Consider the following 227,153-nt stretch of genomic DNA (forward strand, 5'->3'; position numbering starts at 1 on the left):
GCGAGGACGGGCCGCAGGAGCGGTCGCCGAGCGCGTACCGGTTCGATCCGGCCGACCCGACGCCCGCGCTCGGCGGCCCGACCCTGCTCGGCAGCTCCCGCCCGGTCGACAACCGGCCGCTGGAGCGGCGCCCCGACGTGCTGGTGTTCACCTCCCCCGCCCTCACCGCCGACCTGGACGTCATCGGCCCGCTCGGCGCCGACCTGTTCGTCCGCTCGACTCGGGAGCACACCGACTTCGTCGTGCGGCTCTGCGACGTCGCCCCGGACGGGACGTCCCGCAACGTCTGCGAGGGCGGTCTGCGGCTGCCCGCCGCGGCGGAGAAGCCCGTCGGGACCGGCGGCGTCCGCCGTGTCGCCGTCGACCTGTGGCCCACCGCGCACCGGTTCCCGCGCGGGCACCGCGTCCGCGTCCATGTGACCAGCGGCGCGTACCCGAAGGTCGCCGTGAACCCCGGGACGGGCGAGCCGCTCGCCACCGCGACCCGGATGGTCCCGGCGGACCAGGAGGTCTTCCACGACCCCGACCACCCGTCCGCGATCGTTCTCTCGATCGTGGAACGGTCCGCGGAGGTGACCGTCCCGGCTGCGGGCGACGAGGACGCCTGACCCGTCAGCGGACGGGGTCGCCCGCGGCGCGCAGCGCGTCCTTCACCTCGGCGATCGTCAGCTCCCCGAAGTGGAAGACGCTGGCGGCGAGGACCGCGTCGGCGCCCGCGGCCACGGCGGGCGCGAAGTGCTCGACCGCCCCGGCGCCGCCGCTGGCGATCACCGGCACGGTCACCGCGTCCCGGACGCGGCGCAGCATCTCCAGGTCGAAGCCCGCCTTGGTGCCGTCGGCGTCCATGGAGTTCAGCAGGATCTCACCGACGCCGAGGTCCTGGCCGCGCCGGGCCCACTCGACCGCGTCGATGCCGGTGCCGCGACGGCCGCCGTGCGTGGTCACCTCGAAGCCCGACCCGGTCCCGTCCGCGCGGCGCGCGTCCACCGACAGGACGACGCACTGCGACCCGAACCGGTGCGCGGCCTCCCGCAGGAACTCCGGGCGCGCGATCGCGGCGGTGTTGACCGACACCTTGTCGGCGCCCGCCCGCAGCAGCCGGTCGATGTCGTCGACGGTGCGGACGCCGCCGCCGACCGTGAGCGGGATGAACACCTGCTCGGCGGTGCGGCGGACGACGTCGAACGTCGTGGACCGGTCGGCGCTGGACGCGGTGATGTCCAGGAACGTCAGCTCGTCGGCGCCCTCGGCGTCGTAGCGGCGGGCCAGCTCGACGGGGTCGCCGGCGTCCCGAAGGTTCTGGAAGTTGACGCCCTTGACCACGCGCCCGGCGTCCACGTCCAGGCACGGGATCACCCGCACGGCAACGGTCACCTCACGGCCTCCAGAGCCTCTTCGAGCGTGAACGCCCGCGCGTAGAGCGCCTTGCCGACGATCGCTCCCTCGACGCCGTCGGAAACGAGCCCGGCGAGGGCGCGCAGGTCGTCCAGGGACGACACGCCACCGGACGCGATGACGGGCTTGTCGGTCCGGGAGCAGACCTCCCGCAGCAGGTCGGTGTTGGGGCCGCGCAGCGTCCCGTCCTTGGTGACGTCGGTGACCACGTAGCGGGGGCAGCCGTCGTCCTCCAGCCGGTCGAGGACCTCCCACAGGTCGCCGCCCTCCCGCGTCCAGCCGCGGGCGGCGAGCGTGGTGCCGCGCACGTCGAGGCCCACCGCGATCCGGTCGCCGTACGAGGCGATGATCTTACGGCACCAGTCGGGGTCCTCCAGCGCGGCGGTGCCGATGTTGACGCGGGCGCAGCCGGTGGCGAGCGCCGCCTCCAGCGAGGCGTCGTCGCGGATCCCGCCGGACAGCTCCACCTTCACGTCCAGCCGGCCGGTCACCTCGGCGAGCAGCTCGCGGTTGGAGCCGCGCCCGAACGCGGCGTCCAGGTCGACCAGATGGATCCACTCCGCCCCGGCCCGCTGCCAGGCCAGCGCCGCCTCCAGCGGCTCGCCGTAGGAGGTCTCGGTGCCCGCCTCGCCCTGGACCAGGCGGACCGCCCGGCCTTCTGCGACGTCGACGGCGGGAAGGAGCGTCAAGGACATGCGAAGAACCCTATTTCGAGGCAGTAGTGATGGAAGTGCTCAGCCGAGCGTGGTCAGCCAGTTGCGGAGGACGGCCGTGCCCGCGTCCCCGGACTTCTCCGGATGGAACTGGGTGGCGCACAGCGGGCCGTTCTCCACGGCGGCGACGAAACGGTCGCCGTGCTCGGCCCAGGTGACCAGCGGCGCGGCGATCACCTCGGACCGGTCCGGCTCCAGCTCCCAGCTTCGCGCCGCGTAGGAGTGGACGAAGTAGAACCGCTCGTCCTCCACGCCGCGGAACAGGACCGAGCCGTCGGGGACGTCCACGGTGTTCCAGCCCATGTGCGGAACGACCGGGGCCTTGAGGCGGTCGACCGTGCCCGGCCACTCCCCGCAGCCCTCCGTGGTGACACCGTGCTCGATGCCCTTGGAGAACAGGATCTGCATGCCGACGCAGATGCCGAGGACGGGCCGTCCACCGGCGAGACGGCGGCCGATGATCTGGTCGCCGCGGACCGAGCGCAGCCCCGCCATGCACGCCGCGAACGCGCCGACACCGGGCACGACCAGGCCGTCCGCGGCGAGCGCGGCGTCCCAGTCGGCGGTGACGGTCACGTCCGCGCCCGCGCGGGCGACGGCGCGTTCCGCCGAGCGCAGGTTCCCGGAGCCGTAGTCCAGGACGACGACGTTCACAGCCACATCACGCCCCCGGTGAAGACGAGCGCGGCGAGAACGAGCACGATCAACGCGGCGATCTTGAGACCCTGTTTGACGAAGCTGTACACGCCCGCCAGCAGGAACACCGCCACCGCGAAGACCGCGACGGTGCCGTAGGTGAAGTGCAGGCCGCCGATGTCCACGGCTACAGGGCCCCCTTGGTGGACGGGATGCCGTGCACCTTCGGATCGAACGCCACCGCGTCGCGCAGCGCGCGGGCCAGGGCCTTGAACTGGGCCTCGACGATGTGGTGCGCGTTGCGCCCGTACGGGACGTGGACGTGCAGCGCCACCCGGGCGTTCGACACGAACGACTCGAACACGTGCCGCGTCATCGTGGTGTCGTACTCGGGTCCGATCATCGGGGCCATGCCGGCGGGCTCGGTGTGCACCAGGTAGGGGCGCCCTGACACGTCCACGGTGACCTGCGCGAGCGCCTCGTCCAGCGGGACCGACGCGTCGGCGAAACGGCGGATGCCGACCTTGTCGCCGAGGGCCTCCCGGAACGCCTGGCCGAGCGCGATCGCGGTGTCCTCGATCGTGTGGTGGCTGTCGATGTGCAGGTCGCCGGTGGTCTTGACGGTCAGGTCGAACGACCCGTGCTTGCCGAGCTGGGCCAGCATGTGGTCGAAGAACCCCACGCCGGTCGCGACGTCGACCCGCCCGGTCCCGTCCAGGTCGATCTCGACGAGGACCTGGGTCTCCCCCGTCCCGCGCTCGACTCGTCCCTTGCGCGTCACAGGCTCTCCTTCAGTGCTTCTGTCAGGGCCGCGCGGAACGCGGCCATCTCCTCGGGGGTGCCGACGCTGACCCGCAGCCAGGCGGGCGGCCCCACCTCCCGGATCAGGACCCCGCGGTCGAGGAGCGCCTCCCAGACCTTCCGGCGGTCGTCGAACGTTCCGAACAGGACGAAGTTGGCGTCGGAGTCGGCGACCCGAAGACCCTCCGCGCGCAGCCACGCGACCAGGTCGTCGCGTTCGCGGCGCAGCGCCTCGACGCCGCCGAGCAGTTCCTCGCCGTGCGCGAGGGCCGTGCGGGCCACCGCCTGGGTGACGGCCGACAGGTGGTACGGCAGCCGGACGAGCAGCAGCGCGTCGACGACGGCGGGGGCGGCGGCCAGGTACCCGAGCCGGGTTCCCGCCATCGCGAACGCCTTGGACATCGTCCGGGTGACGATCAGCCGGGGATGCGCGTCGAGCAGCGTCAACGCCGACGGCGTCTCCGTGCGGCGGAACTCCGCGTACGCCTCGTCGACGACGACCATGCCCGGCGCGACCCGCAGGACCGCCTCGATCGCCTCCAGCGGAAGCGCGGTGCCGGTCGGGTTGTTCGGCGAGGTGAGGAACACGATGTCGGGACGGTGCTCCTCGACGGCGGCGACGGCGCGGCCGGGGTCGAGGCCGAAGTCCTCGTCGCGGTGGGCGTCGATCCACCGCGTCCCCGACACCCCGGTGATGATCGGGTGCATCGAGTAGGACGGTTCGAAGCCGAGCGCGGCGTGGCCCGCCCCGCCGAAGGCCAGCAGGATCTGCTGGAGGACCTCGTTGGAGCCGTTCGCGGCCCAGACCCGCGCGGAGGTGAGGTCCGCGCCCGGGGTGTCGCCGTTGAGGAACGCGGCGAGGTCCTCGCGGAGCGCGACGGCGTCCCGGTCGGGGTAGCGGTTCAGGGTTCCGGCGACGTCCATGACGGCCTCGCCGAGGGCCTTCACGAGCCGCTCGGACGGCGGGTACGGGTTCTCGTTGGTGTTCAGCGCGTACGGGACGTCCAGCTGCGGCGCGCCGTAGGGCTCCCGGCCGCGCAGGTCGTCCCGCAGCGGCAGATCGTCGAGCGAGGTCACGACGGGACCTCCCAGTCGAAGCGCGCCTTCAGGGCGGCGCCGTGGGCGGGCAGGTCCTCGGCCTCGGCGAGCGCGACCACGCGGGCGGTCGCCTCGGCGAGCGCGTCCCGGTCGTACTCGACGACGTGCACGCCGCGCAGGAACGACTGGACCGACAGGCCCGACGAGTGGCAGGCGCACCCGCCGGTCGGCAGGACGTGGTTCGACCCGGCCAGGTAGTCGCCGAGCGACACCGGCGCGTGCCGCCCCACGAAGATCGCCCCGGCGTTGCGGACCCGGGCGGCGACGGCGGCGGCGTCCGCGGTCTGGATCTCCAGGTGCTCGGCGGCGTAGGCGTCCACGACCTTCAACCCGGCCTCGACGTCGTCGACGAGCACGATGCCGGACTGCCGCCCGGCGAGCGCCTCGGTGATCCGCTCATGGTGCCTGGTCCGGGCGACCTGCGCCTTCAGCTCGGTCTCCACCTCGTCGGCCAGGCGCACCGAGTCGGTGACGAGGACGGCCGCGGCGAGCGTGTCGTGCTCGGCCTGGCTGATCAGGTCGGCGGCGACGTCCACCGGGCTCGCCGTCGCGTCGGCGAGCACCGCGATCTCGGTCGGCCCCGCCTCGGCGTCGATGCCGATCACGCCCTTCAGCAGCCGCTTCGCGGCGGCGACGTACACGTTGCCGGGCCCGGTGACGAGGTCGGCGCGGGGGCATTCCTCGGTGCCGTGGGCGAACATCGCGATCGCCTGCGCGCCGCCGGCCGCGTACACCTCGTCCACGCCGAGCAGCGCGCACGCCGCCAGGATCGTCGGGTGCGGCAGCCCGCCGTGCTCGCGCTGCGGGGGCGAGGTGACGGCGAGCGATCCGACGCCCGCCTCCTGCGCCGGGACGACGTTCATCACGACGCTCGACGGGTACACGGCCCGTCCGCCCGGCACGTACAGGCCGACGCGCCCGACCGGGATCCACCGTTCGGTGACGGTTCCCCCGGGCACGACCTGCGTCGTGACGTCGGTGCGGCGCTGCGCGCGGTGGACGGCGCGGGCGCGGCGAACGCACTCCTCCAACGCGTCCCGGACGGCCGGGTCGAGGCCCGCGAGGGCCCGGTCGAGTTCGGCGACCGGAACGCGGAGGGTCTCCAGTTCGACCCCGTCGAAGGCCTTGGTGTGCTCCCGCACGGCGACCGAGCCGCGATGGCGCACGTCCTCGCAGATGGGCCGCACCTTCTCAAGGGCGGCCTCGACGTCGAGTTCGGCGCGGGGCAGCACGGAGCGCAGGTCGCCGGGCAGCGAGCCGCGCAGGTCAATACGGGAAATCACCCGTCCAGTCTACGGAGTCCCACCCGTGGGTCAGGTTCGTAGGGCTCAGGTTCGTAGGGCTCTCAGGTTCGTAGGGCACCGTCCAGAACCGTGACGGCCGTCCCGCTCAGGACGACGCGGTCGCCGCGTAGCACGAGGTGGACGTGTCCGCCGCGCGCCGACGCCTGGTGGCCGGTGAGGGCGTCGCGGCCGAGGCGCGGCGCCCAGTGCGGGCCGAGGGCGCAGTGGGCCGAGCCCGTGACCGGGTCCTCCGCGTCGCCGGGCAGGACGCGGGGCGCGAAGAACCGGGACACGAAGTCGTACCCCCGCCCCGGGTCGGCCGCCGCGGTGACCGCCACGCCGCGGGCGTCGATCTCGGCGAGCGCCCGGACGTCGGGGGCCAGGTCGCGGACGACCGTCTCGTCCGCGACGTCGACGATCAGGTCGTTCTGGACGTTGCGGCCGACGCCGTCCACGCGGACGCCGAGCGCGGCCGCGAGGCCCTCGGGGGGCTCGACGGGCTCGGGCGGGCAGGCCGGGAAGTCCATCGACAGCCTGCCGGTCTCGTCCCGGGTGACGGTGAGGACGCCGCTGTGGAGCGTCCGGAACCGGACCGGGCGGCGGGGCCGCGCGACGCCGGTCTCGTAGAGGGCGTGCGCGGAGGCCAGGGTGGCGTGGCCGCACAGCGCGACCTCCACCCTTGGCGTGAACCAGCGCAGCTCGAAGTCCGCGCCCTCGCCCGGGTCGACGGGACGGACGAACGCGGTCTCCGAGTGGTTCATCTCGGCGGCGACCCGCTGCATCCAGGCGGGCTCGGCGGCGTCCGTGAGCAGGCACACGCCGGCGGGATTCCCGGTGAAGGGACGGTCGGCGAAGGCGTCCACGACCAGCATCCTCATGCGCCGACGCTACCGCGCGATGACTTCCGCTTCACACTGTGAAAAATCACGCCTTACCAAGATCATCGGAGAGGACGTAGGCTGTCGCGGAAAGGCGCTTCCCGGCGGCGCCCACGACGTGGGAGAGACAGTGACAGAGCGGCTCGCCCTGTTTCCGCTGGGCACCGTGCTGTTTCCCGGCCTGATGCTGCCGCTGCACCTGTTCGAGGACCGCTATCTCAGCATGATCGGCGACCTGCTGGAACGCCCCGAGCCGCGCGGCTTCGGCGTCGTCGGCATCGAACTCGGCCACGAGGTCGGCGAGGGCTCCGCGCACCGCCTCGCCGAGATCGGTTGCGTCGCCGAACTGCGGGACGCGAGGCGGCATCCGGACGGCCGGTACGACGTGGTGACCGTCGGCGCCCGGCGCTTCCGGCTGAAGGAGCTGGACCGCTCACGGCCATACCTACAGGGCGAGGTGGAATACCTTCCGGAGGAGCCGGGCCCCGACCCGGAGCCCGCGGCGCTGCGCGTGCGGCGGCTGTTCCGGCTGTACCGGCGGCGGCTGGCCACCGCGGGCGCCGGTTCGTTCGAGAAGGGCGAGCCGCCGGACGACCCGGTCGCGCTGTCCTACGTGATCGCCGCGTCGCTCGTCCTGGACGGGCACGAGAAGCAGCGGCTGCTGGAGTGCGAGGACGCGGCGCTGCGGCTGGAGTGCGAGGGCGACCTGCTGGCCAGGGAGAACCGCATCCTGGACGTCCTGCCCATGATCCCGGCGGGGCAGTTCCTGGACGGGTCGTTCAACCCCAACTGACCGGGCACGGCAGACTGCTGCCATGAGCGGCACCCGTAAGGGCGGCACACCGGCGACCCTCGCCGCCGCCAAGGCGAAGATCGAGTTCACGCTGCACGCCTACGAGCCCGACCCGGACGCCGAGTCGTACGGGAAGGCGGCCGCCGACGCGCTCGGCGTCCCGCACGACCGGCTCTTCAAGACGCTGCTCGCCGAGGTCGACGGGCGGCTCACCGTCGGCGTCGTCCCGGTGTCGTCCAGCCTGGATTTGAAGGCCCTCGCCGCGGCGACGGGCGGCAAGCGGGCGCGGATGGCCGAGCCGCGCGACGCCGAGCGCGCCACCGGGTACGTCGTCGGCGGGATCAGCCCGCTCGGGCAGCGCAGGCGGCTGCCGACCGTGATCGACGCGTCGGTGTCAGGGCTCGCGACCGTCTACGTCTCGGCCGGCAGGCGCGGACTCCAGATCGAGCTCGTCCCCGCCGACCTCGTCCGCCTCACCGGCGCCCGGCTCGCCGCGATCGGCCGCGGGTAGCCGCCGGACGAACAGCTCCAGCAGCCCGTACACGGCGACCGCGGGCAGCGCCCAGAAGACGAGGACGCCCTTGGCGCGCAGGTCGGCGACCCCGGTCACCCGGGAGCCGTCACGGGCCGTCCGGACCGCGTCCTGGAACTCCCCGAGCCCGATCATGTGGCCGGTCTTCCAGGCGAGGACCGCGGCGGCCCCGCCGCCCACGGTCAGCCCCAGCAGCAGCGCCATGTCGTTGCCGCGCCCGCCCGCCAGGTAGGCGGCCACCCCGGACAGCAGCCCGGCGACCAGCGCGATCACAGCGAACCGCGCGTCGATGCCGATGGGCCCCTGACCTTCCGGATCGGCCAGCAAAGGCTCACCTTGGACTATGACGTACATGACCTCGGGGATGGACTTCGCCCACAGAACCCCCACGAGCGGGCCCGTCAGCGCGATGATGACGGCCGACCCCACCCAAACGATCAAGAACCTCGCCGCCGAGAGCCTGCCGGTGGGTTCCCGCACCTCGTACGCTCCTCGTTGCACGTCCTCTGACAGCGAAAGCCTAGCCTGTCCGATACGCCCCACGAGCGGCTCGACCCCTGGGATAATGTGCCCGACATGTCCGGATTCAGCCCCGCGTTCGAACGCCTCGGCGCCGCGCTGGCGGCCGTCGTCCTGCAGCAGCAGGAGACGCTCGCCGAGTTCCTGCCGCGCGAGGACTGGAGTGCCGATCTGACCGCCCGCACCTACTCCAGCGGCGGCGTCACGGTCAGGGTCTCGCTGCTCGGCAGCTACGCCGCCCGCGAGCGCACGTGGCTGTGGGGCTGGGCCAACCCGCAGTTCGGCGCCGCGCACCCCGCCGCCGGCGCCACCCTCGCCGTCCGGACGGTCGGCGAACGTCTCGGCATCCCCGAGTTCACCACCCCCGAGGTCGACCTGTCCTGGTACGACGGTCCCGCCGGGCACGGCGGGGAGCTGATCGCGATGGCCGCGGGCGGCGTCCTCGGCGGCGGCGGGTACATCGGCGCCGGATACGACGGCGGCTCCGCCTACCTGCATGTGGACGACCCGCAGGCCCCGGCCGCCCGGTGGGACCCCGTCCCCCTCCCCCGCCTCCTGGCGAACGCGACGAGCCTGTTCCCGCACGAGCCGCGCCTCACCCTCGCCGGGTTCCTGTCCCACCACCGCGTCCCGTACCGGCAGACCGACCTGCTGACCGAGGCGTTCCTCCCCGGCGGCGCCACCGCCCGCGCCCGCTTCGACGGTCTCGGCCGCTTCGTCGACTGGCGGTCCGAACTGAGCGCCGCCGCTCTGACCCCCTGATCGGGGGCCGGCCCGCCTGATCGGCCGACCTGGCGGTTCGGCGTTCGGGTCAGCCCAGGCAGGAAGGGCCGAGGAGCTGCTTCAGGTCGCCCATCAGGGCGGGTGAGGGGGCCACGCGGAGCCTGTCGTCCAGGCGGACGACGGTCGTGCGGGGCCCGTTCTGGACGTGCAGGTGCACCTCGGCGGAGCCCGGGTGGGTGATCAGGACCTCCTTGAGCCGGGACACCGTCGGCGGGGTGCACCGGCCGAGGGGCATCGTGACCGAGAACGGCCCCGTCGCGTCGGTGATGGTCAGGTCGGGCTGGGTGACCTCCATCGCGATGATCTTCGCGACGTCCTCGCGGCGGTCCAGGCGGCCCTTGACGACGAGGATCGCGTCCTCCGCGAGGAGCGTGGAGCACAGCTGGTAGGACGACGGGAAGCACATCACCTCGATGGAGCCGCCGAGGTCCTCCAGCTGGAACATGGCCCACGAGTTGCCCTGCTTCGTCACCTTCCGCTGGAGGCCCGACAAGAGCCCGGCGAGCACCACGACCTGGCCGTCGGGGCGCTCCCCCTCGTTCAGGACCGCGATCGTGGAGTCGGCCTCGCGTTCCAGGATGTGCTCCACGCCGAGGAGCGGATGGTCGGAGACGTACAGGCCGAGCATCTCGCGCTCGAAGGCGAGCAGGGTGGTCTTGTCCCACTCCTCGCCCTCGGGGATGGCGACGGCGAACGCGTCGTCCGCGCCGTCGTCCTCCAGCGCGCCGAAGAGGGAGTCCTGGCCGACGGCCTCCTTGCGCTTGATGTCGATGACCGAGTCGATGGCCTGCTCGTGCACCATCAGCAGCGCCTTGCGCTGGTGGCCGAGCTCGTCGAACGCGCCGGCCTTGATGAGCGACTCCACGACCCGCTTGTTGCACACGATCGGCGGGACCTTGTTGAGGAAGTCGTTGAAGTCGGTGTAGGCGCCCTTCTCCTTACGGGCGGCGACGATGCCGTCCACGACGTTCGCGCCGACGTTGCGGACCGCCGACAGCCCGAACCGGATCTCGGTGTCGCCCAGCGGGGTGAAGTCGGCCTCGGAGGTGTTGACGTCCGGCGGCAGGACCTTCAGGCCCATCCGGCGGCACTCCGACAGGTAGAGGGCGCTCTTGTCCTTGTCGTCGCCGACGGACGTGAGCAGCCCCGCCATGTACTCGGCCGGGTAGTTCGCCTTCAGGTAGGCCGTCCAGTAGGACACCAGGCCGTACGCGGCGGAGTGCGCCTTGTTGAAGGCGTAGTCGGAGAACGGGACGAGGATGTCCCACAGCGTCTTGACGGCCTCCTTGGAGAAGCCGTTGTCGAGCATCCCCTGCTCGAAGCCGACGAACTGGGCGTCCAGCTCGGCCTTCTTCTTCTTGCCCATGACGCGGCGGAGAAGATCCGCTTTGCCGAGCGTGTAGCCCGCCACCTTCTGCGCGATCGCCATCACCTGCTCCTGATAGACGATCAGGCCGTAGGTGGTGTCGAGGATCTCCTTGAGCGGCTCCTCCAGCTCCGGATGGATCGGGGTGATCTCCTGCTGGCCGTTCTTGCGGAGCGCGTAGTTGGTGTGGGAGTTGGCGCCCATCGGGCCGGGCCGGTACAGGGCGCCGACGGCGGAGATGTCCTCGAAGTTGTCCGGCTTCATCAGCCGGAGCAGCGAGCGCATCGGGCCGCCGTCGAACTGGAACACGCCGAGGGTGTCGCCGCGGGCGAGCAGGTCGTAGGTGGGCTGGTCGTCCAGCGGAAGGGCGAGCAGGTCGACGTCGGTGCCCTTGTTCTTCTTGATGCCGCGCAGCGCGTCGTCGATGATCGTCAGATTCCGCAGGCCCAGGAAGTCCATCTTCAGCAGGCCGAGCGACTCGCAGGTCGGATAGTCGAACTGCGTGATGATCGCGCCGTCGGCGTCCCGGCGCATGATCGGAATGTGGTCGGTGATCGTCTCACCGGACATGATCACCCCGGCGGCGTGCACGCCGGTCTGGCGGATCAGGCCCTCCAGGCCCTGCGCCAGGTCCATGATCTGCTTGACGTCGGTCTCTTCCTCGTACAGCTTGCGCAACTCCCCCGCCTCGCCGTGGCGGGGGTGCTTGTCGTCGAAGATGCCCGACAGCGGGATGTCCTTGCCCATGACGGCGGGCGGGAACGCCTTGGAGATGCGGTCGCCGAGCGCGTACGGGAAGCCGAGGACGCGGCCCGCGTCCTTGATGGCGGCCTTCGCCTTGATGGTGCCGAACGTGGCGATGAACGAGACCTTGTCGGCGCCCCACTTCTCCGTCGTGTACTTGATGACCTCGGCGCGCCGATCTTCAGGGAAGTCGATGTCGATGTCGGGCATCGACGCGCGCTCGGGGTTCAGGAACCGCTCGAAGATCAGCCCGTGCGGGATCGGGTCGAGGTCGGTGATGCCCATCGCGTAGGCGATCAGCGATCCGGCGGCGCTGCCGCGGCCGGGGCCGACGAGGATGCCGTTCTCCTTGGCCCACATGATGAAGTCGGCGACGACGAGGAAGTAGGACGGGTACCCCTTGCCGAGGATGACGCCCATCTCGTACTCGGCCTGCTCCTTGTACCCGTCGGGCAGCCCGTCCGGGAAGCGGCGCTCCAGGCCCTTCCAGACCTCCTTGCGGAACCAGGACTCCTCCGTCTCCCCCTCCGGGACGGGGAAGCGGGGGCTGAGGTCCTTGTACTCGAACATCCCCTCGGGCTCGACCCGCTCGGCGATGAGGAGGGTGTTGCGGCAGCCCTCGGCCCAGATGTCGGACGAGTCGATGGCGCGCATCTCCTCGGCCGTCTTCAGGTAGTAGCCGGAGCCGTCGAACCGGAACCGGTCGGGGTCGGCGAGCTGCTTGCCGACCTGCACGCACAGGAGCGCGTCGTGCGCGGTGGCCTCCGACTCGTGCGTGTAGTGGGAGTCGTTGGTGACGACCGGCGGGATGTTCAGCCTCTTGCTGATCTCGATGAGGCCGTCACGGACGCGGCGCTCGATCTCCAGCCCGTGGTCCATCAGCTCCAGGAAGTAGTTCTCCTTGCCGAGGATGTCCTGGAACGTCGCGGCGGCCTTGAGCGCCTCGTCGAACTGGCCGAGCCGCAGCCGGGTCTGGACCTTGCCGGACGGGCAGCCGGTCGTGGCCATGATCCCGTCGGCGTGCTCGGCGAGGAGTTCCTCGTCCATGCGGGCGTACTTGAAGACGAAGCCCTCGGTGTAGGCGCGGCTGGACAGCTTGAACAGGTTGTGCAGGCCCGCCTTGTTCCGCGCCCACAGCGTCATGTGGTTGATGAGGCCGCCGCCGGAGACGTCGTCGCGCTTCTGGCTCGGCTCGCCCCACTGGACCTTCTTCTTGTGGAACCGGGACTCGGGCGCCATGTACGCCTCGATCCCGATGATCGGGGTGACCCCGGCCGCCGTCGCCTGCTTGTGGAAGTCGTAGGCGCCGTGCATGTTGCCGTGGTCGGTCATGGCGATCGCGGGCATCTTCTGCCGCCCGACCTCGTCGAACATCTGCTTCAACCGGGCGGCTCCGTCGAGCATGGAGTACTCGGTATGAACGTGCAGATGAACGAAAGAGTCGGCCATGCCTGCTGCGCCTCCTGCTCGTCGCATGCGACCGCCCACGTACCTAAGCGGTACGTGTCGAGAACTCGGTCCCGGGGGAAGATCGCCGGCCCGGCGGGGGCCGGGACGACGCGGTGCATGAGAGCCTAACTCGCTTCTTCCGTCCCACGCGCCCCGACGCGCCCAAACGTCCGGGCACTACGGTAGGCGCCCGGAGGCACACCGAGGGTGCGCTTGAAGTGCCGGGTCAGATGGGCCTGGTCGGCGAACCCGGTGCGGGCCGCGACCTCGGCGGGCCGCAGGCCGCCGTCCAGCAGGACGCGCGCCTCCCGCACGCGCACCTGGTTGAGGTAGGCGTGCGGCGGCAGGCCGACCGTGTCGCGGAACGCCCGCAACAGCGGGAACGGGCGGGTGCCGACGGCCTCGGCCAGCCGCTCCAGCGACGGCGGGTCAAGGAGGTTCGCGTGCAGGATGTCGCGGGCCTCGCGGACGGCGCGCGGCATGCCGACGGGCCCGCCCCTGACCCGGAGTCCGTGGGCGTGCCGGGTGAGCAGCCGCGCCAGAGTCGTCCGCAACAGGGTGGACGCCGCCAGCGCGTCGCCCTTCTCCCCGGCCCGGTGGACGGCCCGCAGCAGACCGGCGACGGCCGGGTCGTCGAGGACGGGGGCCGGGAACACGGGCGTGCCGGTCCGCGCGATCCGGTCCGCGGCCAGGTCGGCGGCCACGTCCGCGACGACGTCGACCGGCGGGTAGATCACCCGGTAGGCCCAGCCCTCCTCCACGCCCGCGTGGCCGCCGTGGACGACGCCGGGATTGACCACGACGACCGATCCGGGTCCGGCGCGCTGCACGCCGCCGGGGTGCTCGAACTCCTCCACGCCCGCGTCGATGACGCCGAACACGTACCCGTCATGGGTGTGGCGGGCGAACCGGTGGGTGACGTAACGGGCCCGCAGGAGATCGACCTCCGGCAGTGCCGGATGCCGGAAATAGTGCGCGACCTCGTCCCCCATGACGGGACATACTATCGGGAATGTCTCAATCTGCGAGATGATCCGTCCACGGTTTGACTGGCACCCGGCGTCCCGACATACGATCGGGTCCGTGGAACGTCGCCATTTCAGGTTTACGCGGCCGGCTCCGGATGAGCCCGCCGACGCCGCGACCTGACGCGACGACCCGGAGCCGGCCAGGCAGAGCCCTTCTCGGGTTCTGCCTTTTCTGTTGATCGGAGCGGCCCCGGGCACGGACTCCCCTGCGCGGCCGGCCGCCGCACGAGAGGGAACCGCCATGCACGACCAGGTCATCGACTCCGCCGAGCCCGCCGCGTCCTGTCCGGCCTGCGGCCGTTCCGGCGAACCCGGTGAGCTGCGCGTCCCGTTGCCGTCCGCCGAGACCATCACCACGCTCGGCGAGGCGCGGACCGCGATCGACGGCCTCGACGCCGCGCTCGCCGCCCTGCTGGAGCGCCGCGCCGCGGTCGCGGCCGTCGTGCAGCGGCTCAAGCCGGTCGGTGGCTTCGCGGGGCGCGACCCCGCCCGCGAACGGCAGATCGTCGAGGCGATGGCCGTGCGCGCCCCGTCCCTCGGCCCCGAGCGCCTCGCCCGGATCATGACCGCGGTCATCGAGACCGGTCTCGACGCCGCCGACGCCCGGCGACCACGCTGACCACGCCGGTCCGGTGCAAGAACGTTCAAGATTGCGGAACGGCCGCCGCCCTACCGTCGGGCGCATGAGCGTCATCGAGGACGAGGAGGTCGACGCGCCCGACGGCGGCGCGCGCAGGGCCGCCGTGCGGGACGGGGTGGGAGTCGGGATCGCCGTGGGCGTGTCCGGGCTCGCGTTCGGCGCGGCGGCGGTCACCGCGGGCCTCACCGTCGCGCAGGCGTGCGTGCTGAGCCTGCTGGCGTTCACCGGCGCGTCCCAGTTCGCGCTGGCCGGGGTGGTCGGAGGCGGCGGCGGGCTCGTCGCCGGGTCGCTCGGCGCGGTGCTGCTCGGCGGACGCAACGCCCTCTACGGGATGCGGCTGGCCGACACGCTGGGCGTCCGCGGCTGGCGGCGGCTCCTCACCGCGCACGTCGTCATCGACGAGACCACGGCCGTGGCGACCGCGCAGCGCGGGCGCGCGGCGGCCCGCACCGGGTTCTACGCCACGGCGGTGAGCCTCTACCTGGCCTGGAACGCCACCACGCTGCTCGGCGCGGCGGGCGCGGCCCGCCTCGGCGACCCCGACGTCGTCGGCCTGGACGTCCTCGGCCCCGCCGCGTTCCTCGGGCTGGTGTGGCCGCGGCTGACGTCCGGGGCGAGCCAGGTGCGGGTCGCGGTCGCGGCGGCCGTGATCGCGATCGCGGCGACGCCGCTGCTGCCGCCCGGCGTGCCCGTCATGCTGGCCGCCGTCGCGGCGCTGCCCGCCCTGATCACCCGGACGGAGAGGTCATGAGCACCTGGATCGCGGTGATCGCCACCGGGCTCGGCTGCTACGCGTTGAAGCTCGGCGGGCTGGTCACCCCGCGGCGCGTCCTGGACGATCCCCGGGTGCGGCGGTTCACCGAACTCGTCCCGGTGGCGCTGCTGACCGCGCTGATCGCCGTCCAGGCGCTCGCGGACGGCAGGAACCTGGAGTTCGACGCGGCCCGCCTGGCGGGCCTCGGCACGGCCGCCGTCGCGCTCGCGCTGCGCGCCCCGTTCCTGGTCGTGCTGGTCGTCGCGGCGGGCGTCGCCGCCGGGCTGCGCCTGCTCGGCCTCTGACCGCCCGCGGCCCCGGTCAGGACTCCGCCTGGACGATCTCCAAGGCGTGGGCGAGGTCGTCCGGGTACGGGCTCTCGAACTCCACCCACTCGCCGTTCGCCGGGTGCTCGAAGCCGAGACGCGCGGCGTGCAGCCACTGCCGCCGCATCCCGAGACGCGCCGACAGCGTCGGGTCGGCGCCGTAGGCCAGATCACCGACGCACGGATGCCGGATCGCGGACATGTGCACCCTGATCTGGTGGGTGCGGCCCGTCTCCAGGTCGATGTCGAGGAGCGTCGCCGCCCGGAACGCCTCGACGGTGTCGTAGTGCGTGACCGACGGTCTGCCGCCCGCCACGACCGCGAACCGCCCGTCGCCGGACGGATGCCGGTCGATGGGCGCGTCGACCGTCCCGCGGAACGGGTCGGGATGCCCCTGCACGAGCGCCTGGTAGCGCTTGTCGACGCGGCGTTCCTTGAACGCCCGCTTCAGCCCCGAGTAGGCGACCTCGCTCTTCGCCACCACCATCGCGCCGGTGGTGTTGGCGTCCAGCCGGTGCACGATGCCCTGCCGTTCCGCCGCTCCCCCGGTCGCGATCGTGTGCCCGGCCCCGAGCAGCCCGCCGAGGACGGTCGGGCCCGTCCAGCCGGTCGTGGGGTGGGCCGCGACGCCGACCGGCTTGTTCACCACGACGATGTCGGAGTCCTCGTACAGCACGCCCATCCCGGGGACCGGTTCGGCGACCGGCGCGGGGGGCGCGGGCGGCGGGGGAAGCGTCACCTCCAGCCAGGCGCCCGCGTGCAGCCGCTCCGACTTGGTGACCACCTCCGCCCCGTCCAGCAGGACGTCGCCCGCGGCGATGATGTCGGCGGCGCTGCCCCGGGACAGCCCGAACAGGCGCGCCAGTGCCGCGTCGACGCGCTCCCCCTCAAGCCCGTCCGGGACGGGAAGGCTCCGGACCTCGCCCATCACGACCTCTCCTCGGGCTCGGGTTCCGGTGCGGACCTGGCTTCGGGACCCGTCTCGGGTTCGGCCTCGGGTTCGGATCGGGGAGCCGGTTCCCCGGCGTCGTCGTCCTTCGCGTCAAGGCGCGTCCCGTCGACCTGGAGGCCGCGGGCCGCCAGCAGGACGGCGAGGACGCCGCCGCAGACGATCGCCGAGTCGGCCAGGTTGAACACCGGGAACTGCGGCACCTGGATCCAGTCGACGACATGGCCCTTCAGCGGCGCCGGTTCCCGCAGCATCCGGTCGGTGAGGTTGCCGCACGCGCCGCCGAGCAGCAGGCCCAGGCAGATCGCCCACGGCAGGCTGCGCAGGTTACGGGCCGTGCGCAGGATCGCCACCACCACACCGAGCGCGATCAGCGTGAAGACGACCGTGTAGCCGGTGCCGATGGAGAAGGCGGCGCCGCTGTTACGGGTCTCGCGCAACGTCAGCAGCCCGCCGAGCAGCCGGATCGGCTCCTCGCCCTTGAGCGTCGCCACCACGACGGACTTGGACACGATGTCGGCGGTCAGCGCGGTCAGCGCCACGGCGACCAGCACGCCGACGCGGCGCGGCCGAGGAGATCCCACGGATTCCTCGGCCCCGCCCTCTGGGTTCGTTGAGTCGCTCAGCGACGTTCCTCGCGTTGTTTGCATGTCACACACAGGGTCGCACGCGGGAAGACCTGAAGGCGCGCCTTGCCGATCGGCCGGGTGCACGACTCGCAGATTCCGTACGTGCCGGTGTCCATTCTCTGGACGGCCCGCTCGATCTGGGCGAGCAGGTCCTGTGAATTGTAGGCCAGCGCGAGCTCGTGCTCGCGCTCGTAGGTCTTGGCGCCCGCGTCGGCCTGGTCGTCGCCCGCGCCGTCGCTGGTGTCGCCCTCGGCGATCTGGCTCGCGGACGCGGCGATCTCCGCCCGCAGCGCCTCGATCTGCTCCTGCAGCCCGGCGCGCACCTCCGCGAGCTCGGCGGGCGTCCACTGGTGCTCGCCCTCGCGGACCGGCAGCTCCGCCGCCTTCGCCGCGGACCGGCCGCCGGGCTTCCCCTTGCCCGCCTTACCGGGGACCGCCGGTTTCGCGGGGCCGCGCCTGGCCGGTCTCGCGGACGGGCTCGCGGCCGGTTTCGTCCCCCGGGTCGTGTTCTCGGCGGGCTGTTTCTCGGCGGGCTGTTTTTCGAGGGGCAGGGCCCCTCTCTTCGCGCCGGCCATGTCGGCCCCTCTCGCGCTGATCGCCTCGACGGGCAGTGCGGGCAGCATAAGTCCCCTTCCTCGGGAGCGGCAAACCACCTGGGCCGCGTTACCGACCGCTTATGCCCGGTCGCCGAACGCCCGGAAACCCCCGGTCCGCGTAGGAGATCGCAAAGGAACGACACGGCCCGGCGCGCCCATGTCCGGCGGGAATTCGGGAAGAGCGCGCGGCCCGCGTGCGTTACAGTCGGACCAGTAGTCATGTCGGCAGGCGCTGATGGGGACACCTGCCGCCGTACGCAGCCATGAGCGACCCGGGGACGGTGCGAGCCCGGGGGCGAGCCCGGCGGCCGATCACCCCGGAGCCGCCGGAGGAACCGTCCGGAACCTCGTTCCGGGCCCAGTAGAACCGGCAGCCGAGACTCCAACGAAGCGGACCGTGCTTTCCGGCCCGGTCAAGGAGGGTGGTACCGCGGGGCCGCGCGCCTCGTCCCTCCGGTCAACGCACTTTCACGTCGTTCCGGAGGTCCGCCATCGTGAGCCGAGGTTTTCGGCCGCTGCCCGCGCAGGTCGATCTGCCCGCCCTTGAGCGGGACATGCTGCGCCGCTGGCAGGAGGGCAAGGTTTTCGAGCGGTCGCTGGAGCGCACCGCGTCCGGTCCCCGCTGGGTGTTCTACGAGGGCCCGCCGACCGCGAACGGGATGCCGGGCGTCCACCACGTCGAGGCCCGCGTGTTCAAGGACGTCTTCCCGCGCTTCAAGACCATGAAGGGCTACCACGTCCCCCGCAAGGCGGGCTGGGACTGCCACGGGCTGCCCGTCGAGGTGGCCGTGGAGAAGGAACTCGGCCTCACCGGCAAGAAGGACATCGAGGAGTACGGCGTCGCGGAGTTCAACGACCGCTGCCGCGAATCGGTCCTGCGCCACGTGGACGCGTTCGAGGAGATGACCGAACGCATGGGCTACTGGGTCAACACCGACCAGGCGTACCGGACGATGGACGCCGAGTACGTCGAGGCGGTCTGGTGGTCCCTGAAGCAGGTGTTCGACAAGGGCCTCCTGTTCCGCGACTACCGCATCACGCCGTACTGTCCACGCTGCGGCACCGGCCTGTCCGACCATGAGCTGGGCCAGCCCGGCGCGTACGAGACGGTGTCCAGCCCGTCGGTGTACGTGCGGATGCCCGTCACGTCCGGCCCGCTCGCGGAGATGGGCGCGGCGCTGCTCATCTGGACGACGACGCCGTGGACGCTGGTGTCCAACACCGCCGTGGCCGTCCACCCCGACGTGACCTATGTCGTCGCCCGTCCCGCCGGGTCCGACGAGGTCCTCGTCGTGGCCGAGCCGCTCCTCGACCAGGTTCTCGGGGAGGGCGCCGAGCGGCTCGCCACCTACCAGGGCACCGAACTCGAACGCACCGGTTACCGGCGCCCGTTCGACCTGGTGGAGATCCCGGACGCGCACTATGTCGTCCTGGGCGACTACGTGACCGTCGAGGACGGTACGGGCCTCGTCCACCAGGCCCCCGCGTTCGGCGGCGACGACATGGCCGTCTGCAAGCGCTACGGGATGCCGATCGTCAACCCCATCGGGCCGGACGGCCGTTTCCTGCGGGACGTGCCCATGGTCGGCAACAAGTTCTTCAAGGACGCCGACGAACCGCTCACCGACGACCTGCGCGCACGCGGGCTGCTGTTCCGCGGCGGGCACTTCGAGCACAGCTACCCGCACTGCTGGCGCTGCCACACGGCGCTGCTCTACTACGCGCTCCCCGCCTGGTACATCCGCACCACGCAGATCAAGGACCGGCTGCTGGAGGAGAACGAGAAGACCAACTGGTACCCGGAGACGGTGAAGCACGGCCGGTACGGGGAGTGGCTGCGCAACAACGTCGACTGGTCGCTGTCCCGCAGCCGCTACTGGGGCACGCCGCTCCCCCTGTGGGTGTGCGCCGAGCACGAGGACCACGTCACCTGCGTCGGCTCGCTCAAGGAACTCGGCGACCTCGCCGGGCGCGACATGTCCGGGCTCGACCCCCACCGCCCCTACGTCGACGACGTCACGTTCCCCTGCCCTGTCCGGGTCGGAGACGCGGGCTCGGAGACGTGCGGGGCGGAGGCGCGGCGCGTGCCCGACGTCATCGACGCCTGGTACGACTCCGGCTCGATGCCGTTCGCGCAGTGGGGCGCGCCCCACCGCGACAACGAGGTCTTCGAGAACTCCTACCCCGCCCAGTACATCTGCGAGGCCCAGGACCAGACCCGCGGCTGGTTCTACTCCCTGATGGCCGTCGGGACGCTCGTGTTCGACCGGTCGTCCTACGAGAACGTCGTCTGCCTCGGGCTGATCCTCGCCGAGGACGGCCGGAAGATGAGCAAGCACCTCGGGAACGTGCTGCGGCCCATCCCGCTGATGGACGAGCACGGCGCCGACGCGGTGCGCTGGTTCATGGCCGCCGGGGGCCTGCCCTGGGCGTCCCGCCGTGTCGGGCACGCCGCCCTGGAGGAGATCGTCCGCAAGGTGCTCCTCACCTACTGGAACACCGCGTCGTTCTTCGTCCTGTACGCCAACGCCGCGGAGGCCCAGGGCCGCGCCTGGACGCCCGACCGTCTCGCGGAGGCGCCCGCGCCGGCCGACCGGCCCCTGCTGGACCGCTGGGCCCTCGCCGAACTGCACCGCACCGTCCGCGAGGTCGACGCGGCCCTGGAGGAGTTCGACACCGCTCGCGCGGGCCGGAGCCTGGCACGGTTCGTCGACGACCTGTCCAACTGGTACGTGCGCCGTTCCCGCCGCCGCTTCTGGGAGGGCCCGCGGACACCGGACGGCGCGGCCGCCTTCGCCACCCTCTACGAGTGCCTGGAGACCCTCACCCGGCTGATGGCGCCGATCGTGCCGTTCATCACCGACCACGTGTGGGACGTGATCCGTCCGGCCGACGGCCCCGAGTCGGTGCACCTCGCCGACTGGCCGTCCGCCGACGAGGACCTCCTCGACGACACCCTGACCACGCGGATGGCCCTCGTCCGGCGCCTGGTGGAACTCGGCCGCTCCGCCCGCGCCACGAGCGGCGTCCGCACCCGCCAGCCCCTCGGCCGGGCCCTCGTCGGCGCCGCGGGCTGGTCCACGCTGCCCGACCAGCTCCGCGCGCAGATCTCCGAGGAGCTCAACGTCCTCGGCTTCGAGGAGCTGTCGTCCATCGGCGGCGACCTCGTCGAGTACGAGGTGAAGCCGAACTTCCGGGAGCTCGGCAAGTCCTACGCCAAGGACACCCCGGCGGTCGCCAAGGCCATCACGGCCGACGACCCGGCGCGGCTCGTCCACGCCCTCCGCGAGGACGGCTTCGCCAAGGTCGAGGCCGCGGGTCTCGGCGTGGTGACCCTCACGTCCGACGACGTGATCGTCACCGAGCGTCCGCGCAGCGGCTGGGCGGTGGAGAGCGCCGCGGGCGAGACCGTCGCGCTCGACCTGACCGTCACCCCGGAGCTGCGCCGCGCCGGCCTGGTCCGCGAGGCGATCCGCCTGGTCCAGGAGGGCCGCAAGGCCGCCGGGCTGGAGGTCACCGACCGGATCGACCTGTGGTGGGAGGCGACCGGTACCGACCTCGCCGAGGCCCTGCGCGCCCACACCCCCGAACTGGCGGCGGAGGTCCTCGCCCACGCGGTCAACGAGGGCCGTCCGAACGAGCTGGACGATCTGCAGGCGAACCACGACGAGGAACTGGGCCTCACCTACCACCTTCGCAGGGCCGGCATCTGACGGCGCCCCTTCGGCGACCCCCGTAAGGGGGTCGCCCCCCTGGGGCGGCGCTGCAATGATTGATGGGTGGACCTTCCCGAAAAGTCTTCCGAGTCCGGAGTCCCCATGGAGCGGTCCGCCGCGCACCTGCGCGCGTCGGACGCCGACCGCGACGAGGTCGCCGACCGTCTCCGCGAGGCCCTCGCGGAGGGACGCCTCACGCCGGAGGAGCACGCCGAACGCATCGACGCGGTGTACAGGGCGAAGACGTACGCCGACCTGGCGCCGGTCCTCAGCGATCTGCCGCCGGAGGGGGCGCCCCGGCCCGGGGTGGAGCGGCGCCCGGACGACCCGGTGCCGTCGCCCCCTCCGGCGCAGTCGCCCAACCTTGTGGCGATCTTCAGCGGGGTGGAGCGGAAGGGACGCTGGCTGGTCGAGCCGACCACCAACGTGACCTGCGTGTTCGGCGGCGCCGACCTGGACTTCCGGCAGGCGGTCCTCAGCGGCGGCGAGGTCACGGTCAACGTCAACTGCGTGTTCGGCGGCGTGAGCATGACCGTGCCGCCGGGTGTCCGGGTCATCGCGTCCAACACGGCGATCTTCGGTGGGAACGAGCTGCCGGACGACGACACGACCGACCCGGACGCGCCCGTGATCCGGGTGACGGGGACGCTGCTGTTCGGCGGCGTGTCCGTCAAACGCAAGGCCGTCGACGAGAAGAGCGGGCGCCGCGACCGGCACCGGCTGCACCGGGCACGGCACGAGGCGGTCCGCGCGGAACTCCACGAGCGGCGGCGGGAGCTGGACGAAGGGCGGCGCCGCGACCACTGACCCCGAGGCCGGGGCCGGGCGGGTCAGCGAGCGGGTTCGCGGTCGGGTTGGCAGACGAGGCAGGGCGTGCAGCCTCGGGCCTTGGCCTCGGCGCGGGACAGGCCCTCCAGGTCGTCTGCCTCGTCGCCGATGTCCTCGATGAGGGCGCAGTCGACGCGGTGGTACCGCTTGGTGCCGCTGAGGATGCGGACCTGCAGGTCGTCGTCGGCGGTCTCGCCGGTGGGCGCGGTCACGGGCTCACTCGTGGACGCCGCGACGGGCTCGACTGAGGGTTCGGCGGCGGGCGGTGCCGCTTCCCGCTCGTCGGGCTTCGAGGCGAGGACGTCCTCGGCGCCGGCGTCGCGGGACTTCGCAGGTTCAGGCGCGGGTTCTGACGCGGATGCGTCGTCCGGCTTCGTGTCGGCGGCTTCGGCCTTCTCCGGGCCGATCAGACCCGCGGCGGGCATGTCGGTGAGGGTGGGGCCCGCCGGAGAGGGCGGCGGGGCGGCCGGCTTCGGCTCGGCGGGCTTGTCCGTTCGCGGGATCTCGGCGGTGCCGTCGAACGAACCGGACGGCGAACCCTTGGCGGGCCAGCCACCTTCCGGTTTCGGGCCGGTGGGCGCCGGCTGGGCGAGACCCGCGAGGCCGCCGGAGCGCTCACCGCCGGGCCGTGGAGAAGCGGTCCCGTCCCCCGCCGCCTTGCCCGCGTCGGTGGACGCGGGTGCCGACGCCGCGGCGCGCGCCGCCAGTGCGGTGTCGGGCATACAGGCGGTACAGGGGCTGAACCCCTCCTCCTTGGCCTCGGCGTAGGTGAGCTCCTCCGTCTCGCGTCCGGCGAGTTGGCGGCAGGTGTCGAGGTGGTAGCGCTTGCGGCCGCGGACGACGAACACCAGCGCGTCCGGGGGGACGTCCACCGCCGGGGCGGGCACCGTCGTCTCCTCGTCCGCCGGGCCGGGCGCCGGGACCTTCGTGTCGGCCGGAACGTACACGCCCGGTGCGGGCGGAGCGGGCTTCGCGCGCTTGTCCTTCTTGGACGTCCCGCGCTTGCGGGCGGGTGCCGCGGCGACTCCCGGGCCGAAGAGCTCCCTGCGACGCAGGAACACCCCGATGGCCAGGCACAGTGCGGCGACGACGCTGACGGCGATCGACAGGTAGATCACGTACAGCGCGTCGAACTGGCCGAACACCTGGGCGTTGTCACCGTTGCCGGCGACGATTCCCGCTACCAGCAGGCCGATGGCCGCCACCACGAGAAGTCCACTCAGGATGATCACAGGGTCACTCCCACTCGTTCCGACCATCCGGCTCCATCGCCGGACGACCTCGACCGGACTTCCCCCGCCGCCGGGATGGCGGCTGGTGCCATCCTCGGCGCGGCGATCGGGAAGACCTCACTCGCGGCGGCGCCGGTCTCAGCGCCGGTCGTGCGGCGGGTTGTCGCCGCCGCCCGCGTGGAACGCGCCGGTCGCGGAGTGCTGCACCTGCTGGGCGTGCTCGGGCGCGGAGAACGTGCCGGGGGCGCCCGCGGTGGTGCCGTTGCGGTTCTCGCCGTGTTGCAGTGTGGGCTGCGGGCCGGTCTGGGGGGAACCCGGCGACTGCGCGGGGGCCGCGCCGGGGACGGCGGCGAACGCGCCGGTCTCGGTGCTGCCCGCCTCGAGGTCGCGCAGCTGCCCCTCCAGGTACACCTTCAGGCGGCTGCGGTACTCCCGCTCGAAGGCGCGCAGGTTGTCGACCTCGCGTTCGAGCTCCTCGCGCTGCTGCACGAGCGACCCCATGACCTGGCGGTGCCGCTCCTGCGCGTCGCGGTCGAGGGCCTCGGCGCGGGACCGGGCCTCGCTGACGATCTGGTCGGCCTGCCGGCGGGCCTTGCCGAGGATCTCCTCGGCCTCGCGGCGGGCGCGGCCCAGGGTCTCGTCGGCCTCCCGGCGGGCGTCGGCGATCGCCTGGTCGGCGGTCTGCTGCGCGAGCGCGAGGACGCGGGCCGCGGTGTCCATGTTGTCCTCGCCGGTCGGCGCGGGCGCCATGCCGCCGAGGCCGCCGAGGGCGGGCTCCGGCTCGGGCTGCGGCTGCGGCTCGGGGCGGGGAGGCTCGGGGATCTTCTGAACGTCCGGCTTCGGCTCCACGATGGGGGCGGCCATGGCGGGAACCTTGCCGCGCAGGCACTCGGCGAGCTTGGCCCGCAGTTCCTCGTTCTCCTGGATGAGGCGGTCCAGCTCGGCCTCGACATCGTCGAGGAAGGCGTCCACCTCCTCCTCGTCGTACCCCGGCCTCAGCCTGGTGGTACTGAACTGCTTGTTCCGCACATCGGCGGGTGTCAGCGGCATGTTCGTCTCCTTGGCGCGCTTGGAGTCTGTCCCAAAGGACGGTATCCGATCAGAGCCTCTGCACGAAGATGATCAAGACCCAGACCACAAGGATGAGCACGGTGAAGCTGAGGTCCAGCGCAACGTTACCCAGTCGTATGGGCGGGATGAAGCGCCTCAGGAATTTCAGTGGCGGATCGGTGACGGTGTACGTCGCTTCGGCGATCACCAGAACAACCCCGGTCGGCTTCCACTGCCGGGCGAACGACTGCAGGACCTCCAGGATCAACCTCCCGATCAGGAACAGGAGGAAGAAGTACAGGATCACCTGCAGCACGGTTCCAACGATACTCACGGGTACTCTCGCATCCGACTCTCGCGCATCTCCGGGTCTCAGCTCTGGTTGAAGAACCCTCGCTCGGCCATCCGGGCCTTGTCCTCCGCCGTCACCTCCACGTTGGCGGGCGACAACAGGAACACCTTGTTCGTAACACGCTCGATGCTCCCATGGAGGCCGAACACGAGACCTGCCGCGAAGTCGACCAGACGCTTGGCGTCGCTGTCGACCATCTCGGTCAGATTCATGATCACCGGCGTGCCCTCCCTGAAGTGCTCCCCGATGGTCCGCGCCTCGTTGTAGGTCCTAGGGTGCAGCGTAGTGATGCGAGCAAGGTCGGTGGTACCGGACTCGTACAACGCCACGGAGCGCCGCTCGATCGTCGACGCGGAGTGATGGTCGCGTTCGTTGTCCGTCGCGTCCTCGGCTCGGGTAAGCTGACCGCCGGATTCGTCCTCGCGGCGACGGCCCTGCCCGGTGTCGAGGTCTTCGTCGTAGGCGTCGTATTCGTCGTAGTCGCCGTACTTGTCGTCGTACCGATCGTCCTCCACAAGGCCGAGGTAGACCGCCATCTTGCGCATCGCGCTGGCCATACGTCCCTCCCTGTCCTGTGGTCGCGGCCCCGGGCGCGTCCGGCGCCGTCGTCGGACTGATCGTGGCGGGCCCGCGTAGCGGCGGGTACCACTGGGGGGACATTACCTGACGATTGCCCGTCGGCCGCCGAGCAACGCCGTACCGACCCGCAGGTGTGTCGCGCCGCACGCGATGGCCTGTTCCAGATCGCCGCTCATACCCGCAGAGACGATCCGGGCATCCGGATGGTTCCCGCGCAGATCCGCCGCGATCTCGGCGAGTCGGGTGAAGGCGGGCAGTGGGTCGGCGCCGAGCGGGGCGACGGCCATCACGCCGCCGAGTTCCAGTCCGCCCGCCCCGGCGATCTCGTCGGCGAGCCGCGGCACCTCGGCCGGGGCGGCGCCGCCGCGTCCCTGTTCCCCTGCCGGTTCCCCTGCCGCTTCGCCGGGCGCCGCCTCGTCGAGGGAGACCTGGACGAGGCAGCGCAGGGTGCGGCCCGCGCGGACGGCGGCGTCCGACAGCGCGGACACCAGCCTTGCCCGGTCCACCGAGTGGACGACGTCGGCGTACCCGGCGACGGCACGGGCCTTGTTGGTCTGGAGGCGTCCGACGAAGTGCCAGGTCAGCGGGAGGTCGGCGCATTCGGCGGCCTTGGGCCGCGCCTCCTGGTCGCGGTTCTCGCCGACCTCGGTGAGGCCGAGCCCGGCCAGCAGCCGCACATCGGACGCGGGGAAGGTCTTGGTGACCGCGATCAGCGTGATCTCGTCCTCGTTCCGTCCGGCGGCGGCGCAGGCGGCGGCGACGCGGGCGCGGACCGCGGCGACGCCCTCGGCGATCTCGGCGCGGCGCCTCTCCGGATCGTCGTGGGTCACGCGTCCTCCCTGAGCCAGACGAACCCGGCGAATCGGCCGGTGCGACCGTCACGCCGGTAGGAGAAGAGGCCCGGGTCCTCGATGGTGCAGCGCGGGTCGACGTGGACGCCGGTGACGCCGCCCTCGGCGAGCTGCTCGACGACGCCCGCGCGGATGTCGAGGCCGGGCGTGCCGGCGGACGTGGTCGCGTAGGCGGCGGGGACGACGGCGGCGACCTCGTCCCGCATGTCGGCCGGGACCTCGTAGCAGCGGCCGCACGCGGCGGGGCCGACCGCGCCGGTCATCCGCGCCGGGGCGGCGCCGCGCTCGCACATCGACTTCAGCAGGGCCGGGACGACTCCCGCGGCCGTGCCGGGGCGGCCGGAGTGGGCGGCGCCCACGATTCCGGCGACGGGGTCGGCGAGCAGGACGGGCGCGCAGTCGGCGACGAGGACGCCGAGGGCGAGGCCGGGAACGGTCGTGACGATCGCGTCGACCGCGCCGGGGGACTCGGGGGAGGCGACGAACGCGACGTCGGCGCCGTGCACCTGCCGCATCCAGACGGTGCGGGCGGGGTCGAGACCGAGCGCGGCGGCGGCGCGACGCCGGTTGTCGTGGACGGCGGCCGGGTCGTCGCCGACCGCGCCGCCGAGGTTGAGGGAGTCGTAGGGGGCGGTGCTCACGCCACCGGCGCGGCCGGTGAAGGCGGCGCCGACGCCGTCGCCCAGGGCGACGGCGGTGATCACTTCAGGAAGTCGGGGACGTCGAGGTCGTCGTCCTCGTCGAACACGACGGGACGGCGGCGCTGTCCGGACGCGGCGGGGCCGCCGTCGTTCTCCCCCGCGTGCACGCGGGAGGGGGTCTGGTCGGACGGCGGGCGGGGCGCGGGCGCGCGTGAGCCGGTGTCCGCGGAGCCGGTGGGGTCGCGGTCGGCGGGCGGCGGGCCCGGCTGCGGCGACGGGGGCGGCGGGGACTCCGGCCGCGCGGGCTCGTCGCGTCCGGCGACGGACCGGTCCTCCTGCCCCTGCGGCCGGGCCGGCGGGGGCGGCTGCGCCCGGTCGCCGTCGGGTCGCTGCGGCGGGGTCGGCGCGGAGGACGCCGGCGCCGCGGCGGCCTGCGCCACCGACTGCTGGGCGCCCGGCCGCTGGGCCCCCTGCGGGGACGACTGGTGCCCGGCCTGGTGCGCGGCGTCCGACCGGCCGACACGGCTGGGGATCGGGTTGGCCTGCGGGGCGGTGGGCGTGGACGGCGTGGACACCGGCGGCGGGCCGGGGCGCGGCGGCGGAGGCAGCCGCCTGGTCTCCGGCTCGGGGTCCGGACGGGCGGGACGGCCTTCGTCGAACCCGGCCGCGATCACCGTGACCCGGACCTCGTCGCCGAGCGCGTCGTCGATGACCGCGCCGAAGATGATGTTGGCGTCGGGCGCGGCGGCGTTGGACACCAGCTGCGCCGCCTCGTTGATCTCGAACAGGCCGAGGTCGGAGCCGCCGGAGATGGACAGCAGCACGCCGTGGGCGCCGTCGATGCTGGCCTCCAGCAGCGGGCTGGAGATCGCCATCTCGGCGGCGGCGACCGAGCGGTCGTCGCCGCGGGCGGAGCCGATGCCCATCAGCGCCGAGCCGGCGCCCGACATGACGGACTTGACGTCGGCGAAGTCCAGGTTGATCAGGCCGGGGGTGGTGATCAGGTCGGTGATGCCCTGGACACCGGACAGCAGCACCTGGTCGGCGGCCTTGAACGCGTCCAGCACGCTGACCTGGCGGTCGGAGATGGACAGCAGCCGGTCGTTGGGGATGACGATGAGGGTGTCGACCTCGTCGCGCAGCGTCTCGATGCCCGCCTCGGCCTGCATGGCGCGGCGCTTGCCCTCGAAGCTGAACGGGCGGGTGACCACGCCGATCGTCAGGGCGCCGAGCGAGCGCGCGATGTTGGCGACGACGGGCGCCCCGCCGGTGCCGGTGCCGCCGCCCTCTCCGGCGGTGACGAACACCATGTCGGCGCCCTTGAGGACCTCCTCGATCTCCTCACGGTGATCTTCGGCGGCCTTGCGGCCGACATCGGGGTTGGCGCCGGCGCCGAGTCCCCGGGTGAGCTCGCGGCCCACGTCCAGTTTCACGTCGGCGTCACTCATCAGCAGCGCCTGGGCGTCCGTGTTGATCGCGATGAACTCGACGCCCTTGAGTCCCTCTTCGATCATCCGGTTGACGGCGTTGACGCCGCCGCCGCCGATGCCGACGACCTTGATGACCGCGAGGTAGTTCTGCGGTGCTGCCACGACGAGGGGCCTTTCCGCTCTCTCCGACCGCCCTGACCGGTCTGCCGACCCGCCGCCGCGGTATTACCTGATCTGTGTGCACTTCTGGGCCGAGTCCGAGCGGACCGGCCGGGAAGACCGGTTTCCCGAACCCTCACCCTCAACTTGAGGCTTACAGTTATGTCAACCTGAGGACTGATACGGACAGTAGGGCGGCCTTACGGCCAGGGTCAACTAACCTCCCGGCGTGTCGCACTGGGCACGGATTTGCCCAGGTTGGCGAAGGGCCTCTGACTCCGGTCGCCGGAGCGTCCGTCCTCATCCGCCCTCCCACCGGTCGGTCCAACGGTCGTTCCGCCGGAACGTCCGCCGACCCGTCCGTTCGGGCCGACCGTTCAAGCGTGCCCCATCACACGGCCGGAATCGCCGCGACACACGCACCGGACCCGAACGATCGCTCACTTCGTCTTGAGGACATCGGGTGAACTGACGTCGACGGTACGGACGGCTCGTCCCTCCGCCGTTCGCCACAGGGCCTCCAGAAGCCGGATCTTCTCGTATGCCCGTTCGTCGGCGCCCCACACCACCATCTGGCCGCCCCTCATGTGCAGGGTGACGGCGCCGGGCCCGGTCGCCGCGACCTCGCTCAGCCTCCCGCGCACCTGTTCCGGCAGGCCGGACAGGACGGCGAGCGCCGCGAGGGACGCCTTGTCGGACGGTCCGGGCGACGCGACCGTCAGCGTCGGAAGCCCCGCCGGTCGCGACTCCCCGTCGGCGACGACGACACCGTTCCGGTCGACCTGGTGGTACCGGCCGCCGCGTTCCACCACGGCCACGGGCACCCGTTCCCGGACGACGATGCGGACCGTGCCCGGCCAGTCCCGTTCGACCTCGGCCGACTCGACCTCTCTGAGCCGCTCGACCCGTTCCCGGACCGCCCCGGTCGCGAGCCGCGCCATCGGCGTGCCGAGGTCGACCCCGGCGGCGGCGACGATCCGGTCGCGGGGCGCCAGCGCGGAGCCCGTCACCTCGACGTGCCGCACGACCAGGAGGCGGGAGCCGAGCAGCACCCAGGTCACGGCGCCGAGCGCGCCCAGCACGAGCAGGGTGACCAGGACCGCCTTCCACCGGTTCGGATGGCGGCGCGGCGCGTCCGCCGGGTCCGCGTCCGCCGCGGGCAGGCTCGTCCCCGTCTCGGTCATGACCTCAGCTTGGCAGCGATCCGCCCGCGCGCCGCCGACCGTCCGGCCGGCGGCGTGTCACCCCGACCCGGCCCGCTCACGCTCCGGCGAGGCGTTCCAGGACGAGCGGGCCGAGCTCCGTCACGTCCCCGGCGCCGAGGGTGATGACGACGTCGCCGGGCCGGGCGTGCGACGCGGCGACACCGGGCGCCTCGTCCCGGACGGGCACGTACACCGACCGGGTGCCGGCCGGGACGGCGTCGGCGACCAGCGCGCCCGTCACGCCGGGTTCCGGGTCCTCACGCGCGCCGTAGACGTCGAGGACGACGGCGGTGTCGGCGAGGCCGAGCGCCGCGCCGAACTCGGCGGCGAAGAACCGGGTGCGGCTGTACAGGTGCGGCTGGAACACCGCGACGATCCGGCCGTCCCCGCCCTTCTCGCCGAGGTAGTCGCGGGTGGCCTCCAGGTCGGCGGTCAACTCCGTCGGATGGTGGGCGTAGCTGTCGAACACCTCGACGCCGCCCGCCTCGCCCTTGCGCTCCAGCCGCCGCATCGCGCCGCCGAACGCGGCGAGGCCCGCGCGGACGGGCGCGTCGTCCACGCCGAGAGCGCGCGTGACCGCGACGACGGCGGCGGCGTTGATCGCGTTGTGCCGTCCGGGGACGCCCAGCGTGATCTCGCCGCTCCCCTCGATCTCGAACCGGGAACCGAGACCTCGCGGGGTGAATCCGGTGACGCGCAGGTCGGCGCCCTCGCCCTCCCCGTACGTCCGGACGGTGAGGCCCCGCGCCCGCGCCCGTCCGGCCAACTCCATCGCGACCGGGTCGTCGGCGCACGCCACGAGCGTCCCACCGGGCTCGACGCGGTCGACGAACTTGGCGAAGTTCTCCTTCACCCGGTCGAAGCCGCCGTAGTTGTCGAGGTGGTCGGCCTCGACGTTGGTGACGACGGCGACGTGCGGCGTGTACATCAGGAACGAGCCGTCGCTCTCGTCGGCCTCCGCGACGAACACGTCGCCGGTTCCCTCGTCGGCGCCGAGGCCGGTGGTGACGAGCTGCCCGCCGATGCAGTAGGACGGGTCGGCGTCCGCGTGCTGGAGCGCGACCGTCAACATCGACGTCGTGGTGGTCTTGCCGTGGGTCCCGGCGACCGCGACCGCGCGGCGCCCGGCCATCAGCGACGCGAGCGCGGCGGAGCGGTGCAGGACGCGCAGGCCGCGTTCCCGGGCGGCGACCAGCTCGGGGTTGGCGTCGCGGATCGCGGTGGACACCACCACCGTGTCGGCGTCGCCGACGTGCGCGGCGTCGTGCCCGACGAAGACCTTGGCGCCGAGGTCGCCGAGCTGGGCGAGCAGCTCGGAGTCGCGGGCGTCGCTGCCGGACACGGTGAGGCCGCGGCGCAGCATGATGCGGGCGATGCCGGACATCCCCGCCCCCCCGATCGCGATGAAGTGGACCCGGCCGAGATCTCCGGCGGGCACGACATCGCGTGGATCGATCAGGCTCATCGGGCGGCGCCCGCGGAGCGGACCACGTCGTGCACCATCCGCGCGAGCGCGACGTCGGCGTCCCGCCGCCCCATCTTCCCGGCGGCCTCCGACATGTGCGCGACGCGCGCCGGGTCGGCCAGCACCGGCAGCAGGTTCCGGGCGATCCAGTCGGCGGACAGCTCGGCGTTGTCGACGAGGAGGCCGCCACCGCCCTCCACGATCGGCTGGGCGTTGAGGCGCTGCTCGCCGTTGCCGATCGGCAGCGGCACGTACACCGCGGGCAGCCCCACGGCCGCCAGTTCCGCGCAGGTCATCGCGCCCGCCCGGCACATCGCCATGTCGGCGGCGGCGTAGGCGAGGTCCATCCGGTCGCAGTAGGGGATCGTGACGTACTGCGGGCCGCCGGACGACGGTTCGGGCTCCTCGGTGTTCTTGGGCCCGACGATGTGCAGCACCTGGATGCCCGCCTGCCGGAAGTACGGCGCGGCCGACACGGCGGCCTGGTTGAGCGAACGCGCGCCCTGCGAACCACCGAAGATCAGCAGGGTGGGCAGGTCGGGCAGCAGCCCGAAGTACGAGCGGGCCTTGTCGCCCATCGCGAGCCGGTCGAGCGTGGCGATCTCGCGACGCAGCGGGATGCCGACGAACGTGGCGTTCGGCAGCGGCGAGTCGGCGTGCGAGACCGCGACGTGCTCGGTGAAGCGGGCGCCGAGCTTGTTGGCCAGGCCCGGCTTCGGGTTGGCCTCGTGGACGATGATCGGCACCTTCCGCTTGCGCGCGGCCAGGTAGCCGGGGGTCGCGACATAGCCGCCGAACCCGACCAGGATGTCGGCCCCGGCCTGGTCGAGCACCGCCGCCGCCGCGTTGATCGCGCCGCGCAGCCGACCGGGGACCGACAGCAGCTGCGGGGTCAGCGTGCGCGGCAGCGGCACCGGCGGGATCAGGGCGAGCTCGTAGCCGCGCTGCGGGACGAGGCGGGTCTCCAGCCCCCGCTCCGTGCCGAGGCAGACGATTCCGACGTCGGGATCGCCCCGGCGCAGCGCGTCCGCGAGAGCCAGGGCGGGCTCGATGTGTCCGGCGGTGCCGCCGCCGGCCAGGACAACCCTCATGCTCGTTGACAACTCCTCAGCGTGTTCGAAGGGGGAAGGTTCAACGCCGTGCCAGACCAAGCCAGCTTAGAGCCCTCACGACCGGTCCGGGGCCCCGCGCGGAGAGTGCCTGCCGCGCACCCGGCTCGCGTTTGGCGAACGCGAGCAGCATCCCGAGCGCGAACAGGCTCGGGATGAGCGCCGAACCGCCGTAGGACACCAGGGGCAACGGGATCCCGGTGATGGGCAGGACGCCGATGACGGCGCCCATGTTCACGATGGCCTGCACGACAAGCCACGCCGTGGCCCCGGCGGCGGCCAGCCGGGTGAAGGGGTCGTTCACCCGCCGGGCGATGCGCAGGCCCGCGTAGGCGAGGAGCCCGAACATGCCGAGGACGACGAGGGTGCCGACGAGCCCGAACTCCTCCCCCACGATCGCGAAGATGAAGTCGGTCTCGGCGTGCGGCAGGTAGTCCCACTTGGCGCGTCCCTCGCCGAGGCCCGTGCCGAACAGGCCGCCGGACGCGACCGCGAACAACCCCTGCGTGCCCTGGTAGTTGGTGGAGAGCTGGTTGCCGGACGGATCGAGGAACCCGGTGAGCCGCTGCATCCGGTACGGCTCCACGACGATGAGGATCGACACCAGCAGGCACACGAGCCCGGCGATGCCGACGAACAGCCGTCCGGGCGCCCCGACGACCCACAGCAGCGCCAGGAAGATGGTGAGCAGAACCAGCGTGGTGCCGAGGTCGCTGCCCAGCATGACCAGCAGGACCAGCACGCCCGCGCCGGGCATCAGCGGGACGAGCAGCGGCCGCCACTCGGTGAGCTGCCCGAGGCGGTCCTTGCGGGCCAGCAGGTCGGCGCCCCACAGCACCAGCGCGAGCTTGGCGAGTTCGGACGGCTGGATCTGCACCGGCCCGAGGTCGACCCAGCGGGTGGCGCCGCCCGCGCTGCGGCCCAGCCCGGGGATCAGCACCATCGCCAGCGCGAGCACCGACAGCAGCAGCAGCGGGTAGGCCAGCGCGCGGAACGTCCGCACCGGCAGCCGGGACGCCAGCCACATGCCGGGCAGCCCGATCGCCATCCACATCGCCTGCTTCTGGAACAGCGTGTACGCCGACCCGGTCGCCTGGAGCTGCTTGACGCTGGACGCCGACAGCACCATGGTCAGGCCCAGCGCGAGCAGCATCACCGAACAGCCCAGCACCAGGTAGTACGACGTGAGGGGACGATCGAGGAGCCCGACGGCGGCGACCACCTGCTCCCGCGGTCCCGAACGCCGGCCGCCTCCCTCCTCGGCCGCGGTCGTCACGGCCGGACGGCGTTTCCGGCGGCGAGGCGCTCGACGGCGGCGATGAAGGCGTTGCCGCGCGCCGGATAGTCGGTGAACATGTCGAAGGAGGCCCCGACGGGGGCGAGCAGCACGGTGTCGCCGGGGCGGGCGAGCGCGGAGGCTTCGTTGACGACGCGGTCCATGGCCCCAGTGTCGGTGTCGGGGACATCGACGACGGGGACATCCGGCGCGTGTCGCCCGAGTGCCTCGGCGAGCCGGTGCCGGTCGCGTCCCATCAGCACGGCGCCGCGCAGCCGCGGGGCGCACGAGCGGACGAGGTCGTCGACGTCGAGGCCCTTGAGGAGGCCGCCCGCGATCCACACGACGGGTTCGTAGGCGGCCAGGGACGCCGCGGCGGCGTGCGGCTGGGTGGCCTTGGAGTCGTTGACGTAGGCGACGCCGCCGACGTCCGCGACGTGCTGGATGCGGTGCGGTTCGGGGACGAACGCGCGCAGCCCCTCGCGGACCGCCTCCGGCGGCACCCCGTACGCGCGGGCGAGGCCCGCGGCGGCGAGCGCGTTGGCGACGTTGTGCGGCGCGAACGGGTGGACGTCGCCGAGCGCCGCGAGTTCGGCGGCCTCGTTCGCCGAGGCCGTGAAGGCCCGGTCGACGAGCAGGTCCTCGACGACGCCGAGTTCACCGGGACGCGGCACCGAGAGCGTGAACCCGGCCCGCCGGTCGACCCCCTCGGCGCGCTCGGCGAGGGCCGTGGACGTCGCGTCGTCGGCGTTGTACACGGCCACGCAGCCCGGCGCGAAGATCTCGGCCTTGGCGGCGACGTAGGCGTCCATGGAGCCGTGCCAGTCGAGATGGTCGGGGGCGACGTTCAGCACCGTGGACGCGAACGGCCGCAGCGAACTGGACCAGTGCAACTGATAGCTCGACAGCTCGACCGCCAGCACGTCGTAGGGTTTGGTCACCGCCTCCACGATGGGCGTGCCGACGTTCCCGACGGCGAGGGCCTCGTGCCCGGCGGCGGTGAGCATGCACGCCAGCATCCGGACGACGGTGGTCTTGCCGTCCGTCCCGGTGATCGCGAGCCACGGCGCGGCGCCTTCGGCGGGACGCAGCCGCCAGGCCAATTCCACCTCGCCGATGATCTCGATGCCCGCCGCGGCGGCCGCGGCGAGCAGCGGCACGTCCGGCCGCCAGCCCGGCGAGGTCACCACCAGGTCGGTGCCGCCCGGCAGGGTCTCGCCGTCGCCGAGGCGGACCGTGACGCCGAGGGCCTCCAGCTCGGCGGCGAGGGCGTGCTGGTCCGCGCCGTCGCGGGCGTCCACGGCCGTGACGCGGGCGCCGTGCCCGGCGAGCACGCGGGCGGCCGCGCGGCCGGACACGCCCAGCCCGGCGACGCACACCGACCGGCCGTCCCAGCGGCGTTCGCTCATTTCTTCGGCATCCATTCCAGGTAGAACAGCCCGATGCCGATCGCGACGAACAGCGCGGACATCAGCCAGAACCGCACGACGATCGTGGTCTCGGCCCAGCCGGACAGCTCGAAGTGGTGCTGGAGCGGGGCCATCTTGAACACGCGCTTCTTGGTCATCTTGAACCCGCCCACCTGGATGATCACCGACAGGGTGATCATCACGATCAGCCCGCACAGGATCGCGAGCAGGAACTGGGTGCGGGTGAGGATCGCGAGGCCGACCAGGACGCCGCCGAGGGCCAGCGAGCCGGTGTCGCCCATGAAGATCTTCGCGGGCGGGGCGTTCCACCACAGGAACCCGAACACGCCGCCGAGCACGGCCGCGGCGACCACCGCGAGGTCGAGGGGGTCGCGGACGCTGTAGCAGTTCGGGGCGAGGGCGAAGTCGGTGCAGCTGTTGCGCAGCTGCCAGTTCCCGATGATGACGTAGGCGGCCAGGACCATTCCGGCGGGGCCCGCCGCGAGGCCGTCGAGGCCGTCGGTCAGGTTCACGCCGTTGGACATCGCGGCGATGAGCAGCAGCGCCCACACCACGAACAGGTACGGGCCGATCGAGGGGCCGAAGTCGCGGAGGAAGGACAGGTGGGGGTCGGCGGGGGTGATGTCGTAGCCGTTGGGGAAGTTGAGGGACGCGACCGCGAACACCACCCCGACCAGGACGATGCCGATCATCTTGGCGCCGCTGCGCAGGCCGAGACTGCGCTGCTTGAACACCTTGATGTAGTCGTCCACGAACCCGACCAGCCCGAGGCCGGTCATCAGGAACAGGACCAGGACGCCGGAGATCGTCGGCTCGGTCCCGGTGACCAGGTGCGCGGCCGCGTAGCCGACGAGCGAGCCGACGATGAAGACCGTCCCGCCCATCGTCGGCGTGCCGCGCTTGGTGAGGTGCGCCTCGGGGCCCTCGTCCCGGATCATCTGGCCGTAGCCGAGCCGGTTCACGATCCGGATCCACACCGGCGTGCCGACCATCACGAAGATCAACGCGACCCCGGCCGCGAGGATGATGTTGGTCATCGGGCGTCCTCCGCGAGGATCGCCGCGGCGACCCGTTCCAGCCCGGCCACGCGGGAGGCCTTCACCAGCACCACATCGCGCGGCGCGAGCCGCTCGCCGATCGCGGTCACCGCCGCGCCGACGTCATCCACCTGCACGCACTCTCCCGTCCATGACCTCACCCGCCGTGCCCCGTCCGCCATCGCCGCGGCGTTCGCGCCGACGACGACGAGACCGGCGATCCCGCTCCGCGCGGCATGCTCCCCGATCCTGGCATGTTCCGCCGCGGACGAGTCCCCTAGTTCGGCCATTTCCCCCAAGACCGCGTACGCCCGGCGACGTCGCCCACCGCCGGATTCGTCGCCGGACAGGTGGACGAGCAGGTCCAGCGCGGCGCGCATCGAGTCGGGGTTGGCGTTGTAGGCGTCGTTCACCACCGTCACGCCGTCGGCCCGCTCGGTGACCTCCATCCGCCACCGGCTCACCGGCCCGGCGGCCGACAGGGCCGCCGCGACGTCCTCCGGCGCCATCCCGGCGGCGCGCGCCGCCGCGGCGGCGGCCAGCGCGTTGAGGACGGCCTGCGCCCCGTGCAGGCGCAGCGCGACCGGCGCGGACCCCTCCGGCGTGACGAGCGTGAACGCGGCCCGGCCCTGCTCGTCGAGGGTCTCCCCCTCCGCGCGGACGGTGGCGTCCGGGGACCGTCCGAACGTCACCACCTCGCCCCGCGTGCGGGACGCCATGGCGGCGACGAGCGGGTCGTCGGCGTTGAGGACGGCGGTCCCGCCCGGCGGCACGGCCTCCACGATCTCGCCCTTGGCGCGGGCGATGTTCTCCCGGCCGCCGAACTCCCCGACGTGCGCGGTGCCGACGTTCAGCACCATCCCGACGTCGGGACGGGCGATGCCGGTCAGGTAGGCGATGTGGCCGATGCCGCGGGCGCCCATCTCCAGGACGAGATGCCGGGTCGAGGCGTCGGCGCGCAGCACGGTGAGCGGCAGCCCGATCTCGTTGTTGAACGAGCCGGGCGGGAAGACGGTCGGCCCGGCGCGACCCACGACCTGCCCGATGAGGTCCTTGGTGGACGTCTTGCCCGCCGAACCGGTGACGGCGATGACGGTCACGTCCGGCAGCCGCTCCAGCACGCCCCTCGCGAGCCGTCCGAGCGCCGCCTGGACGTCGTCAACGACCACGAACGGCCCGTCCGACGGCCCGTCCGGCGGACGCTGCGCCAGGACGGCGGCGGCCCCGGCCGCGAGGGCCGCCGGCGCGAAGTCGTGCCCGTCCACGCGTTCGCCCTTCAGCGCCGCGAACAGCGCACCGGGCTCCACCGCGCGGGAGTCGACGACCACGGGACCGTTCACCATGACGTCCGGGGGCCCGTGGAGGGTGCCTCCCGTGATCTCCGCGATCGTCGACGGCGGAAGTGGGATCACGCCTCAGTCCCGTCCCCTCTTGTCCCTTTTGTTCGCTGCCGGAGCGCCTCCCGGACGACCTCGCGGTCGTCGAACGGGTGGATCACGCCCGCCACGTTCTGGCCCTGCTCGTGGCCCTTGCCCGCGATGACGAGCACGTCGCCGCGGCGGGCGCGGTCGACGGCCAGCGCGATCGCGGCGGCCCGGTCCGGCTCCACCACGATGCGCGCCCGTTCACGCCGCGGCACCTTCAGCCCGCCCTCGACCATAGCGGCGAGGATCCCGAGTGGATCTTCCGACCTCGGGTTGTCGTCGGTGAAGTACGCGCGGTCGGCCAGCCGGGCGGCGGCCTCCCCCATCAGCGGCCGTTTGCCGCGGTCGCGGTCGCCGCCGCAGCCGAGCACGATCGTCAACTCGCCCTCGGTGACGGGCCGCAGCGCGTTCAGGACGGCCTCCACCGCGCCGGGCTTGTGGGAGTAGTCGACCAGGGTGACGAACTCCTGGCCCTCGTCCACCCGTTCCAGCCTGCCGGGGACGCCGGGCAGGGACGCGACCCCGCGCACCGCCGACTGCAACGGGATGCCCGCCTCGACCAGCGCGACGATCGCGGCGAGCGCGTTGTCGACGTTGAACGGCCCGGCGAGCCGGACCTCGCCGTCCGCCTCGACGCCGCCGGGCCCGACCACGCGGAACACGCTGCCGTCGGCGCCGACGCGCACGTTCTCGACCCGCCAGTCCGCCGCAGGGTCACCGGACGCCGAGAACGTCGTCGTCGGCACCGTCGCGATCTCCAGCAGCTCACGGCCGTGGTGGTCGTCGAGGTTGACGACGCCGACCCGCGAGTACTCGGGCGTGAACAGCCGGGCCTTGGTGAGGAAGTAGTCCTGCATGGTCGGGTGGTAGTCCAGATGGTCCTGGGACAGGTTCGTGAACACCGCGACCTCGTAGGTGACGCCGCCGACCCGGCCCTGCTTCAGCGCGTGGCTCGACACCTCCATCGCGGCGGCGCCGACGCCCCGCTCGCGCATCATCGCCAGCAGCGCGTGCAGGTCGGTCGCCTCCGGCGTGGTCAACGCGCTCGGCACCCGGTCGCCGCCCACGCGGATCTCGACGCCGCCGACCAGGCCGGTCTCGATCCCGGCGGCGCGCAGGGCCGCCTCCAGCAGGAACACGGTGGTGGTCTTGCCGCTGGTCCCGGTGACGCCGATCATCGTGATGTCGCGTCCCGGCTCCCCGTACACCCATGCCGCGGCGTCGCCGAGCCGCGCCCGGACGTCCGCCACCACCAGCACCGGCAGGCCCGTCGCGGCGGCCCGGTCGTACCCGGCGGTGTCGGTGAGGATCGCCGTGGCGCCCGCCTCCGCGGCCTGGGCGGCGAACTGGGCGCCGTGCGCGCGGGCGCCGGGAAGCGCCGCGTAGACGTCGCCGGGCAGCACCGCCCGCGAGTCGTGGGTGATGCCCGTCGCCGACACCTCGTCCCAGCCTCGACGCTCGATCCCGAGAAGCGCCGCGAGCCCGCTCAGCGGACGGGCCGGATTGGTCGTGGGACGCATGACGTTTCTTTCGCTGCGAACGGAACGGGACTGCTGGTACAAGGGTCGTGGTGGACTCACAGCCGAGGAGAGTACTCGCTGCGATCAGTCTCGCGCGTGGATCTGGACGGTCGGCGGGCGACTCCCCGTCGGCGGGATCCTCTGGGACTGGAGGGCGAAGCCCATCACGTCCCGGAAGACCGGGGCCGCCGCATCGCCACCATAGTGGCTGCCCCGCTTGGGGTCGCGAAGCACGACCTGGACGACCAGCCGCGGATCGTCCGCCGGGGCGAACCCCGCGAACGACGCGACGTAGCCGCCGCCCTTGTAGCAGCCGCAGCGCGGATTGACCATCTGCGCGGTGCCGGTCTTGCCCGCGACCCGGTACCCCGGGATCTGCGCCTTCGGGGCCGTGCCCTCCTCGGTCGTGACGCCCTCCAGCATGTCGCTGATCTGCCGGGCGGTCTTCGCGCTGATCACCTGCCTGCGCTCGGGTGCGGGCGCGGGCGTGAACTTGTCGTCCTCGCCGACGGTGCCCTCGACGAGGGTCGGCGCGACGCGGACGCCGCCGTTGGCGATGGTCGCGTAGACGCTCGCCATCTGCACCGCGTTCACCGACAGCGTCTGCCCGAACGCGATCGAGTAGTGGTCGGTGCCCGACCACTGGGACGGCGGCTTGAGCAGCCCGGCCGTCTCACCGGGCAGCGGCAGCCCGGTCTTGCGGCCGAACCCGAATTCGCGCAGCGTCCCGTAGAGCCGCTGGGAGGAGATGCTCTGGCTGGCCAGGATGGTGCCGACGTTGCTGGACGTCGCGAGGACCCCGGCGAAGGTGAGCCGCTCGGGCGGATGGCGGTGCGAGTCGCCGAACACGGTGTCGTACTTCTTGATCCGGTCGGGGACGGTGTAGGGCGTCTGCGGGGTGACGCCGCCGTGCTCCATGACGGCGGCCGCCGTGACGACCTTGCCGGTGCTGCCCGGCTCGTACGCCTCCTGCACCAGGGGGCTGCCCCACAGGCGGCGGTCCGACCGGGTGTAGCGGTTCGGGTCGAACCCGGGCGCCGACGCCATGGCGAGCAGCCTGCCGGTGCGCGGTTCCATGACGATGACGCTGCCGCTCTTCGCCCTCGACGCCCGGACCTGCTTCTCGATCGCCCGCTGCGCCATGAACTGCAGGTCGCGTTGGAGCGTGAGCCGAAGATCACGGCCGGGCACGGACGGAAGCTTCTGGTCCTTGCCCATGGGAATGTGCTGGCCCTCGGGGCTGATCTCGACCCACTGCCGCCCGTCGCGGCCGGCGAGCACGTCGTTCAGCGAGCTCTCCAGGCCGGCGGCGCCGTTCCCCGTGTCGTTCACGAAACCTATGACGCCCGCGGCCAGCGATTCGTTGGGGTACTCGCGGCGGTATTCCGGCCATGTCCCGATGCCCGGAAGGTTCCATGACCTGATCAGCCGGGCCTGGTCGGGCCGGACCCCGTGCGCGAGGTACACGAACCGGGTCCCGGTCCTGCTGATCTTCTGCATCAGCGTCGCGGGGTTCAGGCCGAGCGTCGGCGCCAGCGCGTTGACGATGGGCTGCCGCTTCTCGGCCTTGATCAGGGACGGGTCGGCGTAGATCGCCCGCGCCTCCACGGTCATCGCGAGCGGATGGCCCTGCGCGTCGGTGATGTCGCCGCGGATCGCGGGCAGGTCGATCCGCTGCAGCCGCTGCCGCATCGCCTGCTCGGTGTACTTGCCGGACTCGATCGTCTGGAGCTGGACGAGCCGTCCGGCGAACAGCGACAGCACGAACGCGATGACGAGGAGCCCGATGTTCAGCCGCTTGAGCGGGTCGCGCCGGTGGAAGGGGGCGCGGGTCCGCGGGCCCCGTCCGGGCGGCCGCCGTCCCGGGCCGCCACCGCTTGGACCGCCACCGCCCGGACCGCGACGGCCCGCGCCGTTCCCGGGCTTGCCGGCGGGGCCGCTCCGCGCCGTCCCGCTCACCCGCCCCTTCACGACGCCCTTCACGGACGCGCCCTTCACGGACGCGCCCTTCACGGGCGTGCCCTTTGGCGGCGTGCTCTTCGCGGGCGGCTTCTTCTGCGCCGGCGCCGCCTTGCGCGGCGCCTCCTTCGGCTTGCGGGACGTCTCCTTGGGCTTGGTCTCCTTGGGCTTGCGCGGTGCCTCCTTGCGCGGTGCCTCCTTGCGCGGTGCCTCCTTGCGCGGTGCCTCCTTGGGCGGTGGTGGAACCGTGCCGCCGCGCGAGGGACGCCGGGCGGCGCCGCCCTTGGTGCCCGGCCGTCCCGAGCCGTCCGAGCCGCGTTTCCGACCGGCCGAAGGGCCCGCGGGGCCGCGTCCCGGCCGTCTCGTCACCGCGCGCCCTGACCGGCGGCGGGCGGGATCCCGTCGCCCGGCACCACCGTGCCGGGCACGCCGATCACGCCGGCGGCGCCCGCCGTCGCGATGGCGTCGGACGGGACGGGACGCGGCGCGCCCCCGCTCGCCTGACCGCTGCCGGAGAAGAACCACACACCCCGGGACTTGCGGACCATGCCGAGGTTCTCGGCCTGGGTCGCCAGGTTCGCCGGGGAGTCGGCGCTGGCGATGGCCCTCATGTGGTCCTGCCGCTCCTGGTCGAGGCGCTTGTTGCTCTGCTGGAGCTGCGTCAGCGTGAACGCGTCCTTCGCGAGGACGGTGTTGAGCAGCAGCAGGCTGACGAGGGCGCCGCCGAGCAGCCCGACGATGAGCAGCACGAACGGAGTGCGCGGCGGCGTCCGCGCGGGCGCGCGCCTGGGCGTGCTCCGCCCGGTGGCGGTCGTGGCGGCGGCCTTGACCGTGCCGGTCTTCGCCGCGGTGGTCTTCGCGGTGCCGGTCTTGGGCGCGGTGCTCGTCCTCTTGGCGGGCGTGGGAGCCGCGGTCCGAGCGGGCGTGCGCCGCGCGGGCGGCTTCTTCTTCGGCGCCTTGGCCGGCGGACGCTTCGTCGTCGTGGTCATGTCGCCTCCCGGACCCGCTCGGCGGCGCGCAACCGCACCGATCCGGCCCGTGGGTTGGTCGTGGTCTCCTCGTCGGACGGCAGTTCCGCCCCGCGTGTTAGAAGCCGGAATCTCGGCTCGTGTTCGGGAAGCGGAACGGGAAGCTCCGGCGGAGTGGTGTCGGCCGCCTGGGCGGCGAGGACCCGCTTGGTGATGCGGTCCTCGAGGGAGTGGTAGCTGAGGACGGCGACCCGGCCGCCGACCGGGAGCGCGTCGAGGGCGGCGGGCAGCGCCCGGCGCCAGATGTCGAGTTCGCCGTTCACCTCGATGCGCAGCGCCTGGAAGGTGCGTTTGGCCGGGTTGCCGCCGGTGCGGCGGGTCGCGGCCGGGATGGAGGCGCGCACCAGGTCGGCGAGGCGCCGGGTGGAGTCGAGCGGCGCGCGCTCGCGTTCGCGGACGATCGCGGCGGCGATGCGCTGGGCGAACCGTTCCTCGCCGTACTCGCGCAGGATGCGGGCGAGCTCGGCGGGCGGGTAGCCGTTGACGACCTCCGCCGCGGTGAGCCGCTGGGTACGGTCCATCCGCATGTCGAGCGGCGCGTCGTAGGAGTAGGCGAAGCCGCGGTCGGCCTCGTCGAGTTGCGGGGACGAGACGCCGAGGTCGAACAGGACGGCGTCCACCGCGGAGACCCCGAGCCGGTTCAGGACGCCGGGGATCTCATCGTAGACGGCGTGTTCCAGCGTCACCCGGTCGCCGAACGGGGCGAGCCGTCGCGCGGAGCGCTCAAGTGCGGTGGTGTCGCGGTCGAGGCCGATGAGACGGAGCCGCGGAACGGCCCGGAGCATCGCCTCGGCGTGACCGCCCATCCCGAGGGTGGCGTCGAGGTACACCGGGTCGCGGTCGGTGACGGCCTCGACGGCGGGGGTGAGGATCGCCAGGACGCGACCGAGCATGACCGGTACGTGACCGGCCGTGGTCGCGTGGTCTCCCACGTCCATGCTCCACCCCCTGTGGTGCCACCTCGCTCGCGGACTGCGTGGCGTCGCCGGGCCGGACGACCGTTCCGAACCCCCGGCGGCCTCGCCCGGCCAGGTCCCCATCCGCTGCCCTTGGAGGAAGCACACCGCGTGTTAGCGCGGGGGGTCGCCGTCTGGCGCCGGGGAAGCTGCGCCAGCTGGCTCGGAGAGCGGCTGGAGACCTGGCCGAACGTGGGCCAAAGCCGGTCATCGGACCGACGAGTCGTGTCTCAGAGGATCCCTGGCAACACCTCCTCCGAGATGTCGGAGAACATCTCCTCCTCCTGCTCCAGGTAGGCCTCCCAGGCCTCCGTGTCCCAGATCTCCAGTCGCGTGTTGGCGCCGATGACCGTGCAGTCGCGGGTGAGGCCCGCGTACTTGCGCAGTGGAGGAGGAATCGTGACGCGGCCCTGTTTGTCGGGGACCTCGTCGGACGCGCTGGCGAAGAAGACCCGGCTGTAGCCGCGGACGGCCTTCTCGGTGACCGGTGCGGCACGCAGGGCCTCGGTAATCCGCTGGAACTCCGCCATAGGGAAGACGTACAGGCAGCGTTCCTGGCCCTTCGTGATCACCAATCCCCCCGACAGCTCCTCGCGATACTTCGCCGGCAGGAACAGTCGTCCCTTGTCGTCGAGACGCGGCGAATGGGTGCCGAGGAACACCGGCCCCACCTCCCGCGCCGCATGGGGCGCGCATGCTCCCCACGGCGCCCCACTGTACTCCACTCTTCCCCACCGTCAACAAGAAAAACACGTTCCACGGACGAATTCTCCGAACGAAAGCCCAGCTCAGAGGGGGTGGGGCGGAGTGGGGGCCCCGAGCGCCCGCTCCGCGTGCCGCGTCGCGGGGACCGCGTCCGGCGGGGCTCGTCCGGACCGCCCGAAGCGCGCCGAGGGGCGCGTGGCGGCGGGCGGCGGTGGAGGGCGGCGGGCGGCGCGAGGGCCGGTTCGAACGGGTGGGTGGAAATGGTGGAGGGAAATGGTGCGGCGCCCGGGGTTCGGACGGCGGTCTCGTGAAGCACAATGGGCTCGCGTTCACCACGAACATCGCGGCGAGCCGCGGGACGACGTACTGTCGTTTGGGCGGACGTATAGAGCGCCGCACCGAGGAGGGTTTGGTGGCAGTAGGCACGCACGGCGAGTCGTTCATGGAGACCGACCCCCCGGCATCCCACCCGGCCCCGCACGGCGCCACGGGACGCGACGGTGCGGGTCCGGGCCTCGACGGCCTCGCCCAGGTCGCGAACAAGATCCGGGACGCGGTGGAAACGGTGATCGAGGGCAAGCCCTCGGTGGTGCGGCTGGCGCTGACCGTGCTGCTGGCGGAGGGACACCTGCTGATCGAGGACGTCCCCGGGGTCGGCAAGACGATGCTCGCCAAGGCGCTCGCGCGCTCGGTCGACTGCTCGGTGCGGCGCGTGCAGTTCACGCCCGACCTGCTCCCCAGCGACATCACCGGGGTCAGCGCCTACAACCAGGAGCTGCGCGAGTTCGAGTTCAAACCGGGCCCGGTCTTCGCCAACATCGTGGTAGGCGACGAGATCAACAGGGCGTCGCCGAAGACGCAGTCGGCGTTGCTGGAGTGCATGGAGGAGCGCCAGGTCACGGTGGACGGCACCACCTACACCCTGGAGCCGCCCTTCATGGTGATCTCCACGCAGAACCCGGTGGAGATGGAGGGCACCTATCCGCTGCCGGAGGCGCAGCGCGACCGGTTCACCGCCCGCATCTCGATGGGCTATCCCGACCCGGCCGCGGAGCTGGAGATGCTGGAGACGCATGGCGAGGCGTCCCCGCTCGACCGGCTCACCCCTGTCGCGCACGCCGCCGACGTCCGCGACCTCATCGACGTGGTGCGCCGCCAGCATGTCTCGCCGGCCGTGCGGCAGTACGCGATCGACCTGGTCTCGGCGACCCGCACCCATCCCGAGCTGCGGCTCGGCGCCTCACCGCGGGCGACCCTGCACCTGGTGCGGGCGGCGCGGGCGTACGCGGCGCTCGACGAGCGCGACTACGTCGTCCCCGACGACGTCCAGGAACTCGCGGTGCCCGTCCTCGCCCACCGGCTGCTGCCGACGGCGGAGGCGCAGATGGACCGCCGGCGTCCCGAGCAGGTCGTCGCCGACCTGGTGGAGCGCCTGCCGGTGCCGTCCCCCGGGAAGTGACCGTTGAGACGCGCGCTGGCCGGCCTGACCACCCGCGGGCGGTCCTTCGTGGCCGCCGGGGTGACCGCGATCGTGTGCGCGTTCGTCCTCGGCGAGCGCGACCTGCTGCGCGCCGGGGTGCTCGTGCTGGCGTTGCCGCTGCTGTGCACGCTGGCGGTGTCGCGGACCCGGTACCGGCTGGCGTGTGCGCGGCGGCTCGACCCGCCGCGGCTGCCGGTCGGCCGTGAGGCCCGCGTCGACCTGCGGCTGGAGAACGTGTCGCGGCTGCCGAGCGGGCTGCTGCTGGTGGAGGACCGGGTCCCGTATGCGCTCGGCGGGCGGGCCAGGTTCGTCCTCGACCGGATCGAGTCGCACGGCAAGCGGCATCTCGGGTACCGGATCCGCTCGGACGTGCGCGGCCGGTTCCGCGTGGGTCCGCTGACCGTCCGGCTGGCCGACCCGTTCGGGATGGTGGAGCTGGTCCGCTCGTTCAGCCTGGCCGACACGCTCACGGTGACGCCGACGATCGTTCCGCTGCCAGCCGGGCGGCCGGCCGGGGCGTGGGCGGGCGGCGGCGACAGCGTCGCCCGCGCGGTGTCGGCGGCGGGCGAGGACGACGTGACGCCGCGCGAATACCGGCACGGCGACGACCTGCGCCGCGTGCACTGGCGTTCCACGGCCCGGCACGGCGAGCTGATGGTGCGGCGCGAGGAGCAGCACCGGCAGAGCAGCGGGACGCTGTTCCTCGACACCCGTCGCGGCGTGCACTGGGGCGACGGTCCCGGGGGGACGTTCGAGCAGGCCGTGTCGGCGACCGCGTCCATCGGAGTGCACCTGGCCCGCTCGGGGATGAACCTGCGGTTCGTCACCGACGGGGGCGAGGCGCTGCCCGCGGCGCCCGCCGACGGGACGTTCGAGGGGCGGCTGCTCGACGCGCTGGCGGTGGCGCGGGCGTCCACGGAGGCGTCGCTGACGGCGGGGCTGGCGGCGCTGCGCGGCCGGGCGGGCGCGGGGCGGGAGGGCGACGGGCTGGTCGTGGCGGTGCTCGGCGCCCTGTCCGAGGCGGAGGCGCGGTCGCTGGCGACCGCGCGGCGCGGCACCGGGACGTGCGTCGCGGTGCTGGTCGAGGCCCGCGGGCACGGCCCCGGCGCGCCGACCGGCGCCGGGAACGGCGCGGACACGGGCGCGGGGACCGCGGGCACGGCCGCGCGGCTGCTGCGGGCGGGCGGCTGGCGGGTGGTGACCATCCGGTCGGCGGCGGAGCTGGCCGGGGTGTGGCGGCAGGCCGGGCAGGCCGGCGACGACCTCGTCAGGGACGGTTCATGAGGACCCGGATGACGATCATGGCGGGCCTGGCGACGCTCGCCGGCTCCATCGGCCTGTACCCGCTGTTCGAGTCGGGCGCCTGGTTCACGGCGTGCCTCGGCGCGGTGCTGGCGGTCGCGGGCGCGGGCATGCTGGCCCGGCGGCTGCGGGTCCCCGCGGTGGTCAACCTGCTGTTCGGGCTGGCCGGGCTGCTGCTGTACCTGAACCTCGTGTACGCGGGCGAATCCTCGTGGCTGCTCGTCCCGTCACCTGAGTCGCTGCGTCACCTCGACGAGCTGGCCGGGAACGGCTGGCAGGCGGCCAACCGGTACGCCGCGCCCGTCCCGGTCCTGCCGGGGATCGAGCTGATGACCGCCGCCGGTGTCGGGCTGGTCGCCGTCCTGGTCGACCTGCTGGCGGTGCGGCTGCGTCGCGCCGCGCCGGCGGGGCTGCCGCTGCTCGCCATGTACAGCGTGCCCGCCGCGGTCCGCGACGACGGCATCAGCTGGCTGGCGTTCGGGATCGGCGCGCTCGGCTTCCTCGCCCTGCTGATGGCGGACGCCCGCGACCAGGTCGGCGGCTGGGGACGGATGGTCACCGCGCATCGTCAGCGGGACGTGCCGCTGGCGGGGGCGGAGCCCGCCCCGGCGGAGCCCACCCGGCTCGACGTGGCGGCGCTGGCGGCGTCCGGCCGGCGGATCGCGGTCGGCGCGGTCGCCGTGGCGGTGCTGGTCCCGGCGGCCGTGCCGGGTCTGCAACCCCGCGGCCTGTTCGGCATCGGCGGGCCCGGCGACGGCGGCACGCAGACCGTCACCACGCCCGATCCGCTGGTCAGCCTGAAACGGGAGCTGACCCGGCTGGACGACTCCATCGTCCTCACCTACCGGACGAACGACACCGAGGCACCCGACTACCTGCGGCTGTACGCGCTCGACAAGTTCGAGGGCGACCGGTGGACCTACACCGACCTGGACAGCCACCCCAAGGACCGTCTCGACGAGCGCGACATTCCGCGGCCGCCGGGGCTGTCGGTCGCGTCCGCCCGCCAGGTGACGACCCGGATCCAGGTGCGGCCCGAGGTCAGGGACATGACGTTCCTGCCGGTGCCGTACGCGCCGTCCGAGGTGTCGATCAGCGGTGACTGGCGGGTCGACGAACGGTCCTTGATGATCTACTCGTTGCGCGACTCGGCGGGCGGCCGTTCCTACACCGTCACCAGCAGGCGCGCGGAGCCGACGACCGGTCAGCTGGCCGCCGCCGAGAACTATCCGGACGAGATCGTGTCGCGCTACACGCAGGTGCCGAGGAACGTCCCGCAGGAGGTCAGGGCGCTCGCGCAGCAGGTCACGGCCGGGTCGACGACGGCGCTGTCGCAGGCGGTCCGGTTGCAGCGCTGGTTCACGTTGGACGGCGGGTTCACCTACGACCTGTCCGCGCCGGCGCCGAAGCACGGCAGCGACCTGGCCGACTTCCTGCTGCGCAGCAAGCGCGGGTACTGCGAGCAGTACGCCGCCTCGATGGCGCTGATGGCCCGGATGCTCGGCATCCCGTCCCGTGTGGCGATGGGGTACACGTCGGGCAGCGAGGTCAGGCCGGGCGAGTGGGTGGTCCGGTCGCGGGACGCGCACGCCTGGCCGGAGCTGTACTTCGACGGCACCGGATGGGTGCGCTTCGAGCCGACGCCGTCGGGCGTGGGCGGGCAGGGCACCGCCGACACCCCCTCCTACAGCCTTCCCACGATCACCGGTGGCGGTGGCGAGGGGGACGAGGCGGCGCCCGCGCCGGACGCCACGTCGCCGACCGACGACAGCTCCGCGGCGCCGCAGGCGTCGACGCCCAACCGGAACGACCCGGACGCGGAGGGCGGCTCCACCGCGTCGGACGACGAGGACGGCGGGTTCTCCCCGGCCCCCTGGCTGGCGGGCGGGACACTGGTCCTGCTGCTGGTGGCGGCGCCGATGGTGCTGCGGCAGTTCACCCGGCGGCGGCGCTGGGCGGGCCTGACGTCCCGGTCCTCGGCGTCGTCCGGGGCGCCGCGCGGAGGTCGGCCCGGGCCGCCGGGGGCGTCGCCCGGCGCGGCCGCGCGTCGGCTCCCGCCGGACCCTGCGGGCGCGGCGCACGCGGCGTGGCGGGAGATGCGCGCCGACGCGCTCGACCACGGTCTCGAATGGCGGGCGAGCGACTCGCCGCGCGCCACCGCCCGCCGTCTCGGGGAGTCGCTGGACGCGGAGGGCGCGCGGGCCCTCGACCGCATCGCCCGCGCCGAGGAGCTGGCCCGCTACTCCCTGTCCCGCTCCCCCGAACCGCCGGAGCGGCTGCGCGCCGACGTGCGGACCGTCCGGGAGGCGTTCGCCGCGTCGGTGGGGCTGCGGGCCCGGTGGCGTGCCCGGCTGCTGCCGCCGTCCACGATCGAGCAGACCCGGGCCACGCTCCAGGCGGCCGGGAACCGGGCGCTGGACGCGCGGACGCGCCTGGACGAGGTGGGGGCGCGCCTGCGCGATCTGCCCGCCCGTCTACGCCGCAGGTAAACCCCCACGGCGTCGAGGGGCGGCGCGGCCACCGGCGGCGGTCACCCCGGATACGCGTTCGTCCCGGCCCACGGGACGAGCCCGTGTTCGGCCGGGACGATCAAACTCTGGGAGGGGTCAGTCGCCTTCGGTCCTGCGGCGCCAGCGCTCTTCCATGCGGTCCATGAAGCCGGTCTTGGCGGGCCTGGACGAACCGCCCCGGCCGCCGACCTGCCTGCCACCGCCACCACCACCGCGGGCGGCCTCGTTGCCGATGCCGGTCATCCGCTTCCAACTGGTCAGCGCCCAGACGCAGCACACCACCATGAGCAGGAAGCCGGTGACGCTGACCGCGATGGTGACCGTGCCCTCGTTGATCACGAGACCGGCCATCAAGGCGCCGACGCCGACGACGAAACCGAACGCCGCCTTGACGATCCTGCGCTTGTAGTGGACCTGTGGGCTGGTCGAGCGAACCGCGTGAGCGAACTTCGGATCCTCGGCGTACAAGGCCGATTCGATCTGTTCGAGCATGCGCTGCTCGTGCTCAGAGAGCGGCACGGCACCTCCCAACGACAGCCCCGCGGCGGGGAATCCGATGCAGGACGCGAACGTCAACGGTGATATGCCCAGAATACGAGCACTGTGCCGCGCACGAAAGCGAACGGTCCCCTGAGGACCCGGCGCCGGTCACCTCACAGCCATCTTTCATTGTGTTCCGTCCCTGCCGTCACATGAGTCACCGTCGGTCGCCCGGACCAGTGCGGCGGGCCGAACCGCTCCACTGCCGAACCGGTGCGCGACCTGGTCCATGGCACGCTCGGCCTCACGCCAACCGCGTTCCGGCTCGTCGAAGGCGAGCTGGCGGGGGGCCGCGCCGGCGGGACCCAGGTTCTCCACCCGGACCCCGACCAACCGGAGTCGTACCCGATCCAGGCCCGCCCCCTCATAGAGCTCACACGCTGTGATATAGATCACACGCGCGAGATCGGTGGGTTCCGGAAGCGTCCGCGCCCGCGTGATCGTCTTGAAGCTCGCCATCCGGAGTTTGACGCTCACCGTCCGGCCCACGTTCCCGCTCGCGCGCAGCCGAGCCCCGACCTTCTCGGCCAGCCGCAGCAACTCCCGGCGGATGACCTCCGGGTCGTCGACGTCGGAGTCGAACGTCTCCTCCGCGCCGATGCTCTTGTCGGGCGTGTGCGGAACGACCTCGCGGGGGTCGCGGCCCCAGGCCAGCTCGTGCAGGTGCGCGCCCACCGCGGCGCCGAGCTCGCGCCGCAGCGTCTCGGGCGGCACCTCGGCGAGCTGCCCCACGGTCCGCAGCCCGAGCCGGTGCAGCGTCTCCTCGGTCCGCTCGCCGACTCCCCACAGGGACGCGACGGGCAGCGGGTGCAGGAAGTCCACGACCCCGTCCGCGGGCACGACGAGCAACCCGTCCGGCTTGCAGCGGGTCGAGGCCAGCTTCGCGACGAACTTGGTGCTCGCGACCCCGACCGAACAGGTGATGCCCTGCTGGTCGAAGACCTGCTCCCGGATCAGCCGGGCGATCTCGGCGGGCCGCCCGAGCCGCCGTCCGGCGCCCGCCACGTCCAGGAACGCCTCGTCCAGGGACAGGCCCTCCACCAGCGGCGTCACCGACCGGAAGATCTCGAACACGGCGGCGGAGACGCGGGAGTACTTGCCGTGGCTCACCGGAAGGACGACCGCCCGCGGGCACAGCCGCCGCGCCCGCGACATCGGCATCGCCGAGTGCACCCCGAACCGGCGGGCCTCGTAGGACGCCGCGGACACGACACCACGCGGCCCGTCCCCGCCGACGATGACGGGACGGCCCCGCAACTCCGGCCGCTCCAGCAGTTCGACGCTGACGAAGAACGCGTCCATGTCGACATGCAGGATGTGGCAGCCGGTGTCGTCGGCGGGCGGACCGGGCTGCGGCCCCGGCCGGTGCAACTGCTGCTTACGGCTCACGGCCCGACCCCGCCGGGGGCACCAGGTCGGCCACCAGATGCAACTGGGTGGCGAGGTCGCGCAGGACGGGATGGACCGCCGCGACCGACTCCAACGCGATCAGGGCGTCGGCGGAGCCGGCGTCGCCGTCCAGCAGCCCGCTCGGCACCAGGTCGGTGAAGATCCGGACGCCCTGCAGCTCGGAGACCCGCAGCCCGGCGTCGCGCACCAGCGCCGACAGCGTCTCCCGCGTGAACCTGCGGGGCATCCGGTCGCCCTCGCCCCACCGCCCGACCGGGTCCGTCAGCACCCTGCGGGCGTCGTCGAAATGCCCCGACAGCGCCCGATGCAACGCGGCGGCGACCTGCCCCGCGACAAGGAGGCTGACCGACCCGCCGGGCCGGACCGTGGCGGTCAGCGCGGCCATCGCCGCGCGGGGGTCGTCCACGAACTCCAGGACGCTATGGCACAACACCAGGTCGGCGGCGCCCGGGCCGAGCAGATCGGGCAGGTCGACGGCGTCACCCTGCACCGCCCGCACCTTGACCCCGGACTCGGCGGCGCGGCGTTCCAGCGCGGCGAGCGCGTCGGGGTTGGCGTCGACCACGGTGACCCGGTGCCCGAGTTCGGCGAGCGGCACAGCGAAGCCGCCGGTGCCACCGCCGACGTCCACGACCTCGATGTGCCCGGCCGCGGGCGCGATACGGTCAAGGACGCCCTGCAGGGCGTCCCACAGCACCGCTGCTCTGTTCATTGCCTTTCACTCCTCCTTCGGCCCTGGCGGGCCTCCATCGTCGTGAAACGCGGTGCGATCGCTGGCATCGCTCCGGCTCGCCTTGCGGCTCGCTGCGCGATCAGGTTCTCGCAAACTCGAACCTGCCTTCGGACGCGATCGCGAATGCTGAAGTCGTCGCCTGGTTGCGGAGACGGGCTGTGTTTGTTTGCAATGCACTCCTCCTTCGGCCCTGAAGGGCCTCCATCGTCGTGCACCGCAGTGCGATCGCTGGCATCGCTCCGGCTCGCCTGGCGGCTCGCTGCGCGATCAGGTTCTCGCAAACTCGAACCTGCCTTCGGACGCGATCGCGCAACTTGAGGTTGTTGCGTGGTTGCTGTGCGGGCCGCGGGCAGTTCGTTCGAATGGTCGATTCGTTCGCCTTGCGGCTCGCTGCGCGGACAGGTTTCTCGCAAGCTCGAACCCGCCGATCGCGAAGGGTTGGGTCCGTGCGGGGTCGCCGGGATCCATGCCTACGCCAGATTACAGGGAGAGGGACGGCTTGAGTTGCTGGAAGCGGGACAGCAGGCCGTTGACGAAGCGCGGGGACTCGTCGGTGGACAGTTCAGTCGCGAGGGCGACGGCCTCGGCGATCGCGACGCCGTCGGGGACGTCGTCCACCCACAGCAGTTCGTAGGCGCCCATCCGCAGAATGTTGCGGTCGACGGCGGGCATCCGCTCCAGCGTCCACCCGGTCGCGTAGGTGGCGATCAGGTCGTCGATGCGTTGCCGGTTCTCCTGGACTCCCTCGATCAGCCGGACGGCGTGCGGGTACTCGGCGAGCTCGTCCCGGTTGGGACGGCCGCGCCCCGCGAGCACCTCCGTCGGCCGCTCCTCCCGCAGCTCCGCCGCGAACAGGACGTCCAGCGCGAGTCTCCGGGCTTTCGTCCTGGCGGCCATCAGCCCCGGCCGAGGTACTCGCCGGAGCGGGTGTCGACCTTGACCTTCTCCCCGGTGGTGATGAACAGCGGCACCTGGATCTGCGCGCCGGTCTCCACGGTCGCGGGCTTGCTGCCCCCCGTGGAACGGTCGCCCTGAAGGCCGGGCTCGGTCTCGGTGACCTCCAGCACGACGGCTGCGGGCAGCTCGATGTACAGCGGGTTCTCGTTGTTGAAGGCGATCACGGCGTTCTGCTCGGGGAGCAGGTAGTTCGCGGCGTCGCCGACGACGCTCGCCGGGATGTGCGGCTGGTCGTAGGTCTCGGTGTCCATGAAGACGAAGTCCTCGCCCTCGCGGTAGAGGTACTGCATCTCGCGCTTGTCCACGCTGGCCACGTCGACCTTGGTGCCGGCGTTGAAGGTCTTGTCGACCACCTTGCCGGACAGCACGTTCTTGAGCTTGGTGCGGACGAACGCGCCGCCCTTGCCGGGCTTGACATGCTGGAACTCCAGGACGGTCCACAGCTGGCCGTCGAGGTTCAGCGTCATGCCGTTCTTCAGGTCGTTCGTCGTCGCCACTTGGCTGTTCTCCCGGTCGCGGGCCCGCGCGTCCTAGAGGACGAGCAGGTCCTTGGTGGTCGTGGTGAGGATGTCCGGGGCGCCCGCGCGGACCACGAGTGTGTCCTCGATGCGGACCCCGCCCCGGCCCGTGAGGTAGACCCCCGGCTCCGCCGTGATCGGAACCCGGTCCCTCAGCTTACCGGTCTTGTCGTACCCCAGGAACGGGTCCTCGTGGACCTCCAGGCCGACGCCGTGACCGAGCCCGTGGGTGAAGGCGTCGCCGTGCCCGGCCTCGGCGATGACGTCGCGGGCGGCGGCGTCGACGGCCTTGCTCTCCGCGCCCGGGACGGCGGCGTCGATCCCGGCCCGCTGCGCGCGGCGGACGAGGTCGTAGACGTCGCGCTGCCAGGCGGCGGGCTCGCCGATCGCGACGGTCCGGGTCATGTCGGCGTGGTAGCCGCCGTAAAGGGCGCCGAAGTCCATGGTGACGAGGTCGCCGTTCTGGAGTTCGCGGCCCCCGGGACGGTGGTGCGGGACGGCGCCGTTCGGGCCGGACGCGACGATCGTCGCGAACGCGGGCCCCTCGGCGCCGTGGTCGACCATGGCCCGTTCGAGCGCGATGGCGACGGCCCGTTCGGTGACCCCGGCGCGGATCTCGCCGAGGACGGAGTCGAACGCCCGGCAGGTGATGGCGCACGCCTCCCGCAGCAGAGCGATCTCCTCCTCGTCCTTGACGAGGCGGAGTTCCTCGACAGGGCGGCCCAGCGGCACCAGTTCGAGTTCCGCCCGTTCGGTGAGGTGGGCGTGCTGCTCGACGGTGACGTCGTGGGCCTCGAAGCCGAGCCGGGCGCGGCCGTTCCCGGCGGCCCGTGCCAGCAGCGCGTCCGTCACGTGACGGTCGACGACGAGGGGCAGTTCCGGACAGACCCGTTCGGCCGTCCCGGCGTACCGGGCGTCGGTCGCGAGGACGGCGGGTCCGTCGGCCGGGACGAGCAGCGCGGCCCGGGAGCTGTCGAGACCGGTCAGATAGCGGACGTTCACGAGCCTGGTCACCAGCATGGCGTCGGCGTCGCGTCCGGCGAGGAGCGCGGCCAGCTCGCGGCGCCGCGCGATATGCGTCTCCCCCATGGTCGAACTCTAGATCAACGGCCGGCGCGCCGGGGATCGGTCCCGGTGCGATCCAATGTGAACGAGCCTCGACTTCGGCGCGGGGCCTGGCTAGCGTGATCGACGGTGCGGGCGCCCGTACCGGGCGGGAGGCGTGCCGGGGCGCCTGCGGCACGCCTCCCGCCACCCGCCCGTCCGTCACAGGTCGGCGGCCATCTCCTTGACCTGTTCGATCAGGGCGAGACGGCCCTTGTGGTCGCCCGCGATCGGGGTCACGTTGAGCGTGGTGACCCCGGACTCCTTCATCGCGGCGAGCCTTTCCCGGACGTGGCCCGCGGAGCCGACGAGCGAGATCTTCTCCAGCAGTTCGTGCGGGACCTTGGCGGCGGCCTCGTCCTTCTTGCCGTCGAGGTAGAGGTCCTGGATCTCCTCGGCCTCCTTCTCGTACCCGTACCGGCGGGCCAGGTCGTTGTAGAAGTTCCTGCCCTTGGCGCCCATGCCGCCGATGTAGAGCGCGGCCATCGGACGGCCGAACTCCAGGAAGCCGTGCGCGTCGTCGCCGATGGCGAGCGCGGCCTGGCCGACGACGTCCAGTTCGCCGAGGGCGGGGTCGCGGCGGGCCTTACCCGCGGCGAGGGAGGGGCCCCAGACGTCCGCGGCCTTCTCCGGCATGTAGAAGATCGGCTCCCAGGCGTTCGCGATCTCCGCGGTCTGCTCGACGTTCTTCGGCCCGATCGCGGCGACCATGATCGGGATGTCGGCCCGGACCGGGTGGTTGATGAGCTTCAGCGGCTTGCCGAGCCCGGTGCCGCGGTCGGCGGGCAGCGGCATCGTGTAGTGCTTGCCCTCGTGGCGGAGCAGCTCGCGCCGCCACACCTTCCGGCAGATCTCGATGATCTCGCGGGTGCGGCCGAGCGGCGCCGTGTAGGGGACGCCGTGGAAGCCCTCGATGACCTGGGGCCCCGACGCGCCGATGCCGAGCGTGAACCGGCCGTCGGACACGAAGTCGAGTCCCGCCGCGGTCATCGCCATCAGCGTCGGGGTGCGCGTGTAGAGCTGGAGGATCCCGGACGCGATCTCCAGCCGGCGGGTCTTGGCGGCGATGTAGCCGAGCTGGCTCACGGCGTCGAAGCTGTACGCCTCCGCGACGTACACGACGTCGAGGCCGGCCTTCTCGAAGTCGGCGAGCTCCTCGACGGTCTGCTTGAAGCCGCCGTCGGAGTAGCTGAGCGCCATCCCGATGCGCATCGGCGTCCCTCCATGGACCGAATGTCATTCCAGCCGACCGTAACCTACCCCGGCGGTCCCGCGGTGGCGAGGGGGCGGTCGGGAGCGTTGAGGTGTCCGTCAGGCCAGGACGGGGCCGTTCAGCGCGTCCAGCGCCGGGCGGTGCAGGTCGGCGCGGATCCTCGCGACGGTCTTCCCGTCCTTGCCCGCCAGGGACGCGGCCCATGCGACGGCACCGGGCAGGACCTCGTCCTCGGCGGCGGCGCGTTGGACGATCCCGGCCGCCAGCGCCTCCCCGGCCTTGTACCGGCGGCCGGTGATCATCGCCTCGTGCGCGACGGTCGTCGACAGCCGGGAGCGGATCAGCGCGTTCATTCCGGGTGTGAAGCCCAGCCCGAGGTCGACCTCGGGCAGGCAGAAGAAGCCCCGGTCCGTGCGCATGACGGCGAAGTCGTGGGCGAGCGCGAGCATGGCGCCGCCCGCGAACGCGTGCCCGTTGAGCGCCGCGATCGTCGGCATGGGCAGCGACAGGACGCGGGCGTACAGGCCGTGGACGCGGCGCAGGTAGTCCTCGAAGCGGTCCGGGTCGGCGCCGAGCCAGTCGAGGTCGAGGCCGTTGGAGTAGAACTTGCCGGTGCCCACGGTGACGAGCGCGCCCGGCCCGTCGTTCTTCTCCACGGTGCCGAGCGCGTCCTCGACGGCGTCGAGGAAGTCGGGCCCGAAGCGGTTCTCGCCCGCGTCGAACCGCAGGACGTACACATCCCCGTCACGTTGAAGGTCGATCACGACGTTCCCCTTCCCTCGCGGCCGAACGGCCTTCGGTATGACGTCCATCATGGACCAGTCCCGCCTTCTATGACCGTCGTCATGGTTGATGCGAGACGCTTATGATGAATGTCATACTTGTGTCATGGGGAGCGACAGCCGGGAGCGCATGGTTCGAAGCGCCGCCTCCCTCTTCCGGGAGCGCGGCTACAGCGGCACCGGGTTCCGTGAGGTCATAGCGCACAGCGGCGCGCCGCGCGGGTCGATCTACCACCACTTCCCCCACGGCAAGGCGCAGCTGGCCGAGGAGGCCGTCCGTTACGCCGGCGACTTCCTCAACGCGGGCATCCTCGCGGCCACGGAGGGCGGCGACGCCGCGTCCGCCGTGGACGCGTTCGTCGGCTGGTGGCGGCAGGTGCTGATCAAAAGCGGGTTCCGCGCGGGCTGCCCGGTCGTCGCCGTCACCGTCGAGAGTCACGACGACGCGCCGCAGCTCGCGGCGGCCGCGGCCGCCGCGTTCGACCGCTGGCAGGACACCCTCGCCACCGGCCTCGGTAACGCGGGCGTCCCCGACGACCGCGCCGGCCGCCTGGCCCGCCTCATCGTCGCCGCCGTCGAGGGCGCGACGATCCTGTGCCGCGCCCACCGCGACGTCGCCCCCCTCGACGACGTCGTCGCCGAACTGAAGGCCCTGGCCCGCGAGGCCGCCCGGGAGTCCTAGAACCTGTTCCGGAGACGCCTCAGCCCGCACGCGAACGCGTGACCCGCCCGGTGGAGCGAAGCCGAAGGCGAGCGGAACCGGGTGGATCGCGAAGCGATGCCGCGTTCGCCCAGGAGCGGTCACGTAGCGAGCCGCCAGGCGAGCGAAGTGGGCCGGGACTGTAGTAAACACAGCCGCCAGGCGAGCGAAGTGGGCCGGTCCTGCAAGTATTACGCGAGTTCGGCGACGGCCTGGAGGGCGAGGACGTACGACATCATGCCGAAGCCGGCGATCGTGCCGGTGGCGACCCCGGCGACGACGGAGGTGTGTCGGAACTCCTCGCGGGCGGCCGGGTTGGTGATGTGGACCTCGACGAGCGGGGCGGTGCGCTGCGCGACCGCGTCCCGCAGCGCGTACGAGTAGTGCGTGAACGCGGCCGGGTTCAGGACCACCGGGACGCGCCCGTCGGCGGCCTCGTGCAGCCAGCGCAGCATCTCCGCCTCGTCGTCGGTCTGCCGGACCTCGACGCTCAGGTTCAGGCGGCGCCCGGCGTCCCGGCAGAGGGCGGCGAGCTCGTCGAAGGTCGTCGTCCCGTACTTCTCGGGTTCGCGGACGCCGAGACGCCGCAGGTTCGGGCCGTTCAGGACGAGCACGGGGGTCATCGGCCGATCTCCCGGTAGGCGGCGGCGAGCAGGTCCTCGTCCGGGCCCTCCAGGCGGCCGGGCTCGGCGATGCCGTCCAGGACGACGAACCGCAGCGTCGACCCGCGCGACTTCTTGTCGATGGTCATGGTGGCGCGCAGTGCCGGCCAGTCGGCGGCGTAGGAGACCGGCAGGCCGACGGAGGTGAGGACGTCCCGGTGCCGTCGCACCGCGTCGGCGGGCAGCCGCCCGGCGAGGCGGGCCAGCTCCGCCGCGTACACCATGCCGATGGCGACGGCGTGGCCGTGCCGGAACCGGTAGTCCTCCGCCTTCTCGATGGCGTGCGCGAGCGTGTGCCCGTAGTTGAGGATCTCCCGCAGGCCGCTCTCCCGCAGGTCGGCCGACACCACGTCCGCCTTGACCCGGACGGCGCGTTCGACCAGCTCGCGGGTGTGCGGGCCGTCCGGGGACGCGGCGCCCTTCGGGTCGTCCTCCACCAGGTCCAGGATCACGGGGTCGGCGATGAACCCCGCCTTGATGATCTCGGCGAGGCCGCTGATGTAGTCCTCACGCGGCATCGTCACCAGCGTGGCCAGGTCGCACACCACTCCGGCGGGGGGATGGAACGCCCCGACGAGGTTCTTGCCCTCCGGGATGTTGATGCCGGTCTTGCCGCCGACGGCCGCGTCCACCATGCCGAGCAGCGTCGTCGGGACGAGCACCGCCGGCACCCCGCGCAGCCACGACGCCGCCGCGAACCCCGCGAGGTCGGTGGTGGCGCCGCCGCCGACGCCGACGACGACGTCGGTCCGGGTCATGCCGACCCGGGCGAACGACGACCACAGGCCCGCGAGGACCCCGGCCTCCTTGGCCGCCTCACCGTCGGGGACGGGCAGCGCGTGGACGACGTATCCGGCCTGTTCCAGGGCGCCGCACACGGGCCGGGCGATCTCCGGGAGCCCCTCGGCGTGCACGACGGCGACGGTCCGGGCGCGTTCGCCGACCATGCCGGGCAGCTCGCCGAGGACGCCCGTCCCGACGACGACGTCGTAGGGCGCGGCGCCCTCCACGCGGATCCGCGTCACGCGTCCTCCAGGGCCTTGGTGATCTCCGCCACGATGTCGGCGGGTTCCCGGCCGTCGGTGTCGACGGCGACGGTGCCGAGCCGCTCGTAGATCGGCAGGCGCTCCTCCAGGAGCTTGCGCATCTGGCTGCGGGGGTTCAGCACCAGCAGCGGCCGCGCCGACGCGAGCCCCACCCGCTTGATCGCCTCCGACAGCCCGACCCGCAGGTAAACGACGGTGTGCCCGGCGAGCGCCTCCTGGGTCTCCGCCGCCAGGACGGCTCCGCCGCCGAGCGCGACGATCCCCTCGTGCTCCGTGAGCGCCGCCGCGACGGCCGCGCGTTCCATCTCGCGGAACCGCTCCTCGCCGTCGTCGATGAAGATCTCGCCGATCGGTTTGCCCGCCGCGGCCTCGACGTCGGCGTCGGTGTCGCGCAGTGTCACGCCGAGCCGGTCGGCGAGCGCGGCGCCGATCGTGGACTTGCCGGAGCCGGGCGGCCCGATGAGCACGGCCTTCGGTCGCATGGTCGTCCCGTTCACTTGACGGTCAGTGAGGACAGGTATCCCCGCACGTTGCGGGCGGTCTCCTCGGCGGAGTCGCCGCCGAACTTTTCCAGCGCCGCGTCGGCGAGGACGAGCGCCACCATCGCCTCCGCGACGACTCCGGCGGCGGGCACGGCGGTGACGTCGCTGCGCTGGTTGATGGCCTTGGCGGGTTCGCCGGTCCGCACGTCGATGGTGTCGAGACGGCGCGGGACGGTCGAGATCGGTTTCATCGCGGCCCGGACCCGCAGTACTTCACCGGTCGTCATGCCACCCTCGACGCCGCCCGCGCGGTTCGTCCGCCGCCGGACCCCGTCGGGCGTGGCGTCGATCTCGTCGTGCGCCCGCGAGCCGGGACGCCGCGCGGTGGTGAACCCGTCGCCGAGCTCCACACCCTTGATCGCCTGGACGCCCATCAGGGCCCCGGCGAGCCGCGCGTCGAGCCGCCGGTCCCAGTGGACGTGGCTGCCGAGGCCGGGCGGCAGCCCGTAGGCGAGGACCTCCACGACCCCGCCGAGCGTGTCCCCGGCCCGTTTCTTCTCGTCGATGTGCGCGACCATCTTCCCGGACGCGTCGTCGTCGAAGCAGCGCACCGGGCTGTCGTCCACCCGCGCGAGGTCGCCGGGCTCGGGCAGGACGCCCGCGGGCGCCTCGACCTCGCCGAGCGCGATCACGTGGCTGAGCACGTCCACGCCGAGGGTCTGCTTCAGGAACGCCTTGGCGACGGTTCCGAGCGCGACCCGCGCCGCGGTCTCCCGCGCGCTCGCCCGCTCCAGGACGGGCCGCGCGTCGTCGAAGCCGTACTTCTGCATGCCGACGAGGTCGGCGTGCCCGGGTCGCGGCTGCGACAGCGGCGCGTTCCGCGCCTGGGCCTCCAGGACGGCGGCGTCCACGGGATCGGCCGACATGACCGTCTCCCACTTGGGCCACTCGCTGTTGCCGACCTCGATCGCGACCGGCCCGCCGAGCGTCCTGCCGTGCCGGACCCCGCCGACGACCGTCACCCGGTCCTGTTCGAACTTCATCCGGGCCCCCCGCCCGTGGCCGAGCCTGCGGCGGCGCAGCTCCTCGGCGATGTCGTCCGAGGTCACGCGCACACCGGCCGGGAGCCCCTCCAGAATCGCGGTCAGGGCAGGCCCGTGGGACTCACCGGCGGTCAACCATCGCAGCATGCCCCCGATCCTATTGAGTCCATGCCACCACCCGTGACGGCGGAACCCGTCCGGCAGGGCGAGGACGCGCGGCTCAGGCGCGGCGCGTCACGCTCAGTTCGACGCCGCCGACGATGTGGCCGCGCAACAGTTCGGCGAGCCGGTCCGACACCCGCTGCACGGTGCGGCGCTCGTCATGGCCGGGGACGATGGCGAACCGCACGGCCAGCTCCGTCGACTCGCCCTCGGTGACCCGGACCCCGCTCACCGCCTGGTCGGTGCCGAACGCGGCCTCGACCGCGGCGAGCACGTCCGGGTCCTCGTGCGGCGGCGGGACCGGACGGCCCTCGGCCAGCATGTGCAGCCGCATCCCGTCCACGGCGAACGGCACCGGGCCCGCCACGTCGACGACCAGCGCGTCGGCCCCCTCGTCCAGGGTGGCGCGGCACGCCTCATCCGCGCGGACCGCCACCGGGCGGGCGTCGGCCCGCCACGCCTTCATCGTCTCGACGCAGGTGAAGCCGAGGACGCCGCGCCGCCCGTCGTCGCCGATCAGCGTGGGCAGCGCCATGTCGCTCGACTTCTCCCGGCGCAGCCCGCCCGGCGGCGCCGCCTCCTCCTCGGTGAGGACGGCCACCATCGGCACGAGCAGCCGCACGCCCCGCAGCCGCCGCAGCACCGTGTGCGCGGCGACACGCCCCGCCGCGTACCCGGCGAGCGCCTCGCACAACCGCGGGTCGGCGGTGCCGTCATCGTCGGGGAACTGTGGTTCGGGAATGGTCAGTCCGGGCACGGCTGGAAGGCTATAACCTTCGGCGACCGCGATGGGCGACTATTCGCGCACTCTCCGCGTCCGCCGCAGTTAGCCGAGGTCGGCGATGGCGGCGACGGTGCCGCCACCGGACGGCCCCTGATGCACGGCGGCGACCGACACGAACACGGCCGGGTCGCCCGTCACGGACGCGGCGACGCCGCCGACGCACGCCTTGATCTGCCGGTGCCAGTGCACGTCGGAGTCGTCCAACATGATGTTGCGGCGACCCCGTACGTAGCCGCTCGGGTCGGCCTCGCATTTGATGAACACGTTGACGAGCCGGTCGCCGAGGTCGGACGCGTGGGGCCGTTCCGGCAGGTCCAGCCCGGTGGATCCGATGGCGTCCCAGATGCCGTCGGCGTCCAGCGCGTCCTTCATCACACCGTGCCCGGCGCGGTACCGGCCGCCGATACCGCGCACGTTGCCGACGACGACGATCTGCGCCCGGTCGAGTTCCACACCCGACGAACAGGACGCCACCGACGAGTACAGCGACAGGTCCCGGTGGATCTGTTGGGCGGACGGCGGTTGGATCTCGCCGAGTGCGACCGCGACGCCCAGCGCGGTGGTCGAGTTGGAGATGTCCATCGACGCGAGAGTGTCGTCGGTGACGACGTCGTGACCGCGTGTCCTGGCGTCGTTGATGGCGTCGAGCGTCAGCAGCGGTGTCTTCGTCTGCACGTAGTGGACGTCGGCCGGGTCGTCGATCCCGGCGGTCTTCATCGCCTCCCGGACCCCGGCGGCGACGGTGTCGACCATCGTCGGACGGCCGATGTCCTCGGGCAGGATGATCTCGCTCATCGCGACGCCGACGGACAGGCGCGGCTCGTCCGTCGGCGGCACGGTCGCCGGGTCGAGGGAGGCGAACACGGTGGCGTGCGGGCTGAGGACGCCGTCCGTGCCGCCCGACCACACCAGCGGGACGCGCCCCACCTCGTCCGCCGTCCGGGTCCCCTTCGCGACGAGCACCTCACGGAACGCGCGGTCGGCGAGCAGCCGCGTGTAGTCGTTGACGCCGCCGTTGCCCTCCGTCTTACCGACCACGGCGAGAACCCGGTCGGCGTCCAGGACACCGTCGTCGATCAGCCGGGCCAGCCCGGACGCGTCGGTCACGCTCTCGATGGGGATCTTGCGGACTTCGATCGGATCGGGCACGGCGACACTCCTCGGCGGCTCCTCGGCGGCTGTTCGTCGACCCGATCTCTACCCGCGTCGAGACCCCGACGACCGTCCGGCGCCGCCCGTCACCGAGCGTGCCCGGGCCTTCCTCAGCGGAGGCGGGCGAGCCGTTCCACGGCCTCGTCGATGACCTCGTCCTTCTTGCAGAACGCGAACCGGACGAAGTGCGCACCCGCCTCGGCGTGGTCGTAGAACACCTGCGTCGGGATGGCGACCACGCCCGCCTTCTCCGGTAGCGCCCGCGCCAACTCCATGCCGTCGGTGAACCCGAGCGGCCGGATGTCGGCCTGCACGAAGTACGTCCCCTGCGGCCGGTACGTCGCGAACCCGGCGGCCTCCAGCCCGGTGATGAGCCGGTCGCGTTTCGCCTGGAGCGACTTGCGCAGTTCCTCGACCCAGGCGAGCTCGTGGGTCAGCCCGTACGCGGTGGCCTGCTGGTAGGGGGCGCTGACCGCGTAGGTGAGGAACTGCTTCACCGTCTGGACGGCCCGGACGTAGGGCGCGGGCGCCGTCACCCACCCGGTCTTCCAGCCGGTGACGGAGAACGACTTGCCCACCGACGACACCGACACCGTCCGCTCGCGCATGCCGTCGAGCGTGGCCAGGGGAATGTGTTCGGCGTCGTCGAACGTCAGGTACTCGTACACCTCGTCGGTGATCGCGACTAGGTCGTGCTCCCGGCAGACGCCGGCGATGGTCTCCAGTTCGGCGCGCGTGAACACGGTCCCCGCAGGGTTGTGCGGCGAGTTCACCAGGATCGCCTTGGTGCGGGGCCCGACCGCCGCCCGCAGGTCGTCCGCGTCGAAGGTGAAACGTCCCTCGACCGGACGGAGCGTGACGGGCCTGCGGACGGCCCCGGCGAGCGCGATCACGGCCGCGTACGAGTCGTAGTACGGCTCGAACACGATGACCTCGTCACCGGGCTCCGCCAGCGCCAGCACCGACGCCGCGATGCCCTCGGTGGCCCCCACGGTGACGAACACCTCGGTCGCCGGGTCGTACGCCAACCCGTACCGGGCGAGCCGCTGCGCCGCCACCGCCTCCCGCAACTCGGGCAGCCCCGGCCCCGGCGGATACTGGTTGGCCCCCGTCCGGATCGCCTCGACGGCCGTGTCGAGCACGGCCTCCGGGCCTGAGCCATCGGGGAAGCCTTGGCCCAGATTGATCGCGCCGGTCCGTACGGCGAGTGCTGACATCTCGGCAAAGATCGTTTCGCCGAATTCCCGCATGCGTTCGACCAGTGGCTCACTCACGAGGCAAGCCTAAAGGCCCATCCCCGCGTGCAGGGGGCGCGTACGGGACGTGGTCAGATCCAGCCCATGTCCTTGGCGGCGCGGGCGGCGGCTACGCGGGTGGGGGCGCCGAGTTTCGTCATGGCGGTGGAGAGGTAGTTGCGGACGGTGCCCTCGGACAGGTGCAGCCGGGTCGCGATCTGGGCGGTCCCGGTTCCGGTGCCGGTGAGGCGGAGGATCTCGCGTTCGCGGTCGGTGAGGGGATTGTCGCCCGCGGCCATGGCGTTGGCGGCGAGTTCGGCGTCCAGGTAGCGCCCGCCGTCGTGGACCTTGCGGATCGCGGCGGCCAACTCCTCGGTGGGGGCGTCCTTGGCGACGAAGCCGCGGACCCCGGCCGCCATGGCGCGGCGAAGGTATCCGGGACGCCCGAAGCTCGTGAGAATGCAGATCGAGCAGCGGGCGCCGGACGCGGTCAGCCGTTCGGCGACGGTGAGACCGTCCACGCCGGGCATCTCGATGTCGAGGACGGCGACGTCCGGATCGTGCTCGGCGACGGCGGCCGCCACCTCGTCGCCGCGTCCGACCTCGGCGACGACCTCAAGGTCGGGTTCCAGGCCGAGGAGGGCGGCGACGGCGCCGCGGATGAGGTGCTCGTCGTCGGCGAGCAGAACGCGGATCACGCGCTCCTCCCCGCGGCCGTGGCGGCGGGCACGGCGTCCGCGTCGGACGCGGGGAGCGGGACGGCGGCGCGCAGCAGGAAGCCGTCCCGGCCGTGGCGCCCGGCGGTGATCTCGCCGCCGAGCACGGCGACGCGTTCGGCGAGGCCGGTGAGGCCCGAGCCGCTTTCGTCGACGCGGACGCCGCCGTCGCCGCGGACGCCGTCGTTGCCCATCTCCAGGACCACGGACCCGTCGTAGGCCGTGAGCGTGACCTCGCAGCGCCGCGCCCCGCTGTGCTTGATCACGTTGGTGACGCCCTCCCGGATGACCCAGGCCAGCACCGAGCGGACCTCCGACGGCAGCGCGTCCGGCGGGTCGCCGATCTCGCAGCGGATCCCGGCGGCCTCCAGCACGGCGCGCGCCCCGACCAGTTCGGTGTCCAGGTCGACGGCCCGGTAGCCGCTGACGGCGCCGCGCACCTCGCGCAGCGCCTCCCGGGCGGTGCGGCGGACGTCGGCCATCTCGGCGGCGGCGCGGTCGGGGTCGGTGCGCGCCGTCCGCATGGCCAGTTCGCTCTTCACGGCGATGAGGGAGAGGCTGTGGCCGAGGAGGTCGTGCAGGTCACGGGAGAAGCGGAGCCGTTCCTCGGTGACGGCGAGCCGGGCGAGGGCGTCGCGGGCGGCGTGGGTCTCCCGGTGCATCTCCCACATGCGGCGCTGGTACCGGTTGACGAACACGGTGACGGCGCAGCCGCCGACGTAGATCACGAGCATCAGCGGAAAGACCCCGTACCAGGGAAGCGGGGCGTCGGGGACGAGCCGCTGCGCGGCGATCGTGGTCAGGACCGAGCACACCATGCCGACGGCGAGGCACAGGGCGGCCAGCTGCCTGCGGCTGAGCGGCGACATCACCACCGCGGACACCCAGAAGATCGGGATGAGGTTGAACAGCGGGCCGATGAGGATCATCGTGCTCATCGCGGCCGCCAGCGTGCCGCTGAGCATGAGGTCGCGGCGCGACGCGCCGCCCGCCAGGCCCGTCTTGACGAGCCGCGCGTAGTACCAGGTGAGCACGGCCAGGCCGGCGAGCACCACGATGGCGAGGGTGACGCCGACGTCGCCGTCGGTGTAGGCGGCGCCCAACCCGACGAGGCTGGGCGCGACGAAGCCCACGGCGGCGATCAGGAACGAGCGGTAGGTGATCCGCTGGTAGCGTTCGAGCCTTTGGGTGTCGCGCGCTTCGAGGTCCGCCGTGGTCGCGACCGTCATGCGGCCCCTCCTTTCCGTTCCCGCACTGTAATCGGTGCCGTTCCGTCGATCAGGCGTGCCGGGGTTCCCACCGGAACCAGCGGATGGCGAGCGAGCGACCGAGCACGCCCCACACGGCGAGGACGATGAACGAGGGCAGGCACGTCCGCCAGCCCTCCAGGACGCCGACGGACGGGTGCGCGCCGTGGTCGTAGAAGTCCTGCCCGAAGTAGCCGGTCCTGCTGATCTCCACGACGGGGCTGAGCGGGAGGAGCCGGGTCGGCTGGGCGAGCCAGTCCGGCAGGGCGTCCATCGGGAACATCACCCCGCCCCCGAGCATGCAGCCGAACATGATCGGCAGGACGGTGAGCTGCGCCAGTTCCGCGTTCGGGGTGATCCCGGAGATCACGAAGGACAGGGTCGCGAAGACCGCGACGCCGCCCGCGAGGCCGACGAGGAGGAGCACGGGGTCGGCGGGGAACCGGCCGCCGAACGCGACGCCGAGCACGACGACCAGCGCCAGCACCTGGAGGGCGTACATCGCGGTCGCGGTGACGATGCCGCCCCCGGTGATCTCCGCGTCGGACAGCGCGGTGCCGCGGAGCCGTTTGAGCGTCAGGTCCTCGCGGCGGGCGGTGAACACGGTGACGAGGTTCATGAAGACCGCGAACAGGAGGAAGAAGCCGAGGTGGCCGGTGCCCTGGAGGAGCGCGCCGTCCACGCCGCCGATGTCCTGGCCCTTCATCGGGACGAGCATCCCCGCGAACAGCAGCGGCAGGCCGAACACCGAGAACATCGCCGTCCTGTTGCGCCACAGCAGCGTGAGGTCGAGGCGGGAGACGCGGAGCATGGCCGTGAAGTTCATCGGTCGGCTCCTTCGGCGGTGCGGAGGAAGACGTCTTCGAGGGACGCGCTGCGCGCCTCCAGACCGTCCAGCCGGACGCGTTCCTCGTCGGCCCAGCGCAGCAGGTCGTACAGGCCCGCCTGGAGTCCGGAGCCGTTGACGGTGTAGACGGCGACGGCACGGCCGCCGGTCACGGTCATGTCGGGGCGGGCGCCGCGCAGCTCGGGGAGTTCGGCGACCTGGAGGTGGTCGGGCATGTGGAAGGTGATGCGGTCGCCGTATCCGGCGACGACCTCCTCGACCGTCCCGGACGTCTCGATGCGGCCACGGTGGAGGATGGCGAGCCGGTCGGCGAGGTGCTCGGCCTCCTCCAGGTAGTGGGTGGTGAGGAGCACGGTGGTGCCGTCCGCGACGACCTCCTGGACGATCTTCCAGGTGGTGCGGCGGGCCTCGGGGTCCATGCCGGTGGTCGGTTCGTCGAGGAAAAGGACGGCGGGCCGGCCGAGCAGCGCGAGCGCGAGGTCGAGGCGGCGTTTCTGGCCGCCGGACAGTTGCCGCACCCGCACCCCGGCCTTGTCGCTGAGCCCGGCGAGCGCGACGGCCTCGTCGCGGTCGCGGGGCGCGGGCGTGAAGCCGCGCCAGTGGTCGACGGTCTCGGCGACGGTGAGGTCGGCGAAGAAGCCGCCTTCCTGGAGCATGATGCCGATCCGGGGGCGGACGGCGCGACGTTCGCGGTGCGGGTCGCGGCCGAGGACCCGGACCGTTCCGGCGTGGGCGGCCCGGTGCCCCTCCAGCGTTTCGAGGGTCGTCGTCTTCCCGGCGCCGTTGGTGCCGAGGAGCGCGAACAGCTCACCCGCGGCGACCTCGAAGGAGATGCCGGCGACGGCCTCGAAGTCCCCGTACCGCTGGCGGAGCCCCTCGACCGAGATGGATGGGTCGGTGTGCATGTTTCCAGCGTCGCGGTCCGGCGCGCCGTCCGGTAGAAGCGCGTGTCAGCCGATCTTGATGACAGCTGTCATATGCGGCTCTAGACGAGGTCCCCGAGGCGGGTCTTGACGACCTTGCCCATGGCGTTGCGGGGCAGCGCGTCGACCAGGTGCACCACGCGGGGACGTTTGTGGACGGACAGGCGCCCGGCGACGAAGTCGATGAGCTGCCGCTCCCCGATCCCGTCCGCGACGACGTAGGCGGTGACCTGCTCGCCGAGGTCGTCGTGGGGGGTGCCGACGACGGCGGCCTCCCGGACGTCCGGGTGCGCGAGCAGCGCGTTCTCGACCTCGCCCGCGCCGATGCGGTAGCCGCCGCTCTTGATCAGGTCGGTGGAGGCGCGGCCGACGATGCGGTGCCATCCGTCCGGCCCGATCGTCGCGATGTCGCCGGTGCGGAACCAGCCGTCCCCGGTGAACGACTCCGCGGTGGCCTCGGGCCGGTTGAGGTACCCCTGGAACAGCAGCGGCGCGCGGACGTGCAGTTCACCGGGCGTCTCACCGTCCGCCGGCACGGGCCCGCCGTCCTCGCCCGCCAGCCGCGTCTCCACTCCGGGCAGCGGTGTGCCGACGTAGCCGGGGCGCCGCTCGCCGTCCGCGCGGGCGCTGACCGTGATGAGCGTCTCCGTCATGCCGTACCGTTCGACCGGCCGGTGCCCGGTGAGGTCGGCGAGCCGTTCGAAGACGGGGACGGGGAGAGGCGCGCTGCCGGAGACGAGCAGCCGCGCGGTCCGCAGCGCCCCGGCGGCGGCCGGGTCCGCCGCCGTCCGCGACCAGACGGTCGGCACGCCGAAGAACAGGGTCCCGCCGTCCTCCGCCGCGGCCGCGTAGTCACCGGGCCGGGGCCGTCCGGTGTGGACGAGCCGCGACCCGACCCGCAGCGCCCCGAGCACCCCGAGGACGAGTCCGTGCACATGGAACAGCGGCAGTCCGTGGACCAGGACGTCGTCCGGTGTCCACCGCCAGGCTTCGGCGAGGGCGTCGAGACCCGCGGCGACCGCGCCGCGCGAGACCAGCACGCCCTTCGGCGCGCCCGTCGTCCCGCTCGTGTAGAGGATCAGCGCGGTCTTCTCAGCGCCCACCTCACCTCGCGCGCTTCCCCGACGCGGAAGCGCGTCGACGGCGACCAGGGGCGGCTCCCCGTCGCCGTGTTCCACACCACGGGCGGCCAGCAGCAGATCCGCGCCGGAATCACCGAGGATGTGGGCGCGTTCGGCGGGACCGGAGTCGGGTGGGAGCGGCACGACGGGGACGCCCGCGAGGACGCCGCCGACGACCGCCGCGACCGTCTCCGCCGACGCCGTGGCGTGCACCGCGACGGCGTCCGCTCCCTCGATCTCCCCGGCGACGGCCGACGCCCAGCCGAACAGCTCCTCGCGCGAGAGGTCGCGTCCAGCGATCCGCACCGGTCCGCCCGTCGCGCCGAGCAGGTCCATGTTCGCCCCCTCAGATCTCGTCCTGGAAGTATGCCGTCCGTGGCGTTCACGCCGGGCACCGCCCTGACCTACCCCGCGCTCGCGGCGCGTCTGCTGACGCTGCCGCCGTCGTGCGGCCCGGTGCGCCTGGTCGCGGTGGACGGTCCGAGCGGCGCGGGCAAGTCGACGTTCACCGACCACCTGGCGGCCACCCTGGTCGGCGCTCCGGTCGTCCGCTCCGACGACTTCCGCGTCCCGTGGGACGCCGACCCGCTGACCTGGTGGGAGCCGCTCCTCTCCACCGTCCTCGCCCCGCTCCGGGACGGCCGTCCCGCGACCCTGCGCCGCTACGACTGGCACCGCGACCGCTACGGCCCGCCGGAGGAGATCCCGCCCGTGCCCGTCCTCGTCGTCGAGGGGGTCGGCGCGGCCTGGGCGGGGTCACCGGCCGCCTACCGCGTCTGGATCGACGCCCCGCTGGACCTCCGCCGCGCCCGCGCCCTCGACCGCGACGGCCTGGAGTACGCCGCCGCCTGGGACGCCTGGACCGCCCGCGAGACCGCCCACTTCACCGCCGACGCCACTCGCTCCCGCGCCGACCTCCTCGTGGACGGCACATCCTTCACCGAGCACCGCTTCACGACCCGTTGAGGCGGCGGGACCTACCGGGCAGGCGCCTCCGCGAGCGACAGGCTGTTCCCGTCCGGGTCGAGCACCACGACATGACGGACACCATTGCCGTAGGTCTCCACCGGCTCATGGACGACGCCGTGCCCCGCGAGCCGACCCAGAATGTCGTCGAGCCCGGTCACCCCCAGCGTGATCGTCGCGCCCCCGACCCGCTCACCCCTCTGATCGACGACGACCCACGCGTTCTCCCCGACCTGCCACAGGTGCTCCTCCCCCATGACCTCATCGGCCGGACGCCCAAAGAACACCCCGGTACCACTCCAGCGCCCGAGCCAACTCGCTCACATCCATCACGCTGTACAAGTCCACACGGCCACCTCTCAGTCGTCTCGCAAGGAGACCACTCCCACCCCCGAAACTCATCGGCGCGACCCATGCCGGGTGATCTGAGCATGGCCGCGCGCCGACCGACGGTCGTCTCGTTAGGTGATCAGGTCTCAATGTGGCTGTTATTGGGGCTGTGCACAATGCGGGTGGGAGGTGGCGTCGTGGACCGCGAGCACTATGACCGCCTTCTGCGGCTCGCGTACCTGGTGCTGGACGACGGTGACGCTCCGCTCGTCCGTGCGCGGCGGGTCGCCGCCGGGGCGATGCGGGTGCGGCGGGGTGGGTATCCGGCCATGCGGGCCCGGCTGGTCGCGATCCTGCTCGACGAACCTCCCGGTGGGTGGGGTGGGGCGCACCGCCTGTTCTGTGAGCCGGTGCGGAAGCCGCCGGGGCCCGTGCGGGCGGCGTTGCTGGAGCTGGAGCCTCGGGAGCGGCTCGCGTACCTGTTGCGCCGGGACGGTCTCACCGCGCCTGAGATCGCCGCGGAGATGGGCGCCCACGTTCCGTTCGACTTCTGGGACGTGGACCGGGTCGTCGCCGAGGTGGACGGGCGGACGGGGCTCGACGAGGACGCGCAGCGGGCCGAGATCGAGGCGTTCGAGCCCGATCTGATCCGGTTGCGTCCGCCGACCGCTGGATCGGTCCGATGGCGTGTCGCCGTGGCGGGGGTGCTGGTCGTGGCGCTGGTCGTGGTCGCCGGGCAGGTCCTCACCCGGGCGGAGGAGGCGTCCTCCGGCGGGCCCGCCGTGGTCGACGCGGGGGTGTGGCGGGCGACGGGGACGCCGACCGTCTACGAGTGGCCGGTGCAGGGCGGGCTGCGGAACGACGCCGGGCTGCTGCGGCGGGCCGCGGACGCCTGGCGGGCCGACGGCCGGGAACCGCCGCACGGCCGCGTCTACGCGCTCTATGCAGGGACGGTGGACGGCGCGTCCCTCGTGGTGCTGCGCGACTCCCCCGGCCTGCGGACCCCGCCCAACGTGGCGCAGTACTTCGAGCGGCGTCTGTCGCGTGGCGTCGAGTCGGTTCGCAGGCTGCGGTCGAGCACGGGGCAGCTCATCATGCTGGGGATGACGTGGCGTTACCTCGTCCCGCCTTGGCTGCGGGACGTGCGGGCGGCGCTGCCGTCCGGACCGTCCCCCACCTGGATGCCGGTGGCGGTGCGGGACGGGCTGAGCGACCCGCTGCCGTGGCGCTGGTTCACGCCGGGCTGCCAGAACTACCTGGTGTTCGAGATGACGTTCCGACCGGCGATGGGCGGGTGGCCGCGGACGGTCACGCAGCTCGCGTCGCAGGATCCGCGCTCCGCGGCACCGCGCGTGTGGTTCCACGATCCGCCCAGGCGGGACGAGCGGTTCCGGTGGGCGGCGCTGCGCGCCGTCGCGTGCGGGGCGGCGGCGACGTTGAGCGAGGCGGGTGACCTGCGGTTGGGGCGGCTGTGGAGCGGTGAGCTGCCCGAGGGAGGCGGTCGCGCCACGTTGTTGACGGTGGACGCGTCCTCGCCGTGGGGCACGCCGGGCGGCTCGGTTCTGATCGCCGACGACGGCCGGGCGCTCTCGGAGCGGGGCAGGACGAACGGCGACTTCACGTCGTCCGCCGGGACGATGGCCGCGGCGGTGTGGTGGCGGTCGGCCCGGCGCTGGCATCTGGTAGCGGCGGCGGGTCCGGGCATCGCGCGGCTGCGGATGGTCGGCGAGCTGGGCACCCATGAGAAGGGCACGGACCGGGCGGACGCCAACCTGCTGCTGGTCGTGCCCGGACCGAGCGCCGAGGGCCGGATCCGGAGGCCGCTGCCGCTCGTCCAGGTCGTGGCCTACGAGACGGACGGGGACCGCACGGTCATCAGCCCTTCCTGACGGTGTCGGCGCCGGAGCCGGGCCGTGGGTTTAGGCTGGGCGTTTCCATATTCGACGAGACCGCTGGAGCCTCTTCATGGCGCTGGAACGCCCCGAGATCGACTTCCCCGAGGGACAGCCGCCCGCCTACCTCGACATCACCGACATCACCGAGGGCGACGGCGCCGAGGCCACCAAGGGCTCGAACGTGTCGATGCACTACGTCGGCGTGTCGTGGTCGACGGGCGAGGAGTTCGACGCGTCCTGGAACCGGGGCTCCACCTTCGACTTCGAGCTCGGCGGCGGCCGGGTCATCAAGGGCTGGGACATGGGCATCGTCGGGATGAAGGTCGGCGGTCGGCGCAAGCTCGTCATCCCGCCGCATCTGGCGTACGGCGACCGCAGCCCCAGCCCGGCCATCAAGCCCGGCGAGACGCTGATCTTCGTCGTCGACCTCGTCGCGGTGAACTGACCCCTCAGTCCCGCCGGGAACGGCGGCCGAGCAGGTAGCCGAGGGCGACGCCGACGAGCGCGACGAGGCCGCCGGAGCCGAACGCGATCACCATCGGCCAGGCCACGGCCGGCGCGGCGCCTCCCGTGTGGGCGGGGGTGCCCGCTCCGGCCGGGGCCGGCTCCGCCAGGGCGGGCGCGGGCGCCGGTGCGGTGAGGTCGCGTTCCACCGCGGCGAAGAACTGTCCCGCGGTGCGTTTGGCGACGCTGCCCAGCATCCGCTGGCCGACGCCGCCGACCATGCCGCCGACGACCGCGTCGGCGTCGTAGTCGATGCGGGTGGCGCCGTCGCCCGCGGTGAGCCGGACGCGGACGGTCGCGTCCACCGTGCCGGGCGCGCCCTGCCCGTGGGCGCGCAGGACGAACGAGCGCGGCGGGTCGGGGTCGGCGAGTTCGACCTGCCCGACGTACGTGCCCTGGAGTGAGGCGACGCCCGCCGAGACGGTCATGCGGTACGTGTCGGGGCCCGTCTCCTCCAGGGAGCGGCACCCGGGTATCGTCCTCGCCAGGACGGCCGGGTCCTGGAGCGCGTCCCAGACGCGGGCGAGCGGCGCGGCGACGGTGGCACTGCCGGTGAGCTGCATGACCCGACTGTAGAGAACCGAGACCGCCTCGCCGAACGGCAACACCTGCCGAGTACACGCCGAGCGTTGGGCGGATGCGCACCCCCGACCGCCGGGAATGGTCAGATATGTCCGGCAGGTTTCGTCGGTGGCGGACTCTCTCCGCCGCCGGCGCGTCAACCGATGCGAGATCCCCTGCCCACGAACCGAACGGAGTGCGCGGCCGATGCGAGGTAGGACGCCCGTGGTCACCATGGTTGCCGCCGGAGTCATCGGCGTGGCCGCGGGCGGCTGGCCCGTCCTGACCTCGCTGGGCGGGGGCTCCGACCCCGCGCTGCGGACGGAGCTCGCCGCCGTCCTCGGTGACCAGACGTGGCCGACGCCGAAACCCGGATCGTGGACGATGCCGAAACCGGCCGCCGACGGGTTTCCCCCGGTCGTCAACCGCATCGAGACGCAGGAACGGGTCGTGTTCCTCACCATCGACGACGGCTACGTCTACGACTCCGAGTTCGTGAACATCGTCCGCAAGCGGCGCGTCCCCATCATGACCTTCCTGACCACGACCTACATCAAGGGTCAGGGCCAGTACTTCTGGGCGATGCGCAACGCGGGCTCGCGCATGGAGAACCACACCGTCAGCCACCCCAACATGGCGACGCTCAGCCCCGAGACGCAGCGGAAGCAGATCTGCGACGCCTCCGACGCGATCCAGAAACAGTACGGTCGGCGGTCCGAGATCTTCCGTCCGCCGTTCGGCAGCTACAACGAGACCACGCGGCAGGCCGCCAAGCAGTGCGGCATCAAGTCGATCCTGCTGTGGTCGGCGGAGTTCTACAACGGCACGACCGGTCCCGGTGTCGGCTACAACGGCTTCGCACGCGGCGACGGCGGCAAAGGGTTCAAACCCGGCGACATCATCCTCATGCACTACCGCAAGGGCCTCGCCCGCGACATGGAGACGATGCTCGGCTGGATCGAACAGGCCGGGTTCCGGGCCGCCGCGGTCGAGAACTACCTGCCGCGCTCGCTCGGCGGCAACGCCCCCGACCGGCCCACCACGCCCGGGTGAAAGCCGACCTTCCCGGAGGAATCCCGGTTACGCCCAGTGCCCACCTGCCCTTTCATTAGGGTCGACCACGCTGGCGGGGTTGAGGTCCCCCGCACCCGAGCCGACCCCGCCAGCATCCACCCCTCGCGGGAGGCCCCCACCTGCGCGTGACCGTTCGCGCCGGTGCCCTCACTCGGCGCGGACGATGAGGGACGGGTCGGCGGCCGCCCGTTGCCGGAGCGTGTGGAGGGCGTCGGGTGACAGCGGCATCGCGTCGACCCGGACGCCCTCCGCGTCCTCCACCGCCGACGCGATCACCGCCGACACGGGGATGACGCCCGCCTCCCCCGCGCCCTTGATGCCGAGCGGGTTCAGCGGCGACGGCGTCTCCAGATGGCCGGTCCGGATGCGGGGGATCTCCGTCGCGTACGGCATCAGGAAGTCCATGAACGACGCGTTGAGGAGCTGCCCCGACTCGTCGTAGGCCATCCGCTCGTACAGCGCACCGCCGATGCCCTGCGCGACCCCGCCGTGGATCTGCCCCTCCACCACCATCGGGTTGATGAGGCGCCCGCAGTCGTGGACGACCGCGTACCGCAGGATCGCGATCTCCGCCGTGTCCGGGTCGACCTCCACGACCGCGGCGTGCGCGCCCGCGGCGAACGTGGACCGGACGGGCGAGTAGTAGTCGCGTCCCTCCAGGCCCGGCTCTTCCCCCGCCGCGATCGGCGGCTCGGTGACCGGGCGGCCCACCGCGAACTGCGTCGCCCGCGCGGTCTCCTCGTCGAACGCGTACCGCAGCGGGTTCGACAGGACCGCGACCGTCCGCAGCGGCACCGCCGCCGACACGTCGCCCCTGACGTGCACGACCCCGTCGGTGATGTCCAGGTCGCGCGGGTCGGCCTCCAGGGCCTCCGCCGCGATCCGCAGCGCCTTGTCACGGACCTTCCGGCACGCCAGCGCGATCGCGTTGCCGCTCATCACGGCCGCGCGGGACGCGAACGTCCCGACCGCGTACCCGAAGCGGCGGGTGTCGCCGGTGGTGACGTGGACGTCGCCGATCGGGACGCCCAGCTCCGCGGCGGCGATCTGCGCGAACACGGTCTCGTGACCCTGCCCCTGCGAGGTCAGCCCGGTGGAGACGTGCACCCGCCCGGCCGTGTCGATCTCGACATGGCCGCCCTCGTACGGGCCGACGCCCGTCCCCTCGACGTACACGCCGAGGCCGATGCCGAGGCGGCGGCCCCGGGACGCGGCGGCGGCGCGCTCGGCGCCGAAACCGTCCCAGCCGATCATCGCCTTCGCCTTGCGGAGCAGCTCCGGGTAGTCGCCCGAGTCGTAGATGAGGGGACGGCCGTCCTGGAACGTGAGGCCCTGGTCGTAGGGGAACTCGTCGGGCTGGATGAGGTTCGCGGCGCGGACGTCGGCGCGGTCGAGGCCGAGGTGCCGGGCGATCCTGTCCATGGTCCGTTCCATGCAGAACACGCCCTGCGGGCGGCCCGCGCCCCGGTACGGGGTGACGATCAGGGTGTTGGTGTAGAGGCTGACGACCTCCGCCCGGTACGCGCCGATCTTGTAGGGGCCGAGGAGCTGCGTGGACGTGACGATCGGGATGATGATCCCGTACGGGGTGTAGGCGCCGTGGTCGTGCCGGATCCGCACGTCGAGGCCGAGGACGCGGCCGTCGCCGTCGAACCCGACGCGCACGTCCTGGAGCTGGCCGCGTTCGTGCGCGGCGGAGACGAAGTGCTCGCGGCGGTCCTCGGTCCACTTGATCTCGCGGTCCAGCAGCCGCGCCGCCCACGGGACGAGGATCTCCTCCGGCCACGGATGGACGATCTTGACGCCGAAGCCGCCGCCGACGTCCGGGGCGATCACCTCCACCTTGCCGGTCGGCAGGCCGAGCCGGGCGGCGATCGCGGCGCGCACGCCGGTGGACGCCTGCGTGGACGAGTACACGCGCAGCGACCCGTCGTCGGCGTCCCACCGCGCGTAGACGCCGCGTCCTTCGAGGGGCATGGACGCGCTGCGTTCGATCGCGAGCCGGAACTCCAGCACGTGCGGCGCGGCGCGGATCGCGGCGGCCGCGTCGCCGGTCTCCTGGACGAGCACCGCGCCGACGTTGCCGGGGACGTCGTCGTGGACGAGGCGCTCGGCCCGCGACGCGGCCTCGATCCCGACGACGGCGGGCAGCGGCTCGTAGTCGACCCGGACGCGTTCGGCGGCGTCCTCGGCCAGGTACCGGTCGCGGGCGACGACCATCGCGACGGGTTCGCCGACATGCCGGACGACGTCGCGGGCGAGCGGGTACCCGGTGCGGCCGTGGGTGAGCGCCGGATGCGGGATGAGCAGCGGCAGCCGCTCCCCGATCCGTCCGGGAAGGTCCTCGAAGGTGTAGACGGCGACGAGACCGTCCACGTCCAGGGCCTCGGACACGTCGATGTCGGTGATCCGGGCGTGCGCGTGCGGCGACCGGACGAACGCCGCCGCGAGGGCGTCGCGGCCGAGGTCGTCGAGGTAACGACCACGGCCGGTGAGGAGCCTGCCGTCCTCGCGGCGCCGGACCGGCTCGCCGAACACCCGCGTCCCCACTACGCCTCCCCCTCCTCGGCGGACCGGGCGATCAGGTCGGCGGCGCGGTGCACCGAAGCGACGATGTTCTGGTAACCGGTGCAGCGGCACAGGTTCCCGGAGATGCCCTCCAGCACCTGGTCCTGCGTGGGGCGCGGAGTCTCGCGCAGCAGCGCCGTCACCGTGCAGAGGAACCCGGGCGTGCAGAAGCCGCATTGCAGGCCGTGGCACTCGCGGAACGCGCGCTGAACCGGCGACGGCGTCCCGTCCGGCGCGGCGAGGCCCTCCACGGTCGTGACCTCGTGGCCGGACGCGGTCACCGCGAGCATCAGGCACGACCGCACCGGGTCACCGTCCAGCAGGACGGTGCAGCAGCCGCAGACGCCGTGCTCGCAGCCGACGTGCGTGCCGGTGAGCCCGAGGTCGTGCCGCAGCAGGTCCGACAGCAGGCGGCGGGCCGGGACGCGGGCGGTGCGGTGCGCGCCGTTGACGGTCAGCGCGACGTCGAAGGTGTCCTCGCGGGTGTCCTCGAAGGTGTCCTCGCGGGTGTCCTCGCGGGCCTCCCCCATGTCAGTCCTCCGCCTTCCGCAGCGCCTCGGCCGCCGCGCGCTTCAGGGCGCGCTCGGTGAGCACACCGGTCAGGTGCCGCCGGTACGCGGCGCCCGCGTGGATGTCGGCGACGGGGTCGACGGTGTCCCGGACGTGCGCGGCGGCGGCCGTCCAGTCGCCGTGCGGGCCCGCGGCGCCGGTCAGGTCGAGGACGAGCGGTGTCGCGGAGATCCCGAGGTATCCGGCGCGGGCCGCGGACACGCGCAGGTCGTCGTCGAGGGTGACGACGGCGGCGACCCCCGCGATCGCGTAGTCGCCGTGGCGCCGCGCCGTCTCCATGAACGCGGTGCCGGTGCGGGGCGGCGCGGCCGGGAAGTACGCGGAGACGGCGAGTTCGCCGGGTTCCAACGCGGGTTCCAACGGCCCGACGAAGAAGTCGGCGGCCGGGATGGTGCGGCGGCCCCGCGTCGACGCGGCGTCGACCGTCCCGTCGAGGACGGCCAGCACGGCGGGCAGTTCGGCGGCGGGGTCGGCGTGCGCGAGGCTCCCGACGACGGTGCCGCGGTTGCGGATGACGGGGTGCGCGACATGCCGCAGCGCCCGTCTGAGCAGCGGCTGGACGGCGGCCGCCGCGGCGGAGCGCTCCACGCGCGTGTGCCGGGCGAGCGCGCCGACGCGGACGCCGCCGTCGCCGACGTGCAGGGTGTCCAGCTCCGCGACGCGGTTGATGTCGACCAGCTCGGGCGGCGCGGCGAGCCGCATGTTCAGCAGCGGGATGAGGCTCTGCCCACCGGCGAGGACCTTGCCGGACGGTCGCGCGGCCAGCGCGTCGAGCGCCTCGTCGAGCGTCACGGGGGCCCGGTACCCGAACGGGGGCGGCTTCACCGCGCCGTCCCGTCGGCCACCACGGGCCGGTGGACATCGCCGGGCGCCACGCCCCGCGACGGAGGGTCACCGGTGATCTGCAAGGTCACGTTCCCGAGGGCGAGGAGGTTTCGGGCGGCGACCGGGGCGAGGACGGCGGGACCGGCGAACTCGACCGGCCTCTTCGCCCCGAGCAGCCCGATCATGCCGTACGGCACGGCGGTGACGCCACCGGGAACGGCACCTCGGACTGGGACGGGAGCTCGTCGCCGTGCGGCTTCCAGCCGAACACCATGCGTGGTCCTCCTGATCAACCGGTCGCGTTCCTGCGGGCACGGTAGATCTACCCTGATGGGCGGGCATCGGCGACATCTGCCAAAGCCCGTCCGCCGGTTCGGCGGGACCGGCGCGTCACCGGACGATCACGGGACGCTGACACTACCCTCGATTACCCTCAGATTCCGCGCATGCGCAGCACGTGAAGGGCGAGGGTGAGGTTGAGCCGCAGATGAGCGTCCTCGGTGAACGCGCCGAGCATCCTTTCCAGCTTCCCGATGCGGTACCGCAGCGTGTTGTAGTGGAAGTGGAGGCGGCGGGCGGTCTCGGCGACGTTGAGGTTGGTCTCCAGCAGCACCTGGAGGGTGCGGCGCAGGTCGACCAGTTCCGGCTCGTCGTCGGAGGCCAGGTCGCCCAGCGTCTCCCGGACGAACGCGTGGAGTTCCTCCGGGTCCGACACCAGGCTCAGCAGCCGGTACACGCCGAGCTGGTCGAAGTGCGCCCGCGCGCCCGCGCCGTTGAGCTGCCGCCCGACCCGCACGGCCTTGACGGCCTGCTCGTACGCCTCGGGCAGCGCCGCCGGGGACGTCACCGTCCGGCTGATCCCGGTGGAGAACGTCCGCCGCACCGGCAGATGCTCAGCGAAGATCGACGACGCCTCCTTGAGCATCGCCTGGACGGGGCCGTCGGCCAGCTCGGCGGGGTCGCCGCCGTCCGCGCCGATGACCGCGACGACCTCGTGCGCGAAGCTCGCCACGGCCGCGCCCCGGTCGTGCCGCCGGACCGCCGACGTCCAGGCGGCGGCGAGCCGTTCCTGCGCGGTCCGCTCCTCGGCGCCGCGGGAGCCGCGGGTGCCGCCCTCGTGCTCGGCGCCCCGGACGCGGCCCTTCCCGTCGGTCTCGGGGGCCGACGGGCCGGGGTTGCCGCGCGGGCGGCCGTCGAGTTCGGCGACGACCACCATGACGGGACGGTCGAGGTCCCAGCCGAAGCCCGCGCAGTGCGCGACGACCCGGTCGTCGTCGCCGGCGCGTCCCGCGAGGATGTCGCGGAGGAAGTCGGCCCGGTACTTGCTCTCGACGGCGGCGACGGCCTGCTGCTTCGTCACCACGAGCGCGGCGACGGTGGCGGCGCGTTCCAAAATGCCGAGATCGGTGCCGCGCAGGTTGCCGCCGGGGCTGAACGCGATGATCCGGCCGTGGTCGAAGCCGCCCGCCATGACCGGCACGACGAGATGGTCGCCGGTGCCGTGGGCGCCGATGATGCCGCAGCCGCCGCGCCCGCAGGCCGCGTGCCGGCCGGCGTCGAACGCCCGCATCGCCTGGACGTGCTCGTCCGGCCCGGCGCCCGCGATCACGCGCTGTTCGCCGTCCACGACGACGACCGCGACGTCCAGCAGCGACGCGACCTCGTCCACGACCTCCTTGAGGCCGCCGCCGCACAGCACGATCTGCACGAGCGCGCGGTGGACCTCCTCGGTGCGGGCGAGGACGGACGCCTGCCGGTTCAGGATGTCGGTCAGGACCTGGTTGAGGATGTCGTCGAAGCCGACGTCGTTGGGGAGCAGGATCAGGGGGAATCCGCGCCGATCGGCCTGGGCGATCATCTCGGCGGGCAGGGAGTCGAGGTAGCGGCCCAGTTTGATCGCCAGGGCCGCGAGGCCGCGCTCGTCCAGGTCGGCGACCAGGTTGTCGAGGGACTGCGGGGTGTTGCGCAGGGGGTAGCCGGTGGTCAGGAGAAGCTCGTTCGGCTTCACCCACGACAGGATGTCGGGGACCTCCATCACGTTGAGGCGCTGGACGACGCGCTCAAGCCCGGCCCGACCGGCGATGAGGCGGGCGCCGTGGAGGGTACTGACGCCGAGGACCTCCCCGACCGACAGGCCGTAGGTCAGTGTTCCGGTGCTGGCGAGCCTGAGGGCCGGTGGGCCCGGGTCCGCGGTGGTGGTGTAACTCATGCCAGGGGTCACCTCGCCTTTTGGTGCGTACATCGCCCGTTACGGCGTGATCGCTACCGGTTCCTGATCAACACTGACAACTCAGACGAACGATGACAAGCATCCTTGGCAGCTTTCTCCATACGTCCGGTGCGAGGCCCGTTCTACCGTCTCGGCAGGGGCCGGGCCGTCCGTGCGCCGGGCGGCAACCGACGCCGGCCTCGGGAGGATCCGTGACCGCTCTCGTCCGCGACCCCATCCCGCTTCCGGCCAGACCGGGAGGCGGACCGCCCGCCGCCGGGGCGGCCGGCCTGGCGCTGCGGCCGCTGCTCGATCCGCCGCGCCGCGCCGCGCGGGTCATCGCCGTGTTCCCGTCGGCGGTGTACCTGGAGATGCGCGGCGGCCCCGAACCCCGGGTGCTCGCCGTCGTCACGTCCGACGCCCACCGGCTCCCGAACGCGGTGGTGATCGTCGCGACACGCCGGGAGCAGCCGTTCCGGTCGGTCCGGGAGGGCCGCGACGCGTGGGTCGGCGAGGGGCGTGTGGAGGCGGGTCCGTTGCACGTGCGGGTCCGCCGCTGGTGGGACCCGTCGGCGCCGCTCGGCCCGATGCGGCCCGCGACGCTCGCCGGCGGCGTCCGGGCCCTGGAGGACCGGCTCACCCGCGCCGGGGCGCTGTCCGAGGCCGGGATGACCGGCGGGGGCCTCGGCGACCATCCGGACCCGGCCGCCCTCGCCGCGTGCTGCGCCACGGGCGACCTCGCGGGCGCCGTCGAGGCGGCGGAGCGGATCGTCGGTCTCGGCCCCGGTCTGACGCCGAGCGGCGACGACGTCCTGTGCGGCCTGCTGGTGTCGCTGCGGCTGGTCGGCGACGCGGTCCGGCACGGCGGGGAGGCGGTGTGGCTGGCGGACTGGCTCGGCGCCGCCGTCACCGCCGACGCCGGAACCCGCACGACCGCGCTGGCCGCGACGCTGCTGCACTGCGCGGCGGCGGGCGCGGCGGGCGCCGAGGTCGCGGCGGTGCTGCGCTGCGTCGCGGGCGACGAACCGCCGGACACCGCCGTCCGCCGCCTGCTCGCCGTGGGCCACACCTCGGGCACGGACCTCGCGCACGGCGTCCTCGCCGGGTGCCGGGCGGTGCTGTCGCTGGCGTCTCGACATGCCGCCGCCATGGTGACTGCATGACGGACTGGGTCGAGGTGCGGCGGGGGGCCTACCACGATTCGGTGACCTTGATGCGGGCGAGCCGGGCGCTTTCGGAGCGGCCGGACGTCGCGGCGGCGATGGTGGCGATGGGCACCGCGCTGAACCTGGACCTGCTGGCGCGGATGGGGTTCGACGTGCCGTCCGACGCGGGCCCGGACGACCTGCTGATCGCCGTCCGGGTGGGCGGCGACGGTCTCGACGATGTGAAGGCCACGCTGGACGGGCTGTTGCGCGAGGCCCCCCGGGCGACCGTCACGGAGGCGGAGGTGGCGGCGGCTCGCACGGTAGGGGCGGCGGCCGCCCGTCCCGGGAGCGGCGCGACGGTCGCGTTGCTGTCGGTGCCGGGGCCGCACGTGTTCCCCGAGGCGATGGACGCGCTGGACGCGGGCCTCAACGTGATGGTCTTCAGCGATCACGTGCCGCTCGACCAGGAGATCGCGTTGAAGGAGGCGGCGGCGCGGCGCGGCCTGATCGTCATGGGCCCCGACTGCGGGACGGCGGTGATCGGCGGCGCGGGCCTCGGGTTCGCGAACGCGGTCCGTCCCGGGCCCGTCGGCGTCGTCGCGGCGTCCGGCACGGGCGCGCAGCAACTGATGTGCCTGCTGGACGCGGCGGGCGTCGGCGTCAGCCACGTCCTCGGCGTCGGCGGCCGGGACCTGTCGCCGGAGGTGAGCGGCCGGTCGGCGCTGGCGGCGCTCGCGGCGCTGGACGCCGATCCCGGCACCGAGCTGATCGTGCTGGTGTCGAAGCCGCCCGCGCCGCAGGTCGCGGACCTGGTCCGGGAGGCGGCGCGGCGGCTGGACACGCCGGTGGTGTTCGCGCTGGCGACGACCGGCGAGGACGATCTGACGGCGGCGGCGGAGCGGGCGCTGAGGGCGCTGCGCAGGGCGGTCCCCGCGTGGCCGCGCTGGACGGCGTCCCGGCGCCCGGCTCCGGCGGCGGGACGGGCCCTGCGCGGGCTGTTCGCGGGTGGGACGCTCCGCGACGAGGCCGAGACGATCGCGCTGGCCGCCCTCGGCCGGGACCTGGACGCCCGCGGTCACCGGTTCACCGACTTCGGCGCCGACGCCTACACGCGGGGCCGCGCCCACCCCATGATCGACCCGACGCTGCGGTTGGCGGCCGTCCGCGCGGAGGCCGCCGACCCCGGCTGCGGGGTGCTGCTGCTGGACGTCGTGCTCGGCCACGGCGCCGAACCCGACCCGGCCGCGTCCCTCGCCCCGGCGATCGCGGACGCGGTGGACGACCGTCCGGACCTGGCCGTCGTCGTGTCGCTGTGCGGGACGCCCGCCGACCCGCAGGACCGTGACCGGCAGGCCGCGGCGCTGTGCGGGGCGGGCGCGGACGTGTTCGCCTCGAACGCCCAGGCCGTCCGGCACGCCCTGTCGATGGTCGACGGGCCGCGGCGGGAGGAGTCGACCGGATGACCGACCCCGCGTCCGACCGAGTGCCCGACCACGCACCCGACCGTGCGCACCGGCTCGGCGGGCTCCTCGCCCGCGATCCGGTGGTGGTCGCCGCCGGGGCGGAGGTCTTCGCCGACGCGCTCGCCGCGCAGGCCGTGCCGGTGGTGCCGGTCGACTGGAGGCCGCCGCCCGCCGGGACGGGGACGGCGCTCGCGGCGGTCCTCGGCGACCCGGGCCACGCGGACGCCAACGCCCGCGCCGTGCGGCGCATGGTGACCGCCCGTCCCCACCTGGTGGACGTCCGCCCGGCCCGTGAGGTCCTCGGCCTCGACACCGGAACGTTCCTGCACGCGGGCCCGCCGCTGGACTGGGAGCGGGCGTCGGGCCCGATGCGCGGCGCCCTCGTCGGCGCGATGCTCCTCGAAGGGCTCGCGGAGACACCGCTCGGCGCCGAGCACGCGCTGGAACGCGGCGCGGCGACGCTCGAACCCTGCCACCGGCACGCCACGGTCGGGCCGATGGCGGGCGTCGTCGGCCCGTCCATGTGGATGCTGGTGGTGGAGGACGCCGAGCACGGCGGCACCGCGTACTGCTCGCTCAACGAGGGCCTCGGGAAGGTCCTGCGGTACGGGGCGTACGGCCCGGAGGTGATCGACCGGTTGACGTGGATGGGCGAGGTCCTCGGCCCCGCGCTGGCGGCGGCGGTGCGCGCCCACGGCCCCCTCGACCTGATGGCGATCATCGCGCGGGCGGTGCAGATGGGCGACGAGCTGCACAACCGGAACCGGGCGGCGACGTCGCTGCTGCTGCGCGAACTGGCGCCGGCGCTGCTCGCCGCGGAGGAGGTGCCGCGCGACCGGGCCGCGGCGGCGCTGCGGTTCGCGGCGGGCAACGACCACTTCTTCCTGAACGCGGGGATGGCGGCGGCGAAGGCGTGCGCGGACGCGGCGCGGAACGTCCCCGGTTCCAGCCTGGTCGTGGCGATGGCCCGCAACGGCACCGACTTCGGCGTCCAGGTGTCGGGGACGGGCGACCGCTGGTTCACCGGGCCCGCGAACGTCCCCGACGGCCTCTACCTGGGCGGCTACGGCCCGGGCGACGCCAATCCCGACATCGGCGACTCGGCGATCACCGAGACGGTCGGGATGGGCGGGTTCGCGCTGGCCGCCGCGCCCGCGATCGTCCGGTTCGTCGGCGGGGAGGTCGCCGACGCGCTCGCCGCGACCCACCGGATGTACGAGATCACCCTCGCCGAGCATCCGGTGCTCCAGGTCCCGTCGCTGTCGTTCCGCGGCACTCCGGTCGGCGTGGACGTGACCCGTGTCGTCCGCACCGGGATCCTGCCGGTCATCGACACCGGCATCGCGGGCCGGGAGCCGGGGACGGGCCAGGTCGGCGCGGGCCTCGTCGAGCCGCCGCCGAACGTGTTCGCCGACGCGCTCGACGCCCTCGCCGCGTCCGCCCGTCCCCCGGGACGACAGGGGTTCGCGGGTTCCCCAACGGGCCGTGGTTAGGGGATCATGTCGGGGTGAATCTCAGCGTGTCCTCGTACGACGACCTGTCCGCGCGGATCGCCGCCGTCCGCGACGAGCACGGCGAGCGCCGTCCCGGCGCCGCCGCCGACGGGCGGCAGCCGGTGCACACGGTGTACGTGCCCGCCGACCGCTTCTCCCGCACGACCCCGGCCGACTTCGGCGCGGAGGCGCTGCGGCTGCTGAACACGCACGCGCCGGGAGACGGATCGTTCGGCGCGGTGTTCGCGCTGGGCCCGGAGCTCGCCGGGCCGGTCCGCGAACGGGTCGCGGCGAAGCTCGCCACCGAACCGGTCGAGGACGTCCGGATCGACTTCGAGGACGGCTACGGGACGCGCTCGGACGCGGAGGAGGACGCGCACGTCGAGCAGGTCGTCGAGGCCGTCGCCGCCGCGTACCAGGTCAAGGCGCTCCCCCACTACTGGGGCGTGCGGGTCAAGTCGTTCGCGGACGGCGGGCACGCCCGGTCGATGCGGACGCTCGACGGGTTCCTCACGACGCTCCGCGACCGGCTCGGACGGCTCCCCGGCGGGTTCACGATCACGTTCCCGAAGGTCGTCACGGCCGAGCACGTCGCGCTGTTCACCGAGTGGCTGGAGCGCCTGGAGACCTCGCTCGGCCTGCCGACCGGCATCCTGCGGTTCGAAGTGCAGGTCGAGACGCCGCAGGCAGTCGTGGACGACGGCGGACGGATCGGGTTGCGCGCGATCGTGGACGCCGCCGCGGGCCGCCTCACCGCGGCGCACTTCGGCGTGTACGACTACACCGCCGCGCTCGGCCTGCCGCCGCACGAGCAGCGCCTGGACCATCCCGCCTGCGACTTCGCCCGGCACGTCATGCAGGTGTCGCTCGCCGGGCCGGGTGTGCGGCTGTCGGACGGCTCCACGAACGTCGTCCCCCGCAACGACGGCCCCGACGAGGTCAACGCGACGTGGGCGACGCACGCCGCGCACGTCAGGCATTCGCTGCGGCACGGCTTCTACCAGGGCTGGGACCTGCATCCCGCGCATCTGCCGAGCCGGTACGCGGCCGTGTACGCCTTCCACCTGGCCGGTGTCGACGACGTCATCGGACGGGTCCGGGCGTGGCACGAGCAGGCGGCCGGCGGGACCGGTGTCCTGGACGAGCCCGCGACGATCCGGGCGCTGACGTCCCGGTTGCGCCGCGCCGTCGACTGCGGCGCGCTGGACGAGAGCGTCCTCCCTCCGTCCTAGCCGCGTCCGCGCCCGCGGCGGGTGAGGGCGGCGAGGTCGTCCGGGGTGTCGATGTCGTCGGGCGCGGCGACGTCGTCGCACGGCACCGACGTCACCAGGTCGGGATGCGCGCGCAGGAAGTCGCGGGCCCCCATGTCACCGACGGCGGCGTCGGCCACGCCCGCGAAATGCTCCGCCCGCAGCAGCACGGGGTTGCGCGGCGCCCCACCGTAGGTCGCGACCGCGATCGCGGCGCCGGCCTCGTACGCGGCGATCAGCCGCCGCACCGCCGCCGCGCCGACCAGCGGCTGGTCGACGAGCGCGACGACCACGGCGGGGCAGGCGGGCGGCAGCGCGGCCAGTCCCGCGCGCAGCGACGAGCCCATGCCCGCGCGCCAGTCCGCGTTCGGGACGACGACCGCGCCGATGACCTCGACCGGTTCGGCCCCGACCACGACGACGACCGGGGAGCAGCCCGCGTCCCGCAGCGTCCGGACACCGCGGTCGACGAGCCGTTCGCCGTCCAGTTCCAGTGTCGCCTTGGGACGCCCGAACCGGCTGCCCTCCCCCGCCGCGAGCAGCAGGCCCGCCGGGGGTTCCTGACCGTGCAACGTCATCCTGCGAGGGTAGTGCCGTCAGTGCGGGTCGCCGTGGATCCGGCCGGTGGTGTCGGTGAGCGGTCGCCCCGAGCCGCCCCAGCGGAGCTGAACCAGCTCCGCCGCGATCGACACCGCGGTCTCCTCCGGGGTGCGGGCGCCGAGGTCCAGGCCGATGGGCGAGCGCAGCCGCCGGAGTTCCGCGTCGGTCAGGCCCGCCTCCCGGAGGCGGGCGAGCCGGTCGTCGTGGGTGCGGCGCGACCCCATCGCGCCGACGTAGCCGGCGCGGGTCCGCAACGCGACCTCCAGCAGCGGCACGTCGAACTTCGGGTCATGGGTGAGGACGCAGATCGCCGTCCGCTCGTCCACGGCACCGGCCGTCTCCCGCAGGTACTTGTGCGGCCACTTCACCACGACCTCGTCGGCGTCGGGGAACCGTTTGGGCGTCGCGAACACGGGCCGCGCGTCGCACACCGTCACGTGGTAGCCGAGGAACGTTCCGACGCGGGCGACGGCGGCGGCGAAGTCGATCGCGCCGAACACCAGCAGGCGCGGCGGCGGCGCGAACGCGTGCACGAACACGGTCAGCTCGTCCAGGCGCCGTTCGCCCTCCCTGCCGTAGTGGCGCTGCCCGGTGAGGCCCTGCGCGAGCATGCCTCGCGCGTCGTCGTCGACGGCGGCGTCGAGGCGGGCGGCGTAGGCGGCGCCGGGCGCCAGCGACCCGGAGGCTCGGTCGCCCCACACCACACGGCGGGCGCCGACCTTCCCCGGCCCCGCGACGACGGTGGCGACGGCGACCGGTTCGCGGGCCTCGATCGACGCGACGACGTCGGCGAACTCCGGGAACGTCGCGGGACCGACCGGCTCCACCAGCACGTCGAGGATCCCGCCGCAGGTCAGCCCGACGGCGAACGCGTCGTCATCGCTCACCCCGTACCGCTGGACGACCGGTTGACCGGTCTCCATCACCGACCGCGCCAGCTCGTACACGGCGCCCTCGACACAGCCGCCGGACACGCTGCCCGCCACCTCCCCGTCCGGGGACACCGCCATCGCGGCGCCGGGCGGGCGCGGCGCGCTGCGGAAGGTGTTGACGACGGTCGCGAGCCCGAACGTCTCCCCCGACGCGTACCAGCCGGTGATGTCGCCGAGCACGTCACGCATGTGCGGTTCCCCTCCCGATGAGACGGGCCAGTTCCTCCAGTGCCCCGAGGCTGTGCCCGGACGTGAAGTCGTCCACGTGCGGCAGCGCCGCCGCCATCCCGGCCGTGAGCGGCTCGTACCCGGGGCGGGCCTTGTGCGGGTTGGCCCACACGACCCGGTGCGCGAGCCGGTGCAGCCGCGCCATCTGCTCGCCGAGCAGCGCAGCGTCACCACGCTCCCACCCGTCCGACGCGATCACCACGATCGCGCCACGGGCGAGGCCGCGCCGCCCGAACCGGTCGAGGAACTCCTTCAGCTCCTCACCGAGCCGGGTGCCGCCGCTCCAGTCGGGGATGGCGGCGGACGCCGTGGCCATCGCCGTGTCCGGGTCGCGGTGCCGCAGCTCCCGGGTGAGCCGGGTCAGCCGCGTCCCGGCGCTGAACACCTCGACGTTTCGTCCACCGGAACGCGTGGCGGCGTGCGCGAACCGCAACAGGGCGTCGGCGTACGGGCTCATCGACCCGCTGACGTCCACGATCATCACGACACGCCGCGGACGGCTTCGCGGCGTCCGATGCCGAAGCAGCGCCGTCTCACCGCCACGCCGCAACGTCTCCCGAACGGTCCGCGCCGGATCGAGCCGGCCCGTGGACGCAGGCGCGAACCTGCGGGACCTGCGCCGCTCCGCCCCCGCGTCCAGCACCGCGATGAGCCGAGCGACCTCGGCACGCTCCGCCTCGGTCAGCCGAGCCACATCACGATCACGAAGCACCTCGACCGCACTGGCGGAACCCGCCCGCACCTCCCCCGCCCGCCCCTCACCACCCTCCGCACCTGGCACCGCCACCCGCCGAACGACCACCGGCCGCGCACCCGGCCGGACGGTCGCGCCGGAGAAGTACGCGGCGAAGCACCGGTCATAGCGGGCAAGGTCGTCGGGGTCGGCGCAAAGCGTCAGGCGCCCGGCCCAGTACACCTCGGACGGGTCGAGGACGTCGAGATGGTCGAGCGCCACCAGCATCGCCTGGACCCGCTCCGGGTCGGCGGCGCCGCCCGCCGCGCGGACCGTCCGCGCGAACCCGACCATGATCTCGACGATGTCCCGCTCCATCTCACCCCCCGTCGAGGAGGGCGTCGAGGCCGCCGCCGAGCACACGCTGCTGGTCCTCGCGGTATTTCAGGACGGCGCCGAGCGTCACCGCGGCCGTGTCCGGGTCAAGATCGCGCACGCCGAGCGCGACGAGCGCCTCCGTCCAGTCGAGGGTCTCGGCCACGCCCGGCGGCTTCAACAGATCGGCCGCCCGCATCCGCTCCGCCGCCCGCGCGACCTGCCCGGCGAGCCGCTCCGCCGCGTCGGGCAAACGCCGCCTGATGATCGCGACCTCCCGCTCGAACGACGGATGCTCCAGCCAGTGATACAGACACCGCCGCTTCAACGCGTCATGGACCTCACGCGTACGGTTCGACGTGACCACGACGACCGGCGGCCGCTCCGCCCGAATCGTCCCCAACTCAGGGACGGTGATGGTGAAGTCACTGAGCACCTCAAGCAGAAAAGCCTCGAACTCATCATCGGCACGGTCGAGCTCGTCCACCAGCAGAACACTTAGCGACGTCTCCAAGGCTCTCAACAACGGTCGAGCCAACAGAAACCGCCGATCGTACAGCTCCCCCTCCAACCGCTCCACGTCACCGACCCCCGCAGCCTCGGCGGCACGCAGATGCAGCAACTGCCGAGGAAAGTCCCAGTCATAGAGCGCCTGGGAGGCGTCGAGCCCCTCATAACACTGAAGCCGGATCAACGGCGCCCCAAGCCCCCGCGCAAGAGTCTTGGCCAGCTCGGTCTTCCCGACCCCGGCCTCACCCTCCAGAAACAACGGCCGCCCCATGCGCAACGCGAGAAAACACGCCGTCGCCAGCCCCTCGTCACACAGATAGGCATGTCGATCAAGCAGCCCCGCAAGCTCCACGGGCGATCCCACCAGGTCCACGGTCATCCCCACCGCCCCCCACACCCTCAGGCTACTCAGCAGGGCGGTCCGTGCACACGGCGAAATTTTCTATGGTAAATAGGTAGGGATAGTTGTATTTATGCAGCGGCATTGGCCTTGCCAGCCGGTGACAGGCCCCTGTACATCGCGGGACAACGCGCCCGCCCGGCTGGACGCTGGCCATGTCGCGGAACCGGTCACGTGCCCGAGAGGACCCCCATGGCGCTCTGGAAACCAGACCCGACGTTCTACGCCTCCCCGCGCGACGCCGCCTCCGCGCCTCCCGAGAAGCTCGCCTACGTGGCCGCGTTCGACCGCGCCGCCGAGAAGCCGGACGCCATCGCCGTCCTGGACGTCGATCCGGACTCCGGCTCCTACGGCACCGTCGTCGGCTGGACCGACCTGCCCTACCTCGGCGACGAGTTGCACCACTTCGGATGGAACGCGTGCAGCAGCGCCCTGTGCCCGGGGTCCCCGCACCCGCATGTGGAACGCCGCTACCTGATCGTTCCGGGGCTGCGGTCGTCTCGCGTGTACGTCATCGACACCAAGGACGACCCGACCGCACCGAAGATCGTGAAGGTGGTCGAGCCGGACGAGCTGGCCAAGCGGGCCGGGTATTCGCGTCCGCACACCGTCCACTGCGGGCCCGAGGGGTTGTACCTGACGGCGCTCGGCGGGGCGAACGGCGAGGACGGCCCTGGCGGCATCGCGTTGCTCGACCACACCTCGTTCGACGTGCTCGGACGCTGGGAGGTCGAACGCGGCCCCCAGTACCTCGCCTACGACGCGTGGTGGCACATCGCGCACGACGTGCTCGTCACGTCCGAGTGGGGCACACCGTCCATGGTGGAGGACGGCGTCGTCGGCGAACTCCTGCTGGGCCGCGAGTACGGGCACGCGCTGAACTTCTTCGACCTCCGCAAACGCAAACACATTCAGACGGTCGACCTCGGTGACGAACACCAGATGGTCCTGGAGTTGCGTCCCGCCCACGACCCGACGAAGCTGTACGGGTTCGCGGGCGTGGTCGTGAACGTGGAGGACCTGTCGGCGTCCGTCTGGCTCTGGCACCGCGACGGCGACTCCTGGGCGGCCCGGAAGGTCATCACCGTCCCCGCCGAGCCCGCCGACGCGGCGTCCCTCCCACCGGTCATCGCGCCCTTCGGTGCGGTGCCGCCGCTGATCACCGATATCGACCTGTCGGTGGACGACAAGTGGCTGTACGTGTCGTGCTGGGGCACCGGAGAACTGAAGCGCTACGACGTCAGCGACCCGTTCAACCCGGTCGAGGCGGGCTCGGTGCGCATCGGCGGCATCGTCCACCGGACACCGCACCCCGCCGCCCCGGATCTGCCCCTCGCGGGCGGCCCGCAGATGGTGGAGGTCAGCCGGGACGGCGAACGCGTCTACGTCACCAACTCCCTGTACGGCTCCTGGGACGACCAGTTCTTCCCCGACGGCGTAGGCGCGTGGATGGCCAAACTCGACTCCACGCCCGACAAGTTCACGTTCGACGAGCGCTTCTTTCCCCACGGTGACGCGTTCCGCGGCCTGCGCCCGCACCAGACGCGCCTCCAGGGCGGCGACGCCTCCTCGGACTCGTACTGCTATCCGTGAACGACGGTTCGCTGGCCGCGCTCGTCGCGCTCGGCGCGTTCCACGGCGTCAACCCCGCCATGGGCTGGTTGTTCGCCGTGGCGCGCGGCCTCCAGGAGCGCAGCCGTGCCCTCGTGCTGCAGTCGCTCCCGGCCATCGCGGCGGGTCACGCCGCGTCGGTCGGCGTGGTCGCGATCCTCATCACGCTCACCCGCTCCGTCGTCGCGACGCGGGCCGTCGCGGTCGGCGGCGGCGTGGTGCTCGTCGGTTTCGGGTTGTGGCGACTGCTGTCCCGGCGCCATTTCCGCTGGGTCGGAATGCGGCTCTCACTGCGACAGCTCGCCGGATGGTCGTTCCTGATGTCGTCGGCACACGGCGCGGGCCTGATGCTGCTCCCGGTGCTGACCTCATCAGGAGCGGCCCCGGCGGGCCACGACCACGGCTTGGCGTCGGCGTCGGGCAGCGCGCTCTCCACCGGCGTGTTCGTCACGGCCGTCCACACCCTGGCGATGTTCGCGGTCGCGGGCGCCATCGCCGTCGCCGTCTACGAGATCGTCGGCCTGACCATCCTGCGCCGCGCCTGGTTCGACCTCGACCGCCTCTGGGCCACCGCCCTCATCACCGCAGGCACCATCACCCTCGTCACCGCCCTCTAGCCGGTGCTCCCGGCCTACCGACGCCTACCGACGGCGGTGAGATCGATCTCGATGTCGAAAGGCACCGTGAGCTTGAGCTGATCATGATGAATACCGGTCGCGACGTACGCGCCCATGGGCGGGTCAAGCTCATACGAGTAGACGACCGTCCGGTCGTCCTCAAGTTCCACCCGCCAGAAGTGTTTGATCCCGGCGGCCGCGTACCGGCGGGGCTTCGTTTCCCGGTCGAACTCCTCGGAACTCGGTGAGACGGCTTCGACCGCCAGAACGACGTCTTCCGCCAGGAAATAGGTGCGCCGCGGATCGAGGAACTCCGCCCTGACCACCGACACATCAGGCTCGGGAACCTGACGCTTGGCCAACTTGACCGACATCTCCCGAACGGCTCGCATCTCCGGGGGCGCCTGGCGGTCCAACTCGGTGCGGAGCAAGTCCAGCACCCAGTCGTGCCAGAGTCTCTGCGGGCTCACGAAGACCAGGCTCCCGTCGATCAACTCGGTATGCCGGGGCAGACCGCGCATACGCAGGAAGTCGTCGGCGGTGAATCCATCCGGCGGGGGGAACACCCAGTCTGGCAGCGATCCAGAGTCCATGTGGCTACTTTCGGCGTACGCCTCGACACTCTGAGCGCTCATGGACACACTGTCGCACACGAACGCTATCCCGGTCCTGACAACAGTCCAGAACCAGTCTAGAACCGAGGCAGGAAACAAGGACGGTCGGTCAGGTGGGGTCGGGGGTTTCGCCTCGGGTGTGGAGGAGGGACTGGAGTTCGGCGAGTTGGCGGGCGGCGAGGGTCTTCTCGGCGCCGTTGATGCCCATGGCGCCGATGGACGTGCCGTCCGCCAGGTCGAGGGTGGGCCAGGGCTCGCCGGGTGGTCCTATCGGCGCTTGGTGACCGCGGTGAGGTCGATCTCGATGGGGAACGGACCCGACATGTTGAGGTAGTCGTGGTGAATGCCCGTCAGGACGTAACCGTCGTGGGCAGGATCGATCTGGTAGGCGTAGACGATGGTCTGACCCTCGTTCTCCTCAACGCGCCAGTAGTACTTGATACCGGCCTCCCGGTACCTGCGCGGTTTCACCTCCCGATCGCGGATCTCCGAATCAGGGGAGACCGCTTCGATCACGAGGACGACTTCTTCCGGGAGGTAGTAGGTCGACGGCTCGTCTCGCTCGTATGACTCCGCCGAGACGACCAGCACGTCCGGCTCGGGCGCGTGTCGATCGGAGAGCCTGACGGTCATCTCGCGATCTGCGCACAGATGCTCGGGTGCCTGCCGGTTGAGTTCTGTCCGCAGCAGGTCGATCACACGAACGTGCCACTTGCGCTGCGGACTCACGAAGACCAGGCTCCCGTCGATCAGCTCCGTATGCCGGGGCAGACCACGCATGCGGAAGAAGTCGTCGGCGGTGAAGCCACCCGGCGGGGGGGTCACCCAGTCTGGCAGCGGCTCAAGATCCATGTAGCCACTTTCGGCGATCGACTCGATACTCTGAGCGGTCATACGGACCACCTTCGCACACGACGGCGCTCTGGTCCTGTCAACAGCCTAAGACAGGATGGTCAGGTGGGGTCCGGGGCTTCGCCTCGGGTGTGGAGGAGGGATTGGAGTTCGGCGAGTTGGCGGGCGGCGAGGGTCTTCTCGGCGCCGTTGATGCCCATGGCGCCGATGGACGTGCCGTCCGCCAGGTCGAGGGTGGGCCAGGGTTCGCCGACCGACATGGTGACGTCGACGACCTCGGGCCATTCGAGGCGGCGGGTGCGGAAGGCGTTGACGACCGTGAGGCCGGAGTCGTCGGCGGCGACGCGGCAGCGGGCCAGCATGTGCAGGATCCAGGCGACGAACGCGCCGAAGGCGATCATGAGGACGCGGTCGAACGTCTTGAACTGGGGCGCCACCACCACGGCGAGCACGATCAGGCCGAGCATGATCACGCCCGCCGTGAGGTAGGCGACGAGCCGGGTGGTGCGGGGACGCCACACGGTCGGGAGCGCCGGTGGCTCAGTCAACGATCTTCGAGATGGGTATTTCGAGGATGTCGTGGGCACCGGCGGCCTTCAGCGCCGGTATCAGCGTGTTGACGCCGCGTTTGGCGACCACCGACTCCACGGCGCTGGACTCTCCGCCCGCCAGCGACGTCACGGTCGGGGACGACATCGACGGCATGATGTCGAGGACGTTCTGCAGGTCGCGCTGCGCGACGTTCAGCTTGAGCAGGACGTTGCCGCGCGCCTGGATCGCGCCCTGGAGGAGGAGGGAGATGTCCTCCATCGCGGCGCGTTTCTCGGCGTCCTCGTAGGCGTCGCGGTTGGCGACGAGTTCGGTGTAGCTGGTCAGGAGCGTGTCGAGGATGCGGAGGCCGTTCTTGCGGAGCGACGAGCCGGTCTCGGTGAGGTCGACGATCGCGTCCACGATGTCGGGCACCTTCGCCTCGGTCGCGCCGTAGGACGGGACGACCGTGGCCTTGACGCCGTGCCGTTCGAGGAACCGCTTGGTCATGGCCGGGAACTCGGTGGAGATCCGGACGCCCTCCGGCAGGTCGGACACCTTCTGCCAGGGCGCCCCGTCCGGCACCGCCATGATCACGCGGACGGGGTTGGAGGTCGCCTTGGAGTACTTCAGCTCACCGAGGCTGACCACGTCGGCGTCGGTCTCAGTGATCCAGTCGCGGCCGGTGATGCCGAGGTCGAACAGGCCCTGTTCGAGGTAGGTCGGGATCTCCTGCGGGCGCAGGACCCGGACCCGCTCGATGCGGGGGTCGTCGATGGACGCGCGATAGTCGCGGTCCGACGTGCGCTGGACGGTGAGGTCGGCGGCGTCGAACAGCTGCATGGTCGCCTTTTCGAGCGACCCCTTGGGCAGGACGAGTGACAGCACGGAATTGCCTTTCGATGGACGAGGATGCGGACCCCGGGATGCTCGGGAGCCCGGCAGCAGGTCGTTCAGGGGAGATTCCCCGGACTTGCTACCTATGCTCCGGGCTGTGCCCGGCGTGACCGTGATGCCGCAGACCTCGCAGGGTCAGTGCCGTGTCGAGTGCGGCCACAGTCGCCTCCCATCCCTTGTCCTCGGGGCTGCCGGGCAGCCCGCTGCGTTCCATCGCTTGCTCAATGGTGTCACATGTGAGAACTCCGTTGCCCACCGGAGTCGACTCGTCCAGCGCGACACGGGTCACACCGGCGGTGACGGAGTCGCAGACGTAGTCGAAATGGGCGGTCGCGCCCCGGATGACGGCGCCGAGGCAGACGACGGCGTCGAGGTCGCGGGCGAGTTGCTGCGCGACCACGGGCAGTTCCAGGGCCCCGGCGACGCGGGCGACGACGGGCTCGTCCACGCCGCACGCCTTCGCCGCCGCCAGCGCCCGTTCCAGGAGCCGGTCGGTGATCGGCTCGTGCCAGCGGGTGCAGACGATGCCGAGCGTGAGGCCCGCCGCTTCGACGGCGGTGTCGTCGGGGCGTCCCGCGCCGCTCATGCGAGTCCTTCGATCTGGTGTCCGAGGCGGTCGCGTTTGACCGTCAGGTAGCGCCGGTTGTGCTCGGTGACGATGACGGGCATGGAGACGCGTCCTCGGACATCGAGGCCGAATCCGTCCAGGCCCTTGAGCTTGTCCGGGTTGTTGGTGAGTACCCGGATCGAGTGTACGCCCAGGTCACGCAGCATATGCGCGGCGTTGGAGTACTCTCGCGCGTCGGCGGGCAGGCCGAGTTCCAGGTTGGCGTCGACGGTGTCGGACCCGTTGTCCTGGAGCGCGTAGGCCTGGAGTTTGGCGAGCAGCCCGATGCCGCGCCCTTCGTGGCCTCGCAGGTACAGGACGACGCCGCGTCCCTCTTCGGCGATGCGTTCCATGGCGGCGTCGAGTTGGGTGCCGCAGTCGCAGCGTTCGGAGTGCAGCACGTCCCCGGTGAGGCATTCCGAATGGGCCCGGATCAGGATGTCCTGTCCGTCGCCGAGGTCGCCCAGTACCAGCGCGACGTGCTCGCCGCCGTCGATGGCGCTGGAGAACCCGATCGCGCGCCATTCCCCGTACCGGTTCGGGAGGCGGGTCTCGACGACGCGGGTGACCATCGCTTCGTGGCGTCGGCGGTATTCGGCGAGCTGCTCGATGGAGATCAGCTTCAGGCGGTGTTCCTTGGCGAAGATCTGGAGTTCCGGGAGGCGGGCCATCGTGCCGTCCTCGTTGACCACCTCGGCGAGGACTCCGGCCGGTGGGAGCCCGGCGAGCCGGGCGAGGTCGACGGCGGCCTCGGTGTGGCCGCGCCTGCGCAGGACGCCGCCCTCCCGGTAGCGCAGCGGGAAGATGTGGCCGGGCCGGACGAGGTCGCGCGGTTCGGACGCCGAGTCGCACAGCGTCCGGATCGTCCGGGCACGGTCGGCGGCGGAGATGCCGGTGGTGACGCCGAGCCGGGCGTCCACGCTGACCGTGTACGCGGTGCGCATCCGCTCGTTGTTCTGCGCGGTCATCAACGGGATCTGGAGCCGGTCGAGGTCCGCGCCTTCCATCGGGACGCAGATGACGCCGCTGGTGTGCCGGATCGTGAACGTCAGCAGCTCCGGCGTCGCCTTCGACGCGGCGAAGATGATGTCGCCCTCGTTCTCGCGGTCCTCGTCGTCGACGACCACGACGGGTCGTCCCGCCGCGATGTCCTCGATCGCCGATTCGATGGGGTCGAAGACCCCGTCACCGTCGTTGCCGCTCATGCGGTCACCGCCTCCCGTTGTGGGGTGTGCACGGCCCGGGATTCCCGGAGCCAGTTCCTGAACCCGACCATCACCATGACGAAGAAGATCCCGTAGACCGCGCCGGAGACGTACAGCCCGGACTTGAACGCCAGCGGCGTTCCGACCAGGTCGACGAGCACCCAGACGATCCAGAAGTCGACCAGGGCGCGGCTCTGCGCGAACGTCGCGACCGCGCTGCCGACGAAGATGTAGGCGTTCGCCCACGGCGACCAGGCGATCTTCAGCCAGTCGAGGTGGACGAACAGTTGGGCGACCAGCGCCGTGCCGAACAGCAGCGCGGCGACCAGCACCAGGCGTTCCTGCGGCGTCGCCTGCCGGACGACGAGACCGCTGGATTCCCGCCGTCCGCGGGCCCACATCGTCCACCCGTAGACGGCGAGCCCACAGAACAGCACCTGTTTCAGAGCGTTTCCGGGGACGTGCGCGTTCATGGACGCGGCGAGCAGCAGAAGCGCCCCGGTGAGCTGAACCGGCCACGTCCACAGCGTCTTGCGCATGGCGAGCCAGACGACGGCCAGGGACAGGACGTTGCCGACGAGATCGGTCCACAGGATGTGCTCGCCGAACACCTCGAAGCCCGCGTCGAGCCAGCTCATCGCCGATCACCGAGCATGCGTTCGACGTACTTGGCGACGACGTCCACTTCGAGGTTCACCGGGTCGCCGGGGCCTTTGTGCCCGAGCGTGGTGAGCGCGAGCGTCGTCGGGATGAGGGCGACGCTGAACCGGTCGGCGCCCGCCTCCACCACGGTGAGGCTGATACCGTCCACGGTGATGGAGCCCTTGTCGACCAGGTAGCGGCTCAGGTGGGGCGGAAGCGACACGGTGACGACGTCCCACCGCTCCCCCGGCTCCCGGGAGATGATCTCGCCGACGCCGTCGACATGGCCCTGGACGAGGTGCCCGCCGAGCCGGTCGGACAGCCGCACGGGCCGTTCGAGGTTGACCTTGGAGCCGGGTTCCAGCGCCCCGAGGCTCGACTTGTCGAGGGTCTCCTTGATGACGTCGGCGGTGAAGACCTCGTCCTTGACGTCCACCACGGTGAGACAGACCCCGTTGACGGCGATGGACGCGCCGTGCACGGCGTCCTCCGTGACGAGCGGACCGCGTACGGCGAGCGTGACCGAGTCCCCGGCGGGCTCGATCGCCGCGATCTCGCCGAGCTCCTCGACGATGCCGGTGAACATCTCTCCCGGGCCTCCTAGATAAGGCTCCGGGGGACGTCCATACATCGACGCACGCCCCCTGCGCAGGGGCGTACAGCGCGCTGCCTCCCATCCGGACTTTCACCGTCGGTCCCGGAGTTCCACCGGGTCAACCGGCCGATGGCTTCGGCCGGGTCGCGGACTGTCACCGCCGGTTCGGAATTTCACCGACCCCGGAGCACGCGTTCATGGTCGTCAACCAGTGTGCCACGCGACTCATTCCCGCCCGGTGTGACCATCACCACGGACCACCCATCCCAAATCAGTTCAACTCTCAACAATCAGGGGGATGGTTAGATACCGTGACCAAAAAGTGATGCCTGTCACATATCCCCCTGGAGGCGGTTCATGGACGTCGTCGCTCTCATCGCCCGCATCGCGTTAGCCTTCATCTTCCTCGGCGCCGGTTTCGGCCATCTCACCTCCGCCGAGGCCATGACCCCCTACGCGGCGGCCAAGAAGCTCCCCCGGCCGAAGCTCGCCGTCCAGCTCTCGGGCGCCTACATGCTGGTGGCGGCGCTCCTGCTCGTCCTCGGCATCTGGCCCGACCTGGCCGCGCTCGCCCTCGTCCCGTTCCTGCTCCTCACCGCCGTGGTCTTCCACGACTTCTGGCGCCAGGAATCACCGGAGGCCCGCCAGATGGAGCAGATCCAGTTCAGCAAGAACCTCAGCCTCCTGGGCGGCGCCCTGGCGGTGTTCGTCCTTTACGCCTCAGACCCCCACCCCGGCCTCACCCTGCTGGGTCCCCTCTTCTGAATTCGGCTTCTTGCCGGTCGGCGTGCCCGGACTCCAGTTCCAGTCCGGCCGGTTGGGCCATGAAATCGAGTTCGGCGGGCCGGATGTCGCGGTGCGGGCCGCGGAACAGGCGGGCCGCACCGCACGCGGGGCGAGGCGGTCTTCCGCCGGGCCGTCGAGCGGGAGGGAACCGCCCGCCGGCATCGACACGGAAATGGCCCTCGACCTGGTGATCGCTCCCATCCACGGGCGGTCGAACGGCCTGCACGGCACTTTGGAGCCCGACTATTTCGACCGTGTCGCGACGGTCATCCCGCGCGCCCTCTCCCCGAACTGACGGGGTGGGCAGGGGTTGCCGTCGGGCGGGCGGCGCGTGAAACTCGTTGACTGAAACGGCGCCGAGGGATCGGGGAATGGGACATGGGCGGACTGACCTTGTCACCGAAGATCCTGGACGTTCTCGACTTCGGGACTCCCTCCGCCGAGCGGGACATCTCCCGGGGCCTGGAGAAGTACTTCGTCGAGTCCGACGCCTACCAGCGGGTTCGGTCGGGGGCGAAGACGATCCTGATGGGGAACCGGGGGGCGGGGAAGAGCGCCATCTTCCAGGTGCTGGCCAAGCGGGAACGCGAGGCGGGCAGCCATGTGATCGTGCTGAGCCCGGAGGATTACTCGTACGAGTTGCTCAGCGCGACGATGGCGGCCGAGGACGCCGGGTCGTGGGCGAAGCAAGGGGCCTACGCGGCGGCGTGGAAGTATCTGATCTATGTGCTGGTGATGAAGGCGCTGGCGCGGAAGGGGATGCGGCTGACCAAGGGCGGCGGCCGGGAGATTCACAAGTACGTCCGGGACATGCACGGCGCGCAGCAGCTCGGGCCGTTGTCGTTGCTCGTGTCGTATCTGAAACGGCTGGAGGCCATCAAACTCGGGCCGATCGAGGCGGGGTTGCGGACACGGGAGCTGGACCGGCTCTACAAGCTCGAAGAGATACACAATTTGTTGCCCGCGTTGCAGAACGTGCTGGACGGTCAGCGGGTCGTGGTCCTCGTCGACGAGCTCGACCGCGGATGGGATTCGTCCGAGGACGCCAAGGCGTTCGTCGCCGGGTTGTTCCAGGCGTGCGTGTCCATCAACGGGCTGCACCGTAATCTGCGCGTTTATGTGTCGTTGCGGCAGGAGCTGTACGACGACATCCCGTCCCTGTACGACGACGCGCAGAAACACCGGGACCTGGTGGAGAAGATCTATTGGTCGGAGGAGTCCCTGCTGGAGCTGATCGCCAAGCGGATCAGGCATTCGGCGCATGAGAAGGGCTTCGACGTGGAGGCCATGGAACAGGCCGGGGACTGGGCCTGCTGGTCGGCGATCTTCGCCTCACCGCCCGGCCGGGGGCGGGAAGCGTCGTTCCGGTACATGGTCGACAGGACGCTGTACCGGCCGAGGGAGATCATCCAGTTCTGCTCGGAGGCGCTGGCGAACGGGCGGAGAGGCACCTCGCGGCTGCCCGTTCCCTATTCGGCGATCGAGCGTTCCGAGTACGGGTACTCCGCGGAACGGCTCAAGGACATCGCGGCCGAGTACCGTTTTCAGTACCCGGGGTTGTTGAGCGTCTTCGAGATTTTCCGCAGCCACCCGCACACGCTCGACCGCGACGAACTCGAAATGCTCTGCCTCGAACTGGCCGTCGGTGAGATCCCCACGCACGGGACGGAGTCATGGCTTCCGCAGTGCGACCCGAACGACCTGATCGAGGTGCTGTGGCGGTCGGGCCTGCTCAGCGCCCAGGCCAACGGGAACGGCACCTACCTGGGAAGCCACCAGGTTCAGTACCTCAACCTCGCGGCGGTCAAAAGGTTCCGGATCCACGACATGTTCCGCGCCTCGCTCGGGATCGCCGCGCCGGAGGTGTGAAACGTCCCCCGTCAGGCGTGGTTCAGGCGCACGCCCGTCGAGGTCGTCTTCACCTGGGCGAGGTCCGGGATGATGTGGTGGGCTTCGGTCAGCACCGCCGGGTCATGGCTGGTGGTCACCGCCAGGACGGTCGCACCGGCGGCGCGGCCCGCCGCCACTCCGGCGGGGGCGTCCTCGAAGACGACGCAGGCGGACGGGTCCACGCCCAGGAGCCGGGCGGCCCGAAGGTAGCCGGACGGGTCGGGCTTGCCGTCCGGGACGTCCTCGGCCGTCACCACCACCGGCGGGAGCGGCACGCCCGCGACGTCCGTGCGGAGTCTCAGTTGGGCCCGGTCCATGGACGTGACGAACGCGAAGGGCAGACCGTTCATGTTCGCCAGAAGGTCCAAGGCGCCGGGTAGGGCGCTGATGCCGTCGGTGCCGGTGGCCTCCAACTCGTCCAGGCGCGCGGTGGCCGCTCGGACCTGGTCGGCCGGGACGAACTCGGCCACGCGGTCGATGGTGCGGCGGCCGTGGGCGTCGGCGAGGAACTCGTCCGCGTCGATGCCGTACTCTGCGGCCCATTCGCGGGCCGCGCGCTCGACGAGGGGCGTGGAGTCGACGAGGGTGCCGTCCACGTCGAACAGGACGGCCGCGCAGGGAAAGATCATCAGTTCGCCTTCGCCGTCGCCTCGTCCGCCTGGGCCCGGAGTCGGCGGACCGCCTCGGCGGGGTCGGCGGCCCCGTAGACGGCGCTGCCCGCGACGAACACGTCCGCGCCGGCCTCCGCGCACCGTTCGATGGTCTCCGCGCTGACGCCGCCGTCCACCTGGAGCCACACGGGAAGGTCGCGGCCCCGGATGAGCTCGCGGGCGCGGCGGACCTTCGGCAGGACGACGTCCAGGAACTTCTGGCCGCCGAACCCGGGCTCGACGGTCATGAGGAGCAGCATGTCGATCTCGCCGAGGAGGTCCTCGAACCCGTCCACGGGTGTGGCGGGATTCACACCGAGCCCCGCGCGGGCGCCCGCCGCGCGGATGGCGCGCAGGGTGCGGATGGGCGCCTTGGCGGCCTCGGCGTGGATGGTGACGCTCTTCGCGCCGACCTCCGCGTACTCCGGCGCCCACCGGTCGGGGTCCTCGATCATCAGGTGGCAGTCGAGCGGCAGGGCGCTGTGTTCGAGCAGCGCCTGGACGACCGGCAGTCCCAAGGTGAGGTTCGGGACGAAGTGGTTGTCCATGACGTCGACGTGGACCCAGTCGGCGGAGTCGGCGACGCGGGCGACGTCCTCGGCCAGGTGCGCGAAGTCGGCGGACAGGATGCTGGGTGCGATCTGAGGAGCCATGATGCCCCGAAGTCTATTGGGGCAGTTCCTCCCGATCCTCACCCGGCCGGGTGAGGGCGGGCGCGGACCGGCCCGCGAGGCGGAGGCGGACGAACGTTTCCGGCGCGCCGGCCGTGATCCAGAGGCCGAGCACCACCTGGACGACGAACGTCTGAACCAGATGCGAGCCGTCGAGCGCGGCGATGGCGCCGGCACCGGCCAGACCCACGGGGACGCGGGCCACGCGCCGCCAGGGCTTCCCCGCCGCGTCGAACCAGCCGCGGGCCGCGAGCAGGGACAGGCCGGCGACCGCGCCGCAGATGCCGCCAACTGCCCGGGTCGACTCGACGAGCGTCACGGGTTCGGTCTCTCCTCCCGCCGCTCGGATGGAGCGGGACCAGGCGTCCGGCCAGGTCCAGTCCTGGAGCGGTTGGAAAGCCCCCCAAGCCGCCGCAAGCAGTAGCAGGGAGACGGCGAGGGCGAGGGCCATCTGCACCGCGAGATGGCGGCGGGTCCACCACGGGACGAGGACGGGCTCCAGCACCAGAACGACCGCCAGGAGGGCGAGGCCGATGCCCCAGCCCGCGAGAACCTGGCTGATCGAATGGACTCCCAGGTACACGCGGGACAACCCGATCAGGACGATCAGGACGACCGCGGCCGTCCACAGGAGCCACCGCCTGGTCTGGGCGGCGAAGTATCCGTAGGCGACCGGCGCGTTCTGGGCGTGACCGGACGGCATCCCGAACGACGAGTGTGACTGCTTCCCTTCGATGGACGGGTCCGTCCAGTAGGGACGGGGGTCGTGGAACAGCATCTTCAGCAGCGTGTTGAGGAACGCGCTGAACAGCAGGACGACCGCGGCCCGTGCCGCCAGACGTGGAGCCGCGCACCAGAACAGCAGCGCCAGCACCGGCACGTAGAAGGCGGCGCTGCCCAGAAACGACATGGCGTGCATGAAGCCGGTCATCGCGCCTCCTTAGGGGGTTACGTGCGGCGCAGTAGTGCCAGGAACATGGCGTCCGTGCCGTGGCGGTGGGGCCAGAACTGCGCGTACGGGCCGTCCCCCAGACCAGTGAGGTCCGTGGACACGGACGCCAGGACGGACGGGGCGTCGAGCCGTTCGACGTCGTCGCGGCCGCGTAGGGCGTCGTCCACGACCACCCGGGTCTCCGCCAGGTGCGGGGAGCAGGTGACGTACGCGACGACACCGCCCGGACGGACGGAGTCCAGCGCCGCGGCGAGCAGCCCCCGCTGCAACGGGCCGAGCTCGGCGATCGACTCGGGGCCGCGCCGCCAGCGGGCCTCCGGGCGGCGGCGGAGCGCGCCGAGGCCGGTGCACGGCGCGTCCACCATGACCCGGTCGAAGGAGGCGGGGCGCCACGCGGGCGCGGTGCCGTCGGCAGCGACCACGCCGGCGCGGTCGTCGACGGCGCCGCGGACGAGCCGGGCCCGGTGCGGCTGGACGTCGGCGGCGAGCAACCGCGCGTCTCGCCGGGCGGCGAGAGCGGACAGCAGGCCCGCCTTGCCGCCGGGGCCCGCGCACAGGTCCGCCCAGCGCGCGTCCAGGCCGTCCAGGGGCGTCTCCGCCAGGGCGAGGGCGACCAACTGGCTGGCCTCGTCCTGGACGGCGGCGCGCCCGTCGCGGACGGCGGCGACCTCCGCCGGGTCGCCTTCGGGCAGCACGGCGCCGAAGGGCGAGTAGGGGGCGGGTTCCGCGCCCGCGTCGCACAGCTCCTCGACGGTGGCCCGGCCCGGACGGGCGACCAGCGTGACGCGGGGCCGGGCGTTGTCGGCAGCGAGCAACTCGCCGATCTCGTCGTCTCCTACGGCGTCGCGCAACGCGGACACGATCCACTTGGGGTGGCTGTGCAGAACCGACAGGCGGGTGGTCGTGTCAGTATCAGCGGGCGCCACGATCTCCAGCCACGCGTCCAGGTCGCGGGTGGCGACCTTGCGGAGCACCGCGTTGGCGAACTTGGACTGGCCCGGGCCCGCGACGGACCGGGCCAGTTCGACCGCCGTGCCCACGGCCGCGTGCGGCGGGATCCGGGTCGCGAGGATCTGGTGGGCGCCGAGGCGCAGCACGTCGAGGAGCGGCGCGTCGACACGACGCAGCTCACGGTCGCTGCACAGGGCGAGCACCGCGTCGTAGGTGCCGCGTCCGCGCAGCGTGCCGTAGGTCAGTTCGGTGGCGAGGGCGGCGTCGCGTCCGGTGAGGCCGCGGTCGCGCAGGCGGCCCGGCAGCAGGAGGTTGGCGTAGGCGTCGCGGGTCTCGACGGCGCGGATCACGTCGAACGCGGTGCGCCGGACGAGGTCCTGCGGGCGTCCCGTCCTGCGGGGGCCGCCGGGCCTGCGGTTCTGGGCGCGTCGGTGGTGGCGGGCGGGTGGCATCAGTGCAGCGCGTCCTTACCGGTGAGGTCGCCTGTGAGGTCGACCCCGCGCGCCCAGTCGGCGGCGGCCATGCCGCGCTTGCCCTGCGGCTGGACGTCCCCCAGCGCGACGGGATGGGTGGCCGTTCCCACGAGCACCTCGTTCTTCCCCGCCCGCAGTTCGCCGGGCGCCAGGTTCTCGGCGTCGGGCCTCGGACGGACGGGCCCCAGCTTGAGGCGCGTGTCACGGAAGAGCGTCCACGCTCCGGGCGCGGGCGTGCAGGCGCGCACGAGCCGGTCGATGTGCAGGGCCGGGTTCTTCCAGTCCACGTGACCGTCCTCGGGCGTCAGCTTGGCCGCGTGGGACACGCCCTCAGTCGGCTGCGGGCGGGGTTCCAGAACGCCCGCCTCGATGCCGTTCATCGTGTCCAGCAGCAGGCTCGCTCCGGCGACGGCCAGTCGGCCCAGCAGGTCACCGGCGGTGTCGGTCGGTTGGATCGGCTCCGTGAGGACGCCGTAGACCGGGCCGGTGTCCAGGCCCTCCTCGATCTGGAACGTGGCCGCGCCGGTCACGTCGTCGCCGTGCAGAATCGCGCGCTGGACGGGCGCCGCGCCGCGCCAGGCGGGCAGCAGCGAGAAGTGCAGGTTCACCCAGCCGTGCCGGGGGATGTCGAGGGCCTCACGGGGCAGCAGCGCGCCGTAGGCGACCACGGGACAGCAGTCGGGCGCGATCTCGCGGAGCCGGTCCAGGAACTCGGGGTCGCGGGCCTTGGCGGGCTTGAGCACCTCCACGCCCGCCTCGGCGGCGAGTTCCGCCACCGGGCTGGCGCTGAGACGCCGCCCACGGCCCGAACGCCCGTCCGGACGGGTCACGACCGCCACCACCTCGTGCGAGGACCCCAGAAGCGCCGTGAGGGCCGGGAGAGCCGTCTCCGGAGTACCGGCGAAGACCAACCGCATCTAGATCGCCTTCCCGAGGGTGCGGTGCGGCGACTCCTTGACGACCGGCGCAGGCTCGCCGAACCACTCGGCCTCGCGGATCGCCTTCATCGCGGCCTTGCGCTGCTCGGGGTCCATCCGGTCGATGAAGATCACGCCGTCGAGGTGGTCGGTCTCGTGCTGGACGCAGCGGGCCAGCAGGTGCGTGCCCTCCAACGTGATCGGCTCGCCGTGCATGTTGAAGCCCTTCGCCACGGCCCGCACGGCCCGCGCCGTGGGGAACGCCAGGCCCGGCAGGGACAGGCAGCCCTCGTCGTCGGTCTCCTGCTCGTCCGACAGGTCCAGGGTCGGGTTGACCACGTGGCCCAGCCGGTCGTCGACGTAGTAGGTGAACACCCGCAGGCTCACGCCGAGCTGCGGCGCGGCCAGGCCCACACCGGGAGCGTCGATCATCGTGTCGGTGAGGTCCTTGACGAGCTGGCGCAGCTCCTTGTCGAAGTCCTTCACCGGCTCCGCGGGCGTGCGCAGCACGGGATCGCCGAAGAGGCGGATGGGCTTGACGGCCAACGAGGACTCCGTTTCGTGGGAGATCTGGATGCTCCGTCCAGTCTACGGAGCACCATGCGCGCGCATCACGAGTCGCGGGCGCGGTCCGCGGTGACTTCAAGGCTGGGAGCGCGCCTTGTAGGCGGCGGTACGGGCCGCCTTGGCGGTGGCCTTGTCGGGGTGGTGCGCTCCCAGGGCCTCCAGGACGTCGGCCACCCCGGGATGGTCGGTGCGCCACAGGTCGTCGACCATGTCCTTCATCTCCGCCTCCGGCGGCGTGTCCATGAGCGCGGCCTCGACCGCTTCCTTGGGGTCGGCGGTCTCCAGCATCCCGGCGACGGTGTCGACGAACACCCACAGGTACTCCTCGCGGGCCAACTCCCGGCCCGACGGGTCCCCCGTGGCGTTCAGCCACAGCGCGGCGTAGGGCGACACCAGCGGGTGCTCCTGCGCGGCGCGGACCACGGCCGCGGCCTCCGGGCCGATGCGGTGCAGGACGGCGGCGGCGAGGTTGCGGGCGCCGGGGCCGCCCGTCCGCATCACGTCGAGGAGGTCGGCGGCGGCGTCCTTGGGGTCGTGGCGGGCCAACCAGCCGTCGATCTCCTCGTCGGCGGCGTCCGGCCTGTACCAGGTGAGGCCCTCGATGAGCTCCGACGCCCGCGCCCCGGCCAGTTCACCGACGACGGGGGCGGTGAACCCGTCGGCGAGCAGCAGTTCCCGGACGGTCCACACGCCGAGGGGCGTCAACACGCGTCCCTCCCCCGACGACTCGACGACGCCCCACTCCTCCAGGGTGGCCAGTTCCAGGTGGAACGCGTCCGTGACGAGTTCGGGCATGGTGTCGGCGTCGGTGAGGTCGTAGGCCTCCGCCACGTGGTCGAGCAGCGCGCCGGCGAGGGTGTCGGGGCCGACTGGGTTCTCCTGCTCGTAGAGGTGGATGAGAACGCCGGTCATCTCGTTCTGGACGAGTTCGACCGCGTCCAGACCGTCGGCGTAGTCGTGCCCTGGGACGACCAACGCCTCGAACAGCGGTAGCCAGGCCGCGAGCAGGGTCGCGTCGTCGTCGGACCCGAGGGCGTCCAGAGCGGGCCCCGGCTCGGCGGTGCCCTTCTCCGCCGTGATGACCTTCGCCTCGACCGCGGCCCACCAGAGACGTTCGAGGACGCCCGCGTCCTCCATACGACCGTGGCGGCGGGGGCTCTCCAGGCCGAGCGCGGCAGCGGCGGCCTCGGCGTCGGTCTCGGTGAGCGTGTCGTGCTCGGTCAGGGTCCGTTCACCCGTCCAACGGGCCAGGGCCAGGACGTTCCCGGTCAGCGGTGAACGGCGCACGGCGTCCGCCACGTCCGCCTCGGACGCGAGCCGGACCGGCGGCACCACCAGTTCCTCGGCCTGCCGCAGATAGTCCTCGGTCCGCGCGTACCGCTCCTCCTCGGGCAGCGCCTCGAAATCGCGGAGCCACGCGTCGACGGCCTCCTGGTCGTCGAGGGAGACCCCGTCGGCGCGCATCAGCCCGCCGATGACCTCCGCCGCCGCGTGCCGTTCCTCGGTGTCCATCTCGGCGACCAGGTCGGAGAACGCGGGGGCGCTCCGGTCGATCTCCGCTTCCAGGTCGGCGGCCGCCGACGCGGACACCACGCCGGTGTCTCGCAGGTAGGCGACGATCCGGCGGAGGGCGTCCAGGACGGTGGGCACGTCGTCGCTCCCCGCGACCACGGCCTCGGGGAACACGTCCAGGAGCAGTCGGCCGACGCCCTCGGGGGTCAGCGCCTCCGGGCCGCTCAGGCCCATCTCGTTCCGCAGGAGGTCCAGCAGGATGCGCGCGCCCTGCTCGTCCAGTTCCTCGCCGCGATCGTCCGCCCACCGCCGCAGGTCGGTCGCGGTGGTCTCCACCCAGTTGTCGGCCACCCGAGAACCCTATTGGTCAGATCAGCTCCAGGGGGTCGATCTGGACCCGTACCGTCTCCGCCGCCTTGCGGGCGCTGCGCACACCCTGCGCCTCCTTCAGCGCACGCGCCAACGCGGGCCCCGCGGCCCGGGGAACACGGATCAGCGCGCGTTCCCTGTCCTGCGCGTCGGCTCCGGGACCGGGCGGCGACGGCACCGGCACAGGCCCGAGCACCTCGGCGCCCTCGGGCAACCGGGCGTCGGCGAGCAGTTCCCGGATCGCGGCGGACGTGCCGGTCAGCGACGCCATCCGCGCGGCGGGCGGGAAGCCCACCTCCCTGCGCTCGGCCAGTTCTCGCTCCGCGTAGGTGACCGGGTCCCACCGGACGAGGGCCTGGACGGCGGGCAGCGTCCCCTCGGCGGCCACCACCACCGGACCCTTCGGCCGGACGAGCGACGCCGCGTTCAACCACCGCCGCAGCGTCTCCTCACCGGCACGCAGGTCCGGCCGTCCGAGCAGCACCCAGCCGTCCAGGAGCAGCGCCGCGCCGTATCCGTCTTCCGCGGGCGGCTCGGCGCCCGGCGTGGCCACCACGAGCGCACGTTCCGGGCCGACCCGTTCGAGGACGGCGTCCCGGCCTGAGGTGCGCACCGGCACGCCCGGGAACGCCCTGCCCAGCTCCTCCGCCGTGCGCTTGGCGCCCACCACCACGGCACGCAGATGGACGAACCCGCATTCGGGGCACTGCCAGTCGCCCGCGATGCGCCCGCACCAGCGGCAGTACGGCGCGGCATGGGACGACGGCAACGACAAGGGACCCTGGCAGGCGCCGCACTGCGCGGGCGTCCGGCACCGGGCGCACGCGATGGTCGGGACGTACCCGCGCCGGGGAACCTGCACCAGGACGGGCCCGTCGTCCAGAGCCTGCCGGGCCACCTCGAAGGCGATGTTCGGCAGGCGGGCGCTCCGGGCCGCGGCGTCGCGGGCGAGCTGCGCGTCCTCCCCCACGTAGCGGACGCGGGGCATCACGGCCCGGACGTGCGCACGGTCGGCGGCGAGCGCGTGCGCCCACCCCGACTCGACGAGCTGGCTGGCGTCGGTGCTCCTGGCGAACCCACCGATGAGCGCACCCGCCCTGACCCGGTGCGCGCGCAGGGCGAGGACGTCGCGGGCGTGCGGGTAGGGGGCGTGCGGTTCGGCGTGGACGTCGTCCCCGTCGTCCCACAGCACGACCAGCCCGAGGTCGGAGACCGGCGCGAACATCGCGGCGCGCGTGCCGACGACCGCCCGCGCCGACCCGCGCAGGACGGCGAGCCACCTCCGGTAGCGTTCCGCGGGCCCCAGCTCCGCCGTCAGGGCGACGTGCACGCCCTCCCCCAGCTCGGCCGTCAGCGCGGCGTCGACCCGCGCCACGTCGCGGCCGTCCGCGACGACCACCAGCGCGCCGCGCCCTGAACCTAGTGTCACGGCGACCGCCCGTGCGATGGCCGCCGTCCACGCGGGGCCGGGCAGCGCCGTCCACACCGCGTGGGGGGCCCGCCCCTCGGCCAGCGCGCTCAGGAACGACGCGCCGGCCGGATAGTGCGCCCACGCGCCCAGGCCGCCCGCGACACCGTCCTCGGCCGGTTCCGCCGCGGTGTCCGGGGCCGGCGCCACCGGTTCCGCCTCCACGCGGGCGTGCCGAGGTGGAACGGCCAGCCGGAGCACGTCCGCGAACGTTCCCGCGTAACGGTCGGCGACCTCCCGGATCAGCGCCACCATCTCGCGGGTGAGGACGGGCTCCGACGACGTCACCCGCTCCAGGAACAGCAGCTTCCCGTCATGGTCGCTCTCGGCGACCCGCTCCAGGACGAAACCGTCGACGAGCTGACCGGCGAACCGCACCCTCACCCGGCACCCCGGCACCACCTCGTCGGACATCTGCGCGGGCACGAGATAGTCGAACGGGCGATCCAGATGCGGCAGGGACACGTCCACCGCGATCCGCGCGACGGGCAGCTCCTCGGCCGGACGGCGAACCCCCTTCTTCCCGCCCTTGCCCGCCTTGCCCGCCTTGTCGGACGTCTTCGGGGACGTTCGCGGCAGGTCGTCCAGTCCCGGGATCTGGTCCGTTCCCGCGCCGTCCTTCGTCACGCTCACCGTCCTACCAGATCAACCCGACAACCCATGGCGCACGCTAGGGTTGAACTGATCAAACGGGGCGCGCTGCCGTTGGCTCATTACCCGATACCCCCCGCCGTGCCCTCTCCGTCCGACGAGCCCATGCAGGCGGATGACCACAGCGCATACTCCAGAGCGGGCGGACGCCCAAGCCCTGCGTGGGCAGCCGTCACGCCGTTCCCCCGGCCCCTCCCCCGCCACGTGGAGGAAGTGGGCCAACCCGCGCCATCCCGTGGTGGCCGCCACGGTCACCGCGGCAGTCCTGCACCTGGTGTGGGCGCTGTACCTGGCGACCGAGGGAGGCGACCTCGCCGCCCAGGCCGCGTGGACCGACTTCGTCTGGAAGCACCCGGACGCGGCCTACAGCTTCGCCTGGTACGGCGGGATGCATCCCGCCTCGTACAGCGTGATGTCGCCGCATCTGATGGCGTTGTTCGGGATACGCACCGTCGCGGTGGTGTCCGGCACGCTCTCCGCCGGCCTCACCGCGTACCTGCTGAGACGCTTCAGGGCGCCGGTCACGCTGCCCGCGTCCCTGTGGGCCGCGTTCGCGCTGTCGTGCAACTCCGCGTCCGGACGGGTCACGTTCGGCCTCGGCCTCACCTTCGCGCTCATGGCGGTGATCGCCGCTTTCACGTCGCGCGGCACCCCGGCGCTGCGCGCCGCCGGGATGGTCGGCCTCGGGCTGCTGTCCACGCTCGCCAGCCCGGTCGCGGGCCTGTTCCTCATGGTGCTGGCCGCCGCGCTGTTCCTCACCGGGCGGCGCCGCGCCGGGATCTGCATCGCCGTGGGCCCGCCCATCGTCGTCGGGACGACGAGCCTGCTGTTCCCGTTCAGCGGCGTCCAGCCGATCTCCCTCACCGCCATCGTGCTGCCCGCCGTGGCCGCCGTCATCGCGATCCTGACGTGCGCGCCGCGCGGCTGGACGCTCGTCCGGGTCGGCGCGGGCGTCTACCTGCTCGGAATCATGCTGACCTGGCTGATCCCGTCACCGGTCGGCAGCAACGTCGAACGCCTCTCGCTGCTGTTCGGCGGCATGTTCCTGCTGTCGGCGGTGGCACGCGCGCACGGCCGGATCCGCATCGCCGTGCTGTCGCTGGCGTTCATCGTCACCGCGTCCTGGCAGGTCGTGAAGCCCGTCGGAGACCTGATCCACACCGAACCCGCGGCGACCGCCGCCGCGCACGCCAGCGGCCTCGTCGCCGAACTGAAGTCCGTCGGCGCGGACGACGCCCGCATCGAGGTCGTCCCGCTGCGGTCCCACTGGGAGTCGTCCGGGCTGAGCCGCCACTTCGTCCTCGCCCGGGGCTGGAACCGCCAGGTCGACGCGGAACGCCACGAACTGTTCTACGAGGAGGGCGCGCTGACCGCCGCGTCCTACCGCGACTGGCTGTACAAGTGGTCGGTGCAGTACGTCGTCCTGCCCGAACAGGAGAGGGACTGGTCGGCCCGGGACGAGGCCGCCATCGTCAAAGGCGGCCAGCCGTACCTGACGGAGATCTGGAGCGACCGGCACTGGCGTCTGTTCCGCGTGCTCCGCTCGACGCCGCTGGTCGACCGTCCGGCGTCCGTCCACGAACTCAACGCCGGTCGGCTGGTCGTCGACATGCCGTCCCGGGGGTCGGTGCTGGTCCGGGTCTCCTGGTCCCCGTGGCTCCGGGTGACGGGCGGGGAGGCGTGCCTGGCCCGCGAGGGCGACTTCGTCCGGTTGCACGCCGACAGGCCCGCCCGCTACACCATCGCGGCCCGGTACGGCTTCAAACGCGGCAACCACTGCCGATCCTGACCGGGCCCCAGCGACCCCACCAACGCGAAGGGCCCTCGGAACGCGCGTTCCCAGGGCCCTCGGTCGTTCCGGCGTCGTTACAGACCCGCGGCGGAGGCGAGGTCCTTCGCGCGGTCGGTCGACTCCCAGGAGAAGTCGGGCTCCTCGCGGCCGAAGTGACCGTAGGCCGCGGTCCGCTGGTAGATCGGGCGGAGCAGGTCCAGGTCACGGACGATCGCGGCCGGGCGCAGGTCGAAGACCTCCCCGATCGCCTTCTCGATCTTCTCGTGGGCGACCTTCTCGGTGCCGAACGTCTCCACGAACACGCCGACCGGGTGGGCCTTGCCGATCGCGTAGGCGACCTGGACCTCGGCGCGGTCGGCGAGCTGCGCGGCGACGATGTTCTTGGCGACCCAGCGCATCGCGTACGCGGCGGAGCGGTCCACCTTGGACGGGTCCTTGCCGGAGAACGCGCCGCCGCCGTGCCGGGCCATCCCACCGTAGGTGTCCACGATGATCTTGCGGCCGGTGAGCCCCGCGTCACCCATCGGACCGCCGATCTCGAAGCGCCCGGTGGGGTTGACCAGCAGCCGGTAGCCGTCGGTGTCGAGGTCGAACTGCGCGAGCACCGGGTCGACGACGTGTTCCTTCACGTCCGGCGTCAGCAGCTCCTTCAGGTCGATGTCGGGGGCGTGCTGGCTGGACACCACGACGGTGTCGAGGCGGACGCCGCGGTCGCCGTCGTACTCGATGGTGACCTGGGTCTTGCCGTCGGGACGCAGGTAGGGCACGTCGCCGTTCTTGCGGACGGCCGACAGCCGCTGGGCGAGCCGGTGCGCCAGCGTGATCGGCAGCGGCATCAGCTCGGGGGTCTCGTTGGTGGCGTAGCCGAACATCAGGCCCTGGTCGCCGGCGCCCTGCCGGTCCAGGTCGTCGCCCAGCCGGTCGCGGTCCTCGTCCTCGCGGACCTCGTAGGCGTCGTTGACGCCCTGCGCGATGTCGGGCGACTGCGCGCCGATGGACACCGACACGCCGCAGGAGTGGCCGTCGAAGCCCTTCTTGGACGAGTCGTAGCCGATCTCCAGGATCTTCTCCCGGATCACGCCGGGGATGTCCACATAGGTCTCGGTGGTGACCTCACCGGCCACATGCACCTGACCGGTCGTGATCATCGTCTCGACGGCGACCCGCGAACCGGGGTCGTCCTTGAGCATCGAGTCGAGGATCGCGTCGCTGATCTGGTCGGCGATCTTGTCCGGGTGTCCTTCGGTGACCGACTCGGAAGTGAACAGACGGCGTGACACGTACGGGCACTCCTTGCAGCGGCTGCTGACTGATGTCGCAGGACGGATGAGTCTTCGAGTTCGAGCGGGGCGCGTTCCCCCCGCAGAGTTTCCCCACGGACGCTCGAGGCTTCCCCCACGAACGCTTGACCCGAAGTCTAGCCCGATCACCGCCGGGGACCGGTATGACCGGCACCACGGGCACCGGCTCGTCACCCGGCCGGGCGGCGGTCGAGCCGCGCGGCCACCAGATCCCAGACGGACTCGGCGAGCGCCTCCTTCGCGCCGCGCGGCACGTCGGTCCGCGAACCGTCCGCGCCGAGGATGATCGCCGCGTTGTCGGGCCGCCCGAAGGCGAGGTCCTCGCCGACCTGGTTGACGACGAGCAGGTCGCTGCGTTTGCGGGCGAGCTTGGCGCGGCCGTTGGCCAGGACGTCGTCGGTCTCGGCGGCGAATCCGACGATCACCTGGTCGGGGCGGCGGATGTCGCCGAGCTCGGCGAGGATGTCGGGGTTCTTGACGAGCCGGATCGGGTCCGGCTCCGCCCCGTCCGCCTTCTTGATCTTCGATTCGCGGTAGTCGACGGGCCGGAAGTCGGCGACGGCGGCGGCCATGACGACCGCGTCGGCGCCGGCGGCGGCCGACAGGACGGCCTCGCGCATCTCGACGGCGGATCCGACGCGGACGACCTCGACGCCCGCCGGGTCGGGCAGCGCGACGTTCGCGGAGACGAGCGTGACCCGCGCGCCACGGGCCACGGCGGTCCGGGCGAGCGCGTAGCCCTGGAGTCCGGACGAGCGGTTGCCGATGAAACGGACGGGGTCGAGGGGCTCCCGGGTGCCGCCCGCGGAGACGACGACGTGCCGTCCGGCGAGGTCGCGGCCGTCGGCGCCGCGGGCCAGGACGTGCCGGGCGACCTCGAACAGTTCGGCCGGGTCGGGCAGCCGCCCGGGGCCGGTGTCCCTGCCGGTGAGCCGCCCGGACGCCGGTTCGATCACGACGGCGCCGCGGGCCCGGAGCGTCGCGACGTTCTCGCGGGTCGCCAGGTGCTGCCACATCTCGGTGTGCATCGCGGGCGCGAACACGACCGGGCACCGCGCGGTGAGCAGGGTGTTGGTGAGCAGGTCGTCGGCTAGGCCGTGCGCGGCCCTGGCGAGCAGGTCGGCGGTGGCGGGCGCGACGAACACCAGGTCGGCCTCCTGCCCGAGCCGGACGTGCGGGACGTCGGCGACGCCGTCCCAGACCTGCGCGGAGACCGGGTTGCCGGACAGCGCGGCCCAGGTCGGTTCGCCCACGAAGCGGAGCGCGTCCGGTGTCGGGACGACGGTGACGTCATGGCCGGACTCGGTCAGGGACCGGAGCAGCTCGCAGACCTTGTACGCGGCGATGCCCGCGCTCACACCGAGGACGACGCGCGGCTTTGGGGAGGTCATGCGATCACTGTCGCATCAGGCGCCGGGCGCCTGCGCGCCGGGGTCGCCCCCACGGGCGGGCACGACGGCGGGTCAGGGCAGGCGGTGTTTCCGGGCGGTCTGGGCGGGCGGGCACGGCAAGCGGCCGAGACGAGCCGAGGCCCGGCGGGCTCAGCCCTCGATGGGCTCGGCGTTCAGGAGGCCCTCGCGCGTCTCGCGCAGGGCGATCGACAGCGGCTTCTCCTGGACCTGGGTCTCGACGAGGGGGCCGACGTACTCCAGCAGGCCCTCGCCCAGCTGGGCGTAGTAGGCGTTGATCTGCCTCGCGCGCTTGGCCGCGATGCTCACGAGGCCGTACTTGGTGTCGACGACCTCCAGGAGCTCGTCGATCGACGGGTTGGTGATGCCCTCACTGCTGGTTGCCACTCGGTGGCCTTCCCCTAGGACTCTGGCTATTGAACAGCCATCAAGGCTAGCAGCTCGTCGCACACGTCCCGTACGGACGTGTTGACGAGCGTGAGGTCGAACTCCTTCTCGGCGGCCAGCTCGACGCGGGCGGCGTCGAGGCGGCGTTCGATGACCTCGGGGGGCTCGGTGCCGCGCCCGGTGAGCCGCCGGACGAGCTCGTCCCAGCTCGGGGGCGCGAGGAACACCAGCCGCGCGTCCGGCATGGACCGGCGGACCTGGCGGGCGCCCTGCAGGTCGATCTCCAGGAGCACCGGCTCGCCACGGGCGAGCCGCTCCTCGACGGGCCGACGCGGGGTCCCGTAGCGGTTGCCCGCGAACTCGGCCCATTCGAGGAGCCGCCCTTCGTCGACGAGCCGGTCGAAACCGGCGTCGTCGACGAAGAAGTACTGCACACCGTGGGTCTCACCCGGCCGGGGGGGCCGGGTGGTCACCGAGACCGACAGCCACACCTGCGGGTGTGATCGCCGGATCTCGGCGACGACCGTGCTCTTGCCGACGCCCGACGGTCCGGACAGGACCGTCAGCCGCCGCGCGAGCGGGTCATGCGATTCGGAGCCTTCCAACGCGGAGGAACCCATCTCACCCGGCCTGTCCGTGGACGCGCGGCCTGTACGGGCCGGCCGGGGACGAGACGTGCACACCCTGTGCGCCGGAGCCGGACGGGATGGTGCCGGGCCCGGGTCGCCCCGAGCCGGCCGCGACGGTCACGCCGTCGCGCCCGCCCGTGAGTCGTACGTCAGCGGTTCGCACTTCCGCCGAACTCACGCTCCAGGGACGCGCGCTGGTTGGCGCCGAGGCCCCGCACACGGCGGGACTCGGCGATGCCCAGGCGCTCCATGATCTGCTTCGCACGAACCTTGCCCACACCGGGCAGTGATTCAAGGAGAGCCGACACCTTCATCTTTCCGATGACGTCGTCGGACTGACCCTCTTTGAGAACCTCGGCGAGCGAGGTTCCCCCGTGCTTGAGCCGATTCTTAACCTCGGCCCGCTCCTTGCGAGCCTTGGCAGCCTTCTCCAAGGCTGCGGCGCGCTGTTCGGGGGTTAGGGGCGGAAGAGCCACGCCGGGTCACCTCAGGTTTCCACTCGACGGAGTCGGACGGGTTGGGAAACTAGCGAGTTCACCGCCCATTAGGCAACGTGAAGTGCCGTTTAGCCCGCCACAAATTCATGAAAATCACTCCTCGGAGTGTCCTGAATACACAGTGTACACAACTCGGACCCTCCGACGCCCCATCCCCTTGCCTTGCTGGGACTTTCGCATGATCGTGAAAATCCCCCCGTTCTGACCCCATATGCGGCATTAGATCCCGCGTTTCGGTCCCGTCCGAGGCGCCGTCGAGACCGTGCCGCCATCATCCCGCCGGCCGCCCGCATGTCTCGAACCACGGCCGCCGCGGGTCTCTGTGAGGTCCCCCACAAACGATCCCGACCGAGTGACGCTCGTCACGCCGCGCCGTTCCGCACGTCGCGGGGGCACCGCAACTGCCATCCTCGACAACAGGTCACCCCGCCCCGATCGCTCTCTTCCGCACCGGAGGCACCACCACCGCACCCGCTCCCCGCCCACCGCCAGAGCTCCCAGATGAACACGGAAACATCGGCCATCCCGCCGGAGCCGGCTGCGGTGTGAATCGTCGTGCGCGTGAACGAGTTGATCGATCGATGCGTATCGCAATGCGGAAGACTCCGCCCTCACATTCGCGTGCGACTAAACCCACAAAGTGCGAGAGGCGTCTATTGCAATGCCGTGTTGATGACCGCGCGGGACGGCCGGTCGTTACACGGTCGGTTACACGCGTCTTAGCGCGGCGGCCATGGCCGCGGCCGCGGCGCCCGGGTCGGGCGCCCCGGTGATCGGACGGCCGATGACCAGGAGGTCGGCACCGGCGGACAGCGCCTCCTCGGGGGTGGCCACGCGGGCCTGGTCCTGGGTGTCGGCGCCCGCCGGGCGGACGCCGGGGGTGATGAGGGTGACGTCCGGGCCCACCTCGGCGCGGACGGCCGCGACCTCCCGCGGCGAGCACACCAGCGCCTGGGCGCCCGCGTCGACGGCCAGGGCGGCCAGCCGCCGGACGGCGTCGGGGGCCGGCCCTTCGATGCCGAGAGCGGCGAGATCGGCCTCGCCGAGGGACGTCAGGACCGTCACGGCGGCGATCCTGGCGGCGGGCACGGCCTCGACGGCGGCGCGGATCATGGCGGGGCCGCCCGCGGCGTGCACGGTGAGGTAGGTCGGCTTGAGGCGGGCGACGGCGCGGGCGGCGCCCCGGACGGTCGCGGGGATGTCGTGCAGCTTGAGGTCCAGGAAGACCTGGACGCCGCTGGCGCCGCGGACGCTGGCGACCACGTCCGGCCCGTACCGCAGGTAGAGCTCCAGGCCGACCTTGACGGTCGACACGTGCGGCGTGACGAGGGTGGCCCAGCGCGCGGCCGTCTCCAGGTCGGGCGCGTCCAGCGCGACGGCGATGGGGGCGGTCACAGTCTCTCCTCCGCTGGTTCTTCGGCGCGCACCTGCGGCGGGACGTACCCGGCGGGCTTGTGCGCGAGGCCCACGGCGTCGGCGAGGCGGCCGATGCGGCGGGCCGCGAGGGCCTCGTCCAGTTCCCGCAGGACGCGGGGGCCGGCGGTGGGGTCGTGGAAGACGGCGGTGCCGACCGCGACGGCGGAGGCCCCGGCGAGGATGAACTCCAGCGCGTCCAGGCCGGTGGCGACGCCGCCGACGCCGATGATCGGTGTGCTCGGCAGCGCGGCGTGCACCTGGTAGACGCAGCGGACCGCGACGGGCCGCACGGCGGGCCCGGACAGGCCGCCCGACACGCCGCTCAGCGCGGGCCGGAGCGTCTTCGGGTCGATCGCCATGCCCTCCATCGTGTTGATCAGGGTGAGGCCGTCGGCGCCCGCGTCGACGCAGGCCAGAGCGATGGTGACGATGTCGGTCACATCGGGTGCGAGCTTGGCGAAGATGGGTGTGCCGGGCCGCGCGTGGTCGCGGACGGCGCGCACGACGGACGCGGCGGCGGTCGGATGCCAGGCGAACACCCGGCCGCGGTCCTCGACGTTCGGGCAGGCGATGTTGACCTCGATCGCGGCGACCCCGGGGACGTGCCGGAGGCGGCGCGCCAGCTCGCCGTACTCCTCGACGCTGTTGCCCGCCACGGACACGATCGTGCGGACGTCGTGCTCGCTGAGCCACGGCAGATCGTTTTCGAGGAACGTCTCGATCCCGGGGCCCGGTAGGCCCATTGCGGTCAGCAAACCGCTGGGGGTTTCGGTCACGCGTGGAGTGGGGCGTCCGGCCCTCGGCCGGGCCATCACGGACGTGGTGACGAACGCGCCGAGACGGGTGAGGTCGAAGAACTGGGCGAGCTCGCGGCCCGTCCCGCCGCACCCGGACGCCGTCATGACGGGATTGGGCAGCTCCAGGGGCCCGAGGACGGTGCCGAGCCGGTCGCTCACAGGGAGCCCCCCTCGGAGACGCTCAGGACGCGCGGCGCGCCCAGCGCGTCGAACGGGATGGTGCCGAGATCGCCCCAGCGGACGAGGTCGCCGCGCAGGACGGGCCCGTCCGCGCACGCCCGGACCATCCGGGTCACACCGTCCTCGCCGTGCACGGGCAGCATGCAGGTCATGCACACGCCGATCCCGCACGCGCCCGTCCGCTGGAGGAACTCCTCGACCGACACCTGGGACGGCAACCCGAAGTCGGTGGCGATCTGGGTGACCGAGCGCAGCAGGGTCGTGGGGCCGCAGCCGTAGACGACGTCCGCGCCGGTCTCCTCGATGACGCGGGGCAGGACGTCCCGGACGGTGCCCTTCTCGCCCATGGACCCGTCGTCGGTGGCGACGGTGGAGCTGTCGCCGATGCGGTGCGCCATCCGGGACCCGAACACCTGCTTGGCGGACGGCCCCGCGAGCACGAAGTGCACCTGGCAGCCGCGCCGCAGCAGCGTGTCGGCGAGCGCGAACACGGCCGCGCCGCCGGGGCCGCCGCCGACGAGGAGACAGGTGACCGGATCGCGGGGCAGGCGGAACGGGCGTCCGAGCGGCCCGACGAGGTCGATCTGGTCGCGGGCACGGCGTCCCGCGAGCCAGGCGGTGCCCGGTTCGGTGTCGGCGAACACCAGTTCGACGGTGCCGCCGTAGTCGGACTTGACCTCGTACACCCCGAAGCAGCGGCGGACCAGCCGGGACGTGTGCTCGCCGCCCACGGCGAGCGCCACGAACTGGCCCGGCCTGAACCGTTCGGCGATGGCCGGGGCCACCAGCGTCACCGCGTGGTAGTCCTGCACCTGGCGGACCGTCAGTACCGTCGCCGACGTCTGCACCGGTGTGTCGGACACCCGTCTCCCTCTCGTCGTCGCGTGCGCCGTCCCGGCCCGGCTACCGTCCGCCCGCGCGACCGTGCGCGCCGCTGAGCCGCTCGGCGTGCTCCTGGAGGGAGCGGACGCCGACCTGGCCCCCGGCGACCGCCTCGATGCCCTGGACGGCCGCCGCGAGGCCCTGCACGGTCGTCACGCACGGCACGCCCCGCAGCACGGCCGCGGTACGGATCTCGTACCCGTCCAGCCGCGGCCCCGACTGGCCGGGGCTGCCGAAGGGGGTGTTGACGATGAGATCGACCTCGCCGTCGAGGACGCGCCGCACGATCGTGGGCTCGCCGGACGGGCCCGGACCTTCGCTGTGCTTGCGCACGATCTTGGCACGCACGCCGTTGCGGCGCAGGACCTCGGCGGTCCCTTCCGTGGCAAGAATCTCAAAGCCCAGGTCAGCGAGGCGCTTCACGGGGAACACCATGTGCCGTTTGTCGCGGTTGGCGACGGAGACGAACACGCGTCCCTTCGTCGGCAGCGACCCGCCGTAGGCGGCCTGCTGCGACTTGGCGAACGCGGTCCCGAACACCTCGTCGATGCCCATGACCTCGCCGGTGGAGCGCATCTCGGGGCCGAGGACGATGTCGACGCCCTGGCCGCGCTCGTTGCGGAACCGGTCGAACGGCAGGACGGCCTCCTTCACCGCGATCGGCGCGTCCAGCGGCAGGGTCCCGCCGTCGCCCGCCGCCGGGAGCATCCCCTCGGCGCGCAGTTCCGCGATCGTGGCGCCCATCATGACGCGGGCGGCGGCCTTGGCGAGCGGCACGGCCGTCGCCTTCGACACGAACGGGACGGTGCGGGACGCCCGCGGGTTGGCCTCCAGGACGTACAGGACGCCCGCGGAGAGCGCGTACTGGACGTTCATCAGGCCCCGGACGCCGACGCCGCGCGCCAGGGCCTCCGTCGACTCCCGGATGCGGCGGACGTCGTCGTGCCCGAGGGTGATGGGCGGCAGGGCGCACGCCGAGTCGCCGGAGTGGATGCCGGCCTCCTCGATGTGCTCCATGACGCCGCCCAGGTACAGCTCCTCACCGTCGAACAGGGCGTCCACGTCGATCTCGATCGCCTCGTCCAGGAACCGGTCGACGAGGACCGGATGCTCCGGGCTGGCCTCGGTGGCCCGGGTCATGTACGCGTCCAGCGTGGCGTCGTCGTAGACGATCTCCATGCCGCGCCCGCCGAGCACGTAGGACGGGCGCACCAGCACCGGGTAGCCGATCTCGGCGGCGATCTCCCGGGCCTCCTCGTAGGACGTCGCGGTGCCGTGCTTGGGCGCGAGCAGCCCCGCCCGGTGCAGGACGCGTCCGAACGCGCCGCGCTCCTCGGCGAGGTGGATGCTCTCCGGCGACGTGCCCACGATCGGGACGCCGGCGTCCTTGAGCTTCTGCGCGAGCCCGAGCGGCGTCTGCCCGCCGAGCTGGACGATGACGCCCGCGACCTCGCCGGTCTGCTGCTCCGCGTGGACGACCTCCAGGACGTCCTCCAGCGTGAGGGGCTCGAAGTAGAGCCGGTCGGAGGTGTCGTAGTCCGTGGAGACCGTCTCGGGGTTGCAGTTGAGCATCACGGTCTCGTAGCCCGCCTCGGCCAGCGTGAACGAGGCGTGGACGCACGAGTAGTCGAACTCGACGCCCTGACCGATGCGGTTGGGTCCGCTGCCGAGGATCAGGACCTTCGGCTTGGCGCCCGGCGGTACCTCGGTCTCCTCGTCGTACGCGGAGTACAGGTACGGCGTCTGCGCGGCGAACTCGGCGGCGCAGGTGTCGACCGTCAGGTAGACGGGCCGGACGCCGAGCGCGTGCCGCACCTCCCTGACGACCTCCTCCGAGAGTCCGCGCAGCTCGCCGATCTGCGCGTCGGAGAACCCGTGCCGCTTGGCGCGAAGAAGCTTCTCCTTGGTGAGCGCGTCGTCGGAGGTGCGGATCTCTTCGGCGACCTCGTTGATGGCGGCGATCTGGTCCAGGAACCAGGGGTCGATGCCGGTGGCCTCGTACAGCTCCTGGATGCTCGCCCCCGCCCAGAGCGCGCGCTGGACGTCCTTGAGCCGTCCGTCGTGCGGGCGCCTGGCCGCCTCGACCAGCTCGGCGGCGTCGGGCTGACCCGTCCAGCTGAACGACGAGCCCTTCTGTTCGAGCGAGCGCAGCGCCTTCTGGAGGGCCTCGGTGAAGCAGCGTCCGATGGCCATGGCCTCGCCCACGGACTTCATGTGCGTGGTGAGCGTGCCGTCGGCGCCGGGGAACTTCTCGAACGCGAACCGCGGCACCTTCACCACCACGTAGTCGAGCGTGGGCTCGAACGACGCGGGCGTCTCGCGGGTGATGTCGTTCGGGATCTCGTCGAGGGTGTACCCGATCGCCAGCCGCGCCGCGATCTTGGCGATGGGGAAGCCGGTGGCCTTGGACGCCAGCGCCGACGACCGCGACACCCGCGGGTTCATCTCGATGACGATCATCCGGCCGGTGCCGGGGTGCACGGCGAACTGGATGTTGCAGCCGCCGGTGTCGACGCCGACCTCGCGGATCACGGCGATCGCGACGTCCCGCATGTTCTGGTACTCGCGGTCGGTCAGCGTCAGCGCGGGCGCGACCGTGATCGAGTCGCCGGTGTGCACGCCCATCGGGTCGAGGTTCTCGATCGAGCACACGATCACCACGTTGTCGTGGCGGTCGCGCATGACCTCCAGCTCGTACTCCTTCCAGCCGAGGATCGACTCCTCCAGGAGCACCTCGGTGGTCGGGGACGCGTCGAGCCCGGCCCCGGCGATGCGGCGCAGGTCGTCCTCGTCGTGCGCGAACCCGGACCCGGCGCCGCCCATCGTGAACGACGGCCGCACCACGACCGGGTAGCCGAGGCTGCCGGCGGCGGCGAGGCACTCGTCCATCGAGTGGCAGATCACCGACCGCGCGGACTCGGCGTTCAGGCCACGCTCCCGCGCGACCTTGGCGACGACCTCCTTGAACTTCTCCCGGTTCTCCCCGGACTGGATCGCGTCCACGTCGGCGCCGATCAGCTCGACGCCGTACCTCTCCAGGACGCCGCTCTCGTAGAGCGCGATGGCGGTGTTGAGGGCCGTCTGGCCGCCGAGCGTGGGCAGCAGCGCGTCCGGCCGCTCCTTCGCGATGATCTTCTCGACGACCTCGGGCGTGATCGGCTCGACATAGGTGGCGTCGGCGAACTCCGGATCGGTCATGATCGTGGCCGGGTTGCTGTTGACCAGCGTCACCCGCAGCCCCTCGGCCTTGAGGACCCGGCACGCCTGCGTGCCGGAGTAGTCGAACTCGCACGCCTGGCCGATGACGATCGGTCCCGAACCGATGACCAGGACGGATTTCAGGTCTGCACGGCGCGGCATTACCTCCGGCCCTCCATCAGCTCGCAGAAGCGGTCGAAGAGCCCGGAAGCGTCATGCGGGCCCGCCGCGGCCTCCGGGTGGTACTGGACGCTGAACGCCGGCCGCTCCAGCAGCCTCAGCCCCTCCACGCACCCGTCGTTCAGGTTGACGTGGCTGACCTCGGCCGGACCGTAGGGGGTGTCGAACGGGCCGTCGGTGGGGGCGTCCACGGCGAAGCCGTGGTTGTGGGCCGACACGTCGACCTTGCCGGTCGTCCGGTCCTGGACGGGCTGGTTGATGCCCCGGTGACCGAACCTCAGCTTGTACGTCCCGAGCCCGAGCGCGCGGCCGAAGATCTGGTTGCCGAAGCAGATCCCGAAGAACGGGGTGCCGGTGTCGAGGACGCCTCTCAGCGCGTCCACGGCGTAGTCGGCCGCGGCGGGGTCGCCGGGGCCGTTGGAGAAGAACACGCCGTCCGGGTTCAGGGCGAGGATGTCCTCGGTGGTGCTGGTCGCCGGGAGGACGTGCACCTCGCATCCCCGCTCGGACATCCGGTAGGGCGTCATCGCCTTGATGCCCAGGTCCACGGCGGCGACGGTGTGACGCTTGGGGCCCTTCGCCTGGACGACGTACGGCTCCGTGGTGGAGACGTCCCGTGCCAGGTCGGCGCCCTCCATCGACGGGCTGCGCCGCACGCGCTCCAGCAGGGCGTCCTCGCCGGGGGCGACGGCCGCGGTCCCGCTGAAGATGGCCGCGCGCATCGCGCCCCGGTCGCGCAGGTGCCGCGTCAGTGCGCGCGTACCGGGAATGGCGATGCCCACCACGCCCTGGTCGCGCAGCGCCGAACCCAGCGAGCCGGTGGCCCGCCAGTTGGACGCCACCCGGGCGGGCTCGCGCACCACGTAACCGGCCACCTGGATGCGGCCGGACTCCGGGTCCTCGTCGTTCACCCCGGTGTTGCCGATGTGGGGGGACGTCATCGCCACGATCTGGCGGGCGTAGGAGGGGTCGGTGAGGGTCTCCTGGTAACCGGTCATCCCGGTGTTGAAGACCATCTCGCCGAAGGTCTCCCCTTCGGCGCCGTACGCGACTCCGTGGAAGACCCTGCCGTCTTCCAGGACGAGCAGTGCAGGGTTCACTGGAGCTTCCCTTCGAGGACGGTCGGCTTGCCGCGCAGGAACGTCGCGACGACGCGTCCGGGCAGCTCCAGCCCCGCGAACGGGGTGTTGCGGCTCTTGGACGTCATCGCGGACGGGTCCACGGCGCGGCGCGGCGACGGGTCGTACAGCGTGATGTTGGCGGGCGACCCGGCCTCCAGCGGAAGGCCCTGCCCGGCGGGCCCGTGCCCGGACAGGCGGCCGATGCGCGCGGGCCGCACCGACATGCGGTCGGCGACCCCCGCCCAGTCGAGCAGGCCCGTCTCGACCATGGCCTCCTGCACGACCGGCAGCGCCGTCTCCAGGCCGATCATGCCCATCGCGGCGACGGCCCACTCGGTCTCCTTCGCCTCCACCGGATGGGGGGCGTGGTCGGTGGCGACGCAGTCGATCGTGCCGTCCGCGAGGGCGTGCCGCAGGGCGGTGACGTCGTCGGCGGTGCGCAGCGGCGGGTTCACCTTGAAGATCGGGTCGTAGGTCCCGGCCCGGCCGTCGTCCAGCAGCAGGTGATGCGGGGTGACCTCGGCGGTCACCGGGCAGCCCTTGCTCTTCGCCCAGCGGATGATCTCCACGGACCCGGCCGTGGACACATGGCACACGTGCAGCCGCGATCCGACGTGCTGGGCGAGCAGCACGTCCCGGGCGATGATCGCCTCCTCGGCGACGGCGGGCCAGCCGCGCAGGCCGAGCGCCGCCGACATCTCGCCCTCGTTCACCTGCGCGCCCTCGGTGAGCCGCGGCTCCTGCGCGTGCTGGGCGACGACGCCGTCGAACGCCTTCACGTACTCCAGCGCCCGGCGCATGATGACCGCGTCCGACACGCAGTGCCCGTCGTCGGAGAAGACCCGGACCCGCGCGGCGGAGTCGGCCATCGCGCCCAGTTCGGCGAGTTGCTCCCCGGCGATGCCGCGCGTGACCGCCCCGACGGGCTGGACGTCGCAGTAGCCGGCCTCGCGTCCGAGCCGCCACACCTGCTCGACCACGCCCGCGGTGTCGGCGACCGGGTCGGTGTTGGCCATCGCGTGAACGGCGGTGTACCCGCCCATCGCCGCGGCCTTCGTCCCGGACTCGACGGTCTCGGCGTCCTCGCGTCCCGGCTCCCGCAGATGGGTGTGCAGGTCGACGAGCCCCGGCAGGGCGATGAGCCCGTCGGCGTCGACGGTCTGCGCGCCGGCCGCGTCCAGGCCCGACCCCACCTCGACGATGGAACCGTCCCGGACCAGGATGTCGGCGGCCCGTCCACCGAGCAGCCTTGCGCCCTTGATGAGCAGGGTCACTGGGAGACCTCCTTGCCGATGGCGGGCTCGGAACCCCCGAGCAGCAGGTACAGGACGGCCATGCGCGCGCTGACGCCGTTGGCGACCTGCTCGACGATCGTGGAACGGACGGAGTCGGCCACCTCGGCGGCGATCTCGACGCCACGGTTCATCGGGCCGGGATGCATGACGATGGCGTGCTCGGGCAGCTCCGCCATGCGTTCGGCGTCCAGCCCGTACCGGCGGCTGTACTCGCGGACGGTCGGGAAGTACGCGGCGTTCATCCGCTCCTGCTGGACGCGCAGCATCATGATGACGTCGCTCTTCGGCAGCACCGCGTCCAGGTCGTACGACACCGAGCACGGCCAGGTGTCGATCGCGACGGGCAGCAGCGTCGGCGGCGCGACCACCGTGACGTCGGCGCCGAGCGTGTCGAGCAGCAGGACGTTGGATCGTGCCACGCGACTGTGCAGGACGTCGCCGACGATGGTGACCTTCCTGCCTTCCAGGTCGCCGAGCCGCTTGCGCATGGTGAACGCGTCCAGGAGCGCCTGCGTCGGGTGCTCGTGGGTGCCGTCGCCGGCGTTGACGACGCTGCCCCGCACCCACCCGGCGAGGCGGTGCGGCGCCCCGGACGCGCCGTGCCGGATGACGACGCCGTCCGCGCCCATGGCCTCCAGGGTGAGCGCGGTGTCCTTCAGGCTCTCGCCCTTGGACACGCTCGACCCCTTGGCGGAGAAGTTGATGACGTCGGCGGACAGCCGCTTGGCCGCGGCCTCGAACGAGATGCGGGTACGAGTGGAGTCCTCGAAGAACAGGTTGACGACCGTGCGTCCGCGCAGCGTCGGCAGTTTCTTCACGGCCCGGCCCGCGATCTGCGCGAGCTCCTCGGCCGTGTCGAGGACGAGCAGCGCGTCGTCCCGGCTCAGGTCGGCGGCGGAGATCAGATGGCGGTTCATTCGGCGCCCCCCGTCGGGCCGAGCAGCACGGCGTCGCGCCCGTCGTTCTCTTCCAGCAGGACCTTCACGGTCTCCCGCATCGAGGTCGGCAGGTTCTTGCCCACGTAGTCGGGCCGGATCGGCAGCTGCCGGTGCCCGCGGTCGACGAGCACGGCGAGCTGCACGGCGCGGGGCCGGCCGAGGTCGTTCAGCGCGTCCAGCGCGGCGCGGACCGTCCGCCCGGAGAACAGCACGTCGTCGACGAGGACGACGACCCGGTCGTCGACGCCCGCCGGGGGCAGTTCGGTGCGGCCGAGGGCGCGGGCGGGCCGCAGCCGCAGATCGTCCCGGTACATGGTCACGTCGAGCGAGCCCCAGGGCACCGGGCGGCCCTCGACCTCGCGCAGCGCCTCCGCCAGCCGCTCGGCCAGCGTCACGCCGCGGGTCTGGATGCCGAGCAGCAGGACGTCGTGACCGCCCTTGGTCCGCTCGAGGATCTCGTGTGCGATTCGGGTCAACGCGCGCCTGATATCGGGACCCTCCAGAACGGCCTTCGACCGGGGGTCACCGTCCGCCACGCGCGCTCCCGCGGGCCTTTCCGGCCCGGAGGCAGCATGCACCGCCCAACCTCCTTTCCCGCCTCACGGGACGGGTCTTAAAGGACGTCTCGTCTTCCTCACCGTAGCAGCACGACCACACCGCGCCGACCCCCACCAGGCACATCTACGCAGGTGAGAGCCGTCACAGCGGCCATGACCTGGGAACCGCCCGCGAACACGCCGCACCACCCCCGCACGGGTTCCGGACGATCCGAACCGCCCACATCGAGTCCTGCGGATTCGACCGCTTTTTTCCAATCAGCTTGACCTAGGGCCGTCCCCGTTTTACCGTCACTGTCCGTAACCATCCCTGGGGGCGGACTCCCGAGGCCGGACGGCCTCCCGAATCAGTCCCCCTCCGGCGACCGCCGGAGTCCGACGACGATGAAAGCGAGCCTGGGGGGCCAAGAATGCCGTCTGAATACGCAAAGGCTCTCGGTGCGCGCCTGCGCGCCATCCGCACCCAGCAGGGCCTCTCCCTGCACGGCGTGGAAGAGAAGTCCCGTGGCCGCTGGAAGGCCGTCGTCGTGGGTTCGTACGAGCGGGGCGACCGCGCCGTCACCGTTCAGAAGCTGGCCGAGCTCGCCGATTTCTATGGCGTGCCGGTTTCCGAGTTGCTGCCCGGCGGAGCCGCGCCGAGCCCGCTCGGGCCTACACCCAAGCTCGTGATCGATCTAGAGCGGTTGCAGCAGCTTCCGAAAGACAAGGCCGGTCCTCTCGCCCGCTACGCCGCGACGATTCAAAGCCAGCGGGGCGACTACAACGGAAAGGTCCTGTCCATCCGTCAGGAAGACCTGCGTTCACTCGCGGTCATCTATGACAAGTCCCCGACCGAGCTCACCGAGGAGCTCATCGGCTGGGGCGTCCTGGACCCGGAGGCGCGCCGCGCCGTCGAGTCCTTCTAACCCGCACCACAACGAAACGGAGCCCGGCCCCAAACCGGGCTCCGTTCCACGTTCAAGCCCCAAGCCACTCCCCACCCCGCCACGCAAGACGCCCCTAACACCACACAAACGCGCCCACACCCCTCTCTCCAACACAGCGCCCCGTCCCCCCGCGCTCCCTCCCCGCCCGCCGTCTGCCTGTAGGTCAGCCGTCGGTGCGTCGTCCCTCCGCAGGCAGGTTCTTCGTACGTCAGCCCTCCGTAGGGCCTCCCGCTGAACTCGCGGGCCACGCGGCTGTTCACGCCGATCCACCGTGGCCCGGCCCCTTGTGTGCCGTGTGTGCCATCAGCGCCGGCCAGCGGACGTCGACCACATCAGGCGCCCCGCCCCGAGCCGGTCCGGCCAGGACAAGCCCATGCGGCGGCCCTCACCGACGCCGGGTCGGCGCGCTCGGACATCGCCTACACAACGCGCACGCCATTCGACGCCGCCAGTGGCGGCGCGGGCTCGCATCGGGCTCCCCGGGCCGAGGGGGTTCGGTCGGGGTGAGGCAGCGTGGCGGGGCCTCGCCCGTGGTGGGTCGGTGGGCTCGGAGATTGTCCGTCTCGGCGCGCGTGTCGCCTCGGTGTCGGCTGGAGGGGGGTGGGGTGGGGGATCGCGCCGGTGGGCCGGGCCGGGGGGTCGGTGGGCGCCGCCGGCGCGATCGTTCGGGCGCCGGAGGCCGGGCGAGCGCCGTGTGGCGGCTCGCGCCCGGCCTCCGGCGGGGCCGGCCCGGGGAGGAGGGGACGGCCTCGGGAGTGGTCAGCTGGCCTCGGGGACGGGGAGGGTGGGCTGGCTGGTGATGCCCAGGGTGTCCTCGACGAGGGTGACGAAGACGTCGGCGTCGTGCAGGAGCTCCTCGGCCTCGCGCGGGGTGACGGCGCGTGGGAGGCCGGCCTCGGCGGCGGCGCGTTTGTCGGCGCCGGCGGCGAAGAAGGCGGCCCATTCGCGCAGTGCGGGCTCGGCCTCGGGGAGCAGGACCCAGACGCTGCGGGGACGGCCGCGGCGGTGGGTCTCCAGGGGTTCCTTGGACGCCAGCACGGCGGCCGCGGCGCGCAGCGCGGCCAGATGGGCGCAGACGTAGCGGACCGCTGGCGAGGTCGCCTCGGCGGCCTCGGCGAGACCCATGCGGGCCGCGTGGAGCTGGCCCTCGGCGGTGTGCGCCGGACGGGGTGCGGGCATCGGACGGCGGCGTGGGCTCGGTGATGCGGACTGGGTGGCGGAGTGGATTCCCCGCGCGGTCCTCGTGGCGGACATGGCTGCCTCCTTCCGGGCTCGGGCCGGCCGGGCGGAGAGCTTCCCCTCACTCCGCCCGGCCGTCCGTCCCGCCGAAACACCGCGACCGGCGGGGACGTCGCCCTGGCGCGAGCCGCGAGTCTCGCGCCACCTCGAACATAAGTTCGACGCATGACCCAGTAAACCGCCCTGTCGGCGATTCGTCAACGTGTTCGAAGGTGTGTCGCTTCTCGCAGGTCAGAGGGGGTGTCCGCGGTCAGCGCGGCCGTCTGACGTGCACGGGGACGTTCGTCCCGAGGAGGTCGGGAAAGTACTCGGCGATGTGCATCGGCATCCGGACGCAGCCGTGCGAGGCGGGGTATCTGGGCACGTCCAGGGCGCCGTGGAAGGCGATGCCGCCGTTGAAGTAGACGGGGTTGTAGAGGCGGCCCAGGGGCGAGGTCTCCCAGCCGGAGAAGCGGCGTCCGGTGCGGAAGTCGCCCGTCCCGGTGACGGCGTAGCGGCAGCGGGGGACCTTCGCGCCGCGGTCCTTGGCGCAGTAGTACTCGCCGGAGCCTGACGAGACGTGCGTGATGAGGCGCGGTCGCCCGTCCTCGTAGAGGACGAGGTACTGGCGCTTCAGGTCGACGTCCACACGGTTCTTCTCGCGCTTCTTGGCCATCGGGCGGGGCCGCCGGGGGTTGTCGAGGGCCTTCCAGAACGGCGTGTCGAGCGTGCTCTTCTGCTTCATGCGGTGGACGGCCTGGAACGCCCACACGGCCATCTGGGTGGAAGGCCCGTACTTCCCGTCCACCTTGCCCGGGTCGTAGCGCAGGGCCTTGAGGCGGCGCTGGAGTGCCTCGACGTCGGCGCCCTTCGCGCCCGGCTTCAGCTTGCGTCGCGTGGGCGTGGGCGTGGGGGTCGGCGTGGGCGTCGTCGGTTTCGCGGACGGCGCCGGCGGTGGAGCCACCGCCTGGTCCGTCCCGTCGCAGGCCGTCAGGAGGACGGCGGCGGTCAGCGCGAGCGTGCCGGTGCGCACGTCGATCGGTGTCCCTCGCATGAGGTGACCTTAAAGTGCTACCCATGCATCCGAATACCGAAATCGTCGCGAAGGCCCTGTTGGAACGCGGCGCGACCGGGTCCGTCGTGGAGTTGCCCGACTCCGCGCGGACGGCGCAGGCCGCCGCCGACCAACTGGGCTGCGAGGTGGGCGCGATCGCCAACAGCCTGGTGTTCGACGCCGACGGGGCGCCGCTGCTGGTCCTGACGAGCGGCGCGCACCGGGTCGACACGACGAAGGTCGCGGCGCTGGTGGGGGCGGCGAAGGTGCGGCGGGCGTCGCCGGAGTTCGTCCGGGACGCGACCGGGCAGCCGATCGGGGGTGTGGCGCCGCTGGGCCATCCGGCGCCGGTCCGTACGCTCGTCGACGTCTGGCTGGACAAGTACGACGAGGTCTGGGCCGCCGCCGGGCATCCGCACACGGTCTTCCCGACGTCGTACGAGGAACTGCTCAGGATCACCGGGGGCACCCCGGCGGAGGTGGAGTGACACATGGAGATCTGGCACAACCCGCGGTGTTCCAAGAGCCGCGCGGCGAAGGCCGCGCTGGACGAGGCGGGCGTGGAGTACACCGAGCGCCGCTACCTGGACGACCCGCCCACGGCGGAGGAGCTGGACGCGGTGCTCACGCGGATCGGCGCGGAGCCGTGGGACGTGGCGCGCCTGAACGAGCCGGTCGCGAAGGAGCTCGGGCTGCGGGAGCTGGCGCACGACCGGGCCCGGTGGATCGAGATCATGGCCGCGAACCCGGTGCTGATCCAGCGGCCGATCGTCCTGACCGGTGAGACCGCCGTGGTGGCGCGGGACGACGCCACGGTGCGCAGGGTCGTCGACGTCCGGTGACGCGGCGGGCGCCGAAAGGTAAACGATCTCCCGCGGCGGACGGTCGCCCGGGTCTACCCTCTGTCAGGTGAGGGACCCGAAGCTGCGGGAGATCGACGAGCGTGCGTTCCAGCGCAGGATCGGTCCCATGCTGGACGTCTACGCCGCCGCGATGGAGCCGCCGTACGAGCAGCTTCCCGGACGGCACGCCATCATGGAACGGCACGCCTCGTATCCGGGCTTCCGGGCGCTCGTGGCGGAGCGGCGCGGGGCGCTGCCCGTCCGCGCGGGTCCCGTCCAGGGGTTCGCCTACGGGTTCCACGGGGCGCGCGGCCAGTGGTGGCACGACGTCGTGTTCCAGGCGCTCAGCGCCGTGGGGGACGTCGACCACGCGGAGGCGTGGCTGGCGGACGCGTTCGAGGTCGCCGAGCTCCACGTCCACCCGGAGTCGCAGGGCAGGGGCCTCGGCCGGGCCCTGCTGAACGCGCTGTGCGAGGGCAGGCCGGAGCGGACCGTCGTGCTGTCGACGCTGGACAGGCACCCGGAGACGCCCGCCCGCACCCTGTACCGCTCGGTCGGGATGGTGGACCTGCTGACGGACTTCGAGTTCCCCGGCGGCGGGCCCCGCTACGCGGTCATGGGCGGGACGCTGCCGCTGGCGCCGTACCCGGCGCCGTCCAGCAGCCCGTAGACCTCGCGGGTGGCCGTGGACTTGTTGAACGTGATGAAGTGGATGCCGGGCGCGTCCTGTTCGAGCAGTTCCCGGCACAGTTCGGCGGCGTGCTCGATGCCGAGGCGGCGGACGGCGTCCGGGTCGTCCGCGACGGCGTCGAAACGGGCCTTGACCTCGGGCGGGAACGGGGCGCCCGACAGTTGCTCGGACCGTTCGATCGTGCTGAGCTGGGTGACCGGCATGATGCCGGGCAGGATCGGCACGTCGCATCCGGCGGCGGCGACGCGGTCGCGGAGCCGGAAGTAGTCCTCGGCGCGGAAGAACATCTGCGTGATCGCGTAGTCGGCGCCCGCGCGGCACTTCTCGATGAAGAAGCGGGTGTCGCTCTCGACGTCGGGCGAGCGCGGATGCTTGTAGGGGAACGCGGCGACGCCGACGCAGAAGTCGCCGTAGGAGCGGATCATCCGGACGAGGTCGGAGGCGTACTCGACGCCGTCGGGGTGCTTGACCCACTCCCCCATCGGGTCGCCGGGCGGGTCGCCGCGCAGCGCGAGGACGTTGCGGACCCCGACGGCGGCGAATCTGCCGACGAGGTTGCGCAACTCCGCCTGGGAGTGGTCGACGGCGGTGAAGTGGGCGACGGGGGTGAGCGTGGTGTCGGTGGCGATCCGTTCGACGATGTCGACGGTCTTGTCGCGGGTGCCGCCGCCCGCGCCGTAGGTCACGGACACGAACGTCGGGTGCAGGGACTCCAGCTCACGGATCGCGCGCCACAGGTTCCGCGCGCCCTTGTCGGTCTTGGGCGGGAAGAACTCGAACGAGAAGGAGGGGGCTCCGGAGGCCAGCAGCTCTCGGACGGCCGGCGGACGGGCGGGGCGCAGGCGTGGCATCCCCTAAGAGTACAGAAGCGGCCGGGGTCGCCCCGGGCCGCCGATACGAGTGACCCTCCGCACACCATACGGCGTTATGTCCATATTTCTGAAGTTCTAGTGACTTCTCACTTTTCCGGGGGACGGTTACATCTGCCCAGGTGGATACGATCGCGACATGTCGACCAGCCGCATCCGCAAGGAGGTCGACGAGGCGCTTCTGGCCTTCGTCGACCGGCAGCGCCCTGCCCTGCTGGCCATCAGCGACGACCTCGCGCCGCTGTTGTCGGCCCTGGACGCGCTGCTGACGGGCGGCAAGCGGCTCCGTCCCGCGTTCTGCTACTGGGGGTGGCGGGCCGCCGGCGGCGAGGACGGCGCCGACGGCGCGGATCTCGTCCAGGCCGCCGCGTCCCTGGAACTGCTCCAGGCGAGCGCGCTGATCCACGACGACGTGATGGACTCCAGCGACACCCGCCGCGGGCAGCCGTCCGTCCACCGCAGGTTCGAGGCGCTGCACGGCGCGCAGTCCTGGCCGGGCGACGCGGAGGCGTTCGGCGCCGGTGCCGCGATCCTGCTCGGCGACCTGTGCCTGTCCTGGTCGAGCGAGATGTTCGAGACGTGCGGGCTGGGCGGCGACCGCAGGCGCCGCGCCCGCGCCGTGTACGACCTGATGCGCACCGAGGTCATGTGCGGCCAGTACCTCGACATGCTGGAGGGCACGCGCGGCGAGGCGACCGCCGCGACGGCGCTGCGCGTCGTGGAGTTCAAGAGCGCCAAGTACACGATCGAACGGCCGCTGCACATGGGCGCGGCGCTCGCCGGGGCCCGACCGGACGTCACCGCCGCCCTGACCGGCTACGGCCTGCCGCTCGGCATCGCCTTCCAGCTCCGCGACGACGTCCTCGGCGTGTTCGGCGATCCCGCCGAGACCGGCAAGCCCGCGGGCGACGACCTGCGCGAGGGCAAGCGGACCGTGCTGATCGCCCTCACCCTGGAGCGCGCCTCCGCGGCGCAGTCCACGGCGCTGCGCAGGCGCCTCGGCGACCCGGCCCTGGACCGTCCCGGCGTGGACGAGCTGCGCTCGATCATCGAGGACACCGGCGGCCTCGCCGCGTGCGAGACGATGATCGAACGCTATCTCGGCGAGGCGGAGCGGGCCCTGCGCACCGCCCCGATCACCGAGGAGGCGCGCCGGGCGCTCGCCGAGCTCGCGGTGGCCGCCACCGCCCGGAGCACCTGAGCGAAGATCGTGGTTCCACTGCCGGGCGTCCCGGTCACGCGGTACAAATAAGGAAATCCTTCGTCCATCCCGCCCAGCCGGAGTCCCCCAGTGCCGCACGACACCTCCTGCGGGAGGACGAGTCCCCGTCCCGCGCGAACCGCGACCGCCCGTCCCGGGCACCCCGGCCAGATCCCCGCCGCGAGCCCCGGTCGCGCGGCCCGGCGGATCCCGGACGGCCACCCGGCGCGCGGACACGGCGCGCGGCCCGCCGTCCCGCCGGGCGCCCGCGCCCCGCTCGCCCCGGACGACCCGCGCGGCCTCGGCTCCTACACGCTGCTCGGACGGCTCGGCGAGGGAGGCCAGGGCGTCGTCTACCTGGGCCGCGACGCCGACGGCGAGCTCGTCACCGTCAAACTGCTGCGCGGCGGCGACTCGGCCGGGGAACGGGCGCACCGCCGGTTCGTCAAGGAGGCGGACGCGGCGCGGCGGGTGTCGGGACGGCACACCGCCCGCGTCCTGGACGCCGACATGACCGGCGACCGCCCGTACATCGTCTCCGAGTTCGTCGAGGGCCCGCCGCTCCAGCGCGTCGTCGAGGACCGCGGCCCGCTGCCGGCGCCGAAACTTCGCAAGCTCGCGCTGCGGACGGCGGCGGCGCTCGCCGCGATCCACCGCGCGGGCATCGTGCACCGCGACTTCAAGCCCGGCAACGTGCTGCTCGGCCCGGACGGCGCCAAGGTCATCGACTTCGGCATCGCGCGCCTCGACCAGGAGGGCGCCGACGCCACCCCCGTGACGACCGGCCCGGTCGGGACCCCCGCCTACATGGCGCCCGAGCAGATCGAGGACGAGCCGGTCGGCCCGCCCGCCGACGTGTTCGCGTGGGGCGCCACCCTGGTGTTCGCCGCGACCGGACGCCCGCCGTTCGGCACCGGGCCGAGCGCGGCCGTCATACGGCGCGTCACGTCCCGCAGCCCCGACCTCGGTGACCTGCAGGGGCCGCTGCGTGACCTCGCGGCCCGCTGTCTGGACAAGAATCCCGCCGCCCGGCCCACGGCCCCGCAGATCGTCCGGGCGCTTCGCGAAGGGCAGGGTCCGATGCCGAAGCCGCGACCTACCCGCATCCCGCGCTACCGGTGGCGGATGATGGTCGCGCTCGCGGTCGTCGTCACCGGCGGCTTCGTGCTCGGCCTGCTGTTCTGACAAGGCCCTGCCGGTCCGACCGGCCCCTACCGGCCCCGCCGGTTCACCAGTGCGGGGGACGGTCCTCGAACAGGCGCGAGTCGTCGTCGCCGCGCCACTCGCCCCAACCGGTGTCGGTGTCGTCGGACGTCTGGTCCGGCAGGATCTCCAGGTCCTCGTCCAGGTGGACCGGCCGGTCGTCGTCGGGTCCCACGCTCATGATCCCCATTGTGGGCGATCGGACGGCGGCCCGCACTGTGATACGGGTCAAAGCGCGTCAAACGTCAGCGGCCAGCCGGCGCGCGAACGCGGCCGCGGCGGCGCCCGGATCGTCCGCCTCGGTGATGGCCCGCACGACCACGACGCGGGTCGCGCCCGCGGCCTGGACGTCGGCGAGGTTGCCGAGGCCGATCCCGCCGATCGCGAACCAGGGGCGGGTCACGCGGCGCGCCGCGACGTGCTCCAGCAGCTTCGGGCCGGGCGCGGGACGTCCCGGCTTCGTCGGGGTCGGCCACACCGGACCGGCGCAGAAATAGTCGACGCCCGGCTCGCCGGCCGCCGCCGACGCCTGCTCCTCCGAGTGCGTGGACCGGCCGATCAGCGTGTCGCCGCCGACGATCTCGCGGGCGGCGGGCACCGGCAGGTCGTCCTGGCCGAGGTGCAGCACGTCGGCGCGGACGGCGTGCGCCACGTCCGCCCGGTCGTTGACCGCCAGCAGCGCGCCGTGCCGCTCGCACGCCGCGCGGAAGACCTCCAGGTACGCGATCTCCTGCCGGGCCTCCAGGCCCTTCTGGCGGAGCTGGACGATGTCGACGCCGTTCGCGAGCACGGCGTCGAGGAAGTCCGGCAGGTCGCCCTGCCGTTCCCGCGCGTCCACGCACAGGTACAGGCGGGCCCTGCTGAGCCGGGCGCGCAACGCCACGCCGCGTTCGGTCGGAAGATGCCTGGCCACGCGGGAAGGCTACCTCTCACGTGCTCGAACACGGGCCGGTGGGGTCGCGCGCCGGTGGCGCCGTTCGCGCGACCCCGTTCAGCGGAAGGGTGGGCGGGCTAGAACGCCAGCGCCTGGGCGCGGCGGCGGACCTCGGTCCCCCGGTTCTCGGTGAGCGCGTCCACGGGCGTTCCCGGCAGCGTGTCGTCCGCGGTGAACAGCCAGCGGATCGTCTCGGCGTCGTCGAACCCGGCGTCCGACAACAGCGTGAGGGTGCCGGGCAGACCCTTGATGACCTGACCGTCCTTGATGAACGCCGCGGGCACCATCGGTCGACCGTCCCGGCGGACGGACAGGAGCCGGTGCTCGCTGATGAGCTGCTTGATCCGGTTGGGCTTGATCCCGAGCCGCTCGGCGGCCTCCTTGAGGGAGAGCCATTCCCCGGCGAGGGCGTCGGTCCGGGGGTCCAGTGCGCTGTCAACGGTTGCGTGCATCTGCGTCACGTCACCCTGCCTACCACGCCTTCGGAACCCTCAAACCCCCTGCACAGGCGTGACGTGCCGCGGGTGATCGCTATCCGCGAACGGCCTGGCGGACGGGCACGTCCGGGTCGGCGATCGCCGCGGGGTCCACGGGCGTCCCGGCGGCGATCAGTCGCCGGGCCTGCACGAGGTCGCGGGGCCGGTCGACGGTGAGGATCGCGTCGAGGCGGTCGCCGCTCAGCCACGCCACCGCCCACTTCCGACCGGACGGGTCGCCGCGATGGACGATCCGCTCCGCCGCCGCGTGGCTGCCCGCGTACTGCACCATGCGCCCGAACTGCTCGGACCAGAAATACGGGACCGCGTCGTACACGGCGTCCTGACCGAGGAGGGACGCGGCGGCGACCTCCGGAGCGTTCAGCGCGACATCCCAGTGCTCGACCAGGAGCCGCCGCCCGTACCGCGCCGACCACCAGGAGGCGCAGTCGCCGACGGCGACGACGTCGCGGCGGACCGAGCCGGGCTCCTCCGTCCCCGCGTAGGCGCGGAACGAGCCGTCGGTGACCACTCCGCGCTCCAGCAGCAGCCCGGAGCCCTCCAGCCAGGACAGCTCGGGCCGGACGCCGACACCGACGACGACCTCGTCCGCGTCGATCCTGGCGCCGCCCGCGAGGACGAGTCCGCCGTCCCGCACCTCGGCGACCTTGACCCCGGTGCGCAGTTCGACGCCCGCCTCCGCGTACCAGGGCGCGGTGTACGCGCCCACCTCGGCGCCGATCGCGGCGGCGAGCGGCGTGTCCGCGGCCTCGACGACGGTCACCGAGCAGCCTCGCTTCGCCGCGGCGGTGGCGACCTCGGCGCCGATCCAGCCCGCGCCGACGATGACGATCCGGGCGCCGGGGACGAGCCTGGAACGCAGGTCGCGGGAGTCGTCGATGGTGCGCAGCACATGCTGGCGCCCGTCCCCCGGCAACGTGATCGGGGTGGCCCCGGTCGCGATGACCAGCCCGTCGAACGGCAGGTCGCCCGCCGTGGACGTGACCACGCCGCCGACCGGCTCCAGCCGCAGGCCGGTGGCGCGCTCGCCGAGGAGCAGCTCGCAGCGCAACTCGTCCCAGTCGGCGTCGACCGTCGTGTCGTCGGTCTCGCCCGCGAGGACGGCCTTCGACAGCGGCGGACGGTCGTAGGGAGGATGCCGCTCGGCCGAGACGAGGGTCAGCGCCCCCTCGTGGCCGTTGCCCCGCAGGGTCTCCACCGCGCGCAGACCGGCGAGCCCGCCGCCCACGACGATCACCTTGTCCATAAAGGTCACCCTAACCAGGCGTCGTGTCGCGCCCACGGGGCCGTAAGGTGGAAGCAGGCGAAATCAGCACAAAGCGCGGGAGTCCGGTGCGACCGGGCTGAGAGGGCGGCTGGAACGGGCCGCCGACCGCCACGACCTGATCCGGATCATGCCGGCGAAGGGAGCGCGCATGGAGATCGTGATCGTCGGGGCCGGGGTCATCGGCCTGGCCACCGCCTGGCGCACCGCAGCCGGCGGCGCCACCGTCACCCTGGTCGACCCCGAACCCGCGAGCGGCGCGACGGCGGTCGCGGCGGGGATGCTCACCCCGGTCAGCGAGCTGACCTACGGCGAGGAGCCGCTGCTGCGGCTCGGCCTCGCGTCCCGCGACCGGTACGGCGCGTTCGTCGCCGAACTGGAGGAGCTGACCGGCCTCGACACCGGCCACCGCACGGACGGGATCATCGAGGTCGCGTTCGACGCCGACGACCTGCGCTACCTGGACGACCTGCGCCGTTTCCAGGACAGCCTCGGCATCCCCACCGAGGCGCTGACCGGACGCGAGTGCCGGCGGCTGGAGCCGATGCTCGCGCCGGGCGTGCGCGGCGGCCTGCTCGCCCCCGAGGACGGCTCGATCGACCCGCGGCGGCTGGCCCCGGCGCTGCTCGCGGCGGCCGAGCGACTCGGCGTCCGGGTCGTCCGGCGGCGGGCCGCGGAGATCGTCATCGAGCGCGACACGGCCGTCGGCGTCCGGCTGGACGACGGAACGGAGATCCGCGCCGACCGGGTGCTGCTGGCCGCCGGGTCCTGGTCCGGCGACCTCGCCGGACTTCCGCCCGGGACCGTTCCACCCGTCCGTCCGGTGAAGGGGCAGGTGATCCGGCTCCGCGCCCGGACGCCGTTCGTCGGCCGCTCCACGCGCGGGCTGGTGAAGGGCTCGTCGGTCTACCTGGTGCCGCGCCTGGACGGCGAGATCGTCGTCGGCGCCACCCAGGAGGAGCTGGGCTTCGACACGCGCGTCACGGCGGGCGGCCTGTGGGAGCTGCTGCGGGACGCCCGCGAGCTGCTGCCCGGCGTCACCGAACTGGAGTTCACCGAGGTGTCGGCGGGACTGCGTCCCGGGTCGCCCGACAACGCGCCCGTGATGGGACCGTCCGCGCTGCCCGGCCTGTTCGTCGGGACCGGGCATTTCCGCAACGGGATCCTGCTCGCGCCGGTGAGCGCCGACATCCTGTCCGCGATGCTGCTGGACGGGCCCGTCCCCGAGGTCGCCGGGCCGTTCACGCCCGGCCGTTTCTCCCCCGAGGTGCACTCATGAAGGTGATCGTCAACGGTGAGCCGCGCGAGCTGCCCGACGGCGCCAGCGTCGCCGACGCGGTCGCGTCCGTCACGACCGCGGGCTCCGGTGTGGCGGCGGCGGTGAACGACGAGGTCGTCCGCCGCTCGGCGTGGGAGGCGACACCCCTGCGCGACGCCGACCGTCTGGAAGTTCTGACCGCCGTCCAGGGAGGTTGAGGGGCGTATGGAACGGAGCGCCAGCGGAGTGGAACACGAACCGCAGGAGGACATGGACTCGCTGGTCATCGCGGGTGAGGAGGTGGGGTCACGGCTGATCATGGGGACCGGGGGCGCGCCGAGCATGCAGGTTCTGCGGGAGGCGCTGACCGCGTCCGGGACGGAGCTGACCACGGTCGCGATGCGCCGGGTGGACCCCTCGGCCCGCGGTTCGGTGCTGGACGTGTTGAACGAGTGCGGCATCCGGGTGCTGCCGAACACGGCGGGGTGTTTCACGGCGGGCGAGGCGGTGCTGACGGCCAAGCTCGCTCGTGAGGCCCTCGGGACGAACTGGGTCAAGCTCGAAGTGATCGCGGACGAGCACACGCTGCTGCCCGATCCGATCGAGCTGGTCGACGCCGCCGAGCAGCTCGTCGACGACGGGTTCGTCGTGCTGCCGTACACGAACGACGATCCCGTCCTGGCGCGGCGCCTGGAGCAGATCGGGTGCGCCGCGGTGATGCCGCTGGGGTCGCCGATCGGGTCGGGGCTGGGGATCCGCAACCCGCACAACATCGAGCTGATCGTCGAGCGGGCGGGCGTCCCGGTGATCCTGGACGCCGGGGTCGGCACCGCGTCCGACGCGGCGCTGGCGATGGAGCTGGGGTGCGACGCGGTCCTGCTGGCGACGGCGGTCACCCGCGCCCGGCACCCGGCACGGATGGCCGCGGCGATGCGGCACGCCGTGGAGGGGGGACGGCTGGCGCGGTTGGCGGGACGCATCCCCAAGCGCCGCTACGCGCAGGCGTCCTCACCGTTCGACGGGATCGCGACTTCGCAGTAGCTCTTAAGAGTCGGGTATAGCGATTTTCGCTGGACCTGAAATGTGGACGGCCCGAGACTGGAGCGGTCCACCCGGGTCCAGTGCAGCCGCAACCCGGCGCGCCGCTTCGGGGTTCATGGAAACGTCCCATACCTAAGGTGCGTGACATGCAGCAGGAAAGCGGCGCGCGGGTCGACCGGCTCGCCGTGGCGGCCGCCACGGTCACGGTGCTCCTCTGGGCTTCCGCCTTCGTCTCGATCCGCAGCGCGGGCGCCGAGTACTCCCCGGGCGCCCTCGCCCTCGGCCGTCTGCTGTCCGGGACGGTCGTCCTCGGCGCGCTGTGGGTCGTCCGGCGCGAGGGTCTTCCGGCGAAGGGGGCCTGGCCCGGCATCGTCACGGCGGGCGTCCTCTGGTTCGGCGCGTACATGGTCGCCCTGAACTGGGGCGAGCAGCTCGTGGACGCCGGCACCGCCGCCCTGGTCGTCAACATCGGGCCGATCCTCATCGCGCTGCTCGGCGGCTGGCTGCTGAAGGAGGGGCTGCCGCCCAGGCTGCTGCTGGGCATGGCCGTGTCGTTCGCCGGTGCGGCCGTCGTGGGGCTGTCGATGTCCGGGGAGGGCAGCTCGTCCGTCGGCGGGGTGCTGCTCTGCCTCGTCGCCGCCGTCACCTACGCGGCGGGCGTCGTCAGCCAGAAACCGGCGTTGCGGCACGCGTCGGCGTTGCAGTTCACCACGTTCGCCTGCGCGATCGGCACGCTCGCCTGCCTGCCGTTCTCCTGGCAACTGGTGTCGCAGGCCGCGGACGCGCCGGTCGGCGCGACCCTGAACATGATCTACCTTGGCGTCTTTCCCACCGCGCTCGCGTTCACGACCTGGGGTTACGCGCTGGCCCGGACGTCCGCCGGGAAGATGGGCGCCACCACCTACGCCGTGCCCGCCCTGGTCGTGCTCATGTCGTGGCTGTTCCTCGGCGAGGTTCCCGGGCTCATCACGCTCGGCGGCGGTCTGCTCTGCCTCGCCGGTGTGGCCGTCTCCCGCAGCTCTCGGCGGTCGCGCCGCCTCGTCCAGCCGGGGCCGGTGGTCCCGGCGGAATCACCCTCCGGGCTCATCGATGCTCATACTCACGACTGATGAGTTCCTTACCGAAACGCCCGTAAACTCGCAGCGATGGACACGACGGTTGCCGATCCCCTCGTCGGGCGGGTGCTCGACGGGCGCTACCGCATTGAGTCGCGCATCGCTCGCGGCGGCATGGCGACGGTCTACCTGGCGCGCGACCTCAGGCTCGACCGCGTCATCGCGATCAAGGTGATGCACGCGGGGCTGGCCTCCGACGAGGACTTCGTCGCCCGCTTCATCGGCGAGGCGAAGGCCGCGGCGGCGCTGTCCCACCCGAACGTCGTCGCCGTCTACGACCAGCGCACCGACGGCGAGCACGTCTTCCTCGTCATGGAGTACGTCGCCGGCCACACGCTCCGCGACGCGCTCTCCTCGGTAAGGCGGTTCGGCCCCCGCGCCGCCCTGGAGATCATGCAGCCGGTGCTGGCCGCGCTCGGCGCCGCGCACCGCGCCGGACTCGTGCACCGCGACGTCAAGCCGGAGAACGTCCTCATCACCGAGGACGGCCAGGTCAAGGTCGCCGACTTCGGGCTCGCCCGGGCCGAGACCGCGAGCAAGATGACCAAGACCGGGATCATCATCGGCACGGTCGGCTATCTCGCGCCCGAGCAGGTCGTGTCCGGGGACGCCGGCGTCCGCTCGGACGTGTACGCCGCCGGGGTCATGCTGTTCGAGCTGCTCACCGGGCGGCTCCCCCACCAGGCCGACACGCCCCTCGCCGTCGCCTACAAGCACGTCAACGAGACGGTGCCGCCGCCGTCCAGCGTGGTCCCCGGCATCCCCACCCGGGTCGACGAGCTGGTCACCGACGCGACGAGCCACGACCCGCAGCGCCGCCCGCAGGACGCGAACCAGTACCTCGCCGAGGTCGCCGAGGTGTTCGGCGGGCTGCCCCCCGACATCGACCGCCGGATCCAGGACGCGTCCGGCAACGACACTCGCGTCCTGGAAACCCCGGCCGCGGGCCCCCACACCGCCGTCCTCGACGCGAACACCCTGCCCGCCGCCCAGCGACCCGAACGCACCCGGACCGACCGCGCCATCGGCGCGTTGACCGGCCGCTACGTCCTCCTCGCCCTCGGCCTGGTCGCGGCGGTCATCCTCGGGTGGGCGGTCTGGTACCAGACGTCGGGGCAGTACGAGCGCGTCCCGTCGTCCGTCGTCGGCATGAAGGTCACCGACGCCCGCGACCGGCTGGAGAGCGCCGGGCTGCACGTGCAGACGGCGAAGCCCGTCTACGACGACCGTGTCCACAAGGGCGGCGTCGTCAGAACCGACCCGCCCGCGGGCTCCCGGATCGCCAAGGGCGAGACCGTCACGCTCACGCCGTCCAGGGGCATCACGCCGAAGAAGGTGCCCGACGTCGAGGGCAAGTCGCTGGACGACGCCGAACAGACCCTTGAGGACGAGGGCTTCACCGTCGGCCGCACGAGCAGGACCCCGTCCCAGACCGTCCCCCGGGACAGTGTCGTCGGCACCGACCCCGAGGCGGGCGCGCGACTGTCCCCGGACGAGCCGGTCGGGATCGTCGTCTCCACCGGCATGTCGATGCCGGGTCTCATCGGTCAGAACGGCGACGCCGCCGCCAACCAGCTCCGCTCGATGGGCCTGAAGGTCAAGGTCGAGAAGAAGAAGGTCGACGGAAAACCCGCGGACACGGTCCTAGAGCAGGATCCCGCCGAGGGCACCGGCGTGTCCCGGGGCGACGACGTCACGCTCGTCGTCAACAAGCGCGACTGCATCGTCGACGCGGGCCCGTTCGAGTTCGGCTGCAACGACGGCGAGCCGACCGAGAACATCCCCGTCCCGAACATGACGGGCCGCGACGTGAACGACGCCAGGCGGGCCCTGGAGGACTCCGGTTTCAAGGTCAAGGTGACGGGTTTCGGTGGGAGCACGGTCCGCTTCCAGTCCCCGAGCGACGGCGAGGCGCCGCGCGGCTCCACCGTCACGATCGTGCGGGGGCCCTGAGGTGAACAACCCGGTCGGCGCCCACGTCCCCGTGGCCGGTGGCCTCGCCACCGGCGGCCTGAAGTACGCCGCCGAGATCGGCGCGGAGGCCGTCCAGGTCTTCGTGGCCAACCCCCGCGGGTGGGCACTCCCCGAGGGCAGGCCCGCCGAGGACGAGAAGCTGCGCGCCCGAACCGACATCCCCGTCTACGTGCACACCCCGTACCTGGTCAACGTCGGCTCCCCCACCCCCGACACGCTGACCAAGTCGATCGCGGCCATCCGCCACTCCCTGGCCCGCGGCCACGCGCTCGGGGCCCGTGGCGTGGTGGTGCACACCGGCTCCTCGGTCTCCCAGACCTACGACCAGGCGATGGCCCAGGTGCACGAGCACGTCCTCCCGCTCCTCGACGAGATTCCCGACGACGGGCCCGACCTTCTCCTGGAGCCCATGGCGGGCCAGAACAACATGCTCTGCGCGAAGGTGCAGGAGTTGGGCCCGTTCTTCGACCGCCTGGAGCATCATCCGAAGCTGGGCGTCTGCTTCGACACCTGCCACGCCTTCGCCGCCGGTCATGACCTGGCGGCCCCCGGCGGCGTCAAGGAGACCCTCGACGCCCTGGTCGCCACCGTCGGCGAGGGGCGCCTGAGACTCGTCCACACCAACGACTCCAAGGACCCGTGCGCGTCCGGTAGGGACCGTCACGAGAACATCGGCGCGGGCCGGATCGGCGAGCAGGCCTTCGCGGACCTCTTCCGTCACCCCGCCGCGGCCGGTGTTCCGTTCCTCATCGAGACCCCGGGCCGAGCCCCCGAACCCCACGCCAGGGACATCGCCACCCTGAAACGCCTCCGCGACGCGGTCTGATCCACCGCCGTCCACGCCGGGCCGCAGGGGGAACACGCGGGAAAGTCGACTCGGGCGCCGCTGAACAACCCCCCGACTGTTCCGCGACGCCCGAGCCACAGGTCACCGGATCCCACCCCCCCGGTACGGGATCCAGCGACTCCGATCCGGCGTGCGCCGGATCTCCGGATTTGCTGTTGTGGGAGGCGTTCGCGGTGTGGTTCGGCCGCCCGCCCCTCCGGAGGCGGTTGTGGTCGTTGGTGCCACTGAGAACTCTAGGGGTGTGATGCCTCCGCCAATGCACCTGGAAACGCGGGCCTCGATGAGCGGTAGGTAGTCGGAGATGTGCGTGGAGTAGCCGTCCGGCGAGCGGTCGGTTCGAAGGGACGAACGGTCGGCGGGAACGGTCCACGGCGTGGTGGACGCGCTGGTCGACGAATCACGGGCGTTCAGCGGACGGCCCTGTCGTCGGGCAGGTGCAGGCGCAGCAGCGCGCGGTGGGCGCGGCGCGGGACGCGGCGGCGGGTCAGCAGCGACACGGCGACCATGACGACGCAGGCGGTGGGGGCGGCGACGGCGGTGGGCTGGGCGAGGACGGTCATGGTCCAGCCCGTCCAGGGGGCGGCGAACAGCCGGGCGAGCCCGGCGGCGACGGCGAGGCCCCCGCCGGTGAGCAGTCCGGCGGCGGCGCCGGCGGCGGTCAGGCCGCGCCACCAGATGCCGAGGACGAGCAGCGGGCACAGGGAGCACGCCGAGACGGACAGGGCCAGCGTGACCAGGTCGGCCGTGCCGTGCGAACCGAGCCTCGGCAGGACGGCGAGCGGCGCGGCCACGGCGAGCACGGCGCCGGCGCGGAACGCGGCGACGCCGCCGCGGCGGCGGGTGCTCTGGGAGATCGTCCCGGCGAGGGCGACGACGACCCCGCAGGAGGTGGAGATGAAGGCGGCGAACGCCCCGGCGGCGATGAGGCCGGTGAGCAGCGCGCCGCCGGGTCCGGGGAGCATCCGCTGCGGGAGGGTCAGGACGGTCGCGTCGGTGTCACCGGTCATCAGCAGTTCGGGGGCGTAGAGGCGTCCCAGCATCCCGTACAGGGTGGGGAACACGTAGAACAGCGCCAGCAGGGCGGGCACGAACGCGGCGGTGCGGCGGGCCGACGCTCCGCTGGTGCTCGTGTAGAAGCGCATGAGGACGTGCGGCAGGCCCATGGTGCCGAGGAGGACGCCGAGCAGCGCGGAGTAGGTGTGGAACAGGCCGTGGGGGCGGTCGCGTCCGAACGGCGTGGTCCAGGTGGCTCCGTCCTGGACCGGCAGCCCCTCGGCGTGCGGGACCGCCGCGCCCGCGGGGAACACCAGGCCGGTTCCGGCGCCGATGGCGTGCCGGCCGGGTGAGAGCGGCACGGTGGCGTCGTGCCGCCGGACGCCGTCCACCTGTCCTCGCGCGGTGACGGTGACGGCGGCGGGGACGGTGACGACGACGTCGGCGCCGACCTGCACGCGGGTGGCCGACACGAAGCGCGGCGGGTCCGCGGCGGCCGGGTCGGGGCCGTCACCGAGGTTCCACACGGTCAGCAGGACCACCGCGGGCACGGCCACGGCGACCAGCTTCACCCAGTACTGCACGGCCTGGACGGCGGTGACCCCGCGCATCCCGCCGGACGCGGCGAGCAGCAACGCGACGGCGACGATGACCGCCCACCCCGTCCAGATGGGCGCGCCGGTCAGGACCCGCAACGTCACCCCGGCGCCCTGGAACTGCGGCAGCAGGTAGAACCAGCCGACGAAGCAGACGCAGCCGGTGACGACGCGCCGGACGGTCCGGGAGCCGAGGCGCCATTCGGCGAAGTCGGGCACCGTGTAGGCGCCGGAGCGGCGCAGGGGCGCGGTGACGAAGGCCAGCAGCAGGACGTATCCGGCGGTCGCGGCGATGGGGAACCACAGCATGTCGGCGCCGTAGGCGAGCACCAGCCCGGCGGAGCCGAGGATCGCGGCGGCGGAGATGTACTCGCCGCCGATCGCCGACGCGTTCCACCAGGGCGTGACCCCGCGGGAGGCGACCAGGAAGTCGGCGGCGGTGCCGGCGGAGCGGCGGCCGCGGGCACCGTGCACGGACGTCGCCGCCAGCACCGCGACCAGCGCGATGAGCGCCGCGGCGGCGGTCACGGACCGTCCACCGGCCTCGTCAGGTCGCGTTCCGCCCGTTCGGCGCGTCTCAGCTGCCGCAGCGACACCGCGACCCAGACGGGCTGGACGCCGAGGAGCAGGACGAGCCAGCTCAGCGGAACGCCGCCGAGCCGCGCCCGCGCGACGGCGGGAACGAGGGCGAGCAGCGCCGGCAGCCCCGCCACCACGGCCAGGACGATCGCGAGTGTCCCGAGGGCGATGCGCAACTGGGCGCGGATCAGGGCGGACGCCTCGTCGGGCCGGGGCGCTTCGTCGTGAAGGTCACCGTGAAGGTAACCGTGGGGAGCCGCCCACCCGCACTCCCCGGAACAGTTGGGGTCGGTATGAAGGGGATCGGGATCCTGTGTCTCGGTTCCGGGCGGTTCGGGCGCTCCTCCTTGGTCGTCGGCGGGCCGGGCTCCGGGCGGCTGCGCGGCGTCCGGCGGGGTCCGCGCACGGCCCCTGCCGGTGACCACCGTCCGGCGTTCACCGTTCATCGTGTGCGCCTCCCGCGCCGTCGTCCTCGCCGTCCGGCTGGTGGAACCGGCGGACCAGCCGCTCCCGCACCTCGCGGGTGTGGCGCCGGCTGACCTGCAACAGTTCGTCGCCGATCTGGACGGCGGCGCGACCGCCGTCGAACCGGACCTCGGTGATGTGCGCGGCCGCGACGAGGGTGCTGCGATGGATCCGGATGAACCCGGCGGCCTCCCACCGCCTGGTCAGCGCCGACAGCGGCATGCGGACGAGGTAGCCGCCGTCGGCGGTGTGCAGCCGGACGTAGTCGCCCTGCGCCTCCACATAGGTGACCGCCCGGCGGGACACGAGCCGGGTGCGCCCGCCGAGCTCGACGGGAATCATCTCGTCGTCGGGGTCGCGGGCCTGCGCGGGCGGCGGCACCGCCCGCCCGACGGCGCCGACGACGCGCCGCACCGACTCGGCGAGCCGTTCAGGGCGGACGGGCTTCAGCAGGTAGTCGAGCGCGCCGAGCTCGAAGGCGGTGACGGCGCAGTCGTCGTGCGCGGTCACGAAGACGACGTGCGGGGGCGCGGCGAAGCCGGTGAGCAGGCGGGTGAAGTCGAGCCCGTCGAGACCGGGCATGCGGATGTCCAGGAAGACGGCGTCGAGGCGCTCGCCCTCGACGAGCATGCGGCTCAGGTCGCGCAGCGCGGACGAGGCGTCACCCGCGCGGCTGACCCGGCCGACCCGCGGATCCTTGCGGAGCAGGTAGGTCAGTTCCTCCAGGGCGGGACGTTCGTCGTCGACGGCCAGGACGTGAAGCATGAGGGCGACTTTGCCGCGATTACCGTCTGTCCGCAATCGGTTCCGAAAAGTGAGTGGCGTGTCGCGGCGGCACGGGTCAGTCCGGGAACACGCCGGGACGGTACTTCGGGACGCGTAAACTCACCTTCGTTCCGGCGCCGAGCGCGGTCTCGACGGTCAGCCCGTACTCGTCCCCGTAGACCTGGCGCATCCGCTCGTCGACGTTCGCGAGGCCGATGCCGGCGCCGCAGTCGCCGCGCCGCCCGCGGGCCGCGACGCTTCCCCAGCCGACCGGTCCCGGACGTCCGAGCGGCGCGGAGAGGATCTCCCGGAGCCGCTCGGGGTCCATGCCGACGCCGTCGTCCTCGACGCTGATCGCGGCCTCGGCGCCGGAGTCGCGCGCCACGATCGAGAGGTGGAACACCTCGCCCGCGTCGGCCATGCCGTGCCGGACGGCGTTCTCGACGAGCGGCTGCAGCGCGAGGAACGGCACCGCGACGGGCAGCACCTCGGGCGCGATCTCCACCCGGACCTTCAGCCGGTCGCCGAACCTGGCGCGCTCCAGCAGCAGGTACCGGTCGATGGAGCGCAGCTCGTCGGCGAGGGTGGTGAAGTCGCGCGGGTTGCGGAAGGAGTACCGGGCGAAGTCGGCGAAGTCGAGCAGCAGCGCGCGGGCGCGTTCGGGATCGGTCCGGACGAACGAGGCGATCGTCGTCAGCGAGTTGTACACGAAGTGCGGGGAGATCTGGGCGCGGAGGGCCCGCAGCTCGGCCTCGGCGAGCCTGAGGCGGGTGTCGTCGAGCCCGGCGAGTTCGAGCTGACCGGTGACGAGCCGGGCGGCCTCACCGACCGCGCGGACCCGGGCCGTGGACGGCGTCCGCCAGTACACCGTCATCGTCCCCTCGACGTGCCCCTCGACACTCAGCGGCGCGACCATCGCCACCTGGACGGGGCACCGCGGGTCGCGGCAGCCGAGCAGCTCGGGGGCGACCACGCGCGGGCGGCCGGAGGCCAGCACGGGCAGCGCGTCCCGGACGGCCCGGGGCGCGTGGGCGCCGCGGCCGGCGCCGTCCCACGCCAGCAGCCTCGGCATCGCGGGGACGTGCCCGGAGTCGCCGTCGCCGGGGACGGCGGGGGCGTCGAACTCCTCGTCCGGCGGCAGCACCCCCACCAGCGCGACGGCCTCGGCGCCGAGCAGGGGCCGCAGCCGCCGGGCGGCGGTGCGCGCGGAGTCCTCGGTCAGCCCGGCGCGCAGCGGCGGCGACGCCCGCGCGATCAGGTGCAGCGCCGCGAACGTCGCCTTCTCGGCCGCGTCGCCGGGCGCCCGGCGCGGCAGGCCCCGGGCACGGCCGCGCGGGAGTCCGCGCGGGAGACCCCGCAGAAGGCAGCGGGGCAGACCGCGTCGAAAGCCGCGCGGGAGATCGCGTCGAAGGTCACGGCGAAGGTCGCGGGGCAGTCCGAGCCTCCGGCGCAGCGCCCACGCCCCCGCGGCGGCGCAGGCGGTCGTGGCGCACCCCACGACCGCGGCGACGGACGGTAGGACCATGGAAACGTACGGTAACGTCTGTCGCCCCCGCGGGTGAGGGTGTTGCCCATTTACGATGGTCTCGGCTGGGCCACATCCGCGGGTGCCGGCGCGTGGCCGGTCACAGCGGCCCGATCACAGCGCCCTGATCACAGCGGTGGGGACTCGCCCTCGTCCTCCTGGTAGGAGTAGCGCTGCTCCCGCCACGGGTCGGCGACGTTGTGGTAGCCGCGTTCCTCCCAGAACCCGCGGCGGTCCTTCACCAGGTACTCCACTCCCCGCACCCATTTCACGCTCTTCCACGCGTACAGGTGCGGGACGACGATGCGGAGCGGGAACCCGTGGTCGGGGGTGAGCCGCTCCCCGTCGCGGTGGGTGGCGAACATCGTCCCGTCGGCGAGGAAGTCGCTCATCCGGATGTTGGCGCTGTAGCCGTACTCGGCCCAGACCATCACGTGCGTGACGTCCGGCGCGGGCGGCGCCAGCTCCACCATCGCCGAGCCCGCGACGCCCGCCCACTCGTTGTCGGGGATCGTGAACTTCGTCACGCAGTGGAAGTCGCCGACGGCGGTGGTCTTGGGGAACGCGTCGAACTCGTCCCATGACCAGCGGTACTGCTCCCCCGACTCCGTGGCGCCGAAGACGCGGAAGTCCCAGTCGTCGGGCCGGAACTTCGGGACGGGGCCGTAGTGCAGGACGGGCCAGCCCCGGGGGACGTACTGGCCGGGCGGCAGATCGCGCGGCGACGGTGCGGGCTGTTCGGGGTGGGACATGACGCGGCCATCCTGCCATCCGGCGTGAGGTGAGCCATATTCGGGGTGCGCGCGGCGACCGCGCGGTGTCGGCGCGGGGCCGGACCCGTTAAGCTGACTCCGTGCGCAACGTCGTCTATTTCTTTTGGTTCGACCAGCCCGGGCGGCTGGTCTGCCGGACGTTGCGCTGACAGACCACCTGGCGAGAAGCCCCGGGCCGCACTGGCCCGGGGCTTTCGTCGTTTTCAGGGCATGTTCGCGGGGTCCATGGGGGACCCCGCGCGAACGAGAGAGGCAACACCCATGGTCGTCGTCATGGCCCCGGAGGCCAACGAAGCGGACATCGAGGCCGTCGTCGCGCTGGTCGAGACGGCGGGGGGTGAGGCCTTCGTGAGCCGCGGCGTGGAGCGGACCATCGTCGGGCTCGTCGGTGACGTCCAGCAGTTCGGCTCGCTGAACCTGCGGGCGCTGCGCGGCGTCAGCGACGTCCTGCGCATCTCCGCGCCGCACAAGCTGGTCAGCCGGGAGAACCACGCCGAACGGTCGGTCGTGCGGGTCGGCGGCGTGCCGATCGGGCCGGGGACCATGACGCTGATCGCCGGGCCGTGCGCGGTGGAGACGCCCGAGCAGACCCTCGGCGCCGCGCAGATGGCGCAGGCCGCCGGGGCGACGCTGCTGCGCGGCGGCGCGTTCAAGCCGCGGACGTCCCCGTACGCGTTCCAGGGCCTCGGCAAGGCCGGCCTGCGCATCCTCGCGGACGTGCGGGAGGAGACGGGCATGCCGGTCGTGACCGAGGTGGTGGACGCCGCCGACGTCGACCTCGTCGCCTCCTACGCCGACATGCTCCAGATCGGCACCCGCAACGCGCAGAACTTCGCGCTGCTCCAGGCCGCGGGCGAGTCCGGCAAGCCGGTCATGTTGAAGCGCGGCATGAGCGGGACGATCGAGGAGTGGCTGATGGCCGCCGAGTACGTGGCGCAGCGCGGCAACCTCGACATCGTGTTGTGCGAGCGCGGCATCCGCACGTTCGAGAAGGCCACCCGCAACACCCTGGACATCTCCGCGGTGCCGGTGGCGCAGCGCCTCTCCCACCTGCCGGTGATCGTGGACCCGTCCCACTCGGGCGGCAGCCGCGACCTCGTCCTGCCGCTGACCCGCGCCGCGATCGCCGTCGGCGCCGACGGCGTGATCATCGACGTGCACCCGCATCCGGAGGCGGCGCTGTGCGACGGCCCGCAGGCCCTCGTGGACGGCGACCTGCGCGAGCTCGCCAAGCTCGTCCGCGACCTGCCGCCGATCGTCGGCCGTTCCCTCACCCGGGCGGCGGAGGCCGACGCCGTGCCCGCGTGATCGGTATCGTTCCGGCCATGGAGTACTGGACCTCCGACTGCGGCCCGCCCGCGCCCCGCACGGGGCGCGGCGACCGCACTCGCTGACCGAGTCCTGAGACGACGGCCAGGCGCGCTCCGCGCCCGGCCGGTGTTCTCCTGCGCCCCGAATCCGGATCCCTCGTCCGAATTCGAGTCCAGGAGTCACTCCTCGTGTCACCGCACACGTCCGCCCGCGCCCGGCGCGGCGGCCTCCACATCCTGTTCGCGGCGTCCCTGTGGGGCACCACCGGTACGGTCCGCACCTTCGCGGACGGGTCGTCGGCGTTCTCGGTCGCCGCGGTCCGCGTCATCGTCGGCGGGCTGGTCCTGTTCGCGCTCGCCGCGGCCTCCCGGCGCGGCGCCGGGCTGCGCCGGCTGTTCCGTGACCGCCGCAACGCGCCGCTCGTCGGCGTCGGCGCGGTCACGATCGCCGCGTACCAGACGGCGTTCTTCGTCTCCGCCGGACGCGCCGGCGTCGCCGTCGCCACCATCGTCACGATCGGCAGCGCCCCCGCGTTCACCGGCGCCGTCGGGCTGGTGACCCGGCGGGCGGCGCCGGGCGGCCGCTGGGCCCTGGCGACCACCGGCGCCGTCGCGGGCTGCGCGCTCCTCGTCGGCGGCGGCCGGGACGCGGGCACCGACCCCGCCGGGATCGCGCTGGCGCTGCTGTCGGGGCTGTCGTACGCGGTGTACGCGACGGTCGCGTCCGTCCTCATCACCCGCGGCGAGGACGACCGGGCCGTCACCGGGGCGCTGTTCGGGGCGGCGGCCGTCCCGCTGGTCCCGATCCTGCTGACCCAGCCCGCGGGCTGGGTGGCGACGGTGCCGGGCGCGCTGATCGCGCTCTACCTGGGCGTGGTCACCACCGGCGGCGGCTACCTGCTGTTCGCACGCGGCCTGCGCACGACGCCCGCCACCACGGCGACGACGTTGACCTTGGCGGAACCGGCCGTGGCGGCGGTGCTGGGCATCGCGCTGCTCGACGAGCGTCTCGGCCCGGTCGCGCTGGGCGGTCTCGGGCTGCTGGCGGTGAGCCTGGTCGTCCTCGTCGCACCCGTCCGACGGCGGAATGCAGCCGAACGCGCACAGGCCGGTAACGAATTGGTCTGAACCATTGGCCGGGGGACGCGTGCGGCGCGAGGATGGCCGCCATGACATCGGGCGATGGTGACGCCGGGGGGCGGCTGTTCCCGGAGGATCTCGAAGGCGTCGACCCGGTCGCCGCGGTGATGCTGGCCGACGCGTGCCGCGCCGTCTCCGCCTACCCGGAACTCGTGGTGCTGGGCGCGCTGTTCACGGCGGCCGAGCGCGTCCCCGGCGGCTGGCAGATCGTGTGCCCGTGCGACCCGCTGCCGCAGGGCGCCCGCGAGCTCCTCGCCGTCCATCTGGACGATCGGGCGGCCATGGCGAACGCGGAGGAGGCCCGGCGGCTCGCCGTCGCGGCGCGGACGCTGCAGGACGAGGCCGCCGACGAGGTGATCGCGGCCGGGCGGCGGTTCCGGATCGTGCGGATCGAGCAGCTCGTCCGTACCGGCCCGGAGGGCCCCGAACCTCCCCGGCCGACCGACCTCGACCCGCGGCCCCGCGGCCGGCGCGCCGCGCGTCCCTACGACCTGCTGCCCGACAACGGCCCGGCCTCCGACGTCGCCATCGCCGAGCTGCTGAGCCAGGTGCTGAACGCGGCGGCGGGCGGCGATCCGTCCGGCGTGTTCACGCCGGTCGCGCTGGCGCCCGCGTTCACCGTCGCCGAACGGGGCGAGCGCCGTTGGCGGCCGGTCGGACGGCTGCACGACGCCCCGCAGCAGGCCCGGGACTCCCTGGTCACCTACTTCCGGCATGTGGTGCCCGCCGTGGAGAGCCCCGCCTCGACGGACGTCGCCCAGTTCGCGGAGGCGGCGGCGCTGATGGAGGACGAGACACGCCGCAACGGCATCGCCGTGGCGGGCCGCCGGTTCCGCATCGTCCGCATCGAACGCGTCACACTGATGGGGCCGGACGGCCCCGAACCTCCACGCCCGACCGACTTCGACGCGCGTTAGTTCGCAGGAACGGCCCACTTCGCTCGCCTGGCGGCTCGCTGCGTGACCGGGGCTGCAACGGGTGTCAGCTCGCGGCTGGGTCGGCGTAGGTGGGGCGGTGTTCTTGGACGGAGTCCACCAGTTGTTCGGCCAGTTCGCCCACGTCCAGGCGCTTCTCGATCTGGCGTAGGTCGTCGATCTTCGCTCTGGTCTCGGCGCGGCGGGGTGCCAGGACCGTGCAACAGTCCTCGTCGGGCAGCTCGGAGATCGTCAGGGTGCGGATCCGGCGCGCCTGGTCCATGATCTCGACCTTGTCCATGCCGACGAGGGGGCGCAGGATCGGCAGCTCGACGGCGTCGTCCAGCGCGGTGATGTTGGCGAGCGTCTGGCTCGACACCTGGCCGAGCGCGTCGCCGGTGATCAGGGCGCCGCCACGTAGGCGGCGGGCGAGGAGTTCACCGGTGCGCAGCATCAACCGGCGCTGCGCGACCACGGCGAGCCGGTCGGCGCCGGACGTCTTGATCTGCTGCTGCGCCTTGCCGAACGGGACGACGAACAGCCGGGACCCGCCCTGGAACTTGTCCAGCTCGCGGACCAGCGCGTACGCCTTGTAGATCGACTCGGGGCCGGTGAAGGGCATGCCGGAGAAGTGCAGGTAGTCGACGCGCAGGCCGCGGCGCATCATCCGGTACGCGGCGACGGGCGAGTCGATGCCGCCGGACATCAGCACGAGGGCGCGGCCGCTCATGCCGACGGGCAGGCCGCCCTGGCCGGGAAGCCCGCCGGAGTAGACGAACACCTCGTCGCGGTCGACCTCGATCGACAGGGTGTGCTCGGGGTCCTTGAGCCGGACGGGCTGCCCGTACCTGCCGGTGAGGAGGGTGCCGATGTGCCGGTCGAGCTCGGTGGAGGTCAGCGGGAACCGCTTGTCACGGCGGCGGGACCGGACGGCGAACGCGCCGGTGCGGCCGTCCATGAGTTCGAGCGCGGCCTGTTCGACGCTGGGAAGGTCCTTTCCGACGCGCCAGGCCCGGTGCGCCCACACGATGCCCATGACGTCGGTGATCCGCTGCGCGACCCGGTCCATGGTGACGAGGTCGGCGTCGTGTTTGCGGACGATGAACACGCCGTGCCGCCGGATCACGTCGACCCGGGCGATGGGGCGGACGGCGGCGCGCACGTTGTCGGCGAGGCGGCGTTCGAACTGCTCGCGGTTCTTGCCCTTGAGGACGACCTCACCCAGTTTGAGCAGCACACACGGCTCGCCCGCGACGGGCGACTGTTCGCGGACGTCCGCCGCCGCGGTGTCGAGCGTGGTCATGCGTGATCCTCCAGGCGGGAACAAGGTCCGAGGGGTGGAACTCCAGTGTGGCTCAGACTGAGCAACACCGCGACTCGGTAAGCGTGTTCCCGCCCGGAGGGCCGGTCGGCCGGAGACGATCGCTCAGCCGAAGAAGACCTCGGCCTCGGAGTAACGCTCCAGCGGGACGGTCTTCAGTTCCTTGGTGGCCTCGTCGAGGCCGACCCGGATGATCTCGGTGCCCTTGAGCGCGACCATCTTTCCGTAGTCGCCGTCCTTGACGGCGTCGATGGCCTGGAGGCCGAAGCGGGTGGCGAGGACGCGGTCGAACGCGGTGGGCGTGCCGCCGCGCTGGATGTGCCCGAGCACGGTGGCGCGGGCCTCCTTGCCGGTGCGCTTCTCGATCTCGTCGGCGAGGAGCTGGCCGATGCCGCCGAGCCGGACGTGCCCGAACGCGTCCCGCTCGCCGGTCTGCAGGTGCATCTGCCCGTCGATCGGGTGGGCGCCCTCGGACACCACGATGATCGGCGCGTAGCGGGTCTTGAACCGGCTCTCGACGTACTGGCAGACCTTCTCGATGTCGAAGGGCCGCTCGGGGATGAGGATGACGTTGGCGCCCGCGGCCATGCCGACGTGCAGCGCGATCCAGCCCGCGTGCCGGCCCATGACCTCGCAGATCAGGGCGCGGTGGTGACTCTCGGCGGTGGTGTGCAGCCGGTCGACGGCCTCCATGCCGATGTTCACGGCGGTGTCGAAGCCGAACGTGTAGTCGGTGGCGTTGAGGTCGTTGTCGATGGTCTTCGGCACGCCGACGACCTTGACGCCCTGGGCGTACAGTTCGCGGGCGACGCCGAGGGTGTCCTCGCCGCCGATGGCGATCAGCGCGTCCACGCCGAGGCCGGCGAGGTTGTCCTTGATCCGCTCGACCCCGCCCTCGACCTTGATCGGGTTCGTCCGGGACGAGCCGAGGATCGTCCCGCCGCGCGGCAGGATCCCGCGCACGGCCTGGACGTCGAGGGCCACGGTGTCGCCTTCGAGGGGGCCGCGCCACCCGGCGCGGAAGCCCACGAACTCGTAGCCGAAGACCTGGACGCCCTTGCGCACGACCGCGCGGATGACCGCGTTCAGGCCGGGGCAGTCACCGCCTCCGGTCAGCACTCCGACGCGCATGCCTTCTCCTTCTGCCACCGGGCTCCTCCCTCGAACTCCACACCTCAGACTAGCCGTCCGGGCAGGACGGCACGGGGCATTCGCCAGGGTCCCGGCGCGCCCTCATTGGTCTAGACCATAGCCGTTACCGGGGGGTCGGCGCGCCCGCGCCCCGGCCGATCACGCGGATCCGCCCGCGGGCGACCAGCGCCACCCCGCCCGGCACCCGCCGGACGGCCGCCCGGCGCGGCCAGGGCGGCGACGCGCCGTCGTAGGACCAGCGGGCCTCGACGAGCGCCAGTTCCCGTGCCGCCTCGGCGGTGAGGTCGGCGCGCCGGGCCCGCGCGAAGTCCCAGCCGTCCCGGAAGGATCCCCGTGTCGGACGTTCGGTCGCCCATCCGGCGAACGTCGCCGTCCAGGACGCGCCGTACGACCCGGCGAGCAGCGGCCAGGCGCGGGCGACCTCACCGGCCCGTTTGGCGAGGATGCCGCGTGCGGTCGCCCGGACCGCGTCGGCGTCGAACCCCTCGGGCAGGGGTCCGCCCGCGGCCATGGCCCGGACGAGTGCCTCCTGCGCGGCCGCCAGTTCGACGTCGAACGGTTCGCTCATGTGACCGCCGGAAATCCGGAGGCGGCGGCGATGGCGTCCAGCTCGGCCCGCAGCTCGTCGACGGGCGGGTAGTGGCCGTCGCGTTCCAGGAGGAACCCCGGCGGCCGTTGCCTGGCGCACATCTCGGCGACCAAGTCCAGGACCCCGGCCGGGACGGCGGCGGCATGCGTGTCGTGGTACCGCCCGCCAGCCTCGGAGCCGCCGGCGACATGGCAGTACGCGACGCGGTCGAGCGGCAGCCGGTCGAGGAGGGCGAGGGGGTCCTCGCCGCGGTTGCGCGCGTTGGCGTACACGTTGGCGACGTCCAGCAAGAGGAGGGCGCCGGTGCGGTCCAGCAGTTCGGTCAGGAAGTCGGCCTCGGTGTATTCGTCGTCCGGCCAGTCGAAGAGCATGGCGATGGGCTCGACGGCCAGCGGGACGGGCAGTTCCGACCGGGTGCGGCGGATGTTGGCGGTGAGGACGTCCAGCGCGGCCCGTGTCCGCGGAACCGGCAGCAGGTGACCGGCCTCGATCCCGCCCGCCCGGACGAACGCGACGTGCTCGCTCACCAGCGGCGCCTTCAGGACCTCGGCGCAGGCGGCGAGGTGCGCGACACGATCGGCGGCCACCGGCTCGGCGCCGCCGAGGGAGAGCTTCACGCCGTGCGGGACGATCGTCACGCCGCGGTCGCGCAGGGCCGCCAGGTCGGGTGCGGGACGCTCCGGATGGACGGATTCGGCGATCACCTCGGTGAAGCGCAGCTTGGGCAGCGCCTCGACGAACCCGGCGATCTCGGGACGCCAGCCGACGCCGACCCCGAGTTCCGGAACGGTGACGTCAGAAACCACCGCCGCCTCCGCACGAGCTGCCGCCCCCGCACGAGCTGCTACTGCTCCCGCAAGAGCTGCTACTGCTCCCGCAGGAGGAAACGGTCGAGCACACCACGACGGTGCTCGCGCAGGACGTGCCGACGGGCGTGGAGGTGGTGAAACCGGTCGTCCCGACATAGCGGCCGAGCCCGATGGTCTGGACGAACACGGGGTCGAAGGCCATCAACGCCACCGGTCCGAACACCGCGATGGCCAGCAGCGCCGACCGGGGGTCGAGATCGGCGTACGAGGGCGTGTGCGCCGGATCGAGGTGGGCGTTGGCGGTCCTGCTCTGCTCGACGAAGCGGTCGCCCTCCACCGTCGACCACCAGCGGTTGCGGAGCAGCCGGAACCCGACCACGTTGATGACGAGCACGGCCGCCAACGGAAGCAGGAACTCCGGGAAGCCTTGAAAGAAGTCGGCGAAGTAGAGCGGGAAGCCGAGCGCCGTCCACGCCAGGCGGAGCCGCCGGGAGGTCCGCCGGGCGCGCGAGTGATCCGGACCGATCAGCACACCCTCCGCGACGAGCCCGTCGTGGAGCCGGTCTAGCGCGACCCTGACATCCTTCTCGTTGGTCAGTTCGTGGACCGTCCAGGTCAGGCCGCCGACGAGCGCCGAATAGATCGCCGCGTCCAGCGGCCCGCCCGCGGCGCGCGGGTCCGCGATGGGCGGCGCGGTCGCCGTCAACCGGCCGTCGGCGTGGGCGTCGACCATGCCGTCGAGGCGCAGCGCCGCGATCGCCGTGGCGACCGCGTGCCGCCGGTCGCCGTGCAGGTAGGCGACCTCGTACGGGTGCAGGTCACGGGTCGGGGCGTGGCCGTTGGTCACGTCCGCCCACGCGTTCCGCAGGAACCTGAGCAGGACGATCCCGGCGGTGACGTAGCCCGCCAAGAGTCCGAGTCCCAATAATGCGTCGGCCATGGTGTTCTCCCGTCTGATACGCCTTCGATGATCAGGCGCCCGGCGATCAGACGCCGTGATCCCCGTCACGGTTTCCGCCACGAATGTTCTTCTCGTCAAGGCCCCGCTCGATGGCGTAACGGACGAGTTCGACGCGGTTGTGGAGCTGGAGTTTGCGCAGCGTGTTCTGCACGTGGTTCTGCACCGTCCGGTGGGACAGGACGAGTCGTTCCGCGATCTGCTTGTACGTCAGGCCCTTGGCGACGAGCCGCAGGACCTCCGTCTCGCGTGCGGTCAGGCGCGGGGCGTCGTCGTCCGGGCGGGCGCCGTCGCCGTCCCCGGCGCCCTTCCCGGCGGCGAGCCTGCGGTACTCGCCGAGGACGAGACCGGCGAGACCGGGTGTGAACACGGCGTCGCCCGCGCCGGTGCGGCGGACCGCGTCCAGGAACTCCTCCCGCGCCGCGGACTTGAGCAGGTATCCGGTGGCGCCCGCCTTGACGGCGTCCAGGACGTCCTGCTGCTCGCCGCTCGCCGACAGCACCAGCACGCGGGCGGACGGGTCGGCGGCGACCAGCCGGCGGGTCACCTCGACGCCGCTGATGTCGGGAAGCCGAAGGTCGACGACGGCGACCCGCGGACGCGTCGCGGCGGCGACACGGACGGCGGCGCGGCCCTCGCCCACGGTCGCGACCACCTCGTGACCGGCCTCGGCGAGGTCCCGGGCGACCGCGTCGCGCCACATCGGATGGTCGTCCACGACCATGACCCTGAGGGGAACGTCGCTCACGGGTCACACCCTAGGGCGCGGCGCGGTCAGGGCCGGGGGACGGTCATCTCGATCTCGGTGCCCGCGCCGTCGGCGGTGGAGATCGCGACCGTGCCGCCGAGGTCCCGGACACGGCCGAGGATGGACTGCGCGACGCCGAGCCGCCCGTCCGCCTCCGCCTCCGCCAGGCGCCCGTCGGGGATGCCGGGGCCGTCGTCGCGGACGCTGACCGTGACCTCGCCGTCGCCGTCCTCCAGCAGGATCCACGCGCGGGCGCCGTCGCCGCAGTGCCGCCGGACGTTGTCCAGCGCCGCCGCCACCGCCGCGTCGATCTCCCGGGCGACGCGGGCGGGCAGCGGCACGCCGGTCGCGGGCGTCGAGACCGTGACGGACGGGGACGCGTGCCGGTTCAACGACACGCGGAGATCGACCTCGTCCGCCGTGGCCGGATCGGGCGCGGTGCCGATGAGGGCCCGCAGCGCCGCCTCCTGCTCGCCCGCGAGCCGTCCGAGGTCCGCGGCCGCGCCGCCGAGTTCGTCGCCGCGCCGCCGGACCATCGCCAGCACCTGGAGCACCGAGTCGTGGATGCGGCGGGCGAGCCGCTCCCGTTCCCGGGTGGCCGACTCCAGCTCCACGGCCCGCGCCAGGCGCGCCTCCGCGTCCAGCGCCAGCCGGACGACGTGCCCGCCGACGAGGCCCGCGAGGAGCAGCAGCACGATGCCGTTGAACGTGGTCAGGCCGATCTCGCCGACCGTCCCGGCGAGCGCGTGGACCAGCAGGTGCGCCGCCGACAGCACGAGCGCGGCGACGACGCCGAGCCGCCGCCCGCCCGCCACCGCCCACGACATGACCGCCGCCGCCACCCACGACACCGGCAGCGTCGGACGGCCGTCCGCGAGGTTCTCGGCGGTCTCCACCCACGCTGTGGCGAGCACGCACCCGGACGCGACGGCGAGATCGGCGACCAGCAGTGGCCATCTTCGTCGCCGCGCTCTCGTGAATGCGGGCACCGTGAAGGCGGGGACCGTGAGCGCCGTCCAGGCGGTCATGGCGGCCAGGACGGTCCAACCGCCGGCGGGACGGGCGTACCCGTCGACGTTCATGACGATCAGCACGGCGGCGTAGCCCAGTGTCAGGACGCGGTAGACCGCCAGCGCCCGCCACAGCGCGGTCTCCAGCCCCGTGCCCGCCCGCGCGCCGTGATCAGCCAGCGTCGGTCAACCCTTCGTCGTCCTCGACCGGCCGCACCGGCTTCCCGGCCAGCTCCGCCTTCACCTCGGCGGCGTACCGGTCGACGTACTCCTGGCCCGACAGCTCCCGGATCGCCGCCATGATCTCGTCGGTGACCTGCCGCAGGACCTCCCGGTCGTCCTCGCGGCCGTAGAAGCGGGAGAAGTCCAGCGGCTCGCCGAAGCGCACGCCGGGCCGCACCCCGAGCCGCGGCAGCGGCTTGCCCGGCGGCATCAGCTCGAACGTGTTGATCATCGCCATCGGGATCACCGGGACCCGCGACTTCAGCGCCAGCCGCGCCACGCCGGTCTTGCCGCGGTACAGCCGGTCGTCGGGCGCGCGGGTGCCCTCGGGGTAGATGCCGAGCAGCTTGCCCTCCGCGAGGATCCGCAGCCCCGTCCGCAGCGCAGCCTCGCCCGCCGGGCCGCCCGTCCGGTCCACCGGCACCACGCCGACGCCGGTGAAGAACCCCTTGCTGATCAGGCCCTTGATCCCCTTGCCGGTGAAGTACTCGCCCTTGCCGATGAAGTAGATCGGGCGCAGCAGCGGCAGCGGCCCGAAGAAGTGGTCGGCGAACGACAGGTGGTTGCTCACGAGCAGCGCCGGGCCCCGCTTCGGGACGTTCTTCATCCCCCGGTTCCGCGGCCACCAGCCGAGGTACAGGATGGGCGAGAGGACGACCCTGAGCAGGATCCAGAACCAGAGCATGCGGGACCTTCCTCGGACCGGACGCCCCGGGGCGGGCATGGCCGGTCCCTGGCCGACGGGGATGTTGGGACATCTTCCCACTCCGCCGCCCCCCTCGCTCTACCGGCCGGTACGAGGGCCGTCGCAGGGCGCGGCGGAATGAACGTAGGCTCTGAGGCGTAATTCTGAATCGGGTACGCCCGGGGTCTTGTCCCGGGCGGCGCAGCGAATACCGTGGGACACACGTTTCACATGTCGATGAGGGAGCGGAGGCCGTCATGCCGGTGCGGTCGGTCACGCCGGAGTCATCGAAGGAGCCGGCCCCGTGAATCGCCGTGGCAATGGACTGTCAGCGAACACCTACGCCCCTCTGGTCGACCTCGCCCCCCATCTCGCCGACGCGCTGCTGACGGCGCTCGGCGAGGCCGGGGTGGCGGCCTACGCGACCTCGCCCACCGCGCTGGGCGAACCGGCCGACCCGCCGGCGCCGGACCCGGCCGAGCCCACCGGCGGCGTCGCCGGGGACGTCCTCGACCGGCTGTACGTGGACGTCGACATGAAGCCCACGGCGGAGGGCATCCTGCGCACCCATCTCGCCCGGCTGCGCGACGCGTCCGCCCGCGGCTCCGAGCCGGACCGTCCCGACGCCGACGTCGCCGAGGCCCACGGCGGTGACGTCCACGGCGCCGAGGCCCACAAGGAAGCGCACAAGGAGGCGCACGGTGAGGCGCACGGCGGGGAGGGTCGCGCCGCCGAGTCCCGTGGCACCGCCGAGTCCCGTGGCACCGCCGAGGCGGGGGCGCCCTCCAAGCCCGTCAAGGACGCCGAACCCGTCAGGGACTCCGACGGCGGGGCCGCCGAACGCGACGAGGACGCGATCTGGGCGGAGATCGTCGCGGGGTTCGACTCCACGCCCGACGGCGACGACACCCCCTGGCCCGACGAGGAGAACGTCTCCGAGCCCGCCGACCCGCCGGAGGAGGGCGACGACCGCACCGGCCGACTCCCCCGCGCCCGCGTCATCAAGTCCGCCGAGCCCGCCGAGTTCCCGCCGGACCCCGACGACGAGGGGCACTACGTCCCGCCCCCTCCCCCGCCACTGCCGAGCGCCGACCCGCTCACCAAGGGCGCCTGGATCGCGCTCGTCGGCGGTCCGATCTACCTCCTGATCACCGTCGTGCTCGACTGGGAGGTGCCCGGCTGGGCGGCCTTCCTCGCCGTCGCCGCCTTCATCGGCGGCTTCGTCACCCTCGTCCTGCGCATGGGCGACGAGCCGCGCGACCCCGACGACGGAGCCGTCGTCTAGCGCCGCCGTTCAGGTCGCCGTCGGAGGCACGTCCAGGACGGCGAGCACCGGGCGGTGGTCGGTGGCCTTCGGGTAGTCGGCCGTGAGGGCCTCGTCCCCGGTCGGCACCCCGCACGCGGTGATCCCCACCACCGGGTCGGTGAAGACGCCGTCGATGCGCCTGCGCGGGTCGCGGGCGGAGAAGGTCAGCGCGTCGCCGCTCGGCGCGACCATGTGGGCGTCCAGGAAACGGTCGGTGAGCAGGTTCCAGGACGGGCCGCCGGGTTCCTCATTGACGTCGCCCGCGAGGACGACCGGCGCCCGGTGCCGGTCGCGGACCCGGTCGAGGTGGGCGAGGATCTCCCCGACGTGGCGGAGCCGCGGGCCGTCCCGCAGGTCCAGATGGGTGGACGCCGCGATCAGACGGGCGCCGCCGACCTCCAGCACCGCGATCGCCACGGCACGGCGGTGCAAATCCGGGTCGGGGGTGAGCAGATGGAACGCCCGCGCCAGCCGCCGGACGCGCGGCGCGGTGAGGACGGCGAGCCCGCAGGCCCGCCGTCCCGCCGCGATGTCCAGCCCGCACGCGCGGGCGAGGCGGCGGCGTTGGAGCCGCCACGTCCAGAACCGCGGGACCTCCTGCAGGCACACGACGTCCGGGTCGAGGGCGCGGACCACCCGGGCCACGGCGCCGGGATCGTCGCGCAGCGACCGGACGTTGTAGCTCAACAGGCGGACGGTCGGCACGTCTAGACGGCGACGTCCTGGAGGGGGCGGACGCGGGCCAGGTCGGCCGCGCCGACGATCCCGGCCGCCGAGCCCAGCTCGGCGATGCGGATGTCGGGCAGCGGGCGGTGGCCGCGGCCCGTCAGGGCGTCCTCGAACGCGGAGCGGATCGGGTCGAGGAGCAGGTCGCCCGCGTCGGAGAGGCCGCCGCCGATGATGAACGCGCCCGGGTCGAGGATCGCGCTGAGGTCGGCCAGGCCCTGACCCGCCCAGTGCGCGATGGTCCGGAAGCACTCCAGGGCCGCCTTGTCGCCCTCCCGGGCCGCCTGCGACACCTCGGGGCCGCTGATGCCCTCCGGGCGCCCGTCGCCGAGCTCCAGGAGTCGCCCGGCCATCGCGGGCGCCACGCGGGCCAGGTCGCGGGCCTCGTGGACGAGGGCGTTGCCGCTGGCGTACTGCTCCCAGCAGCCGCGGTTGCCGCAGCCGCAGCGGCGGCCGTCGGGGACGACCCGGAAGTGGCCCATCTCGGCGCCGATGCCGAACCGGCCCCGGTACAGCTCGCCGTTGATGATGATGCCGCCGCCGATGCCGGTGCCGAGGGCGACCAGCACGAGGAAGTTCTCGCCGCGTCCGGCGCCGAACCTCGCCTCGCCCCAGGCGGTGGCGTTGCCGTCGTTCTCCACGACGACCGGCAGCCCGACCAGGCTCTCGACCTTCTCCTTGATCGGCTCCTCCCGCCACGCCAGGTTCGGGGCGAACAGGACGTTGGAGCGGTCCTCGTCGACGAACCCGGCGGTGCCGAGGCCGACCGCCGACACCTCTTCGAACTTGCCCTTCAGCAGGTCGACGACCTCGGCGATGGTCTCGGCGGTCTCCTTGGGGTTGGTCGAGGGAGTGGGCCGACGGACCTTCTCCAGAATGGTCCCCCGGTCGTCGACGACCCCGGCGGCGACCTTGGTGCCGCCCACATCCACGCCGATGGTCAGGGCCATGTACGCTTCCTCCTCTTCGCGCGGCCCGGCAGGGGGCCCGGTGCCGCACTACCCGATGTCGATGGGGTCGCCGCCGGTGGCGGCTGACCACGGCTCGCCCGTCTCGCGGTGATCCGACCGCTCGGACCTACCCGCCGACGGCCGTGCCGACGCCTCCCGCGGACGGTCCCGTCCCGGCCGACCGGTCGCGGTCCGGTCGAACGCGGCGACGACGTCCAGCGCGGCGGCGAGGAGCGAGCGTCCGGCGTCGTGCAGGTGCCGGCCGAGGTCGCCGCCCGCCTCCCGCCTGATCGCGATCGCCCGGCAGATCGGGCAGCCGCGACAAACGGAGGCGTCCCCCGCGTCGCCCGCGTCACCGGCGCCGGTCGGCTGCTCGGTCGTCACGCGGCTCCACACGTCGCCGTTCCTCGCGGCGTCATCGCGGTCGGCGCGCCTGTCGGCGTGCTTGTCGGTGTCACGGTCCCGGCCACCGCCTCCGACTCCGCCGATACGCCTGATCAGCGTGTCGAGGAGCTTGGTCGCCTCGTCCAGGACGTCGCCCGGCTGGTCGCTCATGACTCCATCTTCCATCCGTCGTCGGCGTGAACGGTATCGCTCCCGCGGGGGTGGTCAGCTCTCCACATGGCGCTTGAGATCTTTGAGCGCGGAGCCGACGATCCGTTTCTCCGCCTGGCGCTTCAGCAGGCCGGGCAGCGGGATCTTGACGTCCACGGCGAGTTCGTAGACCACCTCGGTGGAGGCGCCGCGGTCGTCCAGGGTGTAGGAGCCGCGCAGTCCGGTGACGACGGAGCCCGCCTCCACCAACTCCCACTTCACCCGGTCGTCGCCCTCCCAGGTGTAGGCGAGGCCCACGGTGTCGCTGACCGGGCCGCCGTCGAACGTGACCTTGGCCCGGGACGCCCGGCCGTCCTCACCGGACTCCTGCACGGCGCAGCCGCGGATGCCGTTCGCCCATCGCGGGTACGCCTCCAGGTCGGCGATCACCGCCATGATCTCGGCCTTTCCGGCCTTGACCGTGATGGAGGAGCGCGTACTGTCCGCCATCTGCGCCTCCCTTCGGCTCGTGACGGGCCCGCTCGGGCCCGGTCCTAGAGAAGTATCTTTCACAGCGTCAGCGCGTACGGCACGCCGCGGGCACGGAAATGACCGACGTTCACGCATTCGGTGCGGCCGATGCGGGTCCGGCGTGCCAGCGGCTGGTGGACGTGCCCGAAGAGCACGTACCTCGGCTGCGTCCGGTGGATCGCGTCGAGGATCGCCTCGCTGCCCCGCTCGAACCGGCGCGCCACGGTGTCGTACAGCAGGTCCGGGACGGCGGGCGGGATGTGGGAGCACAGCACGTCCACGTCGCCGAGCGCCGCGACCTTGGCGGCGTACACGTCGTCGTCCACCTCGTAGGGAGTGCGGTACTCGGTGCGCAGGCCGCCGCCGACGAACCCGAACCGCAGGCCGCCGATCTCGGTGGTCTCGCCGTCCAGGACGTGGTGCCCGTCGCGCAGGTGCGGGCCCCACATGCGCGGGACGTCGACGTTCCCGTACGTGAGGTAGGCGGGCGTCGGCATGGCCGTGAACAGTTCGGCGTACTGCCGGTCGACGGCGCGTTCGATGTGCGGCCACGCCTCGCCGTCGAGGGACGCCCACAGGCCGCGTGAGAAGTCGCGGGCCTCGTCGAAGCGCCGCGCGGTGCGCAGCGCGATGAGGCGTTCGGCGTTGTCCCGGCCGAACAGTTCGGGGAAGATCCCCTGCTCGTGGTCTTCGTAGTCGACGAAAAGGATCAGGTCGCCGAGGCAGACGAGCGCGTCGGCGCCGTCCGCCGCCGCCGGCAGCGCGTCCGTCCGGCCGTGGACGTCGCTCACCACATGGATCCTCATGAACCGACTCTAATGGGACACATCGCCCACGAGAACGAACGGTGCCCGTGGGTGCGACGAGCGGAGCCGGGGACGGGACGGGCGCGCTCAGCCCGCTGCGGCCGACACCAGGGAGCGCCACTCCCGCACCAGCGCCGGGTCGACCGGCGCGTCCCAGGCGCCGTCCGGGCGGACGGCGGTGCCCACGTGGAACGCGGTGATCCCCGCAGCGGCGAGGACCGCGACGTGCTTCCGGCGCAACCCGCCGCCCGCCATGATCATCTTGGCCGCCTCGGGGCTCTCGGCGGCGCGCCGGACGAGCACGTCCACCCCGGCGTCCACGCCCCGCGCCGACCCGGCCGTGAGCACGGTGTCGAGCCCGCCGCCCAGCCCGCGGACGACGTCCCACGCGTGGCCGGGATCGTCGGAGTTGTCGAGCGCGCGGTGGAACGTCCAGGGCAGCGGGGCCGCGTCGGCGGCGAGCTTCCCGGTGGCGCCGGTGTCGACATGGCCGGACGCGTCGAGAAACCCGAAGACGAACCCGTCCGCACCCGCGTCGGCGAGGTCGGCGGCGGCGCCGCGCAGCCGGTCGAGTTCCCCGCCGGACGTCCCGAACCCCGCGTTGGCCCGCAGCATCACCCGGATCGGCAGGGTCGTCGCCTCGCGCACGGCCGCGACCACGTCGGGATCGGGGGTGAGACCGTCGGCGGCCATGTCGGCGACGACCTCCAGCCGGTCGGCGCCGCCGTCCTGCGCCGCCCGCGCGTCCTCGGCCGTCAGCGCGATCACTTCGAGCAGCGACATGGTGTTCCCCCTGGGACCGCGTTCCGGTGCGACCGGCTCAAGAGTAGGCGACCCGGCGGCGCCCACGGCTCGCGGCGTGCGGTCTTTGCCGTGCCGTGACCCGCCGGGCGGACCGGTCGCGAAGCCCGTGCGACATGCCCGGCCTACAAGGCATTTCCGCTACTCACGGGTATCATGCGTGATCGGAGAAGCCACCATCGGACTTCCCCGCCGACCTCGACGGATCGACTACAGGAGCAGGCCGTGCGCGAGTTCAGCGTCCCCGCGATGGTGGAGGTCTCCGACTCCGCCACCCTGACCGACACGCCGTTCACCCGGGCCGCCGAGGAGCCCAACGCGATCGTGACCCGGCGCAAGAGCGGCCCCGCCGACGCGCCCACCTGGAGCGCCGTCACCGCGGCCGAGTTCGCCGCCGAGATCGCCCGGTTCGCCAAGGGCCTCGTCGCCGCCGGCATCGAGCCCGGCGACCGGGTCGCGCTACTGTCCCAGACCCGCTACGAGTGGACGGTCCTCGACTACGCGATCTGGACGGCGGGCGCGATCTCCGTTCCGATCTACGAGACGTCCTCCGCCGAGCAGATCGAGTGGATCATGGGCGACTCCGGCTCGAAGGCCGTGTTCGCCGAGACGGACGCGCACGTCGCGGCGGTCGAGGGGCTCCGGGACCGGCTTCCCGACCTCGGGCCGGTGTGGGGCATCGACGCCCCCGGCGTGGACGGTCTGGAGAAGCTCGTCGAGCTCGGCGCCGACGTCGATGACGACGTGATCGAGAAGCGGCGCCGCTCCCGGAACGCCGCGGACGTCGCCACGCTCATCTACACCTCCGGCACCACCGGGCGCCCCAAGGGCTGCGAGATCACCCACGGGAACCTGGTGGCGACCGCCCGCAACGGGGTCCAGGGCGCGATCTCCGAGGTCGTCACCGACGGCAGCTCGACACTGCTGTTCCTGCCGCTGGCGCACGTGTTCGCCCGGTTCGTCCAGGTCGCCGCCATCGAGGGCGGCCTCGTCCTCGGGCACAGCAACGTCCCGAACCTGCTGCCCGACCTCGCCACCTTCCGGCCGACGTTCCTGCTCGCCGTCCCCCGCGTCTTCGAGAAGGTCTACAACGGCGCCGAGCAGAAGGCCACCGCCGCGGGCAAGGGCAAGATCTTCAAGGCGGCGGCGGAGACCGCCGTCGCCTACAGCCGCGCCCTGGACGCCGGCGGGCCCGGCCTGGCGGTGAAGCTCAAGCACAAGGCGTTCGACGTGCTCGTGTACAAGAAGCTGCGCGCGGCGACCGGCGGGCAGATCGCGTACGCGATCTCCGGCGGCGCCGCGCTCGGCGAGCGGCTCGGCCACTTCTTCCGCGGCGTCGGCATCACGATCCTGGAGGGCTACGGCCTCACCGAGACGACCGCGCCCGCCAGCGTCAACCGTCCCACCGAGATCAAGATCGGCACCGTGGGACGGCCGCTCCCGGGCGTGGACGTCCGCGTCGACGACGACGGGGAGGTCCTCGTCCGCGGCGTCAACGTCATGCGCGGCTACTGGAACAACGAGGCCGCCGGCAAGGAGGTCCTGGAGGAGGACGGCTGGTTCCACACCGGCGACCTCGGCTCCCTCGACGACGACGGCTTCCTGCGCATCACCGGACGGAAGAAGGAGATCCTCGTCACCGCGGCGGGCAAGAACGTCGCGCCCGCCCCGCTGGAGGACAGGCTCCGCGCCCACCCGCTGATCAGCCAGTGCCTCGTCGTCGGCGACGGCCGCAAGTTCATCTCCGCGCTCGTCACGCTGGACGAGGAGGCGCTCGGCCCGTGGAAGGAACAGCACGGCAAACCGGCGGAGATGACGCTGGACGAGGCGCGCCGCGACCCCGACCTGGTCGCCGAGATCGACGCCGCGGTCGCGGAGGCCAACACCTCCGTCAGCCGCGCCGAGGCGATCAAGAAGCATGTCATCCTCGGGGTCGACTTCACCGAGGAGACCGGCCATCTGACGCCCAGCCTCAAGGTCAAGCGCAACGTCGTCCTGACGGACTTCGCCGCCGAGATCGACGCCATCTACACCGGCTGACCCGCCCCACCCCGCCTAACGACCGCCGCCGAGCGCCGGACGCAACGCCGCGACGGCGTCCTCGACGCGGGTCGGGCCGTTGAGCAGGTCGAGCGTGCGGTGGCGGACGTCGGACGCGTCGAGCAGCGCCACGATGACCGCCGCCACGTCGTCGCGGGTCACCACGTCGTGCCCGATGGGCGGGTCGGCGAGGGTCACCAGGCCGGTGGGCGGGTCGTCGGTGAGGCGCCCCGGCCGCAGGATCAGCCAGCCGAGGCCGTCGCGGCGGCGCAGGTCGTCCTCCGCCTCGCCCTTGGCCCTGAGGTAGGCCTCCCAGACCTCGCCGCGACCCGGCGCGGGCGTCTCGCCCGCGCCCATCGCGGAGATCTGGACGAAGTCGTGCACGCCCGCGCGTTCGGCCGCGTCCGCCATGAGCACCGACGCGGCGCGGTCGACGGTGTCCTTGCGCGCGGCGCCGCTGCCCGCCCCGGCGCCCGCCGCGAACACGACGGCGTCGGCTCCGGTCAGGTGACCGGCGACCTCGTCGACGCCGGCGGACTCCAGGTCGCACACGACCGGATCGGCGCCCGCGGCCCGCACGTCCGCGGCGTGGTCGGGGTCGCGGATGAGGCCGAGCACGGTGTCGCCCCGCGCCGCCAGCGGCCGCGCCAGCCGCAGCGCGATCCGCCCGTGCCCGCCCGCGATCACGATGTTCATACCGCGATCGTAGGGCCGGACCCCGTCCGGGGACGGGGACGCGGCCGGTGAGGCGCGCCGTCGACAAGCCGTGGCGGGCACGTCGTCTCCTCACCGGCCGCGCGTTCGGGGCCCCCGGGATGCGGTCCGGATCTCCCGGACGCGCGTGTCCGGTCAGCGGCGCCGACCGGAGTTGATGGCGGTGACCGCCTGCCGCATCAGCCGGTCGCTCATCACGTTGATGAAGTCGCCGTGGTCGGTCACCGGGTCGTGCCCCTGCTCGGGGAACGAGTCGAGCGCGAACGCCAGCGCCCTGGCGGGCACGTCGTAGACCAGCGTCATCCGCAGCTGCGGCACTGCTCGGGTACCGCTCGGGCACTGACCGGTCCGCTCGTCGGGGAACAGGATGTGGTCGCGGTGGTTGGCGCTGTCGGTGTTGCGGCCGTCCCAGCAGCTCGGGAAGTTCAGCACGCGGACCACGTCGCTGCCGCGCGGGCACAGCGGGTACTTGTCGGTGAACGCCCGGTTCTCGAAGCCGGTGCACGTCCACTGCGCGTTGGCGTTGGCCCCGCCGTTCGTCGCCGACTTGGCGTCTCCGGTCGCCATCCGGATGAACCGCGGCATCGCGGTCACCTTGCCGTTCGGGTTGCCGAGGAACTGGAGGCGCACCCGGGAGGGTTCGACGATGCTGCCGACGTTGCCGTCCAGGCGGCTCTGCTCGGCGCGGTCGGAGCCGTCCTGCCCGGACCGGAGCCGCAGCACCGGCCAGAAGTAAGCGGACTTGTCGCCGTTCGTGCAGGTCGTCCCGGCGGCGGCGAGGGTCTCGTCGGTGGAGAACGCGTCGGTGTCGAGGTTGCCGACGTAGTCGTGGATGTGGTGCGCGCCGTTCACGACGCCGGGCGCCGCGACGACGTTGTCGGGGTTGCTGTGCGCCTGGCCGTCGTTCGTCCCGCAGTTGACGGAGAAGACGCCGCGTGAGCCGCGGCGGCTCTGCCTCGGCTGCTGCACGCGCGGCGCCCTGCGGATGCTGACGAACTGGTCGCGTCTCGGGCCCTGCGTCACCCCGTCACCGTTCTGACCGCCGTTCTGACCGCCGTTCTGGCCGCCGGGGCGGCGTGGGTCGGCGGTTCTGGAGTCCTGCTCGCCCCCACCTCCCTGGTCGCCGTCGTCGGTCGGTTCGGCGGACGGAACGGCGGACGGATCACCGGTCGGCGCCCCGGTCGGGTCGCCGCTCGGATCGGCGGTCGGGTCGCGGGTCGGATCGGCGTTCGGGTCGGCGGTCGGATCGCCCGCGAGCTTCTGGACGACGCCGACGTCCGCGGCCGCGACACCGGTCGCGGCCTGGCAGACCGACGAGGCGAGGGCGAGCGCCGGAATCATCACGGCGAAGGCTTTTCTCTTTCGTCTCATGGAAAGGTGCTCCCTATGAGGGGGGATATTGCGAGGGATGACGTCAATGGAGGGCGCGCCTGGGTACCAGTCCGGTGCTCTCCAGCAGAGACATGTGCGTGTTGACGAATTTCAGCGATCGTTCGGCGAACGCGCGGATCTCGGTGTTCTCGGTCTGCGCCCGCACCGTGGCGATGACGGCGAAGACCTTTCCGTGCGCGGCGCGCAGCCGCAGGACGAACGTCTTGTCGTACTCGGTCCCGTACTTGCCCGACATCTCTCTCAGCCAGCTCTTCTGGCTGCCGTTGGGCTCGGTGGGAAGGAGCACGCCGAGCCGCTGCGCGGTGGCGCGGGCGTCGGCGTCCAGCTGCATGTGCTGCTGCATGATGATCTCGCCGACCTCGCGGACCCGCGGCATGGCGGCCCGCTGCTGCGCCTGCTGGCCCGCGGGAATCTCCCACAGCCCGGCCTGCCGGACCGCGACGAGCAGTTTCCGGTCCGCGGTGCTCAGCCGTCCCCAGCGGGTGTTGACGGTGCCGCCGAGGTTCGCCGCCCCGCTGGCCGGAACGCCGACCGGATTCATGACGACCGCGAACGCGGCCCCCACGGCGGCCACGGCCGCCAGGACCAGCAGGACGCGACCCCAGCCGAGGCGCCGGCGCCGCGGCGGGCGCGATTCGGCGTATCCGTAGGATTTCCTCAAGGAACTTCTTCCTCCTTTCGAGGATCTCTCGACGGACCCGGCACGGGTTTGGTGGGAGATACGCACCGGGCCGGTTCCGAGGTTCAACGGTGTTCGTCCTTTCCGATTTCTTTCGGCTTCCGGAATGGTCAGGAACGGCGCGCCGCCGGGGCGCCGGGGACGCCGCCGACGACGCGCAGCGCGAGCGCCGGGCACATCGCGACCGCCTTCTGCACGTCCTTCTCCATCCAGGACGGGATGTCGGTGCCGAGCACGACAGGGAACCCGTGGCGGTCGAGCTGGATCAGCTCGGGGACGAGGTAGGCGCACAGGCCGTGCCCGTCGCAGCGGCTCCAGTCGATCGCGACCCGCCCCTCCGTTCCGTCCGGCACCGGCAGCGGCAGCACCCCGTAGGTCGCGAGGCCGCAGCCGCCGCCCCACCGGTGCGCGTCGATGTCGTCGCCGAACGCCTCCATCGCCGACACGACGAACTTGGCGGTCCCGTCCGGGTGGGTGCAGGCGCCGCGGCCCCGGCCGACGGCCGCGGCGCGGCGGACGTCCTCGACCGTCCCGGCGCCCTCGGTGAGCGCGTTCAGGGACCGGACGACGTCGGGCAGCCCGAGCCGGCACGGCCCGCACTGCCCGGCGGACTGCGCGGCCAGGTACGCGGCGATCCTGGTGACCTCGCCGAGCGGGCAGGTGCCCTGCGTGAGCGGCAGGACGATCCCGGCGCCGACCGTCCCGCCGACCCGGCGCATCCCGGCACGCGACAGCACGGCCCTGGACACCGCCGCCGGGTCGAGCCACATCCCGTGGTAGCCGCCGACGAGCACGCCCGGGGACGGCGGCACCCGGCACCGGTCGAGGACGGCCTGGAGCGGCGTGCCGAGCGGCGCCTCCACGACCTGGGTGCCGCCGACGGTGAGCAGCGTGGTGCCCGGCTCGTCCTGCGTGCCGGCCGACGCGTACAGGTCGGGGCCGAGGGAGACGAGCACGGCGAGCTGCGCGAACGTCTCGGTGTTGGACAGCAGCGTCGGGTGGCCGTCCACGCCGGACTCGGAGGCGCGGACCTTGACGCCCGGCGGGATCGGCGTCTCCCCGTTGATCGCGCGGACGACCGCGCCGCTCTCCCCGGAGATGAACCGCTCCGTCAGCCGGACGATCCGCGCGGGCATCCGCCGTTCGCCGATCGCGGCGCGGACCGACCGGGCGGCCTCGTCGTCCTCGACGGCGACGACGATCCGCTGGGTGCCGAGCGCGGACGCGGCGAGCTGCGCGCCGTCGAGGACCAGATGCGGCGCCCGGGTCAGCAGCACCTTGTCCTTGGCGCTGCCGGGCTCGCCCTCGGCGCCGTTCACCACCACGACGACGTCCTCGCAGGAGCCGCGCCCGTCGCGCCGCTCGCCGGGCAGCGGCGCCGGGTCCGCGGTCGGGTACCGCACCCGCGCGGCCACCGCCGTCAGCTTGCGGGCGAAGGGGAAGCCTGCGCCGCCGCGCCCCCGAAGGTCGACCTGTTCGGCCGCCCGGACCAGGTCCTCCAGCGTCGGCGCGCGGAGCTTGCCGTGGACGGCGAGGTGCCGGTCGAGGTCCAGCCGGTCGAACCGGTCGAACCCGAGCGTCAGCCGCGGACCGCCGATGCCGGAGACGGTGACGGTCGAGGTCATCGCAGGACCTCGGGATCGCGGAGGTCGCCGGTGCCGCCGCGGGCCGCCGCGGCGGCGCGGGCCTCCTCGTGCTCCCAGGCCGCCGTGGCGCGCCGGTCGCGGCGCCGCCCGGCGCCGTCCGGCCGCGTGAACAGGTCGGTCTCGTCGCCGGCGCGGGACGGCTCCCGCGGTTTGATCACGACGATGATCCGGGTGATCAGTGCGAGGACGACGAACACCACGCTCAGCACGTAGGACAGCACCACCCACGGCGCGGCGGACCGCCCGGCGATCAGCCCGTGCACGATCGCCATCGGCCAGGAGACGTAGGCGAGGACGTGCATCGACCGCCACACCCACGCGTTGCCGCGGAACGCGAACCGCGCCCGCGACACCCCGGTGATCACAATGATGATCATCATGTCGGCGGCGATGGTGCCGAGCCCGACCGGTCCGGCGGACGGGACGACGATCTGGGTGGGCAGCGCCAGCCCCGCCATCACCTTCACCGAGACGTGCGCGACCAGCATCGCGGTCGCCACGACGGCGGCGGCGCGGTGCAGGGCCTGCGCGAGCACCCGGTGCCGGATGCGCAGGATCAGCCGTTCGGTCGCGAGCAGCCCGCTCATCACCGCGGTGGTGTAGGCGAGCAGCGCGAACACCCCGGCGTAGAAGTTGAGGAAGTACTGCACGTTCGCGACCGCGACGGCGCCCTGCGGGGTCGCCGCGCCGACGAGGACGAGCACCGCGCCGACGAGCACGACGCGCAGCGCCCAGCCGGGCACGGCGGGGTCATCACTGTGGCGAATTCTCACCGATCGGACTCCTCTTCTGGGTTGCGGCCGCCGCCGGAGCTGCGGCCGGTCCCGCGCCGTCCTCCGGGGGAACGTCGGAGGGCGGTGGGGACGGCGGGGAGGACGGGGAGGTCGGGGTCGTCGGGGACTCGTCCGCCGGCGGGACCGGGCCGAGGTTGGCCAGCAGCCCGCCGGGGAGCACCTGGAGGACGCCGCGTTCGGCGAACCCGCGCGATGGCTCGGCGTCCTCGCGGAACGTCCAGCCGCCGATCCGCGCGCCGGCGAGTGGGACCGTTCCGCCGCCGCGGCGGACCCCGAACGCGACCTCGGCGCGGGGCGCGGCGGCACCGCCGCACGGCCGGACGGTGCCGGTGCGGCCGAGCGGGTCGCCCCGTTCGACGACGGCGCCGTCGCGCGGCTCCGCCGGCACGTCGCCGACGTGGTGGTAGGTGGTCGCGACGCCGCTCGGATGGATCACCATGAGCATCGCGTGACCCGCCGGGTCGGCGCAGAAGCGGTAGAGGTGACCGTCGCCGGACGCGAGGACGCGGCCGTCGCCGCCCGAGAACGCCAGCGACGCCAGCGGGCGCGGGGTCGCGGATCCGTCCGAGGTCGTCATCGACCACGCCTCGCCGATCTTCCACGGCAGCATCAACTCGGCTCCGCCGCGTGCGCCCGTGACGACCGCGGCGGCCTGGGCGGCCGTGACCGTCGCGTACCGGCGCAGGGCCCTGGCCTCCGCGACCGGCATGACGTTCGTGGGGACGGCGCCGAGCAGGTCGTCGAACAGGCGCCCGCCGGACAGGGCGACCTGCCATTCCCGGCCCGTCCAGCGCGCCGCGTAGAACGCGACCTCGGGGTTCGCGGCGCTGGCGGCCGGGACGGGGATCGCGGTGGTGCCGAACACCCAGGTCTTGTCCGCGCTGGTCCGGGTGGTGCCCACGATCGGCGCCGCGTTGGGCGCGGCGCCGTAGGCGCGGCGGGCGGCGACGCCGCGCTGTTCCAGCGTCAGCTTCCGCACCCGCGTGGTGAGCAGCCGCAGGTCCGGGCCGCTTCGCGGGTCCGGCGCGCCGCTCTGACCGGGCCGGGGGTCCCGCCGCGCGGGATCGTCGGAGCCGCCGCCGGACTTCGGCGGCGTGAGCGCGCGCTCGGAGCCGATGGGGCCCGACGGCCCGCCGATGGGTCCGCCTTCCAGCAGGGCCCGCTCGGCGATGCCGAGCAGGGAGAGGCCGACGGCGGTGGACAGCACGATCGCGCCGATGCCGAGCCGGTCGCTCGGCCCCCGGCCGCGCCGCGGCCGCGCCTTCGGCCCCGGCCTCGGCGGGACGCCGTGCCGTGCCTGACGCTCCGCGCGTCGCCGCGGACGTGACCGCTCGGGCCCGGCGGTACGTTCGCCGCGCCGGGACCCGGCCCGGCGCGGCGGGGTCTCGCGGGAACGGTCTCGGCGCGGGGCGGGTCCGCCCATCCGCGCGTCGTTCCGCTCGGGCATGGCGCCGAGCCGTTCGGTCCGGGCGTCGAACCGGTCACCGCTGTCCCGCGGCGGTCCGCCCAGTGGGTCCGGTGGCCGTGTCGGGGTCTCGGGGGGCCGGTTGCGCGCACCGAACCGGTCGGTGCGCGCGTCGTACCGCCGTTCGTCCCACGCGTCGTTCCGCCGCGAACCGTCGTCCCGCCGTGGACGGGGTCGCGGTCGCCCAGCACGCCCGCGGGACCGTTCCGCCTCGGCCTTCTCGCGCCGTTTCGTCTCGCGCCGGCTCGGCCCGCGGCGGGACGATCGCCGTCCGCGCTCGAACCAGTCCGGCTGCTCCGACCACCAGGACCCCTCGGGCCACTGCGGCTCCTCGGACCTGGGCCCCTGCCGGGGCTCGGGTCTCGACGAGGGGCGCGGGGGCGTCTCGGCCCACCGTTCGGCATGCGTATCGTTCCGGGACGCATGCCCCATATCGCGTCGCGCCATGCCCTCTCCTGTGGAGGAGACGGAGGGCTCGGCGAACGCCGGTCGGCTCCGTGCCGTCAGGCTGCTCGCCCGGCGGCGGTCCCGCTGAGACATCGGGTACCGCGGTACGGGAGCCCGCTCGCTCCAACCGCGTTCCCCGAGCGGATCTCCATTCGGATCCGCTCGATCACTCCGGGGAGCATACGCCCCATGAGTCACTCAGACGCGCGTTGGTGCGAAAAAACGTGCCATCCCCATCTCGCGGTCGATCCGTTCTCCCCTCCAGTACGCGCGAACCGCGTGACGCGTTCACGCGTCCGCGCGATGAGTTCAGCGCGGTTTCTGGAGGAAGCGGGCCGCCAGCGGCACCGCCACCTTCGGGCCCGAGCCGCCCGCCTCGACGAAGACCGAGAACGCGATGTCGTCGCGGTAGCCGATGAACCAGGCGTGCGACCGGCCGTCGCCGAGTTCGGCGGTGCCGGTCTTGCCCGCCGTGCCGTTCGGAAGACCGGCCCCGGCGGCGGTGCCGCCGGTGACGACCGCCGTCATCATCGTGCGGAGCGCCGCCGCCCCCGGCACCCCGCGGGGCTCCGGCGTCACTCCCCCGCCCTCGCGGATCAGCTTCGGCGACAGCAGCCGGGGCGACCGCCAGGACCCGTCCGCCACGGCCGCGGCGACCGACGCCATCAGCAGCGGGCTCGCCTCGACCCGGCCCTGCCCGATCGCCGCCTCCGCCAGTTCGGCGCCGTTCCGCGGCTCGGGGAAACTTCCGTCCACGGCGTTCACCCCGGGGGTGATCGGCACTCCGAAGCCGAAGCGGCGGGCGCTCGCCGCCAGCCTGTCCGCGCCGAGCCCTTCGACCGCGAGCCGCGCGAACGTCGTGTTGCAGGACGCGGCGAACGCGCCCCGCAGCGTCGTCCGGCCGAGCGCGTGGTCCTCGTCGTTGCGGATGGTGCGTTGCGCCGTGACCACGGAGGCCGGGCAGTCCGCCGCGGTCCCGGCGCCGGAGCCGTCCGCGACCAGCGCGCCCGCCGTCACCACCTTGAACGTCGACCCGGGCGGGTAGCGGCCGATGATGGCGCCGAGTCCGCCGAGCCCGTCCGCCACGGCGAGGATCTCGCCGCTCTTCGACCGGACCGCCACGATCGCTGCCCGTTCCGGGGCGGACTCCAGCGCCTTCTCCGCCGCCGCCTGGACCCGCCGGTCCAGCGTCGTCTCGATCTTTCGGCCCTTCTCGACGCCGAACAGCTTCACCCGCTGCGGTCGCCCGCCGTCGTCACGAAGTTCGACCGCCCAGGCGGTCTGCTCCTCGGCCGCGTCGAGCCGGGACGCGATGCCGGCGATATAGGGGGCGAGCGTTCCGTCGTCCGGCAGCGGCCGCCCGTCCCGCGCGGTCAGGGACAGGGCGGGGACGTTCACCTGCCGCATCGCCCACTGGCCGTCGCCTCTCAGCCCCGGATACAGCGTCGCGGGCGACCACAGGACACGCCACCGCCCCTCCCGCCGTCCGAGCCGCAGTTCCGAGGTGAACGACCAATCCCCCTGCCCGGCGAGATTGCGTCTCACCAGATAGTCAACACGGGCGTCGTCCGGCCCGGACCGGACGACGGGACCCGGCTTCAACTCGATGGTGGTGACCGCGAGCCCGTCCGACAGCGCCTTGTGCTGCGCGGCGAAGCTCGCGGGCGGATCGGTGACGAACCCGCGCATCTTCTCCAGGTCCCCGTTCCGCCACGCCGCGAAGTATCCGGCCGTGACCCGCTCGGCGGTGTCGGCGTCCTTGTCGGGACGCAGCATCCAGCCCGCCACGAGACCCGCCACCATGACGACCGCTAACAGCCCGGCCAGCACCGCCACGCCCCGATACCGCATCCGTCCACCTCCACCTACCGACTGACATCGATGATGATCATCTCAGTGTCCGGATGTTCGTACATGAAATGGAACGCGGCAATCACTACTATTTGGGGAATGCCGTCATCCTTCTGACCTGACGGCCCGTGTTTCAAAAAGTGAGAAGCGTGTCCAGGCGGGCCGACTGGGTCTCCCAGCGCCATTCGCCTTCGATCCAGAATCGCCCCTTCTCACCCATTCGGCGGGCCAGGTCAGGGTCGGAGAGCAGGGCGGTGACGGCCTCGGCGACCCGGGGAACGGAACGCCCCGGCACGACGAGCCCGGTCTCCCCGTGCAGGACGGCGTCGGGCGCGCCGCCGGAGTCCCCGGCCACGACGGGAAGGCCGGTGGCCGACGCCTCCAGGTAGACGATCCCGAGGCCCTCCACGTCCAGACCGCGACGGCGGGTGCGGCACGGCATCGCGAACACGTCGCCCGCGTCGTAGTGGGCGGGGAGCTCGTCCCACGGGACGCCGCCGGTGAACACGACCGACCCGTCCACGCCGAGGGAGACGGCGAGGCGCCGCAGGGCGGGAAGATAGGGGCCGCCGCCGACGATGAGGAGCGCCGCGTCCGGGACCGCGCGCAGGACGCGCGGCCACGCGTGGAGCAGGGCGTCCTGGCCCTTGCGCGGCACCAGGCGGGACACGCACACCGCCACCGGACGGTCCGACAGGCCGTGCCGGGCCCTGATCTCGGCGCCGCCCGCGCCGGGACGGAAGACCTTGTCGTCCACGCCGGGCGCCAGGCGGGCCATGCGCGCCGCGGCCTCCGGGGACAGCGCGTCCGCCATCCGGGATCGGGTGTACTCGCCGAGGTAGGTCAGCGCGTCCACCGCGTCCCCGATACGGCCGAGGAGGTTCCGCGCGACCGGCAGGGACGCCCAGCCCGCCTCGTGGCCGTGCGTGATCCCGACGAGCCGCGCGGCGCCGCGCCGCCGCAGCGCCGGGGCCAGCAGGCCGAGCGGCGCCGCCGCCCCGAACACCACCGAGTCGCAGCCCTCCGCGCGCAGGACGTCCCCCGCCCGGCGCAGCACGGTCGGCTCGGGCAGCATCAGCGGGCCCGGGTGCCGGACGACCGGGAACGGCTGCTCCGCGTCGAACGCCGCCGCGCCCTTCCACGCCGGGGCGTACACGACCACCGCGCCGGGCGGGCGCCGCGCCGCGAGGCCGTGGACGAACGCCTGGATGCCGCCCGGGCGGGGCGGGAAGTCGTTGGTGACGAACAGGGTCCTCATCGTCGGTCCAGCGGTCGTCCGTCCAGCATAGGAAGGGGCCCGGCGCCGTCGTGACGGCGCCGGGCCCCCGAGGGTCTCCGGGTCAGTGCTTGACCTGGGAGTCCGATCCGCTCTCGATCGCCTCGTGCTCGCCGTGCCCGTGCTCCTCGACGGGGATGTCGTCGAAGGTCCACGCGCGGCTCAGCCGCGACCGCAGATGCCCGATCGGGCCCTTGGCGCCGGGAGCGGGGACGCCCCTGGCGTCCCGCGCGGGCGCCTCCGGCCGGGCGTTCTCCTTCGACAGCAGGACGATCTTCTCCTCCTCGCGCGGCGCCTCGTGCCGCTCGGAGAACCCGCCCTCCGGCGACATCATGATGACGCCGCTCTCCACGCCGTGGCCGATGACGTCGGCGTCCCGGCGCTGGAGGCCCAGGCAGATCCGCTTCGTGATGATGAACGCCACGATCGGACCCAGGATGACCGTCACACGGAAGAACCACGTCGTGGCGAACAGCGACACGTGGAACCGCTCGGCGAGGACGTCGTTCGCGCCGGCGAGCCACAGCAGCCCGTAGAACGTCACGGCGGCGATACCGGTCGCGGTGCGGACCGGGGCGTTGCGGGGCCGGGTGTTGACATGGTGCTGGCGTTTGTCGCCGGTGATCCACGCCTCGATGAACGGCCAGGCCATCGCGCCGCCGAAGACGATGCCGAGCGGCAGCGTCGCCGGGATCAGCACGTTGAAGCTGACCGTGTGGCCCCACGCGCTGATCTCCCAGCCCGGCATGATCCGCAGGGCGCCTTCCAGGACGCCCATGTACCAGTCCGGTTGGGAACCGGACGAGATCGCGCCGGGATCGTACGGGCCGAACAACCAGATCGGGTTGATCTGCGCGAACGCTCCGAGCAGCGCCGTGACCCCGAAGGTGAACAGGAAGTACGCGCCCGTCTTGGCCATGAACACCGGGTAGAACGGGTAGCCGTACACCTGCTTCTCGGACTGGTTCTTGACCGGCATCGCCGTGTGCTTCTGATGCCACATGATCATCATGTGGGCGGTGACCAATCCGAGGATCAGACCCGGTATCAGCAGGATGTGCAGCACGTAGAGGCGCGGGATGATGTCCTGGCCGGGGAACTCACCGCCGAACAGGAACATGTACCCGTAGGTGCCGACCAGCGGGATCGACTCCAGGACGCCCTGGGTGATCCGCAGACCGGTGCCGGACAGCAGGTCGTCGGGCAGCGAGTACCCGAACAGGCCCTCCAGCATGCCGATCATGAACATGTTGATGCCGATGAGCCAGTTCAGCTCGCGCGGCTTGCGGTACGCGCCGGTGAAGAACACCCGCAGCATGTGCGCCAGGATCGACGCCATGAACAGGATCGCGGCCCAGTGGTGGATCTGCCTCATCAGCAGACCGCCGCGCACGTCGAAGCTGATGTGCAGCGTCGAGGCGTAGGCCTCGGACATCTTCACGCCCTGGAGCTTCGTGTACGAGCCATCGTACACGACCTCCTTCATGCTCGGCTGGAACCAGAGCGTCAGGAACGTCCCGGTCAGCAGCAGGATGACGAAGGAGTACAGGGCGATCTCGCCCAGCATGAACGACCAGTGGTCCGGGAAGACCTTCTTGACGTTGCGCCGGAAGAAGGTCGTGGAACCGAGCCGCTCGTCGATGAAGCCGAGCGTGCCCTCGATCGCCTTCGGTGCGGTCGTGTCGCTCATCCGCGCTCCCAGAAGCTCGGTCCGACCGGCTCGTGATAATCGCTGGTCGCGATGATGTACCCGTCCTCCACCGACAGCGGAAGCTGCGGCAGCGGCCGCGCCGCCGGACCGAAGATCACCTTCGCGGCGTCGGTGGCGTCGAAGGTGGACTGGTGGCACGGGCACAGGATGTGGTGCGTGGTCTGCTCGTACAGCGCGGCCGGGCAGCCGACGTGCGTGCACACCTTGGAGTACGCCACGATCCCGTTGACGTGCCAGTTCTCGCGTCCCTTGGCGGGCTTGAACTGGTCCGCGGGGACGTTGATCAGGATGGTGACCGCCTTGGCGTTCTGCGTGAGCACCTCGTCCTCGGGCACGTGCTCCTCGACGCCCTCCGGCAGCACGGTGATCATGCTGCCGGGGGTGGCGAAGTCGCTGACCCGCAGCGGGCGGTGGGTGCCGTCCACGACCAGGCGGACGCCCTTCTTGCCCTCCTGCTGCGCCCGCCGCACGGCCTCGCCCCAGTAGGTGTGGCGGAGCCGCTTCTCCGGCAGCGGGCCGAGGTCGCGCAGCAGCACCAGCGGCGCCAGGCCGAGCGGCGCGGCGGCCAGCAGCAGAGTGCGGCGCAGCAGCGGCCGCTTGGTGATGCCGCTGTCCTCGGCGCCCTCCATGAAGTCGCGGGCGAAGGCGGCCCTGGACTCCTCGTCGGACACCAGCTCGTGCCGCTCCTGGACGATCGGCTTGCTGGTCATCAACCGGCGCACCCAGATCGTCACACCGGCGGCCAGCGCCAGGAACGACAGCGCCATCGTCCCGCCGAGCCAGAAGTTGGACTCGCGGGCGCGCAGCACGCCGTGCATGCCGCCGTCCCGGCCGCTCCACCCGATGAAGTAGGCGATGAACGTCACGCTGGACGCGAACGCCACCAGGAACAGGGTCGCGACGACCCGCTCCGCCCGCTTCATCGACGCCTCGTCGAGCTGCTCGCCCACCCCGGCGGGCGCCGAGATGTCGTCCTCGGCGAGCAGGGCCTTCTCCTTCGCGGGGGACGGCGTGCCGACGATCCGCTCGCGCCGGGCGCCGCCCTCGCGGGCGTCCTCCTCGCGGGGTTCCTGGCCGCCCGCGGTGTCCTTGTTGTCGTCGCTCATGACTTCTTCAGCTTCTTCGGCTTCTTCGCGGTGATCCACATGGCCGCCAGCACGAGCAGGCCGATTCCGATCAGCCAACCGGCCAGGCCCTCGCTCACCGGGCCGATGCGGCCGAGCCCGTTACCACCCGGGTTGGGCTCCTCGCGCGTCTGCACCAGGTAGGCGATGATCGCCTGCTTCTCCTTCGGCGTCAGCGTGGTGTCGTTGAACACCGGCATCGCCTGCGGGCCGGTCAGCATGGCCTCGTACATCTGGGTGGGCGTGACGTCGTCGCCGCTCAGCGGCGGCGCGTACTTGCCGCCCGTCAGCGCCCCGCCCTGGCCGGTGAAGCTGTGGCACTGGGCGCAGTTGGTGCGGAAGAGCTTGCCGCCGAGCGCGACGTCGCCCTTCTCCGGGTCGACGGCGGACGCGGGCGGGACCTCGGGGCCGCCGCCCAGCGACTGGATGAAGGCGTTCAGGTCGCGCAGGTTCTTCTCGGCCCGCGCCTTCTGCTTCTCGGCCGCCTCCCGCTCCTCGTGCTCCTCGTAGTCGGTCTTGATCGAGGTGTCGAACGGAGGGATCGGCTCCTTGCGCGGAATCTGCGCGCCGGGGTTGGCCGCGGGCATGCGGCCCGTGCTGACCTGGAAGTCGACCGACGCGGCGCCGACACCGATGAGGCTCGGCGCGATCGGCTTGCCGTCGGCGTCCTTGGTGCCCTCGGCGTTCTGGCCGTGGCAGCTCGCGCAGTTCTTGTTGAACAGCTGCTGGCCGTTCTTCAGGTCCTGCGCGGCCTGGGCGCTGCTCGTCGCCTCGGCGCGGTCAGACTGCGGCGAGAACCCGGCGTAGATCACGCCGATCGCCGCCAGGGCCGCCAGCACGACGGCGTAGCCCGCCCACGGGCGCCGTCGCCATGCGGTGATCCTTTTCACGGAAATCCCCGTTCGGGTCATGTCTGGTGGTCGGTCAGGGTCGTCTGGCGGTGGTCACAGGTCGAGCAGATAGACGGCCGAGAACAGGCCGATCCACACCACGTCGACGAAGTGCCAGTAGTAGGACACGACGATCGCGCTCGTCGCCTGCTCGTGCGTCCACCGTTTCGCGGCGTAGGTGCGCCCGAGGATGAACAGGAAGGCGATGAGGCCGCCGACGACGTGCAGGCCGTGGAAACCGGTCGCCAGATAGAAGATCGAACCGTAGGCCGAGGACGAGAAGGTGAGGCCGTCCTTCGTGACCAGGTTGTAGTACTCGTACGCCTGGCCCGCGACGAAGTACGCGCCCATGAGGAACGACAGGACGTACCACTCGCGCAGGCCCCAACGCCGGAAGTTCAAGAGGCCGCCGTCCCGGCCCACCTTGCCCGCCTCCGCCTTGAACACGCCCATCTGGCAGGTCACCGAGGACAGCACCAGGATGGTCGTGTTGACCGACGACAGCGGCAGGTCCAGCGGGGCGCCCGGCCACGCCTCTTCACCGGACTGGCCGATCGTCACGGAGCGGATCGTGAAGAACATCGCGAACAGCGCCGCGAAGAACATCAGCTCGGACGACAGCCAGACGATCGTCCCCACGCTGACCAGATTGGGACGGTTCGCCCGTGCGTGAGGTGTTGTTTCAATCGCGGATGCTGTCACGGGCAGCATTATTGCGCCCCTATCCAGTGAGTGACGCATGACCCCCCTCCAAGGGTTCCCGCGCGTGTCCCGCGCGGCCCCGACCGGGTACCCTTCACGTCCATGAGCACCGTCCCGGAGCGACCGATGAAGGTCCTCGTCTACAGCGACGACGCGAACACCCGCGCCCAGATCCGGATGGCGGTCGGGCGCCGTCCGGCCGCCGACCTTCCGAAGGTCGAGTTCGTGGAGATCGCGACCCAGCCCGCCGTCGTGGCCCGGCTCGACGAGGGCGACATCGACGTGCTGGTGGTGGACGGCGAGGCGCAGCCCGCGGGCGGGCTCGGCGTGTGCCGCCAGGCCAAGGACGAGGTCTACGACTGCCCGCCGGTCCTGGCGGTCATCGGCCGCCGCGACGACGGCTGGCTCGCGACCTGGTCGCGCGCCGACGCCGTGGTGAGCCTGCCCCTCGACCCGATGGCCGTCGCGAACGCGGTCGCCGGTCTGATGCGCCACCGCCTCGAGAACCGCCTCCCGGCCCTGTAGCCCCGACCCCTCCGACCCTCGGTAGTGGACATGGACGCGCGCACCACCTGGCCCGCACTGCTCAACGCCCTCCTCGCGGGCGACTCGCTGACCAGCGAGGAGACCTCCTGGGCCATGAACAGCATCATGGCCGGGGAGGCCACCGACGTGCAGATCGCGGGCTTCGCGGTCGCGCTGCGCGCCAAGGGCGAGACGGTCGAGGAGGTCACCGGCCTCGCCGAGGGCATGATGGACAACGCCAAGCCGATCCACGTGCCCGGACCCATCGCCGACCTCGTCGGGACGGGCGGCGACCGGGCGCACACGGTCAACGTGTCCACGATGGCCGCGGTCGTCGCCGCGGCGGCGGGCGTCCGGGTCGTCAAGCACGGCAACCGCGCCGCGTCGTCGTCCTGCGGCGCCGCCGACCTGCTGGAGCATCTCGGCGTCGCCATCGACCTGCCCCCCGAGGCCACCGCCCGGGTCGCCGAGGAGATCGGCATCACCTTCTGCTTCGCGCCGCTCTACCACCCGGCGCTCAAGCACGCCGCGCGGACCCGCGGCGAACTCGGCACCCCCACGGTCTTCAACTTCCTCGGCCCGCTGACCAACCCGGCGCGCCCCAAGTTCCAGGCGGTCGGGGTGTTCCACCCGCGGATGGCGGGCGTCGTCGCGGGCGTGTTCGCGGCGCGCGGCTGCTCGTCCCTGGTGTTCCGCGGCGACGACGGCCTCGACGAGCTCACCACGACGGGCACCTCGACGGTGTGGGTCGTGCGCGACGGGACGGCGACGGAGACGACGTTCGACCCGTCCGACCTCGGCATCCCGCCCGCGCGGCCGGACGACCTGCGCGGCGCCGACGCCGCGTTCAACGGCCGGGTGGCGCGCGAGACGTTCGCCGGGCGGCCCGGCCCCGTCCGCGACATGGTGCTGCTGAACGCCGCCGCGCTCATCGCCGCCTACGAGGGCGCGCCCGCCCCGGACGCCCTCACCGCGACGCTCCGCGCCGCCTACGACCGCGCCGCGGCCGCCGTCGACTCCGGTGAGGCGACCGCCCTCCTCGACCGGTGGATCGAGACGTCGCAGAGTTTCCAAGCAGCGCACTCCTCCTTCGGCCCTGGTGGGCCTCCATCGTCGTGAACTGCGGTGCGATCGCTGGCATCGACTCCGACTCGCCTGGCGGCTCGCTGCGCGATCAGGTTTCTCGCAAGCTCGAAACCCGCCTTCGGACGCGATCGCAGACCTCGGGGTTGTTGCGGGGTTGCGGTGACGGGCTGAGGTCGGTTCGTCAGTCGGCGTCTGGGAGACCTAGGGCGAAGGCCTGTTCCAGGTCGTGCTGTGAGTAGGTGCGGAACGCGATGTGCGTCTCGGTGCCGACGACGCCGGGGACCTTGTTGATCCGACCCGGGATGACGTCGTTCAGTTCCTCGTGCCGCCGCACCCGGACCATCGCCATGAGGTCGTGGTCGCCGGTGATGGAGTAGACCTCGCTGACGCCGTCCACGGCCGCGATCGTCTCGGCCACCTCGTGGATGCGCGCCACGTCGGCCTTGACGAACACGATCGCAGTGACCATTTCACCCTCCCCTGAGATCACGGACGGTCCGACCCTACCGGGAGGCCGTGGATCACCCGCGGCTCAGGGCCGCCAGGCGCCGGGCCGGACCCGCCCGGCGGGCGAGCAGGGCGAGGACCACGCCGGCGACGAAACCGTAGATGTGCGCGGTGTAGGCCACGTTGCTCTCGGCGTCGCCGAGCGACAGCCACTGGAGGACGAACCAGTACCCGAGCACCACCCACACCGGAAGCCGCACCACGATGATCGGCGGGACGTAGCTGACGATCCGGCCGCGCGGGTTGAGGATCACGTACGCGCCCATCACCCCGGCGATGGCGCCGGACGCCCCGACGAGCGGGACGGTGGAGTCGGGCGACGTCCAGGCGAACCCGTAGACGGCCGCGAGCCCGAACAGCAGGTAGCCGAACAGGTAGCGCCATCGTCCGAGCCGGTCCTCGACGCCCATGCCGACGACGAACAGCGCGACCAGGTTGCCCAGCAGGTGCAGCGCGCCGGAATGCAGGAACATCGAGGTGAACGCGGACGTCCACGGCGCCTTGCCGAAGGTCGCGGGCCCGCAGTCGTCGACGATGTCGACCGGGAGGGGCCGCTGGTCGCCGGTCGTCAGTTCCTTGGGGACGGCGCCGTACTCGTAGGCGAAGTGCGCGGCCCGGCACTCGCGGACCCGGTCCTCGCCGTACCAGGTGGCGAAGTTCGACATCGGCGTGAGCAGGAACACCACCACGTTGGCGGCGACCAGCAGGTAGGTGACCCATGGGACGCGCCGGGCCGGCTGGCTGTCGTAGAGGGGCAGGGCCACCCCGTCACCTTAGTGGGCGGCCGTCGCGCGGACGGGGCGGCCCGTACGCCGTCTCGTAGGCGCGGTCGATCCACTGCCGCAGCCCTTCGGCGCCGTGCGCGGGGCACGTCCAGGCGCCGTCCAGTTCGACGAGGCGGACCCCGGGCAGGTCGAGCCAGCGCAGGACGCACTCCATCTCCTCCGCCGTGGCGCCCGCGGAGGGCGGCGCGCCGAGCGCGACGCCGCCGGGCGCCTCGCCCGACGGCGGGAAGACCGTCTCGGCGGTCGCGACGAGCGCGTCGACGTAGGGGCGGGGGTGGGCGCCGGGTGGCACGGTCCCCGCGGCGGCGAGCCGCCCGTAGCGCACCACCGACAGCTCCCAGCCGCCGTCGAACCCGGGCCGGGCCGCGACGAGTTCCGGCAGCCCGGCCAGCCCGGCGAGACGCTGCCCGCGCGCCGCGGCGCGGACGAACGCCGCCAGCCGGTCGCGCTGCGCGGCGGCCTCCTCGTAGCGCAGCTCGGACGCGAGCCGGTCGATGCGGACCCGCGCGGCGGCCACGACCGGCCGCACGTCCCCCTCCATGATCGAGCGGGCGGTGTCGACGTGGACGGCGTAGGCGTCGGCGGACTCGCGGCCGACGCAGGGCGCGCCGCAGCGCCCGATGTCGGCGAGCGCGCACACGCGCGTCCTGCCGCGTTCGATCAGCCGCGGTGTGAGCCGCTGGGTGCACTGCCGCAGCGGTACGGCCTCGTGCAGCGCGGCGCGCGCCTCCTCCGCCTGCCCGCGGGACGAGATCGGCCCGAGGTAGCGGGCGCCGTCGGCGCGGCACTCCCGGACGATCGACAGCCGCGGGAACGGCTCCACGGTCAGCTTCAGCCAGATCGCGCGCTCGGGGAACTTGGACCGGCGGTTGTAGCGCGGTTTGTGCTCGGCGATGAGGCGCAGCTCGCGGACCTCGGCCTCCAGCCCCGTGGCGCACACGATCGTCCGGATGCTCTCGGCGAGCCCGACCATCTCCCGGACCCGCCACCGGGTCTCCGAGCCGGTGAAGTAGCTGCGGACGCGGGTGCGCAGGTCGCCGCTCTTGCCGACGTACAGGACCTCGCCGGAGCCGTCCTCGAACAGGTAGACGCCGGGCGCGTTCGGGACGTCGTCGGCGAGGTGCCGTTTGCGGCGCTGCTCGGGCGTCGGGGCCTTGGCGAAGCCGCGCATCTCCTCCAGCGACGTCACGCCGAACGAGCCGAGCCGCTCGATCAGGCCGTGCAGCACCTCGACGGTGGCGCGGGCGTCGGCGAGGGCGCGGTGCGTGGGCTCGTTGGACGTGCGGAAGAAGCGGGCGAGCGTGCCGAGCTTGCAGTTGGGGACCTCGTCCTTGGACAGGACGCGCCGCGCCAGGTCGACGGTGTCGACGACGGGGAACGCGGGCCAGGCGTAGCCGTTGGCGGCGCACGCGGCCTTGAGGAACCCGATGTCGAACGAGGCGTTGTGCGCGACGAGCACGCAGCCGCGGGCGAACTCCAGGAACGCGGGCAGCACCGACTCGATCTTCGGCGCCGCCGTCACCATCGCCGTGGTGATGCCGGTCAGGGCGGTGATGAACGGCGGGACGGGCCCGCCGGGGTCGACCAGCGTGCCGAGCTCGCCGAGCTCCTCTCCCCCGCGGACCTTCACCGCGCCGATCTCGGTGATGGCGGAGTCGGCGGCCGACCCGCCCGTGGTCTCCAGGTCGACCACCACGAAGGTCACCTCGGACAGTGGCGTGCCGAGGTCGTCCAGGGTTCCCTGAACACCGGCCCCCTGGACACCGGCTCCCTGGACACCGTGCGCAGCCGTCATGAGCTGGACCGTAGAGGACCCCACCGACAGAAGCCCGGCCCGCTAGGGTTGGGGTGCGCCGGCCCGTCCCGCCGGACGGGGGCCGTGGGGACGGTATGGCAAGGCCGGGCACCAACCGTCCGATGGCACGTTCGCCCTGGTTAAGGCGTGAACGGCACGGGAAGACACAGCCCACCGGCGGGCGAAGCCCGGAAGGAGCGGGATCATCGACAGCGGCCCCGAAGCGACCCCCGGCACCGAGGAACCCGCGGAAAGAGGACCCGCGGCGAGGGAGACCGCGGACACGGATCCCGCGGAAACCCTGAACCGGCCTCTGCCGGAGGCCGTGCGCCAGGCGGTGGTGGAGGTCGCCGCCGAGCTGATCGGGGGGCTGCCGGTCGACGACGTGCCCGCGCCGCTGCGCCGGTTCGCGCGGTTCGAGCGGCGCAAGCGCGCCAAGCTCGCCGGGCAGCACATCGCGGCGGCGCTGGAGAAGGACTCCGGCTTCCGGCGGCGGGTCGCCGAGCCGCTCCGGGAGAAGCAGGGCGACCTGGTGGAGGCCGTCGAGGGCGGGCACGTGCCGCCGGCCGCCGACCCGGTGCGGGTGGCGGTCCTCGCCTACCTGCTGCGTCCCACCGGCTGGACGCGACTCGTCGAGGCCGCCCGAGCCGAGCTGGAACGCTCCGCCACCGCCTCGGAGGAGGAGGCCGCCGAACGCCGCGTGGCCGCGCTGAAGGAGGAGCTGGCCGCCGCCCGCACCGCCCGCGCCACCGAGGTGGAGCGGCTGCGCGCCGAGCTGCGCGACAGCAAGGCGGAGGTGTCGGACCTGCGCCGCAAGCTGCACGAGGCGCGCGTGCGGTACCGGGCCGCCGAGGAGCGCGCCGGCGCGGTCGAGGCCGAGGCCGAGCGCACGCTCGCCGCCGCCCGCGAGTCGACGGCCGCGGCCGAGAAGGAGCTGCGCAGGCTGCGCGCCCGCGCCGGCCAGGCCGAGGCCGCCGCCGAGGCCGCCAAGCGCGCCGCCCGCGAGGGGCGCAACGTCGAGGACGTCCGGCTGCGGATGCTGCTCGACACGCTCGTGGACGCCGCGCAGGGCGTCCGCCGTGAGCTGGCGCTGCCGTCCACCATCGAGCGTCCCGCGGACGCGGTCGGCGCCCTGGAGCCGGACCGGCTGGCGCACCGGGCCCTGCCGGGGCGGGCGCTGTCCGACAGCGACCCGCAACTGCTCGACCGGCTGCTGACGTTGCCGCGCGTCCATCTCATCGTGGACGGCTACAACGTCACCAAGACCGGGTACGGCGACCTGCCGCTGGCCGACCAGCGCAGCCGGCTGCTGTCGGGGCTCGGCGGGCTGGCCGCGCAGACGCGCGCCGAGGTGACGTGCGTGTTCGACGGCGCGGAACTGGACGCGCCGGTGGCGATAGCGGCGCCGCGCGGCGTCCGGGTGCTGTTCAGCCGCCCGGGTCAGACCGCGGACGAACTGATCGGCGACCTGGTGCGGGCGGAACCGCCGGGCCGCGCGGTGGTGGTGGTGTCGTCCGACCGGGAGGTCGCGGACGCGGCGCGCCGCGCCAGCGCCCGGCCGTGCCCGTCGACCTTGCTGCTGCGACGGCTCGGCAGGTCCTAGCGCGGGCGCACGACGGCACGGGCGTGCGGCGAGAACGTCGGCAGGGGTGTCGGCAAGGGTGTTAAGGCCGCGCTAACGCTCCGATAAGGCAGGTCGCGCGTTCAGTGATCTTGCCCTCACGGTAAGTGGACATCGACCGTTTATGTCGATCAAAGAGCGACGAATCGGTTGTGACGGGTGTGGACCCTCGCTAGTGTCGTCCGCTGACGTCGTGGACGAGAGGGGCGAGACCGACCGTGGCCAAAGATCTCATCGGGGCACCAGCGCAGCGGCGCGACCGGAGAGGCGGCTCGGCGAGCAGAGGCGTCTCCCGTCGCCTGGCGGCCGTGACCTCCTTGACGGTGGCGATCTCCCTCGGCTCCCCCCTGGCGGCGCAGGCCGAGCCCAGGCCGAGCAAGGCGGAGGCCGAGAAGAAGCTCGAGAAGCTCAACGAGGAGATGGACCAGAAGGTCGAGCAGTTCAACCAGAACCGCGAGAAGCTCAAGATCGCCAAGAAGAAGCTCGACGCCGCGACGGCGTCGAGCAAGAACGAAGAGACGACCTTCGAGCAGCAGCGCACCAGGATCGCCCAGATGGCCGCCGACGCCTACAAGAACGGCGAGTCGACGGACGTGACCGGCTTCGTCGGCAGCAAGGACCCGCAGGCGATCCTCGACCAGGCCGCGGTGTTCTCGCACCTGTCGAAGGAGCGCAGCTCGCAGCTCACCCAGTTCCTCGTCACCGCGCAGCGGCTGCGCCGCGAGCAGGCCGTCGCCAAGGCCGCCTACGAAGAGGTGAAGGCCAAGACCGATGAGCTGAAGAAGCAGAAGGTGGAGCTCGACAAGCGGGTCAAGAAGCAGGAGGCGCTGGTCAGGCGGCTCGGCGGCGGTTCGTCCTCCTCCGGTGGAAGCGGTGGTCGCACCGGCGGCAGCTACAACGGCCCGGCCAGCGGCTCCGCCCGCAAGGCGCTCGACTTCGCCCACGCGCAGCTCGGCGAGCCGTACCAGTACGGCTCGGCGGGCCCCGGCTCCTGGGACTGCTCCGGCCTGATGATGCAGGCGTGGGCGGCGGCGGGCGTCAACATCACGCGCACCACCTACAGCCAGTACGACGCCACCAAGCGGGTGAACAAGAGCGACCTCCAGCCCGGCGACCTGGTGTTCTTCCGCGGCCTCGGCCACGTCGGCATGTACGTGGGCGACGGCAACATGATCCACGCTCCCAGCACGGGCAAGAACGTGCAGATCGTGAGCATCAACTCGAGCTACTACCAGAGCAACTACTACGGCGCGGGGCGTCCCTGACGACGCCTCTCCCGTCCGCCGCCCACCGGCCGGACGAACGCTTCCGGCAACGGACCAGGCTTTGACCTGGTCCGTTGTTAGTTTTGTAGGGGTTTGCCTTCGCTTGGGGCTTTGGTACCTTGTTCACCTCACGGCGCCCTCCAGGCGCCGGGACCACGCGACGCCCACCAGGCGCCGCGGCCCCACGCGGCGCATCCGTTCGTCGCGTACCCGGCGGCCCGAGCCACGTGCCGCCTCCCCCCGGCCGACCCGGCCACCGTGCGCACGCCCAGCGGGCATGGCGCTGAGAGCGCTGCCACGGCGGTTTCCCGGGCCAGGCACCGGACGGTCCCCCGTAACGGGCCGCCGTCCGCACACAACATCAGGCGCCGCTCGTTCGCACGCGGGAGACAGGTTCCGCGCACGGGCCCCATCTCGCCCGCCAGGATCGCAGCGGCAGCGCCGAATCCGCCCCAGCGCGGAACCGGGGACCCAGAACCGCCGGAAGTCCAGGGAACGTTCCTGGACGGCGTCCGGCGCCCGGGGTGAATCGGTGAGTCTCTCCCGGACAACCGGTGAGAGCCCGCCGTAGGGCCACTTCCTCGCCCGAACCCGTCAGCTAACCCGGTAGGCGTCCAGGGAGAACAGGAGTGAACCCGCAGCGTTACCTGGGCGTGGTCGCACACGCGCGACCACGCCCGTTCTTTTCCCACCTCGCGCCGGTGCGTGACGTCCCGCCGGTCGCCTGCTGAATAGGATCGCGCGCATGGTGGACGGCCCGGTCACGCGGCGCCGGGCACTCGCCCTCGGCGCGGGCGGGGCCGCGGCGCTGCTCGCGGGCGGCGCGGTGCTCGTCGGCACCCGTCCCGGCGACGGCGGAACGCCCCGGGCGCACGAGCGCCCGGACGTCGACGCGTTCCGCCCGGACGACGCCGCCACCATCTTCGCCGACCGGGCGCGTGCCGTCGTCAGCGGCGACCGCGCGGCGTTCCTCGCGACGGTCGGCTCCGCGCCCGCCGCGTTCCGGGACGCGCAGTCCCGCCTCTACGGCAACCTCCGCAGACTTCCGCTGGGCGGCTGGAGGGAACACGCCGTCACCGCGCGGCGCGTGGACGACAGGGGCGTCGCGGTCGTCCGCGTCGAGGTGCGCTACAGGTTGCGCGGCTTCGACCGCGGCGACGTGGCCCGCACCCGCTACCTCACGCTGGCCCCGCGCTCCGGCAGATGGAGGATCGTCGGCGACGGCTCACCGCACGGGTTCGACGACGACGCGGAGATCTGGGACGGCGGGCCGCTCACGGTCGTCCACGGCCGCGCGTGCCTCGCCGTCGGGGACGCCACCGGCCTCGACGAGATCGCGGACCGCCTCGACGCGGCCGTGCCCGTCGTCAGCGAGGTCGTCGGGAAGGGCTGGGCACGGCGGGCCGTCGCGCTCGTGCCCGCCGACGCCTCGCTCGCGGCCGCGCTGGCCGGACCCGGGCAGCGCCTCGCCGAGATCGCCGCGCTGGCGACCGTCGTTCCGTCCGCCGGAAACGGCCGGCCGGGCGGGCGGCGGGGCGAGGACCGCGTCATCATCTCCCCCGGCACCTTCGGCCGCCTCAACGACCTCGGCCGCGACGTGGTGCTCACCCACGAGCTGACCCATGTCGCCACCGGCGGCGCCCGCGACCGCACGACCCCGCTGTGGCTCATCGAGGGCTTCGCCGACTACGTCGGCTACCGGGACGCGAAGGTCGGCGTCCGGACGGCGGCCGGGGAACTGCGGCGCGAGGTGGCGGCGGGCCGGATCCCGTCCGCGCTGCCCGCGCCGGCGGCGTTCTCCGGCGGCTCCCCGCGCCTGTCCCAGGCCTACCAGGAGGCCTGGCTCGCCTGCCGGATGATCGCGGCCCGGTACGGTGAGGCGACGCTCGTGCGGCTCTACCGGACCGCCGGGCGCGTCCCGGAGGAGACCGCGCTGCGCGACGTGCTGGGCCTCCGCCGGGACAGGTTCACCGCGTCGTGGCGCGACTATCTGAAGAAGGAGTTGTCATGAGCGAGGGGGAGGCGGACGACGCGGGCGGTATGCGGAGACCGCGTGCGGCCGCCGCCGTCGCCGCCGCGGCGCTGTTCGCGGCCGTCGCGGCCGTCCTCGCCCTGACCACGCCGTGGAACCCGCTGCCCGGCAACGTCCCCGGCGGACGCGTGCGGCCCGACCCGGCGCTCGACTTCTCCCCCGCCGAACTCGCCCGGTCGAAGGCGTTCGACTCGGCCATCAGCCCCCCGGCCTACACGGGCCTCGTCGTCGGCCTGGCGCTGATCCTCGTGCTGGGGCTGACGCCGCTCGGCGCGCGGCTCATCGGACGGGTCACCGCCCGCACCGGCCACCGTCTCCTCCGGGTCATCGTCGCGTCCGCCGCCCTGGCGGCGCTCCTGCGCGTCGCGGGGCTCCCGTTCGACGCCTGGAGGGAGTCGGTGCTGCGCCGGTACGGGCTGTCGACGCAGACGTGGCCGTCGTGGCTGCTGGACCAGGTCAAGTCCCTCGGCGTCGCCTGGGTCATCTCCACGATCGCCCTGCTGCTCCTGTACTGGGTGGCGCACCGCTTCCCGCGCTACTGGTGGACGGGAGCCGCCGCGGGCGGGTTCCTCCTCGTCGTGCTGGTGTCGTTCGTCTACCCGATCGCCGTCGAGCCGGTGTTCAACAAGTTCCACTCGCTGCCGCGGGGGCAACTGCGCAGCGACCTGCTCGACATGGCCCGGCGGGACGGAGTCCCCGTCGAGGACGTGCTCGTCGCGGACGCGTCCCGCAGGACGACGTCGCTGAACGCCTACGTGTCCGGGTTCGGCTCCACGCGCCGCATCGTCCTGTACGACACGTTGCTGGAGTCGCCGCCCGCCCGCGTCGAGTCGATCGTCGCGCACGAACTCGGCCACGCCAAACGCGACGACGTCCTGTACGGCACGCTGGTGGGCGCGCTCGGCATCGCCGGGGCCATGTGCCTGCTGTACCTCCTGATGACCTCTCCGCGGCTCCTGCGCCGCGCCGGGGTCGCTCCCACCGGCCCGCCGGGACGCGCCCCGGACGACCGCGGGGGCGGTGCCGCGGATCCCCGGTCCATCGCGCTCGTCCTCGCGCTGGTGGCTGCGGGGACACAGATCGGCGCGCCCGTCCAGAACCTCGTCAGCCGCCGCATCGAGGCACGCGCCGACGCGCACGCCCTGAACCTCACCCGCGACCCCGCGACGTTCGTGTCGATGCAGCACGAGCTGTCGGTGCGCAACATCTCCGACCTGCGACCCGACGCGCTGGAGTACGTGCTGTGGCTGACGCACCCCTCGGGCCCGGACCGGATCGCCATGGCCCGCACCTGGGCTCGGCTGCACCACGTCCCGCAGCCGCCGCCGTTGCGCTGACCGCCGCGACCCGGCGCCGGACGGACGGTCAATTGCCCTCCGCGCGTTCCTCGTCCGGCCGCTGCACGCCCTGCCGCTGCGCGGACAGCGTCGCCGCGTCCGCGTGCGGAGCGGTCGTCACCGGCCGCTTCAGCGCGCTGCCCTTGACCCAGTCGTTCCACTTCAGCTGCCAGTAGCCCCAGCCGTTGTCCGGTTCGAGCTCCCGGTTCGAGCCGGTCACCGTCACCACGTCGCCGCGCTGGGCCAGGCCGTAGAACCACTTCGCGTTGGACGGGCTGATGTTGATGCAGCCGTGGCTGACGTTCCGCCTGCCCTGACTGCCGACCGACCACGGCGCGCTGTGGACGTACTCGCCGCTCTCGGAGATCCGCACCGACTTGTACACGGTGAGGCTGTAGCCGCCGGGACTGCCGGGGCTGACCCCCATCCAGTCCGACGTCATGACGGTCGGGTCCTCCTTCTCCATCGTCAGGTGGACGCCGTTGGTCGTGGTGAACTTCCGGACCCCGCCCTTGCCCATGCTGGTCGGGATCGTCCGGACCTTCTTCCCGTTGACCCTCACCACCATCTTGTGGGTGTCCTCCCCCGCGGTGGAGATGTGCGAGTCACCGATTCTGAAGTCGAGGGCGTAGTTCCTGCCGCCGTACACGTCCCCGCCGGTGCGCACTCCGCTGAGGTGCGCCCGCAACGTCACCTTGGTGTGCGCGGGCCAGTACTTCCTGGTCCGGAACACGACCTCTTTGTCGTCGAACCAGTGCCAGGCCCCTTCGACGGTCTTGTCGGAGCGCACCTCCAGCGCCTGCTCGACCGCCCGCCTGTCCTGCACGGCCTGGTCGAACCGCATGATGATGGGCATGCCGACGCCGACGGTCTCCTTGTTGTACGGCGCCTCGACCGTCATCTTGTTGGTCTTCGTGACCTGGGCGGTGGTGAAGCGACTGCCGACCGTCCGGGTTCTGCCGTCCGCGCCGACCGCCGTGGCGCCGACCGTGTACGTCTGGCCCGGAGTGAGCGTCCACCGTGACCGCCACCGTGTCCGGTCGGCGTTGAGTTCGCCGTCGACCGCCCCGCCCGCGGCCGACACCGTCACGTTCTCGATGGTGCCGCGGTCGGCCTGGACGGCGATGGGGACGTCCGGTCTGAACGCGCCCCCGCCGCCCACCGGCGACACCGTCAACCGCACGGCGTCCGCGCCGTCCGGTTCGTCGCCCCCCGAGCACGCCCCGGCGCCCGCCACCATCCCGGCGCCGACGATCAGCGCCGCCGTCCGCCGTCTCCGGTCACCCGATCCTGAGCCCCCCACCCGCATGTGGTCCCCCGGTCGTCCAACTGGGCGATCGGTCCGCGTCCCCCCAGCCCCATCGCTGGAACGGCGCCCAGTTATGCGAAAGGGCCGGTACCCGAAAAAATCGGACACCGGCCCTTGATGGGGTTCTTTTACCGGTCAATGGGCGAAATGACCCCGGTAGTACTCGAAGACCAGACCAATGGTCGAAAGCAGTGCCGCGGCGACACCGAGAATGACCAGCCACCAGCCGAACACGACGCCGAGCGCGACCGCCGCGGCCGACAGCCCGAGGTACAGCGGCCACCAGCTGTGCGGGCTGAAGAAGCCCAGCTCACCGGCCGCGTCCGCGATCTCCCCCTCGGGGTCGTCCTCGTACAGGGGGCCGCCGTTGGCGGCCTCCAGGCGCCGGACCGTGAAGTGGACGTAGAACCCGACGAGCCCGGCGAGACCCACAGCGAGGCCGAGCGCCGTCGTGCCCGTCCAGTCCTTCGACCAGAGCCAGTACACGATGTCGGTCGCGAGGAAGAACAGCGCCGAACCGTAGAACATGAACGCCTGGACGCGCATCGCCTACTCTCCCTTCGTCCCGGCCAGTTCGCCCTTCGCGCCCACATGCGGGTGGTGCAGGTCGAACGCCGGCCGCTCGGAACGGATCCTCGGAATCGAGTTGAAGTTGTGCCGCGGCGGCGGGCACGACGTCGCCCACTCCAGGGAGGCGCCGTAACCCCACGGGTCGTCCACCTCGACGCGCTTGCCCCGCTTCCACGTGATGTACACGTTGTAGAAGAACGGCAGCACGGACGCGCCGAGGACGAACGAGAAGATGCTGGAGACCTCGTTGAGCCCCTGGAACTCGTCGGCGTAGTCGGCGTACCGGCGCGGCATTCCCGCGGCGCCCAGCCAGTGCTGGACGAGGAACGTGCCGTGGAAGCCGATGAACAGCAACCAGAAATGGATTTTGCCGAGCGTGTCGTTCAGCATCTTCCCGGTCCACTTCGGCCACCAGAAGTAGAACCCGGCGAACATCGCGAACACCACGGTGCCGAACACGACGTAGTGGAAGTGCGCCACCACGAAGTAGGAGTCGGAAAGCTGGAAGTCCATCGGCGGCGACGCCAGGATGACGCCGGTGAGTCCACCGAACAGGAACGTCACCAGGAAGCCGAGTGCCCACAGCATCGGTGACTCGAACGTGAGTTGTCCTCGCCAGATGGTTCCCACCCAGTTGAAGAACTTCACCCCCGTGGGCACCGCGATGAGGAAGGACATGAACGAGAAGAACGGCAGCAGCACCTGGCCGGTGACGAACATGTGGTGCGCCCACACGGTGATGGACAGGCCCGTGATGCTGATGGTCGCGAACACCAGGCCGATGTAGCCGAAGACGGGCTTGCGGCTGAACACCGGCAGGATCTCCGTCACGATGCCGAAGAACGGCAACGCGATGATGTACACCTCGGGATGGCCGAAGAACCAGAAGAGGTGCTGCCAGAGGAGCGCGCCGCCGTGCGAGGCGTCGAAGATGTGCGCGCCGAGCTTGCGGTCGGCCTCCAGCGCCAGCAGCGCCGCGGCGAGGACAGGGAACGCGATCAGCACCAGGATGGACGTCAGCAGGACGTTCCAGGTGAAGATCGGCATCCGGAACATCGTCATGCCCGGCGCCCGCATGCACAGGATCGTGGTGATGAAGTTGACCGCGCCCATGATCGTGCCGAAGCCCGACATCGCGAGGCCCATCACCCACATGTCGCCGCCGATGCCCGGCGAGCGCACCGCGTCCGACAGCGGCGTGTAGGCGAACCAGCCGAAGCTGGCCGCGCCGCCCGGGGTGAGGAAGCCAGCGATGACGATGATGCTCCCGAACAGGAACAGCCAGTACGCCAGCATGTTCAGGCGCGGGAACGCCACGTCGGGCGCGCCGATCTGCAGCGGCATGATGACGTTGGTGAACCCCGCGAACAGCGGCGTCGCGAACATCAGCAGCATGATCGTGCCGTGCATGGTGAACAGCTGGTTGAACTGCTCGTTGCTGACGACCTGCCGGCCCGGCTCGAACAGCTCGGCGCGCATCACCAACGCCAGGACGCCGCCGATGAGGAACATGAAGAACGAGGTGATCAGGTACAGGTAGCCGATCACCTTGTGGTCGGTGGACGACATCCAGGACGCGAGGACGCGTCCCTTCGTCGTGCGCGGCGCGGCGGGCGGCGCGCTCGGGGCGTGACTCGTCGCGGTCACCGGGCACCTCCCGCGGCCAGCGCGGCCTTCGAGTCGGCGATGAACTTGTCGTACGCCTCGGGCGTCACGACCTTGAGCTGGAACAGCATCCGGCTGTGGTCGACGCCGCAGAGTTCCGCGCACCGGCCCTCGTAGGTGCCGAGCTTCTTCGCCGTGAACTCGAACTCGTTGGTGTAGCCCGGCATGACGTCCTTCTTGTAGATCAGGGCGGGCACCCAGAAGGAGTGGATGACGTCGTTGGCGTGCAGCCGCACCCGGACGGTCTCACCCGCGGGGATCGTCATCACCGGCTTGCCGGGCGCGGGCCCGTTCGGGTTCACGGGCTGGCCGACGACGGAGGCGACGGTCTGCTCCTTGCCGGACGCGTCCTTCTCCTTGTAGTCGAACTGCCAGCTCCACTGGAACCCGATCACGTCGACGACGACCGAGGGCTTGGCGCTCGTCGACTCGACGTAGTTCTCGTCCCGAGCGGTGAAGTAGAACAGGACCGCGATGATGACGAACGGGACCGCCGTGTAGAGGATCTCGATCGGCATGTTGTAGCGGACCTGTGGCGGGAGATCGTCGGAGCGCTTGCGGTGGAACAGCACCGCCCAGATGATCAGGCCCCAGACGACACCGCCGACGGCGAACGCCGCGATCCAGGAGCCCTGCCACAGGTGGAGCATGCGCTCGCCCTGCTCGCTGATCGGCTCGGGCATGCCCAGGCGGCTGCCGCTGCACGCGCTGGTGGTCAGCGCCAGCAGCGCCAGCGCACCGGCGCTCTTCAATGCGCGGCGACTGCGCACAGGCGTACGCCGCTCTCTAGAGCGGGTCGGACTCACGGAATGCCTTCCCCACGGATGAAAGCCCGGGTCACCCGGGCGGAGAGATCAGTTGTCACACGTGTGCTGGACACCCTAGCGCGAGGGTCGCGCGAACCCCTGATCGGGTGCCCGGTTAGTGTTTCCGCGTGGCCGAAACCAGCACGTCCGGCGTCTACCTGGACGCCGCGTCCACCGAGCCGCCGCATCCGGCGGCCCGGGCCGCGCTGCTGGAGGCCCTCGACTCCGGCTGGGCCGACCCCGCCCGGCTGTACGGAACGGCCCGCGGCGCCCGCGTCCTGCTCGACCGGGCCCGCGCTCGCGTCGCCGCCGTCCTCGACGTCCGGCCCGACGAGGTGTCGTTCACGTCGTCGGGCACGCAGGCGGTCCACCTGGCGGTCCTCGGGGGGCTCCGGGCGCGTCGCAGGGTCGGGCACCACATGGTGGTGAGCACGGTGGAGCACTCCAGCGTCCTGCACGCGGCGGAGGCCCACGAACGCGACGGCGGTGAGGTGACCGTCGTCGGCGTCGACCGGACGGGCCGCGTCGACCCCGCGGAGTTCGCCGCCGCGTTGCGTCCGGACACCGCGCTCGCGTGCCTCCAGTCCGCCAACCACGAGGTCGGCACCGTCCAGCCCGTCGCCGAGGCCGCCGCGGCGTGCCGCGCCGCCGGCGTGCCGCTGTTCGTCGACGCCGCGCAGTCCCTCGGCCGGGCGGACGTCCCCGGCGGCTGGTCGTTCCTCACCGGAAGCGCCCACAAGTGGGGCGGACCCGCGGGCGTGGGGGTGCTCGCCGTCCGCAAGGGCACCCGGTGGCGTTCCCCGCTGCCGGACGACGAGCGGGAGCGGCGCCGCGTCCCCGGGTTCGAGAACGTCCCGGGGGTCGTCGCGGCGGCCGCGGCGCTGGAGGCCTACCGCGCCGACATGGCGGCGGACGCGGCGCGCGTGTCGGCGCTGGTGGACCGGATCCGGTCGGAGGTGCCGCGGACCGTCCCCGACGTGCAGGTCGTCGGCGACCCGGTCCGGCGGCTTCCGCACCTGGTGACGTTCTCGTGCCTGTACGTGGAGGGCGAGGCGTTGCTGACCGAACTCGACCGGCTGGGTTTCGCGGTTTCGTCCGGAAGTTCGTGCACGGCGGATACGCTGCGTCCGAGTCATGTGCTGGAGGCGATGGGAGTGATTACCCACGGGAACGTGCGGGTATCGCTGCCGCGTGGCGTCGTTTCGGCGGACGTCGACCGGTTCCTGGCCGTGTTGCCCGACGCGGTCGACCGGCTGCGCCGGACCACGCTGAACGACGTCGAGACAGGGAGGCGGTCGCGCCCATGAGGTTCCGAGGCCGCGCCAAGGGCGGGACGTCCCCGGACGCCGCCCCGGCTCCCGACGCGACCGCCGCGCCGGCGGTCCCGCCACCGGTCCTGGTCATCGACGCGCTCGGCCGCAAATGCCCCATCCCGATCATCATGCTGGCCGAGCGGATCCGGGAGGTGCCGGTCGGGCAGATCGTCGCCGTTCTCGCCGACGACGCCGCCGCGCGCACCGACGTCCCCGCCTGGTGCCGGATGAAGTCGCAGGACTTCGTCTGGGAGGAGACCCTTCAGCAGGGCGGCTGGGGCTTCCACATCCGCAGAACGTACTGATCCGCACGGGTGCGGGGCCGCGTCGTGCACGCGGCCCCGCGTCCGTTCACGGGTTGGGGCAGGTGAGGTGGTCGGCGATCTCCGCGGCGGCCGTCTCGCCGTAGGCGCCGGTGAAGCGGTCGAGGAACGCCCGGCGGGACAGCGTGTACTCCTGCGGGCCCGCGGATTCGAGCGCGTGCGCGGCGATGGTGTGGCCGACCTGCGCGGCGCGTTCGACGGGCAGGTTCCAGGCGAGCCCCGACAGGAACCCTGCGCGGAACGCGTCACCGACGCCGGTCGGGTCGACGACCTTCTCGACGGGGAGGGCGGGGACGTGCACGCCCTCGGCGTCCCTGCGGTCGATCACCACGCCCTTGGCGCCGAGGGTGGTGATCCGGGTCCCGACGCGGGACAGGATCTCCTCGCCGGACCAGCCGGTCTTCTCCTCGGCGAGGGCCTTCTCGTACTCGTTGCTGAACAGGTACTCGGCGCCGTCGATGAGGCGGCGGACGTCGGCGCCGTCCATGCGGGCGAGCTGCTGGGACGGGTCGGCGACGAACCGGATGCCGCGGGTGCGGCACTCGTCGGTGTGCCGCAGCATCGCCTCGGGGTCGTTGGGGCTGATGACGACCAGGTCGAGGCCGCCGACGCGGTCGGCGACCGGCTGGAGTTCGATGGAGCGCGCCTCGCTCATCGCCCCGGCGTAGAACGTCGCGATCTGGTTCTGGTCCTGGTCGGTGGTGCACAGGAACCGGGCGGTGCGGTGCACCTCGGACACGTGCACGGACTCGGTGTCGACCGAGTGCCGTTCGAGCCAGGAGCGGTAGTCGGCGAAGTCGTCGCCGACGGCGCCGACGAGGATCGACGGGTTGCCGAGGTTGCCCATGCCGAAGCAGATGTTGGCGCCGATCCCGCCGCGCCGGATGTCCAGTTCATCCACCAGGAAGGACAGCGACACCCGATCGAGCTGGTCGGGAAGGAACTGGTCGGTGAATCTCCCTGGAAAGGTCATCAGATGGTCGGTCGCGATGGAACCGGTCACGGCGATGCGCACGGCGTCGCTCTCCTCGTGGTCGTCCGGCTTATCGCCGGCTGTGTCGAACCCGGAAAGAGTACTTACCCATCGCACCATAGATCGGCGCCCGACAAGGGGCGACCGGGACACCTGACCGGCCGCCCCCGGAACCCCGTCAGTTGAAGGAGTCGCCGCAGGCGCAGGAACCCGACGCGTTCGGGTTGTCGATCGTGAAGCCCTGCTTCTCGATCGAGTCGACGAAGTCGATGGTGGCGCCGGTGAGGTAGGGCGCGCTCATCCGGTCGACGCGCACGGCCAGGCCGCCGAAGTCCTGGATCTGGTCCCCGTCCATCTCCCGCTCGTCGAAGAAGAGCTGGTAGATCAGGCCGGAGCAGCCGCCCGGCTGCACGGCGACACGCAGCGCAAGGTCGTCGCGGCCCTCCTGCTCGAGCAGGCCCCTGGCCTTCTCGGCGGCGGCGTCGGTGAGGACGACGCCCTGCTGCGTGGTCTCCTGCGTGGTCTCGCCTGAAACCGTCATGTGTTCAGCTCCCGGGTCCTGCGCCGCACGCGGCGGCGGACTGTCGCTTGTACGCCTCTTCCCGTAGGACAACGTACCTCGCCACGGGCCCATTCCGCCCCTGGGCCATGTCTAACGCCTCGGGGCCGTGCGGTCTACGTCACATCCCCACCCGTGTCCGGATGTGCAATCATTAGTCGTCAAAGCGACGATAAGTCCCGTCGCGAAAGGAGAGACGCCGTGACGACCCCACTGCGTGACCTTCCGTTGCTCCTGCTCGGCGACGGCGCCGACCCCGCCAGCGAGCGGGGAGTGGACTGCCCCGGGGAACTGCCACCGGCCTCCGACCCCTCCCTCGTCGAACGCGCCCGCGCCGCGAAGGCCGCGCTCGGCGACAAGGTCTTCGTCCTCGGCCACCACTACCAGCGGGACGAGGTCATCCAGTTCGCCGACGTGACCGGCGACTCGTTCAAACTGGCCCAGAAGGCGGCGGCCCGTCCGGAGGCGCCGTACATCGTGTTCTGCGGCGTCCACTTCATGGCGGAGTCCGCCGACATCCTGACCGCCGACCATCAGCGGGTGATCCTCCCCGACCTCGGCGCGGGCTGCTCGATGGCCGACATGGCGACGTTCGACCAGGTCGAGGACTGCTGGGACGTCCTGGAGGACGCGGGCGTCGCGGACGACGTCGTCCCCGTCACGTACATGAACTCCTCCGCCGACATCAAGGGCTTCGTCGGACGCCACGGCGGCGTGGTGTGCACCTCCTCCAACGCCAGGCGCGCCCTGGACTGGGCCTACTCCAAGGGCAAGAAGGTCCTGTTCCTCCCCGACCAGCACCTCGGCCGCAACACCGCCGTCCTGGAGATGGGCTTCTCGCTGGACGACTGCGTCGTCTACAGCCCGCACCGCCGCGAGGGCGGCCTCACACCGGCCCAACTGCGCGACGCGAAGATGATTTTGTGGCGCGGCCACTGCTCCGTCCACGGCCGCTTCACGAAGGAGTCGGTGGACGACGTCCGCGCCCGCGTCCCCGGCGTGAACGTCCTCGTCCACCCCGAATGCCGGCACGAGGTCGTCACCGCCGCCGACCAGATCGGCTCCACCGAGTACATCATCAAGACCATCGCCGCCGCGGAGCCCGGCTCCTCCTGGGCCGTGGGCACGGAACTGAACCTGGTCCGCCGCCTCGCCAACACCCACCCCGACAAGAACATCATGTTCTTGGACAAGACGGTCTGCTACTGCTCGACCATGAACCGCATCGACCTCCCCCACCTGGTCCTCTCCCTGGAGTCCCTGGCGGCCGACAGAGTCGAGAACGTCATCACGGTCGACGAGGAAACCGCCCAGTACGCCAAAAAGGCCCTAGACCAAATGCTCGCCCTCCCCTAACCACCCAACGCCTGCCCCCACTCCAACCGTTGCGATCGCATCCGAAAGCCCGCCCAGGGGTTGAGGAGCGTGCACTGCCGGGGAACACCACCACCATCCGTGCGGGCCGACCCCAGCCCGCTCCGCAACCCCGCAACAACCCCAACCTCTGCGATCGCGTCCGAAGGCAGGTTCGAGCGAAGCGAGAACCTGATCGCGCAGCGAGCCGCCAGGCGAGCCGAAGCGATGCCAGCGATCGCACCGTGTTTCTCGACGATGGAGGGCGCTCCGCGCCCGAAGGAGGAGAGAAATACCTAGAACACAGCTCCCCATACGGGGAACCAGCGGGCCAGGTCTTGTTCGAAGGGGAGGTCGAAGCCTATGGCGCCGCGGACTTGGAGTTCCAGGGCGTTGTCGCGTTTGTCGCCCGGGAGGGGGGCGAAGGGGTAGAAGGTGCCGCGTTTGTAGAGGTAGACGAGCGCGAGGCGTTGTCCATCGGGGCCGCGGAAGCCGACCAGGGAGCACAGCAGGTGCGGGCCGAAGCCGTTCGCTTCCAGGGTGGCGTTGACGGCGTGGAGGTCGGTGACGAGGTCGGGTAGCTCGTCGGGGCGGTGGGTGGCGAGGAGCCACGTGTAACCGTAGGCGTCTTCGGTGATCTCGACCTTGGGGCCCTCGTCCGCGTCGAGGAGTTCCTGGATGTCGCGTTGCAGCCGCGCGAACGCGCCGCCCTCCGCGGCGCGGAAGCACACCGAGCCGAGCCCAGTGGGGACGAAGCCCGCCGCCGCCTCCAGCGTGATGGCGGCCGTCGACAGGCCGAAGAGGCGGTCGAGGTCGGGTTTGGCGGGTTTGGAGCGGCCGAGCAGGGTGTCGAGGAATCCCATCGGTCAGGCTCCCCGGCTCAGCTGTGCGGAGATCCTGGAGAGCTGGGCGAGGCGCTTGTCGAGGGTCGGGTGCGTGGAGAACAGCGAGGAGACGCTGAAGCCCTTGCCGAACGCGGGGGTGAAGAAGAACGCGTTGAACGCCTGCGCGGCCCGCAGGTCCTTCGTCGGGATCCGCGCGATCTCCCCGTTGACCTTCGTCAACGCGCTGGCCAGTGCCGAGGGACGGCCGGTGAGCAGCGCCGCGGCGCGGTCGGCGGACAGTTCGCGGTAGCGCGACAGCGCGCGGGTGAGCATGAAGCTGACGGCGTAGGCGAGGGCGCTGGCCGCGATCACGGCCAGCAGGATCAGCCCGGTGTTCTGGTCGTTGTCGCGGCGACCGAACCCGCCCCACAGGCCGACGTGGAGGCCGAACCGGGTGATGAGGCCGGCGCAGATGCCGAGGAACGAGGCGATCGTCATGACCGCGACGTCCTTGTGCGCGACGTGCGCCATCTCGTGCGCGAGCACGCCTTCCAGTTCGACGGGGTCGAGGCGGCGCAGCAGCCCGGTGGTGACGCAGACGACGGCCTTCTTCTGGTTGCGCCCGGTGGCGAACGCGTTCGGCACGTCGGTGTCGGCGATCGCGACCCGCGGTTTCGGGGCGTCCGAGAGGGCGCAGATCCGGTCGACGACGCCGTGGAGTTCCGGCGCCTCGTCCGGGGTGACGACCCGGCCGTGCATCGCGAACAGCGTCATCTTGTCGGAGAAGAAGTACTGGGCGAGCAGGAACAGGGCGGCCACGGTGAGCGCGACGAACGCCCACTCGGGCAGGAAGACGAAGAAGGCTCCGACGGCGACGACGTAGACCAGCCCCAGCAGGAACATCGTCACGAGCATCCGCGAGGTCAGGCCTCTGTCGGAGGCGTAGCGCGTTCTGGCCATGCGGGCACCCCCAGTGCTTCCCGTTGCCGTGTTCACTTGTGTTAACGCCCAGGGACCGGCTTTTGTGCCTGACCGTCCGGTTCTGCCGGTCGACTCAGTCGGGAATCAGTCCTTCGTCGCCGAGCATCGAGCGCACCTCGTCGATGTGCGCGTCGGCCGGGGGGAGGATCAGTTCGGACGGCGCGAGGCTGTCCGGCGGCAGCGGCCTGCCCACCTTGCGGACGTTCTCCAGCAGCGCGTGCAGCGCGGCGCGGAAAGCCGTCTCGTCGCCCGACTCGATCGCTGATTCCAGCTCGTCGTCGAGCGTGTTCAGGGACGACAGATCCTCGTCGGCCACGTCCAGCTGGCCTTCGCCCATCAGGCGGACGATCACTGGGCACCCCCGGGCTTCTGCGGCCACTGCGTCTGCTGCTGGGGGGTGTCCTGCTGCTGCGGCTGCGCGGTCGGCGTGCCCTGGTTCAGCTCCTTGGGCGCGGGGGCCTGGCCGAGCTCGGCTTTGAGACGTTCCAGTTCCATGTCGACGCCGGGCCCGGAGCCCATCCGGTCGAGTTCGGCCTGGATGTCGTCCTTCGGACCGGAGAAGTCCTCCAGGGCGCCGGAGGCCAGCAGCTCGTCGATCGCCCCGGCGCGGGCCTTCATGGTGTCGGTCTTCTCCTCGGCGCGCTGGATCGCGAGGCCGACGTCGCCCATCTCCTCGGAGATGCCGGTGAACGCCTCGTTGATCTTGGTCTGCGCCTCGGCGGCCGTGTAGGTCGCCTTGATCGTCTCCTTGCGGGTGCGGAAGGAGTCGACCTTGGCCTGGAGGCGCTGGGAGGCCAGCGTGAGCTTCTCTTCCTCGCCCTGGAGCTGCTGGTACTGGCCGCGCAGGTCGTTCAACTGGCTCTCCAGCCCGGCCCGGCGGGTCAGCGCCTCGCGGGCGAGATCCTCCCGGCCGACCTGCAAGGCCTTCTTCCCCTGGTCGGTCAGCTTGGTCTGCTGCTGCTCAAGCTGGTTGATCTGAAGTTCGAGACGCTTGCGCGAAGTGGCGACGTCGGCGACCCCCCGACGGACCTTCTGCAGCATCTCCAGCTGGCGCTGGTAGGAGTAATCGAGGGTCTCGCGGGGATCCTCCATGCGGTCCAGGGCCCTGTTCGCCTTGGACTTGAAGATCATCGACATTCGCTTCATCACGCTCATCGCGCGGCGCCGGTCCCTTCGTGCTGTCGCCTCAGTCGTGAACTGGGCTCAATGACCACTGCTGGGGTTCTTATCACCCTACGCGTTAACGCGCGAGGCAGCCACGATGTTCGCAGCCGGTAGTCTGATCCCGTGTTCAAGCGTCGTACCCAAGAGGCCCCGCCGAATCCTCCTCAGGTAGTAAAGCCGGGAGGCAAGGGGCGTCCCACGCCCAAGCGCAGGGACGCCGAGAAGCTGCGCCGCCAGCCGATCACCGCGCCGGCCAACCGCAAGGAGGCCTACCGGAAGGTCAGGGAGCGGCAGGCGGCCGAGCGCGCCAAGGCCCGCGAGGGGATGGCGAAGGGCGACGAGAAGCACCTGCTCAAGCGCGACAGGGGCCCGGTCAGGCGACTCGCCCGCGACTATGTGGACGCGCGCCGCACCGTCGGCTCCTACCTGATGTACGCCATGTTCGCGGTCGTGCTGCTGAGCATGTTCCCGATCCCGGTGGCCCGGCTGCTGGTGCTGTTCGCGCCGCCGCTGCTGCTCCTGGTGGTGTTCGGCGAGGGCCTGATGCTCAGCCGGGGGGTCAAGAGGCTCGCCGCCGAGCGCTACCCGGAGGAGGACGCCAAGGGCGTCGGGCTGTACGCGGCGATGCGCGCGATGCAGATCCGCCGGCTCCGCGTCCCGAACCCGCAGGTGCGGATCGGCGAGAAGGAGAAGGTCTGACCGGCGGTCCGCGCCGGGCCGATCCGCCCCGAGGACCTCGAACCACGCCCTACTAGGGTCGGGGCCATGGAGTTCCGAAACCTTGGCCGGAGCGGTCTGAAGATCAGCGAGATCGCGTACGGCAACTGGCTCACCCATGGCTCGAGCGTCGAGGAGGACGCCGCGCACGCCTGTGTGCACGCCGCCCTGGACGAGGGCGTCACCACTTTCGACACCGCGGACGTCTACGCCCAGACGCGAGCGGAGGAGGTTCTCGGACGCGCGCTCAAGGGGCAGCGCCGCGAGGGCCTGGAGATCTTCACGAAGGTCTTCTGGCCGACCGGGCCCGGCATGAACGACCGGGGGCTGTCCCGCAAGCACATCGTCGAGTCGATCAACGGTTCCCTCCGCCGCCTCGGCACCGACTACGTGGACCTCTACCAGGCCCACCGGTTCGACCACGAGACGCCGCTGGAGGAGACGCTACGGGCGTTCGACGACCTCGTCCGGCAGGGCAAGGTGCTGTACGTCGGCGTCTCGGAGTGGCGGGCCGAGGAGATCGAACGCGCCCTGAAGATCGCCGACGAGATGGGCCTCGACCGGATCGTCTCCAACCAGCCGCAGTACTCCATGCTGTGGCGGGTCATCGAGGAGGAGATCGTCCCGCTGTGCGAGAGCGAGGGCGTCGGCCAGATCGTCTGGTCGCCGATCGGGCAGGGCGTGCTGACCGGCAAGTACCTCCCGGGCCGGCCGCTGCCGGAGGGGTCGCGCGCCACCGACGCCAAGGGTGGCGCCGACATGATTAGCCGTTACATGAACGACGACCTGCTGACCCGCGTGCAGGAACTGAAGCCGATCGCGGACGAGCTGGGGCTGTCGATGGCTCAGCTCGCGATCGCCTGGACGTTGCAGAACCCGAACGTGTCGGCGGCGATCGTGGGCGCGTCCCGTCCGGAGCAGGTCGCCGACAACGCCAGGGCCGCCGGGGTGAAGCTGGACGCCGACGTGATGAAGCGGATCGACGGCGTCCTCGGCCCCGTCGTCATCCGCGACCCCGCGAAGACGGAGAGCCCGGCCCGCCGGCCCTGACCGGAACCGCCTCGACGAGGGGCGCCTCGGCCGCCGGGCGCCCCTCCCCCCGGCACTCGTTCCGGGGGCACCGGCGGACGCCTTCCGGCTCGCCGGGTCAGCCGGGTTCGCTCGGTTCGTGCAGGCTCATCTCGTACACGACCGTCTCGCCGTCCAGGAGCGTCACGGCGTCGACGGCGTCGGTGCGCAGCCCACGCCAGTTCTCGCCCAGCCAGCTCTCCGCGTCCGCCTGGGTGGAGAAGGTCTCCTCGGACATGCCGACCATGCGCCCGTCCGACTTCTCCAGGCGCCAGCTCCACGCCATCGCGCTCGACCTCCCTTGTCTTGGTGAGACCGGCCTCTCGGCCGTGGGACCTCGTCTCCGGTCTCATCCATCGAAATCCAGCGAATTCCCTCGATGCTCATCCGCCGATCGCCCGGCGCATCGCCTCCGGGGTCTCCATGTCGGACACGCTGAGCGTGTGGCCGTTCACCCGAACGCTGGGCGTGCCCTGGACACCGGACGATATGTAGCCCCGGCTGACGGTCTTCACACTCGCGGCGTGGCGCTGTGACTCGACGCACCTTCGGAAGCCGTCGTCGGTGAGTCCGAGCGGTTCGGCGTAGGAGAGCAGGTCGGCCGTCGAGTACCCCTGGCTGGAGATGCTCGGCGGCTGGTGGGCGTACAGGGCGTCCTGGTAGGACAGCCAGCGTGCGCCGTCACCGACGCAGCGTAGCGCCGACGCGGCGCGCAGGGCGTTGTCGTGCGCCGGTTGGGTGCTCTCACCGAAGATGACCATCGGGTGGAAGACGACCTTGGCGCGCCCGGAGACGGCGAGTTCCTTGAGCATCGGGTCGTGCTTGCGGTCGAAGTCGCCGCAGTGCGGGCAGGCGAAGTCCTCGTAGACGTCGACGACGGGGCTCGTGACGCCGGGCCGGGCCATGGCCAGGCTGCCGTCGGGGAGCGGCGTGGCCTCCGCGCCCCCGGCGATCCGCCCGACCCGCAGCCGGACCTCGCCGTCCCCGCCTCCGCCGCCGTCACCGTCCTGGGCGATCACGAGGACCGCCGCGACCAGGGCCAGCGCCAGGACGACACCGCCGCCGATCAGCGCGACGGCCAGTCCACCGTTCCCGCGTTTCGGCGGCTTTCCGGGCATGCCGGACGGTCCGGGCGGCCAGCCGGGGCCGCCCGGCGGCGGGCCGCCCGGCGGAACGGCGGGCGGGACGGGAGGCGGGGCAGGGGGCGGACCATAGGGCGGTGGCACGCCCGGGCCGGGTCCGGCCGGGCCGCCCGGCCACGGCGCGTTCGGGGGGTTGCTCACCTGGGCCTCCCGACGGGACGTCATGAGCGTTCCCGGTGAGCGTAACCGTAGAGTTCCGATCAAGATGGACATCGAGCTTCGCGGCACCGCCGCACCGGAAGGATGGCCCGCGCCGGGGTGTCGCTGCGCGTCGTGCGGCCGACTGCGCGCCGCCGGGATCCGGCACGAGCCGGTGAGCGCCGTCGTCGACGGCACACCGATGGACGACCTTCCCCGAACGGACGTTCCCGGCGGTTTCGAGGTCCGCGGACCTCGCGGAGGGCGGGTGCTCGTGGCGGCCGGCCCGGGAACCAGACCGGAGCCCACGCCCGGCATGGAGTACGACGCCGTCCTCCTGGACCTGGCCGGTTCCCCGGAACACCTGGGCTACCTGCGCCGCATCGGAGCTGTGACGTCCGAGACCGATGTATGGGCGGTCCACGTCGACCACCGTCTGCCGTCGCCGGCCGAACTGGACCGCCGCATGGCGTTCTGGCGCCGCCCCGACCACGGCCCGCACAGGACACTGCTGCTCGGCGGGACCCGTTCGGGCAAGTCGGCGGAGGCCGAACTGCGCCTGGCGGCGTGCCGGGACGTCCTCTATGTCGCGACCGGCCCCGCCCGTGACGACGACCCGGAATGGGCGGAGCGCGTCACCGCGCACCGGCTCCGCCGCCCGGCCTGGTGGCGGACGGTCGAGACGACGGATCTCGCGGGCGTCCTCGACCGCGAGACCGGCGCGGTCCTCGTGGACGGCATCGGCACATGGCTCGCCGCCACGATGGACGAAGCCGCCGCGTGGGACGACCCGTCCGCGGCGCGACCGCGCCTGGACGACCTGGTCGCGGCGTGGCGGGGAACCCGGGCGCGGGTGGTCGCGGTGAGCGAGGAGGTCGGCCTGTCCCTGGTGCCGACGACGCGGTCGGGACGGGCGTTCGGCGACCTGCTCGGCCGCCTCAACCAGCGGCTCGCGGCCGAGTCCGAGGAGGCGGCGTTGGTCGTGGCCGGACGCGTCACGGAGCTCGGATGATCGCCGGTCTGCGGCTGGCGGTCACGCTGCTCACCATCGTGCCGCTGGGCTCGCGTGCGACGGAGCGGCGGGTGGACCGCGGTATGGCGGGCACGGCGATGCTGCTGGCGCCGTCCGTGGGCCTGCTCACCGGGGGCGCCGCCGCGCTGGTCCTGCTGGCGGGCGACCTGCTGGATCTCAGCCGTCTCCTGGCGGCTGCGCTGGCGGTGGCCGTCATGGCGGCCGTCACGCGGGCCCTGCACCTGGACGGCCTCGCCGATCTCGCGGACGGTCTGGGCAGCGGACGCCCCGCCGCCGACGCCCTGGAGATCATGAAGCGGTCCGACATCGGCCCGTTCGGCGTCGTCACCCTGCTGCTGACCCTTTTGATTCAGGTCGCGGCCCTGGCCGCCGCCCCGGATCCGGTGGCAGCGGTTCTGATCGCGTCCGTCATCGGGCGCCTCGCACTCCCCTGGGCCTGCCGCGTCGGCGTCCCTCCGGCTCGTTCCGGCGGGCTCGGCGCGCTGGTCGCGGGCACGGTTCCGGCACGGGCGGCGTGGGCCGCCACGGCCGCCGTGCTCGTGGTCGCGGCGGCCGTCGGCGCCGCGTTCGGCGGGCCCGGCGGCGCCGTTCGGGCCGCCGCCGCGGTGGTCGTCGCGCTCGGCGCGGCGCTGGCGCTGCTCGGTCACGCGGTGCGGCGGCTCGGCGGCGTGACCGGTGACGTCCTCGGCGCGCTCGTGGAGACAGCCATGACGGCGGCCCTGGTCACCCTCAGCGCGTCTCGCTGAGGGCGAGGCGGGCGTAGGCGCGGACGTCGGCGTCGGAGTCGTCCCGCGCCGCGTCGAGGGCGTCGCGCACCGCCGCGACGTCGCGGAAGGCGCCCAGGGAGATCACCGCGGCCTTGCGGACGTCCTGGTGCGGGTCGTCCAGGGCCTTCACGAGCGGGTCCGCGGCGAGGTCGGGGGACGCGGCGGCCAGCCCTCGCGCGGCGCCGGTGCGGACCTGCCAGGCCGCGTCGTGCAGGGCGTCGACGGCCGCGAGGTCCAGCGGGGCCGGACATCCGATCCCGGCCAGTGCTTCCAGGGCCGCCGCCCTGACCAGGTCGTCCGCGTCGCCGACCAGGTCGCCGAGCGTCCCGGCCCCCGCCGGGTCGCCGATGGCGCCGAGGCCGTGCGCCGCCGCGATCCGGACCTCGCGGGACGCGTCCGTCGCGGCCCGCGCGACCTCGTCCGCGGCGTCATGGGCGACCAGGCCCCGCACGGCCTGGAGCCGGACGCGGTGGTCGGGATCGCCGAGCGCGCCCCCGAACACCGCCCGGTCGCCGAGCCGGAGGGCGCGCAGCACGTCCAGGACGGCGGCGCGGACGACGGCGTCCGCGCCGCCGAGCGCGGGGACGAGGACGTCCCGTACATCGGGCGTCGCGGGCAGCACCTCGACCAGCTCGCGGAGGGCGGTCGCGGCGGCGCGCCGGACGGAGCCGTGCGTGTCGGCGAGCGCGGTCGCCAGGGCGGCGGCGACACCGTCCGGCGCGACCTCGGTGAGCGTCGCGACGGCCGCGCGCCGCACCTTCGGGTCGGGGTCGGCGAGGTAGGCGGCGATGGCGTCGACGCCCGGACCGGTCTCGGCGAGTTCCTGAAGCTCCAGCAGCCGGGGGGAACGTCCGATCGCCGTGGCCGGACGCGCCGTCCGGGTGGATCCCGTCCGGCGCGCGGGCGCGGCGGCGGACGCCGGGCCGAGAACGACCGGTTCGCCGGGCTCCGGGACGGTGAACTCCTCGACGGGCACCAGGTAGGGCGCGACGGGCCGCTTGAGGAACTCCATCGCGCCGTCGTCGCGGCGCCGCAGGTTGAGGTGGTACATCCATGCCGAGTCGTCGCGTTCGGGCAGGTCGGCGCGGTCGTGGTAGAGGCCCCAGCGGCTCTCGGTACGGGTCAGGGACGAGCGGGCGGCCATCTCGGCGCAGTCGCGGATGAACGTGACCTCCACGCAGCGCATCAGCTCGTGCGGGGTCCGCGCGCCCATTCCCGCGATCTCCGTCTCCATGCGGGCGAACGTCTCGACGGCGATGTCGAGCTTCGCCCGCGTCTTGGGCGGCGCGACATAGTCGTTGACGAACCGGCGGAGCTTGTACTCGACCTGCGACTGCGGCGGTCCGTCCGGGTTGCGCAGCGGCCGGTAGATCAGCTCGTGCGCCGCCCGGATCTGGTCCTCGGGCAGCGGCGCGGGCCCGTCCGGAGCGGCGGGCCGGTGGGCGGCGGCGTCCGCGCCCGCGAGGTCCCCGAAGACGAACGCGCCGATCATGTAGTTGTGCGGGACGCACGCCAGATCCCCCGCCGCGTACAGGCCGGGCACGGTCGTGCGGGCGTTCTCGTCCACCCACACGCCGGACGCGGAGTGCCCGCCGCACAGCCCGATCTCGGAGATGTGCATCTCGATGTCGTGGTGGCGGTAGTCGTGGCCGCGGCCGGCGTGGAACGTGCCCCGGGTCGGACGCTCGGTGGTGTGCAGGATGCCTTCGAGGGCCGTCAGGGTCTCGTCCGGCAGGTGGGACAGCTTCAGGTAGATGGGGCCGCGCGCTGAGTCGATCTCGCGTTTCACCTCCGCCATCATCTGACCCGACCAGTAGTCGCAGTCGACGAACCGCGTCCCCTCGGCGTTGACCTGGTACCCGCCGAACGGGTTGGCGACGTAGGCGCACGCGGGTCCGTTGTAGTCCTTGATGAGCGGGTTGATCTGGAAGCACTCGATGCCGCTGAGCTCGGCGCCCGCGTGGTAGGCCATCGCGTGGCCGTCGCCCGCGTTGGTGGGATTCTCGTACGTCCCGTAGAGGTAGCCGGACGCGGGCAGCCCGAGACGCCCGGCCGCCCCCGTCGCCAGGATGACGGCACCGGCCGAGACGGTGACGAACTCGCCGCTGCGGGTGTCGAAGCCCACGGCCCCCACCGCGCGCCCGCCCGACGTCAGGACGCGCACCGGCATGACGCGGTTCTCGATCCGCACCTTCTCCCGGATGGACCGCTGCCGCAGCACCCGGTAGAGCACCTTCTTGACGTCCTTGCCCTCCGGCATGGGCAGGACGTACGAGCCGGAACGATGCACCCTGCGGACCGCGTACTCGCCGTACTCGTCCTTCTCGAACTTCACGCCGTACCGTTCGAGCCGCTTCACCATCGCGAACCCGCGGGTGGCGGTCTGGTGGACGGTCCGCTGGTCGACGATGCCGTCGTTGGCGCGGGTGATCTCGGCGACGTAGTCCTCGGGCGTGGCCTTGCCGGGGATGACCGCGTTGTTGACGCCGTCCATGCCCATGGCGAGCGCGCCCGAGTGCCGGACGTGCGCCTTCTCCAGCAGCAGGACGGACGCGCCGTGCTCGGCGGCGGTGATCGCGGCCATCGTCCCGGCGGTGCCGCCCCCGACGACCAGGACGTCGCAGCTCAGTTCGCGGCGCTCCGCCACGGACGGGATCTCCATCAGACGGCCTCCTTCAGCACGTCGCCTTTCAGCGGCTCGCCCTTCAGCGGCTCGCCCTTCAGCGCGTCGTCCTTCAGCGCGTCGTCCTTCAGCGCGTCGTCCTTCACCGGGTCACCGGCCCCGAGCGCCGCGAGCAGTTCGTCGCGGGACGCGGCACCGTCGAACTCGGCGGCGACACCGGCCGGACGGTCCCGGCCGAGGACGACGACGCGGTGGCCGAGCAGCAGCGCCTCGTCCACGTCGTGGGTGACGAACACCACCGTCGCGGGCGCGTCGGCCAGCACGTCCAGGAGAAGCCGCTGCATGGAGGCGCGGGTCTGCGCGTCCAGGGCGCCGAACGGCTCGTCCATGAGGATCGCCCGGGGCCCGGCGGCGAGGGTCCGGGCGAGCTGGACGCGCTGCCGCATCCCCCCGGACAGTTCGCGCGGCAGCCGCCCGGCGTCGTCGCCGAGGCCCACCCGGGCGAGCCAGCGTTCCGCCTCCGCGCGGCGCCGCCCGCGCGGGACGCGGCGCAGCGCCAGGGCCAGCTCGACGTTGCGGCGGGCGGTGCGCCACGGCAGCAGCGCGTCGTCCTGGAACATCAGCGCCCGGTCCGCGGACGGGCCGGTGATCGGCTCGCCGTCGGCGAGGACGCGCCCGGACATGGCCGGGAGGAGCCCCGCGAACGCCCGCAGCAACGTGGACTTCCCACAGCCGGACGGCCCGAGGACGACGAGCAGCTCCCCCGCCGCCACGTCCAGGTCCAGCCCGCGCACGGCCGGACGTCCGCCGTACCCGAGGGTCACACGCTCCGCGCGCAGCGACAACCCGCTCATGTCCGTTCCCCCTCTCTCGGCAGCCACCGGGTGAGGCGTCGTCCGGCCAGCTCCACCGAGGCGGAGGTGAACCAGCCGAGCAGCCCGATGGTGGCCATCCCGACGAGCACGCCGGGGTAGTCGACGATCGTGTACGCCTGCCAGGTCCGGTAGCCGACACCGAAGTCGCCGGAGATCATCTCGGCGGAGATGACGCAGATCCACGCCACGCCCATGCCGATGGACAGGCCGCCGAACACGCCCGGCAGCACCCCCGGCAGGACGACGCGGAGCAGGACCCCCCACCGCCCGCCGCCGAGCGTGCGGACCGCGTCCTCCCAGACGACCGGGAGCGCCTTCACCGCGTGCCGGGTGCTGACCAGGACGGGGAAGAACGCCGCCGCGAACGTGATGAACACGATGCCCTGCTCGTTCGCCGGGAACAGCAGGATCGCGACCGGGACCAGCGCGATCGCCGGGATCGGGCGGGCCACCTCGAACAGCGGCTGGAGCACGTCCCCCGCCCACCGGGACCGGGCGGTGGCGACGCCGAGCGCCACGCCGAGGACGGCGGCGAGCACGAACCCCGTGAGGATCCGCACGAGGCTCTGCGCGATGTCCTGCCAGTACCGGCCCTGCTCGACTTGACGACCGAACTCGGTGACGACGTCCACCGGGCCGGGGAACCGGTCGAACCGGACCCAGAACCGCAGGTCGGCGGCGGTCACCAGATGCCATACGGCCAGGGCGGCCAGCAGCGACGCCACCCGGACGGGCCATCGGTGCAGGCGGTTCATGCGCGGCGCACCGCCTCGGCGTACGGGACGACCTTCGCTCCGGAGTGCGCCGACACGTACTTCCGCGCGCCCTCGTCCGTCGCGAACGGCTTGAACCGTTGCGCGGCCGGTGCGGACGGGTCCTCCACCCAGACGTCCTTGTCGGCGAACCACCGGGTTCCGGCGGCCGTGTCCGGGATGTACACGGCCCTGATCCGCTTGCCCTCGCCCTGGAGCGCCCGGACGTTCTTCAGGAGGCAGACGGGGTCGGCGGCGGGGCGCGTCTTCGGCTCGCCCTGCACCCACACCTCGCCCGCGGTCCGGGGATCGTCCACCTTCCGCCCGCAGACCGCGTCGGTCCCGACGATGGCCGCGGGGTTGGCCGTGGACGCGACCTGCTCGTCGTAGGCGGCGCCGACCGCCTTCCTGATGTGAGTGTCGTTGACGAACGGGTCCACCTTCAGCGGTGTCTGGATGACGCCGATCGACTTGAGGAAGGGCACGTCCTGGACGAACGCGTCCCGCAGTTCCTTCTTGATGGTCGGGTCGAACGTGGCGACACCGCCCGGACCGTTGTAGAGGTAGACGGTCTCCACCGGCAGGCCCGTCGTGGTCGCCACCGACTGCGCCGCCTCCAGCGGCCGGGAGTGCAGGTGGTTCGTCGCGTCGATCTGCGCGCGGAGGAACGCCTGGAGGATCTCGGGCTTCTCCTCGGCGTACCGCTTGCGGACCACCACGCCGTGGAAGGTCGGCACGTTCAGGTCCCCGCCGTCGTAGAGCAGTTTGGCCTGCCCCTTGTTCACCAGGAGGCCGGGCCAGGCCACGAACTGGGCGAAGGCCGCGGCGGAGCCCGACTGGAGCGCGGAGGCGCCGACGGTCGGCTGCTGGTTCTCGACCTTCACGTCCTTCGCCGGGTCGAGCCCGTACTTGCGGGCGGCCTGCACGAAAGTGCCGTGCCCCGCGGACCCGACACTCGCCGACACGGTCTCACCCTTCAGATCGCGCAGCGTCCGGGCCTTCGAGCCGGGCGCGACCACCACGCTGTTCAGCGAGCCGCGCAGGTTGTAGCCGGTCACCGACACCCATTGGGTCTCGGCGTCGCCGCCCTGCGCCTGAGCGCGCGAGCCGTTGATCAGCAGCGGGTAGTCGCCCATCGAACCGATGTCGATCTTCCCGGCGAGCATCTGCGCGGTGATCGGCGCGCCCGTGTCGTAGTCGCGCCAGACGACGGAGTGCTTCCCGTCCAGTTCCCGCAGACGCTTCTCGAAGAAGCCGAGCGTGCGCAGCAGCGTCCCGGCCGTGACGGTGTTGATGGTCTTCGACTGGTAGCCCACGACGATCTCGCCGGAGCCGCCGCCCGCGGAGGCGTTGCCGGCGACGGTGCAGCCGGTCGCGGCGCCCGCGGCGAGCACCGACACGAGCCCGACGAGGAGGGTTCTTGGCAGCGGAAGTCTCATGGGGGTTCTCTCAGCGCAGGAGGTACGGCATGTTGACGGTCACGGCTCCGGTGGGACAGCGGTCGGCGCAGGGGCCGCAGTACCAGCACTCGTCGACGTGCATGTACGCCTTGCCGGTCTCGGGGTGGACGGCGAGCGCGTCCAGCGGGCAGACGTCGATGCACAGCGTGCAGCCGTCGACGCAGAGGGCCTCGTCCACCGTCACGGGGACGTCGGCGCGGTTCTCCACGAGTGCCATGGGTCTCTCCTGTCAGGGACGGGTGCGGCGGAGGGTGCCGCTCATCGCGATGCGGTCGCCGCGGAACCGGATGAACTCAAGGTCGACCGGCCGGCCGTCGGCGAGGTGGGTGAGGCGTTCGATCATCAGCAGGGCCGCGCCGCGCGGGGCGTCCAGGGTCGCGGCCGAGTGCGGGTCGGCGTTGACGGCCTCCAACGTGACCTCGGCGCGCCCGAGGGGCTGCCCGGCGATCCGTTCGAGGAGCACGAAGATGTCGTTGCGGGCGAGGTCCTCGGCGAGCAGCGGCTCGCCCAGGTCGCGGGCGATGTAGGTGAGGTCGAGGGAGAGCGGCAGCCCGTTCACCCGCCGGATCCGCTCGATGTAGACGACGGGCTCCCCCGGCGGCAGCCGCAGCCGCGCCGTGATCTCCCGGGACGGCGTGATCAGACCCGTGGCGCGGACCTCGTTGTCGACCTCGCCGTGCTCGCGCAGCGTCTCGGCGAGCCCGCGCAGGGGCTCCAGGCCGTGCGGGTACTTCTCGGCGACGGCGAGGGTGCCGACCCCGGGGCAGCGTTCGACGAGGCCCTCGCCGCGCAGCAGGTCCAGCGCCTCCCTGACGGTGTTGCGGGACGTTCCGAACTCCCGGACGAGCTCGGACTCGGAGGGCAGCACCCCGCTGCGGAACTCGCCGTACAGCACCTGGCGGCGCAGCACGTCCGCCACCTGGCGGGCGCGGTCGGCCCGCAACCTCCGGACGTCCGCCAATGTCAACGGCTCGGCGGCAAGGTCGTTCCTGGTCACGGCCGTAAACCTACTAAACAAGTCGGAATAGGTGAATAGAAGGAGGGTTCCGCCACCGCGAATGTCCATGACCCCCCGCGCCACCTGCGGCGCGACGCTCACCCGGCGGCGTTCCGCCACCATTCCGCCACCCGTTCCGCCGCCCGCGCCACCAACCGCGCCACGCCCACGCGGCCGGTCGGGCCGCCGTCGCGCCCTCCGTCACGCCCTCCGTCACGCCCTGGCGGGGACCGCGCCCAGGGACGGGCAAGGCTTGCCCCTAAGGGGCGAAAGCGGTCACCGGTGGGACTAACATCGTGCTACGTGACGAGCATCAGCCTTGACGGCGCAGCCCTGGCAAGCATTGACGTGGACGCCATCGTGATCGGCGTCGTTCCGGCCGGGACGGGCGTCGCGCCGGCCGCGGGATCCGAGGACCTCGACCGGGCGCTGGACGGCAGGCTCGCCGAGGCGCTGGCCGCGCTGGGCGCCACCGGCAAGGCCGGTGAGGTCACCAAACTTCCCGCGCTCGGCGCCGTCACCGCCAAGGTCATCGTGGCCGCCGGGCTGGGCGAGTCGCCGTCGGCCGAGGACGTGCGCCGCGCCGCGGGCGCCGCCGTCCGCTCCCTCGCCGGGAACGCCCGCGTCGCCGTCGCGCTGCCGACCGTGTCCGCCGAGGACGTCGAGGCGGTCGCGCTCGGCGCGCTGCTCGGCGCCTACTCGTTCGACGCCTTCCGCACCGGCGGCGACCACAAGGGCCCGGTCGAGGAGATCCGGTTGCTGGCGCCCGCGTCCGAGGAGGCGACCGTCGAGCGGGCCCGGGTCCTCGCCGACGCCGTCAAGCTGGTCCGCGACCTCGTCAACACCCCGCCGTCCCACCTCGCCCCCGAGGACCTCGCCGCGGAGGCCGGGCGGGTCGCCGGGGAGACCGGCCTCGCCATCGAGGTGCTGGACGAGAAGGCGCTCGTCGAGGGCGGCTACGGCGGCATCGCCGGCGTCGGGCAGGGCTCGGTCAACCCGCCGCGCCTGGTCCGCCTCGCCCACACCCACCCGGAGGCGAGCAAGACCCTCGTGCTGGTCGGGAAGGGCATCACGTTCGACTCCGGCGGCCTGTCCCTCAAGCCGGCCGAGGCCATGGACTGGATGAAGTCCGACATGGGCGGCGCCGCCGCGGTCCTCGGCGCGCTCGCCGCCGTCGCCAGGCTCGGGCTCAAGGTCAACGTGATCGGGTACCTGACCATCGCGGAGAACATGCCGAGCGGCACCGCGCAGCGCCCCTCGGACGTGCTGCGCATCTACGGCGGCAAGACCGTCGAGGTCCTCAACACCGACGCCGAGGGCCGCCTCGTCATGGCCGACGCCCTCGTCCGCGCCGGGGAGGACTCCCCCGACCTGCTCGTGGACGTCGCGACCCTGACCGGCGCGCAGCTCGTCGCGCTCGGCACCCGGACCACCGGCGTCATGGCCAACGACGACGACGTCCGGGAGAAGGTCGTCGCGGCGGCCGAGCGCGCCGGGGAACCGTCGTGGGGCATGCCGCTCCCGGCGGAGCTGCGCAAGGGCCTCGACTCGGCGGTCGCCGACATCGCCAACATCAGCGGCGACCGGTGGGGCGGCATGCTCGTCGCCGGGACGTTCCTCAAGGAGTTCGTGCCGGACGGCGTCAGGTGGGCGCACCTCGACATCGCGGGCCCGTCGTTCAACAAGGGCGAGCCGTACGGCTACACCCCGAAGGGCGGCACCGGCGCCGCCGCCCGCACGCTCGTCCAGATCGCCGAGGACCTCGCCGCCGGAGTCCTGTAGCGAAGTCCGGAACCGGGAACCGGGGGGTCGATCAGGAATTTCTGCGGGGGGACCCGCCCGTCGTCGCGCGAAGTGAGCAGAATAGATTCTCTCGTGGCGGCGGGGGCCCGCACCGGCGCGCCCGCCCGGTCCTCCACCCGAAGGACCCGCACCACCTGAGGGGCGCCTCGACATCCGTGGCGCCACGACCCGGAAAGGGAGCGTCCAGTGGCTGACAACGGCCCCTTCGACATCGTCGTCCTGGGAGCCGGCAGCGGCGGTTACGCGTGCGCGCTGCGCGCCGCCGAGCTCGGCAAGTCCGTCGCGCTGATCGAGAAGGACGAGTCCCTCGGCGGAACGTGCCTGAACCGCGGGTGCATCCCCACCAAGGCGCTGCTGCACGCGGCCGAGGTGGCGGACCAGTCCCGCGAGGCCGCCAAGTTCGGCGTGAAGGCGACGTTCGAGGGCATCGACATCGAGGGCGTGCACGCCTACAAGGACAGGGTCGTCTCGACGACCGTCAAGGGCCTCACCGGGCTCATCAAGGCCAAAGGCATCGAGATCGTGCACGGCGCCGGCCGCCTCACCGGCCCGACCACGGTCGAGGTCACCGGCGCGGACGGCGCCCCCACCGTCGAGGGCCGGCACATCGTGCTCGGCACCGGCTCCGAGCCGAGGTCGCTGCCCGGGCTGGAGATCGACGGGGAGCGCGTCATCTCCAGCGACCACGCGCTGCGCCTCGACCGCGTCCCCGGCTCGGTCGTCATCCTCGGCGGCGGCGTGATCGGGGTCGAGTTCGCGAGCGTGTGGCGCTCGTTCGGCGCGGACGTCACCATCGTCGAGGCCCTCCCCCACCTGCTGCCGCTGGAGGAGGAGTCCAGCTCCAAGCGGCTGGAGCGCGCGTTCCGCAAGCGCGGCATCAAGTTCGAGGTCGGCACCCGCTTCGAGAGCGCCAAGACGACGCAGGGCGGAATCTCCGTCACGCTCCAGGGCGGCAAGACGATCGACGCCGAGCTGCTGCTGGTCGCGGTCGGGCGCGGCCCGGTCTCCGACGGCATCGGCCTGGCCGAGGTCGGCGTCGAGACCGAGCGCGGGTTCGTGAAGGTCGACGAGTACTGCCGGACGAACGTCCCCACGATCTCGGCGGTCGGCGACCTGATCCAGACGCCGCAGCTCGCCCATGTCGGGTTCGCGGAGGGCATCCTCGTCGCCGAGCGGCTGGCCGGGCAGAACCCCGCCTCGATCGACTACGACGGCGTCCCCCGCATCACCTACTCCGATCCCGAGGTGGCCTCGGTCGGCATCACATCCGCCGTGGCCCGCGAGCGCGGGTACGAGATCAAGGAGGTCGTCTACGACCTGGCCGGCAACCCCAAGAGCAAGATCCTCGGGACGCAGGGCGAGGTCAAGGTGATCGCGGCCGTGGACGGTCCCGTCCTCGGCCTGCACATGGTCGGGGCACGCGTGGGCGAGCTCATCACGGAGGGGCAGCTCATCTACAACTGGGAGGCCCTGCCGAGCGAGGTCGCCCAGCTGATCCATCCGCACCCGACCCAGTCCGAGGCGGTAGGCGAGGCCCACCTCGCCCTCGCCGGCAAACCACTGCACGTTCACGGCTGACAAGCCGCACCCGTATTCCGAAGGAGTCGCTGAGACATGCCGGTCTCCGTCACCATGCCCCAGCTCGGCGAGAGCGTCACCGAGGGCACCGTCACCCGCTGGCTCAAGAAGGAGGGCGAGCGCGTCGAGACCGACGAGCCGCTCCTGGAGGTGTCGACCGACAAGGTCGACACGGAGATCCCCTCCCCCGCCTCGGGCGTCCTGACCAGCATCACCGTCGCCGAGGACGAGACCGTCGAGGTCGGCGCCGAACTGGCCGTCATCGGCGATGAGGGCGACGCGCCGTCCGGCGGCGGCGCACCCGCCGAGCAGCAGGAGGAGGCGCCCGCCGCGCCGCAGGCCCAGGCCGAGCAGCCGCCCGCCGCGCAGCAGCAGGGCCCGCCGCCCGCGTCGTGGCCGCCGCCCGCGCAGGAGCAGCCGCCCGCGCCGCCGTCCCCGGCGCCCGCGCCGCAGCAGCAGGCCCCGCAACAGCAGGCCCCGCAGCAGCCGTCCGCGCCGGAGCCGGCGCCCGCGGCGCAGCAGCAGCCCGCCGCGCCCGAGCGGGCCGAGGCGCCGTCCGGCGACGGACCGTACGTCACGCCGCTGGTGCGCAAGCTCGCCGCCGAGCACAACGTCGACCTGGGCACGGTCAAGGGCACCGGCGTCGGCGGACGCATCCGCAAGCAGGACGTCCTGGAGGCCGCACGCGCCGCCCAGCAGGCGGCCCAGCAGACCGCTCCTCCGGCGGCGCCCGCTCCGGCGCCCGCCGCCGCGCCGCAGGCCCCGGTCGGGCGGCACGCGGCCCCCGTGCCCGCGGGCGCGCCCGCCGAGCAGCTCGCGCTGCGCGGCCGGACGGAGAAGATGTCGCGGATGCGGCAGACGATCGCCCGCCGCATGGTGGAGTCGCTGCAGGTGTCCGCGCAGCTCACCACCGTCGTCGAGGTGGACATCACCAAGATCGCGCGGCTGCGGGAGCAGGCGAAGGCCGACTTCCAGGCCCGGGAGGGCGTCAAGCTGTCGTTCCTGCCGTTCTTCGCGCTGGCGACGGTCGAGGCGCTCAAGGCGCACCCGAAGCTGAACGCCGTCATCAACGCGGAGACGAACGAGGTCACCTACCACGAGGTGGAGAACCTCTCCATCGCGGTGGACGTCCCCGAGCGCGGCCTGATGGTCCCCGTCGTGCACAACGCGGGGCAGCTCAACCTCGGCGGCCTCGCGCAGCGGATCGCCGACCTCGCCGAGCGCACCCGCACCAACAAGGTGAACCCGGACGAGCTGGCGGGCGGCACGTTCACGCTGACCAACACCGGCAGCCGCGGCGCGCTGTTCGACACCCCGATCCTGAACCAGCCGCAGGTCGCGATGCTCGGCACCGGCGCCGTCGTGAAGCGTCCCGCCGTCATCGACGACCCGGAGATCGGCGAGGTCATCGCGGTGCGGTCGATGGTGTACCTGGCGCTGACCTACGACCACCGGCTGATCGACGGCGCGGACGCCGCGCGCTTCCTCGCCACGATCAAGCACCGGCTGGAAGAGGGCAACTTCGAGTCCGAGCTGGGCCTGTGACCGTCTGACGGGCATCCGGCTTCCACCGGCACCGGACCCCGCCGCGGCATCCGCCGCGGCGGGGTTCTTTTTCTTCGGGTCCGCGCACCCCGCCACGAATCGTGCCCGTCCGGGCTCTCACCAGCGAAGACTGGCCCGAAAGCGAAGGCCGCTGACCCGAAAACGCGTGAGATTCTCAGCGGACGGCGGCGCCGTTCGGCCTAGGGTGGACCCATGAGGGTCACCATCACGGGCTCGTCGGGCCTGATCGGCTCGGCGCTGGTGCGGTCGCTGCGCGCGGACGGCCACGAGGTCGTCCGGCTGATCCGGAGGGAACCGACCCGGTCGGACGAGGCGCGCTGGTCTCCCGCGGACGGCTGTGTCGAGGCGGCGTCGCTGGACGGCGCGGACGCGGTCGTGCACCTGGCCGGAGCCGGGATCGGCGACCGGCCATGGACGAAGGCATACAAACGGAAGATCCGGGACAGCCGGCTGACCGGCACCCGGACGATCGCGGAGGCCATCGCCACCGCGAGCCGCCGGCCGCCCGTGCTGGTCTGTGGGTCCGCGATCGGCTACTACGGCGACACCGACGGGCGGGAGGTCGACGAGAAGGCCCCCGCCGGACGCGGGTTCCTCGCCGCGCTCGTCCGCGACTGGGAGGCCGCCGCCGCCCCGGCCAGGGAGGCCGGCGTCCGCGTCGTCCACCCGCGCACGGGCGTCGTCCTCACCCGTGACGGCGGCCTGCTCGGCTCCACGCTCCCCCTGTTCCGGCTCGGTCTCGGCGGCAGGCTCGGCGACGGCGACCAGTGGACGAGCTGGATCTCCATCCACGACCAGGTCGCGGCGCTGCGGTTCCTCATCGAGAACGAGATCGCCGGGCCGGTCAACCTCACCGCCCCGAACCCGGTGACGAACGAGGACTACACCCGGGCGCTCGGCCGCGTCCTGAACCGGCCGACGCGGGTGACCGTCCCGAAGGTCGCGTTGCGGACCGCGCTGCGCGATCTCGCCGACGAGGGGCCTCTGATCAGCCAGCGGGTCGTGCCGCGGCGGCTGGAGGAGGCCGGGTTCCGCTTCGCGCACGAGGACGTCGACTCGGCCCTGCGCGCCGTGCTCTGACTTCCAAGAAACGCCAAAGTCCCAGCTGAATCCGCTCGGTGGTCGTACGGTGACGGTGAGACAGCCCGACCTACGAGGAGGGTGAATGAGCACCGACGGACAGCCGCACATCCTCGCGATCGGCGGAGGGAGCTTCGTCCCGGACGGACGGGACGGCCACACACCGAGCCCGCTGCTGCGCTACGCGTTCGACCTGACCGGCCAGGACCGTCCCAGGGTCTGCTTCCTGACGACGGCGGTCGGCGACGGCGCCGAGCACGTCTCCCGGCTCTACGCCGCGTTCTCCTCGATGGACGCCGAGGTCGGCCATCTGGCGCTGTTCCCGATGCCCAACGTCACGGACGTTCGCGCCCACCTGCTCAACCAGGACCTGGTGTACGTGTCCGGCGGCAGCGCCGCGAACCTGCTCGCCCTGTGGCGGCTGCACGGGCTGGACGAGATCCTGCTGGAGGTGTGGCAGGAGGGCGTGGTGCTGTCCGGGCAGAGCGCGGGCGCGCTGTGCTGGCACGTCGGCGGCGGAACCGACTCGTTCGGACCGCGGCTGCGGCCGCTGACCGACGGGCTCGGGTTCCTGCCGTTCTCGTGCGGCGTCCACTACGACAGCGAGCCGCAGCGCCGCCCGCTGCTCCAGCAGCTCGTCGGCGAGGGGACGCTGCCGAGCGGCTACGCGGCCGACGAGGGCGTCGCGCTGCACTACGTCGGCGCCGAGTTCGTCCAGGCCGTCTCCTACCGGAAGGACGCGGGCGCGTACCGCGTCGAACCGGACGGACCGGGCACGGCGAAGGAGTTCCGGCTGGAGCCCCGGCTGCTGGCATCCCCGTAGGCGCCGATCGTTCCGCGAGGCCGTAGGCTGGCTCGTGTGAGCGATGTGGGCGTACGCGAGCTTGTGGTGGTGCACGCGGGGTTCGGCGCGGCGGCCGTCCCTTACGAGGAGGGGTGGGAGCTGCAACGACGCACCCACGCCCTGCGGGTCGACGACGCGATCCCCGACACCGTCCTGCTCATGGAGCATCGGCCCGTCTACACGGCGGGCAAGCGGACCGCGCTCGCCGACCGGCCGCTCGGCGACCCCGGCGCCCCGGTCGTAAACGTGGACCGCGGCGGCAAGATCACTTGGCACGGTCCGGGGCAGCTCACCGGCTACCCGATCGTCCGGCTGACCGACCCGAGGGACGTCGTCGGCTACGTCCGGCTGCTGGAGCGGATGATGATGGACGTCTGCGCCGAACTCGGCCTGGCGACCGTCACGGTGGAGGGACGCAGCGGCGTCTGGGTGCCCGGCGCCCCCGACCGCAAGATCGGCTCGATCGGGATCCGGGTGGCGCGGGGCGTCGCGATGCACGGGTTCATGCTGAACTGCGACAACGATCTGGGCTGGTTCGACAAGATCGTCCCCTGCGGGATCCGGGACGCGGGGTCCACGAACCTCAGCCGGGAGCTCGGGCGGGACGTCACGGTCGCCGAGGTCGTGCCGCGGGTGGAGCGGCACCTGGCCGCGGTGCTCGGCGCGGACGGCACCCTGCACCGCACGACGGCCCAGCTGGAGGCCCTGCGGGGCGCTCAGCCCGCGGCGGCGGCCATCACCTTGTAGACGGCCTGGCCTTCGGTCGCGGCGGCCTGGAAGAACTGCGTAAGGCCCCGGTAGGCGGGTTCTAGGACCCGGTCGCGGGCGGCGGCGTCGAGCCGGTCCGCGTCCTGGACCCCGGCCTCGCTCATCGCCGCGGGGTCGTAGCGTCCGGCGAGCTCGGTGAACGGCGTCGCGACGAGATGGTCGGCGGCGGGCTTCACCCGGTCCGGCGCCAGGTAGATCACGTCCATGCCGAGTTCGTCCGCGCCGTCCTCGGTGAGCAGCCGCCCGCCGCACACGATGTCCGACTCGGGCTGGCGTCCCTCCCACGGGTCGCCGGTGCAGAGGTAGTGCATCGCCTGCCACGCCCGGCCGATGTCGAACAGCGCGGCCGCGCCGCGGCGACGCCAGTGGGCGTCGCCGAAGATGTGGCGGGCGATCCGGCCGGGATCGGGCTCGCCTTCCAGCACCGGCGGCACCCTGAGGTACGACATTGCCAGGCCCACTGCGGTCCTCCTGCTGACGCTGTTGCGTGACGACAGGGAGTCACCTTAGAGAGGTCCACCGTGGTCCACGGCCGAAACGACACGAATCGACCGGGCGGCGAAGGTACTGTCATACGTTCGATACCGCACCGATACGGCTTCGAGCCCCGCCGGACGGCCCCGGCCCGGTGCCGTGCGCCGGAAGACGAAGCCACCATATGCCCGGAACGGCCCGGTGTGCCGATGCCGCTGACCGGGACGTACGCTGGGACCCGTGACGACGGTGACACCTGAGGGACGCAGGCTACTTCGCGTCGAGGCACGCAACAGCCAGACCCCCATCGAACGCAAGCCCGACTGGATCAAGACGCGGCTGAAGATGGGCCCGCAGTACCGGGAGCTCAGCGGCCTGGTGAAGGCGGAGGGCCTGCACACGGTGTGCCAGGAGGCCGGCTGTCCCAACATCTACGAGTGCTGGGAGGACCGCGAGGCCACGTTCCTCATCGGCGGTGACCAGTGCACCCGGCGCTGCGACTTCTGCCAGATCGACACCGGGAGACCCGCCGAGCTCGACCGTGACGAGCCGCGCCGCGTCGCCGAGTCCGTCGCGACGATGGGCCTGAAGTACGCGACCGTGACCGGCGTCGCCCGCGACGACCTGGACGACGGCGGCGCCTGGCTGTACGCCGAGACCGTCCGGGCGATCCACGCCGCGGTCCCCGGCTGCGGCGTCGAACTGCTGATCCCGGACTTCAACGCCGTCCCCGAGCAGCTCGCCGAGGTGTTCTCGTCCCGCCCGGAGGTCCTGGCGCACAACGTGGAGACCGTTCCGCGGATCTTCAAGCGGATCCGTCCCGCGTTCCGCTACGAGCGTTCCCTTGAGGTCATCACCCGCGCCCGCGAGGACGGCCTGGTCACCAAGTCGAACCTCATCCTCGGCATGGGCGAGACCCGCGAGGAGGTCTCGCAGGCCCTGCGTGACCTGCACGAGGCGGGCTGCGAGCTGATCACGATCACCCAGTATCTGCGGCCGAGCGCCCGCCACCACCCGGTGGAGCGGTGGGTGAAGCCGGAGGAGTTCGTGGAGCTGTCCGCCGAGGCGGAGGAGATCGGCTTCGCCGGTGTCATGTCCGGGCCGCTGGTGCGCTCCAGCTACCGCGCCGGCCGCCTCTACCGGCAGGCCGTCGAGGCGCGGGCGTAGTTCGGGAGCCGCCCGGACGTCCAGGGGCTGTCGGGACGGCGGCCCGACCCGACTATTCTTGTGTCCATGTCGAAAACGCCCACGGACGAGGCCCAGGAGCGTCCGGGCCGCCTCAAGCAGATCCGCATGGTCGCGCAGGTGCTCCGGCAGGCCGACCCGAAGGCCCTGCCGATCGTGTTCGCCTCCGCGCTCGGCACCCTGGTCGTCGTCGTCCTCATCGGGCTGATCTTCGACCAGCTGTGGTTCTTCATCCCGCTGGGCGTCCTGGCGTCCCTCGCCGTCGGCATGATCGTCTTCGGTCAGCTGGCGCAGCGCGCGCAGTACAAGGTGATCGCCGGGCAGCCGGGCGCGGCCGCCGCGATCCTGAAGAACATGCGCGGCAACTGGACGGTCACCGAGGCCGTCAGCGGGAACCGCAACCTCGACATGGTGCACCGCGCGGTGGGACGTCCCGGCGTGGTCCTGGTCTCGGAGGGTCCGCGCAACCGCGTCGGGCCGCTCCTCGGCGCCGAGAAGAAGCGGCTCTCCCGCGCCGCGCAGCAGGTGCCGATCTATGACGTGCAGGTCGGCACCGACGAGGGCCAGATCCCCGTGGACCGCCTCCAGCGCCACCTGATGAAGCTGCCCCGCAACCTCACCAAGGGGCAGGTGGCGGAGCTGAACGACCGGTTGCAGGCGCTTCCCCGGTCGATGCAGATGCCGAAGGGGCCCATTCCCAAGGGCGCGAAGATGCCGAAGGGCCCGAAGCCGAAGATGCGCTGACCTCACGGGGGCGCCCCTTTCGGGGCGCTTCCGCCCAGAGGTCCTCAGAGTGTGACGACGACGGTGTTGCTCGCCCGGTCGTGGAGCCCCCGGTAGTCGCGGTCCCACAGGAGCGCGGGCACGACCAGGACCAGCAGCAGCGTCCTGGCCAGGGCCCAGCCGAGGCCGACGGGCCGTCCGTCCAGCCGGGCGACGCGGACACCGCAGATCCGCTTGCCGATCGTCACGCCGATGAACGCGGTCAGCACCCACGTCTGGAGCGCGAAGATGATCAGGGTCCACATGCTGCGCTCCGCCGGGTTCCAGCCGAACGACCGCGCCAGGAGGCTCGCGACCAGCATCGACAGGCCCCAGTCGATGAACAGCGCGACCACCCGCCGACCGTAGGGGGCGACGGCGCCGCTACCGCTCTCGGGGAGGTTGAGCCGCTCCCCCGGCTTCCCGAGATCGACCCCTGCCGAGGGCGCCCCGCCGAGCCACGTCTGTGTCCACCGCGGCCCGCCTTTACCACTGCTCATGGCCTCTACGCTATCCCGTCGCCCGGTGAGCCCGGACCCGGCTCCCGCCGGGCGCGTAACACGGCGGAAACATATGAGACACCACCGGGAAACGGCGCCGTCCTAGCCTGCCAGGAGCCGAGTATCGCCCCGAGGAGGCCTGATGTTCAGCAACGCCGACGAGGTCCTGGGATACATCAGGGACGAAGGTGTGCAATTCGTCGACTGCCGCTTCGTGGACCTGCCGGGCAAGATGCAGCACTTCACGTTCCCCGTCGAGAGCTTCGGCGAGAGCGTCTTCACCGAGGGGCTGATGTTCGACGGCAGTTCCGTCCGCGGCTTCCAGGAGATCCACGAGTCGGACATGCTCCTGCTCCCGGACCCGTCCACCGCCGTCATCGACCCGTTCCGGCAGCACAAGACCCTGAACCTGAACTTCTTCGTCCACGATCCGCTGACGGGCGAGCCCTACAGCCGCGACCCGCGCAACGTGGCGAAGAAGGCGCAGGACTACCTCCGCGGCACCGGCATCGCCGACACCTGCTACTTCGGCCCCGAGGCCGAGTTCTACATCTTCGACGACGTCCGGTTCGAGACGAAGCAGAACGCCGGCTACTACTACCTCGACTCGGTCGAGGGCGCCTGGAACACCGGCCGCGAGGAGG

220 protein-coding genes, 1 pseudogene and 2 riboswitches (2 of these 223 cut by a window edge) are annotated in these 227,153 nt (G+C 72.4%); of the genes and pseudogenes, 67 read left to right on the plus strand and 154 right to left on the minus strand.

Features of this window, described 5'->3' with window-relative positions; genetic code table 11:
* On the plus strand, positions 1-608 hold the final stretch of the coding sequence (locus D0T12_RS09490) for a CocE/NonD family hydrolase (RefSeq protein ID WP_117399140.1). Its footprint begins 1,093 nt before the window's first position; only the last 608 of its 1,701 coding nucleotides appear in the window; the start codon falls outside the window, past its left edge; the stop codon is at positions 606-608.
* Between the two features lie 4 nt (positions 609-612).
* Here the strand turns inward: D0T12_RS09490 and hisF are convergent, their stop codons facing one another.
* The 8 genes from hisF to D0T12_RS09525 all read right to left on the minus strand — a co-directional run bounded on the left by hisF (position 613) and on the right by D0T12_RS09525 (position 6,804).
* The gene (gene hisF / locus D0T12_RS09495) at positions 613-1,374 is read right to left on the minus strand and encodes an imidazole glycerol phosphate synthase subunit HisF (protein ID WP_117399141.1); all 762 of its coding nucleotides are present in this window, start codon (positions 1,372-1,374) and stop codon (positions 613-615) included.
* On the minus strand, positions 1,371-2,090 hold the full coding sequence (gene priA / locus D0T12_RS09500; RefSeq protein ID WP_117399142.1) for a bifunctional 1-(5-phosphoribosyl)-5-((5-phosphoribosylamino)methylideneamino)imidazole-4-carboxamide isomerase/phosphoribosylanthranilate isomerase PriA: 720 nt from the start codon (positions 2,088-2,090) through the stop codon (positions 1,371-1,373). The genes hisF and priA overlap by 4 nt, the downstream gene beginning before the upstream one ends.
* Positions 2,091-2,129: 39 nt before the next feature.
* On the minus strand, positions 2,130-2,768 hold the full coding sequence (gene hisH, locus D0T12_RS09505) for an imidazole glycerol phosphate synthase subunit HisH (protein WP_117399143.1): 639 nt from the start codon (positions 2,766-2,768) through the stop codon (positions 2,130-2,132).
* Positions 2,759-2,929: a hypothetical protein gene (locus D0T12_RS35865; protein WP_199487391.1), complete on the minus strand. Its 171-nt coding sequence runs from the start codon at positions 2,927-2,929 to the stop codon at positions 2,759-2,761. Before D0T12_RS35865 ends, hisH begins: the two co-directional genes overlap by 10 nt.
* 2 nt (positions 2,930-2,931) lie before the next feature.
* Entirely contained in the window at positions 2,932-3,525 is a 594-nt protein-coding gene (gene hisB / locus D0T12_RS09510) for an imidazoleglycerol-phosphate dehydratase HisB (protein WP_117399144.1), read from the minus strand.
* Positions 3,522-4,622, minus strand: coding sequence for a histidinol-phosphate transaminase (locus D0T12_RS09515; RefSeq protein WP_117399145.1), 1,101 nt, complete (start codon positions 4,620-4,622; stop codon positions 3,522-3,524). The genes hisB and D0T12_RS09515 overlap by 4 nt, the downstream gene beginning before the upstream one ends.
* The gene (hisD, locus tag D0T12_RS09520) at positions 4,619-5,926 is read right to left on the minus strand and encodes a histidinol dehydrogenase (protein ID WP_117399146.1); all 1,308 of its coding nucleotides are present in this window, start codon (positions 5,924-5,926) and stop codon (positions 4,619-4,621) included. The genes D0T12_RS09515 and hisD overlap by 4 nt, the downstream gene beginning before the upstream one ends.
* Positions 5,927-5,988: 62 nt before the next feature.
* Positions 5,989-6,804 (minus strand): PhzF family phenazine biosynthesis protein, encoded by an 816-nt coding sequence (locus D0T12_RS09525; protein WP_117399147.1) that lies wholly within the window; start codon positions 6,802-6,804, stop codon positions 5,989-5,991.
* Positions 6,805-6,934: 130 nt separating this feature from the next.
* Here D0T12_RS09525 and D0T12_RS09530 point away from each other — a divergent pair, with 130 nt between their 5' ends.
* Positions 6,935-7,597, plus strand: coding sequence for an LON peptidase substrate-binding domain-containing protein (locus tag D0T12_RS09530; protein WP_117399148.1), 663 nt, complete (start codon positions 6,935-6,937; stop codon positions 7,595-7,597).
* Between the two features lie 22 nt (positions 7,598-7,619).
* Positions 7,620-8,108 carry a Cys-tRNA(Pro) deacylase gene (gene ybaK / locus D0T12_RS09535; protein WP_117399149.1) on the plus strand — a complete coding sequence of 163 codons (489 nt, stop codon included), beginning with the start codon at positions 7,620-7,622 and terminating at the stop codon, positions 8,106-8,108.
* Here the strand turns inward: ybaK and D0T12_RS09540 are convergent.
* Positions 7,992-8,609, minus strand: a complete 618-nt coding sequence (locus D0T12_RS09540) for a hypothetical protein (protein WP_233525940.1) — start codon at positions 8,607-8,609, stop codon at positions 7,992-7,994. The genes ybaK and D0T12_RS09540 overlap by 117 nt on opposite strands.
* Positions 8,610-8,705: 96 nt before the next feature.
* Between D0T12_RS09540 and D0T12_RS09545 the strand changes: the two genes are divergently transcribed.
* On the plus strand, positions 8,706-9,410 hold the full coding sequence (locus D0T12_RS09545; protein ID WP_117399150.1) for a DUF6882 domain-containing protein: 705 nt from the start codon (positions 8,706-8,708) through the stop codon (positions 9,408-9,410).
* Positions 9,411-9,459: 49 nt separating this feature from the next.
* Here D0T12_RS09545 and dnaE read toward each other — a convergent pair whose 3' ends face one another.
* The gene (gene dnaE, locus D0T12_RS09550) at positions 9,460-12,990 is read right to left on the minus strand and encodes a DNA polymerase III subunit alpha (RefSeq protein WP_117399151.1); all 3,531 of its coding nucleotides are present in this window, start codon (positions 12,988-12,990) and stop codon (positions 9,460-9,462) included.
* A gap of 125 nt (positions 12,991-13,115) precedes the next feature.
* On the minus strand, positions 13,116-13,982 hold the full coding sequence (locus D0T12_RS09555) for an AraC family ligand binding domain-containing protein (RefSeq protein ID WP_117399152.1): 867 nt from the start codon (positions 13,980-13,982) through the stop codon (positions 13,116-13,118).
* Between the two features lie 277 nt (positions 13,983-14,259).
* Between D0T12_RS09555 and D0T12_RS09560 the strand changes: the two genes are divergently transcribed.
* From D0T12_RS09560 to D0T12_RS09570, 3 genes are all read left to right on the plus strand, one after another.
* Positions 14,260-14,637 (plus strand): chorismate mutase, encoded by a 378-nt coding sequence (locus tag D0T12_RS09560; RefSeq protein WP_117399153.1) that lies wholly within the window; start codon positions 14,260-14,262, stop codon positions 14,635-14,637.
* Between the two features lie 64 nt (positions 14,638-14,701).
* Positions 14,702-15,409 (plus strand): AzlC family ABC transporter permease, encoded by a 708-nt coding sequence (locus D0T12_RS09565; RefSeq protein ID WP_117399154.1) that lies wholly within the window; start codon positions 14,702-14,704, stop codon positions 15,407-15,409.
* Positions 15,406-15,717 (plus strand): AzlD domain-containing protein, encoded by a 312-nt coding sequence (locus tag D0T12_RS09570; protein ID WP_117399155.1) that lies wholly within the window; start codon positions 15,406-15,408, stop codon positions 15,715-15,717. Before D0T12_RS09565 ends, D0T12_RS09570 begins: the two co-directional genes overlap by 4 nt.
* Positions 15,718-15,733: 16 nt before the next feature.
* Here D0T12_RS09570 and D0T12_RS09575 read toward each other — a convergent pair whose 3' ends face one another.
* From D0T12_RS09575 to D0T12_RS36435, 3 genes are read right to left on the minus strand one after another with little or no spacing between them, the layout of a single operon-like run.
* On the minus strand, positions 15,734-16,666 hold the full coding sequence (locus D0T12_RS09575) for an RluA family pseudouridine synthase (protein WP_117399156.1): 933 nt from the start codon (positions 16,664-16,666) through the stop codon (positions 15,734-15,736).
* The gene (locus D0T12_RS09580; protein WP_233525941.1) at positions 16,666-17,271 is read right to left on the minus strand and encodes a signal peptidase II; all 606 of its coding nucleotides are present in this window, start codon (positions 17,269-17,271) and stop codon (positions 16,666-16,668) included. The genes D0T12_RS09575 and D0T12_RS09580 overlap by 1 nt, the downstream gene beginning before the upstream one ends.
* Before the next feature lie 38 nt (positions 17,272-17,309).
* A complete protein-coding gene (locus D0T12_RS36435) occupies positions 17,310-17,690 on the minus strand; it encodes a TraR/DksA family transcriptional regulator (RefSeq protein WP_233526002.1) in 381 nt (126 codons plus the stop codon).
* A 716-nt stretch (positions 17,691-18,406) separates the two neighbouring features.
* Here D0T12_RS36435 and ileS point away from each other — a divergent pair.
* Together ileS and D0T12_RS09595 are read left to right on the plus strand one after the other, a co-directional pair.
* Entirely contained in the window at positions 18,407-21,625 is a 3,219-nt protein-coding gene (ileS, locus tag D0T12_RS09590) for an isoleucine--tRNA ligase (protein ID WP_199487392.1), read from the plus strand.
* Positions 21,626-21,730: 105 nt separating this feature from the next.
* Positions 21,731-22,435, plus strand: coding sequence for a DUF1707 SHOCT-like domain-containing protein (locus D0T12_RS09595; protein ID WP_117399159.1), 705 nt, complete (start codon positions 21,731-21,733; stop codon positions 22,433-22,435).
* 23 nt (positions 22,436-22,458) lie between these two features.
* On the opposite strand, the gene D0T12_RS09600 is transcribed toward D0T12_RS09595, so the two are convergent.
* The 16 genes from D0T12_RS09600 to D0T12_RS09675 form a co-directional block, all read right to left on the minus strand.
* The gene (locus D0T12_RS09600; protein ID WP_117399160.1) at positions 22,459-23,688 is read right to left on the minus strand and encodes a hypothetical protein; all 1,230 of its coding nucleotides are present in this window, start codon (positions 23,686-23,688) and stop codon (positions 22,459-22,461) included.
* Between the two features lie 138 nt (positions 23,689-23,826).
* Entirely contained in the window at positions 23,827-24,738 is a 912-nt protein-coding gene (locus tag D0T12_RS09605; protein ID WP_117399161.1) for a DivIVA domain-containing protein, read from the minus strand.
* Positions 24,739-24,787: 49 nt separating this feature from the next.
* Complete coding sequence (locus D0T12_RS09610; protein ID WP_117399162.1) at positions 24,788-25,072, minus strand: YggT family protein; 285 nt, start codon at positions 25,070-25,072, stop codon at positions 24,788-24,790.
* Between the two features lie 38 nt (positions 25,073-25,110).
* A complete protein-coding gene (locus D0T12_RS09615; protein WP_117399163.1) occupies positions 25,111-25,647 on the minus strand; it encodes a cell division protein SepF in 537 nt (178 codons plus the stop codon).
* Positions 25,648-25,749: 102 nt separating this feature from the next.
* Entirely contained in the window at positions 25,750-26,499 is a 750-nt protein-coding gene (locus D0T12_RS09620; protein ID WP_117399164.1) for a YggS family pyridoxal phosphate-dependent enzyme, read from the minus strand.
* Positions 26,496-27,224: a peptidoglycan editing factor PgeF gene (pgeF, locus tag D0T12_RS09625; protein ID WP_117399165.1), complete on the minus strand. Its 729-nt coding sequence runs from the start codon at positions 27,222-27,224 to the stop codon at positions 26,496-26,498. Before pgeF ends, D0T12_RS09620 begins: the two co-directional genes overlap by 4 nt.
* Positions 27,221-28,753, minus strand: a complete 1,533-nt coding sequence (gene ftsZ, locus D0T12_RS09630) for a cell division protein FtsZ (protein WP_117399166.1) — start codon at positions 28,751-28,753, stop codon at positions 27,221-27,223. The genes pgeF and ftsZ overlap by 4 nt, the downstream gene beginning before the upstream one ends.
* A 437-nt stretch (positions 28,754-29,190) precedes the next feature.
* On the minus strand, positions 29,191-29,934 hold the full coding sequence (locus D0T12_RS09635) for a cell division protein FtsQ/DivIB (protein WP_117399167.1): 744 nt from the start codon (positions 29,932-29,934) through the stop codon (positions 29,191-29,193).
* Between the two features lie 76 nt (positions 29,935-30,010).
* Positions 30,011-31,420: a UDP-N-acetylmuramate--L-alanine ligase gene (gene murC / locus D0T12_RS09640; RefSeq protein WP_117399168.1), complete on the minus strand. Its 1,410-nt coding sequence runs from the start codon at positions 31,418-31,420 to the stop codon at positions 30,011-30,013.
* Positions 31,417-32,511: an undecaprenyldiphospho-muramoylpentapeptide beta-N-acetylglucosaminyltransferase gene (murG, locus tag D0T12_RS09645; protein ID WP_117399169.1), complete on the minus strand. Its 1,095-nt coding sequence runs from the start codon at positions 32,509-32,511 to the stop codon at positions 31,417-31,419. Before murG ends, murC begins: the two co-directional genes overlap by 4 nt.
* A 40-nt stretch (positions 32,512-32,551) precedes the next feature.
* Positions 32,552-33,805, minus strand: coding sequence for a putative lipid II flippase FtsW (ftsW, locus tag D0T12_RS09650; RefSeq protein ID WP_117399170.1), 1,254 nt, complete (start codon positions 33,803-33,805; stop codon positions 32,552-32,554).
* Positions 33,802-35,214 carry a UDP-N-acetylmuramoyl-L-alanine--D-glutamate ligase gene (gene murD / locus D0T12_RS09655; RefSeq protein WP_233525942.1) on the minus strand — a complete coding sequence of 471 codons (1,413 nt, stop codon included), beginning with the start codon at positions 35,212-35,214 and terminating at the stop codon, positions 33,802-33,804. The genes ftsW and murD overlap by 4 nt, the downstream gene beginning before the upstream one ends.
* Positions 35,211-36,272: a phospho-N-acetylmuramoyl-pentapeptide-transferase gene (gene mraY / locus D0T12_RS09660; protein ID WP_117399172.1), complete on the minus strand. Its 1,062-nt coding sequence runs from the start codon at positions 36,270-36,272 to the stop codon at positions 35,211-35,213. The genes murD and mraY overlap by 4 nt, the downstream gene beginning before the upstream one ends.
* The gene (locus tag D0T12_RS09665) at positions 36,269-37,684 is read right to left on the minus strand and encodes a UDP-N-acetylmuramoyl-tripeptide--D-alanyl-D-alanine ligase (protein ID WP_117399173.1); all 1,416 of its coding nucleotides are present in this window, start codon (positions 37,682-37,684) and stop codon (positions 36,269-36,271) included. The genes mraY and D0T12_RS09665 overlap by 4 nt, the downstream gene beginning before the upstream one ends.
* A complete protein-coding gene (locus D0T12_RS09670) occupies positions 37,681-39,216 on the minus strand; it encodes a UDP-N-acetylmuramoyl-L-alanyl-D-glutamate--2,6-diaminopimelate ligase (protein ID WP_117399174.1) in 1,536 nt (511 codons plus the stop codon). The genes D0T12_RS09665 and D0T12_RS09670 overlap by 4 nt, the downstream gene beginning before the upstream one ends.
* An 84-nt stretch (positions 39,217-39,300) precedes the next feature.
* Positions 39,301-41,010, minus strand: coding sequence for a peptidoglycan D,D-transpeptidase FtsI family protein (locus D0T12_RS09675; RefSeq protein ID WP_456318663.1), 1,710 nt, complete (start codon positions 41,008-41,010; stop codon positions 39,301-39,303).
* On the opposite strand from D0T12_RS09675, the pseudogene D0T12_RS37370 reads away from it, so the two are divergent.
* Positions 41,003-41,380: pseudogene (locus D0T12_RS37370) on the plus strand (hypothetical protein); the annotation flags it as partial. The gene D0T12_RS09675 and the pseudogene D0T12_RS37370 overlap by 8 nt on opposite strands.
* Before the next feature lie 160 nt (positions 41,381-41,540).
* Here the strand turns inward: D0T12_RS37370 and D0T12_RS09680 are convergent.
* From D0T12_RS09680 to mraZ, 3 genes are all read right to left on the minus strand, one after another.
* Positions 41,541-42,164 (minus strand): hypothetical protein, encoded by a 624-nt coding sequence (locus D0T12_RS09680; protein WP_117399176.1) that lies wholly within the window; start codon positions 42,162-42,164, stop codon positions 41,541-41,543.
* Positions 42,161-43,141 carry a 16S rRNA (cytosine(1402)-N(4))-methyltransferase RsmH gene (gene rsmH / locus D0T12_RS09685; protein ID WP_117399177.1) on the minus strand — a complete coding sequence of 327 codons (981 nt, stop codon included), beginning with the start codon at positions 43,139-43,141 and terminating at the stop codon, positions 42,161-42,163. Before rsmH ends, D0T12_RS09680 begins: the two co-directional genes overlap by 4 nt.
* A gap of 248 nt (positions 43,142-43,389) precedes the next feature.
* Positions 43,390-43,821: a division/cell wall cluster transcriptional repressor MraZ gene (gene mraZ, locus D0T12_RS09690; protein ID WP_117399724.1), complete on the minus strand. Its 432-nt coding sequence runs from the start codon at positions 43,819-43,821 to the stop codon at positions 43,390-43,392.
* A 485-nt stretch (positions 43,822-44,306) separates the two neighbouring features.
* Between mraZ and D0T12_RS09695 the strand changes: the two genes are divergently transcribed.
* From D0T12_RS09695 to D0T12_RS09705, 3 genes are read left to right on the plus strand one after another with little or no spacing between them, the layout of a single operon-like run.
* The gene (locus D0T12_RS09695) at positions 44,307-45,323 is read left to right on the plus strand and encodes an AAA family ATPase (protein WP_117399178.1); all 1,017 of its coding nucleotides are present in this window, start codon (positions 44,307-44,309) and stop codon (positions 45,321-45,323) included.
* Between the two features lie 3 nt (positions 45,324-45,326).
* Positions 45,327-46,628, plus strand: a complete 1,302-nt coding sequence (locus D0T12_RS09700) for a DUF58 domain-containing protein (protein WP_117399179.1) — start codon at positions 45,327-45,329, stop codon at positions 46,626-46,628.
* Complete coding sequence (locus tag D0T12_RS09705; RefSeq protein WP_233525944.1) at positions 46,625-49,135, plus strand: DUF3488 and transglutaminase-like domain-containing protein; 2,511 nt, start codon at positions 46,625-46,627, stop codon at positions 49,133-49,135. Before D0T12_RS09700 ends, D0T12_RS09705 begins: the two co-directional genes overlap by 4 nt.
* 117 nt (positions 49,136-49,252) lie before the next feature.
* On the opposite strand, the gene D0T12_RS09710 is transcribed toward D0T12_RS09705, so the two are convergent.
* From D0T12_RS09710 to D0T12_RS09745, 8 genes are all read right to left on the minus strand, one after another.
* Complete coding sequence (locus D0T12_RS09710; RefSeq protein WP_117399181.1) at positions 49,253-49,675, minus strand: DUF3040 domain-containing protein; 423 nt, start codon at positions 49,673-49,675, stop codon at positions 49,253-49,255.
* Between the two features lie 147 nt (positions 49,676-49,822).
* The gene (locus D0T12_RS09715; protein WP_117399182.1) at positions 49,823-51,085 is read right to left on the minus strand and encodes a DNA polymerase IV; all 1,263 of its coding nucleotides are present in this window, start codon (positions 51,083-51,085) and stop codon (positions 49,823-49,825) included.
* Complete coding sequence (locus D0T12_RS09720; protein WP_117399183.1) at positions 51,075-51,818, minus strand: methyltransferase domain-containing protein; 744 nt, start codon at positions 51,816-51,818, stop codon at positions 51,075-51,077. Before D0T12_RS09720 ends, D0T12_RS09715 begins: the two co-directional genes overlap by 11 nt.
* A 501-nt stretch (positions 51,819-52,319) precedes the next feature.
* Positions 52,320-52,736 (minus strand): transcription antitermination factor NusB, encoded by a 417-nt coding sequence (gene nusB, locus D0T12_RS09725; protein WP_117399184.1) that lies wholly within the window; start codon positions 52,734-52,736, stop codon positions 52,320-52,322.
* Positions 52,736-53,293 carry an elongation factor P gene (efp, locus tag D0T12_RS09730; RefSeq protein WP_117399185.1) on the minus strand — a complete coding sequence of 186 codons (558 nt, stop codon included), beginning with the start codon at positions 53,291-53,293 and terminating at the stop codon, positions 52,736-52,738. The genes nusB and efp overlap by 1 nt, the downstream gene beginning before the upstream one ends.
* Before the next feature lie 33 nt (positions 53,294-53,326).
* Complete coding sequence (locus D0T12_RS09735) at positions 53,327-54,403, minus strand: M24 family metallopeptidase (protein ID WP_117399186.1); 1,077 nt, start codon at positions 54,401-54,403, stop codon at positions 53,327-53,329.
* Positions 54,404-54,580: 177 nt separating this feature from the next.
* Positions 54,581-55,630: an LLM class F420-dependent oxidoreductase gene (locus tag D0T12_RS09740; protein WP_117399187.1), complete on the minus strand. Its 1,050-nt coding sequence runs from the start codon at positions 55,628-55,630 to the stop codon at positions 54,581-54,583.
* A gap of 99 nt (positions 55,631-55,729) precedes the next feature.
* Complete coding sequence (locus tag D0T12_RS09745; RefSeq protein WP_117399725.1) at positions 55,730-56,395, minus strand: enoyl-CoA hydratase-related protein; 666 nt, start codon at positions 56,393-56,395, stop codon at positions 55,730-55,732.
* A gap of 124 nt (positions 56,396-56,519) precedes the next feature.
* Here D0T12_RS09745 and D0T12_RS09750 point away from each other — a divergent pair, with 124 nt between their 5' ends.
* Positions 56,520-57,095 carry a TetR/AcrR family transcriptional regulator gene (locus D0T12_RS09750; protein ID WP_117399188.1) on the plus strand — a complete coding sequence of 192 codons (576 nt, stop codon included), beginning with the start codon at positions 56,520-56,522 and terminating at the stop codon, positions 57,093-57,095.
* A 209-nt stretch (positions 57,096-57,304) separates the two neighbouring features.
* Here D0T12_RS09750 and aroQ read toward each other — a convergent pair whose 3' ends face one another.
* The 12 genes from aroQ to D0T12_RS09810 all read right to left on the minus strand — a co-directional run bounded on the left by aroQ (position 57,305) and on the right by D0T12_RS09810 (position 68,869).
* Complete coding sequence (gene aroQ, locus D0T12_RS09755) at positions 57,305-57,736, minus strand: type II 3-dehydroquinate dehydratase (RefSeq protein ID WP_117399189.1); 432 nt, start codon at positions 57,734-57,736, stop codon at positions 57,305-57,307.
* Complete coding sequence (aroB, locus tag D0T12_RS09760; protein ID WP_117399190.1) at positions 57,733-58,800, minus strand: 3-dehydroquinate synthase; 1,068 nt, start codon at positions 58,798-58,800, stop codon at positions 57,733-57,735. The genes aroQ and aroB overlap by 4 nt, the downstream gene beginning before the upstream one ends.
* A complete protein-coding gene (locus D0T12_RS09765; RefSeq protein ID WP_117399726.1) occupies positions 58,797-59,303 on the minus strand; it encodes a shikimate kinase in 507 nt (168 codons plus the stop codon). The genes aroB and D0T12_RS09765 overlap by 4 nt, the downstream gene beginning before the upstream one ends.
* An 11-nt stretch (positions 59,304-59,314) precedes the next feature.
* Positions 59,315-60,493, minus strand: a complete 1,179-nt coding sequence (gene aroC / locus D0T12_RS09770) for a chorismate synthase (RefSeq protein ID WP_117399191.1) — start codon at positions 60,491-60,493, stop codon at positions 59,315-59,317.
* A gap of 73 nt (positions 60,494-60,566) precedes the next feature.
* The gene (locus D0T12_RS09775; protein WP_117399192.1) at positions 60,567-61,265 is read right to left on the minus strand and encodes an SseB family protein; all 699 of its coding nucleotides are present in this window, start codon (positions 61,263-61,265) and stop codon (positions 60,567-60,569) included.
* A gap of 69 nt (positions 61,266-61,334) precedes the next feature.
* Positions 61,335-62,441 (minus strand): barbiturase, encoded by a 1,107-nt coding sequence (gene bar, locus D0T12_RS09780; protein ID WP_117399193.1) that lies wholly within the window; start codon positions 62,439-62,441, stop codon positions 61,335-61,337.
* Positions 62,442-62,554: 113 nt separating this feature from the next.
* Complete coding sequence (locus D0T12_RS09785) at positions 62,555-63,718, minus strand: pyridoxal phosphate-dependent aminotransferase (RefSeq protein ID WP_117399194.1); 1,164 nt, start codon at positions 63,716-63,718, stop codon at positions 62,555-62,557.
* 53 nt (positions 63,719-63,771) lie between these two features.
* Positions 63,772-64,377, minus strand: a complete 606-nt coding sequence (locus D0T12_RS09790) for a response regulator transcription factor (protein ID WP_117399195.1) — start codon at positions 64,375-64,377, stop codon at positions 63,772-63,774.
* Positions 64,374-65,624 carry a sensor histidine kinase gene (locus D0T12_RS09795; RefSeq protein ID WP_199487393.1) on the minus strand — a complete coding sequence of 417 codons (1,251 nt, stop codon included), beginning with the start codon at positions 65,622-65,624 and terminating at the stop codon, positions 64,374-64,376. The genes D0T12_RS09790 and D0T12_RS09795 overlap by 4 nt, the downstream gene beginning before the upstream one ends.
* 49 nt (positions 65,625-65,673) lie before the next feature.
* Positions 65,674-66,468 (minus strand): ABC transporter permease, encoded by a 795-nt coding sequence (locus D0T12_RS09800; RefSeq protein ID WP_117399196.1) that lies wholly within the window; start codon positions 66,466-66,468, stop codon positions 65,674-65,676.
* Positions 66,465-67,394 (minus strand): ABC transporter ATP-binding protein, encoded by a 930-nt coding sequence (locus tag D0T12_RS09805; RefSeq protein ID WP_117399197.1) that lies wholly within the window; start codon positions 67,392-67,394, stop codon positions 66,465-66,467. The genes D0T12_RS09800 and D0T12_RS09805 overlap by 4 nt, the downstream gene beginning before the upstream one ends.
* 80 nt (positions 67,395-67,474) lie before the next feature.
* Complete coding sequence (locus D0T12_RS09810; protein ID WP_117399198.1) at positions 67,475-68,869, minus strand: acyl-CoA synthetase; 1,395 nt, start codon at positions 68,867-68,869, stop codon at positions 67,475-67,477.
* 39 nt (positions 68,870-68,908) lie between these two features.
* On the opposite strand from D0T12_RS09810, the gene D0T12_RS09815 reads away from it, so the two are divergent.
* Complete coding sequence (locus tag D0T12_RS09815; protein ID WP_233525945.1) at positions 68,909-69,499, plus strand: uridine kinase family protein; 591 nt, start codon at positions 68,909-68,911, stop codon at positions 69,497-69,499.
* Between the two features lie 11 nt (positions 69,500-69,510).
* Here the strand turns inward: D0T12_RS09815 and D0T12_RS09820 are convergent, their stop codons facing one another.
* Entirely contained in the window at positions 69,511-69,756 is a 246-nt protein-coding gene (locus D0T12_RS09820) for a VOC family protein (RefSeq protein WP_199487394.1), read from the minus strand.
* Positions 69,757-70,026: 270 nt separating this feature from the next.
* On the opposite strand from D0T12_RS09820, the gene D0T12_RS09825 reads away from it, so the two are divergent.
* Both D0T12_RS09825 and D0T12_RS09830 read left to right on the plus strand, forming a co-directional pair.
* Positions 70,027-71,718, plus strand: a complete 1,692-nt coding sequence (locus D0T12_RS09825) for an RNA polymerase sigma factor sigma-70 region 4 domain-containing protein (RefSeq protein ID WP_117399200.1) — start codon at positions 70,027-70,029, stop codon at positions 71,716-71,718.
* A 76-nt stretch (positions 71,719-71,794) separates the two neighbouring features.
* On the plus strand, positions 71,795-72,169 hold the full coding sequence (locus tag D0T12_RS09830) for an FKBP-type peptidyl-prolyl cis-trans isomerase (protein WP_117399201.1): 375 nt from the start codon (positions 71,795-71,797) through the stop codon (positions 72,167-72,169).
* Positions 72,170-72,173: 4 nt separating this feature from the next.
* Here the strand turns inward: D0T12_RS09830 and D0T12_RS09835 are convergent, their stop codons facing one another.
* Positions 72,174-72,791: an SRPBCC family protein gene (locus D0T12_RS09835; RefSeq protein WP_117399728.1), complete on the minus strand. Its 618-nt coding sequence runs from the start codon at positions 72,789-72,791 to the stop codon at positions 72,174-72,176.
* A gap of 232 nt (positions 72,792-73,023) precedes the next feature.
* Between D0T12_RS09835 and D0T12_RS09840 the strand changes: the two genes are divergently transcribed.
* A complete protein-coding gene (locus D0T12_RS09840) occupies positions 73,024-73,842 on the plus strand; it encodes a polysaccharide deacetylase family protein (RefSeq protein ID WP_233526004.1) in 819 nt (272 codons plus the stop codon).
* Between the two features lie 168 nt (positions 73,843-74,010).
* Here D0T12_RS09840 and cutA read toward each other — a convergent pair whose 3' ends face one another.
* The 5 genes from cutA to D0T12_RS09865 form a co-directional block, all read right to left on the minus strand.
* Entirely contained in the window at positions 74,011-76,413 is a 2,403-nt protein-coding gene (gene cutA / locus D0T12_RS09845) for an aerobic carbon-monoxide dehydrogenase large subunit (RefSeq protein ID WP_117399203.1), read from the minus strand.
* Positions 76,413-76,961, minus strand: a complete 549-nt coding sequence (locus tag D0T12_RS09850) for a (2Fe-2S)-binding protein (protein ID WP_117399204.1) — start codon at positions 76,959-76,961, stop codon at positions 76,413-76,415. Before D0T12_RS09850 ends, cutA begins: the two co-directional genes overlap by 1 nt.
* A 1-nt stretch (position 76,962) precedes the next feature.
* On the minus strand, positions 76,963-77,826 hold the full coding sequence (locus D0T12_RS09855; RefSeq protein ID WP_117399205.1) for an FAD binding domain-containing protein: 864 nt from the start codon (positions 77,824-77,826) through the stop codon (positions 76,963-76,965).
* The gene (locus D0T12_RS09860; protein WP_117399206.1) at positions 77,823-78,023 is read right to left on the minus strand and encodes a hypothetical protein; all 201 of its coding nucleotides are present in this window, start codon (positions 78,021-78,023) and stop codon (positions 77,823-77,825) included. The genes D0T12_RS09855 and D0T12_RS09860 overlap by 4 nt, the downstream gene beginning before the upstream one ends.
* A gap of 236 nt (positions 78,024-78,259) precedes the next feature.
* Complete coding sequence (locus tag D0T12_RS09865; protein WP_117399207.1) at positions 78,260-80,035, minus strand: PucR family transcriptional regulator; 1,776 nt, start codon at positions 80,033-80,035, stop codon at positions 78,260-78,262.
* Between the two features lie 212 nt (positions 80,036-80,247).
* On the opposite strand from D0T12_RS09865, the gene D0T12_RS09870 reads away from it, so the two are divergent.
* Genes D0T12_RS09870 through D0T12_RS09885 form a run of 4 tightly spaced genes read left to right on the plus strand, consistent with a single transcriptional unit; the run spans position 80,248 to position 85,371 of the window.
* Positions 80,248-81,198, plus strand: a complete 951-nt coding sequence (locus D0T12_RS09870) for a DUF2877 domain-containing protein (protein ID WP_233525947.1) — start codon at positions 80,248-80,250, stop codon at positions 81,196-81,198.
* Positions 81,195-82,646: an FdrA family protein gene (locus D0T12_RS09875; protein ID WP_117399209.1), complete on the plus strand. Its 1,452-nt coding sequence runs from the start codon at positions 81,195-81,197 to the stop codon at positions 82,644-82,646. The genes D0T12_RS09870 and D0T12_RS09875 overlap by 4 nt, the downstream gene beginning before the upstream one ends.
* A complete protein-coding gene (locus D0T12_RS09880) occupies positions 82,643-84,139 on the plus strand; it encodes a YlbE family protein (protein ID WP_117399210.1) in 1,497 nt (498 codons plus the stop codon). The genes D0T12_RS09875 and D0T12_RS09880 overlap by 4 nt, the downstream gene beginning before the upstream one ends.
* 14 nt (positions 84,140-84,153) lie before the next feature.
* Positions 84,154-85,371 carry a DUF6986 family protein gene (locus tag D0T12_RS09885; protein WP_117399211.1) on the plus strand — a complete coding sequence of 406 codons (1,218 nt, stop codon included), beginning with the start codon at positions 84,154-84,156 and terminating at the stop codon, positions 85,369-85,371.
* On the opposite strand, the gene D0T12_RS09890 is transcribed toward D0T12_RS09885, so the two are convergent.
* The 4 genes from D0T12_RS09890 to D0T12_RS09905 are packed head-to-tail and all read right to left on the minus strand — an operon-like array spanning position 85,368 to position 89,086.
* Complete coding sequence (locus D0T12_RS09890; protein ID WP_117399212.1) at positions 85,368-85,967, minus strand: nucleotidyltransferase family protein; 600 nt, start codon at positions 85,965-85,967, stop codon at positions 85,368-85,370. The genes D0T12_RS09885 and D0T12_RS09890 overlap by 4 nt on opposite strands.
* Positions 85,968-85,985: 18 nt before the next feature.
* Entirely contained in the window at positions 85,986-87,110 is a 1,125-nt protein-coding gene (locus tag D0T12_RS09895; protein ID WP_117399213.1) for an XdhC family protein, read from the minus strand.
* Entirely contained in the window at positions 87,103-88,200 is a 1,098-nt protein-coding gene (locus tag D0T12_RS09900; protein WP_117399729.1) for a vWA domain-containing protein, read from the minus strand. Before D0T12_RS09900 ends, D0T12_RS09895 begins: the two co-directional genes overlap by 8 nt.
* A 1-nt stretch (position 88,201) precedes the next feature.
* Positions 88,202-89,086, minus strand: coding sequence for an AAA family ATPase (locus D0T12_RS09905; RefSeq protein ID WP_117399730.1), 885 nt, complete (start codon positions 89,084-89,086; stop codon positions 88,202-88,204).
* A 213-nt stretch (positions 89,087-89,299) separates the two neighbouring features.
* On the opposite strand from D0T12_RS09905, the gene D0T12_RS09910 reads away from it, so the two are divergent.
* Entirely contained in the window at positions 89,300-90,700 is a 1,401-nt protein-coding gene (locus tag D0T12_RS09910; RefSeq protein WP_117399214.1) for a selenium-binding family protein, read from the plus strand.
* On the plus strand, positions 90,697-91,335 hold the full coding sequence (locus D0T12_RS09915; RefSeq protein ID WP_117399215.1) for a hypothetical protein: 639 nt from the start codon (positions 90,697-90,699) through the stop codon (positions 91,333-91,335). Before D0T12_RS09910 ends, D0T12_RS09915 begins: the two co-directional genes overlap by 4 nt.
* 14 nt (positions 91,336-91,349) lie before the next feature.
* On the opposite strand, the gene D0T12_RS09920 is transcribed toward D0T12_RS09915, so the two are convergent.
* The 8 genes from D0T12_RS09920 to D0T12_RS09960 all read right to left on the minus strand — a co-directional run bounded on the left by D0T12_RS09920 (position 91,350) and on the right by D0T12_RS09960 (position 97,266).
* Positions 91,350-91,970 (minus strand): Uma2 family endonuclease, encoded by a 621-nt coding sequence (locus D0T12_RS09920; protein WP_233526005.1) that lies wholly within the window; start codon positions 91,968-91,970, stop codon positions 91,350-91,352.
* 246 nt (positions 91,971-92,216) lie between these two features.
* A complete protein-coding gene (locus tag D0T12_RS09930) occupies positions 92,217-92,843 on the minus strand; it encodes a Uma2 family endonuclease (protein WP_233526006.1) in 627 nt (208 codons plus the stop codon).
* A 59-nt stretch (positions 92,844-92,902) separates the two neighbouring features.
* On the minus strand, positions 92,903-93,349 hold the full coding sequence (locus D0T12_RS09935; RefSeq protein ID WP_233525948.1) for a PH domain-containing protein: 447 nt from the start codon (positions 93,347-93,349) through the stop codon (positions 92,903-92,905).
* Entirely contained in the window at positions 93,342-94,217 is an 876-nt protein-coding gene (gene hisG, locus D0T12_RS09940; RefSeq protein ID WP_117399217.1) for an ATP phosphoribosyltransferase, read from the minus strand. The genes D0T12_RS09935 and hisG overlap by 8 nt, the downstream gene beginning before the upstream one ends.
* 88 nt (positions 94,218-94,305) lie before the next feature.
* On the minus strand, positions 94,306-94,812 hold the full coding sequence (ribH, locus tag D0T12_RS09945; RefSeq protein WP_117399218.1) for a 6,7-dimethyl-8-ribityllumazine synthase: 507 nt from the start codon (positions 94,810-94,812) through the stop codon (positions 94,306-94,308).
* Entirely contained in the window at positions 94,809-96,038 is a 1,230-nt protein-coding gene (locus tag D0T12_RS09950) for a bifunctional 3,4-dihydroxy-2-butanone-4-phosphate synthase/GTP cyclohydrolase II (protein ID WP_117399219.1), read from the minus strand. The genes ribH and D0T12_RS09950 overlap by 4 nt, the downstream gene beginning before the upstream one ends.
* Positions 96,035-96,676 carry a nicotinamide mononucleotide transporter family protein gene (locus D0T12_RS09955; RefSeq protein WP_117399220.1) on the minus strand — a complete coding sequence of 214 codons (642 nt, stop codon included), beginning with the start codon at positions 96,674-96,676 and terminating at the stop codon, positions 96,035-96,037. Before D0T12_RS09955 ends, D0T12_RS09950 begins: the two co-directional genes overlap by 4 nt.
* Positions 96,673-97,266: a riboflavin synthase gene (locus tag D0T12_RS09960; protein ID WP_117399221.1), complete on the minus strand. Its 594-nt coding sequence runs from the start codon at positions 97,264-97,266 to the stop codon at positions 96,673-96,675. The genes D0T12_RS09955 and D0T12_RS09960 overlap by 4 nt, the downstream gene beginning before the upstream one ends.
* Before the next feature lie 73 nt (positions 97,267-97,339).
* Positions 97,340-97,470: riboswitch (FMN riboswitch) on the minus strand.
* A 162-nt stretch (positions 97,471-97,632) separates the two neighbouring features.
* Here D0T12_RS09960 and D0T12_RS09965 point away from each other — a divergent pair.
* From D0T12_RS09965 to D0T12_RS09975, 3 genes are all read left to right on the plus strand, one after another.
* A complete protein-coding gene (locus tag D0T12_RS09965) occupies positions 97,633-98,040 on the plus strand; it encodes a DoxX family protein (protein WP_117399222.1) in 408 nt (135 codons plus the stop codon).
* A gap of 10 nt (positions 98,041-98,050) precedes the next feature.
* Entirely contained in the window at positions 98,051-98,356 is a 306-nt protein-coding gene (locus tag D0T12_RS35295; protein WP_158581461.1) for a hypothetical protein, read from the plus strand.
* Between the two features lie 83 nt (positions 98,357-98,439).
* Positions 98,440-99,930 (plus strand): P-loop ATPase, Sll1717 family, encoded by a 1,491-nt coding sequence (locus tag D0T12_RS09975; protein ID WP_199487395.1) that lies wholly within the window; start codon positions 98,440-98,442, stop codon positions 99,928-99,930.
* An 11-nt stretch (positions 99,931-99,941) separates the two neighbouring features.
* Here D0T12_RS09975 and D0T12_RS09980 read toward each other — a convergent pair whose 3' ends face one another.
* The 8 genes from D0T12_RS09980 to D0T12_RS10015 form a co-directional block, all read right to left on the minus strand.
* Positions 99,942-100,580 (minus strand): HAD-IA family hydrolase, encoded by a 639-nt coding sequence (locus D0T12_RS09980; RefSeq protein WP_117399223.1) that lies wholly within the window; start codon positions 100,578-100,580, stop codon positions 99,942-99,944.
* Positions 100,580-101,254 carry a ribulose-phosphate 3-epimerase gene (gene rpe, locus D0T12_RS09985; RefSeq protein WP_117399224.1) on the minus strand — a complete coding sequence of 225 codons (675 nt, stop codon included), beginning with the start codon at positions 101,252-101,254 and terminating at the stop codon, positions 100,580-100,582. Before rpe ends, D0T12_RS09980 begins: the two co-directional genes overlap by 1 nt.
* A gap of 13 nt (positions 101,255-101,267) precedes the next feature.
* Positions 101,268-102,203, minus strand: coding sequence for a phosphatase PAP2 family protein (locus D0T12_RS09990; protein WP_117399225.1), 936 nt, complete (start codon positions 102,201-102,203; stop codon positions 101,268-101,270).
* Between the two features lie 17 nt (positions 102,204-102,220).
* A complete protein-coding gene (locus D0T12_RS09995) occupies positions 102,221-103,627 on the minus strand; it encodes an RsmB/NOP family class I SAM-dependent RNA methyltransferase (RefSeq protein WP_117399226.1) in 1,407 nt (468 codons plus the stop codon).
* A complete protein-coding gene (gene fmt, locus D0T12_RS10000) occupies positions 103,627-104,565 on the minus strand; it encodes a methionyl-tRNA formyltransferase (RefSeq protein WP_117399227.1) in 939 nt (312 codons plus the stop codon). Before fmt ends, D0T12_RS09995 begins: the two co-directional genes overlap by 1 nt.
* A complete protein-coding gene (gene def / locus D0T12_RS10005) occupies positions 104,566-105,111 on the minus strand; it encodes a peptide deformylase (protein WP_117399228.1) in 546 nt (181 codons plus the stop codon).
* Positions 105,112-105,207: 96 nt separating this feature from the next.
* Positions 105,208-106,995: a hypothetical protein gene (locus D0T12_RS10010; RefSeq protein WP_117399229.1), complete on the minus strand. Its 1,788-nt coding sequence runs from the start codon at positions 106,993-106,995 to the stop codon at positions 105,208-105,210.
* Between the two features lie 16 nt (positions 106,996-107,011).
* Positions 107,012-109,108, minus strand: coding sequence for a primosomal protein N' (locus D0T12_RS10015; RefSeq protein WP_117399734.1), 2,097 nt, complete (start codon positions 109,106-109,108; stop codon positions 107,012-107,014).
* Between the two features lie 262 nt (positions 109,109-109,370).
* Here D0T12_RS10015 and D0T12_RS10020 point away from each other — a divergent pair, with 262 nt between their 5' ends.
* Positions 109,371-110,921: an MFS transporter gene (locus tag D0T12_RS10020; RefSeq protein ID WP_233525949.1), complete on the plus strand. Its 1,551-nt coding sequence runs from the start codon at positions 109,371-109,373 to the stop codon at positions 110,919-110,921.
* A gap of 77 nt (positions 110,922-110,998) precedes the next feature.
* Here the strand turns inward: D0T12_RS10020 and metK are convergent, their stop codons facing one another.
* The 13 genes from metK to pyrR form a co-directional block, all read right to left on the minus strand.
* Positions 110,999-112,204, minus strand: a complete 1,206-nt coding sequence (metK, locus tag D0T12_RS10025) for a methionine adenosyltransferase (RefSeq protein WP_117399231.1) — start codon at positions 112,202-112,204, stop codon at positions 110,999-111,001.
* Between the two features lie 191 nt (positions 112,205-112,395).
* On the minus strand, positions 112,396-113,616 hold the full coding sequence (coaBC, locus tag D0T12_RS10030) for a bifunctional phosphopantothenoylcysteine decarboxylase/phosphopantothenate--cysteine ligase CoaBC (RefSeq protein ID WP_117399232.1): 1,221 nt from the start codon (positions 113,614-113,616) through the stop codon (positions 112,396-112,398).
* Between the two features lie 150 nt (positions 113,617-113,766).
* On the minus strand, positions 113,767-114,021 hold the full coding sequence (gene rpoZ, locus D0T12_RS10035) for a DNA-directed RNA polymerase subunit omega (protein ID WP_030144991.1): 255 nt from the start codon (positions 114,019-114,021) through the stop codon (positions 113,767-113,769).
* Between the two features lie 26 nt (positions 114,022-114,047).
* The gene (gmk, locus tag D0T12_RS10040) at positions 114,048-114,641 is read right to left on the minus strand and encodes a guanylate kinase (protein WP_117399233.1); all 594 of its coding nucleotides are present in this window, start codon (positions 114,639-114,641) and stop codon (positions 114,048-114,050) included.
* 158 nt (positions 114,642-114,799) lie between these two features.
* Entirely contained in the window at positions 114,800-115,126 is a 327-nt protein-coding gene (gene mihF, locus D0T12_RS10045; RefSeq protein WP_026405770.1) for an integration host factor, actinobacterial type, read from the minus strand.
* A gap of 729 nt (positions 115,127-115,855) precedes the next feature.
* Positions 115,856-116,542, minus strand: a complete 687-nt coding sequence (gene pyrF / locus D0T12_RS10050) for an orotidine-5'-phosphate decarboxylase (protein ID WP_117399234.1) — start codon at positions 116,540-116,542, stop codon at positions 115,856-115,858.
* Positions 116,539-117,519, minus strand: coding sequence for a dihydroorotate dehydrogenase (locus D0T12_RS10055; RefSeq protein ID WP_117399235.1), 981 nt, complete (start codon positions 117,517-117,519; stop codon positions 116,539-116,541). Before D0T12_RS10055 ends, pyrF begins: the two co-directional genes overlap by 4 nt.
* Positions 117,516-118,403 (minus strand): iron-sulfur cluster-binding protein, encoded by an 888-nt coding sequence (locus D0T12_RS10060; protein WP_117399236.1) that lies wholly within the window; start codon positions 118,401-118,403, stop codon positions 117,516-117,518. Before D0T12_RS10060 ends, D0T12_RS10055 begins: the two co-directional genes overlap by 4 nt.
* A 40-nt stretch (positions 118,404-118,443) precedes the next feature.
* On the minus strand, positions 118,444-121,782 hold the full coding sequence (gene carB / locus D0T12_RS10065) for a carbamoyl-phosphate synthase large subunit (protein ID WP_117399237.1): 3,339 nt from the start codon (positions 121,780-121,782) through the stop codon (positions 118,444-118,446).
* Positions 121,782-122,900, minus strand: a complete 1,119-nt coding sequence (gene carA / locus D0T12_RS10070) for a glutamine-hydrolyzing carbamoyl-phosphate synthase small subunit (RefSeq protein WP_117399238.1) — start codon at positions 122,898-122,900, stop codon at positions 121,782-121,784. Before carA ends, carB begins: the two co-directional genes overlap by 1 nt.
* Positions 122,897-124,195: a dihydroorotase gene (locus D0T12_RS10075; RefSeq protein WP_117399239.1), complete on the minus strand. Its 1,299-nt coding sequence runs from the start codon at positions 124,193-124,195 to the stop codon at positions 122,897-122,899. Before D0T12_RS10075 ends, carA begins: the two co-directional genes overlap by 4 nt.
* Positions 124,192-125,133 carry an aspartate carbamoyltransferase catalytic subunit gene (locus D0T12_RS10080; protein WP_117399240.1) on the minus strand — a complete coding sequence of 314 codons (942 nt, stop codon included), beginning with the start codon at positions 125,131-125,133 and terminating at the stop codon, positions 124,192-124,194. The genes D0T12_RS10075 and D0T12_RS10080 overlap by 4 nt, the downstream gene beginning before the upstream one ends.
* A complete protein-coding gene (gene pyrR, locus D0T12_RS10085; RefSeq protein ID WP_117399241.1) occupies positions 125,130-125,690 on the minus strand; it encodes a bifunctional pyr operon transcriptional regulator/uracil phosphoribosyltransferase PyrR in 561 nt (186 codons plus the stop codon). Before pyrR ends, D0T12_RS10080 begins: the two co-directional genes overlap by 4 nt.
* Before the next feature lie 431 nt (positions 125,691-126,121).
* Here pyrR and bldD point away from each other — a divergent pair, with 431 nt between their 5' ends.
* Positions 126,122-126,616 carry a transcriptional regulator BldD gene (gene bldD / locus D0T12_RS10090; RefSeq protein ID WP_021597992.1) on the plus strand — a complete coding sequence of 165 codons (495 nt, stop codon included), beginning with the start codon at positions 126,122-126,124 and terminating at the stop codon, positions 126,614-126,616.
* Between the two features lie 780 nt (positions 126,617-127,396).
* Here bldD and D0T12_RS10095 read toward each other — a convergent pair.
* Together D0T12_RS10095 and D0T12_RS10100 are read right to left on the minus strand one after the other, a co-directional pair.
* Positions 127,397-127,891 carry an SAV_6107 family HEPN domain-containing protein gene (locus D0T12_RS10095; protein ID WP_117399242.1) on the minus strand — a complete coding sequence of 165 codons (495 nt, stop codon included), beginning with the start codon at positions 127,889-127,891 and terminating at the stop codon, positions 127,397-127,399.
* Between the two features lie 235 nt (positions 127,892-128,126).
* Positions 128,127-128,909 carry a L,D-transpeptidase family protein gene (locus D0T12_RS10100; protein ID WP_117399243.1) on the minus strand — a complete coding sequence of 261 codons (783 nt, stop codon included), beginning with the start codon at positions 128,907-128,909 and terminating at the stop codon, positions 128,127-128,129.
* 23 nt (positions 128,910-128,932) lie between these two features.
* Here D0T12_RS10100 and D0T12_RS10105 point away from each other — a divergent pair, with 23 nt between their 5' ends.
* The 3 genes from D0T12_RS10105 to D0T12_RS10115 all read left to right on the plus strand — a co-directional run bounded on the left by D0T12_RS10105 (position 128,933) and on the right by D0T12_RS10115 (position 130,421).
* A complete protein-coding gene (locus tag D0T12_RS10105) occupies positions 128,933-129,397 on the plus strand; it encodes a YbaK/EbsC family protein (protein WP_117399244.1) in 465 nt (154 codons plus the stop codon).
* 3 nt (positions 129,398-129,400) lie between these two features.
* Complete coding sequence (locus tag D0T12_RS10110; protein WP_117399245.1) at positions 129,401-129,751, plus strand: arsenate reductase family protein; 351 nt, start codon at positions 129,401-129,403, stop codon at positions 129,749-129,751.
* Positions 129,752-129,818: 67 nt separating this feature from the next.
* Positions 129,819-130,421: a GNAT family N-acetyltransferase gene (locus D0T12_RS10115; RefSeq protein WP_117399246.1), complete on the plus strand. Its 603-nt coding sequence runs from the start codon at positions 129,819-129,821 to the stop codon at positions 130,419-130,421.
* Here D0T12_RS10115 and metF read toward each other — a convergent pair.
* A complete protein-coding gene (gene metF, locus D0T12_RS10120) occupies positions 130,358-131,293 on the minus strand; it encodes a methylenetetrahydrofolate reductase [NAD(P)H] (protein ID WP_117399247.1) in 936 nt (311 codons plus the stop codon). The genes D0T12_RS10115 and metF overlap by 64 nt on opposite strands.
* 157 nt (positions 131,294-131,450) lie before the next feature.
* Here metF and D0T12_RS10125 point away from each other — a divergent pair, with 157 nt between their 5' ends.
* Both D0T12_RS10125 and D0T12_RS10130 read left to right on the plus strand, forming a co-directional pair.
* Complete coding sequence (locus tag D0T12_RS10125) at positions 131,451-132,512, plus strand: polyprenyl synthetase family protein (RefSeq protein WP_117399248.1); 1,062 nt, start codon at positions 131,451-131,453, stop codon at positions 132,510-132,512.
* A gap of 90 nt (positions 132,513-132,602) precedes the next feature.
* Complete coding sequence (locus D0T12_RS10130; RefSeq protein WP_233525950.1) at positions 132,603-133,697, plus strand: serine/threonine-protein kinase; 1,095 nt, start codon at positions 132,603-132,605, stop codon at positions 133,695-133,697.
* A 43-nt stretch (positions 133,698-133,740) separates the two neighbouring features.
* On the opposite strand, the gene D0T12_RS35870 is transcribed toward D0T12_RS10130, so the two are convergent.
* The 4 genes from D0T12_RS35870 to D0T12_RS10145 all read right to left on the minus strand — a co-directional run bounded on the left by D0T12_RS35870 (position 133,741) and on the right by D0T12_RS10145 (position 136,392).
* A complete protein-coding gene (locus D0T12_RS35870; protein WP_170180641.1) occupies positions 133,741-133,896 on the minus strand; it encodes a hypothetical protein in 156 nt (51 codons plus the stop codon).
* A gap of 57 nt (positions 133,897-133,953) precedes the next feature.
* Positions 133,954-134,628 (minus strand): thiamine phosphate synthase, encoded by a 675-nt coding sequence (thiE, locus tag D0T12_RS10135; RefSeq protein ID WP_117399249.1) that lies wholly within the window; start codon positions 134,626-134,628, stop codon positions 133,954-133,956.
* Between the two features lie 98 nt (positions 134,629-134,726).
* Positions 134,727-135,101: an Rv2175c family DNA-binding protein gene (locus tag D0T12_RS10140; protein ID WP_117399736.1), complete on the minus strand. Its 375-nt coding sequence runs from the start codon at positions 135,099-135,101 to the stop codon at positions 134,727-134,729.
* A gap of 79 nt (positions 135,102-135,180) precedes the next feature.
* Positions 135,181-136,392, minus strand: coding sequence for an NAD(P)/FAD-dependent oxidoreductase (locus D0T12_RS10145; RefSeq protein WP_117399250.1), 1,212 nt, complete (start codon positions 136,390-136,392; stop codon positions 135,181-135,183).
* 169 nt (positions 136,393-136,561) lie between these two features.
* Between D0T12_RS10145 and thiO the strand changes: the two genes are divergently transcribed.
* From thiO to D0T12_RS10175, 6 genes are all read left to right on the plus strand, one after another.
* Positions 136,562-137,689, plus strand: a complete 1,128-nt coding sequence (gene thiO, locus D0T12_RS10150; RefSeq protein ID WP_117399251.1) for a glycine oxidase ThiO — start codon at positions 136,562-136,564, stop codon at positions 137,687-137,689.
* A complete protein-coding gene (gene thiS / locus D0T12_RS10155; protein WP_117399252.1) occupies positions 137,686-137,886 on the plus strand; it encodes a sulfur carrier protein ThiS in 201 nt (66 codons plus the stop codon). Before thiO ends, thiS begins: the two co-directional genes overlap by 4 nt.
* Positions 137,887-137,938: 52 nt before the next feature.
* A complete protein-coding gene (locus D0T12_RS10160; RefSeq protein WP_117399737.1) occupies positions 137,939-138,709 on the plus strand; it encodes a thiazole synthase in 771 nt (256 codons plus the stop codon).
* A gap of 146 nt (positions 138,710-138,855) precedes the next feature.
* Positions 138,856-139,818 carry a DMT family transporter gene (locus D0T12_RS10165; protein WP_117399253.1) on the plus strand — a complete coding sequence of 321 codons (963 nt, stop codon included), beginning with the start codon at positions 138,856-138,858 and terminating at the stop codon, positions 139,816-139,818.
* Between the two features lie 36 nt (positions 139,819-139,854).
* Positions 139,855-141,777, plus strand: coding sequence for a Stk1 family PASTA domain-containing Ser/Thr kinase (gene pknB / locus D0T12_RS10170; RefSeq protein ID WP_117399254.1), 1,923 nt, complete (start codon positions 139,855-139,857; stop codon positions 141,775-141,777).
* Between the two features lies 1 nt (position 141,778).
* Complete coding sequence (locus tag D0T12_RS10175; RefSeq protein WP_117399255.1) at positions 141,779-142,624, plus strand: deoxyribonuclease IV; 846 nt, start codon at positions 141,779-141,781, stop codon at positions 142,622-142,624.
* A gap of 428 nt (positions 142,625-143,052) precedes the next feature.
* On the opposite strand, the gene D0T12_RS10180 is transcribed toward D0T12_RS10175, so the two are convergent.
* The 5 genes from D0T12_RS10180 to D0T12_RS10200 form a co-directional block, all read right to left on the minus strand.
* Positions 143,053-144,762: a sodium:solute symporter family transporter gene (locus D0T12_RS10180; protein WP_117399256.1), complete on the minus strand. Its 1,710-nt coding sequence runs from the start codon at positions 144,760-144,762 to the stop codon at positions 143,053-143,055.
* A complete protein-coding gene (locus D0T12_RS10185) occupies positions 144,759-145,259 on the minus strand; it encodes a hypothetical protein (RefSeq protein ID WP_117399257.1) in 501 nt (166 codons plus the stop codon). The genes D0T12_RS10180 and D0T12_RS10185 overlap by 4 nt, the downstream gene beginning before the upstream one ends.
* On the minus strand, positions 145,249-146,043 hold the full coding sequence (locus D0T12_RS10190; protein WP_117399258.1) for a LytR/AlgR family response regulator transcription factor: 795 nt from the start codon (positions 146,041-146,043) through the stop codon (positions 145,249-145,251). The genes D0T12_RS10185 and D0T12_RS10190 overlap by 11 nt, the downstream gene beginning before the upstream one ends.
* Positions 146,044-146,119: 76 nt before the next feature.
* Positions 146,120-147,568, minus strand: coding sequence for a histidine kinase (locus D0T12_RS10195; RefSeq protein WP_117399259.1), 1,449 nt, complete (start codon positions 147,566-147,568; stop codon positions 146,120-146,122).
* Between the two features lie 128 nt (positions 147,569-147,696).
* Positions 147,697-148,320: a sulfite oxidase-like oxidoreductase gene (locus tag D0T12_RS10200; protein WP_117399260.1), complete on the minus strand. Its 624-nt coding sequence runs from the start codon at positions 148,318-148,320 to the stop codon at positions 147,697-147,699.
* 282 nt (positions 148,321-148,602) lie between these two features.
* On the opposite strand from D0T12_RS10200, the gene aroF reads away from it, so the two are divergent.
* The 3 genes from aroF to D0T12_RS10215 all read left to right on the plus strand — a co-directional run bounded on the left by aroF (position 148,603) and on the right by D0T12_RS10215 (position 151,708).
* The gene (aroF, locus tag D0T12_RS10205) at positions 148,603-149,649 is read left to right on the plus strand and encodes a 3-deoxy-7-phosphoheptulonate synthase (RefSeq protein WP_117399261.1); all 1,047 of its coding nucleotides are present in this window, start codon (positions 148,603-148,605) and stop codon (positions 149,647-149,649) included.
* Positions 149,650-149,840: 191 nt separating this feature from the next.
* On the plus strand, positions 149,841-150,779 hold the full coding sequence (locus D0T12_RS10210; RefSeq protein WP_117399262.1) for an EamA family transporter: 939 nt from the start codon (positions 149,841-149,843) through the stop codon (positions 150,777-150,779).
* 41 nt (positions 150,780-150,820) lie between these two features.
* On the plus strand, positions 150,821-151,708 hold the full coding sequence (locus D0T12_RS10215) for a DUF5954 family protein (RefSeq protein ID WP_117399263.1): 888 nt from the start codon (positions 150,821-150,823) through the stop codon (positions 151,706-151,708).
* A 64-nt stretch (positions 151,709-151,772) separates the two neighbouring features.
* Here the strand turns inward: D0T12_RS10215 and thiI are convergent, their stop codons facing one another.
* The 8 genes from thiI to D0T12_RS10255 all read right to left on the minus strand — a co-directional run bounded on the left by thiI (position 151,773) and on the right by D0T12_RS10255 (position 159,199).
* The gene (thiI, locus tag D0T12_RS10220; RefSeq protein WP_117399264.1) at positions 151,773-153,008 is read right to left on the minus strand and encodes a tRNA uracil 4-sulfurtransferase ThiI; all 1,236 of its coding nucleotides are present in this window, start codon (positions 153,006-153,008) and stop codon (positions 151,773-151,775) included.
* Positions 153,009-153,131: 123 nt separating this feature from the next.
* The gene (locus D0T12_RS10225) at positions 153,132-154,157 is read right to left on the minus strand and encodes a 6-phosphofructokinase (protein WP_117399265.1); all 1,026 of its coding nucleotides are present in this window, start codon (positions 154,155-154,157) and stop codon (positions 153,132-153,134) included.
* A gap of 124 nt (positions 154,158-154,281) precedes the next feature.
* Complete coding sequence (locus D0T12_RS35300; protein ID WP_158581462.1) at positions 154,282-154,746, minus strand: hypothetical protein; 465 nt, start codon at positions 154,744-154,746, stop codon at positions 154,282-154,284.
* Positions 154,743-155,573 carry a DUF692 domain-containing protein gene (locus D0T12_RS10235; protein WP_199487396.1) on the minus strand — a complete coding sequence of 277 codons (831 nt, stop codon included), beginning with the start codon at positions 155,571-155,573 and terminating at the stop codon, positions 154,743-154,745. Before D0T12_RS10235 ends, D0T12_RS35300 begins: the two co-directional genes overlap by 4 nt.
* A complete protein-coding gene (locus D0T12_RS10240; RefSeq protein ID WP_117399268.1) occupies positions 155,563-156,516 on the minus strand; it encodes a TIGR04222 domain-containing membrane protein in 954 nt (317 codons plus the stop codon). Before D0T12_RS10240 ends, D0T12_RS10235 begins: the two co-directional genes overlap by 11 nt.
* A 46-nt stretch (positions 156,517-156,562) precedes the next feature.
* Complete coding sequence (locus tag D0T12_RS10245) at positions 156,563-157,258, minus strand: response regulator (RefSeq protein ID WP_117399269.1); 696 nt, start codon at positions 157,256-157,258, stop codon at positions 156,563-156,565.
* Between the two features lie 50 nt (positions 157,259-157,308).
* Positions 157,309-158,472, minus strand: coding sequence for a MacS family sensor histidine kinase (gene macS, locus D0T12_RS10250; protein ID WP_267900397.1), 1,164 nt, complete (start codon positions 158,470-158,472; stop codon positions 157,309-157,311).
* A complete protein-coding gene (locus D0T12_RS10255) occupies positions 158,465-159,199 on the minus strand; it encodes a lysophospholipid acyltransferase family protein (RefSeq protein ID WP_117399270.1) in 735 nt (244 codons plus the stop codon). Before D0T12_RS10255 ends, macS begins: the two co-directional genes overlap by 8 nt.
* Positions 159,200-159,503: 304 nt before the next feature.
* Here D0T12_RS10255 and D0T12_RS10260 point away from each other — a divergent pair, with 304 nt between their 5' ends.
* Entirely contained in the window at positions 159,504-160,484 is a 981-nt protein-coding gene (locus D0T12_RS10260; protein ID WP_117399271.1) for a hypothetical protein, read from the plus strand.
* Between the two features lie 9 nt (positions 160,485-160,493).
* Here D0T12_RS10260 and D0T12_RS10265 read toward each other — a convergent pair whose 3' ends face one another.
* From D0T12_RS10265 to D0T12_RS10290, 6 genes are all read right to left on the minus strand, one after another.
* Entirely contained in the window at positions 160,494-161,192 is a 699-nt protein-coding gene (locus D0T12_RS10265; protein ID WP_233525951.1) for an endonuclease/exonuclease/phosphatase family protein, read from the minus strand.
* Positions 161,193-161,212: 20 nt separating this feature from the next.
* The gene (locus D0T12_RS10270) at positions 161,213-162,181 is read right to left on the minus strand and encodes an ROK family glucokinase (protein ID WP_117399273.1); all 969 of its coding nucleotides are present in this window, start codon (positions 162,179-162,181) and stop codon (positions 161,213-161,215) included.
* Between the two features lie 48 nt (positions 162,182-162,229).
* Entirely contained in the window at positions 162,230-162,736 is a 507-nt protein-coding gene (locus D0T12_RS10275) for a hypothetical protein (protein WP_117399274.1), read from the minus strand.
* A gap of 54 nt (positions 162,737-162,790) precedes the next feature.
* Positions 162,791-163,225, minus strand: coding sequence for an SRPBCC family protein (locus D0T12_RS10280; protein WP_117399275.1), 435 nt, complete (start codon positions 163,223-163,225; stop codon positions 162,791-162,793).
* A gap of 59 nt (positions 163,226-163,284) precedes the next feature.
* Positions 163,285-164,052: a metallophosphoesterase family protein gene (locus D0T12_RS10285; protein WP_117399276.1), complete on the minus strand. Its 768-nt coding sequence runs from the start codon at positions 164,050-164,052 to the stop codon at positions 163,285-163,287.
* Between the two features lie 87 nt (positions 164,053-164,139).
* The gene (locus tag D0T12_RS10290) at positions 164,140-164,835 is read right to left on the minus strand and encodes a copper homeostasis protein CutC (protein WP_117399277.1); all 696 of its coding nucleotides are present in this window, start codon (positions 164,833-164,835) and stop codon (positions 164,140-164,142) included.
* Positions 164,836-165,078: 243 nt separating this feature from the next.
* Here D0T12_RS10290 and D0T12_RS10295 point away from each other — a divergent pair, with 243 nt between their 5' ends.
* Complete coding sequence (locus D0T12_RS10295; protein ID WP_117399278.1) at positions 165,079-166,893, plus strand: AMP-dependent synthetase/ligase; 1,815 nt, start codon at positions 165,079-165,081, stop codon at positions 166,891-166,893.
* A gap of 15 nt (positions 166,894-166,908) precedes the next feature.
* Here D0T12_RS10295 and D0T12_RS10300 read toward each other — a convergent pair whose 3' ends face one another.
* The 12 genes from D0T12_RS10300 to ctaE form a co-directional block, all read right to left on the minus strand.
* Positions 166,909-167,589 carry an NAD(P)H-binding protein gene (locus tag D0T12_RS10300; protein WP_117399279.1) on the minus strand — a complete coding sequence of 227 codons (681 nt, stop codon included), beginning with the start codon at positions 167,587-167,589 and terminating at the stop codon, positions 166,909-166,911.
* A gap of 153 nt (positions 167,590-167,742) precedes the next feature.
* The gene (locus D0T12_RS10305) at positions 167,743-168,978 is read right to left on the minus strand and encodes a DUF1996 domain-containing protein (protein ID WP_117399280.1); all 1,236 of its coding nucleotides are present in this window, start codon (positions 168,976-168,978) and stop codon (positions 167,743-167,745) included.
* A 43-nt stretch (positions 168,979-169,021) separates the two neighbouring features.
* Positions 169,022-169,660: a DUF4142 domain-containing protein gene (locus tag D0T12_RS10310; RefSeq protein WP_233525952.1), complete on the minus strand. Its 639-nt coding sequence runs from the start codon at positions 169,658-169,660 to the stop codon at positions 169,022-169,024.
* A 128-nt stretch (positions 169,661-169,788) separates the two neighbouring features.
* Positions 169,789-171,303 (minus strand): NADH-quinone oxidoreductase subunit NuoF family protein, encoded by a 1,515-nt coding sequence (locus D0T12_RS10315; protein WP_117399281.1) that lies wholly within the window; start codon positions 171,301-171,303, stop codon positions 169,789-169,791.
* Entirely contained in the window at positions 171,300-172,097 is a 798-nt protein-coding gene (locus D0T12_RS10320; protein WP_147339468.1) for a hypothetical protein, read from the minus strand. The genes D0T12_RS10315 and D0T12_RS10320 overlap by 4 nt, the downstream gene beginning before the upstream one ends.
* A complete protein-coding gene (locus D0T12_RS10325) occupies positions 172,078-174,030 on the minus strand; it encodes a hypothetical protein (RefSeq protein ID WP_147339469.1) in 1,953 nt (650 codons plus the stop codon). The genes D0T12_RS10320 and D0T12_RS10325 overlap by 20 nt, the downstream gene beginning before the upstream one ends.
* 309 nt (positions 174,031-174,339) lie before the next feature.
* On the minus strand, positions 174,340-175,881 hold the full coding sequence (locus tag D0T12_RS10330) for a penicillin-binding transpeptidase domain-containing protein (RefSeq protein ID WP_117399284.1): 1,542 nt from the start codon (positions 175,879-175,881) through the stop codon (positions 174,340-174,342).
* Positions 175,882-176,014: 133 nt separating this feature from the next.
* Entirely contained in the window at positions 176,015-177,139 is a 1,125-nt protein-coding gene (locus tag D0T12_RS10335) for a glycosyltransferase family 4 protein (protein WP_117399285.1), read from the minus strand.
* 82 nt (positions 177,140-177,221) lie between these two features.
* Entirely contained in the window at positions 177,222-178,847 is a 1,626-nt protein-coding gene (gene qcrB, locus D0T12_RS10340) for a cytochrome bc1 complex cytochrome b subunit (RefSeq protein ID WP_117399286.1), read from the minus strand.
* Positions 178,844-179,974 carry a cytochrome bc1 complex Rieske iron-sulfur subunit gene (qcrA, locus tag D0T12_RS10345; RefSeq protein ID WP_117399287.1) on the minus strand — a complete coding sequence of 377 codons (1,131 nt, stop codon included), beginning with the start codon at positions 179,972-179,974 and terminating at the stop codon, positions 178,844-178,846. The genes qcrB and qcrA overlap by 4 nt, the downstream gene beginning before the upstream one ends.
* Positions 179,971-180,882, minus strand: a complete 912-nt coding sequence (qcrC, locus tag D0T12_RS10350) for a cytochrome bc1 complex diheme cytochrome c subunit (RefSeq protein WP_117399288.1) — start codon at positions 180,880-180,882, stop codon at positions 179,971-179,973. The genes qcrA and qcrC overlap by 4 nt, the downstream gene beginning before the upstream one ends.
* Before the next feature lie 54 nt (positions 180,883-180,936).
* The gene (gene ctaE / locus D0T12_RS10355) at positions 180,937-181,623 is read right to left on the minus strand and encodes an aa3-type cytochrome oxidase subunit III (RefSeq protein WP_456318662.1); all 687 of its coding nucleotides are present in this window, start codon (positions 181,621-181,623) and stop codon (positions 180,937-180,939) included.
* A 63-nt stretch (positions 181,624-181,686) separates the two neighbouring features.
* Here ctaE and D0T12_RS10360 point away from each other — a divergent pair, with 63 nt between their 5' ends.
* Complete coding sequence (locus tag D0T12_RS10360; protein WP_117399289.1) at positions 181,687-182,109, plus strand: response regulator transcription factor; 423 nt, start codon at positions 181,687-181,689, stop codon at positions 182,107-182,109.
* A 30-nt stretch (positions 182,110-182,139) separates the two neighbouring features.
* Entirely contained in the window at positions 182,140-183,228 is a 1,089-nt protein-coding gene (gene trpD / locus D0T12_RS10365; protein ID WP_117399290.1) for an anthranilate phosphoribosyltransferase, read from the plus strand.
* 148 nt (positions 183,229-183,376) lie between these two features.
* Here trpD and D0T12_RS10370 read toward each other — a convergent pair whose 3' ends face one another.
* Genes D0T12_RS10370 through D0T12_RS10380 form a run of 3 tightly spaced genes read right to left on the minus strand, consistent with a single transcriptional unit; the run spans position 183,377 to position 186,282 of the window.
* A complete protein-coding gene (locus tag D0T12_RS10370; protein ID WP_117399291.1) occupies positions 183,377-183,664 on the minus strand; it encodes an Lrp/AsnC family transcriptional regulator in 288 nt (95 codons plus the stop codon).
* A gap of 52 nt (positions 183,665-183,716) precedes the next feature.
* Positions 183,717-184,466, minus strand: a complete 750-nt coding sequence (locus D0T12_RS10375) for a rhomboid family intramembrane serine protease (protein ID WP_117399292.1) — start codon at positions 184,464-184,466, stop codon at positions 183,717-183,719.
* 4 nt (positions 184,467-184,470) lie between these two features.
* Positions 184,471-186,282 (minus strand): DEDD exonuclease domain-containing protein, encoded by a 1,812-nt coding sequence (locus D0T12_RS10380; RefSeq protein ID WP_117399293.1) that lies wholly within the window; start codon positions 186,280-186,282, stop codon positions 184,471-184,473.
* A gap of 325 nt (positions 186,283-186,607) precedes the next feature.
* Here D0T12_RS10380 and D0T12_RS10385 point away from each other — a divergent pair, with 325 nt between their 5' ends.
* The 4 genes from D0T12_RS10385 to D0T12_RS10400 all read left to right on the plus strand — a co-directional run bounded on the left by D0T12_RS10385 (position 186,608) and on the right by D0T12_RS10400 (position 192,537).
* Positions 186,608-187,885, plus strand: coding sequence for an NYN domain-containing protein (locus tag D0T12_RS10385; RefSeq protein ID WP_233525954.1), 1,278 nt, complete (start codon positions 186,608-186,610; stop codon positions 187,883-187,885).
* A 326-nt stretch (positions 187,886-188,211) separates the two neighbouring features.
* The gene (locus tag D0T12_RS10390; protein WP_233525955.1) at positions 188,212-189,168 is read left to right on the plus strand and encodes a C40 family peptidase; all 957 of its coding nucleotides are present in this window, start codon (positions 188,212-188,214) and stop codon (positions 189,166-189,168) included.
* A gap of 429 nt (positions 189,169-189,597) precedes the next feature.
* Positions 189,598-189,795: riboswitch (cyclic di-AMP (ydaO/yuaA leader) on the plus strand.
* Positions 189,796-189,913: 118 nt separating this feature from the next.
* Positions 189,914-191,179 (plus strand): hypothetical protein, encoded by a 1,266-nt coding sequence (locus D0T12_RS10395; protein WP_117399296.1) that lies wholly within the window; start codon positions 189,914-189,916, stop codon positions 191,177-191,179.
* Complete coding sequence (locus tag D0T12_RS10400) at positions 191,176-192,537, plus strand: M48 family metallopeptidase (RefSeq protein ID WP_117399297.1); 1,362 nt, start codon at positions 191,176-191,178, stop codon at positions 192,535-192,537. Before D0T12_RS10395 ends, D0T12_RS10400 begins: the two co-directional genes overlap by 4 nt.
* Positions 192,538-192,565: 28 nt before the next feature.
* Here the strand turns inward: D0T12_RS10400 and D0T12_RS10405 are convergent, their stop codons facing one another.
* The 4 genes from D0T12_RS10405 to ctaC form a co-directional block, all read right to left on the minus strand.
* Positions 192,566-193,846 (minus strand): L,D-transpeptidase, encoded by a 1,281-nt coding sequence (locus D0T12_RS10405; protein ID WP_117399298.1) that lies wholly within the window; start codon positions 193,844-193,846, stop codon positions 192,566-192,568.
* 135 nt (positions 193,847-193,981) lie between these two features.
* Entirely contained in the window at positions 193,982-194,392 is a 411-nt protein-coding gene (locus D0T12_RS10410) for a cytochrome c oxidase subunit 4 (RefSeq protein WP_117399299.1), read from the minus strand.
* Between the two features lie 3 nt (positions 194,393-194,395).
* On the minus strand, positions 194,396-196,063 hold the full coding sequence (ctaD, locus tag D0T12_RS10415; protein ID WP_117399300.1) for an aa3-type cytochrome oxidase subunit I: 1,668 nt from the start codon (positions 196,061-196,063) through the stop codon (positions 194,396-194,398).
* Positions 196,060-196,851 carry an aa3-type cytochrome oxidase subunit II gene (ctaC, locus tag D0T12_RS10420; RefSeq protein ID WP_117399301.1) on the minus strand — a complete coding sequence of 264 codons (792 nt, stop codon included), beginning with the start codon at positions 196,849-196,851 and terminating at the stop codon, positions 196,060-196,062. Before ctaC ends, ctaD begins: the two co-directional genes overlap by 4 nt.
* A 164-nt stretch (positions 196,852-197,015) precedes the next feature.
* On the opposite strand from ctaC, the gene D0T12_RS10425 reads away from it, so the two are divergent.
* Both D0T12_RS10425 and D0T12_RS10430 read left to right on the plus strand, forming a co-directional pair.
* On the plus strand, positions 197,016-198,194 hold the full coding sequence (locus tag D0T12_RS10425) for a cysteine desulfurase family protein (protein ID WP_117399302.1): 1,179 nt from the start codon (positions 197,016-197,018) through the stop codon (positions 198,192-198,194).
* Complete coding sequence (locus tag D0T12_RS10430) at positions 198,191-198,505, plus strand: sulfurtransferase TusA family protein (protein ID WP_117399303.1); 315 nt, start codon at positions 198,191-198,193, stop codon at positions 198,503-198,505. Before D0T12_RS10425 ends, D0T12_RS10430 begins: the two co-directional genes overlap by 4 nt.
* A 46-nt stretch (positions 198,506-198,551) precedes the next feature.
* Here the strand turns inward: D0T12_RS10430 and D0T12_RS10435 are convergent, their stop codons facing one another.
* Positions 198,552-199,538 carry a carbohydrate kinase family protein gene (locus tag D0T12_RS10435; protein ID WP_117399304.1) on the minus strand — a complete coding sequence of 329 codons (987 nt, stop codon included), beginning with the start codon at positions 199,536-199,538 and terminating at the stop codon, positions 198,552-198,554.
* Positions 199,539-199,674: 136 nt separating this feature from the next.
* On the minus strand, positions 199,675-200,037 hold the full coding sequence (locus tag D0T12_RS10440; protein ID WP_021599833.1) for a HesB/IscA family protein: 363 nt from the start codon (positions 200,035-200,037) through the stop codon (positions 199,675-199,677).
* A gap of 219 nt (positions 200,038-200,256) precedes the next feature.
* On the opposite strand from D0T12_RS10440, the gene nadA reads away from it, so the two are divergent.
* Positions 200,257-201,411 (plus strand): quinolinate synthase NadA, encoded by a 1,155-nt coding sequence (gene nadA, locus D0T12_RS10445; RefSeq protein ID WP_117399305.1) that lies wholly within the window; start codon positions 200,257-200,259, stop codon positions 201,409-201,411.
* 293 nt (positions 201,412-201,704) lie between these two features.
* Here nadA and pspAB read toward each other — a convergent pair whose 3' ends face one another.
* The 4 genes from pspAB to D0T12_RS10465 form a co-directional block, all read right to left on the minus strand.
* Entirely contained in the window at positions 201,705-202,271 is a 567-nt protein-coding gene (pspAB, locus tag D0T12_RS10450; RefSeq protein WP_117399306.1) for a PspA-associated protein PspAB, read from the minus strand.
* 3 nt (positions 202,272-202,274) lie between these two features.
* Positions 202,275-203,192, minus strand: coding sequence for a zinc metalloprotease HtpX (htpX, locus tag D0T12_RS10455; protein WP_117399307.1), 918 nt, complete (start codon positions 203,190-203,192; stop codon positions 202,275-202,277).
* Between the two features lie 94 nt (positions 203,193-203,286).
* Complete coding sequence (pspAA, locus tag D0T12_RS10460; RefSeq protein WP_117399308.1) at positions 203,287-203,565, minus strand: PspA-associated protein PspAA; 279 nt, start codon at positions 203,563-203,565, stop codon at positions 203,287-203,289.
* A complete protein-coding gene (locus D0T12_RS10465) occupies positions 203,562-204,368 on the minus strand; it encodes a PspA/IM30 family protein (RefSeq protein WP_199487398.1) in 807 nt (268 codons plus the stop codon). Before D0T12_RS10465 ends, pspAA begins: the two co-directional genes overlap by 4 nt.
* Before the next feature lie 132 nt (positions 204,369-204,500).
* Here D0T12_RS10465 and D0T12_RS10470 point away from each other — a divergent pair, with 132 nt between their 5' ends.
* Both D0T12_RS10470 and D0T12_RS10475 read left to right on the plus strand, forming a co-directional pair.
* Positions 204,501-205,076, plus strand: a complete 576-nt coding sequence (locus D0T12_RS10470) for a DUF3043 domain-containing protein (RefSeq protein WP_117399309.1) — start codon at positions 204,501-204,503, stop codon at positions 205,074-205,076.
* 66 nt (positions 205,077-205,142) lie between these two features.
* Positions 205,143-206,144 (plus strand): aldo/keto reductase family protein, encoded by a 1,002-nt coding sequence (locus D0T12_RS10475; protein ID WP_117399310.1) that lies wholly within the window; start codon positions 205,143-205,145, stop codon positions 206,142-206,144.
* Positions 206,145-206,241: 97 nt separating this feature from the next.
* On the opposite strand, the gene D0T12_RS10480 is transcribed toward D0T12_RS10475, so the two are convergent.
* Both D0T12_RS10480 and D0T12_RS10485 read right to left on the minus strand, forming a co-directional pair.
* Positions 206,242-206,448 carry a hypothetical protein gene (locus D0T12_RS10480; protein ID WP_117399311.1) on the minus strand — a complete coding sequence of 69 codons (207 nt, stop codon included), beginning with the start codon at positions 206,446-206,448 and terminating at the stop codon, positions 206,242-206,244.
* 97 nt (positions 206,449-206,545) lie between these two features.
* Entirely contained in the window at positions 206,546-207,445 is a 900-nt protein-coding gene (locus D0T12_RS10485; protein ID WP_147339470.1) for a DsbA family protein, read from the minus strand.
* A 64-nt stretch (positions 207,446-207,509) separates the two neighbouring features.
* On the opposite strand from D0T12_RS10485, the gene D0T12_RS10490 reads away from it, so the two are divergent.
* Together D0T12_RS10490 and D0T12_RS10495 are read left to right on the plus strand one after the other, a co-directional pair.
* Positions 207,510-208,454 carry a bifunctional adenosylcobinamide kinase/adenosylcobinamide-phosphate guanylyltransferase gene (locus D0T12_RS10490; RefSeq protein WP_117399313.1) on the plus strand — a complete coding sequence of 315 codons (945 nt, stop codon included), beginning with the start codon at positions 207,510-207,512 and terminating at the stop codon, positions 208,452-208,454.
* Positions 208,451-209,221: an adenosylcobinamide-GDP ribazoletransferase gene (locus tag D0T12_RS10495; protein ID WP_117399314.1), complete on the plus strand. Its 771-nt coding sequence runs from the start codon at positions 208,451-208,453 to the stop codon at positions 209,219-209,221. Before D0T12_RS10490 ends, D0T12_RS10495 begins: the two co-directional genes overlap by 4 nt.
* On the opposite strand, the gene D0T12_RS10500 is transcribed toward D0T12_RS10495, so the two are convergent.
* From D0T12_RS10500 to D0T12_RS10525, 6 genes are read right to left on the minus strand one after another with little or no spacing between them, the layout of a single operon-like run.
* Positions 209,205-211,904, minus strand: coding sequence for a fumarate reductase/succinate dehydrogenase flavoprotein subunit (locus tag D0T12_RS10500; RefSeq protein ID WP_117399315.1), 2,700 nt, complete (start codon positions 211,902-211,904; stop codon positions 209,205-209,207). The genes D0T12_RS10495 and D0T12_RS10500 overlap by 17 nt on opposite strands.
* Entirely contained in the window at positions 211,904-212,719 is an 816-nt protein-coding gene (locus D0T12_RS10505; protein WP_117399316.1) for an ABC transporter ATP-binding protein, read from the minus strand. Before D0T12_RS10505 ends, D0T12_RS10500 begins: the two co-directional genes overlap by 1 nt.
* Complete coding sequence (locus tag D0T12_RS10510) at positions 212,716-213,495, minus strand: ABC transporter permease (RefSeq protein ID WP_117399317.1); 780 nt, start codon at positions 213,493-213,495, stop codon at positions 212,716-212,718. The genes D0T12_RS10505 and D0T12_RS10510 overlap by 4 nt, the downstream gene beginning before the upstream one ends.
* On the minus strand, positions 213,492-214,931 hold the full coding sequence (locus D0T12_RS10515) for an ABC transporter substrate-binding protein (protein WP_117399318.1): 1,440 nt from the start codon (positions 214,929-214,931) through the stop codon (positions 213,492-213,494). The genes D0T12_RS10510 and D0T12_RS10515 overlap by 4 nt, the downstream gene beginning before the upstream one ends.
* Positions 214,932-214,941: 10 nt before the next feature.
* On the minus strand, positions 214,942-215,169 hold the full coding sequence (locus D0T12_RS10520; protein ID WP_117399319.1) for a 4Fe-4S dicluster domain-containing protein: 228 nt from the start codon (positions 215,167-215,169) through the stop codon (positions 214,942-214,944).
* 12 nt (positions 215,170-215,181) lie between these two features.
* Positions 215,182-215,949 (minus strand): GntR family transcriptional regulator, encoded by a 768-nt coding sequence (locus D0T12_RS10525; RefSeq protein ID WP_233525956.1) that lies wholly within the window; start codon positions 215,947-215,949, stop codon positions 215,182-215,184.
* 303 nt (positions 215,950-216,252) lie between these two features.
* Between D0T12_RS10525 and D0T12_RS10530 the strand changes: the two genes are divergently transcribed.
* The 6 genes from D0T12_RS10530 to lipB all read left to right on the plus strand — a co-directional run bounded on the left by D0T12_RS10530 (position 216,253) and on the right by lipB (position 223,567).
* Positions 216,253-217,731 carry a leucyl aminopeptidase gene (locus D0T12_RS10530; RefSeq protein ID WP_117399320.1) on the plus strand — a complete coding sequence of 493 codons (1,479 nt, stop codon included), beginning with the start codon at positions 216,253-216,255 and terminating at the stop codon, positions 217,729-217,731.
* A gap of 207 nt (positions 217,732-217,938) precedes the next feature.
* Entirely contained in the window at positions 217,939-219,330 is a 1,392-nt protein-coding gene (gene lpdA, locus D0T12_RS10535; protein ID WP_117399321.1) for a dihydrolipoyl dehydrogenase, read from the plus strand.
* A 36-nt stretch (positions 219,331-219,366) separates the two neighbouring features.
* Positions 219,367-220,875, plus strand: a complete 1,509-nt coding sequence (sucB, locus tag D0T12_RS10540) for a 2-oxoglutarate dehydrogenase, E2 component, dihydrolipoamide succinyltransferase (RefSeq protein WP_117399322.1) — start codon at positions 219,367-219,369, stop codon at positions 220,873-220,875.
* 213 nt (positions 220,876-221,088) lie between these two features.
* Complete coding sequence (locus tag D0T12_RS10545; protein WP_117399323.1) at positions 221,089-221,976, plus strand: TIGR01777 family oxidoreductase; 888 nt, start codon at positions 221,089-221,091, stop codon at positions 221,974-221,976.
* An 85-nt stretch (positions 221,977-222,061) separates the two neighbouring features.
* Entirely contained in the window at positions 222,062-222,799 is a 738-nt protein-coding gene (locus D0T12_RS10550; protein ID WP_117399324.1) for a Type 1 glutamine amidotransferase-like domain-containing protein, read from the plus strand.
* Between the two features lie 36 nt (positions 222,800-222,835).
* Positions 222,836-223,567 (plus strand): lipoyl(octanoyl) transferase LipB, encoded by a 732-nt coding sequence (lipB, locus tag D0T12_RS10555; RefSeq protein WP_233525957.1) that lies wholly within the window; start codon positions 222,836-222,838, stop codon positions 223,565-223,567.
* Here lipB and D0T12_RS10560 read toward each other — a convergent pair.
* Positions 223,537-224,049, minus strand: a complete 513-nt coding sequence (locus D0T12_RS10560) for a YfbM family protein (protein ID WP_117399326.1) — start codon at positions 224,047-224,049, stop codon at positions 223,537-223,539. The genes lipB and D0T12_RS10560 overlap by 31 nt on opposite strands.
* Before the next feature lie 253 nt (positions 224,050-224,302).
* Here D0T12_RS10560 and lipA point away from each other — a divergent pair, with 253 nt between their 5' ends.
* On the plus strand, positions 224,303-225,229 hold the full coding sequence (gene lipA / locus D0T12_RS10565; RefSeq protein ID WP_117399327.1) for a lipoyl synthase: 927 nt from the start codon (positions 224,303-224,305) through the stop codon (positions 225,227-225,229).
* 66 nt (positions 225,230-225,295) lie between these two features.
* On the plus strand, positions 225,296-225,991 hold the full coding sequence (locus tag D0T12_RS10570; RefSeq protein ID WP_117399743.1) for a DUF4191 domain-containing protein: 696 nt from the start codon (positions 225,296-225,298) through the stop codon (positions 225,989-225,991).
* A gap of 44 nt (positions 225,992-226,035) precedes the next feature.
* Here the strand turns inward: D0T12_RS10570 and D0T12_RS10575 are convergent, their stop codons facing one another.
* Positions 226,036-226,509 carry an RDD family protein gene (locus D0T12_RS10575; RefSeq protein ID WP_117399328.1) on the minus strand — a complete coding sequence of 158 codons (474 nt, stop codon included), beginning with the start codon at positions 226,507-226,509 and terminating at the stop codon, positions 226,036-226,038.
* Positions 226,510-226,651: 142 nt separating this feature from the next.
* On the opposite strand from D0T12_RS10575, the gene glnA reads away from it, so the two are divergent.
* A protein-coding gene (gene glnA, locus D0T12_RS10580) for a type I glutamate--ammonia ligase (RefSeq protein WP_117399329.1) crosses the window boundary here: on the plus strand, positions 226,652-227,153 show its 5' portion. Its footprint extends 923 nt past the window's final position; the window shows 502 of its 1,425 coding nt (coding positions 1-502); its start codon is at positions 226,652-226,654; its stop codon lies off the right edge, out of view.

The sequence above is a fragment of the Actinomadura spongiicola genome (genome assembly GCF_003432485.1).
Taxonomy (GTDB): Bacteria; Actinomycetota; Actinomycetes; order Streptosporangiales; family Streptosporangiaceae; genus Spirillospora; species Spirillospora spongiicola.

Bases quoted from the DNA above. Each gene is read 5' to 3' on its own strand.
- priA (WP_117399142.1), bottom strand. From the start codon at position 2,090: ATGTCCTTGACGCTCCTTCCCGCCGTCGACGTCGCAGAAGGCCGGGCG.
- D0T12_RS09525 (WP_117399147.1), bottom strand. From the start codon at position 6,804: ATGAGGATGCTGGTCGTGGACGCCTTCGCCGACCGTCCCTTCACCGGG.
- ybaK (WP_117399149.1), top strand. From the start codon at position 7,620: ATGAGCGGCACCCGTAAGGGCGGCACACCGGCGACCCTCGCCGCCGCC.
- D0T12_RS09545 (WP_117399150.1), top strand. From the start codon at position 8,706: ATGTCCGGATTCAGCCCCGCGTTCGAACGCCTCGGCGCCGCGCTGGCG.
- dnaE (WP_117399151.1), bottom strand. From the start codon at position 12,990: ATGGCCGACTCTTTCGTTCATCTGCACGTTCATACCGAGTACTCCATG.
- D0T12_RS09555 (WP_117399152.1), bottom strand. From the start codon at position 13,982: ATGGGGGACGAGGTCGCGCACTATTTCCGGCATCCGGCACTGCCGGAG.
- D0T12_RS09560 (WP_117399153.1), top strand. From the start codon at position 14,260: ATGCACGACCAGGTCATCGACTCCGCCGAGCCCGCCGCGTCCTGTCCG.
- D0T12_RS09565 (WP_117399154.1), top strand. From the start codon at position 14,702: ATGAGCGTCATCGAGGACGAGGAGGTCGACGCGCCCGACGGCGGCGCG.
- D0T12_RS09570 (WP_117399155.1), top strand. From the start codon at position 15,406: ATGAGCACCTGGATCGCGGTGATCGCCACCGGGCTCGGCTGCTACGCG.
- D0T12_RS09575 (WP_117399156.1), bottom strand. From the start codon at position 16,666: ATGGGCGAGGTCCGGAGCCTTCCCGTCCCGGACGGGCTTGAGGGGGAG.
- D0T12_RS09595 (WP_117399159.1), top strand. From the start codon at position 21,731: ATGGAGCGGTCCGCCGCGCACCTGCGCGCGTCGGACGCCGACCGCGAC.
- D0T12_RS09605 (WP_117399161.1), bottom strand. From the start codon at position 24,738: ATGCCGCTGACACCCGCCGATGTGCGGAACAAGCAGTTCAGTACCACC.
- D0T12_RS09615 (WP_117399163.1), bottom strand. From the start codon at position 25,647: ATGGCCAGCGCGATGCGCAAGATGGCGGTCTACCTCGGCCTTGTGGAG.
- D0T12_RS09635 (WP_117399167.1), bottom strand. From the start codon at position 29,934: ATGACCGAGACGGGGACGAGCCTGCCCGCGGCGGACGCGGACCCGGCG.
- murC (WP_117399168.1), bottom strand. From the start codon at position 31,420: ATGAGCCTGATCGATCCACGCGATGTCGTGCCCGCCGGAGATCTCGGC.
- murG (WP_117399169.1), bottom strand. From the start codon at position 32,511: ATGAGGGTTGTCCTGGCCGGCGGCGGCACCGCCGGACACATCGAGCCC.
- murD (WP_233525942.1), bottom strand. From the start codon at position 35,214: ATGAGCGAACGCCGCTGGGACGGCCGGTCGGTGTGCGTCGCCGGGCTG.
- mraY (WP_117399172.1), bottom strand. From the start codon at position 36,272: ATGACCAACATCATCCTCGCGGCCGGGGTCGCGTTGATCTTCGTGATG.
- D0T12_RS09670 (WP_117399174.1), bottom strand. From the start codon at position 39,216: ATGCGTCCCACGACCAATCCGGCCCGTCCGCTGAGCGGGCTCGCGGCG.
- D0T12_RS09680 (WP_117399176.1), bottom strand. From the start codon at position 42,164: ATGACCACGACGACGAAGCGTCCGCCGGCCAAGGCGCCGAAGAAGAAG.
- rsmH (WP_117399177.1), bottom strand. From the start codon at position 43,141: ATGGACGTGGGAGACCACGCGACCACGGCCGGTCACGTACCGGTCATG.
- D0T12_RS09695 (WP_117399178.1), top strand. From the start codon at position 44,307: ATGGAGACCGACCCCCCGGCATCCCACCCGGCCCCGCACGGCGCCACG.
- D0T12_RS09705 (WP_233525944.1), top strand. From the start codon at position 46,625: ATGAGGACCCGGATGACGATCATGGCGGGCCTGGCGACGCTCGCCGGC.
- D0T12_RS09720 (WP_117399183.1), bottom strand. From the start codon at position 51,818: ATGAACAGAGCAGCGGTGCTGTGGGACGCCCTGCAGGGCGTCCTTGAC.
- nusB (WP_117399184.1), bottom strand. From the start codon at position 52,736: ATGGCCGCCAGGACGAAAGCCCGGAGACTCGCGCTGGACGTCCTGTTC.
- D0T12_RS09735 (WP_117399186.1), bottom strand. From the start codon at position 54,403: ATGGGGGAGACGCATATCGCGCGGCGCCGCGAGCTGGCCGCGCTCCTC.
- D0T12_RS09740 (WP_117399187.1), bottom strand. From the start codon at position 55,630: ATGCGCATCGGGATGGCGCTCAGCTACTCCGACGGCGGCTTCAAGCAG.
- D0T12_RS09750 (WP_117399188.1), top strand. From the start codon at position 56,520: ATGGGGAGCGACAGCCGGGAGCGCATGGTTCGAAGCGCCGCCTCCCTC.
- aroQ (WP_117399189.1), bottom strand. From the start codon at position 57,736: ATGACCCCCGTGCTCGTCCTGAACGGCCCGAACCTGCGGCGTCTCGGC.
- D0T12_RS09765 (WP_117399726.1), bottom strand. From the start codon at position 59,303: ATGCGACCGAAGGCCGTGCTCATCGGGCCGCCCGGCTCCGGCAAGTCC.
- aroC (WP_117399191.1), bottom strand. From the start codon at position 60,493: ATGCTGCGATGGTTGACCGCCGGTGAGTCCCACGGGCCTGCCCTGACC.
- D0T12_RS09795 (WP_199487393.1), bottom strand. From the start codon at position 65,624: ATGACGGTCGCGACCACGGCGGACCTCGAAGCGCGCGACACCCAAAGG.
- D0T12_RS09800 (WP_117399196.1), bottom strand. From the start codon at position 66,468: ATGAACTTCACGGCCATGCTCCGCGTCTCCCGCCTCGACCTCACGCTG.
- D0T12_RS09805 (WP_117399197.1), bottom strand. From the start codon at position 67,394: ATGCACACCGACCCATCCATCTCGGTCGAGGGGCTCCGCCAGCGGTAC.
- D0T12_RS09810 (WP_117399198.1), bottom strand. From the start codon at position 68,869: ATGGACCTGCTCGGCGCGACGGGCGGACCGGTGCGGATCGCTGGACGC.
- D0T12_RS09820 (WP_199487394.1), bottom strand. From the start codon at position 69,756: ATGGGGGAGGAGCACCTGTGGCAGGTCGGGGAGAACGCGTGGGTCGTC.
- D0T12_RS09830 (WP_117399201.1), top strand. From the start codon at position 71,795: ATGGCGCTGGAACGCCCCGAGATCGACTTCCCCGAGGGACAGCCGCCC.
- D0T12_RS09835 (WP_117399728.1), bottom strand. From the start codon at position 72,791: ATGCAGCTCACCGGCAGTGCCACCGTCGCCGCGCCGCTCGCCCGCGTC.
- D0T12_RS09840 (WP_233526004.1), top strand. From the start codon at position 73,024: ATGGTTGCCGCCGGAGTCATCGGCGTGGCCGCGGGCGGCTGGCCCGTC.
- D0T12_RS09850 (WP_117399204.1), bottom strand. From the start codon at position 76,961: ATGGGGGAGGCCCGCGAGGACACCCGCGAGGACACCTTCGAGGACACC.
- D0T12_RS09865 (WP_117399207.1), bottom strand. From the start codon at position 80,035: ATGAGTTACACCACCACCGCGGACCCGGGCCCACCGGCCCTCAGGCTC.
- D0T12_RS09875 (WP_117399209.1), top strand. From the start codon at position 81,195: ATGACGGACTGGGTCGAGGTGCGGCGGGGGGCCTACCACGATTCGGTG.
- D0T12_RS09880 (WP_117399210.1), top strand. From the start codon at position 82,643: ATGACCGACCCCGCGTCCGACCGAGTGCCCGACCACGCACCCGACCGT.
- D0T12_RS09890 (WP_117399212.1), bottom strand. From the start codon at position 85,967: ATGACGTTGCACGGTCAGGAACCCCCGGCGGGCCTGCTGCTCGCGGCG.
- D0T12_RS09895 (WP_117399213.1), bottom strand. From the start codon at position 87,110: ATGCGTGACGTGCTCGGCGACATCACCGGCTGGTACGCGTCGGGGGAG.
- D0T12_RS09900 (WP_117399729.1), bottom strand. From the start codon at position 88,200: ATGGAGCGGGACATCGTCGAGATCATGGTCGGGTTCGCGCGGACGGTC.
- D0T12_RS09905 (WP_117399730.1), bottom strand. From the start codon at position 89,086: ATGACCGTGGACCTGGTGGGATCGCCCGTGGAGCTTGCGGGGCTGCTT.
- D0T12_RS09910 (WP_117399214.1), top strand. From the start codon at position 89,300: ATGGCGCTCTGGAAACCAGACCCGACGTTCTACGCCTCCCCGCGCGAC.
- D0T12_RS09920 (WP_233526005.1), bottom strand. From the start codon at position 91,970: ATGAGCGCTCAGAGTGTCGAGGCGTACGCCGAAAGTAGCCACATGGAC.
- D0T12_RS09930 (WP_233526006.1), bottom strand. From the start codon at position 92,843: ATGACCGCTCAGAGTATCGAGTCGATCGCCGAAAGTGGCTACATGGAT.
- ribH (WP_117399218.1), bottom strand. From the start codon at position 94,812: ATGAGCGGCGCGGGACGCCCCGACGACACCGCCGTCGAAGCGGCGGGC.
- D0T12_RS09950 (WP_117399219.1), bottom strand. From the start codon at position 96,038: ATGAGCGGCAACGACGGTGACGGGGTCTTCGACCCCATCGAATCGGCG.
- D0T12_RS09955 (WP_117399220.1), bottom strand. From the start codon at position 96,676: ATGAGCTGGCTCGACGCGGGCTTCGAGGTGTTCGGCGAGCACATCCTG.
- D0T12_RS09960 (WP_117399221.1), bottom strand. From the start codon at position 97,266: ATGTTCACCGGCATCGTCGAGGAGCTCGGCGAGATCGCGGCGATCGAG.
- D0T12_RS09965 (WP_117399222.1), top strand. From the start codon at position 97,633: ATGGACGTCGTCGCTCTCATCGCCCGCATCGCGTTAGCCTTCATCTTC.
- D0T12_RS09975 (WP_199487395.1), top strand. From the start codon at position 98,440: ATGGGCGGACTGACCTTGTCACCGAAGATCCTGGACGTTCTCGACTTC.
- D0T12_RS09980 (WP_117399223.1), bottom strand. From the start codon at position 100,580: ATGATCTTTCCCTGCGCGGCCGTCCTGTTCGACGTGGACGGCACCCTC.
- rpe (WP_117399224.1), bottom strand. From the start codon at position 101,254: ATGGCTCCTCAGATCGCACCCAGCATCCTGTCCGCCGACTTCGCGCAC.
- D0T12_RS09990 (WP_117399225.1), bottom strand. From the start codon at position 102,203: ATGACCGGCTTCATGCACGCCATGTCGTTTCTGGGCAGCGCCGCCTTC.
- D0T12_RS09995 (WP_117399226.1), bottom strand. From the start codon at position 103,627: ATGCCACCCGCCCGCCACCACCGACGCGCCCAGAACCGCAGGCCCGGC.
- fmt (WP_117399227.1), bottom strand. From the start codon at position 104,565: ATGCGGTTGGTCTTCGCCGGTACTCCGGAGACGGCTCTCCCGGCCCTC.
- coaBC (WP_117399232.1), bottom strand. From the start codon at position 113,616: ATGACCTCCCCAAAGCCGCGCGTCGTCCTCGGTGTGAGCGCGGGCATC.
- gmk (WP_117399233.1), bottom strand. From the start codon at position 114,641: ATGGGTTCCTCCGCGTTGGAAGGCTCCGAATCGCATGACCCGCTCGCG.
- carB (WP_117399237.1), bottom strand. From the start codon at position 121,782: ATGCCGCGCCGTGCAGACCTGAAATCCGTCCTGGTCATCGGTTCGGGA.
- D0T12_RS10080 (WP_117399240.1), bottom strand. From the start codon at position 125,133: ATGAACCGCCATCTGATCTCCGCCGCCGACCTGAGCCGGGACGACGCG.
- bldD (WP_021597992.1), top strand. From the start codon at position 126,122: ATGCCGTCTGAATACGCAAAGGCTCTCGGTGCGCGCCTGCGCGCCATC.
- D0T12_RS10095 (WP_117399242.1), bottom strand. From the start codon at position 127,891: ATGTCCGCCACGAGGACCGCGCGGGGAATCCACTCCGCCACCCAGTCC.
- D0T12_RS10100 (WP_117399243.1), bottom strand. From the start codon at position 128,909: ATGCGAGGGACACCGATCGACGTGCGCACCGGCACGCTCGCGCTGACC.
- D0T12_RS10105 (WP_117399244.1), top strand. From the start codon at position 128,933: ATGCATCCGAATACCGAAATCGTCGCGAAGGCCCTGTTGGAACGCGGC.
- D0T12_RS10110 (WP_117399245.1), top strand. From the start codon at position 129,401: ATGGAGATCTGGCACAACCCGCGGTGTTCCAAGAGCCGCGCGGCGAAG.
- metF (WP_117399247.1), bottom strand. From the start codon at position 131,293: ATGCCACGCCTGCGCCCCGCCCGTCCGCCGGCCGTCCGAGAGCTGCTG.
- D0T12_RS10125 (WP_117399248.1), top strand. From the start codon at position 131,451: ATGTCGACCAGCCGCATCCGCAAGGAGGTCGACGAGGCGCTTCTGGCC.
- D0T12_RS35870 (WP_170180641.1), bottom strand. From the start codon at position 133,896: ATGAGCGTGGGACCCGACGACGACCGGCCGGTCCACCTGGACGAGGAC.
- D0T12_RS10140 (WP_117399736.1), bottom strand. From the start codon at position 135,101: ATGCACGCAACCGTTGACAGCGCACTGGACCCCCGGACCGACGCCCTC.
- D0T12_RS10145 (WP_117399250.1), bottom strand. From the start codon at position 136,392: ATGGACAAGGTGATCGTCGTGGGCGGCGGGCTCGCCGGTCTGCGCGCG.
- thiO (WP_117399251.1), top strand. From the start codon at position 136,562: ATGGAGATCGTGATCGTCGGGGCCGGGGTCATCGGCCTGGCCACCGCC.
- thiS (WP_117399252.1), top strand. From the start codon at position 137,686: ATGAAGGTGATCGTCAACGGTGAGCCGCGCGAGCTGCCCGACGGCGCC.
- D0T12_RS10160 (WP_117399737.1), top strand. From the start codon at position 137,939: ATGGACTCGCTGGTCATCGCGGGTGAGGAGGTGGGGTCACGGCTGATC.
- D0T12_RS10165 (WP_117399253.1), top strand. From the start codon at position 138,856: ATGCAGCAGGAAAGCGGCGCGCGGGTCGACCGGCTCGCCGTGGCGGCC.
- pknB (WP_117399254.1), top strand. From the start codon at position 139,855: ATGGACACGACGGTTGCCGATCCCCTCGTCGGGCGGGTGCTCGACGGG.
- D0T12_RS10185 (WP_117399257.1), bottom strand. From the start codon at position 145,259: ATGAACGGTGAACGCCGGACGGTGGTCACCGGCAGGGGCCGTGCGCGG.
- D0T12_RS10190 (WP_117399258.1), bottom strand. From the start codon at position 146,043: ATGCTTCACGTCCTGGCCGTCGACGACGAACGTCCCGCCCTGGAGGAA.
- D0T12_RS10195 (WP_117399259.1), bottom strand. From the start codon at position 147,568: ATGGTCCTACCGTCCGTCGCCGCGGTCGTGGGGTGCGCCACGACCGCC.
- D0T12_RS10200 (WP_117399260.1), bottom strand. From the start codon at position 148,320: ATGTCCCACCCCGAACAGCCCGCACCGTCGCCGCGCGATCTGCCGCCC.
- aroF (WP_117399261.1), top strand. From the start codon at position 148,603: ATGGTCGTCGTCATGGCCCCGGAGGCCAACGAAGCGGACATCGAGGCC.
- D0T12_RS10215 (WP_117399263.1), top strand. From the start codon at position 150,821: ATGACATCGGGCGATGGTGACGCCGGGGGGCGGCTGTTCCCGGAGGAT.
- thiI (WP_117399264.1), bottom strand. From the start codon at position 153,008: ATGACCACGCTCGACACCGCGGCGGCGGACGTCCGCGAACAGTCGCCC.
- D0T12_RS10225 (WP_117399265.1), bottom strand. From the start codon at position 154,157: ATGCGCGTCGGAGTGCTGACCGGAGGCGGTGACTGCCCCGGCCTGAAC.
- D0T12_RS35300 (WP_158581462.1), bottom strand. From the start codon at position 154,746: ATGAGCGAACCGTTCGACGTCGAACTGGCGGCCGCGCAGGAGGCACTC.
- D0T12_RS10240 (WP_117399268.1), bottom strand. From the start codon at position 156,516: ATGGCCGACGCATTATTGGGACTCGGACTCTTGGCGGGCTACGTCACC.
- D0T12_RS10245 (WP_117399269.1), bottom strand. From the start codon at position 157,258: ATGGTCGTGGACGACCATCCGATGTGGCGCGACGCGGTCGCCCGGGAC.
- D0T12_RS10255 (WP_117399270.1), bottom strand. From the start codon at position 159,199: ATGCTCTGGTTCTGGATCCTGCTCAGGGTCGTCCTCTCGCCCATCCTG.
- D0T12_RS10270 (WP_117399273.1), bottom strand. From the start codon at position 162,181: ATGGCCCTGACCATCGGCGTGGATGTGGGCGGCACCAAGGTCGCCGCC.
- D0T12_RS10275 (WP_117399274.1), bottom strand. From the start codon at position 162,736: ATGAGCGACCAGCCGGGCGACGTCCTGGACGAGGCGACCAAGCTCCTC.
- D0T12_RS10280 (WP_117399275.1), bottom strand. From the start codon at position 163,225: ATGGCGGACAGTACGCGCTCCTCCATCACGGTCAAGGCCGGAAAGGCC.
- D0T12_RS10285 (WP_117399276.1), bottom strand. From the start codon at position 164,052: ATGAGGATCCATGTGGTGAGCGACGTCCACGGCCGGACGGACGCGCTG.
- D0T12_RS10290 (WP_117399277.1), bottom strand. From the start codon at position 164,835: ATGTCGCTGCTCGAAGTGATCGCGCTGACGGCCGAGGACGCGCGGGCG.
- D0T12_RS10300 (WP_117399279.1), bottom strand. From the start codon at position 167,589: ATGAACATCGTGATCGCGGGCGGGCACGGGCGGATCGCGCTGCGGCTG.
- D0T12_RS10305 (WP_117399280.1), bottom strand. From the start codon at position 168,978: ATGAGACGAAAGAGAAAAGCCTTCGCCGTGATGATTCCGGCGCTCGCC.
- D0T12_RS10315 (WP_117399281.1), bottom strand. From the start codon at position 171,303: ATGACCTCGACCGTCACCGTCTCCGGCATCGGCGGTCCGCGGCTGACG.
- D0T12_RS10325 (WP_147339469.1), bottom strand. From the start codon at position 174,030: ATGGCGCGACGCGATATGGGGCATGCGTCCCGGAACGATACGCATGCC.
- D0T12_RS10330 (WP_117399284.1), bottom strand. From the start codon at position 175,881: ATGCGGTATCGGGGCGTGGCGGTGCTGGCCGGGCTGTTAGCGGTCGTC.
- D0T12_RS10335 (WP_117399285.1), bottom strand. From the start codon at position 177,139: ATGAGGACCCTGTTCGTCACCAACGACTTCCCGCCCCGCCCGGGCGGC.
- qcrB (WP_117399286.1), bottom strand. From the start codon at position 178,847: ATGAGCGACACGACCGCACCGAAGGCGATCGAGGGCACGCTCGGCTTC.
- qcrA (WP_117399287.1), bottom strand. From the start codon at position 179,974: ATGAGCGACGACAACAAGGACACCGCGGGCGGCCAGGAACCCCGCGAG.
- ctaE (WP_456318662.1), bottom strand. From the start codon at position 181,623: ATGCGTCACTCACTGGATAGGGGCGCAATAATGCTGCCCGTGACAGCA.
- D0T12_RS10360 (WP_117399289.1), top strand. From the start codon at position 181,687: ATGAGCACCGTCCCGGAGCGACCGATGAAGGTCCTCGTCTACAGCGAC.
- trpD (WP_117399290.1), top strand. From the start codon at position 182,140: ATGGACGCGCGCACCACCTGGCCCGCACTGCTCAACGCCCTCCTCGCG.
- D0T12_RS10370 (WP_117399291.1), bottom strand. From the start codon at position 183,664: ATGGTCACTGCGATCGTGTTCGTCAAGGCCGACGTGGCGCGCATCCAC.
- D0T12_RS10380 (WP_117399293.1), bottom strand. From the start codon at position 186,282: ATGACGGCTGCGCACGGTGTCCAGGGAGCCGGTGTCCAGGGGGCCGGT.
- D0T12_RS10395 (WP_117399296.1), top strand. From the start codon at position 189,914: ATGGTGGACGGCCCGGTCACGCGGCGCCGGGCACTCGCCCTCGGCGCG.
- D0T12_RS10400 (WP_117399297.1), top strand. From the start codon at position 191,176: ATGAGCGAGGGGGAGGCGGACGACGCGGGCGGTATGCGGAGACCGCGT.
- D0T12_RS10405 (WP_117399298.1), bottom strand. From the start codon at position 193,846: ATGCGGGTGGGGGGCTCAGGATCGGGTGACCGGAGACGGCGGACGGCG.
- D0T12_RS10410 (WP_117399299.1), bottom strand. From the start codon at position 194,392: ATGCGCGTCCAGGCGTTCATGTTCTACGGTTCGGCGCTGTTCTTCCTC.
- D0T12_RS10430 (WP_117399303.1), top strand. From the start codon at position 198,191: ATGAGGTTCCGAGGCCGCGCCAAGGGCGGGACGTCCCCGGACGCCGCC.
- D0T12_RS10440 (WP_021599833.1), bottom strand. From the start codon at position 200,037: ATGACGGTTTCAGGCGAGACCACGCAGGAGACCACGCAGCAGGGCGTC.
- pspAB (WP_117399306.1), bottom strand. From the start codon at position 202,271: ATGGGATTCCTCGACACCCTGCTCGGCCGCTCCAAACCCGCCAAACCC.
- htpX (WP_117399307.1), bottom strand. From the start codon at position 203,192: ATGGCCAGAACGCGCTACGCCTCCGACAGAGGCCTGACCTCGCGGATG.
- D0T12_RS10465 (WP_199487398.1), bottom strand. From the start codon at position 204,368: ATGAGCGTGATGAAGCGAATGTCGATGATCTTCAAGTCCAAGGCGAAC.
- D0T12_RS10475 (WP_117399310.1), top strand. From the start codon at position 205,143: ATGGAGTTCCGAAACCTTGGCCGGAGCGGTCTGAAGATCAGCGAGATC.
- D0T12_RS10480 (WP_117399311.1), bottom strand. From the start codon at position 206,448: ATGGCGTGGAGCTGGCGCCTGGAGAAGTCGGACGGGCGCATGGTCGGC.
- D0T12_RS10490 (WP_117399313.1), top strand. From the start codon at position 207,510: ATGGACATCGAGCTTCGCGGCACCGCCGCACCGGAAGGATGGCCCGCG.
- D0T12_RS10495 (WP_117399314.1), top strand. From the start codon at position 208,451: ATGATCGCCGGTCTGCGGCTGGCGGTCACGCTGCTCACCATCGTGCCG.
- D0T12_RS10500 (WP_117399315.1), bottom strand. From the start codon at position 211,904: ATGGAGATCCCGTCCGTGGCGGAGCGCCGCGAACTGAGCTGCGACGTC.
- D0T12_RS10505 (WP_117399316.1), bottom strand. From the start codon at position 212,719: ATGAGCGGGTTGTCGCTGCGCGCGGAGCGTGTGACCCTCGGGTACGGC.
- D0T12_RS10510 (WP_117399317.1), bottom strand. From the start codon at position 213,495: ATGAACCGCCTGCACCGATGGCCCGTCCGGGTGGCGTCGCTGCTGGCC.
- D0T12_RS10515 (WP_117399318.1), bottom strand. From the start codon at position 214,931: ATGAGACTTCCGCTGCCAAGAACCCTCCTCGTCGGGCTCGTGTCGGTG.
- D0T12_RS10520 (WP_117399319.1), bottom strand. From the start codon at position 215,169: ATGGCACTCGTGGAGAACCGCGCCGACGTCCCCGTGACGGTGGACGAG.
- sucB (WP_117399322.1), top strand. From the start codon at position 219,367: ATGCCGGTCTCCGTCACCATGCCCCAGCTCGGCGAGAGCGTCACCGAG.
- D0T12_RS10545 (WP_117399323.1), top strand. From the start codon at position 221,089: ATGAGGGTCACCATCACGGGCTCGTCGGGCCTGATCGGCTCGGCGCTG.
- D0T12_RS10550 (WP_117399324.1), top strand. From the start codon at position 222,062: ATGAGCACCGACGGACAGCCGCACATCCTCGCGATCGGCGGAGGGAGC.
- D0T12_RS10570 (WP_117399743.1), top strand. From the start codon at position 225,296: ATGTCGAAAACGCCCACGGACGAGGCCCAGGAGCGTCCGGGCCGCCTC.
- D0T12_RS10575 (WP_117399328.1), bottom strand. From the start codon at position 226,509: ATGAGCAGTGGTAAAGGCGGGCCGCGGTGGACACAGACGTGGCTCGGC.